The sequence below is a fragment of the Kurthia sp. ISK08 genome (assembly GCF_046159805.1).
Classification (GTDB): domain Bacteria; phylum Bacillota; class Bacilli; order Bacillales_A; family Planococcaceae; genus Kurthia; species Kurthia gibsonii.
In genome coordinates, this window is the sequence record NZ_JBJXHL010000002.1 from 346,030 (window position 1) to 576,715 (window position 230,686).

General features: G+C 35.9%; 225 protein-coding genes, 2 pseudogenes and 4 riboswitches (1 of these 231 cut by a window edge). Of the genes and pseudogenes, 185 read left to right on the forward strand and 42 right to left on the reverse strand.

Annotated features, from left to right (window positions below; translation table 11 throughout):
- From ACKVQX_RS05285 to ACKVQX_RS05300, 4 genes are all read left to right on the forward strand, one after another.
- Positions 1–486: the 3' portion of a ComE operon protein 2 gene (locus ACKVQX_RS05285; protein ID WP_087680296.1), read on the forward strand. Its footprint begins 96 nt before the window's first position; only the last 486 of its 582 coding nucleotides appear in the window; its start codon lies beyond the left edge, outside the window; the stop codon is at positions 484–486.
- 122 nt (positions 487–608) lie between these two features.
- Positions 609–2,744, forward strand: coding sequence for a DNA internalization-related competence protein ComEC/Rec2 (locus ACKVQX_RS05290; RefSeq protein ID WP_409136077.1), 2,136 nt, complete (start codon positions 609–611; stop codon positions 2,742–2,744).
- Between the two features lie 66 nt (positions 2,745–2,810).
- Positions 2,811–3,827: a DNA polymerase III subunit delta gene (gene holA, locus ACKVQX_RS05295; RefSeq protein ID WP_068452543.1), complete on the forward strand. Its 1,017-nt coding sequence runs from the start codon at positions 2,811–2,813 to the stop codon at positions 3,825–3,827.
- 109 nt (positions 3,828–3,936) lie between these two features.
- Entirely contained in the window at positions 3,937–4,635 is a 699-nt protein-coding gene (locus tag ACKVQX_RS05300) for a DUF3139 domain-containing protein (RefSeq protein WP_068452545.1), read from the forward strand.
- Positions 4,636–4,692: 57 nt separating this feature from the next.
- On the opposite strand, the gene rpsT is transcribed toward ACKVQX_RS05300, so the two are convergent.
- Positions 4,693–4,941: a 30S ribosomal protein S20 gene (rpsT, locus tag ACKVQX_RS05305; RefSeq protein ID WP_068452547.1), complete on the reverse strand. Its 249-nt coding sequence runs from the start codon at positions 4,939–4,941 to the stop codon at positions 4,693–4,695.
- A 305-nt stretch (positions 4,942–5,246) separates the two neighbouring features.
- Here rpsT and lepA point away from each other — a divergent pair, with 305 nt between their 5' ends.
- The 18 genes from lepA to ACKVQX_RS05395 all read left to right on the forward strand — a co-directional run bounded on the left by lepA (position 5,247) and on the right by ACKVQX_RS05395 (position 25,174).
- The gene (gene lepA, locus ACKVQX_RS05310; RefSeq protein WP_325943315.1) at positions 5,247–7,082 is read left to right on the forward strand and encodes a translation elongation factor 4; all 1,836 of its coding nucleotides are present in this window, start codon (positions 5,247–5,249) and stop codon (positions 7,080–7,082) included.
- Positions 7,083–7,157: 75 nt separating this feature from the next.
- A complete protein-coding gene (locus tag ACKVQX_RS05315) occupies positions 7,158–7,472 on the forward strand; it encodes a hypothetical protein (RefSeq protein WP_068452553.1) in 315 nt (104 codons plus the stop codon).
- Between the two features lie 635 nt (positions 7,473–8,107).
- The gene (locus tag ACKVQX_RS05320) at positions 8,108–8,275 is read left to right on the forward strand and encodes a hypothetical protein (protein ID WP_156422335.1); all 168 of its coding nucleotides are present in this window, start codon (positions 8,108–8,110) and stop codon (positions 8,273–8,275) included.
- A 209-nt stretch (positions 8,276–8,484) separates the two neighbouring features.
- Positions 8,485–9,627 (forward strand): radical SAM family heme chaperone HemW, encoded by a 1,143-nt coding sequence (hemW, locus tag ACKVQX_RS05325; protein WP_068452556.1) that lies wholly within the window; start codon positions 8,485–8,487, stop codon positions 9,625–9,627.
- A gap of 93 nt (positions 9,628–9,720) precedes the next feature.
- Entirely contained in the window at positions 9,721–10,743 is a 1,023-nt protein-coding gene (gene hrcA / locus ACKVQX_RS05330) for a heat-inducible transcriptional repressor HrcA (RefSeq protein WP_068452559.1), read from the forward strand.
- A gap of 27 nt (positions 10,744–10,770) precedes the next feature.
- Positions 10,771–11,343, forward strand: a complete 573-nt coding sequence (grpE, locus tag ACKVQX_RS05335; protein WP_068452561.1) for a nucleotide exchange factor GrpE — start codon at positions 10,771–10,773, stop codon at positions 11,341–11,343.
- 64 nt (positions 11,344–11,407) lie between these two features.
- Positions 11,408–13,237, forward strand: coding sequence for a molecular chaperone DnaK (gene dnaK, locus ACKVQX_RS05340; protein ID WP_068452563.1), 1,830 nt, complete (start codon positions 11,408–11,410; stop codon positions 13,235–13,237).
- A gap of 203 nt (positions 13,238–13,440) precedes the next feature.
- Positions 13,441–14,565 carry a molecular chaperone DnaJ gene (gene dnaJ / locus ACKVQX_RS05345; protein ID WP_068452566.1) on the forward strand — a complete coding sequence of 375 codons (1,125 nt, stop codon included), beginning with the start codon at positions 13,441–13,443 and terminating at the stop codon, positions 14,563–14,565.
- Positions 14,566–14,583: 18 nt separating this feature from the next.
- On the forward strand, positions 14,584–15,525 hold the full coding sequence (gene prmA, locus ACKVQX_RS05350) for a 50S ribosomal protein L11 methyltransferase (protein ID WP_068452569.1): 942 nt from the start codon (positions 14,584–14,586) through the stop codon (positions 15,523–15,525).
- Between the two features lie 11 nt (positions 15,526–15,536).
- Complete coding sequence (locus ACKVQX_RS05355; protein ID WP_068452572.1) at positions 15,537–16,274, forward strand: 16S rRNA (uracil(1498)-N(3))-methyltransferase; 738 nt, start codon at positions 15,537–15,539, stop codon at positions 16,272–16,274.
- 125 nt (positions 16,275–16,399) lie between these two features.
- Positions 16,400–17,443 carry a beta-carotene 15,15'-monooxygenase gene (locus tag ACKVQX_RS05360; RefSeq protein WP_368633961.1) on the forward strand — a complete coding sequence of 348 codons (1,044 nt, stop codon included), beginning with the start codon at positions 16,400–16,402 and terminating at the stop codon, positions 17,441–17,443.
- A gap of 77 nt (positions 17,444–17,520) precedes the next feature.
- Positions 17,521–18,870, forward strand: a complete 1,350-nt coding sequence (gene mtaB / locus ACKVQX_RS05365; protein WP_068452578.1) for a tRNA (N(6)-L-threonylcarbamoyladenosine(37)-C(2))-methylthiotransferase MtaB — start codon at positions 17,521–17,523, stop codon at positions 18,868–18,870.
- Positions 18,871–18,961: 91 nt separating this feature from the next.
- The gene (locus ACKVQX_RS05370; protein ID WP_068452580.1) at positions 18,962–20,377 is read left to right on the forward strand and encodes a sodium:alanine symporter family protein; all 1,416 of its coding nucleotides are present in this window, start codon (positions 18,962–18,964) and stop codon (positions 20,375–20,377) included.
- Between the two features lie 71 nt (positions 20,378–20,448).
- The gene (locus ACKVQX_RS05375) at positions 20,449–21,243 is read left to right on the forward strand and encodes an SDR family NAD(P)-dependent oxidoreductase (protein ID WP_068452586.1); all 795 of its coding nucleotides are present in this window, start codon (positions 20,449–20,451) and stop codon (positions 21,241–21,243) included.
- Positions 21,244–21,379: 136 nt separating this feature from the next.
- A complete protein-coding gene (locus ACKVQX_RS05380; protein WP_285215129.1) occupies positions 21,380–22,234 on the forward strand; it encodes an N-acetylmuramoyl-L-alanine amidase in 855 nt (284 codons plus the stop codon).
- Between the two features lie 106 nt (positions 22,235–22,340).
- Complete coding sequence (deoC, locus tag ACKVQX_RS05385) at positions 22,341–23,009, forward strand: deoxyribose-phosphate aldolase (protein WP_068452592.1); 669 nt, start codon at positions 22,341–22,343, stop codon at positions 23,007–23,009.
- Between the two features lie 113 nt (positions 23,010–23,122).
- A complete protein-coding gene (rpsU, locus tag ACKVQX_RS05390) occupies positions 23,123–23,296 on the forward strand; it encodes a 30S ribosomal protein S21 (RefSeq protein ID WP_004227078.1) in 174 nt (57 codons plus the stop codon).
- 468 nt (positions 23,297–23,764) lie between these two features.
- Entirely contained in the window at positions 23,765–25,174 is a 1,410-nt protein-coding gene (locus tag ACKVQX_RS05395; RefSeq protein WP_068452595.1) for an amino acid permease, read from the forward strand.
- A 167-nt stretch (positions 25,175–25,341) separates the two neighbouring features.
- Here ACKVQX_RS05395 and ACKVQX_RS05400 read toward each other — a convergent pair whose 3' ends face one another.
- Positions 25,342–25,563 carry a hypothetical protein gene (locus ACKVQX_RS05400; RefSeq protein ID WP_068452598.1) on the reverse strand — a complete coding sequence of 74 codons (222 nt, stop codon included), beginning with the start codon at positions 25,561–25,563 and terminating at the stop codon, positions 25,342–25,344.
- Between the two features lie 175 nt (positions 25,564–25,738).
- Here ACKVQX_RS05400 and ACKVQX_RS05405 point away from each other — a divergent pair, with 175 nt between their 5' ends.
- From ACKVQX_RS05405 to recO, 11 genes are all read left to right on the forward strand, one after another.
- Positions 25,739–27,727, forward strand: coding sequence for an AarF/ABC1/UbiB kinase family protein (locus tag ACKVQX_RS05405; protein WP_068452600.1), 1,989 nt, complete (start codon positions 25,739–25,741; stop codon positions 27,725–27,727).
- Positions 27,728–27,815: 88 nt separating this feature from the next.
- On the forward strand, positions 27,816–28,463 hold the full coding sequence (locus ACKVQX_RS05410; protein ID WP_068452603.1) for an NfeD family protein: 648 nt from the start codon (positions 27,816–27,818) through the stop codon (positions 28,461–28,463).
- A gap of 17 nt (positions 28,464–28,480) precedes the next feature.
- A complete protein-coding gene (floA, locus tag ACKVQX_RS05415) occupies positions 28,481–29,485 on the forward strand; it encodes a flotillin-like protein FloA (RefSeq protein WP_068452606.1) in 1,005 nt (334 codons plus the stop codon).
- A gap of 29 nt (positions 29,486–29,514) precedes the next feature.
- A complete protein-coding gene (locus ACKVQX_RS05420) occupies positions 29,515–29,973 on the forward strand; it encodes a hypothetical protein (protein ID WP_368633963.1) in 459 nt (152 codons plus the stop codon).
- Between the two features lie 229 nt (positions 29,974–30,202).
- Complete coding sequence (locus ACKVQX_RS05425) at positions 30,203–31,168, forward strand: PhoH family protein (protein ID WP_068452612.1); 966 nt, start codon at positions 30,203–30,205, stop codon at positions 31,166–31,168.
- A gap of 75 nt (positions 31,169–31,243) precedes the next feature.
- Positions 31,244–33,379 (forward strand): HD family phosphohydrolase, encoded by a 2,136-nt coding sequence (locus ACKVQX_RS05430; protein ID WP_368633964.1) that lies wholly within the window; start codon positions 31,244–31,246, stop codon positions 33,377–33,379.
- An 11-nt stretch (positions 33,380–33,390) separates the two neighbouring features.
- Positions 33,391–33,879 (forward strand): rRNA maturation RNase YbeY, encoded by a 489-nt coding sequence (gene ybeY / locus ACKVQX_RS05435; protein ID WP_068452618.1) that lies wholly within the window; start codon positions 33,391–33,393, stop codon positions 33,877–33,879.
- Positions 33,866–34,225, forward strand: a complete 360-nt coding sequence (locus tag ACKVQX_RS05440) for a diacylglycerol kinase family protein (protein ID WP_068452621.1) — start codon at positions 33,866–33,868, stop codon at positions 34,223–34,225. The genes ybeY and ACKVQX_RS05440 overlap by 14 nt, the downstream gene beginning before the upstream one ends.
- A gap of 21 nt (positions 34,226–34,246) precedes the next feature.
- Complete coding sequence (locus tag ACKVQX_RS05445; protein ID WP_068452624.1) at positions 34,247–34,654, forward strand: cytidine deaminase; 408 nt, start codon at positions 34,247–34,249, stop codon at positions 34,652–34,654.
- The gene (gene era, locus ACKVQX_RS05450) at positions 34,641–35,549 is read left to right on the forward strand and encodes a GTPase Era (protein ID WP_285215126.1); all 909 of its coding nucleotides are present in this window, start codon (positions 34,641–34,643) and stop codon (positions 35,547–35,549) included. The genes ACKVQX_RS05445 and era overlap by 14 nt, the downstream gene beginning before the upstream one ends.
- Before the next feature lie 16 nt (positions 35,550–35,565).
- On the forward strand, positions 35,566–36,348 hold the full coding sequence (recO, locus tag ACKVQX_RS05455; RefSeq protein WP_068452631.1) for a DNA repair protein RecO: 783 nt from the start codon (positions 35,566–35,568) through the stop codon (positions 36,346–36,348).
- A gap of 15 nt (positions 36,349–36,363) precedes the next feature.
- On the opposite strand, the gene ACKVQX_RS05460 is transcribed toward recO, so the two are convergent.
- Positions 36,364–36,759 carry a hypothetical protein gene (locus ACKVQX_RS05460; RefSeq protein WP_068452634.1) on the reverse strand — a complete coding sequence of 132 codons (396 nt, stop codon included), beginning with the start codon at positions 36,757–36,759 and terminating at the stop codon, positions 36,364–36,366.
- Between the two features lie 194 nt (positions 36,760–36,953).
- Between ACKVQX_RS05460 and ACKVQX_RS05465 the strand changes: the two genes are divergently transcribed.
- Positions 36,954–38,186 (forward strand): hypothetical protein, encoded by a 1,233-nt coding sequence (locus ACKVQX_RS05465; RefSeq protein WP_068452639.1) that lies wholly within the window; start codon positions 36,954–36,956, stop codon positions 38,184–38,186.
- A gap of 673 nt (positions 38,187–38,859) precedes the next feature.
- Here ACKVQX_RS05465 and ACKVQX_RS05470 read toward each other — a convergent pair.
- Positions 38,860–40,245 (reverse strand): glycine--tRNA ligase, encoded by a 1,386-nt coding sequence (locus tag ACKVQX_RS05470; protein ID WP_068452642.1) that lies wholly within the window; start codon positions 40,243–40,245, stop codon positions 38,860–38,862.
- Between the two features lie 324 nt (positions 40,246–40,569).
- Between ACKVQX_RS05470 and ACKVQX_RS05475 the strand changes: the two genes are divergently transcribed.
- From ACKVQX_RS05475 to ACKVQX_RS05505, 7 genes are all read left to right on the forward strand, one after another.
- Positions 40,570–41,208 carry a helix-turn-helix transcriptional regulator gene (locus ACKVQX_RS05475; protein ID WP_068452645.1) on the forward strand — a complete coding sequence of 213 codons (639 nt, stop codon included), beginning with the start codon at positions 40,570–40,572 and terminating at the stop codon, positions 41,206–41,208.
- Positions 41,209–41,221: 13 nt separating this feature from the next.
- Positions 41,222–42,034 (forward strand): pyruvate, water dikinase regulatory protein, encoded by an 813-nt coding sequence (locus tag ACKVQX_RS05480; RefSeq protein WP_285215124.1) that lies wholly within the window; start codon positions 41,222–41,224, stop codon positions 42,032–42,034.
- Between the two features lie 324 nt (positions 42,035–42,358).
- The gene (gene dnaG, locus ACKVQX_RS05485) at positions 42,359–44,197 is read left to right on the forward strand and encodes a DNA primase (RefSeq protein WP_368633967.1); all 1,839 of its coding nucleotides are present in this window, start codon (positions 42,359–42,361) and stop codon (positions 44,195–44,197) included.
- Between the two features lie 32 nt (positions 44,198–44,229).
- On the forward strand, positions 44,230–45,381 hold the full coding sequence (gene rpoD / locus ACKVQX_RS05490; protein ID WP_068452653.1) for an RNA polymerase sigma factor RpoD: 1,152 nt from the start codon (positions 44,230–44,232) through the stop codon (positions 45,379–45,381).
- 131 nt (positions 45,382–45,512) lie between these two features.
- Positions 45,513–46,091, forward strand: coding sequence for a hypothetical protein (locus tag ACKVQX_RS05495; protein ID WP_068452655.1), 579 nt, complete (start codon positions 45,513–45,515; stop codon positions 46,089–46,091).
- 89 nt (positions 46,092–46,180) lie between these two features.
- Positions 46,181–46,876, forward strand: a complete 696-nt coding sequence (locus ACKVQX_RS05500; protein ID WP_068452658.1) for a tRNA (adenine(22)-N(1))-methyltransferase TrmK — start codon at positions 46,181–46,183, stop codon at positions 46,874–46,876.
- Entirely contained in the window at positions 46,873–47,994 is a 1,122-nt protein-coding gene (locus ACKVQX_RS05505) for a Nif3-like dinuclear metal center hexameric protein (RefSeq protein WP_068452660.1), read from the forward strand. Before ACKVQX_RS05500 ends, ACKVQX_RS05505 begins: the two co-directional genes overlap by 4 nt.
- Positions 47,995–48,035: 41 nt before the next feature.
- Here the strand turns inward: ACKVQX_RS05505 and ACKVQX_RS05510 are convergent, their stop codons facing one another.
- Positions 48,036–49,013: a 4-hydroxy-3-methylbut-2-enyl diphosphate reductase gene (locus tag ACKVQX_RS05510; RefSeq protein ID WP_068452661.1), complete on the reverse strand. Its 978-nt coding sequence runs from the start codon at positions 49,011–49,013 to the stop codon at positions 48,036–48,038.
- A gap of 195 nt (positions 49,014–49,208) precedes the next feature.
- Between ACKVQX_RS05510 and ACKVQX_RS05515 the strand changes: the two genes are divergently transcribed.
- The 10 genes from ACKVQX_RS05515 (at position 49,209) to adhP (ending at position 59,468) form a co-directional block, all read left to right on the forward strand.
- Complete coding sequence (locus ACKVQX_RS05515; RefSeq protein WP_068452662.1) at positions 49,209–50,522, forward strand: DEAD/DEAH box helicase; 1,314 nt, start codon at positions 49,209–49,211, stop codon at positions 50,520–50,522.
- Positions 50,523–50,536: 14 nt separating this feature from the next.
- Positions 50,537–51,427 carry a deoxyribonuclease IV gene (locus tag ACKVQX_RS05520; protein WP_068452666.1) on the forward strand — a complete coding sequence of 297 codons (891 nt, stop codon included), beginning with the start codon at positions 50,537–50,539 and terminating at the stop codon, positions 51,425–51,427.
- 137 nt (positions 51,428–51,564) lie between these two features.
- The gene (locus ACKVQX_RS05525; RefSeq protein WP_068452669.1) at positions 51,565–52,338 is read left to right on the forward strand and encodes a metal ABC transporter ATP-binding protein; all 774 of its coding nucleotides are present in this window, start codon (positions 51,565–51,567) and stop codon (positions 52,336–52,338) included.
- A complete protein-coding gene (locus ACKVQX_RS05530; RefSeq protein WP_068452671.1) occupies positions 52,332–53,183 on the forward strand; it encodes a metal ABC transporter permease in 852 nt (283 codons plus the stop codon). Before ACKVQX_RS05525 ends, ACKVQX_RS05530 begins: the two co-directional genes overlap by 7 nt.
- A gap of 20 nt (positions 53,184–53,203) precedes the next feature.
- The gene (locus ACKVQX_RS05535; protein WP_068452675.1) at positions 53,204–53,623 is read left to right on the forward strand and encodes a Fur family transcriptional regulator; all 420 of its coding nucleotides are present in this window, start codon (positions 53,204–53,206) and stop codon (positions 53,621–53,623) included.
- A gap of 140 nt (positions 53,624–53,763) precedes the next feature.
- Positions 53,764–54,396, forward strand: a complete 633-nt coding sequence (locus ACKVQX_RS05540) for a LysE family translocator (protein WP_068452678.1) — start codon at positions 53,764–53,766, stop codon at positions 54,394–54,396.
- A gap of 86 nt (positions 54,397–54,482) precedes the next feature.
- On the forward strand, positions 54,483–54,842 hold the full coding sequence (locus ACKVQX_RS05545; RefSeq protein WP_068452681.1) for a hypothetical protein: 360 nt from the start codon (positions 54,483–54,485) through the stop codon (positions 54,840–54,842).
- A 452-nt stretch (positions 54,843–55,294) separates the two neighbouring features.
- Positions 55,295–56,362: a transglutaminase domain-containing protein gene (locus ACKVQX_RS05550; protein WP_197409940.1), complete on the forward strand. Its 1,068-nt coding sequence runs from the start codon at positions 55,295–55,297 to the stop codon at positions 56,360–56,362.
- Between the two features lie 729 nt (positions 56,363–57,091).
- On the forward strand, positions 57,092–58,216 hold the full coding sequence (locus tag ACKVQX_RS05555; RefSeq protein ID WP_068452690.1) for a transglutaminase domain-containing protein: 1,125 nt from the start codon (positions 57,092–57,094) through the stop codon (positions 58,214–58,216).
- 235 nt (positions 58,217–58,451) lie between these two features.
- Positions 58,452–59,468, forward strand: a complete 1,017-nt coding sequence (gene adhP, locus ACKVQX_RS05560; protein ID WP_068452693.1) for an alcohol dehydrogenase AdhP — start codon at positions 58,452–58,454, stop codon at positions 59,466–59,468.
- A 46-nt stretch (positions 59,469–59,514) separates the two neighbouring features.
- Here the strand turns inward: adhP and ACKVQX_RS05565 are convergent, their stop codons facing one another.
- Positions 59,515–60,084: a 5' nucleotidase, NT5C type gene (locus ACKVQX_RS05565; RefSeq protein WP_068452696.1), complete on the reverse strand. Its 570-nt coding sequence runs from the start codon at positions 60,082–60,084 to the stop codon at positions 59,515–59,517.
- A 21-nt stretch (positions 60,085–60,105) separates the two neighbouring features.
- Positions 60,106–61,221 carry a flavodoxin-dependent (E)-4-hydroxy-3-methylbut-2-enyl-diphosphate synthase gene (gene ispG / locus ACKVQX_RS05570; protein WP_068452699.1) on the reverse strand — a complete coding sequence of 372 codons (1,116 nt, stop codon included), beginning with the start codon at positions 61,219–61,221 and terminating at the stop codon, positions 60,106–60,108.
- Positions 61,222–61,499: 278 nt separating this feature from the next.
- Here ispG and ACKVQX_RS05575 point away from each other — a divergent pair, with 278 nt between their 5' ends.
- The 10 genes from ACKVQX_RS05575 to ACKVQX_RS05620 all read left to right on the forward strand — a co-directional run bounded on the left by ACKVQX_RS05575 (position 61,500) and on the right by ACKVQX_RS05620 (position 72,376).
- Positions 61,500–63,119, forward strand: a complete 1,620-nt coding sequence (locus ACKVQX_RS05575; protein WP_231726993.1) for a Na/Pi cotransporter family protein — start codon at positions 61,500–61,502, stop codon at positions 63,117–63,119.
- A gap of 12 nt (positions 63,120–63,131) precedes the next feature.
- Complete coding sequence (locus tag ACKVQX_RS05580) at positions 63,132–63,611, forward strand: DUF456 domain-containing protein (protein ID WP_068452705.1); 480 nt, start codon at positions 63,132–63,134, stop codon at positions 63,609–63,611.
- A gap of 119 nt (positions 63,612–63,730) precedes the next feature.
- The gene (locus ACKVQX_RS05585; protein ID WP_068452708.1) at positions 63,731–64,339 is read left to right on the forward strand and encodes a superoxide dismutase; all 609 of its coding nucleotides are present in this window, start codon (positions 63,731–63,733) and stop codon (positions 64,337–64,339) included.
- A gap of 225 nt (positions 64,340–64,564) precedes the next feature.
- The gene (locus tag ACKVQX_RS05590) at positions 64,565–66,712 is read left to right on the forward strand and encodes a penicillin-binding protein 2 (RefSeq protein ID WP_068452710.1); all 2,148 of its coding nucleotides are present in this window, start codon (positions 64,565–64,567) and stop codon (positions 66,710–66,712) included.
- Positions 66,713–66,904: 192 nt separating this feature from the next.
- Positions 66,905–67,879, forward strand: coding sequence for a PstS family phosphate ABC transporter substrate-binding protein (locus ACKVQX_RS05595; protein WP_087680265.1), 975 nt, complete (start codon positions 66,905–66,907; stop codon positions 67,877–67,879).
- A gap of 130 nt (positions 67,880–68,009) precedes the next feature.
- Complete coding sequence (gene pstC, locus ACKVQX_RS05600) at positions 68,010–68,915, forward strand: phosphate ABC transporter permease subunit PstC (RefSeq protein WP_068457305.1); 906 nt, start codon at positions 68,010–68,012, stop codon at positions 68,913–68,915.
- Positions 68,915–69,793: a phosphate ABC transporter permease PstA gene (gene pstA, locus ACKVQX_RS05605; protein ID WP_068452716.1), complete on the forward strand. Its 879-nt coding sequence runs from the start codon at positions 68,915–68,917 to the stop codon at positions 69,791–69,793. The genes pstC and pstA overlap by 1 nt, the downstream gene beginning before the upstream one ends.
- 46 nt (positions 69,794–69,839) lie before the next feature.
- Positions 69,840–70,640, forward strand: coding sequence for a phosphate ABC transporter ATP-binding protein PstB (gene pstB, locus ACKVQX_RS05610; protein WP_068457308.1), 801 nt, complete (start codon positions 69,840–69,842; stop codon positions 70,638–70,640).
- Between the two features lie 13 nt (positions 70,641–70,653).
- Positions 70,654–71,313 carry a phosphate signaling complex protein PhoU gene (gene phoU, locus ACKVQX_RS05615; protein ID WP_068452719.1) on the forward strand — a complete coding sequence of 220 codons (660 nt, stop codon included), beginning with the start codon at positions 70,654–70,656 and terminating at the stop codon, positions 71,311–71,313.
- 790 nt (positions 71,314–72,103) lie between these two features.
- The gene (locus ACKVQX_RS05620) at positions 72,104–72,376 is read left to right on the forward strand and encodes an ATPase (protein ID WP_068452722.1); all 273 of its coding nucleotides are present in this window, start codon (positions 72,104–72,106) and stop codon (positions 72,374–72,376) included.
- Between the two features lie 341 nt (positions 72,377–72,717).
- Here ACKVQX_RS05620 and ACKVQX_RS05625 read toward each other — a convergent pair whose 3' ends face one another.
- Both ACKVQX_RS05625 and ACKVQX_RS05630 read right to left on the reverse strand, forming a co-directional pair.
- Complete coding sequence (locus ACKVQX_RS05625; RefSeq protein WP_068452724.1) at positions 72,718–73,167, reverse strand: hypothetical protein; 450 nt, start codon at positions 73,165–73,167, stop codon at positions 72,718–72,720.
- Positions 73,164–73,529: a hypothetical protein gene (locus ACKVQX_RS05630; RefSeq protein WP_068452727.1), complete on the reverse strand. Its 366-nt coding sequence runs from the start codon at positions 73,527–73,529 to the stop codon at positions 73,164–73,166. Before ACKVQX_RS05630 ends, ACKVQX_RS05625 begins: the two co-directional genes overlap by 4 nt.
- A 165-nt stretch (positions 73,530–73,694) precedes the next feature.
- On the opposite strand from ACKVQX_RS05630, the gene rpmG reads away from it, so the two are divergent.
- From rpmG to ACKVQX_RS05655, 5 genes are all read left to right on the forward strand, one after another.
- Positions 73,695–73,844, forward strand: coding sequence for a 50S ribosomal protein L33 (gene rpmG, locus ACKVQX_RS05635; protein ID WP_068452731.1), 150 nt, complete (start codon positions 73,695–73,697; stop codon positions 73,842–73,844).
- A 55-nt stretch (positions 73,845–73,899) separates the two neighbouring features.
- Entirely contained in the window at positions 73,900–74,493 is a 594-nt protein-coding gene (locus ACKVQX_RS05640) for a 5-formyltetrahydrofolate cyclo-ligase (RefSeq protein ID WP_325943923.1), read from the forward strand.
- 6 nt (positions 74,494–74,499) lie between these two features.
- Positions 74,500–74,709, forward strand: a complete 210-nt coding sequence (locus ACKVQX_RS05645) for a YqgQ family protein (RefSeq protein ID WP_087680258.1) — start codon at positions 74,500–74,502, stop codon at positions 74,707–74,709.
- Between the two features lie 97 nt (positions 74,710–74,806).
- Positions 74,807–76,690, forward strand: coding sequence for an LTA synthase family protein (locus ACKVQX_RS05650; protein ID WP_087680257.1), 1,884 nt, complete (start codon positions 74,807–74,809; stop codon positions 76,688–76,690).
- A 71-nt stretch (positions 76,691–76,761) separates the two neighbouring features.
- Positions 76,762–77,400: an MBL fold metallo-hydrolase gene (locus ACKVQX_RS05655; protein ID WP_368633972.1), complete on the forward strand. Its 639-nt coding sequence runs from the start codon at positions 76,762–76,764 to the stop codon at positions 77,398–77,400.
- Between the two features lie 68 nt (positions 77,401–77,468).
- Here the strand turns inward: ACKVQX_RS05655 and ACKVQX_RS05660 are convergent, their stop codons facing one another.
- Positions 77,469–78,176: a metalloregulator ArsR/SmtB family transcription factor gene (locus ACKVQX_RS05660; RefSeq protein WP_068452750.1), complete on the reverse strand. Its 708-nt coding sequence runs from the start codon at positions 78,174–78,176 to the stop codon at positions 77,469–77,471.
- A 269-nt stretch (positions 78,177–78,445) separates the two neighbouring features.
- Between ACKVQX_RS05660 and comGA the strand changes: the two genes are divergently transcribed.
- The 15 genes from comGA to ACKVQX_RS05735 all read left to right on the forward strand — a co-directional run bounded on the left by comGA (position 78,446) and on the right by ACKVQX_RS05735 (position 93,229).
- Entirely contained in the window at positions 78,446–79,468 is a 1,023-nt protein-coding gene (gene comGA, locus ACKVQX_RS05665; RefSeq protein WP_068452753.1) for a competence type IV pilus ATPase ComGA, read from the forward strand.
- Entirely contained in the window at positions 79,452–80,492 is a 1,041-nt protein-coding gene (gene comGB, locus ACKVQX_RS05670; RefSeq protein WP_325943926.1) for a competence type IV pilus assembly protein ComGB, read from the forward strand. Before comGA ends, comGB begins: the two co-directional genes overlap by 17 nt.
- Positions 80,493–80,503: 11 nt before the next feature.
- The gene (comGC, locus tag ACKVQX_RS05675; protein ID WP_368633973.1) at positions 80,504–80,824 is read left to right on the forward strand and encodes a competence type IV pilus major pilin ComGC; all 321 of its coding nucleotides are present in this window, start codon (positions 80,504–80,506) and stop codon (positions 80,822–80,824) included.
- Positions 80,811–81,245: a competence type IV pilus minor pilin ComGD gene (gene comGD, locus ACKVQX_RS05680; RefSeq protein ID WP_068452913.1), complete on the forward strand. Its 435-nt coding sequence runs from the start codon at positions 80,811–80,813 to the stop codon at positions 81,243–81,245. The genes comGC and comGD overlap by 14 nt, the downstream gene beginning before the upstream one ends.
- Positions 81,202–81,546 carry a hypothetical protein gene (locus ACKVQX_RS05685; protein ID WP_325943929.1) on the forward strand — a complete coding sequence of 115 codons (345 nt, stop codon included), beginning with the start codon at positions 81,202–81,204 and terminating at the stop codon, positions 81,544–81,546. The genes comGD and ACKVQX_RS05685 overlap by 44 nt, the downstream gene beginning before the upstream one ends.
- Entirely contained in the window at positions 81,528–81,986 is a 459-nt protein-coding gene (locus tag ACKVQX_RS05690; RefSeq protein WP_325943931.1) for a competence type IV pilus minor pilin ComGF, read from the forward strand. The genes ACKVQX_RS05685 and ACKVQX_RS05690 overlap by 19 nt, the downstream gene beginning before the upstream one ends.
- On the forward strand, positions 81,967–82,152 hold the full coding sequence (locus tag ACKVQX_RS05695; protein WP_068452917.1) for a hypothetical protein: 186 nt from the start codon (positions 81,967–81,969) through the stop codon (positions 82,150–82,152). The genes ACKVQX_RS05690 and ACKVQX_RS05695 overlap by 20 nt, the downstream gene beginning before the upstream one ends.
- Before the next feature lie 130 nt (positions 82,153–82,282).
- Positions 82,283–82,795, forward strand: coding sequence for a shikimate kinase (locus ACKVQX_RS05700; protein WP_068452920.1), 513 nt, complete (start codon positions 82,283–82,285; stop codon positions 82,793–82,795).
- Between the two features lie 156 nt (positions 82,796–82,951).
- A riboswitch (glycine riboswitch) is annotated at positions 82,952–83,049 on the forward strand.
- A 138-nt stretch (positions 83,050–83,187) separates the two neighbouring features.
- Positions 83,188–84,291 carry a glycine cleavage system aminomethyltransferase GcvT gene (gene gcvT, locus ACKVQX_RS05705; protein ID WP_068452923.1) on the forward strand — a complete coding sequence of 368 codons (1,104 nt, stop codon included), beginning with the start codon at positions 83,188–83,190 and terminating at the stop codon, positions 84,289–84,291.
- A gap of 24 nt (positions 84,292–84,315) precedes the next feature.
- Positions 84,316–85,683, forward strand: a complete 1,368-nt coding sequence (gcvPA, locus tag ACKVQX_RS05710; RefSeq protein ID WP_068452927.1) for an aminomethyl-transferring glycine dehydrogenase subunit GcvPA — start codon at positions 84,316–84,318, stop codon at positions 85,681–85,683.
- Positions 85,676–87,136 carry an aminomethyl-transferring glycine dehydrogenase subunit GcvPB gene (gcvPB, locus tag ACKVQX_RS05715; RefSeq protein WP_068452930.1) on the forward strand — a complete coding sequence of 487 codons (1,461 nt, stop codon included), beginning with the start codon at positions 85,676–85,678 and terminating at the stop codon, positions 87,134–87,136. Before gcvPA ends, gcvPB begins: the two co-directional genes overlap by 8 nt.
- Positions 87,137–87,273: 137 nt before the next feature.
- On the forward strand, positions 87,274–90,279 hold the full coding sequence (locus ACKVQX_RS05720; RefSeq protein ID WP_368633974.1) for a hypothetical protein: 3,006 nt from the start codon (positions 87,274–87,276) through the stop codon (positions 90,277–90,279).
- A 12-nt stretch (positions 90,280–90,291) separates the two neighbouring features.
- The gene (locus ACKVQX_RS05725) at positions 90,292–91,005 is read left to right on the forward strand and encodes a hypothetical protein (RefSeq protein ID WP_068452936.1); all 714 of its coding nucleotides are present in this window, start codon (positions 90,292–90,294) and stop codon (positions 91,003–91,005) included.
- 15 nt (positions 91,006–91,020) lie between these two features.
- Positions 91,021–91,740 (forward strand): hypothetical protein, encoded by a 720-nt coding sequence (locus ACKVQX_RS05730; protein WP_068452939.1) that lies wholly within the window; start codon positions 91,021–91,023, stop codon positions 91,738–91,740.
- A gap of 1 nt (position 91,741) precedes the next feature.
- Complete coding sequence (locus ACKVQX_RS05735) at positions 91,742–93,229, forward strand: phytoene desaturase family protein (protein WP_409136078.1); 1,488 nt, start codon at positions 91,742–91,744, stop codon at positions 93,227–93,229.
- Between the two features lie 48 nt (positions 93,230–93,277).
- On the opposite strand, the gene ACKVQX_RS05740 is transcribed toward ACKVQX_RS05735, so the two are convergent.
- The gene (locus tag ACKVQX_RS05740) at positions 93,278–94,549 is read right to left on the reverse strand and encodes an ATP-binding protein (RefSeq protein WP_068452945.1); all 1,272 of its coding nucleotides are present in this window, start codon (positions 94,547–94,549) and stop codon (positions 93,278–93,280) included.
- A 101-nt stretch (positions 94,550–94,650) separates the two neighbouring features.
- Entirely contained in the window at positions 94,651–95,037 is a 387-nt protein-coding gene (locus ACKVQX_RS05745; protein ID WP_068452948.1) for a rhodanese-like domain-containing protein, read from the reverse strand.
- A 149-nt stretch (positions 95,038–95,186) separates the two neighbouring features.
- Between ACKVQX_RS05745 and ACKVQX_RS05750 the strand changes: the two genes are divergently transcribed.
- Entirely contained in the window at positions 95,187–96,020 is an 834-nt protein-coding gene (locus ACKVQX_RS05750) for a biotin/lipoate A/B protein ligase family protein (RefSeq protein ID WP_409136079.1), read from the forward strand.
- A 133-nt stretch (positions 96,021–96,153) separates the two neighbouring features.
- Positions 96,154–96,495 carry a hypothetical protein gene (locus tag ACKVQX_RS05755; protein WP_068452952.1) on the forward strand — a complete coding sequence of 114 codons (342 nt, stop codon included), beginning with the start codon at positions 96,154–96,156 and terminating at the stop codon, positions 96,493–96,495.
- 87 nt (positions 96,496–96,582) lie between these two features.
- On the opposite strand, the gene ACKVQX_RS05760 is transcribed toward ACKVQX_RS05755, so the two are convergent.
- Complete coding sequence (locus tag ACKVQX_RS05760; protein ID WP_087680248.1) at positions 96,583–96,774, reverse strand: hypothetical protein; 192 nt, start codon at positions 96,772–96,774, stop codon at positions 96,583–96,585.
- Positions 96,775–96,793: 19 nt separating this feature from the next.
- On the reverse strand, positions 96,794–97,693 hold the full coding sequence (locus ACKVQX_RS05765; protein WP_087680458.1) for a DUF1385 domain-containing protein: 900 nt from the start codon (positions 97,691–97,693) through the stop codon (positions 96,794–96,796).
- Positions 97,694–97,910: 217 nt separating this feature from the next.
- Here ACKVQX_RS05765 and aroQ point away from each other — a divergent pair, with 217 nt between their 5' ends.
- From aroQ to meaB, 26 genes and pseudogenes are all read left to right on the forward strand, one after another.
- Positions 97,911–98,354 carry a type II 3-dehydroquinate dehydratase gene (aroQ, locus tag ACKVQX_RS05770; RefSeq protein ID WP_285215104.1) on the forward strand — a complete coding sequence of 148 codons (444 nt, stop codon included), beginning with the start codon at positions 97,911–97,913 and terminating at the stop codon, positions 98,352–98,354.
- Positions 98,355–99,416 (forward strand): Xaa-Pro peptidase family protein, encoded by a 1,062-nt coding sequence (locus tag ACKVQX_RS05775; RefSeq protein WP_068452958.1) that lies wholly within the window; start codon positions 98,355–98,357, stop codon positions 99,414–99,416.
- A 24-nt stretch (positions 99,417–99,440) separates the two neighbouring features.
- Positions 99,441–99,998: an elongation factor P gene (efp, locus tag ACKVQX_RS05780; RefSeq protein WP_068452963.1), complete on the forward strand. Its 558-nt coding sequence runs from the start codon at positions 99,441–99,443 to the stop codon at positions 99,996–99,998.
- A gap of 337 nt (positions 99,999–100,335) precedes the next feature.
- Positions 100,336–100,839 carry an acetyl-CoA carboxylase biotin carboxyl carrier protein gene (accB, locus tag ACKVQX_RS05785; RefSeq protein ID WP_068452965.1) on the forward strand — a complete coding sequence of 168 codons (504 nt, stop codon included), beginning with the start codon at positions 100,336–100,338 and terminating at the stop codon, positions 100,837–100,839.
- Positions 100,840–100,853: 14 nt separating this feature from the next.
- The gene (gene accC / locus ACKVQX_RS05790) at positions 100,854–102,206 is read left to right on the forward strand and encodes an acetyl-CoA carboxylase biotin carboxylase subunit (protein ID WP_068452967.1); all 1,353 of its coding nucleotides are present in this window, start codon (positions 100,854–100,856) and stop codon (positions 102,204–102,206) included.
- Between the two features lie 21 nt (positions 102,207–102,227).
- Positions 102,228–102,635 (forward strand): Asp23/Gls24 family envelope stress response protein, encoded by a 408-nt coding sequence (locus tag ACKVQX_RS05795; RefSeq protein ID WP_087680245.1) that lies wholly within the window; start codon positions 102,228–102,230, stop codon positions 102,633–102,635.
- Between the two features lie 258 nt (positions 102,636–102,893).
- A complete protein-coding gene (gene nusB, locus ACKVQX_RS05800; RefSeq protein ID WP_068452972.1) occupies positions 102,894–103,268 on the forward strand; it encodes a transcription antitermination factor NusB in 375 nt (124 codons plus the stop codon).
- Between the two features lie 82 nt (positions 103,269–103,350).
- Positions 103,351–104,202 carry a bifunctional methylenetetrahydrofolate dehydrogenase/methenyltetrahydrofolate cyclohydrolase FolD gene (gene folD, locus ACKVQX_RS05805; RefSeq protein WP_285215102.1) on the forward strand — a complete coding sequence of 284 codons (852 nt, stop codon included), beginning with the start codon at positions 103,351–103,353 and terminating at the stop codon, positions 104,200–104,202.
- A gap of 134 nt (positions 104,203–104,336) precedes the next feature.
- Positions 104,337–105,686 carry an exodeoxyribonuclease VII large subunit gene (xseA, locus tag ACKVQX_RS05810; RefSeq protein WP_409136080.1) on the forward strand — a complete coding sequence of 450 codons (1,350 nt, stop codon included), beginning with the start codon at positions 104,337–104,339 and terminating at the stop codon, positions 105,684–105,686.
- Positions 105,683–105,916, forward strand: a complete 234-nt coding sequence (locus tag ACKVQX_RS05815) for an exodeoxyribonuclease VII small subunit (RefSeq protein WP_068452980.1) — start codon at positions 105,683–105,685, stop codon at positions 105,914–105,916. The genes xseA and ACKVQX_RS05815 overlap by 4 nt, the downstream gene beginning before the upstream one ends.
- Positions 105,917–105,919: 3 nt before the next feature.
- Positions 105,920–106,804: a polyprenyl synthetase family protein gene (locus ACKVQX_RS05820; RefSeq protein WP_068452982.1), complete on the forward strand. Its 885-nt coding sequence runs from the start codon at positions 105,920–105,922 to the stop codon at positions 106,802–106,804.
- Positions 106,805–106,902: 98 nt separating this feature from the next.
- Complete coding sequence (gene dxs / locus ACKVQX_RS05825; RefSeq protein WP_325943021.1) at positions 106,903–108,807, forward strand: 1-deoxy-D-xylulose-5-phosphate synthase; 1,905 nt, start codon at positions 106,903–106,905, stop codon at positions 108,805–108,807.
- Entirely contained in the window at positions 108,807–109,628 is an 822-nt protein-coding gene (locus ACKVQX_RS05830) for a TlyA family RNA methyltransferase (protein ID WP_068452984.1), read from the forward strand. Before dxs ends, ACKVQX_RS05830 begins: the two co-directional genes overlap by 1 nt.
- Positions 109,629–109,811: 183 nt before the next feature.
- Entirely contained in the window at positions 109,812–110,261 is a 450-nt protein-coding gene (ahrC, locus tag ACKVQX_RS05835; protein ID WP_068452987.1) for a transcriptional regulator AhrC/ArgR, read from the forward strand.
- 38 nt (positions 110,262–110,299) lie between these two features.
- Positions 110,300–111,994 carry a DNA repair protein RecN gene (gene recN, locus ACKVQX_RS05840; protein WP_409136081.1) on the forward strand — a complete coding sequence of 565 codons (1,695 nt, stop codon included), beginning with the start codon at positions 110,300–110,302 and terminating at the stop codon, positions 111,992–111,994.
- A 237-nt stretch (positions 111,995–112,231) separates the two neighbouring features.
- A pseudogene (gene spo0A, locus ACKVQX_RS05845) lies at positions 112,232–113,027 on the forward strand (sporulation transcription factor Spo0A).
- 85 nt (positions 113,028–113,112) lie between these two features.
- Positions 113,113–113,331, forward strand: coding sequence for a hypothetical protein (locus ACKVQX_RS05850; protein WP_368633981.1), 219 nt, complete (start codon positions 113,113–113,115; stop codon positions 113,329–113,331).
- Positions 113,332–113,646: 315 nt separating this feature from the next.
- On the forward strand, positions 113,647–115,215 hold the full coding sequence (locus tag ACKVQX_RS05855; RefSeq protein WP_068452998.1) for a DUF342 domain-containing protein: 1,569 nt from the start codon (positions 113,647–113,649) through the stop codon (positions 115,213–115,215).
- Positions 115,208–115,936, forward strand: coding sequence for a glycerophosphodiester phosphodiesterase (locus ACKVQX_RS05860; RefSeq protein ID WP_409136082.1), 729 nt, complete (start codon positions 115,208–115,210; stop codon positions 115,934–115,936). Before ACKVQX_RS05855 ends, ACKVQX_RS05860 begins: the two co-directional genes overlap by 8 nt.
- 501 nt (positions 115,937–116,437) lie before the next feature.
- Positions 116,438–117,841, forward strand: a complete 1,404-nt coding sequence (lpdA, locus tag ACKVQX_RS05865) for a dihydrolipoyl dehydrogenase (protein WP_409136083.1) — start codon at positions 116,438–116,440, stop codon at positions 117,839–117,841.
- A 12-nt stretch (positions 117,842–117,853) separates the two neighbouring features.
- The gene (locus ACKVQX_RS05870; protein WP_068453004.1) at positions 117,854–118,843 is read left to right on the forward strand and encodes a thiamine pyrophosphate-dependent dehydrogenase E1 component subunit alpha; all 990 of its coding nucleotides are present in this window, start codon (positions 117,854–117,856) and stop codon (positions 118,841–118,843) included.
- Positions 118,843–119,829, forward strand: a complete 987-nt coding sequence (locus tag ACKVQX_RS05875; RefSeq protein ID WP_068453007.1) for an alpha-ketoacid dehydrogenase subunit beta — start codon at positions 118,843–118,845, stop codon at positions 119,827–119,829. The genes ACKVQX_RS05870 and ACKVQX_RS05875 overlap by 1 nt, the downstream gene beginning before the upstream one ends.
- A 13-nt stretch (positions 119,830–119,842) precedes the next feature.
- Complete coding sequence (locus tag ACKVQX_RS05880) at positions 119,843–121,096, forward strand: dihydrolipoamide acetyltransferase family protein (protein ID WP_409136084.1); 1,254 nt, start codon at positions 119,843–119,845, stop codon at positions 121,094–121,096.
- 119 nt (positions 121,097–121,215) lie between these two features.
- The gene (locus ACKVQX_RS05885) at positions 121,216–122,871 is read left to right on the forward strand and encodes a methylmalonyl-CoA mutase family protein (RefSeq protein ID WP_409136085.1); all 1,656 of its coding nucleotides are present in this window, start codon (positions 121,216–121,218) and stop codon (positions 122,869–122,871) included.
- The gene (scpA, locus tag ACKVQX_RS05890; RefSeq protein WP_068453016.1) at positions 122,868–125,015 is read left to right on the forward strand and encodes a methylmalonyl-CoA mutase; all 2,148 of its coding nucleotides are present in this window, start codon (positions 122,868–122,870) and stop codon (positions 125,013–125,015) included. Before ACKVQX_RS05885 ends, scpA begins: the two co-directional genes overlap by 4 nt.
- Positions 125,015–126,082, forward strand: coding sequence for a methylmalonyl Co-A mutase-associated GTPase MeaB (meaB, locus tag ACKVQX_RS05895; protein ID WP_068453019.1), 1,068 nt, complete (start codon positions 125,015–125,017; stop codon positions 126,080–126,082). The genes scpA and meaB overlap by 1 nt, the downstream gene beginning before the upstream one ends.
- Positions 126,083–126,173: 91 nt before the next feature.
- Here the strand turns inward: meaB and ACKVQX_RS05900 are convergent, their stop codons facing one another.
- The gene (locus tag ACKVQX_RS05900; protein ID WP_368633983.1) at positions 126,174–126,584 is read right to left on the reverse strand and encodes a GyrI-like domain-containing protein; all 411 of its coding nucleotides are present in this window, start codon (positions 126,582–126,584) and stop codon (positions 126,174–126,176) included.
- 212 nt (positions 126,585–126,796) lie between these two features.
- On the opposite strand from ACKVQX_RS05900, the gene ACKVQX_RS05905 reads away from it, so the two are divergent.
- From ACKVQX_RS05905 to ACKVQX_RS05935, 7 genes are all read left to right on the forward strand, one after another.
- The gene (locus ACKVQX_RS05905) at positions 126,797–127,240 is read left to right on the forward strand and encodes a BrxA/BrxB family bacilliredoxin (RefSeq protein WP_087680232.1); all 444 of its coding nucleotides are present in this window, start codon (positions 126,797–126,799) and stop codon (positions 127,238–127,240) included.
- Positions 127,241–127,358: 118 nt separating this feature from the next.
- Positions 127,359–128,360, forward strand: coding sequence for an aromatic acid exporter family protein (locus ACKVQX_RS05910; RefSeq protein WP_197409942.1), 1,002 nt, complete (start codon positions 127,359–127,361; stop codon positions 128,358–128,360).
- 169 nt (positions 128,361–128,529) lie between these two features.
- Positions 128,530–130,161, forward strand: coding sequence for an amidohydrolase (locus tag ACKVQX_RS05915; protein ID WP_409136086.1), 1,632 nt, complete (start codon positions 128,530–128,532; stop codon positions 130,159–130,161).
- Positions 130,162–130,178: 17 nt separating this feature from the next.
- Positions 130,179–131,027, forward strand: coding sequence for a nitrilase-related carbon-nitrogen hydrolase (locus ACKVQX_RS05920; RefSeq protein ID WP_325943026.1), 849 nt, complete (start codon positions 130,179–130,181; stop codon positions 131,025–131,027).
- A 14-nt stretch (positions 131,028–131,041) separates the two neighbouring features.
- Entirely contained in the window at positions 131,042–131,242 is a 201-nt protein-coding gene (locus ACKVQX_RS05925; RefSeq protein WP_068453035.1) for a DUF3311 domain-containing protein, read from the forward strand.
- Positions 131,239–132,735 carry a sodium:solute symporter family protein gene (locus ACKVQX_RS05930; protein WP_325943028.1) on the forward strand — a complete coding sequence of 499 codons (1,497 nt, stop codon included), beginning with the start codon at positions 131,239–131,241 and terminating at the stop codon, positions 132,733–132,735. The genes ACKVQX_RS05925 and ACKVQX_RS05930 overlap by 4 nt, the downstream gene beginning before the upstream one ends.
- Positions 132,725–133,963, forward strand: a complete 1,239-nt coding sequence (locus tag ACKVQX_RS05935) for a Zn-dependent hydrolase (RefSeq protein WP_409136087.1) — start codon at positions 132,725–132,727, stop codon at positions 133,961–133,963. Before ACKVQX_RS05930 ends, ACKVQX_RS05935 begins: the two co-directional genes overlap by 11 nt.
- A gap of 88 nt (positions 133,964–134,051) precedes the next feature.
- Here ACKVQX_RS05935 and ACKVQX_RS05940 read toward each other — a convergent pair whose 3' ends face one another.
- Positions 134,052–134,207, reverse strand: a complete 156-nt coding sequence (locus ACKVQX_RS05940) for a hypothetical protein (RefSeq protein ID WP_342303039.1) — start codon at positions 134,205–134,207, stop codon at positions 134,052–134,054.
- A gap of 241 nt (positions 134,208–134,448) precedes the next feature.
- A complete protein-coding gene (prli42, locus tag ACKVQX_RS05945) occupies positions 134,449–134,547 on the reverse strand; it encodes a stressosome-associated protein Prli42 (protein WP_156422349.1) in 99 nt (32 codons plus the stop codon).
- Between the two features lie 399 nt (positions 134,548–134,946).
- Here prli42 and mce point away from each other — a divergent pair, with 399 nt between their 5' ends.
- From mce to ACKVQX_RS06005, 12 genes are all read left to right on the forward strand, one after another.
- Positions 134,947–135,345 carry a methylmalonyl-CoA epimerase gene (gene mce, locus ACKVQX_RS05950; protein WP_068453045.1) on the forward strand — a complete coding sequence of 133 codons (399 nt, stop codon included), beginning with the start codon at positions 134,947–134,949 and terminating at the stop codon, positions 135,343–135,345.
- Positions 135,346–135,366: 21 nt separating this feature from the next.
- The gene (locus ACKVQX_RS05955; RefSeq protein ID WP_068453048.1) at positions 135,367–136,914 is read left to right on the forward strand and encodes an acyl-CoA carboxylase subunit beta; all 1,548 of its coding nucleotides are present in this window, start codon (positions 135,367–135,369) and stop codon (positions 136,912–136,914) included.
- 144 nt (positions 136,915–137,058) lie between these two features.
- The gene (locus ACKVQX_RS05960; RefSeq protein ID WP_068453051.1) at positions 137,059–138,321 is read left to right on the forward strand and encodes a D-serine ammonia-lyase; all 1,263 of its coding nucleotides are present in this window, start codon (positions 137,059–137,061) and stop codon (positions 138,319–138,321) included.
- On the forward strand, positions 138,296–139,462 hold the full coding sequence (locus tag ACKVQX_RS05965; protein WP_068453054.1) for a hypothetical protein: 1,167 nt from the start codon (positions 138,296–138,298) through the stop codon (positions 139,460–139,462). Before ACKVQX_RS05960 ends, ACKVQX_RS05965 begins: the two co-directional genes overlap by 26 nt.
- A gap of 59 nt (positions 139,463–139,521) precedes the next feature.
- A complete protein-coding gene (locus ACKVQX_RS05970) occupies positions 139,522–140,646 on the forward strand; it encodes a M20/M25/M40 family metallo-hydrolase (RefSeq protein ID WP_342303036.1) in 1,125 nt (374 codons plus the stop codon).
- 319 nt (positions 140,647–140,965) lie between these two features.
- Entirely contained in the window at positions 140,966–141,448 is a 483-nt protein-coding gene (locus tag ACKVQX_RS05975) for a chemotaxis protein CheW (protein ID WP_068453060.1), read from the forward strand.
- Positions 141,449–141,586: 138 nt separating this feature from the next.
- On the forward strand, positions 141,587–142,819 hold the full coding sequence (locus ACKVQX_RS05980; RefSeq protein WP_409136088.1) for a DNA polymerase IV: 1,233 nt from the start codon (positions 141,587–141,589) through the stop codon (positions 142,817–142,819).
- Positions 142,820–142,830: 11 nt separating this feature from the next.
- Positions 142,831–143,781, forward strand: a complete 951-nt coding sequence (gene rnz / locus ACKVQX_RS05985) for a ribonuclease Z (RefSeq protein ID WP_409136089.1) — start codon at positions 142,831–142,833, stop codon at positions 143,779–143,781.
- Position 143,782: 1 nt separating this feature from the next.
- Entirely contained in the window at positions 143,783–144,862 is a 1,080-nt protein-coding gene (locus ACKVQX_RS05990; RefSeq protein ID WP_409136090.1) for a metallophosphoesterase, read from the forward strand.
- A 21-nt stretch (positions 144,863–144,883) separates the two neighbouring features.
- Positions 144,884–146,203, forward strand: coding sequence for a sigma 54-interacting transcriptional regulator (locus ACKVQX_RS05995; RefSeq protein ID WP_068453072.1), 1,320 nt, complete (start codon positions 144,884–144,886; stop codon positions 146,201–146,203).
- A 138-nt stretch (positions 146,204–146,341) separates the two neighbouring features.
- On the forward strand, positions 146,342–147,649 hold the full coding sequence (brnQ, locus tag ACKVQX_RS06000; RefSeq protein WP_231726986.1) for a branched-chain amino acid transport system II carrier protein: 1,308 nt from the start codon (positions 146,342–146,344) through the stop codon (positions 147,647–147,649).
- A gap of 16 nt (positions 147,650–147,665) precedes the next feature.
- Positions 147,666–149,252 (forward strand): amidohydrolase, encoded by a 1,587-nt coding sequence (locus ACKVQX_RS06005; protein ID WP_068453078.1) that lies wholly within the window; start codon positions 147,666–147,668, stop codon positions 149,250–149,252.
- A 71-nt stretch (positions 149,253–149,323) separates the two neighbouring features.
- Here the strand turns inward: ACKVQX_RS06005 and ACKVQX_RS06010 are convergent, their stop codons facing one another.
- Positions 149,324–150,505, reverse strand: a complete 1,182-nt coding sequence (locus ACKVQX_RS06010; protein ID WP_409136091.1) for a YbfB/YjiJ family MFS transporter — start codon at positions 150,503–150,505, stop codon at positions 149,324–149,326.
- A 134-nt stretch (positions 150,506–150,639) separates the two neighbouring features.
- On the opposite strand from ACKVQX_RS06010, the gene ACKVQX_RS06015 reads away from it, so the two are divergent.
- Entirely contained in the window at positions 150,640–150,840 is a 201-nt protein-coding gene (locus ACKVQX_RS06015; RefSeq protein WP_068453085.1) for a hypothetical protein, read from the forward strand.
- Between the two features lie 70 nt (positions 150,841–150,910).
- Here ACKVQX_RS06015 and ACKVQX_RS06020 read toward each other — a convergent pair whose 3' ends face one another.
- The gene (locus ACKVQX_RS06020) at positions 150,911–151,855 is read right to left on the reverse strand and encodes an alpha/beta hydrolase (protein ID WP_409136092.1); all 945 of its coding nucleotides are present in this window, start codon (positions 151,853–151,855) and stop codon (positions 150,911–150,913) included.
- Between the two features lie 298 nt (positions 151,856–152,153).
- Positions 152,154–152,693, reverse strand: coding sequence for a hydrolase (locus tag ACKVQX_RS06025; RefSeq protein WP_068453093.1), 540 nt, complete (start codon positions 152,691–152,693; stop codon positions 152,154–152,156).
- A gap of 201 nt (positions 152,694–152,894) precedes the next feature.
- Here ACKVQX_RS06025 and ACKVQX_RS06030 point away from each other — a divergent pair, with 201 nt between their 5' ends.
- The 14 genes from ACKVQX_RS06030 (at position 152,895) to ACKVQX_RS06095 (ending at position 169,071) form a co-directional block, all read left to right on the forward strand.
- Positions 152,895–153,074: a YezD family protein gene (locus ACKVQX_RS06030; RefSeq protein WP_068453096.1), complete on the forward strand. Its 180-nt coding sequence runs from the start codon at positions 152,895–152,897 to the stop codon at positions 153,072–153,074.
- Positions 153,075–153,172: 98 nt separating this feature from the next.
- On the forward strand, positions 153,173–153,928 hold the full coding sequence (gene cobA / locus ACKVQX_RS06035; RefSeq protein WP_068453099.1) for a uroporphyrinogen-III C-methyltransferase: 756 nt from the start codon (positions 153,173–153,175) through the stop codon (positions 153,926–153,928).
- Between the two features lie 11 nt (positions 153,929–153,939).
- Complete coding sequence (locus tag ACKVQX_RS06040) at positions 153,940–154,680, forward strand: sirohydrochlorin chelatase (protein WP_087680220.1); 741 nt, start codon at positions 153,940–153,942, stop codon at positions 154,678–154,680.
- Positions 154,677–154,823, forward strand: a complete 147-nt coding sequence (locus tag ACKVQX_RS06045; RefSeq protein ID WP_082701401.1) for a DUF2292 domain-containing protein — start codon at positions 154,677–154,679, stop codon at positions 154,821–154,823. Before ACKVQX_RS06040 ends, ACKVQX_RS06045 begins: the two co-directional genes overlap by 4 nt.
- A 14-nt stretch (positions 154,824–154,837) precedes the next feature.
- Positions 154,838–156,595 carry an assimilatory sulfite reductase (NADPH) flavoprotein subunit gene (locus ACKVQX_RS06050; protein WP_409136093.1) on the forward strand — a complete coding sequence of 586 codons (1,758 nt, stop codon included), beginning with the start codon at positions 154,838–154,840 and terminating at the stop codon, positions 156,593–156,595.
- 12 nt (positions 156,596–156,607) lie between these two features.
- Positions 156,608–158,347, forward strand: coding sequence for an assimilatory sulfite reductase (NADPH) hemoprotein subunit (gene cysI / locus ACKVQX_RS06055; RefSeq protein ID WP_338837962.1), 1,740 nt, complete (start codon positions 156,608–156,610; stop codon positions 158,345–158,347).
- Positions 158,348–158,453: 106 nt separating this feature from the next.
- Complete coding sequence (locus tag ACKVQX_RS06060) at positions 158,454–158,921, forward strand: universal stress protein (protein ID WP_068453110.1); 468 nt, start codon at positions 158,454–158,456, stop codon at positions 158,919–158,921.
- A gap of 134 nt (positions 158,922–159,055) precedes the next feature.
- Positions 159,056–159,997, forward strand: a complete 942-nt coding sequence (locus ACKVQX_RS06065) for a formimidoylglutamase (protein WP_338837961.1) — start codon at positions 159,056–159,058, stop codon at positions 159,995–159,997.
- Positions 159,998–160,102: 105 nt separating this feature from the next.
- The gene (locus ACKVQX_RS06070) at positions 160,103–160,954 is read left to right on the forward strand and encodes a YitT family protein (RefSeq protein ID WP_068453116.1); all 852 of its coding nucleotides are present in this window, start codon (positions 160,103–160,105) and stop codon (positions 160,952–160,954) included.
- A gap of 298 nt (positions 160,955–161,252) precedes the next feature.
- A complete protein-coding gene (locus tag ACKVQX_RS06075) occupies positions 161,253–162,482 on the forward strand; it encodes an enhanced intracellular survival protein Eis (RefSeq protein WP_373863143.1) in 1,230 nt (409 codons plus the stop codon).
- Between the two features lie 101 nt (positions 162,483–162,583).
- On the forward strand, positions 162,584–164,293 hold the full coding sequence (locus ACKVQX_RS06080; RefSeq protein ID WP_368633987.1) for an ABC transporter ATP-binding protein: 1,710 nt from the start codon (positions 162,584–162,586) through the stop codon (positions 164,291–164,293).
- On the forward strand, positions 164,294–166,051 hold the full coding sequence (locus ACKVQX_RS06085; RefSeq protein WP_409136094.1) for an ABC transporter ATP-binding protein: 1,758 nt from the start codon (positions 164,294–164,296) through the stop codon (positions 166,049–166,051).
- Between the two features lie 200 nt (positions 166,052–166,251).
- Complete coding sequence (locus ACKVQX_RS06090) at positions 166,252–167,883, forward strand: dynamin family protein (RefSeq protein WP_409136095.1); 1,632 nt, start codon at positions 166,252–166,254, stop codon at positions 167,881–167,883.
- A gap of 156 nt (positions 167,884–168,039) precedes the next feature.
- Entirely contained in the window at positions 168,040–169,071 is a 1,032-nt protein-coding gene (locus ACKVQX_RS06095) for a restriction endonuclease (RefSeq protein WP_068453131.1), read from the forward strand.
- A gap of 46 nt (positions 169,072–169,117) precedes the next feature.
- Here ACKVQX_RS06095 and ACKVQX_RS06100 read toward each other — a convergent pair whose 3' ends face one another.
- Positions 169,118–169,495, reverse strand: coding sequence for a nucleotide excision repair endonuclease (locus ACKVQX_RS06100; protein ID WP_068453134.1), 378 nt, complete (start codon positions 169,493–169,495; stop codon positions 169,118–169,120).
- Between the two features lie 349 nt (positions 169,496–169,844).
- Here ACKVQX_RS06100 and ACKVQX_RS06105 point away from each other — a divergent pair, with 349 nt between their 5' ends.
- Positions 169,845–170,045 carry a hypothetical protein gene (locus ACKVQX_RS06105; RefSeq protein ID WP_068453137.1) on the forward strand — a complete coding sequence of 67 codons (201 nt, stop codon included), beginning with the start codon at positions 169,845–169,847 and terminating at the stop codon, positions 170,043–170,045.
- A 43-nt stretch (positions 170,046–170,088) separates the two neighbouring features.
- Here the strand turns inward: ACKVQX_RS06105 and ACKVQX_RS06110 are convergent, their stop codons facing one another.
- The 7 genes from ACKVQX_RS06110 to ACKVQX_RS06140 all read right to left on the reverse strand — a co-directional run bounded on the left by ACKVQX_RS06110 (position 170,089) and on the right by ACKVQX_RS06140 (position 175,543).
- Entirely contained in the window at positions 170,089–170,829 is a 741-nt protein-coding gene (locus ACKVQX_RS06110; protein ID WP_409136096.1) for a GTP pyrophosphokinase family protein, read from the reverse strand.
- 59 nt (positions 170,830–170,888) lie between these two features.
- Positions 170,889–171,725, reverse strand: coding sequence for an aldo/keto reductase (locus ACKVQX_RS06115; protein WP_121175986.1), 837 nt, complete (start codon positions 171,723–171,725; stop codon positions 170,889–170,891).
- Positions 171,726–171,877: 152 nt separating this feature from the next.
- Entirely contained in the window at positions 171,878–172,822 is a 945-nt protein-coding gene (locus ACKVQX_RS06120; protein ID WP_068453144.1) for an ABC transporter permease, read from the reverse strand.
- Complete coding sequence (locus ACKVQX_RS06125) at positions 172,806–173,720, reverse strand: ABC transporter ATP-binding protein (RefSeq protein ID WP_068457319.1); 915 nt, start codon at positions 173,718–173,720, stop codon at positions 172,806–172,808. The genes ACKVQX_RS06120 and ACKVQX_RS06125 overlap by 17 nt, the downstream gene beginning before the upstream one ends.
- Entirely contained in the window at positions 173,717–174,412 is a 696-nt protein-coding gene (locus tag ACKVQX_RS06130; protein ID WP_068453146.1) for an ATP-binding cassette domain-containing protein, read from the reverse strand. The genes ACKVQX_RS06125 and ACKVQX_RS06130 overlap by 4 nt, the downstream gene beginning before the upstream one ends.
- The gene (locus ACKVQX_RS06135) at positions 174,405–174,776 is read right to left on the reverse strand and encodes a GntR family transcriptional regulator (protein WP_068453147.1); all 372 of its coding nucleotides are present in this window, start codon (positions 174,774–174,776) and stop codon (positions 174,405–174,407) included. Before ACKVQX_RS06135 ends, ACKVQX_RS06130 begins: the two co-directional genes overlap by 8 nt.
- The gene (locus ACKVQX_RS06140) at positions 174,773–175,543 is read right to left on the reverse strand and encodes a hypothetical protein (protein WP_068453149.1); all 771 of its coding nucleotides are present in this window, start codon (positions 175,541–175,543) and stop codon (positions 174,773–174,775) included. Before ACKVQX_RS06140 ends, ACKVQX_RS06135 begins: the two co-directional genes overlap by 4 nt.
- Positions 175,544–175,650: 107 nt before the next feature.
- Here ACKVQX_RS06140 and ACKVQX_RS06145 point away from each other — a divergent pair, with 107 nt between their 5' ends.
- From ACKVQX_RS06145 to ACKVQX_RS06165, 5 genes are all read left to right on the forward strand, one after another.
- Positions 175,651–176,352 (forward strand): YjjG family noncanonical pyrimidine nucleotidase, encoded by a 702-nt coding sequence (locus ACKVQX_RS06145; RefSeq protein WP_068453151.1) that lies wholly within the window; start codon positions 175,651–175,653, stop codon positions 176,350–176,352.
- A gap of 15 nt (positions 176,353–176,367) precedes the next feature.
- Positions 176,368–177,105: a Cof-type HAD-IIB family hydrolase gene (locus ACKVQX_RS06150; RefSeq protein ID WP_087680210.1), complete on the forward strand. Its 738-nt coding sequence runs from the start codon at positions 176,368–176,370 to the stop codon at positions 177,103–177,105.
- 264 nt (positions 177,106–177,369) lie between these two features.
- Entirely contained in the window at positions 177,370–177,801 is a 432-nt protein-coding gene (locus tag ACKVQX_RS06155; RefSeq protein ID WP_409136097.1) for a hypothetical protein, read from the forward strand.
- A 66-nt stretch (positions 177,802–177,867) separates the two neighbouring features.
- Complete coding sequence (locus ACKVQX_RS06160; RefSeq protein WP_409136098.1) at positions 177,868–178,689, forward strand: DUF2785 domain-containing protein; 822 nt, start codon at positions 177,868–177,870, stop codon at positions 178,687–178,689.
- A gap of 635 nt (positions 178,690–179,324) precedes the next feature.
- Positions 179,325–179,912, forward strand: a complete 588-nt coding sequence (locus tag ACKVQX_RS06165; protein WP_285215067.1) for a hypothetical protein — start codon at positions 179,325–179,327, stop codon at positions 179,910–179,912.
- A gap of 169 nt (positions 179,913–180,081) precedes the next feature.
- On the opposite strand, the gene ACKVQX_RS06170 is transcribed toward ACKVQX_RS06165, so the two are convergent.
- Genes ACKVQX_RS06170 through ACKVQX_RS06180 form a run of 3 tightly spaced genes read right to left on the reverse strand, consistent with a single transcriptional unit; the run spans position 180,082 to position 182,121 of the window.
- Positions 180,082–180,402: an AzlD domain-containing protein gene (locus ACKVQX_RS06170; RefSeq protein WP_285215066.1), complete on the reverse strand. Its 321-nt coding sequence runs from the start codon at positions 180,400–180,402 to the stop codon at positions 180,082–180,084.
- Positions 180,399–181,121: an AzlC family ABC transporter permease gene (locus ACKVQX_RS06175; protein WP_409136099.1), complete on the reverse strand. Its 723-nt coding sequence runs from the start codon at positions 181,119–181,121 to the stop codon at positions 180,399–180,401. Before ACKVQX_RS06175 ends, ACKVQX_RS06170 begins: the two co-directional genes overlap by 4 nt.
- 22 nt (positions 181,122–181,143) lie before the next feature.
- Positions 181,144–182,121: a diaminopimelate dehydrogenase gene (locus tag ACKVQX_RS06180; protein ID WP_409136100.1), complete on the reverse strand. Its 978-nt coding sequence runs from the start codon at positions 182,119–182,121 to the stop codon at positions 181,144–181,146.
- Between the two features lie 200 nt (positions 182,122–182,321).
- Between ACKVQX_RS06180 and ACKVQX_RS06185 the strand changes: the two genes are divergently transcribed.
- Positions 182,322–183,440, forward strand: a complete 1,119-nt coding sequence (locus ACKVQX_RS06185) for a pre-peptidase C-terminal domain-containing protein (protein ID WP_409136101.1) — start codon at positions 182,322–182,324, stop codon at positions 183,438–183,440.
- A 62-nt stretch (positions 183,441–183,502) separates the two neighbouring features.
- Here ACKVQX_RS06185 and ACKVQX_RS06190 read toward each other — a convergent pair whose 3' ends face one another.
- The gene (locus tag ACKVQX_RS06190) at positions 183,503–183,889 is read right to left on the reverse strand and encodes an SET domain-containing protein (RefSeq protein ID WP_068453169.1); all 387 of its coding nucleotides are present in this window, start codon (positions 183,887–183,889) and stop codon (positions 183,503–183,505) included.
- A gap of 189 nt (positions 183,890–184,078) precedes the next feature.
- Between ACKVQX_RS06190 and ACKVQX_RS06195 the strand changes: the two genes are divergently transcribed.
- Positions 184,079–184,519, forward strand: a complete 441-nt coding sequence (locus ACKVQX_RS06195; RefSeq protein WP_068453171.1) for a hypothetical protein — start codon at positions 184,079–184,081, stop codon at positions 184,517–184,519.
- An 82-nt stretch (positions 184,520–184,601) separates the two neighbouring features.
- Here the strand turns inward: ACKVQX_RS06195 and ACKVQX_RS06200 are convergent, their stop codons facing one another.
- Both ACKVQX_RS06200 and proC read right to left on the reverse strand, forming a co-directional pair.
- Positions 184,602–184,814 (reverse strand): KTSC domain-containing protein, encoded by a 213-nt coding sequence (locus ACKVQX_RS06200; RefSeq protein ID WP_087680204.1) that lies wholly within the window; start codon positions 184,812–184,814, stop codon positions 184,602–184,604.
- Between the two features lie 211 nt (positions 184,815–185,025).
- Positions 185,026–185,817, reverse strand: a complete 792-nt coding sequence (gene proC / locus ACKVQX_RS06205) for a pyrroline-5-carboxylate reductase (protein WP_409136102.1) — start codon at positions 185,815–185,817, stop codon at positions 185,026–185,028.
- Between the two features lie 227 nt (positions 185,818–186,044).
- On the opposite strand from proC, the gene cyoE reads away from it, so the two are divergent.
- Complete coding sequence (gene cyoE / locus ACKVQX_RS06210) at positions 186,045–186,983, forward strand: heme o synthase (RefSeq protein ID WP_068453176.1); 939 nt, start codon at positions 186,045–186,047, stop codon at positions 186,981–186,983.
- Positions 186,984–187,054: 71 nt separating this feature from the next.
- Here the strand turns inward: cyoE and ACKVQX_RS06215 are convergent, their stop codons facing one another.
- Positions 187,055–187,936: a hypothetical protein gene (locus ACKVQX_RS06215; RefSeq protein WP_068453178.1), complete on the reverse strand. Its 882-nt coding sequence runs from the start codon at positions 187,934–187,936 to the stop codon at positions 187,055–187,057.
- A gap of 5 nt (positions 187,937–187,941) precedes the next feature.
- Positions 187,942–188,142 (reverse strand): DUF4017 family protein, encoded by a 201-nt coding sequence (locus ACKVQX_RS06220; protein ID WP_068453180.1) that lies wholly within the window; start codon positions 188,140–188,142, stop codon positions 187,942–187,944.
- Between the two features lie 90 nt (positions 188,143–188,232).
- On the opposite strand from ACKVQX_RS06220, the gene ACKVQX_RS06225 reads away from it, so the two are divergent.
- The 5 genes from ACKVQX_RS06225 (at position 188,233) to ACKVQX_RS06245 (ending at position 193,117) form a co-directional block, all read left to right on the forward strand.
- Complete coding sequence (locus tag ACKVQX_RS06225; RefSeq protein WP_068453182.1) at positions 188,233–189,273, forward strand: sugar diacid recognition domain-containing protein; 1,041 nt, start codon at positions 188,233–188,235, stop codon at positions 189,271–189,273.
- A 78-nt stretch (positions 189,274–189,351) separates the two neighbouring features.
- Positions 189,352–190,767: an FAD-binding oxidoreductase gene (locus tag ACKVQX_RS06230; RefSeq protein ID WP_068453184.1), complete on the forward strand. Its 1,416-nt coding sequence runs from the start codon at positions 189,352–189,354 to the stop codon at positions 190,765–190,767.
- The gene (locus tag ACKVQX_RS06235) at positions 190,757–192,082 is read left to right on the forward strand and encodes a (Fe-S)-binding protein (RefSeq protein ID WP_409136103.1); all 1,326 of its coding nucleotides are present in this window, start codon (positions 190,757–190,759) and stop codon (positions 192,080–192,082) included. Before ACKVQX_RS06230 ends, ACKVQX_RS06235 begins: the two co-directional genes overlap by 11 nt.
- A gap of 94 nt (positions 192,083–192,176) precedes the next feature.
- The gene (locus ACKVQX_RS06240; protein ID WP_409136104.1) at positions 192,177–192,686 is read left to right on the forward strand and encodes a DUF1648 domain-containing protein; all 510 of its coding nucleotides are present in this window, start codon (positions 192,177–192,179) and stop codon (positions 192,684–192,686) included.
- Between the two features lie 11 nt (positions 192,687–192,697).
- Positions 192,698–193,117: a hypothetical protein gene (locus ACKVQX_RS06245; protein WP_325921357.1), complete on the forward strand. Its 420-nt coding sequence runs from the start codon at positions 192,698–192,700 to the stop codon at positions 193,115–193,117.
- A gap of 48 nt (positions 193,118–193,165) precedes the next feature.
- Here the strand turns inward: ACKVQX_RS06245 and ACKVQX_RS06250 are convergent, their stop codons facing one another.
- Entirely contained in the window at positions 193,166–194,416 is a 1,251-nt protein-coding gene (locus ACKVQX_RS06250; RefSeq protein WP_409136105.1) for a helix-turn-helix domain-containing protein, read from the reverse strand.
- A 103-nt stretch (positions 194,417–194,519) separates the two neighbouring features.
- Here ACKVQX_RS06250 and ACKVQX_RS06255 point away from each other — a divergent pair, with 103 nt between their 5' ends.
- Positions 194,520–195,815 carry an MFS transporter gene (locus tag ACKVQX_RS06255; RefSeq protein WP_409136106.1) on the forward strand — a complete coding sequence of 432 codons (1,296 nt, stop codon included), beginning with the start codon at positions 194,520–194,522 and terminating at the stop codon, positions 195,813–195,815.
- Between the two features lie 50 nt (positions 195,816–195,865).
- Here ACKVQX_RS06255 and ACKVQX_RS06260 read toward each other — a convergent pair whose 3' ends face one another.
- Positions 195,866–196,345, reverse strand: coding sequence for a GNAT family N-acetyltransferase (locus ACKVQX_RS06260; protein ID WP_068453196.1), 480 nt, complete (start codon positions 196,343–196,345; stop codon positions 195,866–195,868).
- 183 nt (positions 196,346–196,528) lie between these two features.
- Here ACKVQX_RS06260 and ACKVQX_RS06265 point away from each other — a divergent pair, with 183 nt between their 5' ends.
- The 8 genes from ACKVQX_RS06265 to ACKVQX_RS06300 all read left to right on the forward strand — a co-directional run bounded on the left by ACKVQX_RS06265 (position 196,529) and on the right by ACKVQX_RS06300 (position 207,491).
- Complete coding sequence (locus ACKVQX_RS06265) at positions 196,529–197,590, forward strand: hypothetical protein (RefSeq protein ID WP_409136107.1); 1,062 nt, start codon at positions 196,529–196,531, stop codon at positions 197,588–197,590.
- Positions 197,587–198,438 (forward strand): diguanylate cyclase domain-containing protein, encoded by an 852-nt coding sequence (locus tag ACKVQX_RS06270; protein WP_409136108.1) that lies wholly within the window; start codon positions 197,587–197,589, stop codon positions 198,436–198,438. The genes ACKVQX_RS06265 and ACKVQX_RS06270 overlap by 4 nt, the downstream gene beginning before the upstream one ends.
- On the forward strand, positions 198,428–200,119 hold the full coding sequence (locus ACKVQX_RS06275; RefSeq protein ID WP_068453202.1) for a DUF2334 domain-containing protein: 1,692 nt from the start codon (positions 198,428–198,430) through the stop codon (positions 200,117–200,119). Before ACKVQX_RS06270 ends, ACKVQX_RS06275 begins: the two co-directional genes overlap by 11 nt.
- Complete coding sequence (locus ACKVQX_RS06280) at positions 200,112–201,389, forward strand: glycosyltransferase (RefSeq protein WP_068453204.1); 1,278 nt, start codon at positions 200,112–200,114, stop codon at positions 201,387–201,389. The genes ACKVQX_RS06275 and ACKVQX_RS06280 overlap by 8 nt, the downstream gene beginning before the upstream one ends.
- On the forward strand, positions 201,382–203,397 hold the full coding sequence (locus tag ACKVQX_RS06285; protein ID WP_068453206.1) for a cellulose biosynthesis cyclic di-GMP-binding regulatory protein BcsB: 2,016 nt from the start codon (positions 201,382–201,384) through the stop codon (positions 203,395–203,397). The genes ACKVQX_RS06280 and ACKVQX_RS06285 overlap by 8 nt, the downstream gene beginning before the upstream one ends.
- Before the next feature lie 161 nt (positions 203,398–203,558).
- Positions 203,559–204,494, forward strand: coding sequence for an L-lactate dehydrogenase (locus tag ACKVQX_RS06290; protein WP_068453208.1), 936 nt, complete (start codon positions 203,559–203,561; stop codon positions 204,492–204,494).
- 24 nt (positions 204,495–204,518) lie between these two features.
- Entirely contained in the window at positions 204,519–206,093 is a 1,575-nt protein-coding gene (locus tag ACKVQX_RS06295) for an L-lactate permease (RefSeq protein WP_068453210.1), read from the forward strand.
- A gap of 162 nt (positions 206,094–206,255) precedes the next feature.
- The gene (locus ACKVQX_RS06300) at positions 206,256–207,491 is read left to right on the forward strand and encodes a right-handed parallel beta-helix repeat-containing protein (protein WP_068453212.1); all 1,236 of its coding nucleotides are present in this window, start codon (positions 206,256–206,258) and stop codon (positions 207,489–207,491) included.
- Positions 207,492–207,548: 57 nt separating this feature from the next.
- Here the strand turns inward: ACKVQX_RS06300 and ACKVQX_RS06305 are convergent, their stop codons facing one another.
- Positions 207,549–208,739: a PLP-dependent aminotransferase family protein gene (locus tag ACKVQX_RS06305; RefSeq protein ID WP_068453215.1), complete on the reverse strand. Its 1,191-nt coding sequence runs from the start codon at positions 208,737–208,739 to the stop codon at positions 207,549–207,551.
- Positions 208,740–209,007: 268 nt separating this feature from the next.
- On the opposite strand from ACKVQX_RS06305, the gene ACKVQX_RS06310 reads away from it, so the two are divergent.
- The 5 genes and pseudogenes from ACKVQX_RS06310 (at position 209,008) to ACKVQX_RS06330 (ending at position 214,092) form a co-directional block, all read left to right on the forward strand.
- On the forward strand, positions 209,008–209,823 hold the full coding sequence (locus ACKVQX_RS06310) for a metallophosphoesterase (protein ID WP_068453217.1): 816 nt from the start codon (positions 209,008–209,010) through the stop codon (positions 209,821–209,823).
- 235 nt (positions 209,824–210,058) lie between these two features.
- A riboswitch (FMN riboswitch) is annotated at positions 210,059–210,192 on the forward strand.
- Between the two features lie 97 nt (positions 210,193–210,289).
- Positions 210,290–210,423: riboswitch (FMN riboswitch) on the forward strand.
- Between the two features lie 100 nt (positions 210,424–210,523).
- A riboswitch (FMN riboswitch) is annotated at positions 210,524–210,657 on the forward strand.
- Between the two features lie 126 nt (positions 210,658–210,783).
- A complete protein-coding gene (gene ribE, locus ACKVQX_RS06315; protein ID WP_240626022.1) occupies positions 210,784–211,416 on the forward strand; it encodes a riboflavin synthase in 633 nt (210 codons plus the stop codon).
- 11 nt (positions 211,417–211,427) lie between these two features.
- A pseudogene (ribB, locus tag ACKVQX_RS06320) lies at positions 211,428–212,012 on the forward strand (3,4-dihydroxy-2-butanone-4-phosphate synthase); the annotation flags it as partial.
- A gap of 29 nt (positions 212,013–212,041) precedes the next feature.
- A complete protein-coding gene (ribE, locus tag ACKVQX_RS06325; RefSeq protein ID WP_068453222.1) occupies positions 212,042–212,509 on the forward strand; it encodes a 6,7-dimethyl-8-ribityllumazine synthase in 468 nt (155 codons plus the stop codon).
- Positions 212,510–212,712: 203 nt separating this feature from the next.
- The gene (locus ACKVQX_RS06330; protein ID WP_165442631.1) at positions 212,713–214,092 is read left to right on the forward strand and encodes an SH3 domain-containing protein; all 1,380 of its coding nucleotides are present in this window, start codon (positions 212,713–212,715) and stop codon (positions 214,090–214,092) included.
- 425 nt (positions 214,093–214,517) lie between these two features.
- On the opposite strand, the gene ACKVQX_RS06335 is transcribed toward ACKVQX_RS06330, so the two are convergent.
- Together ACKVQX_RS06335 and ACKVQX_RS06340 are read right to left on the reverse strand one after the other, a co-directional pair.
- The gene (locus tag ACKVQX_RS06335) at positions 214,518–216,062 is read right to left on the reverse strand and encodes a cation acetate symporter (RefSeq protein ID WP_068453226.1); all 1,545 of its coding nucleotides are present in this window, start codon (positions 216,060–216,062) and stop codon (positions 214,518–214,520) included.
- Positions 216,063–216,452 carry a DUF485 domain-containing protein gene (locus ACKVQX_RS06340; RefSeq protein ID WP_231726988.1) on the reverse strand — a complete coding sequence of 130 codons (390 nt, stop codon included), beginning with the start codon at positions 216,450–216,452 and terminating at the stop codon, positions 216,063–216,065.
- A gap of 725 nt (positions 216,453–217,177) precedes the next feature.
- Between ACKVQX_RS06340 and proB the strand changes: the two genes are divergently transcribed.
- The 10 genes from proB to ACKVQX_RS06390 all read left to right on the forward strand — a co-directional run bounded on the left by proB (position 217,178) and on the right by ACKVQX_RS06390 (position 225,730).
- Positions 217,178–218,278 carry a glutamate 5-kinase gene (gene proB / locus ACKVQX_RS06345; protein ID WP_068453228.1) on the forward strand — a complete coding sequence of 367 codons (1,101 nt, stop codon included), beginning with the start codon at positions 217,178–217,180 and terminating at the stop codon, positions 218,276–218,278.
- Between the two features lies 1 nt (position 218,279).
- Complete coding sequence (locus ACKVQX_RS06350; protein ID WP_068453230.1) at positions 218,280–219,527, forward strand: glutamate-5-semialdehyde dehydrogenase; 1,248 nt, start codon at positions 218,280–218,282, stop codon at positions 219,525–219,527.
- A 107-nt stretch (positions 219,528–219,634) separates the two neighbouring features.
- Positions 219,635–220,081 carry a CoxG family protein gene (locus ACKVQX_RS06355; protein WP_087680190.1) on the forward strand — a complete coding sequence of 149 codons (447 nt, stop codon included), beginning with the start codon at positions 219,635–219,637 and terminating at the stop codon, positions 220,079–220,081.
- A gap of 117 nt (positions 220,082–220,198) precedes the next feature.
- The gene (locus ACKVQX_RS06360) at positions 220,199–220,720 is read left to right on the forward strand and encodes a hypothetical protein (RefSeq protein WP_409136109.1); all 522 of its coding nucleotides are present in this window, start codon (positions 220,199–220,201) and stop codon (positions 220,718–220,720) included.
- Positions 220,721–220,835: 115 nt separating this feature from the next.
- Entirely contained in the window at positions 220,836–221,318 is a 483-nt protein-coding gene (locus ACKVQX_RS06365; RefSeq protein WP_131004894.1) for a hypothetical protein, read from the forward strand.
- A gap of 170 nt (positions 221,319–221,488) precedes the next feature.
- Positions 221,489–221,896: a hypothetical protein gene (locus tag ACKVQX_RS06370; RefSeq protein WP_409136110.1), complete on the forward strand. Its 408-nt coding sequence runs from the start codon at positions 221,489–221,491 to the stop codon at positions 221,894–221,896.
- Positions 221,896–222,117: a hypothetical protein gene (locus tag ACKVQX_RS06375; RefSeq protein WP_068453238.1), complete on the forward strand. Its 222-nt coding sequence runs from the start codon at positions 221,896–221,898 to the stop codon at positions 222,115–222,117. The genes ACKVQX_RS06370 and ACKVQX_RS06375 overlap by 1 nt, the downstream gene beginning before the upstream one ends.
- A gap of 143 nt (positions 222,118–222,260) precedes the next feature.
- Positions 222,261–223,949, forward strand: a complete 1,689-nt coding sequence (locus ACKVQX_RS06380) for a methyl-accepting chemotaxis protein (protein WP_087680188.1) — start codon at positions 222,261–222,263, stop codon at positions 223,947–223,949.
- Positions 223,950–224,055: 106 nt separating this feature from the next.
- Entirely contained in the window at positions 224,056–224,898 is an 843-nt protein-coding gene (locus ACKVQX_RS06385) for a Cof-type HAD-IIB family hydrolase (RefSeq protein ID WP_336663642.1), read from the forward strand.
- Positions 224,879–225,730: a hypothetical protein gene (locus tag ACKVQX_RS06390; protein WP_409136111.1), complete on the forward strand. Its 852-nt coding sequence runs from the start codon at positions 224,879–224,881 to the stop codon at positions 225,728–225,730. Before ACKVQX_RS06385 ends, ACKVQX_RS06390 begins: the two co-directional genes overlap by 20 nt.
- Positions 225,731–225,743: 13 nt before the next feature.
- On the opposite strand, the gene ACKVQX_RS06395 is transcribed toward ACKVQX_RS06390, so the two are convergent.
- Positions 225,744–226,547 carry an enoyl-CoA hydratase/isomerase family protein gene (locus ACKVQX_RS06395; protein ID WP_068453246.1) on the reverse strand — a complete coding sequence of 268 codons (804 nt, stop codon included), beginning with the start codon at positions 226,545–226,547 and terminating at the stop codon, positions 225,744–225,746.
- Between the two features lie 593 nt (positions 226,548–227,140).
- On the opposite strand from ACKVQX_RS06395, the gene ACKVQX_RS06400 reads away from it, so the two are divergent.
- The 4 genes from ACKVQX_RS06400 to ACKVQX_RS06415 all read left to right on the forward strand — a co-directional run bounded on the left by ACKVQX_RS06400 (position 227,141) and on the right by ACKVQX_RS06415 (position 230,268).
- Positions 227,141–227,923, forward strand: a complete 783-nt coding sequence (locus ACKVQX_RS06400; RefSeq protein ID WP_409136112.1) for an alpha/beta hydrolase — start codon at positions 227,141–227,143, stop codon at positions 227,921–227,923.
- Between the two features lie 194 nt (positions 227,924–228,117).
- Positions 228,118–228,459: a zinc ribbon domain-containing protein YjdM gene (locus tag ACKVQX_RS06405; protein ID WP_068453249.1), complete on the forward strand. Its 342-nt coding sequence runs from the start codon at positions 228,118–228,120 to the stop codon at positions 228,457–228,459.
- Positions 228,456–228,767 (forward strand): DUF3784 domain-containing protein, encoded by a 312-nt coding sequence (locus tag ACKVQX_RS06410; RefSeq protein ID WP_068453251.1) that lies wholly within the window; start codon positions 228,456–228,458, stop codon positions 228,765–228,767. The genes ACKVQX_RS06405 and ACKVQX_RS06410 overlap by 4 nt, the downstream gene beginning before the upstream one ends.
- A gap of 160 nt (positions 228,768–228,927) precedes the next feature.
- Entirely contained in the window at positions 228,928–230,268 is a 1,341-nt protein-coding gene (locus ACKVQX_RS06415) for a sodium-dependent transporter (RefSeq protein WP_068453253.1), read from the forward strand.
- The last annotated feature ends 418 nt before the right edge of the window (positions 230,269–230,686 follow it).

The window sequence follows — 230,686 nt, forward strand, 5'->3', positions numbered from 1 at the left end:
GTTCGTGATAAACGAATTATCGCAGGCGGTTATAATGGTTCAATCTCAGGAGATGATCATTGTATTGATAAAGGTTGTTATGTTATTGACAATCATTGTGTCCGTACAGTACACGCTGAAACGAATGCATTATTACAATGTGCGAAATATGGTACACCAACAAAAGATGCGGATTTATATGTAACGCATTTCCCATGTTTACCATGTACAAAGTCAATTATTCAAGCGGGCATTAAAAATTTATACTACGCAACAGATTATAAAAACAATCCATATGCGATTGAACTTTTTGAACAGGCGGGCGTTAATATTGTCCACGTACCGTTTGAAGAACAAAAAATTGATTTTTTACGTGATGAAAAATTAAAACTTAATTTAGAGATGTTAGCAGAGCTTCGTGCTCGTGGCGTTGAACCAGAACAATTGGCTCCATTTGAACAAAGGGTGGAACAATTATTTGGATTAAGCGTAGCCTCAATGAAGTAATCTATATTGCCTTGTCAGTCCTCCTTGCCATTCTTTCTGCAAATGAGACGACAAGGCTTTTATTTTTATATATTCCGTTTTTTATATGGTTAATTTTTAGAAAAACAGCTTGGTCTACGATTGTGTTTACGGTAATCGCGAGTCTATTCTTTTTCGTGTACACAACAGAGAAGCTAGACGTTCCGAAAGAATTACCACAACAGATGATCTTGAAGTGGACATCAACTGTGAAAGTGAATGGTGGTCGTGTGAGAGGGTTAATGGAAGATGTGAATGGACAAAAAATTTATGTTGTTTATACCATTCAACATGAAGAAGAAAAGAAAATGCTCGAACAGCAAACATTGGCGAAACAAACGTTTCATGTAGAAGGTGAATTAAAGCCTGTAACAAAGCCACATCACGCATATGCATTTGATTTTCAAGATTATTTAAAAAGTCATCATGCTATCGGTATTTATGAAGTTACGAAGTGGCAACCATTGAAAGTAAATGTACCATTCACTGCTTTTTTATGGCAACAACGTGTAAAACTCGAACAGCATATTGATAAAACTTTCCCAGAAGCACTTCAAGCAGAAGCGAAAGCCTTATTAATTGGGCAACAAGATGATGTGGAAGCTGTCGATACAAGAGCTTATCAGAAGCTTGGCATTACGCATCTTTTCGCTATATCCGGTTTGCATGTCGCACTGACGAGTCTTTTATTTCAACAAGTGCTACTGAGAATGGGTGTGCGAAAAGAACATGTCTTTTATACATTATGGATTGCGCTCCCAACCTACGCTATTTTAGCAGGCGGAGCACCTTCTGTTTGGCGTTCAGTCATCATGGTACTCATCTTATATGGCGCGCTTCTCTTTAATCATCGTCTAAAAGTAGAAAGTGCGCTTGGACTTTGTTTCCTTCTTTTCGTTCTAATTGAACCAAATATCATCTATCAAGTAGGCTTTCAACTTTCCTTTTTAGCGACGAGCGCCATTGTCTTATCCTCCGAATATTTAGCCCGTTGCAAAAATTGGCTGACACAGTCACTGTGGATTACGATTAGTTGTCAGTTACTCGTTCTACCATTACTTCTCGCTCACTTTTATGAAGTATCGATTGCTAGTATTGTTATGAATTTAATCTTCGTACCTCTTTTTTCGTTTGTTATTCTACCAGCGAATTTGGTGCTATTATGTAGTAGTTTTTTACCACCTTTCGTCTCACAACTTTTATTTAGTCTCTATGAACCATTTCGCGTATTTGTTCAAGATTTTATTTATCTCTGTCAGAAGATTCCATATCAAATGTGGAATCCCGGAAAACCTGCTATTTGGATGCTTTGCTTTTTATTTTTAGTCATTCTCTTCTTTTTTTACATGATGGAACAAAAGCGTTATCGTCTTGTGAGTATAGGTATCTTTTTTTCATTTACTTTTTATATAACAGAACAACCAAAACATTATGAAGACGTACGTGTCACATTTTTAAGTGTAGATCAGGGTGATTGTACCATTATTGAGTTACCAAATCGGCGTGGTGTTTATATGATTGATAGCGGTGGGTTGCTGCGATTTGGCGGTACAACATGGAAACAGTCCGATAAAGTATATGAAATTGGCAGGCAAATTATCGTTCCTTATTTAAAAGGACGGGGGATTCAGAAAATTGACCGCCTTATTTTGACACATGCAGATGCGGATCATGTGGAAGGCGCAGAGGAAGTTATGCAAGAAGTAAAGGTGAAAGAAATTCATATTACACCAAGTTCAGCTCAAAAATCGGTCATGCAAGATGTCTTACATGAAGCAGAAAAACAACATATTCCCATTCAGGAACAAATGGCAGGAGCAGCGTGGCAACAAGGTGCTTTTCGCATGGAATATGTTATGCCCTACGATACAGTTTATGAAGGAAATAATGACTCGATTGTCATCGTGCTTACGTATGAAGGCAAAAAGATTATTATTCCAGGTGATTTAGAGGCAGCAGGAGAAGCAGAGTTAGTTGAGAAGAATCCAGATGCTTTGAAAGGTACGACGATTTTAAAAGCAGGTCATCATGGCTCAAAAACATCCACATCAGATTTATTTTTGCAAGCTGTAAAGCCGCAGCTCGTCATCTATTCAAGTGGACGGAATAATCGTTATAATCATCCTGCAAAAGAAGTAGTGGAGCGTGTACAACAAGCACATATTGAAGCACTTAATACAGCAGAGGTAGGAACGATAGAAGTGCGCATGACAAAAACAACAATTGATTTACAACCATGAAAACGTCATACAACCTTTCACGAAAAAATGCTATACTGAAAAAGATGTGAAAGGTAGGCGGGATATATGTTCCAACAACTATGGAAAGAAATGAATCAAGGGAAAATCGATCCTGTTTATGTACTTTCAGGAACCGAAACATATTTTATTGATGAAACGATTCGTCGTATGAAGCAGGCACTTGAACAAGCAGGTGAAATCGAAACGACGATTTTTGATTTAGAAGAAGTACCTGTCCAACATGTTATGGAGGAAGCCGATACAATTCCTTTTTTCTCAGAAAAGAAGTTAATTATCGCAAAAAATGCATCCTTTTTAAAAGCAACAGACAATTCAAAAGAGAAAATTGCACATGATTTAAAAGCATTAGAGTTATGGCTACGTCATCCATCGGATTTCTCCATCACACTCTTTATTGCGCCCTATGAAAAATTAGATGAGCGTAAAAAAGTGACAAAGCAGATGAAGGAATTAGCACATGTTGTGCATGCAGAAGCACCAAAAGAACGCGATTTAGCAGTTTGGATTCAAAATGAAGTATCCTCACGTCAAAAGCAAATCGACGAACAAGCGATACAGAAGCTAATTGAACTTGTAGGGCTAGACATGCTGCATTTGCAAATGGAAGTAGATAAGTTATGTCACTATATTGGCGAAGAAGGAACAATTCAATTAGAAGATGTAGAGGAACTCGTTGCGAAAACATTAGAACAAGATGCTTTTAAATTGTTAAATGCTTATATTGCAGGTGATGTTTCTACTGCAATCTCTATTTATCATGATTTAATTCGCCAAAAACAAGAGCCGATTGCACTCGTTGCATTGCTTGCTTCACAAGTCCGCCTCATGTCGAATGTGTATTATTTACTTTCTAAAGGTTATCATGCACAGCAAATTGCAAAAACCTTAAAGGTGAATCCATACCGCGTAAAACGTATTGTAGAAGACCGTCGTGGTGTAAAGGACACGCATCTTTTAAAAGCATTATACGGTTTAAGTGAAGTAGATCTTCAATTAAAATCAATGAGCGGTAGACGCGAACGCTATTTAGAACTGTTTTTAATGAGACCATTATCCAATTAATTAAAAGGGAAATTACTATTCATAGTGATTTCTCTTTTTTTTGTATAAAATGGAATTTTTTTATTGAAAGGGGGTATAAGTTAAAAGGTATAGAAGGGGGTAAAAAAAGATGAGTAAAGGATGGCGTGTAACATGGATTGTACTAGCAGTAGTTGTCGTCGGTTTATGGATTGTAAACTATTATACAAGTAATCCACTTGCAAAACATCGTGCAGCAATTGAATTAGAAACATACTTAAATAAAAATTACCCAAAAGAAGCTTTAGAGGTACAGGATGGAAAATATGAGCGGAAACGTGATATGTATGAGTTTACTGTGAAAAATCGTGATGATGCGAAACAAAAATATACGTTTCAAATTCAAAATGGACGTGGGTATGAAGTATTGAGTGATACATTAAAAGAACAGAGCTATGATCCACAACAAAGTAAAGAAGTATCTGTTCAAATGAGTAATGAGTTGCAACAAACACTTGCAACGAAGGTTCCAAATGTTAAGCATGTTTCAGCTACTATTCGTACTAAAAAGGAGACCATTCAATTAAGTTCGAAAGAGGAACAGTTAGAAGAACCAGCTGTTATTGCGATTGATATCGATATGACGGGCATGTCGAGGGAAGATTTATATCAAATTGCGCGGGAAGTATATGAAGAACTGGCACGTGAGCAAGTTCATTATGAAAAAGTAACCATAGCAGGATATGAATTGAAAGGTGAAGTAAATCAAAAGAAATGGCATTATATCTATAAAATTCAATTTATGGAAAATCAACCACCTGTGAAAGAAGGAATCACACACACAATCTAAATTAAAAAAGGGCTGATGCGATAAGCATCAGCCCTTTAAATTCTACACAAGGTAGAATTAAGCTTTTTTCATTAAACGAGCTTTCGTACGAGAAGCAGCGTTTTTGTGGATTAAGCCTTTAGAAGCAGCTTTGTCTAGAGATTTAACTGCAGCTGATAATAATTCAGCAGCGTTTTCTTCTTTAGCGATTAAAGCAGCATCAGCTTTTCTCACAGCTGTACGCATTGCAGATTTGATTGCGATGTTACGAGCTTTAGCTTTTTCAGTCGTTTTAACACGTTTGATTGCAGATTTAATATTTGGCATGAAATTCACCTCCTATAAAGATTCGAGATGAGTAAATTCTCAACTGTGTCTGTATCTAATACAACAAGCATCATTATAGCAAACAAATACTCCTGAAATCAAGAGAGAAATGGAAAGAATATTTACTTGACAAGCTTTTTTTTACAAATTTTCTACATAAATTTAGAAAAAGAACCCGAACTAACTATTATTTTGAAATAACTTATAAATAAAAAACTTTATTTTCACAGTAGTTCACGAACTTTCATTGCCAATATAGCCTTTTGACTGATATAATTCAAATAGTTTAAATAGGAGTGGAATGCATGAATCGAGAAGAATTATTAAAAAGACAAGAACATATTCGAAATTTCTCTATTATTGCGCATATTGACCACGGTAAATCTACATTAGCTGACCGAATTTTAGAACAGACGCAAGCATTAACTGCGCGTGAAATGAAAAATCAGTTATTGGACTCAATGGATTTAGAACGTGAGCGCGGTATTACGATTAAATTGAATGCAGTACAATTAAATTATGTAGCAAAAGATGGCGAACAGTACACATTCCATCTAATTGATACACCTGGACACGTCGACTTCACATATGAAGTATCACGTAGTCTAGCAGCTTGTGAAGGCGCCATCTTAGTCGTGGACGCAGCACAGGGAATCGAAGCGCAAACATTAGCTAATGTTTATTTAGCGCTAGATAATGATTTAGAAATTTTACCTGTTATTAATAAGATTGATTTACCTTCTGCCGATCCAGAACGTGTACGTGGTGAGATTGAAGATGTAATCGGCTTAGATGCTTCAGAGGCTGTTTTAGCTTCTGCAAAAGCAGGTATCGGAATTGAAGAGATTTTAGAACAAATCGTTGAGAAAGTACCAGCGCCACAAGGTGATCCAGAAGCACCGCTACAAGCGCTAATTTTTGACTCTGTATATGATTCGTATCGTGGTGTTATTATCTCGATTCGTATTTCAGAAGGTACTGTAAAACCTGGTGATAAAATTCGTATGATGGCAACAAATGCTGAATTCGAAGTAATCGAAGTAGGTGTTCATACACCACATATGACGCCGCGTGATTTCTTAACAGTTGGTGATGTAGGCTATTTAACAGCTTCTATTAAAAATGTAGGAGATACACGTGTCGGTGATACGGTTACATCCGTTAAAAACCCAGCAGCAGCACCATTAGAAGGTTATCGTAAATTGAACCCGATGGTATATTGTGGTCTGTACCCAATTGATACAGCGAAATATGTTGATTTACGTGAAGCACTTGAAAAATTAGAGCTAAATGACTCAGCACTACAATACGAGCCTGAAACATCGCAAGCACTTGGTTTCGGTTTCCGTTGTGGTTTCTTAGGATTACTACACATGGAGATTATCCAAGAACGTATTGAACGTGAATTCAATATCGACTTAATTACAACAGCACCATCTGTAATTTATCATGTAAAGATGACAGACGGTACAGAAGTACAAGTAGCGAATCCATCTGAAATGCCAGATCCGCAAAAAATCATGTCAATTGAAGAGCCGTATGTAAAAGCAAGTATTATGGTTCCGAATGACTATGTAGGTGCAGTAATGGAGATTTGCCAACGTAAACGTGGTAACTTCTTAACAATGGATTATATTGATACAACACGTGTAAATATTCTGTATGAACTACCATTATCTGAAATTGTTTATGACTTCTTCGATCAATTGAAGTCATCAACAAAAGGTTATGCGTCATTCGACTATGAATTGATTGGTTACAACCCATCAAAACTAGTGAAGATGGATATCTTACTAAATTCAGAACAAGTCGATGCACTAAGTTTCATCGTGCATAAAGACTTTGCTTACGATCGTGGTAAAGTCATCGTAGAAAAATTAAAAGAATTAATTCCACGTCAACAATTTGAAGTACCTGTTCAAGCGGCAGTAGGACAAAAAATTGTGGCACGTTCAACAATCAAAGCAATGCGTAAAAACGTATTAGCAAAATGTTACGGTGGAGATATCTCACGTAAACGTAAACTTCTTGAAAAACAAAAAGAAGGTAAAAAACGTATGAAACAAGTTGGATCGGTAGAAGTTCCACAAGAAGCATTCATGGCTGTATTGAAAATGGACGACGACCAACCGAAGAAATAAACTAAAACAGCGAACACCATTTCATATAAAATGGTGTTCGCTGTTTTTTAAAAAAAGAAGAAACGTGAGGAGCTAATGAATAAAAATAAGTATCCGAAATGCCATATTTATGCCCAAAATAGTTGGCATGATGAAGCGTATATTATAGGGAACCGACAAGGATTAGAAAAGTTGAGAGATGCACTTACGCTAACATTAGAGAAGGGAAATACTAAAAATAATTTTTGGCCGAAAGATTTAGAAGGATATGACGTATTAATTGCTTGTGTGGAAGACGCGGAAATGAATGATTTGGAATTACCTTATAGTTCAGAGTTCTATGAACGCTTAGATGATGAAAAAGAGGCGCATACCGTTTTTAAAAAACCATATCATACATTAAAAGATTGAATGTGCATCTAATAATTAGAGAGAGCTACTAATTGTTAGGTGTATTTTTTGATTTTTTTAAACTTTTTCACTGTCTATTTCGTCTAGTAAGCAGGTGAATTTCCAAATAAATAATAATTGAATTCATCTATTATTGTCGAATTGGAAATCAGACTATAGATATAGATGAAAATGTATTTTTACAGAAAGTGAAAATAGAGCTAGTTAAGATGTCTTTAGATGGAAAAATAAAGCAATATCTTTTTTACCAATTATCTTAATAAAAAAAGATGGATGTTGCATAAAAAATAGTATGAAAATAAGATAGTACTAGAACTAAAAAAACAAAATCATTTTTTTGAAGAAAATGGTTTGAAAAAATGTAGCTAGGGTAAATATTTTATGCGGTAAAAGACGACGCTTATAGTAAAAATAATTTTACAAATTAAGACATAAAATGTTATTATTTATTTAAAGTACTTTACACTAATGATATAAAATTTGCATATTCTTAACGAAATGTCGACAAAAATACGCGAAATTCGACAAAAAATGTCGAATTATTCTTCGGCATATATACAGATAAGATAAAATCTGTTAAAATATATTTACACTATATACATAATGTAAAGGTAATTAAAGAGAGGTGGTTTACAATGAAAACACATGAAGATCAATTGGAATTGTTAGTTGCACGTGTAGAAAAGCGTCTGTCTGCATTAGAAACCAATGTATCGCATATGAAAAGTAAACTTGCCGAATTAAGTGAAATGCAAGAGGATTTAACTGGAATGGTATATGAAAGATATCACCAAGCGGTTTAGCTCCATTTTAAACAGATTCGTCAATGAGCTACAGGTGATAAGTAGAAAAATTCAAATAAAGAACTACCTGTAAACAGAGGAGAGGTCGTGTCAGTACATGATCTCTCTTTTTTTGTTTGTTCTTCATATAAAAGCAGGTGTTTACTGTATGTTTTTGTGTAAATCAGCTAAACTAAAAAAAGTGTTACATGTAGAGAGGAAGTTGAACTATGACGACAGGTGTATATATACACATTCCATTTTGTCATCAAATTTGTAATTATTGCGATTTTAATAAAGTATTCTTTAAAAATCAGCCAGTTGATGAATATATTGAAAGTCTAGGAAAGGAGATGGCATTAGCTGTTTCAAAAAATCCAGCTGCTTATAAAGAAATTCAAACGATTTTTTTAGGTGGTGGCACACCGACAGCGTTATCCGCTGAGCAGCTAGAACGTTTATTAACTTTAATTCAGACGCATATTCCAATGAAACACGTAATCGAGTTTTCAACAGAAGCAAATCCAGATGAGTTAACTATTGAAAAATTACGTGTATTAAAAGCATTCGGTATTAATCGTTTAAGTTTAGGTGTGCAGTCATTTGATACAGAACTTCTGAAAAAATTGGGTCGTACGCATGCACCTGAGCAAGTTATTGAAACTATTCGACAAGCAAAAGAAGTTGGATTTACGAATATTAGTATTGATTTAATGTATGGTCTTCCGGGGCAAACGATGGAACAATGGCAAAATACATTGAATCAAGCTTTTGCGCTCGACTTACCACATTATTCAGCCTATTCATTAATTGTGGAGCCAAAAACGATTTTCTTCAATTTAATGAACAAAGGTAAATTACCGTTACCGGGAGAAGATTCTGAAGCAGCAATGTATGCCTTATTAATGAAAGAAATGGAGAAGAGAGGTCTTCATCAATATGAAATTAGTAACTTTGGACGTACAGATTTTGAGTCGAAACATAACTTGATTTACTGGGATAACGATGAGTATGCAGGTTTTGGTGCAGGAGCAAGTGGCTATGTAAGTAGTACGCGCTATACGAATCATGGTCCTTTAAAAAAATATATGGACTGTATCGAAGCGGGCGAATTACCTATTCACCATGAACATGATGTGACTGAAAAAGAAAAAATAGAAGAAGAATTATTTTTAGGTCTTCGTAAAACAGCAGGAATCAATAAACAACATTTTTATGAACGATACGGAAAACAAGTGCATGATGTATTTGAAAAGCAAATCAATTCTTTAACTGAAGCAGGTCTTTTAATAGAAGATGAACAAGCGATTTACTTGTCACATCAAGGGAAATTCGTAGGGAATGAAGTGTTTCAAGAATTTTTAATAGATTAAGTGCTTTTCCGTTGACATAAAAAAAGAGTTTTGATAAATTAAGTATAGTGTTAGCACTCGATATGAGTGAGTGCTAAAAATGAGGTGATGATCATGCTAACCGATCGACAGTTGCAAATTCTTAAAGTAATCGTCGATGATTTCATTTCGTCTGGTCAGCCGATTGGTTCACGTCAAATTTCGAAACGTGAAGAAATATCATTTAGTTCTTCTACAATTCGAAACGAGATGGCTGATTTGGAGGAGTTAGGGTACTTAGAAAAGACCCATACTTCATCAGGTCGTATTCCATCGGAAAAAGGTTATAGATTCTACGTGGATCATTTGTTAAAACCTCAGGTTATTACGAACCATGATATGAAGGTGTTGCGCTCTGTTTTTTCAGAGAATGCCTATGAAACGGAACAAGTGATTCGTAAATCAGCCACTATTCTATCTGACCTAACAAATTATACTTCGATTATTTTAGGACCAGATGTACAGTTGCACAAAGTGAAGCGATTCTCAATTGTTCCGCTTAGTGCAAAAAATGCAGTAGCGATTATTGTGACGGATAACGGTCATGTGGAAAATCGAGTTGTCGATTTACCTGAGGGCCTACATCCAAGTGATTTTGAAAAAATGGTTAATATTTTGAATGAACGTTTAGTCGGTATTCCAATTGTTCAAATTCCATATTACCTAGAACGTGAAGTGTCAAACATTATTCGACAACACGTTGGGGCATATAATGGGCTTTTAAAGTCGATTTTTACGGGAATAGAACAACAGAGTGATAGCAAAATCTATTACGGTGGTAAGACGAATATGCTAAATCAACCTGAGTTTCATGATTTAGATAAGATTCGTATGCTTATGGAAATGATGGAAACCCAAAGTCAGATTCAAGCATTGTTACATCGTGATTCACCAGGAATTCAAATTCGAATTGGTTCAGAAAATGAACTGAATGCAGTAGAAGATTGTAGTATTATTACAGCGACCTACTCGACAAACGAAGAACAAGTTGGATCGATTGCTATTATCGGTCCGAAAAGAATGGATTACCAACGTGTCATTACGTTATTAGATCATATGAGCGGAGACTTATCAAAACTCATGCGTAGAGAATGGTAATGTGATGTGTATAAAGGAGGATTTACTGTGTCACAAGAAAAAGAACAAAAAGAACAAGTGACAGAAGAAGTTGTGGAAGAAACAGCTGAGCAAACAACTGAAGAAGTAGAAACAGTTGAAGCTGAAGCGGAAGCAACAGAAATTGCAGAAGTAAATGAAGTAGAAGAATTAGAGAAGAAGTTGCAAGATGAAGAAAATCGCTATTTACGATTGCGTGCTGATTTTGATAATTTCAAACGTCGTACGCAAACAGAGCGTGAGTCTGCAGCGAAGTATCGTTCACAAAGTCTACTAACTGATTTACTACCTGTGTTAGATAACTTTGAACGTGCGCTACAAGTAGAAGCGACAACAGAAGATGGTCAATCGATTAAAAAAGGAATCGAGATGGTTTATCGCTCTTTAGTAGAAGCGACTGCAAAAGAGGGGTTAGAAGTTATTGAAACAGTAGATCATCCATTTGATCCAAACGTCCATCAAGCTGTGATGCAAGAACAAGACGATTCAAAAGAAGCTGGTGTTGTATTACAAGAACTACAACGCGGGTATAAGTTGAAAGATCGCGTATTACGTCCAGCCATGGTAAAAGTGAACGAGTAATTCATTTTATTACAAATCGTATTAAGCGCATTTAGCGTTTATATATCTTAGGAGGAATTTTATTATGAGTAAAATTATTGGTATTGACTTAGGTACAACAAACTCTTGCGTATCGGTTCTTGAAGGTGGAGAACCAGTAGTAATCGCAAACAAAGAAGGCGCGCGTACAACTCCTTCAGTAGTCGCATTTAAAAACGGCGAACGTCAAGTTGGGGAAGTAGCAAAACGTCAATCAATTACAAATCCAAATACAATTATCTCAATCAAACGTCACATGGGTGAAGATTACAAAGTGACTGTAGAAGATAAAACATATACACCACAAGAAATTTCAGCAATGATTTTAACACACTTAAAAGAGTATGCTGAAGACTATCTTGGTGAAAAAGTAACAAAAGCTGTTATTACAGTTCCTGCTTACTTCAATGATGCACAACGTCAAGCAACAAAAGACGCTGGTAAAATCGCTGGTTTAGAAGTAGAACGTATCATTAACGAACCAACAGCTGCAGCATTAGCTTACGGTTTAGAGAAAATGGATGTAGACCAAAAAGTATTAGTATTTGACCTTGGTGGTGGTACATTCGACGTATCAATCCTTGAATTAGGTGATGGCGTATTTGAAGTACTAGCAACAGCTGGTGATAACAAACTAGGTGGAGATGACTTCGACGAAGCAATCATCGACTACTTAGTAGCAGAATTCAAAAAAGAAAACGGCATTGACTTATCAAAAGATAAAATGGCAATGCAACGTTTAAAAGATGCTGCTGAAAAAGCGAAAAAAGAACTTTCAGGTGTAACAACAGCACAAGTTTCACTGCCATTCATCACTGCAGGTGAAGCAGGTCCATTACACTTAGAAATGTCAATCTCACGTGCAAAATTCAACGAAATCACTGCTGATTTAGTAGAACGCACAATGATTCCAACTCGCCAAGCATTAAAAGATGCAGGCCTTTCAGCTTCTGAAATTGATCAAGTAATCTTAGTTGGTGGTTCAACTCGTATTCCAGCAGTACAAGAAGCAGTACAAAAAGCAACAGGCAAAGAGCCACACAAAGGCGTAAACCCAGATGAAGTAGTAGCAATGGGTGCAGCTGTACAAGGTGGCGTATTAACAGGTGATGTAGAAGACGTTGTATTACTAGACGTAACACCATTATCATTAGGTATTGAAACAATGGGTGGCGTATTCACGAAATTAATCGAGCGCAACACAACAATTCCAACATCTAAATCACAAACATTCTCAACAGCTGCAGATAACCAACCTGCTGTAGACATTCACGTATTACAAGGTGAGCGTCCAATGGCTGCTGATAACAAAACATTAGGTCGCTTCCAATTAACAGATATTCCAGCAGCACCACGTGGTATTCCACAAATCGAAGTAACATTCGATATCGATAAAAATGGTATTGTAACTGTTAAAGCGAAAGACTTAGGTACAAATAAAGAACAAAATATTGTGATTCAATCAGATTCTGGTCTATCTGAAGCAGATATCGAGCGTATGGTAAAAGAAGCTGAAGAAAATGCAGAAGCGGATAAAGCACGCAAAGAAGAAGCTGATTTACGTAACGAAGCAGATCAACTTGTATTCCAAACTGATAAAACATTAGCAGACCTTGGCGAACAAGTAACAGAAGACGAGAAAAAACCAGTAGAAGAAGCAAAAGAAGAATTAGCAAAAGCTATCGAAGCTGGCGAAATTGAAGGCATTAAAGCTGCAAAAGAAAAACTAGAAGGTTTATTACAACCACTTGTAATGAAAGTTTACGAACAAGCAGCAGCGGCTCAACAAGCTGCACAAGGTGGAGAAGCTGGCGGCGCTAAAGATGATGGTGTTGTAGATGCTGATTTCACTGAAGTAGACGACGATAAAAAATAATCGTTTTTATGAATGATGAAAAGTCAAAGACCAATCGTTCCTTAGTAACGTGAACATAACATGTACATTACGTCCGTTCACAGTGGTAGCTAAAGACCGTTATAGGGCTTTGGCTTTTCTTTTTCAAAAGAGAATTTCAGTTACATTCTAGGAAATAAGATGATACAATTGTATTTATGTGAAAAGAGCGGAGTTGAAAAAAAGTGGAAAAACGCGACTATTATGAAGTTTTAGGAATTGAAAAATCTGCAACAGCAGATGAAATAAAAAAAGCGTACCGTAAATTATCAAAGAAGTACCATCCAGATATTAATAAAGAGGCAGATGCAGATCAAAAATTTAAAGAGATCTCAGAAGCTTATGAAGTGCTAAGCGATCCACAAGCAAAAGCACGCTATGATCAATTTGGACATCAAGATCCAAACCAAGGCTTTGGCGGCGGTGGATTCGGAGGCGGCGGTTTCGGTGGTTTCGAAGATATCTTTAGTTCATTCTTTGGTGGTGGCGGAGGCGGTCGTAGACGCGATCCAAATGCACCACGTAAGGGCGATGATTTACAATATCGTATGACAATCAGCTTTGAAGAAGCTGTGTTTGGTGCGGAAAAAGAAGTTGAAATTACACATGACGAAACATGTGAAACATGTTCAGGTTCAGGTGCGAAACCAGGTTCTTCAAAAGAAACATGTACAAACTGTCATGGTTCAGGACAGATTGAAGAAGTAGTGAATACACCATTTGGTCAAATGGTAAATCGTCGTACATGTAATGTATGTCATGGTGAAGGTTCAATCATTAAAGAAAAATGTTCAACATGTCATGGTAAAGGTACAGTAAAACGTCGTAAAAAAATTAAAGTAACAATCCCAGCAGGTATCGATCACGGTCAACAAATTCGCGTAAGTGGACAAGGTGAAGCGGGTGTGAACGGTGGCCCAGCAGGCGATCTTTACATCGTATTTAGCGTGCGCCAATCAGACAAGTTCGAACGTGATGGCGATGATATTTACTACGAACTTAAAATCACATTTGCACAAGCTGCATTAGGTGACGAAATCGAAGTACCAACTGTACAAGGTAAAGTAAAAATGAAAATCCCAGCAGGTACACAATCAGGTGAGCGTTTCCGTCTGAAAGGTAAAGGGATTAAAAATGTTCAAGGTTATGGTACAGGGGACCAACATGTCATTGTTAAAGTTGTAACACCATCAAAAATGACCGAAAAACAAAAAGAATTACTACGTGAATTTGCAAGTATCTCAGGCGATATTCCAGAGGAACAAGGCAGTTCATTATTTGATAAAATTAAGAAAAAATTTAGAGACTAATATTGGAGTTGATTGTAAGTGAAATGGTCAGAATTCTCGATTCATACATCAAACGAAGCGGTGGATGCAATTTCAAACATCTTGCATGAAGCAGGTGCAAGTGGTGTAGTAATTGAAGATTCATTAGAATTAGAAAAAGTAAGAGAACAAGAATTTGGCGAAATTTATGCGCTAGATCCTGTAGATTTTCCAACAAAAGGGGTTATTATTAAAGCGTATTTACCACTTAACAGTTTCTTAGGAGAAACTGTTGAAGAAATTAAACTTGCAATCAACAACCTCGCTTCGTTTGATATTGATTTAGGTGAAAATAAAGTCTCAACATGTGAAGTAGATGAACAAGACTGGTCTACTTCTTGGAAAGAATATTATCATCCTGTCAAAATTTCAAATCGCTTTACGATTGTTCCAACATGGGAAGATTATCAACCTGTTGAAAGTGATGAATTAATTATTGAATTAGATCCAGGTATGGCATTTGGAACAGGTACACATCCAACGACAGTTATGAGTTTACAAGCGCTTGAGAAGCATGTAAATGATACGGTGAATGTTATTGATGTTGGTACAGGCTCAGGTGTTTTAGCGATTGGTGCAGCTTTATTAGGCGCAAAACATGTACATGCACTAGATTTAGATGAAGTAGCTGTACGTTCTGCAATTGAAAATGTAGAACTAAACCATGTATCAAGTCAAATTGATGTTGTGCAAGGTGATTTACTTGATACAGTGAAAGAACCAGCTGAAGTCGTTGTAGCGAATATTTTAGCTGAAATCATCTTAACGTTCGTAGAAGATGCCTACACAATTGTAAAACCAGGTGGAATTTACATTACATCGGGTATTATTGAAGGACGTAAAGAAGATGTGAAGCAAGCTCTAATTGAAGCCGGATTTGAAATTGATGAAGTAATGATGATGGAAGATTGGGTAACCATCGTTTCAAGAAAGCCAGTCTAAGAGGTGTAAATATGCAAAGGTACTTTGTAGAAGATGTATTCGAAGAAAATCAAATCACGTTATCAGGTGAGGATGCGAAACATATCGCAAAGGTCATGCGTATGCAGGTGGGCGACGAGATTATCGTCGTCCATTCGCGTGTAGCCGACCAATGTAAAATTGTAGAACTTGGCGATCAAACCGTAACTGTTGAAAAAATCGGACATCAAATTCCATCAAAAGAATTACCGATTCACGTGACAATCGCTTGTGGTCTACCTAAAGGAGACAAACTTGATTTAATCGTTCAAAAAGCAACGGAACTAGGCATGACAAAGCTTATTCCCTTTGAAGCTGCACGTTCGATTGTGAAGTGGGATCATAAAAAAGGCGAGAAAAAGCAACAACGCTTACAAAAAATTGCCAAAGAAGCAGCAGAACAATCGCATCGCTCTGTTGTACCGACAATTGAAGCACCTCTTTCTTTTAAACAGTTACTTGGACTTGCATCTACGTATGATGCAGTTCTTTTAGCAGATGAAGAACATGCAAAGAGTGAACAAAGAACTTCTTTAAAAGAGCGTTTAAAGGGTTTACAGGGGCTTCAAAATGTTTGTGTAGTATTTGGTCCAGAAGGTGGTATTGCGCGTGAAGAAGCAGCAGCGCTTCTAGAAGCAGGTGCTCATACCATTGCGCTAGGTCCACGTATTTTACGAGCAGAGACAGCACCTTTTTATATTTTATCTGCTATTTCATATGAATTTGAATAATGACGAAAGGGTCGCACAATGAAGTGTGACTCTTTTTTTGTGCAAAAATACAAAAAATTGACATATATATAATGATTATGTGTTTTTCTTTCATTTAAAATAAAAGAAAGGAAGGGTGTGGAGAGATGGAACAAGTTCAAAAAAGACCGATTTGGCTTCTTTTTTTCTTGATTGTTTTAAGTAGTAATGCTGTATTATATCAAACGCAATTAAGAAATATAGTACTAACAGAAGAAACGAAACAAGTTGTAGTAGGTTCGTTAATTGACTTAGTCATTGTATTACCTGCTTGTTGGATGTTGTATCAACGGAAATTAGCCATTAAAACGGCAATCTTTTTAGGAGCATTTGGCTGTTTATTAGCTCGCTTCTTAATACCAAATACTTATTTAGCACCATTTGAATGGTTTACAATTGTTGGTCTTAGTGCTGAAGTATTCCTATTGTTATTCGAACTTAGTTTAGTGTTAATTTGTATAAAGTATCTGCCGAACATGTTACGTGATATCAAGCAACAAAAGTTACCTCTTCCTTTTTTAATCCAAAAATCCGCGCCACCAATCGTTCAGAAATATACCATTGTGCAAGTATTTTTAACGGAAATGCTTGTCGGTTACTACGCTACTTTTTCATGGAGACAACAGGCACAAGAGGGCATCACACTTCATAAAAAATCGGGTTATATCGCCATTCAATTAATGATGATTCATGGTATTGTAATTGAAACGATTGGGATTCATTGGTGGTTGCATGGTCAGTCGATGTGGCTATCACTCATTTTATTGGCATTCAACATATATTCTGTTTTATTTCTTTTAGCTGATTTACAAGCGACACGCCTGAATCCAATTTATCATACAAAAGACATGCTTTATCTTTCTTTAGGATTAATGAAGAAGGTAGAAGTGCCATTTCATCAGATTGATCAAATCAATATGTCAATCGGTGAAGTGTCTAAAAAACAAAAGAAGGAAATTTTTTATTTGGTTGCGAATGACTTCATTCAACCAGAGCCTGATTTTTATCTAATTTTGAAAGAGCCTGTTATAGCTACTTTATTTTTAGGGAAGAAAAAACAATATACAAAAATAGCGATTCGTTCTGATGATGCAAGACAATTACAAGAAATAATTGAACAAAGAATGAGTGACGTGAATCAGTCACGTTAGTAGATTGAATAGCGAGAGTATGGTATCATAATGCCTATCGGTATTTTTTAGTGGATGTAATGAAAGGATGAAATAAAATGAGCAATAGTCTTTCAAAATCCGTAGCTTTCCATACATTAGGATGCAAAGTCAATCACTATGAAACAGAAGCTATTTGGCAATTATTTAAAGACGAAGGTTATGAAAGAAAAGATTTCGACCATCAAGCAGATGTATATGTTATTAATACATGTACCGTAACGAATACAGGCGATAAAAAGTCACGTCAAGTAATTCGTCGTGCGGTACGTCAAAATCCAGATGCAGTGATTTGTGTAACAGGTTGTTATGCACAAACATCACCAGCAGAAATTATGGCAATTCCAGGTGTTGATATTGTCGTAGGTACACAGGATCGTTCGAAAATGCTTGGTTATATTGAGCAATATCGTGCAGAGCGTAAACCAATTAATGCAGTACGTAATATTATGAAAAATCGTGTATATGAGGAATTAGATGTGCCTTATTTTACAGACCGTACACGTGCTTCTTTAAAAATTCAAGAGGGTTGTAATAACTTCTGTACGTTTTGTATTATTCCATGGGCGCGTGGGTTGATGCGTTCACGTGATCCGAAAGAAGTCATCAATCAAGCGCAACAATTAGTCGATGCAGGGTATTTAGAGATTGTGTTAACAGGTATTCATACAGGGGGTTATGGTCAAGATTTAAAAGATTATAACTTAGCGCAGTTATTACGTGATTTAGAAGCACAGGTAAAAGGCTTACGTCGCTTGCGTATTTCATCAATTGAAGCGTCTCAATTAACAGATGAAGTATTACAAGTATTAAAAGAATCAAAAGTCATTGTGAATCACTTACACATTCCAATTCAATCTGGTTCAGATACGGTTCTAAAAAGAATGCGTCGTAAATATACGATGGAATTTTTCGGTGAACGCTTAGATCGTTTGAAAGAGGTATTACCTGATTTAGCAATTACTTCAGATGTAATCGTAGGTTTCCCAGGTGAAACAGAAGAAGAATTTATGGAAACATATAATTTTATCGCTAAACATCAATTTGCGGAGTTACACGTATTCCCGTTCTCAAAACGTACAGGAACACCTGCAGCACGTATGGAAGACCAAGTGGATGAAGAAGTGAAAAATGAACGCGTTCATCGCTTATTAACATTAAATGATCAACTAGCAAAAGAATATGCTTCTCGTTTTGATGGAGAGTTACTAGAAGTGATTCCAGAAGATATCACATCAGAAGGTGAGCATGCAGGGATGCTTGTTGGGCATACAGCGAACTATTTAAAAGTTGTATTTGAAGGTACGCCAGATATGATTGGTAAAATGGTTCGTGTAAAAGTTACAAAACCAGGATATCCAAAGACAGAAGCACAATTTGTGCGCATTTTAGAAGAAGTCGAAATTTAACGAAAAAACTGTCTCTTTTAAAAGAGATGGTTTTTTTTACGTAATTGAGGTATAAAATAGAAGATGTACTTTTAAAAGGAGGAGTTTACAGTTGGATATTTTGAGCAATTGGATTGATCAGTTAAATGGATATTTGTATTCATATATACTCATCGTTCTACTATTATTTACAGGAATTTTCTTCACAGTTAAGTCAAAAGGGGTTCAATTTAGATTATTCCCTGAAATGTTTCGAGTATTAACAGATAAAGCGACAATCAGTGGTGGTAAAAAAGGTATTTCTTCATTCCAAGCATTCACGATTTCAGCTGCATCTCGTATTGGTACGGGGAATATTGCGGGTGTTGCGACAGCGATTGCAATCGGTGGTCCTGGTGCAGTATTTTGGATGTGGGTAATGGCATTAATCGGTGCCGGCTCATCATTCGTAGAAAGTACACTTGCGCAATTATACAAAGTAAAAGATGGTCATACGTTTCGTGGTGGTCCAGCCTATTACATTGAAAAAGGTCTAAAGAAACGTTGGTTAGGAATTATGTTTGCGATTGCGATTACGTTTTGTTATGGCTTTGTATTTAATGCAGTGCAAACGAATACAATTGCTGCTTCTTTCTCAACAAGTTTTGGAATTGATAAAGTATGGGTGGGTGTATTCGTAGCCGTTCTAACAGCAATCATCATTTTTGGTGGCGTACAACGTATTGCGAATGTAACACAAGTGATTGTGCCAATTATGGCCATTGCTTATATTTTAGTTGCACTTGTGGTTGTCGTGTTAAATATTACAGAAATTCCGAGTTTAATTACGTTAATTGTAAGTGATGCATTCTCATTACAATCAGGTATTGGTGGTTTAATTGGTGGAGCAATCATGCAAGGATTCAAGCGTGGTTTATTCTCGAATGAAGCAGGTCTTGGTTCTGCACCGAACGCAGCTGCAACAGCGAGTGTATCGCATCCAGTTAAACAAGGTTTAATTCAAACATTAGGTGTATTTGTTGATACGATTTTAGTATGTACAGCAACAGCGGTTATCGTACTATTAAGCGATGTTTACAAAACAGCTGGTGAAGATTCTCGAATTGATATTACACAACAATCTCTTGTAAATCAGCTTGGTGATTGGGTAGGTATTTTCTTAACGATTGCAATCTTCTTCTTTGCATTTAGTTCTGTAATTGGAAATTACTATTACGGTGAAACGAATTTAGAATTTATTAAAAACTCTAAAAAAATGATTTTCATTTACCGAATTGCAGTAATTGGTTTCTTAATTTTCGGAGCATATGCAAAAGTTGCGCTTGTTTGGAATTTAGCAGACCTATTCATGGCGATTATGGCACTTATTAACTTGACTGCGATTTTATTACTTTATAAAGTAGCTTTCCGACTATTAAGTCACTATACTGCTCAACGAAAAAAAGGCAAAGATCCTGTATTTTATGCATCAGATATGCCTGACTTAGATGAAATTGAATGTTGGGAAAAGACGAAAGAAAAAGAATAGTTTTTTTACTTTACCTCTTAATCTTATAGTGTTAAAATATTCGATGATTGTAATATTAGGAGGAATTAATTATGGGTCGCGTAGAAAATAAAGTAGCATTAGTAACAGGAGCAGCATCAGGTATTGGTCTAGCTTCTGCTCAATTATTAGCAAAAGAAGGCGCTAAAGTAGTTTTAGCAGACTTCAACGTTGAAGGTGCAAAAGAAGCAGCAGCAGAATTAAAAGCACAAGGTTTTGAAGCAGAAGGTGTATTTTTAAATGCACTTGAAGAACAATCAATTAAAGATGCTGTTGAATATACAGTAGACACTTACGGTAAATTAGATATTCTTTACAATAACGTAGGTGGCACAAACTTACACAAAGACTTAGATGTTGTAAACTTAGATCTTGCTGAGTGGGATCGTTTAATGGACTTAAACTTAAAATCAGTGCTTTTAGGTTCTCGTTTCGCTATTCCACACATGCAAAAAGTTGGCGGCGGCTCAATTATTAACACAGCTTCAATGGCTGCGTTCGCTTCAGATGCAATCCGTTCAGCATACGGAACTTCAAAAGCTGGAGTTGTTCACTTAACAAAATATATTGCAAAACAATACGGTAAAGATAATATCCGTTGTAACGCAATCGCTCCAGGACTAATTTTAACTCCAGCAGCGAAAAATAGCTTACCACAAGAAATGCTTGATATTTTCACAAAATACAATGCATTACCTTACAATGGTGAAGCAAATGATATCGGTTATGGTGTTGTGTACCTGGCGTCAGATGAATCTAAATTCATGACAGGTCAAACATTAGAAATCGAGGGTGGACACTACCAAGCGAACCCAACAACTGCAGATTTAGCAAAATTCACTAAATAATATGCAGTATTGTAAAAAGCACTTCTAGATTAAAACATCTAGGAGTGCTTTTTTCATGCGAAAATATAAACTGTACATGAAATTTTAGTCTAAAAAGGCTATACTAAGAATATCTCAACAAAAAGGATGTGTTGTATTGAGATATTTAAGGATGTTCATTGTGGCAATTGCACTCGTTATACCGCTCATTTTTTTGTTTTTTGGACAAACGTATTTAAAGAAGCATATGGAAGCTTTACAATACATACCGCCTAAACCAACAATTGTGGAAGAAAAAGAAGTTGTGCAAAAAATGCAACCGAAAAAACAAGTAGTTGTGAAAAAACCAATGGAACAGCCCGTACAAGTAAAAGAAAAAGAGAAAAAAATAATTGTTATTGATCCAGGGCATCAACGTTATCGAGATCAGCGTTTAGAGCCAATTGGACCAGATTCACATACATGGAAGCCTAAAATGCCTGCAAGTGCATATGGCGTATCTACAGGACAAGCAGAGTATGCATTGACGCTACAAGTAGCAAACCGTATCAAAGAGCGATTAGATGCTTCAAAATATGAGGTCAAATTAACACGTACAGAACATGTCATTGCCAAGTCGACAAAAGAGCGTGCAGAATTTGCGAATAAACAAAATGCAGACCTTTATATTCAACTACATGCAGATGGTGCAAAGGATGCAAATGGGCGTGGTATGTACATTATTATGGCGCATGAAAACAATCGTTATACGAAAAAGTTGACGGAAGCGAATCGAAAAGTTAGTCAAGTGCTATTACATGAAATAAAATCGGCAAAACTGGATACTCATAAAAAAGGTTTATTATATGCTGATCAAATGACAGCACTTAATTGGCCCAATATGCCATCTGTAATCGTAGAGTTAGGCTATTTAAATGATCGTCAAGATGACGAAAGACTAGCAAAAACAGCTTATCAAAATCGTATAGCAGAAGCTTTAGCTAGAGGAATTGAAAAAGCGGTAGAGAAGTAGAACGTGCGCATGCGTTCTACTATTTTTTTGTGTAAAACTGGGCTTTTCATTGAATTCATGCTATGCTAATAAAGAGGTACGTACAACTTAAAAAAGGAGCTATTTTATGACAACAAATATCGCATCACTTATTGATCACACATTATTAAAACCAGAGGCGACAGCGGCACAAGTAAAAGAGTTATGCAAAGAAGCGAGAACCTATGACTTTGCATCTGTGTGTGTTAATCCATATTTTGTAAAATTAGCAGCTGAAGAATTACAAGGAGCAAAATCAAAAGTATGTACAGTAATTGGTTTCCCATTGGGTGCATCAACAGCTAAGACAAAAGCTTTTGAAACAAAAGATGCTATTGCGAATGGTGCAGATGAAATTGATATGGTTTTAAATATCGGTGCATTAAAAGCGGGACAATATGATGTTGTGTTAGAAGACATGAAAGCTGTACGTGAAGCAGCGGGTGAAAAACTTGTAAAAGTTATTTTAGAAACATGTTTATTAACAGACGAAGAAAAAGAAAAAGCATGTGAATTAGCAGTAGAAGCAAAATTAGACTTTGTAAAGACGTCTACAGGCTTTTCAACAAGCGGTGCAACAGCTGAAGATGTTGCACTTATGCGACGTATTGTAGGCGCTGAATTAGGCGTAAAAGCTTCAGGAGGCGTTCGTAGCTTAGAAGACGTTGAAAAAATGGTAGCAGCAGGTGCAAATCGCATCGGTGCAAGCTCAGGTGTAAAGATTATGAATGGTTTATCATCAGATTCTGAATATTAATGTAACACAATGCTTGACCATTATACGTATATAGGATATAATCTTGTAGTAAACAACGATATGTTATTCATATTGGTTGTGCTTTGACGTGTGTCGGAGGGAGGGAAAGAGAGATGTCAAAAACTGTCGTTAGAAAAAACGAATCGCTTGAAGATGCTCTTCGCCGCTTCAAACGTACTGTTTCTAAAAGTGGTACAATTCAAGAGGTAAGAAAACGCGAATTTTATGAAAAACCTAGCGTAAAACGCAAAAAGAAATCAGAAGCTGCACGAAAACGTAAGTGGTAATTTAATTCCTAGACAATCCCTACGTTCAAAACACGCACTATCATGATTTATTTAACTTGCAAATGAATGAAAGCCTGAAAATCCTTGAGATTTTCAGGCTTTTTTAATGCGTATCAAATAAAAAAAGTGGTAGTACATTTGAATTATTTTTATAAAAATATTTTTTTCGTAAAATGAAAAGCAAATTATCTTTTTTTGAGAAAAGCTGAAAGAATGAGGTTTTATGCATAGAAAACTAGCATTTAAAATAAAAAAACAACAGTGAATAGCAAAAAAAATTTGCAGTGCAAAGAAATTTTCCGTATTGCCATTTTGTATAAGATAAGATAATTTAGTCTTAACGAACTTTTTGTGAACATTTTAAAAATATAGAAAATGTATAAAAAGAAATTTCAGAAAAATTTTTATACTTATAAGAAATCGTTTACAAACAGTAAATTTAGTTTTTTTCAACTAGGGGGAGACAGGATGGGGAAACAAAATGAATTACAACGTTCGATTAAAAGTCGACACATGTTCATGATTTCACTTGGGGGTGTAATCGGAACAGGCTTTTTCTTAAGTACGGGGAATATTATGCATAACGCGGGCCCTTTTGGTACGCTTTTAGCATATGCTGTTGGTGGTTTAACAATGTTTTTAGTAATGCTATGTTTAGGAGAGTTAGCAGTATATAATCCGACTTCTGGATCATTCCATGAGTATGCGACACGTTATATTAGCCCAGGAGTTGGTTTTTCAGTTGGTATTATTTATTGGTTAAACTGGGTAGTAACAGTTGGATCTGAATTTACAGCTGTTGGATTATTGATGCAAAGATGGTTCCCAGAATCGCCTGTGTGGGTATGGAGCGTTATTTTTGGGGTAACAATATTTGTCTTTAATGCTTTATCAGTAAAGTTTTTTGCTGAGTCAGAATTTTGGTTTGCTGGATTAAAAATAATTATTGTTATTATATTTATCTTTTTAGGTGCTGCAGCAATTTTTGGCATTGTACCAGTTACTGGACATGAGCATGCACCATTATTATCGAATTTCACAGGTGAAGGTGGATTACTGCCGAATGGTTTTGCACCTATCTTAATTGCGATGGTATCAATTAGTTTTGCGTTTTCAGGAACAGAGTTAATCGGGATTACAGCAGGGGAAAGTGAAAACCCATCTCGTGATATTCCACGTTCGATTAAAAACATCGTATGGCGTACATTATTCTTCTTCATTGGTGCAATTATTGTTTTAGGTGCATTATTACCTTGGGAAGATTCAAGTGTATCGCAAAGTCCTTTCGTTACAGTATTTGACATGTTAGGTATTCCGTACGCAGCAGATATTATGAACTTCGTCATTATTACAGCATTATTATCTGTAGCAAATTCAGGTTTATATGCTTCGACACGTATGCTTTGGTCATTATCAAAAGAAAAAATGGTGCCAAAAGCACTTGGTACAATTAATAAACGTGGTGTTCCAATGAACGCGCTCATTGTTTGTATGTTAATCTCTTGTTTATCACTATTATCAAGTATTATTGCGCCGACAACAGTTTATGTGATGTTAGTTGCTGTAGCAGGATTCGGTGTAGTGGTTGGTTGGATGGGAATTGTGGTTTCACAATTTATGTTCAGAAGACAATACTTGAAAGAAGGCGGGAAATTAGAGGATTTAAAATTCCGTGTAAAATTATATCCACTTGTACCAATTCTAGCATTTTTACTTTGTTTAGGTGCAACACTTGGTCTATTATTAGATCCTGAACAACGTTCTGTTTTATACTTTGGTGTCCCAGCGATGATTGCATGTTATTTCTGGTATCATATTCAGAAAAAAATAGCGGATAAGCGTGAGGCGCGATTAAGTGAAACAGTAGAAGAAAAATAATACGCATTAAATAAGAAAAAACTCGTATGAATTGTCAAACAAATCATGCGAGTTTTTTGTTGTCTAAATTCGTTAGCACAAAGAAAATAAAGGGAATAAAACCAAATGATAGAAATAATCCGAAAAATAAAAAAACTTCTTACAGTTGTATGTAAGAAGTTTCACAATCAATCCATAGATTGTTTTTTACCAAGCTCGATTCCTTTTAAGATGTACCAGATAATAATACCCAACATAATAAAGGCTAAAACTGATGTAACAGGATTCGGCTGAACGAATATTTTATCTATAAAGCTCTTGAAAGCTGGTACACTGGTAATTTCAAAAAATGCAGCGATGGAAGTAATCCAAATCCCAATACCGAGGAAAAAGATCCAATTTTTTCTCATTTATAATACGCCACCTTTATAAAATTGATATATTTATTTTACACCCATAAACTTACTTTGCCAATCATTATGATTAAAATAACATAATTGTAACATTCGTTATAAAGGAAAATAGTTTTAAAGGAAAAATTTTGTGAAATATGTTTCAATATAAAGTAGTGGGAGGTGAAGCCAAATGATCCAATTTTTGAGTTGGTTTATCCAATTTACGCTTGTGGGAGTTTTAATTTATTTCTTTACAGGCAGATTAATCGGGACGCGTTTAAGTATTTTCAAGCGTTTATTTGCAGTTGGTTTAAGTGTAACGATTACGTCGGTTATTTATTGGTATATGTTTATCCAACACCGTAAAGATTACTATACTCCAATTGAAGATGAGTCGATGTTTTTTAGTACACTCATATGGTTTGCGAGTCTATTATTGATTACGATGTTGTTGCATCTTGTTTTAGAATTATTTGAGCCAGTTCATATTAGTAGTGCTGAGCAAGCGAAACAAAATATCTTTGCTAGAATTATGACAAGATGGCGCTTGCAAAGACGTTTGACTTCAGTACTTCGAATTGCGTTTAAATATGGAATCGGTCGCGCGTTTGGTATTTGGCGTACATCAGAAGCCGAGAGAAAAAATGCACATTCGTTTCGTATGATGTTAGAAGAATGTGATGGAATCTTTATTAAATTTGGTCAGATGCTATCTACTAGAAAAGATTTATTACCAGAGGCATTTACAACGGAGTTAGCAGAGCTACAACAAAATATTAAACCAATTCCGAAAGAAGCTATATCCATGCGTATGCAATCTGTATTAGGTGAAGATTGGGAGAAAACTTTCGATCGATTTGATTTTGAGCCGCTCGCTTCAGGTTCAATTGGTCAGGTTCATCAAGCTACGCTGAGCGGAACGTATGAAAAAGTAGTTGTTAAGATATTACGTCCAGATATTGCAGACTTACTACAAAGAGATTTAGATTTATTAATTAGTTTTGCGCACTGGCTTACAGAGGAATCGCAGTGGGCTGAGAATTTAAATTTTGCAGAACTTGCACAAAATTTTGCAAAAGGAATGCGAGAAGAAATTGATTTTTGTATAGAGCTTAAAAATATGGAGCAAATTACGAATTCTACTTTAGATAGTAAGTATCCTGTTGTCATTCCTAAGGTGTATAGCCATATGAGTAATTCTTCAGTGCTAGTAATGGAATATATTGATGGTGTGAAAATTACAGAAGCAGACGAAACATTATATCGTAATGGCGTAACGAAAGAAGAGGCGCTTACGCAATTATTCGGAAGTTTTTTATCTCAAGTTATGAAGGCAGGGATTTTTCATGGGGATCCTCATCCTGGAAATGTCCATATCGTAAAAAATACAGGACAAGTTGCGCTTTTAGATTTTGGGGCTGTTGGACGTATTAGTAAAGGGCAACAGCAAGGAATCAAAACATTATTTTTAGGTTATCATCGTGGTAATGCAAGAATTGTTGTCGATTCATTGAAACATCTTGTGGAAAATGACGAACATGCGAAAGATCCAGGTTTTGAACAATCTGTAAGTCAGTTACTTGTTGAAATGGCTTATTTAGATCACATTTCGACGAGTCAAGTCGTACAATCTCTCTTCAAAATTGTTCAAAAACATCACATGAGACTTTTTCCAATGGTAGGTATTGCACTAAGAGCACTTGTAACATTAGAAGGAACGATTCAGAGTGTTTCAAAAGACTTCGATGCCTTTAAAGAAGCAAGCGATTTTGCAAAAGATACAGCTAAAATACATGAGCCAATTGAAAAAGTAAAGTCGCTCAAACAACTAGCACAAGAAGAGATCTTCCTTGCATGGCCAGTTATTAAAGAAATACCATATCGTGTCGATCAGATTGCACGAACAATTGAAAAAGGTGAAGTGAAGGTGAAGATGGACTTCACCTCAAGTGAAACAAACAAAGCTTTTTTAGTGAAATGGTTGTCACAATTTTTGTTACTACTTGTCGCGATTACATTCGGTGTTTTATCAGTTGGTATTTTAGCAGTAGCACAAATTATTCAAAATAGTTATGTCGTTTATTTGAATACAGCAGCTTATTTAGGTCTTTTTTTAAGTCTGCTTCTACTCGTGAGACTAGCACTTCAAGTTATTCGAGATTCTAAAAGAAATATTTGAAAAATAAATTTTATGAAACCATTTTCATATTCATTCGTAAATACCATTATAAAGACACGAACCCTATAAGATTGGAGGTGCCTGCATTATGGGAGAAATAATACAATTTCTAACGAATCCATATGTTGTACTCGTCATGTTGCCCATCATTAGTTTGTTATTTGTCGGTGCTTTATTTTCATCTGGAGTGAATACAAGTGGTATAATTGGTGTAACACTCGTGCTGATTTTCTTTATCGCACATATAATAGCAGGGTATGCGACATTCGGTTTATTACTATTATTTGTTGCAGGGTTTATTTGTATGCTTGTCGAGTTAGTGGTTCCTGGTATGATTATAGGTATTACAGGTCTTGTGTTGATTGTTATTAGTTTTTTATATGCTGGCGCGAATTTTACGTTCATGGCATATGCTGTTGCAATCGCACTAATCCTCGCGATTATAGGGATGGTGGTTATGATGAAATTCTTTGGAAAGAAGCTATCTGTTCTAAATCGAATGGTATTATTCGATTCAACAGATACAGAAAGTGGATACGTGTCAAATATCAACCGTACAGAGTTATTGCAACAAACTGCTAGAACGGTTACAGCATTAAGACCGTCTGGTGTTGTGATGTATAACGGGGAACGAATTGACGTTGTATCAGAAGGTAATTTTATCGATGCAGACAAAGAGGTCATCTTTGTCAAAGTAGAAGGTTCACGGATTGTTGTGCGTGAGAAAAAAGATTAAACAGGGGGTTTTAAATTATGGGAACAGCAGCGTTAACAGGTAGTGCCATTAGCATGATTATTGTCATTGTTGTAGCGGTAATTTTATTAGCAATTTTATTTACATTTGTACCCGTAGCACTATGGATTTCAGCTTTAGCAGCAGGTGTAAGAGTTAGTATTTTCACATTAATCGGTATGCGTTTAAGACGTGTTATTCCGTCACGCATCGTTAATCCTTTAATTAAAGCACATAAAGCAGGATTACAAGTGTCGATTAACCAGTTAGAGAGTCACTATTTAGCCGGTGGTAATGTAGATCGTGTTGTCAATGCATTAATTGCAGCGCATCGTGCAAACATTGAATTAACATTTGAACGCTGTGCGGCAATCGATCTTGCAGGTCGTGATGTATTAGAAGCTGTACAGATGTCTGTTAACCCGAAAGTAATTGAAACGCCATTTATCGCTGGTGTGGCAATGAACGGGATTGAAGTAAAAGCAAAAGCGCGTATTACCGTTCGTGCGAACATCGACCGTCTAGTTGGTGGTGCTGGTGAAGAAACAATCATCGCTCGTGTAGGTGAGGGGATTGTATCCACAATTGGTAGCGCGAAAAGTCATACAGAAGTATTAGAAAATCCAGATATGATTTCACAAACCGTTCTAGCCAAAGGTTTAGATTCTGGTACAGCATTCGAAATTCTATCGATTGATATTGCGGATGTTGATGTCGGCAAAAACATTGGTGCAGAATTACAAATTGAACAAGCAGAGGCAGATAAAAATATTGCACAGGCAAAAGCAGAAGAACGCCGTGCGATGGCTGTTGCTAACGAGCAAGAGATGGTTGCTAAAGTACAAGAAATGAAAGCAAAAGTTGTGGAAGCGGAAGCAGAAGTACCACTTGCACTAGCAGAAGCGTTCAAATCGGGTAATTTAGGTGTCATGGATTATATGAATTATCAAAACGTACAAGCAGATACAAGTATGCGTCAATCAATTAGTAAGATGGATCAAAATCACGCAAAAGGTGAGGAATAGGCATCTGATTTGCTAAAGGAGGATGGCATATGGAAGGTCTGATTATATTTCTCATTATATCAGTAATCAGTGCTGTCATTGGTCGTTTAGGTTCAAAAGAGGAAGAGAAATCTGCAAAGAAACAAATGCCCTCTATGGGACAAGGACCAACACAAAAAAAGACATCTACATCTAAAGCACTTGGTGATTACGCAAAGAAAGTTTCACAAGAATTAGATCGCCAATTAACAGAAAACCCAAAAAAGAAGCAGGTTAAGAGAGAAAAGCGTGTTACGACACCTCGAAATGTTACGACCGACACTATCGAATCTTCTCGCCCATTTAAAAATGCAGCAGAACGTCCGAAAGTGGTTGTTGCAACAAATAAAATGGTTGCGAAAAGAAAAGTTGCATCTAGTCAGTCGGTCTTACCACGTACACAACGTGAGTTAGCTCAATCGATTATCGTATCAGAAATTTTGGCGCCACCTGTTTCAAAAAGAAAATAAATCAAAAAGAGATTTTGAAATCAAAAAGACTTCAAAGTCTCTTTTTATATGTCACGAACTCTTCACTCTTTTTTCGAGAACTTTTACGGAAAAACAATAAAACTTTTGCACGCAAACAAAGAGAGTGATAAGCTAGAAAAAAGTACAAGTGTAGACAGGTACTAGTATGTTTAGACTTGTAATGAAAGTAAAAAAATAAAAAATATGATGTACGTTAAGGAGAGCTCAAATGACAGAACAACAACCTATTCAGCTAACGTTAAAAGATCCAAATGAAGCCGTTATGTTACTTGGTATTTCAGATGCAAATTTGAAGCTAATCGAAGAGACATACGATATTCAAATGATTACAAGAGGCGACTCGATTGTCATCGTCGGCAATGACGAACAAAAGGCTGAAGCGGCTGCGCTGATCGAACAGTTATTAAAAGTGATTCGCAAAGACATTAACATCAATCAACGTGATGTAGTTTCCGCAATCGAGATGTCAAAAGCGGGGACGGTTGAATATTTCGCAGAATTATATGATGAAGTGATTGCGCGAAATACAAAAGGGAAAATTATTCGTGCAAAAACAATTGGGCAACGCAATTATATTAAAGCGATTCGCAATAAAGACCTTGTATTTGGAATTGGACCAGCTGGAACGGGTAAAACATACTTAGCGGTTGTTATGGCTGTTACAGCTTTAAAAAATAATGCGGTGAAGCGTATTATCTTAACACGACCTGCTGTTGAAGCGGGAGAAAGTCTAGGCTTTTTACCAGGGGATTTAAAAGAAAAAGTAGATCCATACTTACGCCCTCTATATGATGCTTTGCATGACGTATTAGGGTTAGAGCAAACAACACGTATGATTGAGCGTGGCACGATTGAGATTGCGCCACTAGCCTATATGCGCGGACGTACATTAGATGATGCCTTTGTTATTTTAGATGAAGCGCAGAATACAACAAAAGCGCAAATGAAGATGTTTTTAACACGTCTTGGTTTTGGTTCTAAAATGGTTATAACAGGAGATAAAACACAAATCGATTTACCGAGGGGTGTAGCTTCAGGCCTTACACATGCTGAATATATCTTGCGTTCAGTGAAAGATGTGTCTTTCCAAATTTTAGAAGCGGGAGATATTGTTCGACACCCACTCGTAGCGAAAATTATAACGGCATATGATGATGAAAAAAGTGAAGCATAGAACAGGAAATTCGAGAATGCAAAAAGGGTTCTCGAATTTTCCTATGAATCTACATAAAAGAAAGGTAGGGTGAAGATGTCAAAGTTTATAGAAAAAATAACGAAAATTGTACGTTTCCCCCTGCTACTAGCTGGTATATTAATTCTAACAGGCTTTTTTCAATATTTATTAATGATGAAAGATGTACGAGGTGAACATTACGATTTAAAGTTGTTCCAAGTGTCCCCAGATACGATTCGTTCTGTTAAAACAGTTGAAGATACAGAAAAAACCGAAAAAGAACGAGAAGAAGCAGCTTCTGAAGTAGAACCTGTTTATACGTATTCAGAAGAAAAAGGGAAAAATACAATTTCAATGTTGAATACATTGTTTGATGATTTAATTGACCGACAAAAAAAGGTAGCTGATACGAAAGGAAAAGAACGCTCAAAAGCATTAAATGAACAAATCAAAAGTATGCAGTCAGATTTAGCTAAAATTACAGACAACGAAAATAAGATTGAGCTAAATGAAGCGGATTTAAAGTTACTATTAACAAGTAGCGAATCCGAATTAAAAACAGCGCAACAAGATCTTGTAAAGGCAGTAGAACGTCAAATGTCTTCACCTATTCGTGAAGATCGTCTGATGGAGGCGCGAGCAAGCGTAGAGCGTACAATTCGTTATAGCTCAACATTCCCAAGTAAACTTCAAGGTGTGGGTATCCGTATTGGACGAGCTGCTTTAGTCGTGAATGAGACAAAAGATGAAAAAGCGACAAAAGAGCGAATGGACTTAGCACGAGCGAGTGTAGATCCAACAAAGATTTTACAAGGACAAATTATCGTACAAGAAGGACAAGTTATTGATCGGAACATTTACCGTCAACTTCAATTGACTGGTTTGTTAAGTGATGATGCGTCCATTAAGCCAAAGCTTGGTCTAGGTATTTTAATTTTGCTACAGATGCTATTCTTCTATGCAAGCTTTGCAGCGAATAAGCGAAAAGCTGATACAGAAAAAACACGTGACGTTCTGATTACATCTCTTATTTATTTACTATCAATTATTTTAATGCAAATTTTAAATTTAATTGATGGTGAGTTTGATGTGATTGTCGGATTCTTATTCCCAGCTGCTGTCGCACCGCTATTACTCCGAATATTAGTGAGTGAACGAGCCGCTATTTTAGCGACAATCATGCTAGGGTTATCAGCAGGTGTCATCTTTCAAGAGGGATATTCGACTGTTATTCAGATGGAATTGGCGCTTTATATGATTATTAGTGGTTTAGCAAGTGTTGTATTTACGAGAAGAATTGAAAATCGCTCGAAGATTTTAACAGCGAGTTTTCAAGTAGCAGGAATTAATGTTTTGTTTATTGCATTCTATTTATTGTTAACGCAATCTAATTATACGTGGAATGAACTCTCATTCTATTTAATTGCAGCATTATTTTCAGCGATTCTATCGGGAGCGCTTGCGATTGGTTCGTTACCGTTTATTGAATCAGGTTTTGGGATTATTTCAAGTTTCCGTTTGATTGAATTATCGAATCCAAATCACCCGTTATTAAAGAAAATTTTAATGGAAGCTCCTGGAACGTATCATCATAGTTTGATGGTCGCAAATTTAGCAGAAGCGGCTTGCGAAGCGATTGGTGCGAATGGTTTATTAGCGCGTGTCGGTTGTTATTATCATGATATCGGGAAAACAAGAAGACCTGGATTCTTCGTTGAAAATCAAATGAACGGATTGAATCCGCACGATCAGTTGCCACCAGACGCATCTAGCGATATAATTATTGCCCACGTTGAAGATGGTGTGGAAATTTTAGAGAAGCATAAAATGCCGAGAGAAATTATTGACATTGCACAGCAACATCATGGTACGACATTGGTGAAATTTTTCTATTACAAGGCAAAAGAATTGGATGATCAGGTGGAGGAAGAGCAATTCCGCTATAGTGGTCCAAAACCGCAGTCAAAAGAAAATGCGATTATTTGTATTGCAGATAGTGTAGAAGCAGCAGTACGTTCGATGAAAGAGCCAAGTGCAGAAAAAATTCGTGATCTCGTTCACGCCATCGCACAAGATAAATTAATGGATGGTCAGCTGGATGAATGTGACCTTTCAATTAAAGAACTTAAAATTATTGAAAAAGTTTTTTGTGAGACACTAAATGGAACATTCCATTCACGCATTGAGTATCCGAAGCAAGACAAAGCTTAGGAGGGCATTATATGCTATTAGAAATTGATTTTTTAGATGAAACAGAAGAGGTTCAACAAAGTGATATAGCACTTGTTTCCTCTTTACTACAACATGCTGCAAAAGTAGAAAATATTGAAGAAGGCACAGAATTATCTGTTACGTTTGTGACGAATGAAGCGATTCATGAGATTAATAAACAGTATCGTGATAAAGATGCACCAACAGATGTCATCTCATTCGCTTTAGAAGAATTAGGTGAAGGTGAGACAGCGATTATTGCTGAAGGAATGCCGCGTGTATTAGGAGATATTATTATCTCAATTGATCGTACGCGTGAACAGGCAGAGGAGTTCGGTCATTCATTTGAACGTGAACTTGGTTTTCTCGCGGTTCATGGCTTCTTACATCTACTAGGTTATGACCATATGACACCAGAAGATGAAAAAGTTATGTTTGGAAAGCAAGATGAAATTTTAGAGTCATTTGGTTTGTCACGTGACAAAAATGAACGTGATTAAAAAGTTTTTTAAATCATTTATGTATGCTTTTGCAGGGGTTCGGGCAGTATGTAGTGAACGGAATTTTCGATTTCACTTATTTGCGATGGTTGTCGTTATAATAGCTGGGTTTTTAACAGGAATTTCAGCAAATGAGTGGACAATTCTACTCCTTGCAATCGCAGCTGTGTTATCATTAGAGATGACGAATTCCGCTATCGAGCGCGTAGTAGATTTAGTGACGGATGAATTTCATCCCCTTGCCAAACGAGCGAAAGATTTAGCAGCAGGAGCTGTATTAATCGCAGCAATTTTTAGTGTGATCATTGGCTTAATTATCTTTTTGCCAAAATGGTTTGAATTCTAGTAAATAGAATGGAGAGAGTATATGAATCCAACACAACTGATGGAAGAAGCAAAAAAAGGGCGTTCATTCGCCTATGTACCGTATTCAAAATTCCCTGTCGGAGCCGCATTATTATCAAAAGACGGCGAAGTATTTCATGGTTGTAATATTGAAAACTCGGGTTATAGTTTAACAAACTGTGCTGAACGAACAGCGATTTTTAAAGCTGTATCACAAGGTACAAAACAATTTACAGCACTTGCGGTTGTAGCAGATACAGAAGGTCCTGTAGCTCCATGTGGCGCATGCAGACAGGTGATTTCAGAATTCTGTGCCCCTGATATGCCCGTATATTTAACAAATTTAAAAGGCGATGTACAAGAAACAACGGTAGCAGAATTACTACCAGGAGCCTTTACCCCGGAGGATGTATTACATGCAACAGAATAAACAATTTAAATCAGGTTTTATCTCAATTATTGGACGTCCGAACGTCGGAAAATCAACATTTTTAAATCGTGTCATCGGTCAAAAAATTGCGATTATGAGTGATAAGCCACAAACAACACGTAATAAAGTACAAGGTGTATTAACAACAGATGATGCACAAATGATCTTTATCGATACACCAGGTATTCATAAGCCAAAACATAAACTAGGCGAATTCATGTTAAAAGTATCAAAAAATGCTTTACGTGAAGTGGAAGTCATTATGTTTATGGTTAACGCAGAACAAAAATTAGGACCTGGCGACGAGTATGTAATGGAGATGTTAAAAGGTACAAAAACACCTGTATTTTTAGTCGTAAACAAAATTGATGCCATTCATCCTGATGAAGTATTAGCGAAAATTGAAGAATACCGTACTGCATTTGATTTTGCAGAGATTATTCCGATTTCAGCACTTCAAGGAAATAATGTCGATCGTCTATTAGAAACGATTAAAAAATATTTACCTGAAGGTCCACAATACTATCCAGCAGATCAAGTAACGGATCACCCTGAGCGTTTTATCATCGCTGAAATGATTCGTGAAAAAGTACTTCACTTAACACGCGATGAAGTACCACATTCAATCGCAGTTGAAATTGAAAAAATTCGACGTGACGAAAATGAAAAAGTACGTGTTACGGCATCGATTATCGTTGAACGTGACTCACAAAAAGGAATCATTATCGGTAAACGCGGTGCGATGTTAAAAGATATTGGAATACGTGCACGTAAAGATATCGAAAACTTACTTGGCTCAAAAGTCTATTTAGAACTATGGGTAAAAGTACAAAAAGATTGGCGTGACCGTTCATCTCAATTACGTGATTTCGGTTATCGTGACGACGAATACTAGAAGGAAGTGAAAGGCATTGCTCAGTAAACTAGAAGGCATTGTCTTGAAAACTCGTGCATACGGTGAAACGAATAAAGTCGTTATTTTAATGACGGAAGAAGCAGGGAAGATTGCAGTAATGGCTAGAGGTGCTAAAAAGCCCTCTAGCCGTCTTTCTGGTGTAACACAGCCTTTTACACATGGAAACTTCTTAGTGGCAAAAGGAAAAGGTATGGGGACGCTCCAACAAGGTGAAGCCATTTCGACGATGCGTCATATCCAGCAAGATATTGAAGCAACAGCCTATGCAAGTTATGTTATGGAGATGGTCGACCGATTAGTTGAAAATGATCGCCCAGAACCTGGTGTATTTCATATGTTAAGACAAGCACTTCATGCAATTGAAGAAGGCTATGATCCAGAAGCGATTTCTTTATTTGTTGAATGGAAGATGTTACCCTTCACAGGAGTACAGCCGACATTATCGCATTGTGCAGGTTGTGGCAGTGTAGAAGGAGAGTTTGCCTTTTCATTTGGTCAAGGTGGCTTTTTATGCCATCGTTGTTTTCATATGGATCCTTATATTATTCGTTTAACGCCAACACAATTAAAGTTAATTCGTATTTTTTATAATATGCCAATTGACCAAGTGGGGAATTTGACATTAAAAAAAGAAACGAAACGCTTTATTAAAAATATTGTGAGTACGATTTATGAAGAACAATCCGGCATGCGTTTTAAGTCGAAAAGTTTTATAACGCAGCTAGAGCGCACGCCACTGTTATTCAATCAAACAGAAAAACAGCCACCTGAGGAATAATCAGGTGGCTGTTTTTTATTCATATAAAAATTCTTCGCCGTCTAAGTCATTCATTTCATGATACATCGAAGTATCCCAGAAAATTTGACTCATAACGATATTTTGTTCATATGGTAACTGTGCTGCATCGATTTGCATGTTTTGTTGATTTAATATGTGCGTGTTCATATCATGTATTTGTCGCGGTGTATATTTGCGATCAGCTACATAAGAAAACACTTTTGATACTTCAACGTTGAGAATATCAGGATATGTTGGTGAGATGTTCGCACTAATTACTTTAAGTGGTATATCAAATTGTCCATTTGACACTACGAGTTCATCATCTAAAGCAAGTCCAACGGTTAAAGCTTCATCGAATTTAATTGCGAGCGTGCCATATGAAAAGATGCGATGTAGTTTTTGTTTCAAAACATCAAGTCCTTTCAAGCTTGTACTATATCTTTCATTATAAGCTACTTTAAAAAATAAAAACACTTTTATACATAGAAGAAAGAAATGAAAAATATTGATTTTATGGTTATATATGTCATAATTAAGTGAGTTCGTAGTGTTTTATGGATTTAATATAAATTCTACATAAACATATGAAGAAGGAGCTATTAATGAAAAAATATAAATGGTTTTATATCATCGGAAGTATTTTAATTGTCATTGCGACATCATCTTACTTTTTACCACGTCTTATTGTTTATATGGCGTATTCTCCTCATTTAGAAGAAAAAGAAGTGCAGCTTATAGAAAATATCCCTAAAGCAACGAACACATTAAACATGAAAAATGGCAAATATGTATTAGCCTTTTCAGAGTTAAGAAGTATGAATGAAGCGAATACAGGCGCATTTTATGTCATTGACGAAGCAGGGAACTTTTTATCGCAAAGCACTAAACAAGATTTAGCGGAACCCATTAGTATGACATCAACGAACAATCAAGCGTATGTCGTAAATAATCGATCTTCCCAACGTTCTTCAATCGATTTAAAAACCGGTAAGATTGAGTCTATTAATTTAAATAAAAATGCAAGTCATTCATTTTCAATTCAATCGAATGATGATTATGTGATCTATGATATTGCAGGAGATTTAAAAAATGGTCAAAAACTTGTATATTGGCAACGGAATCAACCAAGTAATAAGAAATCTCTTACAATCCCACATGGTTTTACACATTCTATACATATTGAAAAAGATGCCGCATACATTACGACAGCTGACCCTGATGCAATCGCTTATATCCATCACATTGATTTAAAAAGCGAGGAAGTTGTTTCTTCAAAGAAATTAGAGTTAGATGATGAAGAATACTCAAAATCTGGCTTACCAGGTAATCCAGCATTAGTCTTTTATAAAGGTTATTTGTATTATGCAGTCAATCAAGTGAGAACGGGTGCGGATGATCATACAGTTATAAACGCAGGAAAGCTGGTTAAAATTGATCCGAAAACATTGGAAATCGTTAAAAAAATACCGATTGGTGATGAAAATTTCAACCCGGACTCGCTTGCAGTTGTCAATCATCAACTTGTAATTTTAAGTGGGTATTTAGAAACGTATGTGATGAATGAACAAGAACAAATTCAAAAACGTACGTTCAAAATACCGAAGAATCAACGTTCAGCCCTCGATCAAAAAAGTACACTCACTGAACAAATAACGGTTAAAGGAAATAAAGCCTATATTTTTACGATGTACGATCTTCGTAACAGCAAAGATGATGAAAATATACGTGGTGAAATAAATGAATTTAATTTAGAAAATGGTGAACAACTTTCTAGAACAATCATCCATATGCCTGTATCTTCCTATTTGGTTATGACTTTTGCTGTTATCGAATAAGGTTATAAAAATAGCCAACGAACCGATTGTTACTTCGATTCGTTGGCTTATTTGTTCATATAGTAGGCCAGATTCAGCTTCTACATCATCGGTCCATTTCAGTCACTTGGGTGAAAGTGAAGTGCGACTTTCACGTCGTGCCTTCCAATGTCCTATGATGTGATCAGAAGCCTCATCTTTCTGTGTAATCTAGATTCAATCGCTACATCTTCACACCACTTCGGTCACTCGGTGGAAAGTGAAGAGCTACTTTCCATTCGTGCCCTGCAGTGTTGCCAGATGTGACGAGCGATTTCATCTTTCTAGATAGTCCAGATTCAGCTTCTACATCATCGGTCCATTTCAGTCACTTGGGTGAAAGTAAAGTGCAACTTTCACGTCGTGCCTTCCAATGTCCTATGATGTGATCAGAAGCCTCATCTTTCTGTGTAATCTAGATTCAATCGCTACATCTTCACACCACTTCGGTCACTCGGTGGAAAGTAAAGAGCTACTTTCCATTCGTGCCCTGTAGTGTTGCCAGATGTGACGAGCGATTTCATCTTTCTAGATAGTCCAGATTCAGCTTCTACATCATCGGTCCATTTCAGTTACTTGGGTGAAAGTAAAGTGCAACTTTCACGTCGTGCCTTCCAATGCCCTATGATGTGACCAGAAGCTTCATCTTTCTATATTAAAATTCTAGTGTTTTTTCAATGAATGCTTTTACGTCTGCGATTGGCATACGTTCTTGTTCCATTGTGTCGCGGTGACGTACTGTTACCATGCCGTCTTCAGCTGAGTCGAAGTCGTATGTGATACAGAATGGTGTACCGATCTCGTCTTGACGACGGTAGCGTTTACCGATTGATTGTGATTCATCATAATCAACTGGGAAGTGCTTGCGTAATTCAGCCCATACGTCATGTGCACCGTCAGATAATTTTTTAGATAATGGTAATACAGCTGCTTTGAATGGTGCTAAAGCAGGGTGGAAGCGTAAAACTGTACGTGTGTCGCCGCCTTCTAATTCTTCTTCTTCGTAAGCGTCACATAGGAATGCAAGTGTTACACGGTCAGCACCTAATGATGGTTCGATACAGTATGGTACATAACGTTCGTTTGTTACAGGGTCGATATATGTGAAGTCTTCACCTGAATGTTCCATATGGCGTTTTAAGTCGAAGTCTGTACGAGATGCAACACCCCATAGTTCACCCCAACCGAATGGGAAGCGGAATTCGATGTCTGTTGTTGCGTTTGAGTAGTGAGATAATTCATCTTCTTCATGGTCACGTAAACGCATTGAATCTTCTTTCATTGAAAGGTTTAATAACCAGTTTTTACAGAATTCTTTCCAATAAGCATGCCATTCTAATTCTTCACCTGGTTTGCAGAAGAATTCTAATTCCATTTGTTCGAATTCACGTGTACGGAATGTAAAGTTACCAGGTGTGATTTCGTTACGGAATGATTTACCTACTTGTGCAATACCGAATGGTGTACGTTTACGCATTGAACGTTGTACATTTTTAAAGTTAACGAAAATACCTTGTGCTGTTTCAGGGCGTAAGAAAATTTCATTTGTAGAATCTTCTGTTACACCTTGGAATGTTTTGAACATTAAGTTGAATTGGCGAATATCTGTGAAGTCATTTGCACCACAGTTCGGGCAAGTTACATCAAGTTCTACCATTTTTTCTTTCATTTGATCAAAGCTCATACCGTCTACGATAATTTCTTTGCCTGTTTTTTCAAGTGAAGCATCTTCGATTAATTTATCTGCACGATGACGTGCTTTACATGATTTACAGTCGATCATTGGATCGTTGAAGTTACCTACATGGCCTGAAGCAATCCACGTTTTTGGGTTCATTAAAATCGCTGCGTCTAAACCAACATTGTATTCAGATTCTTGAACGAATTTATCCCACCATGCTTTTTTTACATTGTTTTTTAATTCAACACCTAGTGGACCGTAATCCCATGTGTTTGCTAAGCCGCCGTAAATTTCCGAACCAGGAAATACGAAACCTCTGTGTTTTGCTAAACTTACAATACTCTCCATTGATTTTGTCATAAAAATGACCTCCTCTAAAAAATAAAAATGAAAAAAGTACCCGTCTCCGGGCAAACTTTCTGCCCGGGGACGAGTACTTAACCCGCGGTTCCACCCCGATTGGCTATACAAATAGCCCTCTTTAACATAAAATGGCTCCCGAATGCCTTTTCTGTGTTCGTGTAGGCTTTCACCAACCCCTACTCGCTTTTAAATGACCACATACTTATATTTCGTTCATCGCCTATATTGTTTGAAGATATTGTATCACGCAATACTTTTCTTAGCAATCTTTAGAAAAATAGTATATAATAATTAAGAATTAAGTATAACACTTTTGGGGCGGTGAGTGATATCGAACTCAACAAACGTCAGGAAGAAATATTGGAAATTGTCAAGAATAATGGACCAATTACAGGAGAGCAAATCGCAGAGCGCCTGTCCTTAACACGTGCGACGTTACGACCAGATCTCGCTATTTTAACGATGGCGGGCTTTTTAGATGCACGTCCACGTGTTGGGTATTTCTATTCTGGTAAGAAAACAGGACAAGCAGTTGTTGAAAGCATGACCAATATGAAGGTAAAAGACTTCCAGTCAATACCGATTGTTGTAGCAGAGGATATGTCAGTTTATGATGCCATCTGTCAAATGTTCTTAGAGGATGTTGGAACACTTTTTGTCGTTGATAAAAATGCGTATTTAACAGGAGTTTTATCTCGAAAAGATTTACTACGTACAAGTATAGGGAGCCAAGATTTGAATCATATTCCCGTACATATTATTATGACAAGAATGCCGAACATTGCTTTTTGTTTTAAAACAGATGGACTGATTCAAGCTGCAAATAAGTTAATTGAAAGACAAATTGACGCATTACCTGTGGTGGTAGAGCACCCAGATGGTTATGAGGTTATTGGAAGAATTACAAAAACAAATATTACGCGTGCGTTTTTATCGCTCGCTGAAAATCATGATTTGTAAGGTGGTGCGTTAAATGGATAAAATTTTAGTATATGTAGTCTCAGATTCTGTCGGAGAGACGGGGGAGTTAGTAGCGAAAGCAGCTGTTAGCCAATTTAGACCAGGTTTACAAGATGTAACATTTCAACGCTTTCCACATATCGATAGTAAGGAACAATTAAGTGAGATTGTTCAAATTGCGGTAAGCCAACAAGCGATGATTGTTTATACGATTGTCCAAGAATCGCTTCGCTACTTCTTGCACGCAGAGTGTGAAATGTATCGTATTCCACACAATGATTTAATGGGTCCTTTAATGGAAATGTTAAGTGATTCTTTACATTTAGAGCCGATTGAGGAACCAGGTCTTGTAAGGAAGTTAGATGATGATTACTTCCAAAAGATTGAAGCAATCGAATTTGCGGTGAAATATGATGATGGACGAGATCCACGTGGTCTATTAAAAGCAGATATTGTTCTAATTGGTGTGTCACGTACATCGAAAACACCATTATCACAGTTTTTAGCACATAAGCGTTATAAAGTAGCCAATGTACCACTTGTGCCCGAAGTAGAGCCGCCGGAAGAATTATTTTTAGTACCACCGGAAAAATGCTTTGGTTTGATTATTTCGCCTGAGAAACTGAATGGTATTCGAAGAGAACGCTTAATCGCACTTGGATTAAATGATGGTGCGAATTATGCAAAGTTCGAGCGCATTGACGAAGAAATTGAACATTTTAAACGCATCGTTGATCGAATCGGTTGTCCGGTTATTGATGTGACGAATAAAGCAGTAGAAGAAACTGCAAATGATATTATTCATCGACTGCAAAAAAATCAATAAAAGTCCGTCTAATTCCTCTTACATGATTACGAGGATAGACGGACTTTATTTTCCTTTTAAGTCAATAAATTGTTTTCTTAGAAAAAGAAGTCTTTACCACGTTGTACTAAATGGAAAATAAAAGATGAAACTTTTTTTGGTTGAATTCGTCAAATATACTAGATTTAAAGGTACAAATGTTTTACAATAAAAAATTGAGGTAAAAATAAGAGTAATAACTTTTAATTATTTTAGATATTTTAAAATAAAATGTCTCATATTAGAAGGATATTAATTGATGGATATAGAATGTAACCTATAGCAAGTATAAAAGATGGTGATGAAATGGCTCAAAGAATCCCTGAGGAGTTAATTGAAGAAATTCGTTCTCAGGCAGATATCGTAGACGTAATTAGCAGTTATATGCAGCTAACGAAGCGTGGACGCAACTATTTTGGATTATGTCCATTCCACGGTGAGCAGACACCGTCTTTCTCTGTTTCTACAGAAAAACAAATTTTTCATTGCTTTGGATGTGGTGCAGGCGGTAACGCGATTACATTCCTTATGGACATTGAGAATTTGAGTTTTCAGGAAGCGGTTCGTAAATTAGGTGATCAAGTTGGTGTACATGTTGAAGTGTCATCTTCTGAAGCGCAACATAGATTAACAACCGAAACTTCTCCAGAAGAAGAGAGAATGAAGGAAGCGCATATACTTGCAGCACAGTATTTTCAACACTTATTGTTGAATACAGAAGAAGGTGAAGAAGGCTTACGTTATTTAGAAGGACGTGGCTTTACGCAAGAAATGATTAAGACCTATGGCATCGGATTTAGTATGCCACACTGGGAATCGCTTACTACTTTATTACATCAAAAAGGATTTACGTATGAAGAGTTAGAACAAAGTGGCTTATCAATTCGACGTGAAGATGGCTCAGGCTACTTCGATCGTTTCAGAAGCCGAATTATGTTTCCAATTCGTGATGATACGGGGAAAATTATCGCCTTTTCAGGTAGAATTTTAGAAGCAGATAAAGAACAGGCGAAATACATGAACAGCCCTGAGTCGCTTATATTCCGAAAGAGTGAAGTATTATATAACCTAGATCAAGCGAGACCCATCGTTCGGAAAGAAAGAAAGCTCATTATTTTCGAAGGATTTATGGATGTACTTGCTGCTAAGAATGTCGGGGTTCATCATGGTGTTGCCACAATGGGAACATCATTGACACCGCAACATATTCAAAAAATAAAGCGCATCACGAATCATATTATCGTTTGTTACGATGGTGACCATGCCGGTTTTGAAGCTGCAAAAAGAGCTGCAGAAATGTTACATGCAGAAAATTTAACCGTTGAGGTTGCAACTTTACCAGCAGGTATGGACCCGGATGAATATATACGCAATAACGGAGCGGAAGCGTTCCAAAATCAAGTCATTGCTGAGCCATTATCTTATATTAGTTTTATGATGATGTATGCGAAGCGTAACAAAAACTTTCAATACCCAAATGATGTCCAGCAGTATGCGGATGAAGCTTTATCCTATCTTACAAGTGGTGTTTCACCAATTGAAAGAGAACTGTATGTCAAACGTATTTCGGAAGAAACACAAGTTTCAGTCGAAACCTTACAAAGTCAATTGCGTCTTAAAGAAGCACAAAAACAAGAACGCTCACAGACAAATCTAAATACGCGACATGAACAAGAACAACCGATGCAACAAGCGGTTCAGCCAAAGCGTGTTTATACAGCAATTGATCGAGCAGAAAGGTTGTTATTAGCTCATTTACTGCATAGTATTGATGTGGCAGATGATTTTCGCGAACATCAAGAAGGAGCACCTTTTGTAAGAGAAGACTATTTGGCTATTTACGTCCATCTCATGGGCTTTTATGAATCGCATGAAAAAGCAGATTATCAGCGTTTTGCTGAAATTGTCGAAGATAGAGAATTGCGTAAAATTGTAATGGAAGCTGCACTAGTTGATCGAGATCCAGACCATAAAGATGAGGAAATTGCCGATTGTCTGAAACAGGTTAAAAAGTTTAAAATCCAGCAACAAATCGCAGACAAAACACATGCATTGCAAGAAGCAGAGCAACTGCATGACTTAAAAAGTGCAATTGCGCTTTCTCAAGAAATAATTGATTTAAAAAAATCACTAGCAGTCTTTTAAAGAATCTGACTGTTAGGAGGAGGAAGACAACTATGGCAGAAAAACCGAAAAAAAGTAAAAAAGCTGTACAAGTAACAAAAGTAGAACACGAGCACACATTAGAGGAAATGAAAAAAAGTTTACTTGAAGCAGGTAAAAAATCAGGTGAATTAACGTATAAAGAGCTAGCAGATAAATTAAGTTCTTACGAAATGGAAGCAGACCAAGTCGAAGAATTTATCGATAAATTAGAAACGAATGGTATCGAATTAGGCGGTAAAGCAGGCGATGAAGAGAATTTAGAGCGTCTTTTAAAAGCAGGCGATAACTCAGCAGAAGTATTCGACCTAAACGATTTAAGTGTACCACCGGGCGTTAAGATTAATGACCCTGTACGTATGTATTTAAAAGAAATCGGTCGCGTAGACTTATTAACAGCTGAACAAGAGATTTCATTAGCTGAACGTATTGAAGCAGGCGATGATGAAGCGCGTAAACGTCTTGCTGAAGCGAACTTACGACTTGTAGTAAGTATTGCGAAACGTTATGTCGGTCGTGGGATGCTATTCCTTGATTTAATTCAAGAAGGTAACATGGGTCTAATCAAAGCAGTTGAAAAATTCGATTACCGTAAAGGCTTCAAATTCTCAACTTATGCTACATGGTGGATTCGTCAAGCGATTACACGTGCGATTGCTGACCAAGCGCGTACAATTCGTATCCCAGTACACATGGTCGAAACAATTAATAAATTAATTCGCGTACAGCGTTCATTATTACAAGATTTAGGTCGCGAACCATCTCCAGAAGAAATTGGTGAAGAAATGGATTTAACACCTGAAAAAGTACGTGAAATCTTAAAGATTGCACAAGAACCCGTATCATTAGAAACACCAATCGGTGAGGAAGACGATTCGCACTTAGGTGACTTCATTGAAGATTCAGAAGCACAATCACCTTCTGATCACGCAGCTTATGAATTATTAAAAGAACAATTAGAAGATGTACTTGATACATTAACAGACCGTGAAGAGAATGTACTACGTTTACGTTTCGGTTTAGATGATGGCCGTACACGCACACTAGAAGAAGTAGGTAAAGTATTCGGTGTAACACGTGAACGTATTCGTCAAATTGAAGCAAAAGCACTTCGCAAATTACGTCATCCATCACGTAGTAAACGTCTGAAAGACTTCTTAGAATAGGATTATAATTACGGTATATGGCTTTTAACAAGAGCTATATACCGTTTTTTTGTTCCTGCTAAATTAGACTTTACATAATTGGTTTTAGTCCGATAATATGTATAGATCTGGTAGTTGGAGGAGCGGCGTTTATGGACAATGAACAAATAAAGAAGAAGCTGATTATACGAGAGATTTCTTTTTGGAAGAAGAATCATTTATTACCTGAACATTATTGCGATTTTTTAATGCAATTATATACAGAAGGGGAAGCGCTTCTTGAAGAACAAGAAGAAGAATTATCGAAACAAGCTGTATTGAAGAAAGACTCTGCACCGATTATTAAAGTAGTACAGATGCTCATGTTAGCATTAACGACATTAGCGATGATTGTACTCATGTTTTTATTTGCACAAAAATATGCAATCATTCTCATCGCATTAAGCTGTATTATTTTCATTGCACTTGTGTACTATTTACTGAAAACAGCGAATAATCGGACTTTAACAAATACGCTCGTTTATGCAACAGCAGCACTGTTACTGTTTGCAATCTCCATTAAAGTATCCACTTTATTAGCGCCAGGACATTCGCTCATTACGCTTGGTGTACTCTTAATAAACTGCATACTTTGGATTATTGTAGGAGTTCAGAAAAAGCTCATTTATTTCATGATTTCTGGTATTTTAGGTATTGTTTTAATGTTGGGCTATTATTTTATTTTTTTATAAGGGATAGAGAGGCGAGGGATTTAACTTAAGCCTCTTTTCTTTATTCAGGGAATTCGCTACAATAGGATGGAAGGGAGGGCACGTGATTTATGAATGCCCAGAAATTATCAAAAAGACTACAAACAGTTGCGGCGTATGTGCCTCAAAACGCAGTAGTAGCTGACATCGGGTCAGATCATGCGTATTTACCATGTTATCTTGTACATCAAGGAATCGTCCAAAAAGCAATTGCAGGTGAGGTTGTTAAGGGACCTTATGAATCTGCATGTAAAGAAGTAAGAACAGAACAATTACAAGACAAAATTACGGTTCGTTTAGCAGACGGTATGGAAGCAGTAGAGCATGAAGATGGTGTAACTGCTGTAACGATTGCTGGAATGGGCGGCCCGCTAATTGCCTCTATTTTAAATAAGGATTTAACACGTTTACACACTGTTGAGCGTCTTATTTTACAGCCGAATATTCATGCAATGGCTATTCGTGTGTGGGCAAAGCAAAATGGTTGGAAAGTGATAGATGAAGCGATTTTAAAAGAAGATCGTAAAATTTATGAAGTACTCGTATTAGAACGTGGGACAGAAAATTTAACAGAAGCAGAATTATTAGTTGGACCTTACCTTATGCGTGAAAAAAATGATGTATTCGTTGAAAAATGGACAGGTGAAGTCAAACAGTGGCAACAAATTTTAGCTTCGATTGCAGAAGTTGAGCAAACAGAAGCTATTCAAGAAAAGCAGAAAGAGTTACACGCAAAAATAGCGATTGTAAAGGATGTGTTGGCATGAAAGCAGTAAGTGGTCAAACAATTATTCAATTATTTGAATCATGGTCACCAAAAAAATATGCAGCAATGGAAAATGATCCTATCGGTTTAGCAGTTGGAACACTAAATAAGAATATTACAAAAGTGTTGGTTACATTAGATGTGAATCATGCAGTGGTAGATGAAGCAATTGAAAAAGGTTGCGAATTGATCATTGCGCACCATCCACCAATTTTCCGTAAATTAGCGCATTTACGTACGGACTCTCCTCAAGGTCAGTTATTTGAAAAACTCATTAAACATGATATTGCAGTTTATGCAGCGCATACGAATTTAGATGTAGCTGAAGGTGGCGTGAACGATTTATTAGCTGAGGCACTTGAATTACACGAAACAAAAGTATTAGTGCCAACGTATAAAGAACACTACTTTAAACTAGCTGTCTATATTCCTGAAAGTCATGCAAAACAATTGCGTACAGCACTTGCACAAATCGGTGCAGGTCATATTGGTGATTACGATAGCTGTAGTTTCCAAACAGCAGGTGAAGGGCGTTTTAGAGCATTGGACGGTGCGACACCTTTTGTTGGTGAAAAAGGTGAAGTACATTTAGAGGCTGAAGTGAAAGTGGAAGTTGTGATTCCAGAATCCTTACAGAAGAAAGCCATTAAAACAATGAAGCAAAATCATCCGTATGAAGAAGTAGCTCATGACTTATATCGTTTAGAAACAGTTTCAAAAGAGATGGGACTAGGACGTTTAGGTTTATTAGAAAATCCAATGACCCTAAAAGAATTCGCAGAACATGTTAAACGCACATTACATGTACCAGCTGTTCGTGTAGTAGGTGACATTACCTCAACTGTTCAAAAAATTGCTGTACTCGGTGGAGACGGTAATAAATATGTAAGTGCTGCAAAATATGCAGGAGCTGATGTTTTTGTAACAGGCGATCTATACTTCCACGTTGCACAAGATGCTGAAGCGCTCGGTTTATCGGTTGTCGACCCAGGGCATCATGTTGAGAGTGTGATGAAAGAGGGCGTCGCTAAAAAGATGACAGCCTTATGTGCAGAACAAAACATTCCATGTGAATTTATTGTAAGTGAACCATCAACAGAGCCTTTCCAATTTATTTAATAAAAATGAGGTATCGCAATTATCGCGACACCTCATTTTTGTTATTGTGCTTCGTATGGTTCAATACGTACAACCGGTTTAGGTTCTTTAATCTTTGGTAAGATTTTATCAAGTGTAACCGTGCGGACGATTTTATGTGTTTCAGGATTGTCGTGTTCATACTGCTCTAAAAACTTAATGACTTCTTTTACAATCGGTGTTGGTGTAGAAGCGCCTGCTGTTATGCCGACAACATCAATACCTTCAAGCCATTCTGTTTTTAATTCAGATACATCTGAAATACGATATGATTTTATATTCGCAATTTCTTCAGATACTTGTGTTAAACGGTTCGAGTTGTTACTTTTCGGATCACCAACAACGATTAGAAGCTCAGCTTGATTTGCTTGTTTTGCAACAGCTTCTTGTCGCACTTGTGTAGCTAAGCAAATTTCTTCATGTACTTCAATATGTGGATATTTCAGTTTTAGCGCTTCCATTAAAGAATGAACATCCCACTGTGACATCGTTGTTTGATTCGTTACAAGCAACTTGTCGTTTTGTAAGTCGAGTGCCTCGATATCAGGAATATGTTGTACAAGATGTACATGGTCTGGTGCAACACCAATCGCACCCTCAGGCTCTGGATGACCCTTTTTACCGATATAAATAATATCGTAACCTTCTCTTGTTTTTTCTTCGATTAAGTCATGTGTCACCGTCACATCTGGACATGTTGCATCAATCGACACAAGCCCTTTACGACGTGCCAATTCACGTACTTCTGGTGAGACACCATGAGCAGTGAAAATAACAGTTCCAGATTCTACTTTTTCTAAAATATCTAAACGATTTGCACCATCTAATGTAATAATTCCCTCAGATTCAAATGCATCCGTTACATGCTTATTATGAACAATCATCCCTAAAATATAGATTGGACGAGGTAAAGTCTTATCTAATGCCGCATTTCGTGCGATAACCATAGCATCAACAACACCATAGCAATAACCACGAGGGGTAATCTTTACAACTTTCATTCGTTCAAACTCCTTTCAATACCAGTACTTCTATTATAACGAAGTCCCAGCTGTTATACAATTCACGCGTATAGGAATGAAGAAATTGTTACAAAAATCAATTGACAGAGTATAAATTCATTCGATATGATAACGAAATGTGCTACTTGAACGGGAATCATGTTACAATGTAGAAAGCATGTGAGGAGTGACAAAATGTCAAAATATACAGATTATAATTTCCAACCTTTCCTTCGTGAAGCGATTGGAAAGTTAGGTTTTACAGAACCAACACAAATTCAAAAAGAAATGATTCCTTTAATTTTAAAAGGAAAAAGTGCCATTGGCCAATCACATACAGGAACAGGAAAAACACATAGTTTCTTAATTCCAATTGTGGAGCGTATGAACGCAAAAAAAGAAGAAGTACAAGCAGTAATTGCTGCGCCAACTCGTGAGTTAGCACAACAAATCTTCATTGAACTTGGTAAGTTAATTGAAGGAACAGAGATTCAAGCCAAATTATTTATTGGTGGAACAGATAAACAACGTTCAATTGATAAATTAAAATCACAACCACAAATCGTTGTAGGTACGCCTGGACGTATTCGCGATTTAGTAAATGAACAAGCATTACTTGTTCACACAGCACAAATGCTTGTAGTCGATGAAGCAGATTTAGCATTCGATATGGGATTCATTGAAGATATCGATCAATTTGCTTCTCAAATGGGTGAGAATTTAGAGATGTACGTTTTCTCAGCAACAGTACCTGAAAGCTTACAACCATTTTTACGCAAGTACATGGCTTCTCCAGTGCATGTACAAATGAATGATAAGCGTCCGGTCGCAGAAAACTTAGATTTCTATTTAGTACCAACACGTAGTCAATCAAAAAATGAAAAATTACTTGAAGTGATTAAAGCGATTAACCCGTATTTATCCATTATCTTTGTAAATACACGTAAGCAAGCAGATTATGTAGCTGATTTCTTAGCGAATAATGGTATCAAAACGGGTCGTATTCATGGGGATTTAACACCACGTGACCGTAAACGTATGATGAAGCAAATTCGTGATTTAGAATTCCAATATATCGTAGCGACTGATTTAGCAGCACGTGGTATTGATATTCCAGGTATTTCGCATGTTATTAACTATGAATTACCACAGGATTTAGAGTTCTTCATTCACCGTGTGGGTCGTACAGCACGTGCAGGGAACAAAGGACAGGCGATTACAATCTTTGAACCATCCGAAGAAGATGCATTAGCTCGTATTGAAAAAATGAACATCTCATTTGAAATGAAAGACATTAAAAATGATGAGCTAGTAGATATGAAAGAGCGTCACTCACGTCAAAAACGTGATGGTGCGAAAAAAGAGGACGAGATTGATCGTATTGCGAAATCGCGTGTTCGTAAACCGAAAAAAGTAAAACCAGGTTATAAACGTAATATGCGCTGGGAAATGGACAAAATTAAAAAGAAAGAGCGTCGTAAACGCGCACGTTCTCGAAATAAAAAATAGGTGGGATTGAGAAGATGCTATTAGGTTCACATGTTTCAATGAGTGGAAAGAAAATGCTACTTGGCTCAAGTGAGGAAGCAGCTTCATACGGTGCCACAACGATGATGATTTATACAGGTGCGCCACAAAATACACGTCGTAAAGCAATTGAAGAATTAAACATTGCAGCAGGACGCGCGCATATGGAAGCAAACGGTATTTCAAATATCGTTGTACATGCACCGTATATCATTAACATTGCCAATACAACAAAACCTGAAGTATTCCAACTGGGTGTTGAATTTTTACAAAAAGAAATTGAACGAACAGAAGCACTAGGCGCAAAACAGATTGTCTTGCATCCAGGTGCACATGTTGGAGCAGGTGCTGATGTAGGAATTGCTAAAATTATTGAAGGCTTAAATGAAGTGTTACAAGTCGATTCACCTGTGCAAATTGCTTTAGAAACGATGGCAGGTAAAGGTTCTGAATGTGGTCGTACATTTGAAGAATTGGCGCGTATTTTTGATGGTGTTGTCAATAATGAACGTCTATCTGTTTGTTTTGATACATGCCATACGCATGATGCGGGTTATGATATCGTTCATAATTTAGACGGTGTACTTGCTGAATTTGACCATCATATTGGCTTGAAAAACATTAAAGTATTACACATTAATGATAGTAAAAACCCAATGGGCGCTCATAAAGATCGCCATGAAAATATTGGTTTTGGTCATATTGGTTTTGAGCCATTACATCAAATTGTTCATCATGAAGCATTTGTAGACGTACCGAAAATTTTAGAAACACCATGGGTAGGACTTGATAAGAAAAAGTCAAAAGCACCATATAGTTATGAAATTGACATGTTGCGTTCAGGTGTATTTTCAACATCACCAATCGCTGAAATGAAGGAACAATAAAAAAATCTCTCGTACATATTGTGCGAGAGATTTTTAATTATGAGTAGTAGGCAAAAATCCTTTACATTCATACATTCTTCTATTATAATTTTAGTTTGTAAATCGTAATGATTCTGAATTAGAAAGAAGCGAAGTATATGGAGAAGCAACCCCTCATTGAGTTGCAAAATGTTTCATTTCAATATGAATATACCAATGTATTAAATGATATATCACTGACAATAAATGAAGGTGATTTTTTAGCATTATTAGGGCCAAATGGTTCAGGTAAATCAACAATGTTAAAGTTGATTCTTGGGTTATTAAAGCCAACAAGTGGACAGGTGAAGTTATTTGGACAAGATGCAGCTAAGTTTAATCATCGAGAATGGATTGGCTATGTATCGCAAAAGTCGAATTCATTTAACTCAGGCTTCCCAGCAACGGTCTGTGAAGTCGTAGCAAGTGGTTTAACGAAGAAGCTAGGTCTATTTAAGCGTAAGTCTAAAAATGAAGAAAAACTCGTTTTAGAAGCACTACAGTCGGTAGGAATGGAAGCGTTCATTCATCGTAATATCGGAGAGCTTTCGGGTGGTCAGCAACAACGTGTCTTTATCGCACGCGCATTAGTCGCCGATCCAAAGCTTTTAATTTTAGATGAGCCAACAGTAGGGATTGACTATGAAAATGTGCAAAGTTTTTATGATTTAATGGCACATTTGAATCGTCGTCATGATATGACATTATTATTAGTAACGCATGACGTGGATATTGTCTCAAGTAAAATCAGTCATGTTGCATGTCTGAATAAAACGATTCATTTCCATGGTTTTAAAAATGACTATATGAACTTGTCAAAAGAACAGTTGAATGAATGGTATGGCTATTCCGTTCGAAAAATTCATCATCACAAGGAGGATGAGACATGTTAACATCCATCTTGCATTATGAATTTTTACAAAATGCCTTTTTAGCAGGGATGATTATTGGATTAATTGCACCATTACTCGGTGTCTTCATTGTTGTACGTCGTCTATCATTAATTGCAGATGCTTTATCGCATGTGACACTAGCAGGGATTGCAGGAAGTCTTTATTTAAGTCAGAGTGTTGTTGGGTTAGCTACATTGAATCCACTTTACTTAGGTATTGTTGCAGCAGTTGGTGGGTCGATGTTAATTGAAAAATTACGTCGACTGTATAAGCATTTTGAAGAATTATCGATTCCGATTATTATGTCAGCAGGTCTTGGTTTAAGTGCTATTTTTATCTCACTGGCACAAGGGTTTAGTACGGACTTATTCAGTTATTTATTCGGTTCTGTTTCAGCTGTAAGTCGACAAGATTTATGGATTGTTATCGGGATTGCAGTAATTGTACTTGTTTTTATCTTTTTACTATATAAAGAGTTATTCGTTCTATCATTTGACGACGAATATGCAAAAGCGAGTGGCTTACCTGTTAAAGTGATTCATACCATCTTTATGATTATTACAGCGCTTGTCATTGCTGCTTCAATGCGTATTGTAGGGATTTTATTAGTGTCGTCACTGATTACATTACCGGTTGCGGCGAGTATTCGTATTGCAAAAAGCTTTAAACAGACGATTGTGTATGCGATTGTATTTGGTGAATTAGCAGTGATTGTCGGATTGGTAACTGCCTTCTATCTAAATCTAGCACCAGGTGGTACAATTGTGATAACATCAATACTTATTTTATTAATTGTTTTAATCGTAAAAAAAATCATGAATAAACGTGCGGCAAGTGTAAACTAAGAGAGGAGTCGTGGTTTGAGATGAACGTCCATCGAGCTTGGGAAATTTTAAAAGATAAAGGTTTTAAGAAAACAGATAAACGCGAACAGATTTTAGCGCTTTTTAGTGAAAGTGAAAAATATTTAACAGCACGTGACTTATTGGATGTTATGAAAAAAGATTATCCTGGTATGAGCTACGATACGATTTATCGCAATCTATCGACCTTTGTAGATTTAGGCATTTTAGAGTCTACTGAATTATCAGGAGAACGTCATTTCCGTATGCAATGTGAAACAGCACATCACCATCATCATTTTATCTGCATGGATTGTGGCAAGATTAAAGAAATTCATCATTGTCCGATGGAGATGCTAACGGAACAATTACCTGGTTATGAAGTCGATCAACATAAATTTGAGATTTATGGAAAATGCCCTGAATGTGTTACGCACGCTTAATGACTATATAAAACAAAGAAGCCTGTAGAATGTAGCGATACATTTTACGGGCTTTTTCATAATATATTAGATAAATATGAAATGCTTCTACAAAAATATCTGAAAATTGTTTATAATCAATCAAAGAAGGAGTGGGTTAGATGCAAGAAGTATGGATGTTTGCGGTAGTTGCGCTATTAATTGTCATGGTTCCAGGAGTAGATTCATTACTCGTATTAAAAAATACGATTTTACATGGCAGAAAAGCGGGTATTTTAACGATGGTAGGTATTATTTTAGCACTCATCGTCTGGACGACTCTAGCAGTACTAGGACTCGCTGCAGTCATATCGAAATCATTATATGTTTTTCTATTCATCAAATACGCAGGGGCGCTTTATTTAGTATATTTAGGCATTCAATCATGGCGTGCACGCGCTCAAAGTGTGACGTTACAAGAAGCAGCTATTCCTGAAAAACAGCCGTTTAAAAATACGATGTTAAATTGTATGATGCAAGGTTTGACAACGGACTTATTAAATCCTAAAACCTTATTGTTATATGTCACATTGATGCCTCAATTTATTCAACCAAATCAAGCAGCGAATATACAGTTAATTATATTAGCAAGTGTACTAATGATTATCGCTATTTTTTGGTTAGGAATTGTTGTATTCATCATTAATATGATTCGTCAGTGGTTCTTACAGCCGAAGATTCAAAGTGCATTCAATAAAGTCACAGCACTTGTTTTAGTTGGTTTAGGTGTACGAATTGCGACAGAAAAAATCTAGTTCTATATTGTTCACAGCATGCTAATATTTTGACTACCGAAACTATGCTATACTGATATCAAAATAGATAGATGAAGGTGACGAATGTGAAGCATATGAAATGGATAGTTCCAACAGTAGTAATTATTGTAATTGGTTGGGTAGCGATTTATGGTTATGTTGCAAAAAATGTACCTGTAGAAGATTTAACGAATCTACAACTATCTGAAAAAGATGGCTATTTACATGTAACAGGTGATTTTAAAAATGCTTCAGATCGTTATGCAGGATACAATTATACAATTGTAGACGGTAAAATGTATTTGTCAATTAAAGCTGCTAAATTTACAGGTAAAAAGGGCGGATATGATTTTAAAATCCATGAAAATCATGCAAGAGAATTAAAAGAGGTAACACTGCGTGGGACGAATGAAAAGGATCAACGTGTTGTACCGATTAAACGCTAAAAAGAAAAGCACTCTGGTATATATTTATATGCCAAAGTGCTTTTTATTTTCATGGAATTTTTCGAATATGTTTCATTGTGAACGCACTATAAATAAAATGATTCAAAAGACTTTTTATTAGGTAAAACAATCATTTCATAAGCATTATGGTTTTATTTTGCGAAAAATATCGAAAATATAAATTCAGAATAGAGTCTTTAGTTTATAAAAAAATAGAAGCTATAACATTTTTTTGATAAATAATACCTTTTTTATAAAAATAAATATATCGTTAAAAAAACATTAAGTAAAATAACTATACAACCTCTTTTTAGGTCTATTGACTCTTTTATTTATAATATATATATTAATTCTAAAGTTATATTTAAAAGAAAAAAATAGTTCTATAGAAGTTGTTATACATGAGATTAAAGCAAATATTTCTTTTAGTTATGAGTGGTTTTTTTCTTTTCATGTTACAACCATTTACAGAAGTAAAAGCTACTAATTTAGTAAAAGTAGAAAATATAGAAGAATTAACAAAAGAAGTAACTAGTAGTTTGAAAAATTTAAATACAGAAAAGATTATTCAATATGTAGGAGAGACAGAAAATATTACGCAACAAGTGAAGAAAATTATTCCTGAAATAATTCAAAAGCACGATGAAGTGGCTGGGACATTAAAGTCGTATAAGTATCAAATAATGTATACACAAGATAATGCACAACTGACATATTATTTTACATATTATACATCTAAAGAAAAAAGTCAAAAGGCCGGTCAATTATTAAATAAAGTGGCACAGCAAATTATGAAAACGAATAAAACAGATTATGAACGTGTCAAAGCAGTGAATGATTATGTTGTATCGAATACTCAATATGGCGGGAAAACTCAAGATCGTTATACAGTGTATGGGTTACTTACTAATAAACAAGCGGTTTGTCAGGGATATGCTTTAACAGTTTATGATTTACTAACACGTATGAAGATTCCAGTTCGTTATGTAGTAGGAACATCATTAGGACAAAATCATGCTTGGAATAAAGTAAAAGTAGATGGTAAATGGTATAACTTAGATTCAACCTGGAATGATCCATTGCCGAATAGACCAACAGAAGTAAATTATAATTATTTTTTAATTAGTGATCGTGTATTTTCGAAAGATCATACATGGAAAAAAGAAAACTATCCTGTAGCAATAAGTACCAAATATGATTTTTTGGCAGATACAGGTTCAGCTATTCAAGTGGGTAATCTATTTTATTATTCGAATAGTAAAGATCAACATCGTTTATATGCATATGATATAAAATTAGCTAAAAAAACTAAGCTTTCTAATGTACGTGTACAATATATTACGTATTCAAAAGGAAAGCTGTATTTTAGTAATTATTCAAATGGAGCATATTTATATCGTATAGATACGAGTGGTAAAAATCTCAAAAAAATAGCAACACGAGCTGCTAAAAACATTGCAGTAAAGGGGAGCTATATATACTATCAATCAGGTGCAAAAATGTATAAAGTAAAAGTTTAAAATAGTAGTAATATATTATGCTATTTGGCATTAAAGTACTTCTTATTTAAGAGTAAATTTATTGTTGTTTTGTAAAAGAGCTAGTTAATTTAATAAAAAGGTTTAAGATAATCATATAGAGGTAAAGAACAGTACCCATTAAAAACGTCCAATTATATTATTTTTGTCACTTTTCATTCATAATATTGTTAAATTTTTTTAATGAAGTGAATAAAATGAATTTATATAGTATAAAAGATTCTCTTTAAATCTTTGTAAAAATTTATTTATTTTAAACAATGACTGTTAGTAAACTCCACTAGCAGTCATTTTTTTGTGCTTAAAATACTTCTTAGATTGTAAAAAAACAACCAAAAAGTACATAGATAAAACGGTAGAACTATAAAATGATAAAATTTAATATTAATAACTTATTATTAGTTATAAAATACTATTTATAGATTAGATTATATTGATTTTAGCTTTTTTTGAGTTTAAAATAGGTACAAAGACTAATTTTTAACTTGAAAAATAATATATATATGATAAAGTTTTGATTGTAAGTAAAGGAAAGTAAGGAAAAAATAAAAAATATTCTTACATAAGTTCTAAAGTAACAAAATGTTTTTATTGAAAAATAAAATAGATATAAAGAAATGTTAATTTAGAAATATAAAAACAAATTAAGAAAATAATAAGTCTAAAGATATATCTAAAAGTAAATATGAGGAAAAAGGGAGAAGATTAGATATGGTAAAAAAAGCAGTTGCAGCATTTTTATTTGGTATGATTGTAGTGTTTGGTAGTTTATTCGGAGTAAATATAGAAGAAGCGCACGCAGCATCAAACACAGCAAAAAATATGACACAATATAATCAAGTATTAAAAAGTAATTTAAAAAATTTAAATACGAGTTTTTCAATCACATACACTGGTAATCAAGCAACTTTACGTAAAGAGTTACCGAACTTAGTCAAAGCACAACAAAAACAAGAACCATTAATCGCAGCAAACTTAAAAACATACCGTTATAAAGGTAAAACAGTATCAAATAAATTAGTTGTAACATATCAAGTAACATATTTAGCAACAAAAGCACAGGAAAAATATGCACAAACAGAATCTAAAAAAATTGCTCGAAAAATTAAAGCAAGTAACAAAACAAACTTTGATCGTGTCAAAGCAGTAAATGATTACATTGTAGGAAAAGCGACATATGGTGGTAATACACAAACAAAATATACAACATATGGCGTATTAAAAAATCGAGTTGCTGTATGTCAAGGATATGCAATTACAGCTTACCGTATGTTTAAAGAAATGGGTATCCCAGTTAAATATGTAGAAGGTCGCTCAAAAAATGTTGGTCATGCATGGTTAAAAGTAAAAGTAAGTGGACAATGGTACAACTTAGATATTACTTGGAATGATCCACTACCAAATAATAACTATAAACGTAGCTACAAGTATTTCTTATTAAGTGATAGTGAATTACGTAAAACGCATTCTTGGAACAACACAGGTTTACCAGTAGCAAAATCAACAAAATTCAACTTCTTTAAATCAACATCTTCAGTTACAATAAACGGTTCAACAATCTACTATGCAAATGATAAAAATCGTCAACGTCTATACAGCTATAATGTATCAACAAACAAACATAAGAAAATATCAAATACTCGTGTACAATACTTAGCTTATAAAGGTGGTAAAATTTACTTCAGTAACTATACAAATCATGGTGAGTTAGCCGTGATGAAGACAAACGGTAAGGGGCAAAAAAATCTTAATCGTACATTTACAAAAAATATTTATGTATCAGGTAAATATGTGGTATATCAAACAAATAATAAATACTATAAACGCGCAGCATAACGAATAAAATAGCTTCTTTAATAATTTGTAGACATAAGTTTATTTTGTATAACTTATGTCTATTTTTTTAAGAAAAATAAACGTAAAAAAAGTATTTTAAGGAAAAATTTAGACAATACGTGTTTTTATTTGACCATTATATTCCATAATAGGTATAATCATGATTGTAAATGATGCGATTTATCATTTTATGTTTCACCAAAAAATTGCCCACTATGGAAGGAGAAATGTTTAAATGAAAGCAGCAGTAGTCGCAAGTGATAAAACAGTTAAAATTGAGGATCGTGAATTACGTCCGTTAAAGCATGATGAAGCTTTAGTTAAAACGGAATATTGTGGTGTATGCCATACAGATTTACACGTAAAGAATGCTGACTTTGGCGATGTAACAGGTGTTGTATTAGGTCATGAGGGTGTCGGAAAAGTAATTGAAGTGGGAGAAGATGTGACAACTTTAAAAGTTGGAGATCGTGTATCAATTGCTTGGATGTATGAAAGTTGCGGACATTGCGAATATTGTACAACAGGTCGCGAAACATTATGCCGTGACGTGAAAAATGCTGGTTATACAGTAGATGGTGCGATGGCTGAAGAAGTAATTGTAAAAGCAGATTATGCAGTAAAAGTTCCAGATGGTTTAGATCCAGCAGCAGCTTCATCTGTTACATGTGCAGGTGTTACAACATATAAAGCAGTAAAAGAATCTCATATTCGTCCTGGACAATGGATTGGTGTGTTCGGAATTGGTGGTTTAGGTAATTTAGCAGTTCAATACGCGAAAAATGTATTCGGTGCTAAAGTAGTCGCATTCGATATTAGCGATGAAAAACTAGCATTCGCAAAGGAGCTAGGTGCAGATGCAACAGTGAACTCACTAAATGAAGATCCAGTTGAAAAAGCAAAGGAACTAACAGGTGGTAAAGGGTTAGATGCTACAGTTATTACAGCTGTTGCCAAAACACCATTCAACCAAGCTGTCGATGTTGTAAAAGCAGGAGCACGTGTTGTAGCAGTAGGTTTACCTGTAGATAAAATGGACTTAGATATTCCGCGTCTTGTACTAGACGGAATCCAAGTAGTAGGTTCTCTAGTTGGAACACGTCAAGATTTAGAAGAAGCCTTCCAATTTGCTGCTGAGGGTAAAGTAGTACCGAAAGTAGCACTTCGTCCAATTGAAGATATTAACGATATCTTTGAAGAGATGGAAGAAGGTAAGATTACAGGACGTATGGTAATTGACTTTACAAAATAAACAAAAAAGGAGAGATTTCGTCATAGCGAAATCTCTCTTTTTGTAATTAAATACCAAATTCTTTTTTAACCCAGTTTTCTGCCTCGCGCCAAGTATCAACACGTAAGACATTACGAGGAACTGCTTCACGATTATACGGTGCATCGAATAAAATAACAGGTATATCTAATTCCTCAGCTAACATGACAGCATTCGAATGTTTATCTTCAAAAAATAATTCGACACCTTGTTTTTTGGCTGCGATGACTTTACTTGCATTGCCAACAATCTCAAGTGCATCAAACGGAATATTTGAAGATTGTAACCACGTTTTTGTGACATCTGTGGCATTCGTTTCACGCGCTGTAATAAAGTTTAGCTTCGTATGTGGATGCCAATTATTTAAAATGCGTACAACATCTTGTTGAAGCGGTGGGTTACGATACATCTCAAGCTCTGTTTCCTTAAACCATTTATAAAAATCATTCGGGTCAACAGGTAAAGCTTTCGATAAATCATATTCCAAAATATCATCTAGCATTAAATTTGTTTGATACTGTTTATTAATAAACGGAAGCAAGAACTCTTGTGCTGTAATTGTACCGTCAATATCAATTCCAAAACTATATTCCTTCAATTGTCTTGCCTCCATTGTAACTTATTGTTTTTTAAGAGCTTCTTTTTCAGCCTCTTGTTTTGCATAATATTCTTCAGCAAGAATATTAATCTCTTTTTTCAATTCTTCTACCATTGTTTCCTCTGGTACTTTACGAACTGTTTTACCGTGACGGAATAATAAACCTTCCCCACGTGCACCGGCAATACCGATATCAGCTTCACGTGCTTCACCAGGACCATTTACCGCACAACCAAGTACAGATACTTTAATTGGTGCTTTAATTGTTTGTAAATATTCTTCTACCTCATTTGCAATTGAAATCAAGTCAATTTCAATACGTCCGCAAGTAGGGCACGAAATTAATGTTGGAATATTTGAAGCAAGACCGAATGATTTTAATAATTCGCGTGCTACTTTAATTTCTTCTACTGGATCTGCTGAAAGTGAAATACGAAGTGTATTACCAATCCCTTTTGAAAGGATTGCACCAAGACCAGCAGATGATTTAATCGTACCTGAGAATAAAGTACCTGACTCTGTAATACCTAAGTGAAGTGGATAATCAAAAGCTTTTGCTGCTTTTTCATATGCTTCAATCGCTAAGTTTACATCAGAAGCTTTCATTGACACGATAATATCATGGAAATCTAAGTCTTCTAAAATTTTAATATGGTGTAATGCAGACTCAACCATACCATCTGCAGTTGGATAGCCATATTTTTCAAGAATTTTACGTTCTAATGAACCAGCATTTACACCAATTCGAATTGGAACGCCTTTTGCTTTAGCTGCATTAACAACAGCTTCTACTTTTTCTTTGCGTCCAATATTACCAGGGTTAATACGAATTTTATCAACGCCTGCTTCAATTGCTTTTAAAGCTAATTTATAGTCGAAGTGAATATCTGCTACTAACGGAATATTAATTTGCTTTTTAATATCCGCTAATGCATCAGCTGCACGTTCATCTGGACATGCAACACGCACAATTTGACAACCTGCTTCTTCTAAACGATGGATTTCTGCCACTGTTGCTTCTACATCATGTGTCTTAGTTGTTGTCATACTTTGAATAATTACTTCATTACTGCCACCAATTGTTAAGTCTCCAACACGTACTTTACGTGTTTTGGAGCGGTGTGTTATTTCGCTCATCAAACTCTCTCCTTCATTGGCTGATCTAGTAGCCTCACTATCCCTATTCTATCAGTCTTTGAAACTAATTTACAAGGGAGAAACATTGTATAAGATAGGTTCTACCTATTTTCGTGTTGAAAAATACGTAAAAAGGAACGAAATAAGAAAAAACAAGTTGCACAGAAAGGGAGAAACTATCAAAAAAACCATTTTAAGCCAATATAGGGTGTTTACAATTCTCTTTTTTCATGTTCATAATAGAGGTATTAACTCAAGAAGGGTATGTTAATGTGAACATGAATTGGCAAGAGATGATGGTACAATTTGCAGGCGGCTTAGGTCTGTTTTTATTTTCAATTAAATATATGGGAGATGGTTTACAAAAGTGGGCGGGAGATCGTTTGCGGGACGTCTTAGATCGCTACACGACCAATCCACTTTCAGGTGTACTTGTAGGAATTATCGTAACCATTCTCCTTCATTCAAGTGCCGCAACTGCGATTATTACAGTTGGTTTAGTTTCAGCAGGCTTTCTTACGTTAAGACAATCAATTGGTGTCATTATGGGCGCAAATGTAGGAACGACGTTAACTGCATTTTTAATTGGATTTAATTTAGGGAACTACGCATACATATTAGTAGCAGTTGGTGCATTATCTATTTATTTTGTAAGAACGCCCCTATTTCAAAATATAGGACAATTATTATTTGGTTTAGGTGGCATGTTTATCGGACTGGATCTCATGTCAAATGGTATGGCGCCACTTGCCAACTTGAATTCTTTTGTCGAGTGGTCGATGAAAATTAGCGAGTTCCCTCTATTTGGTGTGCTGATTGGTATCATGTCGACATTCATTGTTCAAAGTTCGAGTGTGACAGTCGGTATTTTACAAGGGATGTTCGATGAAGGAATGCTACCAATTCATACAGCTCTACCTATCTTATTCGGTGAAAATATCGGGACAACTCTAACTGTTATTTTGGCATCGATTGGAACAACCGTTATGGCAAGAAGAACAGCAGTCACACACCTACTTTTCAATTTAATTGGAACAGTCGTATTTTTAACGTTCGTTAATTTCTTTACGCTCTATTTGGAATGGTTGATGAATATCTTCAATTTACAGCCACGTATGGTGATTGCATTTGCACATGGTTCATTTAATATTGGCAATGTCATGTTACAATTACCATTTATCGGTGTAATGGTATGGCTTGTCACAAAGGTTGTACCAGGCGAAGATAGTACTGTACAAATTCGCGCTAGTCAATTGGACGAGCAATTTATTAGTGCCTCACCCTCGATTGCGATTGGACAGGCAAAAGAAGAGGTTGTTCGCATGGGTGATTATAGTATCGAAGGATTGAAAAAGACTTGGGCTTATTTTGAAACATTCGATCGTCAAGTAGGGAATGAAGCTTTAAAGATAGAAGAAGTTATTAATAGTATGGATCGTAAAATTACAGACTACTTAATTCGAGTATCCAGTCAATCGTTGTCAGATACAGACTCCGCACGTCATCATGTCCTACTTGAAAATATTCGAGATATTGAACGAATTGGTGATCATTTTGAAAACATCGTTGAATTAATTGATGATATTGTCGCCAATCGTGTACAATTTAGTGCAATCGCAAAACAAGAATTAGCTGAAATGTATGAACTCGTCTTACAAAATGTTGAAGCTGCGCTCTATGTATTGAATACGAATGATTACAAGGATATAGAGCAAATTGAAAAGCGAGAAGAACAAATTGACCAATTAGAGCGCGTATTACGTAAAAAGCATATTCATCGTTTGAATAAAGGATTATGCACAGCTTACTCAGGTATTATTTTTACAGATATAATGAGTAATTTGGAACGAATTGGTGATCACGCCGTCAATCTAACAGAGAGTACATTACAAAAATAAGGAGTGATTTGGATGAGTATACTTGCATGGATTTTAATTATTCTCAGTTTCGTTATCGCATTTATTGGTTTAGTCTATCCGATTATTCCTTCCGTTCTATTTATATTTTTAGGCTTCATATTCTATGGGATTTTTTATGAATTTGGTGACCTTGCTTGGTGGTTCTGGGTTATTGAAATACTTTTAACCGTTTTATTATTTAGTGCAGATACGCTATCGAATATTGTCGGTGTGAAAAAATTTGGTGGCTCCAAAGCAGGAATGTGGGGGAGTACAATCGGTTTATTGATTGGACCGTTCGTTATACCTTTTGCTGGCATCATTTTAGGACCATTCTTAGGTGCGGTCATTGCAGAGTTGATTGTGACGCGTAGTTCGATTAAGAATGCTGTACTATCAGGAGTGGGTTCATTAGTTGGCTTCTTAACGTCCATTGTGACAAAGGGAATTATTCAAGTTATTATGATTCTCCTATTTATTTTTGCAATATAAAAATTCCGTCTAAAGACTGAAAAACGTATGGAATAGGCATTTTCATTTGAATAACGAATCATTTTTTGTTAATCTAAACGTGTAGTAAATAATAGTTATTCCAAGGAGGAATTTGAATTATGGCTTTTGAATTACCAAAATTACCTTATGCTAACGACGCACTAGAACCACATATCGATGCAAGAACAATGGAAATCCACCATGATCGTCATCACCAAACATATGTAACAGGTTTAAACACTGCTTTAGAAGGCAAAGAAGAATTTGCAGGTAAAACTGTAGAAGAAATCATCGCAAACTTAGATGCTGTTCCTGCTGATGTACGTACAGCTGTACGTAACAACGGTGGTGGCCACGCAAACCACTCTCTATTCTGGCTTTTATTAACTCCAAACGGTAAAGGCGCTCCAGAAGGCGAATTAGCGGCTGCAATCGATGCAAAATTCGGTTCATTCGACGCGTTCAAAGAAGAGTTTGCTAACGCTGCAAAAACTCGTTTCGGTTCAGGCTGGGCTTGGTTATCAGTAGTAAACGGTGAATTAGAAATTTCTTCTACACCAAACCAAGATTCACCAATCATGGAAGGTAAAACACCAATCCTTGGACTAGATGTTTGGGAGCACGCTTATTACCTAAACTATCAAAACGTACGTCCTGACTACATTGCAGCATTCTGGAACGTAGTAAACTGGGACAAAGTTGCAGAATTATACGCAGCAGCAAAATAATTTTGTAATTTCGGAACAAAACACGCCAACTTCACGTCATGAAGTTGACGTGTTTTTTCTATGTAAAAAAAGAAGAATGGGTTCTCTAGAAAACAGGACTTTTTATGTAAGATATTGGGTACATGAAAGAGAGGAAACGAACCCATAAAGAGTAGCATGAGACTGTTTTTTACATAAAAAAATGTTATACTACTATTTATGAAAAGGACAGAGGGAGGCCCACTGATGAAGCGAAAGAATAAAGGTAAAACTAAGCGCTCCTCCAACGGCAATGCAAAGCAGAGAGCCAATCTTTCCCTACGAATGAATATTTTGTTTTTTACAATTTTTATCTTATTTACAGTGTTAGTTATGCGGTTAGGATATGTTCAAATTGTAAAGGGAGAAGAATATGCTCAGCAACTTCAAAAAACAGAAGAAGCAACAGTGAATACAAGTGTGCCGCGTGGGCGCATTTTTGACCGTAATGGGAAGGTTTTAGTAGATAATAAGCCGAAAAATGCCATTACGTACACAAAGTATTCAACGACTACTTCGGAAGAAATGTTAAAGATGGCGAAAAAGTTATCAAAACTGATTACGATGGAAACAGATCGTATTGCAGAGCGTGATAAATTGGATTATTGGATGATTAAGCATCCGAAAGAAGCGAAAGCAAAAATCACGAAAGAAGAAGAGAAAAAAATCTTAGAGAATGGTAAAAAAGCAGGCGACCAACAAAATGAGATTGATCAAATCATTCGTGAACGTATTACAAAAGAAGAATTAAATTCTTTAACAAAAAAAGATTTACAGATTGTAGCGATTTATTCGAAAATGGTCGCAGGGTACAATTTATCGCCTCAAATTATTAAGAGTGATAATGTATCGGATGAAGAGTTTGCGGTTGTATCTGAACATCTAAGTGAATTACCAGGTGTGAATACAACAACAGATTGGCAACGTGAAAAGAAATCGGATTTAAGTATTCTTGGTGCCACAACAACGCCAAAAGAAGGGATTCCGAAAGATAAATTAAGTTACTTCTTAGCGCGTGACTATTCACGAAATGATCGTGTCGGTAAGTCGTATTTAGAACAAGAATACGAACCTATCTTACAAGGGGAAAAGTCTGTTGTTAAATCAGATACGGATAGTAGTGGTAAAGTAGTTGATACGAAAGTTGTAAAAGAAGGGAAAGCAGGTAAAGACCTTGTTTTAACAATTGATAGTAAGCTACAAAAGGAAACAGATAAAATTGTAACCGAACAATTAATGATGGCGAAGCGTACAGGTGCTTCGAGTTTATTAGATCGCGCTTTCCTTGTGATGATGGATCCGAATACAGGTGAGATTTTATCAATGGTAGGTAAGAAGATTGAAACAGACGATAAAGGAAAACAACAAATTACGGACTACTCAATTGGTAACTTTACAAGTTCATATGAAGTAGGTTCGGTTATTAAACCAGCTACGTTATTAACAGGTTATCATTATAATGCGATTAATATAGGAGAATACATTGTCGATTCACCTGTTAAATTAGCCGGTACAAGACCGAAATCTTCTATCTTCAACCGTGGTGGTTCAATTTCTCTAAACGATACAACTGCAATTGAACGTTCATCTAACGTTTATATGTTTAAAACAGCGATGAAAATTGCTAAATTACCATATATTTATAATGGACCACTTCCAACAACAACTGAAGACTTTAACCGTATACGTCGTTACTACGCACAGTTCGGTTTAGGGGTAGAAACAGGTATTGATTTACCTGGAGAATTTACAGGGGTTAAAGGGTCTGAAACAATCGGTGGTAAGTATCTCGACTTAGTAATCGGACAGTACGATACATTTACACCGTTACAATTAGCACAGTATGTCTCAACAATTGCGAATGGCGGTAAGCGTATTGCACCTCGTCTTTTAAAAGAAATTCATGAACCGTCACAAGATGGTGAAAAAATCGGTGCTTTAGAACAAGAAATTCAACCAAAAGTATTGAATACGATTGATAACTCTGAGCAAGAGATTAACCATGTGAAAGATGCAATGAGCAAAGTGTACTACGGTTCACAAGGCTCAGGTGCAAGTCAATTTAAAGATTCGAAATTTAATGGTGCTGGTAAAACAGGTACTGCACAGGTAGTATACTTTGGACCACAAAAAAGTCGATATGGTACAGAAACATTAACGGTTACACACGTTGGTTTTGCACCGAAAGACAATCCTCAAATAGCTTATGCGGTCGTTGTACCTTGGATTACAACATCAGAACAATATACGCCGATTAATAATATTATCGCGCGTAAGTCAGTTGATAAGTACTTTGAGCTGAAAAAGAAAGAAACGAAAAAAGATAAACAAACAATCGGTACAAAAATTCAATAGTTCTTATAAGCTGTATCTCTTTATAACAAGAGGTACAGCTTTTTTTGTTTTCATATACAGTCTTTACATACGTTTACAAATCATTAACAAAATGAACATACCTTCTTACAATTCATTTATATGTCCTCAATAATCATTCTTTATAGTAAGTGTTGTAAGAAATAATAAACAGAACGCTTAGGGGGAAAAACAATGAAAAACTGGAAGTACTTTATGATGACATCAATCGTAGGCTCGGCATTAATCTTAGGAGCGTGCGGCAATAGCAATAACGAATCATCAAAAGGATCTTCAACAACTTCTCAAACAGATGCACAAGCAGGTGAGAATGAGAAGCTAGAAGGTAAAATTTCAGGAGATGGGTCTTCAACTGTTGCACCAATCATGGAAGCAATCGTAGAAGAATATTCAGCAGTACAACCGAAAGTGCAAGTATCAGTGGGTGTGTCAGGTACTGGCGGTGGATTTGAAAAATTCATTAACGGCGAAACAGACTTCTCAGATGCTTCTCGTCCAATCAAAGAAGAAGAAGCAGCGAAGTTAAAAGAGAAGAACATCGACTACACAGAATTAAAAATCGCATTTGACGGCTTATCAATCGTTGTAAACAAAGAAAACACATGGTTGAAAGATGCGACTGTTGACGAAATCAAAAAGATCTGGCTAGAAGATGGTAAAGAGAAAAAATGGTCAGATATCAACCCAAAATGGCCAAACGAGAAAATTGTTTATTATTCACCAGGAACGGAATCAGGCACGTATGACTACTTTGTAAATGATATTTTAGAAGGTAAAGACATCGTGAAATCAGCTACTTTATCAGAAGATGATAATGTTCTTGTAAAAGGTGTTGAATCAGATAAAAATGCAATTGGCTACTTCGGATTTGCTTACTATGTAGCGAATAAAGATAAGTTACAAGTGGTAAAAGTTGATGGTGTAGAGCCAACGCATGACACAATTGAATCAGGCGAATACACACCGCTTTCACGTCCACTATTTGTTTACGTGAAAAATGAAGCAGTGAAAAATAATCCTGTAATGTACAACTTCACAGAATACATGGTGAAAAATGCAGGACCGATGGCTGAAGCAGTTGGTTATGTAAAAGCACCAGAAGATGTTTATAAAGAAGATCTAGAAAAAGTAGAAAAATTAAAAAAATAAGGTGTCACAATTGAAGGACTGACCTACCAGTCACCTGCCATTAGCAGTTGCATAGGGCAGTCCTCTTTTCTTAAAGGAGTGAAAGACGTTGTCTACAAACAAGGCAGGAGACAAATTGAATGTTCAAAGTATGATTGAACAACATAAAAATAAAGGTATGAAAAAGTTCGTTGAAAAATTAATGCCTAAATTATTGTTTATTACAGCGCTTGTGTCTGTATTAGCAACGATTGGTATTGTTTTTACGCTCATTTTTGAGACATTTGAATTCTTTAGAAGAGTCCCATTCTTCGATTACATACTCGGAACAGAGTGGCTTCCATTCTCAGGGACATCTCCGAGTTATGGCGTATTACCACTTATTATCGGTACATTAAAAGTAACAGGCATCGCGATAGTTGTAGCAGTACCACTTGGTTTAGCGGCTGCCATTTATTTAAGTGAATATGCATCAGATAATGTACGTCGTGTTGTCAAACCGATTTTAGAGGTTTTAGCAGGCGTTCCAACGATTGTTTACGGCTTCTTCGCATTAACATTTGTAACACCTCTTTTACAAGAAGTGATTCCAGGTTTGAAAATCTTCAATGCGATTAGCCCAGGGATTGTTGTCGGGATCATGATTCTTCCAACCATTGCTTCTTTATCAGAAGATGCGATGTCAAGTGTGCCAAGATCGATGCGTGAAGGTGCATTAGCACTTGGTTCGACGAAATTAGAAGTAGCTTTAAAAGTTGTTTTACCAGCAGCACTATCAGGAATTTTAGCATCTGTTGTTCTTGGAATCTCTCGTGCGATTGGTGAGACGATGATTGTATCTCTTGCAGGTGGTTCAACACCAAAGTTTGACGGGGAAATTACAGACTCCATTCAGACAATGACAGCATATATCGTACAAGTATCAACAGGTGATGCAGGTTACGGTACAACGATTTACTACTCAATTTATGCAGTTGGTTTCACATTATTCATCTTTACATTACTCATGAACCTTCTAGCTGGCTATATCTCTAAAAAGTTTAGGGAGGAATATTAATGAATTACATCCATCACGATACGGTAGTCAAACGTATGTCAAAACGTCTACTTAAAAATAAAATTTATAAAACGTTGTTTTTAAGTGCGACATTATTAGCTTTGCTCGTTCTAGCTGTTCTTGGCTACCGCATGATTACACAAGGTGCAGGTTATCTCAACTGGGATTTTTTAAATAACTTCTCATCTCGATTCCCACAAAACGCAGGGATTAAAGCAGCGCTTGTCGGTTCGCTTTGGTTACTAGCTGTTGTCGCACCTGTATCACTGATTTTAGGTGTTGGTGCAGCCGTTTATTTAGAAGAATATGCAAAAAAGAATCGTATTACAACGTTCATTCAAATGAATATTTCAAACTTAGCAGGCGTTCCATCAATCGTATTCGGTTTACTTGGATTAACCATTTTCGTTCGTATGCTTGGCATGGGTAAAAGTGTACTTGCTGCTGGATTAACGATGAGTCTTCTGATCTTACCCGTTATTATCGTTGCAGCACAGGAAGCCATTCGAGCTGTTCCGAATGAATTACGTGAAGCTTCTTATGGAATTGGTGCAACAAAATGGCAAACGATTTTAAAAGTTGTCTTACCATCAGCCATTCCAGGAATTTTAACAGGTGGGATATTAGCGCTCTCTCGTGCAATCGGTGAAACAGCACCACTTGTTGTCATCGGTATTCCAGTAATCATTCACTTTTTACCTGAAAGTATCTTTAGTGAATTCACAGCACTTCCAATGCAAATCTTTGACTGGGCAAAACGTCCACAAGAGGAGTTCCAGTATGTTGCAGCAGCAGGAATTCTCGTATTGATGGCAGTTCTCGTATTTATGAACTCAATCGCAGTAATTATTCGAAATAAATTCTCAAAACGTTATTAAAATGGAGGCAATGAACATGGTTAAAAAACCAATCGTTGAACAAGCAATGCAAGAAAAGAAACAAGATTTAAAAGTGATTACACCATCTGAGAAGGCGAGTATTTATAAGACTGAAAATTTAAACCTTTGGTATGGCGATAAACATGCATTGAAAGACATTCAATTAGACATTAAACAGAATGAAGTAACAGCGATTATTGGTCCTTCTGGTTGTGGGAAGTCAACGTATTTGAAAACATTAAATCGTATGGTTGAGTTAGTACCTTCTGTTCGTACAACAGGAGAAATTCATTATCGCGATCGTAATATTTTAGATAAATCGTATCAAGTGGAAGAACTACGTACAAAAGTAGGCATGGTATTCCAAAAGCCAAATCCATTCCCAAAATCAATCTACGATAATATTGCATACGGTCCACGTATTCATGGGATTAAAAATCGTAAACTCTTAGATGAAATTGTTGAGAGAAGTTTACGTGGTGCAGCGATTTGGGATGAGGTAAAAGACAGACTACATGAAAATGCGTATGGTCTATCAGGTGGTCAGCAACAACGTATTTGTATCGCACGCTGTTTAGCGATTGAACCAGACGTTATTTTAATGGATGAACCAACATCTGCACTCGATCCAATTTCTACTTTGAAAGTAGAAGAATTAGTACAGGAATTGAAAAAAGATTATTCGATTATTATCGTGACACATAACATGCAACAAGCAGCGCGTATTTCTGATAAAACTGCATTCTTCTTAAACGGGGAAGTAATCGAGTACGACGAAACAGATAAAATCTTCTCGAATCCAGTAGATCAGCGTACAGAGGATTATGTATCGGGCCGTTTTGGATAAGGAGGAGAAGAAGATGGTAGTACGTGAAAAGTATGAGCAACATCTAGTAGATTTAAATCAACTATTAATTGATTTATGTGAAATGGCGATTCGTGCATTTGATAAATCAGTCGATACTTTTTTAGAAAAAGATATTAATCAAGCAATGATGATTTTAGAACAAGATCAATTTATGAATCGTCTAGAGCAACATATCCAAGATGAAGCGATTCTCTTAATTACAAAGCAACAACCTGTAGCAACTGATTTACGCCGTATTATGATGATTGTTAGCGCAGCTTCTGATATGGAACGAATAGGTGATCATGCGGTGAATATTGCAAAAGAAACCATTCGTTTAGGAGATGCGAATCTGCATTATTCAGTAGAGAAAGTGGAGAAGTTACGTTTATTAACAAAAACGATGTTGGAAGATATGTTAGCGGCTCTTGCAACAGAAGATTTACCACTAGCGAAAGCTATCTCTAAAAGAGATGACGAAATCGATCAACTCTACGGTGAAGCGATTGTAGAACTAGTGGAATCAGCGAAAGAAAGTGGTGCAAAACTAGAACAAATTATTCAACTGAGCTTTATTTGTAAGTCGATTGAACGAATTGGTGACTACACAACGAATCTAGCTGAAGGACTTTTCTTCTTATTAAAAGGGACACATCGCGAACTGAATAGCTAAGAAAGTAAGGGCATGAAAATATACGACAAAAAAACGGAGACAAAAGTATTTTCAACATAGCAAATCCCGTATGATTTTGAAAAATCATACGGGATTTGTTCGTTCAGATCAATTTTCGCTTCGAAAAATGAATAGAGGTAGGCAAGAAAAGAACGCAACGTCCTGTTGCAAATCTTGCCCCACTACATCACGTAGCGTTCGGGCATGGCTTCAAACTCCTCGTCACTGCGTTCCTGTGGGGTTTTCAGCACATGCTATTCCCACAGGAGTCGTTTTCTACGCGTTCAATTGATTTGATTATTCGCATTTGAAACATATTATTTTGTTCTGTCCAAGACGCTTTTATTTTTTATTGCCTCTATACGTATAATTGGCACATAATCTAACTTCATTGCTTTTTGCCATAAGCTTGTCCAAACAGCTTATGTAAAATAATGTTCATTTAATTTAAAATAAGCTATTTCAACATGGAGCAATCAAAGTACTGTAGTTAATTTAGTGTTGAATAAATTGGAAAATTTAACTACAGTTAAAAGAAGTGTTAAATCTAAAACTAAGAAGCCAAAAGTGAAATTGAAAAATATTACAAAGGCTCCTTATAAAAAAGGTGGAGGTAGTATGAAAAAAAGATTTTATTAATGCTTATACATACTAATTTAAAAGTAATTTGAGTATAAATGCTTCAAAAATAGTTCATCATAGATTTATTGTAAATAATGGAGAAAGTAGTAAAAGGAATTAATTTCCTTTGGATTTTAAAAAGAGATAATAAAGTAAGAGGAGAGAGTTTATGATAGAAAAAATTAAAACTGAAGTGGTTCTTGATTTTAATTTAGGTAATGAAGAAGATTTAAAAGATACGATTGATGAAATGAGAGCTTATACTAAAGAATATGAAAATGATAAAGTGAGTTTGTTATCACTAAAAGAAATTTGTCATGACTTAAGTAACAAAAAACGATATGAAATTATTCTTGAAATAGAAAGAGATACTGAAAATCTTGGGCGAATCTATGAGAGTGAAGAAGAAAAATTATTTGGTTTTTATGAGGATGATGAATAGAAAAGTGAGTTTGAGATAAAAGTATTTTTAACAGAGTAAATCCCATATGGATTTTTAGTGAACACTTCAATCATAGTAAAAGTAATACACATTTTTTCCTTAAAAAATATACCAACGGATTATAAAGTCGATAAAGGTAATACAATAGCAAAATAAAAAGATGGGCTACTTGAAAAGCCCATCTTTTTATTTTCTTAATTCATGAACTTTTTTCCGTTCTCAGGATGTTTATATTCATTTCTAACTTCCAAGTCTTTTACAACTTCTAAATCATTTTCTAAATGACCAGTCAGATAGTCAGAATCTTTCACCGAATATTTGTCAGTTTCTTTCATCGTTTTTTATTTTGGTGTTGTAATTGCAGTTAAAATCTCTTTTTGTGACATCTCTGAATTTAGTTTGTTCTTTCCAAGTTGAATAGAAGAAGCTTTGCCTTCATTAATGATATAGCTTTCGAAGTCACTTGCACTCTTAATCATACCTGCTTTTTCAAGTGCCTCACTTACTTCAGAAGTACCCATGCCTGAACGAACATCTAGCGTATAGGTTTTCACTTCTTTTTTTGCTTTAGAAGGAGTAGCATCTTTCTTTTTAGCCAGTACAGCGTTTTCTTCTTGGAGTTTCGTAATTTGTTGTTGATACTGTTTAATATCACTTTTTTTAACGACGACTTCATCTTTAGCGGGTGTTGTTTTTCCGTCTGCTTCTTGCTTCATCTGTGTTAAACTCATCGTTGCGCCTGCTACAAAAATACTGATTCCAATTGTACGAATAACAGACTTTACACTCATCGCTTCGTCACCTCGTTTTGTAAGATGGTAGCGATTTGATCATAATCAAGCGAAGAGCGTTTTGCAATTTCTTGAAGATTAAAGCCTTGGTTATGTAATGCAAGAACTTGGCTCACTAAAATTTGATTCACATGAGAAGCAGAAGGAGCCATTTTTTTAGCTATTGGTGGCATATTTTTTTGAGATAACATTAATTCTTCTTCAATTATTTTTAAACGACGTTTTAATTGATTGTTTTCTTGATAAAAAGACATCGATAATTCTTCTAATTCTTTTTCAGTTCGTTTTTTTGAATTACCTGTAAAAAATGAAATGATGACAATGAGAATACCTACTCCCATTAAAATAACGGATAAATCCATCAATCTTCCTCCATAAAATGTAGTTATTTTTAACTTATTGTAACATATGCATTTCTATATAGAAATGATAGTAGATTTTTTAGACATTTGTGTTATAATGGTTTAGTCGTATAAATCATGCTCACTAAGACATTTTATTCTGTATATAGAGTGGGAGGGGTAACCATGCGCGTTAATATTACATTAGCTTGCACTGAATGTGGCGATCGTAACTACATTTCAAAGAAAAACAAACGTAACAATCCAGAACGTCTTGAATTGAACAAATATTGCTCTCGTGAACAAAAGATGACACTTCATCGCGAAACGAAGTAATGCTCATTGCCAAAACCTATTGTAGGTTTTGGCTTTTCCATTTTAATAAGGTAGGGTGATTTCATTGGATAAAAAGAAGTTTAGAACTGATGTCAGAACAAAGCTTGTAGCACTATCTCAAGAGGAACATAAAAGAAAATCGTGGATGATACATAATAAAGTGATTAATTTAGACGAAATAAAAAATGCACAAACAATTGCCGTCACGATTTCAAACTTTCCAGAAGTGGATACCATGCATTTAATTGAAGCTTTATGGAAGATGGATAAAAAGGTTGCAGTGCCTCGCTGTGACCCGAAAACACGCACCATGACATTTTACATCTTTGACAATGAAGAACAGCTAGAAACCGTTTATATGGATTTAAAAGAACCAATTCCTTCTAAGACAAAACAAGTACATGCTGAGGAAATTGATGTCATTATCGCCCCAGGTATTGTATTTGATCGAAGTGGATATCGCATTGGTTATGGTGGGGGTTATTATGATCGCTACTTAGCGCAATTTAATCGCACTGTTATTGCGATGGCATTTGACATGCAGATAGTTGAAAAAGTGCCGACAGATGCGTATGATTTACCTGTAGGGAAAATAATTACGGAAGAACACATCATCTCCTGTAAAGAGGCTCGAAGGGAAGAACAATAGAACATTATGGAAAATGTATATGATATTCGACAATATTTAAAAAAGTTTGGCACCATTATTTATACAAAGGATCCAATCGGTGATTTGCATTTAATGGCAGATGACTTACAAGAATTATATAAGGCGGGAATTCTACCAATTCGAGATTACCAAGTAGCACGTCATATACTTCGAATGGAAGAAACACGTATTAAACGACAACGCGGTGATTTTTAAGTAATGTATGCAATCCTACAAATCAATCGTGCATTTGTAGGATTGTTTTATTTTTTTAAAAAAAGGTAAAGAATATAAAGTGAAAGAAGGTGGGAACATGATTCAGAAAAGTGGAAAATACACAGCGTTACTTGTTGTAGTTTGCACCATGTGGATTCAAACATATCTTACATATAAAACGAGTTTTGATTTAAAAGTCGAAAATCTGCTTCAAGAAATTATTTTATTCATTAATCCATTACCGTTTTTACTATTAATTTTTGGTGTGGCATTATTTTTTAAAACAGCTAAAAAGCGAAATCGCTATTACCTTATTGTAAGTGGGATTTTAACATTTGTTCTCTATGGAAATGTTGTATTTTATCGATTTTATAGCGACTTTATTACATTACCTGTTCTCTTTCAAACGAGTAATTTTGGTGATTTAGGTAATTCAATCACGACATTGATTAGTCTGAAAGATATTTGGTACGCAACTGGTTTTCTCATCATCTATATTACATTGAAAAAAATACATAGCGTAAAAGAGTTCCAATTGATTAAAAAAGAAGAACGCCGTACGTATTTTATTTTCAGTGTGGCGGTTTTATGTTTCAACTTAGGATTAGCTGAAATTGAACGACCGCAATTATTAACGCGCAGTTTTGATCGCGAAATTCTCGTGAAAAGTATTGGTACATTTGACTATCATTTATATGATGCCTTCGTCCAATCAAAATCACATGCGCAGCGTGTCTTAGCAGATGGTAGTGAGTTAACAGAAGTATCGAACTATGTAAAATCGAATCAAGCAGAACCGAATCCCTCATACTTTGGATTAGCGAAAGATCGAAATGTCATTATTATTTCACTTGAATCCATGCAAAACTTTGTCATTAACAATCAAGTGAAAGGACAGACCATTACACCTTTTTTAAATGAGTTAACAAAAGACCCTGATACATTTTATTTTGATGAATTTTATCATCAAACTGGTTTAGGTAAAACATCTGATGCAGAATTTATTGTAGAAAATTCAATGTACGGGACAGGGCGAGGTGCAGTATTCTTTACGAATGCAGGTAATACATTTGAATCAATGGCGAGTCGTTTGAATGACACAGGTTATTATACATCTGTTATGCATGCAAATAATAAAAGCTTTTGGAATCGTGATTTAATGTATGAGTCGCTGCATATTAAAAAGTTTTTTGATGTAGCGTCATATAATGTGACAGAGAAGAACTCAGCAAACTGGGGCTTAAAAGATATTCCCTTTATGGAGCAGTCTGTTAAGTTGATGGAAGATTTACCACAACCATTCTATACAAGAATGTTGACGTTATCGAATCATTTCCCGTTCACATCAGATGAGGAAGATCAGTATATTAAACCATATGATTCTGGTGATGAAACGGTAGATCGCTATTTCCAGACAGCACGTTACACAGATGAAGCAGTAAAAGTGTTGTTCCAGCGCCTCAAACAGAGTGGCTTATACGATAATTCTATTATTGTGATGTATGGCGATCATTATGGTATTTCAGATAATCATAATAAAGCGATGGCGAAGTATTTAGGTAAAGATGCGATTACACCGTATGATGCAGCAAAATTACAGCGCGTTCCGTTTTTCATCCATATTCCAGGTTCAAATAAAGGAAAAGTAATGCATGAAGTAGCTGGAGAATTAGATATTCGCCCAACGATTCTGCATTTACTTGGATTGAATACCACACAAGATGTACAATTTGGACAAGATTTATTATCGAAAGAACATCAAAACTTTACTGTCTTTCGAGATGGACGTTTTGTGACAGACCGCGTTGTCTATGCAGCAGAAACATTTTATGATGCACAGACAGGTAAACCAATTCAAAATACGCAACCATATGAAAAATATATTAAACAAGCAAATCGTAAATTAGAAGTATCCGACCAAGTTATTAATGGAGACTTACTTCGATTTTATGATAAACAGACAGGGCAAATTACAGAGTAGATTTGCTCTGTTTTGCTTTTTTCATGCGAGAACTTCTAAAACTACGTTATAATAGCAGAGAGGTGAAGATGATGTTAAATATTAGAAAATATGCATTAGGACCTGTTCAAACAAATTGTTATATAATCGCGAATGCAGCGCGTGAATGCCTGATTATCGATCCAGGTGAAGAAGGAGAATTTTTGATTCGTGAAATTCGTAAAGCGAATTTAAAACCGCAAGCAATCGTATTAACACATGCACATTTCGATCATATCGGTGCAGTAGATGATTTACGTGATGCTTTTCATATTCCGGTTTATATGCACAAGAAAGAAAAAGAATGGCTAGGTAATCCTGAATTAAATGGTTCAGGAAAATATGCGCAATTACCAGATTATTCTATTCGTCCAGCAGATGCCTTTTTAGAAGCAGAAAAAGCAACGACAATTGGGAGCTTCCAATTTGACGTGGTACATACGCCAGGACATTCACCAGGTAGTATAAGTTTGATTTTTGAACAGAATGGTTTTGCTGTAGTAGGAGACACACTATTTAAGCGTAGCGTAGGACGTACTGATTTAATTGGGGGCGATTCTAAATTATTATTAAAGAGTATTCATGATCATCTATTATCATTAGATGAAGAAACAGTAATTTATCCGGGGCATGATGAGCCAACAACTGTCGGTGAGGAAATTGATCAAAACCCATTTTTAAATGGATTTTAAATATTAAAAATCATTCAACATTTTTCTATAAAAAGAGGAAGAAGCATTTTAGCTTCTTCCTCTTTTTGTTAACCATTCGTTTGAATACGATATGAACAGTATTTGCAACCATCTGTCATATTTTCAAGTTTAACAAATTCATCTACTTCAAATAGATAATCAAATTGTCCTTTTAAGAATGACTCATGCAGCGCACAAACTGTTTCTGAATGTTGATCAATCTCGTTATGATAAGGGCAATTATAAACAGCGAAACGAATTGAACGCTCTTCTTGACCTTCTTCTTGTTTAACAAGAGGGATATAACCGATTAAAGAAGCTGCTTTTGTAATACAATCTACTTTTTCGTCAAATGTTAAAAGTGATGCCTCTGTTTTTTGTTCTTGTAGCATATGACGAATTTCAGTTTGACCTTTTTGATAACAAATACGCGTCCCAACTTCTAAAGCTTCTGGACCTAATTCGTCTAGAATTTCAAGTACCCAATCGAGTAATTCTTCATAATTACGTTTTGGGAAAGATAGTGAAATACCATTTTCAACTGCGCGGTAAATACGTCCTGGACGACCGCCTTTACCTGTTTTTTCATATTCAGCAGAAATTACGTTAATTTCGCTTAGTTTAGTTAAATGCAAACGAGCTACATTCGGATGAATATTAAATTTGTCAGCAATATTTTGTACAGTGAAGTTTTCTTTCTCTTGTAACATATATTGATAAATTGAAAAACGTGTTTCATCCGCAAGTGTACTCGTGATTTTTAAAGAGTTTTGCATAGTTGTCACGCACCTCCGATACATAATACTTCCATTATAAAGGAAAAACGGTGAACAATCAGTAAAATAAGCAACCTTTTATATTTATTTGTATAATATCAAGTTTTTTGGAAACACAATCAAGCAAAAAGCTATTTTATTAAAATATTCAAAAAGAACAGTTATTTTGTTAAAACATCGTTTTTTTTACCTATCTTTTTAAAAAATCGACTTTTGAAATCTATGAGAACAAAAGAGCATACTAAGAAAAAATGAAGGGAGTGGAATGGATGGAACTAGAGAGTTTGATTGAAAAAAAGTGTATGCAGTTATTGAATCAGGCGCTAGAACTAGAAGCCTCTGATTTACACATGTTACCGACAAGAGAACATTATCAGCTGTTTTTTAGAAAATATAATCGTTTGATGGCAGCAGGTGAAATCCCACTAACGCTCGGTGAGAAAATGATTTCGCATTTTAAATATCAATCTGTATTAGATATCTCAGAGAAAAGACGCCCGCAAAGTGGATCATTTGAATACATTACAGAACAAAAGCAAATTGCTTGTCGTGTATCAACATTACCTTCTTCCACGATGAAAGAAAGCATGGTTGTACGTTTAATGATTCAAAATGTAGCAAAGCCATTACAAGAGATCGTACTTCAGATAGAAGCAGCGAAACATTTAGAACAGATTGTACAAGCGAAACAGGGAATTGTCTTATTTTGTGGTCCAACAGGTTGTGGTAAATCGACAACGATGTATGCACTTTTACAATACTGCTCAAAACAACTTTCGAAGCATGTTATTTCGTTAGAGGACCCAGTAGAGAGTCAACAACAGAATATGTTACAAATTCAAGTAAATGAACGTTCAGGTGTAACGTACTCTGCGGGTTTAAAAGCGATTTTAAGGCATTCTCCTGATGTTATTATGATTGGCGAGATTCGTGATCAAGAAACAGCGAAAATTGCCATTGAAGCAGCTCTTACAGGTCACCTCGTTATCTCTACAATTCATGCGAAAAATAGTTTTGGTTGCCTGCACCGTTTACTCGATCTAGGTATTTCAAAAGATGAATTAGAGCAAACGATTTTATCTATTACGACACAACAATTAGTTGTGGAAAATACAGAACAGCAACCGCTAAAAGCTTTGTATGAATTTTTAGATGCAGCACATTTACAAGACGCGTTTGACGCACTAAAACAACAACAAAATTATCAATTGCCTCTTCAAGAGACCATTCGATATAAAATGATGCGCGGTATAGAGGATGGGGGAATCCTACCCAATGTTCTTACAACGTAAAAAAGCAATCTTATTACGAAGAGATCAGCCGAAATTTTTAGCTAAATTAAGTACGCTCTTACAAGAAGGTTATTCATTGAATGATTCATTACGCATGTTAATTCCACATCATTTAGCGCATATAAATCAAATTGAAGAACGCATTCATATGAGTTTACTTGAAGGGAAGGGTCTTTGCGATATTTTACGCATGATAGGGATTTCAGAACAATATATTATCTCATTATATGTGGCAGAACAAAGTGGTACGACAGTGAATGCCTTACAAATGATTGCGCAAATGATGAATAAAGAAGCAGGGAATAAAGAACAAGTTTTAAAACTAGTATCCTATCCACTATTCTTATTTGTTTTTCTAGTCGTTCTATTCATCTGCTTTCGTACTTTTTTCTTGCCAAATATGGAAGCGATGATGTTACAAAAGCAGCAAACGAATCAAATTCAGTTAACCATCTCTAAAATTCTATTGCATTTACCAGACTATTTAATTGGTTTTGTCATTGTCATTGTGATAACAGTTCTTTTGTTTTTACGTTATACCAAGCAAAAGAAAACAGGCGAAAAGTTACTTTTATATTTTAAAATTCCAATTGTGAATCAAGTGTTGCGTTTGCAATTAACAAAGCAGATTGCTTTTGAATTAGGTTCTCTACTAGAGGCTGGTTTTACATTACAAGCTTCTTTACATCTATTAGCCAATCAATCACATCAAAAAATGATTGCATATATTGCACAGGATTTACTAAATGAGATTGCACAAGGGGAATCTTTATCCGTGGCGATCTCATTGAATCCATATGTACATAAAGAGTTTTATGCTTTTGTCGTACATGGAGAACAAGGTGGGAACCTTGGTAAAGAGCTTCAAATATTGAATGAGTTCATGAATGAGCGAATGGGCGAGCGAATAGAACAAGTCTTAAAGTTTATGCAACCCATTCTTTTTGGGATTATCGCGATTTGTATTTTGGGTGCATACATTTCGATTATGCTCCCTATGTATAAAATGATTGATTATGTATAGGAGGAACAACAGTGAAAATAGAAGAAAAGAAAAATGGTTTTACTCTTATTGAGATGTTGATTGTACTATTTATCATCACAGTACTCATTTTGATTGCGATCCCTAATATTACCAAACATTTCCAAACTGTCGATGACAAAGGGTGCAATGCTTACGTGAAGATGGTTCAAGGGCAAGTAGAAGCATATAAAATTGATAAAGGCATATATCCAACAACGATTGAAGTGCTTGAAGCAGAACATTATTTAAAGGAAGGCTCAAAAGAAAAAAGCTGTAAGGCATATGAAGTGACGATTGAACAAGGTGAAGTTAAGTCGAATGCACCGCAGTGAGCAAGGTTTTACATTTGTTGAGATGTTGCTCGTTCTTATGATGACACTAATCGTAGCTAGCATTGCACTTATTTATGGTACGAAAGGCATTCAAGAAAAAGAAACACGTTTTTTCTTTGAGCAACTTGTCAGTGACGCAGTTTATATTCAGCAATATGCTAAAAATCATCGTGTAAAAATGGATTTAATTTTTGATGAAAAGACACATTTGTATTCAGCTAAAAAAAGAGAAACCAATAAAAAGATTTTTGTTCGAACGATGCCGAGTAGTATGAAAATTAAGAGAGGATCAACACTCTATAAAATCGGCTTTAACGAAAATGGCAATGCATCGTATGTAGGGAGGCTTACTTTTCTGTATTTTGGAGGCGAACAAGATGTCTATGTTTATCTGGGGTCGGGCCGCATCACGGTCAAATAATCAAAACGGATTTTCGATGATGGAAACGATGTTAGCTTTATTCTTTTTTAGTTGTATTTTTTTAACGATCATTCCGATGACGAATGATTTATATGATCAAATGCAAAAGCGGCGAATGAGCTTGCATGCTATGCATGTAAACTATGAAGCAACAAAAATATATTTGAAAAACCCTCATCAAGTACAAGGGGAAATACAAGTAGACCGTAGTTTTTATCAATGGACAATTACTGCGCAACAAGTATGTACAACCTACTTATACAAAGAGGAGCGAAAATCTTCATGTGTAAAGTACAAGTAGATCAATCTGGCTACACATTGTTAGAAGCACTACTACAACTACTGTGCCTCTGTATGATTGCTGCAACCATACCACTCATCATTCCATGGTATGAGAAGACTAAAGAATTTATGATTGGAACAAATACAGCAGAGTTTGAAGTATTTTTGAGTGAGTTTAGAGCGGATTTACAAAAATCCGAAGCAATTTATGTAGTGAATGATCAAGAGATTCAATTAGAGCAAGCAAACGAAACGAATCCAGAGAAAAAGTATTTATCCACATATCGTTTTTCTAAAAATCGTATTATCAAAACATATGGATTAGGGGATGGAACAGATATTAAATTAGTCGCTGTTACAAAAGTTCATTTTTCTTTAGAAAAAGAGCTTTTCACAATTCAATGTAAAATGGGAAACGACACGATAAGGAGGAGAACTTTTGTTTTATCGCTTAAATAATGAGCAAGGCTTTATGTTACCTATACTCTTTATTTTACTTTTATTTATTTCGAGTTATGTATTAACGTTATTTCAATCATACGAGACGAATATGCTTTTGTATGAAGAGTTAGAGCAGCAAACCATCAGTGAAATTCAACAAATGTACACAAAAAAGCAAGATTAACTTATTTTTCTATAAAAATCTAAGCGGATTAGTCGACAGTTATTGGAATCACGCCACGTTCATGCTACTATATAAAAAATGAGTTAACGGTTAAAAGGTTGTGTGAGTCGTAACTGGAGAAGGTGAAAAGATGCGAAAGATTTACTTAGTGGGTTATATGGGTAGCGGTAAAAGCGCAATCGGTCGTCGCCTAAGCTTTTATTTGAAATTACCTTACTATGATATGGACCATGAAATTGTTCGACGAGAAAAGATGACGATTCCAGAAATTTTCGAAACACATGGTGAAGATTATTTTCGACAAATCGAAACCGATTTCTTACGTACATTTCGCGATGAATATTGTATTATTTCAACAGGTGGCGGTGTAGCGGTTAATCCAGAAAATCGTAAAATTATGCGTGAAACAGGACTCGTCCTATTTTTAGATGCTACATTTCCGGATATTTGGAAACGAATACATCGTGACAAAAATCGCCCTATTGTACAGCGCTCGACAAAAGAAGAATTAGAGCAGTTATACCATGAAAGAAGAAAAGCATATAAGCAAGCAGCTCACATTACAATCAAAACAGAAAACAGAACACTGAGACAGATTGTGGAGTACGCGGGATTCCAAGTGAATCGTTTAAAAGGCGAATGATTTGGTGTTTATCTTAAAATAACGTTCGTTTTTTAAAGTTTTTCAATAAAAATATTGCGGAGTATGAGGTTTTAATGTTAGGATATATGCAAGAAAGCCTGTTATAATACATTGACAATACTTACAAACGAATCGATCGAGATAAAACTCGCGCGGGTGAATGTACGGGGAGAGAACGTAAAGTTACGTCGCCGAAGGAGCAAGTAGTGAAAAATCACTATGAATCTCTCAGGCAAAAAGACTCGTACAGGACGCAACTCTGGAGAGCGCTGCTTCGTGCAGCCACCAAAGGGGAAAGCCATTATTGGTCAAACTTTCAGGTGCAAGGACAGAGAAATCCTAAATAAACAGGATTTCTCTGTCTTTTTTTATGAAATAAAGGGGGTTACACAATGGCAAACGCATTAAAAAGAACACCATTATTTGATACATATACTCAATATGGTGGCAAAACAATTGATTTCGGTGGATGGGATCTACCGGTACAATTTTCATCAATCAAAGAAGAACATGAAGCTGTAAGAACAAAGGCGGGTCTTTTCGATGTATCACACATGGGTGAGATTTTCGTAAAAGGTTCAGAAAGTTTAGCTTATTTACAACAACTTGTAACAAATGATGTATCGAAGCTAAAAGTAAACCAAACACAATACACAACAATGTGCTATGAAAACGGTGGTGTTGTGGATGATTTACTAATCTATCGTTTGGATGAAGAAGAATACCTATTAGTTGTCAATGCCGCAAATATTGAAAAAGACTTCGCATGGATGTTAGAACATAAAATCGATGGTGTTGAAATTACAAACGCTTCAGATGATTTTGCATTAATTGCTCTGCAAGGGCCACTTGCAGAAGAAGTGCTTCAAACACTAACAACAGCTGATTTAAGTGCAATCAAGCCTTTCCATTTACAATCAGATGTAGAAGTAGCAGGACATAAGTCAATTATCTCAAGAACAGGTTATACAGGTGAAGATGGTTTTGAAATCTACGCTTCAAATGATGCCGTTGTAGAACAATGGAATGCCATTTTAGAAGCTGGAAAAGACAAAGGTGTCATCCCATGTGGTCTAGGTAGTCGTGATACATTACGTTTCGAGGCTTGTCTACCACTTTATGGTCAAGAATTATCTGATTCAATTTCACCGCTTGAAGCAGGAATTAACTTCGTTGTGAAATTAAACAAAGAAGAAGATTTTGTTGGGAAAGCAGCATTAGCAGCTCAAAAAGAGCAAGGCGTATCACGTAAAAGTGTTGGGATTGAAATGATTGATAAAGGGATTCCACGCCATGGGTACAAAGTATTCGCAGGTGATCAAGAAATCGGTGAGGTAACAACTGGTACACAATTACCAATGACAAAACGTAATGTTGGTTTAGCTTTAATTGACGCAAAATTTGCTGAATTAGGGACAGAACTAGAAATTGAAGTGCGTAATCGTCGTAGTAAAGTATCTGTTGTCGCAACACCATTCTATAAGCGTTCAAAATAAAACAATAAAGAGAGGTTTTTACCTATGAAGCATCGTTATTTACCAATGACGGAACAAGATCAAAAAGAAATGTTAGACGTTATTGGCGTTTCATCTGTAGATGAATTATTTGCCGATATTCCGGAAAAAGTTCGTTTTAAAGGTGAGTATAATATTAAACCAGCTAAATCTGAAACAGCTTTATTAAAAGAATTATCAGCGTTAGCAAAGAAAAATGCGAGCCATGACGAATATACGTCATTCTTAGGTGCAGGTGTTTATGACCACTACAAACCAGTTATTGTGGACCATGTGATTTCACGTTCAGAATTCTATACAGCTTATACACCTTACCAACCAGAAATTTCACAAGGTGAATTACAAGCTATTTTTGAATTCCAAACAATGATTGCTGAATTAACAGGTATGGATTTAGCAAACTCGTCAATGTATGACGGCGGAACAGCATTAGCAGAAGCTGGTATGTTAGCTGCTGCACATACACGCCGTAAAAAAATCTTAGTTTCTGATACAGTAAACCCAATTTCAAAAGACGTTGTTACAACATATGCATACGGTCAATCGATTGAGGTAGTAACTGTTCCTGCTAAAGATGGTGTAACAGATATGGAAGCTCTTGAATCATTAATCGATGATCAAACAGCTGCTGTATTAGTTCAATATCCAAACTTCTATGGTCAAGTAGAAGATTTAGGTAAAGTATCAGAACTAATTCATGCAGTAAAAGGTTTATCAGTTGTATCATCTAATCCATTATCACTTGCAATCCTAACACCTCCAGGTAAATTAGGTGCAGATATTACAGTTGGTGATGCACAGCCATTCGGTATCTCTGAAGCATTTGGTGGCCCACACTGTGGTTTCTTTGCAACAACAACAAAGTTAATGCGTAAAGTACCAGGTCGTTTAGTAGGGGAAACAGTTGATTTAGAAGGTCGTCGTGGTTATGTATTAACATTACAAGCACGTGAGCAGCACATTCGTCGTGAAAAAGCGACTTCAAATATTTGTTCGAACCAAGCCTTAAATGCATTAGCTGCTTCTGTAGCGATGACAGCTCTTGGCAAAAAAGGTATGCAAGAAATGGCGAAACAAAATATTTTGAAAACACACTATGCAAAAGAAGCGTTTGAAAAAGCAGGCTTCGATGTAACATTTAAAGGTGCTCATTTCAACGAAATCGTTGTAAATACAAAAGTAGATGTAACAGAATTGAATAAAGCATTATTTGAAAAACACATCATCGGTGGTTTTGATTTGAAACGCGTAAATGAAAACTTAGCAAAACATTCATTAATTTGTGTAACAGAACAACGCTCGAAAGAAGAAATCGACGAATTAGTCGCTGAAACGAGCGCAGTTGTTGCAGAAATGGAGGCTCAACATGCATAAGGATAATCAACCATTAGTATTCGAACTTTCAAAAGAAGGTCGTACAGGATATAGCTTAACAGAACTAGATGTACCAGAAGTAGATTTATCAGAGATCCTTCCTTCTTCATTAATTCGTGAAGAAGCAGCTGAATTACCAGAGCTATCAGAATTAGATATTATGCGTCACTATACAGCATTATCAAATCGTAACCATGGTGTAGACTCAGGGTTCTACCCACTTGGTTCTTGTACGATGAAGTACAATCCGAAAATTAATGAAGCTGTTGCGCGTTTCTCAGGGTTTGCAAACATCCATCCATTACAAGATGAGTCAACTGTTCAAGGTGCAATGGAGTTAATGTATGATTTACAAGAACATCTTGTAGAGATTACAGGTATGGATGAAGTAACGCTTCAACCAGCAGCTGGAGCACATGGTGAGTGGACAGCATTAATGATGATCCGTGCATTCCACGAAGCAAATGGTGATGTACAACGTACAAAAGTACTTGTTCCAGACTCAGCGCATGGTACAAACCCAGCTTCTGCTGCAGTTGCAGGTTTTGATACAGTTACAGTTAAAACAGCTGAAAATGGTCTTGTCGATTTAGAAGATTTAAAAACAAAAGTGGGCGACGATACAGCAGCACTTATGTTAACAAATCCTAACACACTTGGTCTATTTGAAGAAGATATCCTTGAAATTGCAGATATCATTCACTCAGTAGGTGGTAAAGTTTACTATGATGGTGCTAACTTAAATGCTGTAATGTCTAAAGCGCGTCCGGGAGATATGGGCTTTGACTGTGTACACTTAAACTTACACAAAACATTCACTGGTCCACATGGTGGCGGTGGTCCTGGTTCAGGTCCTGTAGGCGTAAAAGCAGACTTAATTCCATTCTTACCAACACCTGTATTAGTTAAAACAGAAGAAGGATTTGCGTTTGATTACAATCGTCCACAAACAATTGGTCGCGTAAAACCTTACTATGGTAACTTCGGTATTAATGTACGAGCTTACACTTACATTCGTACAATGGGTCCAGACGGCTTAAAAGCTGTAACTGAACAAGCAGTTGTAAACGCAAACTATATGATGCGTCGTTTAGAACCATACTTCGAACTTCCGTACAAACAACACTGTAAACATGAGTTTGTATTAAGTGCGAGTCGTCAAAAGAAATTAGGTGTACGTACACTTGATATCGCAAAACGTCTGTTAGACTTTGGCTACCACCCACCAACAACTTACTTCCCATTAAATGTGGAAGAAGCATTGATGATTGAGCCAACTGAAACAGAATCAAAAGAAACATTAGATGAATTCTGTGATGCAATGATTCAAATTGCAAAAGAAACAGAAGAAAATCCAGAAATCGTACAGGAAGCACCACATACAACGGTCATTAACCGTCTAGATGAAACACGTGCTGCACGTAATCCTGTATTACGCTATCAAAAAGCATAAGTACAAAAGAAGCTAGGGAGACATCCTTAGCTTCTTTTATTTTGTATAAAAGTGTTCAAATTTTGATAATATTGTTAAATTTAGAACGGAGAGGGTATAGATTGAACAGAGAATTGAAATAAAGGAGCGATGTGCTGATGATGGAAAAAGTAAAAGCAGAATGGCAATTGGATCAAAATAATCCATCACAATTGCTAGAAGATGGACGAACAGTCGACATGTTATTGAAAGATTTTGAAGGCGAAGCAAAAGTTATACGCTACCCACAAGTAACACAAGATGCTCATTTTTTAGGTGTATTTATACAACATCACGCATCACAACATCCGATACAATTACTTGTAAAAGCGAGTATATCAGTTTTTGAAATTATAGATGCAACAATCCAGTGTGAACTGCCTATAGATGATGCCTATCTATTAATCGACCTTCATTTGAATGAACCAAAAAGTACGCTATCTTCAGAGTTTTGGACAGCTTTTTATACATTACCTTCTAGTGAAAGCGAGCAACGTATTTTAAAGAAGTTAAATAGCTGGTCAACATATATTGATTATTTAATGGAACAAGCTCATTATCCGTATAGTGTCGCTTCAATTGAAAAAGCACAAGAAGTTTTAACAATTACGTTATATGAAACACCTCTCACTTCGAAGCAACAAAAAGGTCAAGAAGTGTGGAAGCGTATTGGAGATCAATTCGAAAAAATTGCTCGATGTGATGAGATGAATGTAGAAGAAAATCGTCTATTTTTACAAGATGCAACAGTTGTTTTTGGTGATTCAATTGATACAGTTTATTTATACAAAGAAAAAGAATATAATGAATTACTCATTCTACGAGGACGTTTGCGAGCTATACACGATGCACATATGCATTGCCCCCAAATTCACCATCCACTATTAAATCCATACCATACCCAAACCAACTTTTCAGGTCTTACGATGATGAAAGATGATATAGAACAAGGTATTCAACATATGGTGAATCAACTTGTTGATAGTCATGAACAATTGACTTTATCGATTCATCAATATGATTTGGCACAAAAATTATCTGAAAAATATGTTCATTTACTACCGATTCATGCAGATGGTCGAGCAGATAAGGCAATTCAATATGTAAAAACACCATTGATTGAAAAAAATACAGTAGAAATCACGACAGTATCGAATGCATTAAGTGAACGTGAAGAAAAAATACAGCAAAAAGCGTTGATTCACTATAATGAAAAGTTACAACAAAATATGCAATATGTAAGTAGAGTTGAACAAACACAGCAGTATTTAAAAGAAGAAGAAGAAAAAAATCTTCAAAAAATCACCCAAATGCAAGAAGCCATCACACAATATGAACAGGAACAAGAGCGATTAGCTTTTAAAAATGATCAATTAATGCAAGAACGTTTTGAATTAGAAGATGCATGGCATGAGCAACAGCAGCGTGTAAAAGATTTACAACGCGAAAAAGAAGAAAAAATTCAGTATTATCAAGATTTAGAGCAAGAATGGTTAATTTTTAATCAAGAAATTCCTTCTTATACAGATAATATTGAAGCAGTGAAAAAAATTGAAAGTTCACAAATAATTATCCGAGATTGTGAACTTAAAATTGAACGTATTCAAACAGATCAGCATACTGGAAAAAAATATGTGGAAGACATGATAACAGAACACCAATTATTTTTGACAAATCAACAAGTAGAGCATGTTCAAGCATTAATTCAAAAAGTTAAAAAAACTGCTGAATTTTTAGATATCCCAATGGATTTACAATTTGCAAGTTCTTATGCAGAACTAACCCAAATTTATTTAGAAAAATTTAATGGTATTGAAGCAGTTGAAGAGCGTTTAAATGACCAGTCCCCATATGTAGAAGATGAATTGAAAAAGGTTGGAATTTCATTCGTGATTCCAGATGAGCCGAACGCACATTATGATCGTCATTATGCAGAAGATCAATTAACACAATTATTGGGTTTACTCGATAATAAACCACTATCATTAGGGATTAACTACAAAGCAAAAAATCGTTGGAAAGAACATGTTGTGGAAAGTGTCCGTAAATTAACATATGCTTTAGCAGGTATGAAACAAGAAAAAGAAAAACTAGAACAGAAATTAATGATACAACTAGATTATGCGGAACGTATTGAATTTCGTTTTGACCAAGATGTGCGCATGCTGCAAACAAAAATGGATGATTTTATTAATCGTTTAGAACAAGCAAAAAAAGAATATGAAGGCGTCATCGAAACAGCGAATCAAGATATTTCAGCCATGCGTAAAACCGTGAAGCTAAGTAAACAAACAACTTCTGGTCGTAGTCAGCAATATGATACGTTAGAGGATTTAGAAAATGCTCGGAAACAATATAAAACGGAATTGTTATCAAAGTATGATGTACTTGAAGAACATGAGCGCATGGTAGAAGAAGCGGAAACGTATGTTTTATCTTTAGCGTCTCAATATGAAGAAAAAACAGCAGTTGTGATTAAAAACAAAGAAGAGATGAACATACAGATGGATTTGTTACAGCATGATATTGTAAATTCGAAAGCGGTAATTGAACAATTCAATCAAGCAAATCACGTTATTCATATGCAACAAGAAGAATTACAACAACAATTGAAAATTTTCAAAGCACATCACCAAGTATTATTTAAAGAAGCACAAAAAATCCAAGTAGATATTGAAAGAAAAGCAATGAATAAAACACGTCATCTAGAACAGCAACATGCAATGCAAGTATGGCGAAATCAATTGACTTTAGAAGAATATGAAGGACGTTGGTATCAATTGATTACACAAAAAAGTCGTTTGCGTTTTACAGCAGAACTTCATTCGAAACAATCAAGCGATCTCTTCTTGTTTGAAGATGTTCAATATACTTGGTTGGATATGTTATTACTATGTCAACAACATAGACATATAGCTTTTGTTACGACAGATTTAAGTGAGCGCTCTTTAGTAGATTTAGAGATGTTTGAACAAAATCTACGTTTACAAGGTTTTAGTTATATAGAAAGACAAGAGATTTATGAACATTTACAGATGAACCCTCTTAAAGATTATGTAGCGATTTATGAACAAGTAGAAAAACCTTATGTAATCGACTGTGAACAAGACCAATTATCTGTGTAAGGAGGTAACTAGATGAAATATACACTAGACGTGATGTATGAATTATTAACTGAAAAACAAATGGCAGATTTATATAGTATTCAAAAAATTACACCATACGAACTGCCGATTAATGCATATCAAGTGACAATTCATTTTCAAGCGAAAAAAAAGTATTCGATTTTCGCCGAACAAATTCTTCGTTTTTTAGCGCTATCATCATTAAATGAAGATTTGTTACAAGATATGCTTGGTTTTCAAGAGGAGGATTTACGAGAAAATATTGCGTTGTTACTAGCAGACGGGGCAATCATCGTAAATCAAGAACAGTATGAATTAACAGATTTAGGTAAAGAAAGTGCAATTGATGGCTGTGCTTCCTTACAACACCATATCAAAACCTTTACTTGTTATTGGGAACCTGTGACAGATCAATGGATTGAAGAAGTCAATCAATTCTTACCTCGTGAGCACTTGATTCATCCAGCTGTAAGTAAACAACAAAAAATGGATTTCTCTCATTCGTTTTTGGAAAAAGGATGTATTCAATCATTTTATACAAAAGTAACAGGAGAATCATTAAGCAGTCAGTATGAAGCGATTCAAATTGAAGATGTTGTTTACGAAATGAATACAACGAATAAAGTATTATCTGTTCAAGAAGTCTGTTTATTAAGTCGTGATCAAGGGACTGAAACGTATTCTATTTGGAATCCACTAGCGAGTCAGTTTGTTCGTTTAACTTAAAAGGAGAGAAGCATAATGAAAAAGAATGTATTTATTATTTTTTATATTGTAAATTTAATCGTTCTACTGCTCATTATGCTTCCAATTCTTTCTAAAAGAGACTGGTGGATGTTATTATTAATGTTATTATATGCAGCCATCATCGCAACACTTTACTTTAGTACATTATTTGGTGTTAAAAAGGGACTGTTATATGCTTTATTTGTATGGATTTCAGTATATAGTATTATGTCTTACGGAAGCCTTCTTCCTTTCATCAAAAGTGGTGGTGCATATGAACACTTATTATACATGGCAATTGCTAGTTTATGGCTTGTGAGTATTGCAATCATACAAGCTTTTACATATCAAATGCCTCTCGCTATGCGCACGGTTTTTAGCTTTTTTATCATTATTGTTATACATTTTTTTATCATTCCAATTTTTGCATTGTTTAATCGCTATTATATAGGTGATTTTTCATACTATCATTTTGAAATTCAATTAAGTGGGTACTTTATTATTATTGGGTTTTCAATTATTTATTATATCATCTTATTATTTTTAGAAATGATTTGGCTTGTTAAGTATTCGATCACATTGCAGAATTATATGATTGGAGTTTTTGTTTCGATTATGAGTATACCAATCATCATCGCTTTACGCGTAGGTCTTTGGGAAACCGGTGTTGTTGCTTTTTTTATCATGATGAGCATTATCGTCGTTTCAAAAACAAAAGTAGAGGAGGGCAGCTGATATGAAAAAAGTATCGATTATTGGTGCGGGGTTAAGTGGACTAACAGCGTCCATTCTACTTGCGAAAGAAGGTTTCGAGGTTACCATCTATGAAAAAAGTAAAAAAGTAGGTGGGAATTTTACAGCATTACAGTTTGAAGATCATCTTTTTGAGTTTGGCCCAACTTTTTTTACGATTCCAGAATTACTTGAAAGTATCTTTCTAATGGCAGGAAAAAATATAGAAAATTATCTTGATTTGGAAATTTTAACACATCATACACATGTCTATTTTGAAAATGGCGATAATTTTTGCCTTTCTACAAATGTGGAAGAAATGATTGAACAATTAAAAAAAGTAGATGCTACAGGTGCTGAAAATTATCACGATTTTTTAGCAGAAATAAAACGACTATATTTTGAAGTGAATGAATTATCAATGAATTTACAAATTACAAATTGGTCAAAATTAGTAAAGATTCCTATTCGTAATTTGATTTTAAAATTACGTCCTTTTCAAAGTTTGGACCACTTTTTACGTAAATATTTTGAGAATGAACAAATTATTCAATTACTTGCGAAATACGCAAATCGTGGTGAAATGTTAGCGAGGTCTACACCTGCATTTTTTGCTGCTTTTCTATACCCCATACTAACGGCAGATGTCTTTTATGTGAAGGGTGGAACAAGGGAGATACCTTGTGCATTAAAAAAGCTAGCTATCGAATTAGGAGTTAAAATTTATACCGAAAAAGAAATTACAAAAATACATTTGAAAAATAACCAAGTAGAAGGTATCCAAATTAACGAAAATCTGAGTATTGAATCAGACTATGTATTAATTAGTAGTGCGCAACTATTAAATAGCGATACGCTCTTATCCGATTTTACAGTTATGAATGAAAGAGAAAAATTCATTGTAACAGGGGAAAATAATTTATCTCAATTTGTTTTACTACTTGGATTAGATCGCTATACGAACTTAAAAACCCATACTGTTTTATTTTCAAGTGATGTGGAAAGAGAAGTAGAACAAATTTTAAATGGAGAATTTGCTGAAAATCCGACCATTTATATTTATAATCCTGCTTTTCAAGAACCTGAGCGTTTTAAATCGGGTGATTGTTTAGTGCTGATGGTGTCAATTCCAACAAATGATTTATACTCGACTTCTTATCGAGCGAGCATTGCTTCTTACCGGCATCATTTAGTGAGCGAATTGAAAAAATATGGTTTTGACTTAGAAGAATCGATTGTAGAAGAAAAAGTCTGGACATCCAAAGATTTAAAAAATCGATTCAATTCAACGAAAGGTGGCATACATGGAGCTATTTCGAAAACGTTCGCGGCTGCCTACATTCGTCCACCTGTTAAAAGTGATGAAATTAAAGGGTTATACTTTACATTAGTGGACACAAGTCATCCCGCAGGTTCAACAGAAGCATTAAAAAATGGCATTCATCTTGCTACGAGTATTATTGAAGAAGCACGTGAAAATCCACTAATTTAAAAAAACTGCTGAATGACTTAATGCATCATTCAGCAGTTTTTGTATAGATTAAAACCCGATTGTATGTTCGTCTTCTTCCCATTCATTTCGTTCCGTATTTTTACGTTGTTTTTGAAGGTCTGTAATGACTTCTTCGTAGTTCAACTCTTGGTCATAGTGCCAGTTAAGTGCTACAGAAATATAGAATTCATTCAATTGAGACATCGATAATTTTTTCGATAATTTTGCAGCATGTTCAAGTTGCTCCTCTGTGAAGATGTGCTGTTGATCAAGTTTTTGTAAATAATGCAGGCGCATCTCTTTATTTGGGTTTTTAATTTCGTAAGCTCGGTCAAAACGTCCAGCACGATTGATGAGAGCTGGATCAATGCGTTCAGGATAATTTGTTGTCCCAATGACGAATACACCATGACGCGACTGTGCTCCATCTAGTGCATTTAAAAAGACAGAGCGTGCATATTCAGGCATTGATTCAATATCTTCAATGACAAGAATTGCAGGAGACAGTGAGCTAACTAAACGGAAAACTTCTTGAATCGATTCACTGTCTGTATGCTCCGTAATCTGCCAATAAACAACAGGTGCATCGACAGAACCAGTAATTGACTTTACAAGTGTTGTTTTCCCATTACCTGGTGAACCATATAATAAAATACCACGCTTATATGGAATGTTGTAGTGCTTATAAAACTGTCCGTCATCTTTAAAGAATTCATCAATTGAACGGAAAATATTACGCTTTAATTGCTCATCTAAAAATACATCTTCGCGTGAAATATCACCATATTCGCCTAAATTACTACGGCGTAAACCATCGTCTGTATCGACTAAATATGATACTTGAGACATAAGCACATTACGCAATTGTTTATTCACGCCATCAATGAACTTCTTCATATGTTCAGAAGACGGAGCGAAGTAACAGATTTCTTCTTCTCGCCATGAGTCCTCACAAAATAGTGTTGCTGGTGCAATGGCTACTTCATAATTAGGATAATAAATGAGTTTATTATCAAATGTAATAAATTCATGCAGTGCATCATCTTGTTGTAACCACGATAATGGTTCTAAATTATAGGTTGGTTCTGCTTCATATAAATAGGTAAGAACTTCGAATTTTAGTAAGTCTTTATGCATTAATTCGATAATATGTTGATCGAACTGAGAATTATTTAAAACTAATTTTAATGGTCGCCATGTTGTTTCAATGCGCTCATTTAAAATATGTGTAATACGTTTAAAGAACGAAGCATATTCTGCATAGTTCGGTAACTCTTTTGAAACATCTTCAGTAAATGGATATAAATAAGAATAAATCACAAACTCCTCCTAATAAAAGAAATACATCAATATTTTAACATAAAAGTTAAAAGTAAATCAAAAAAGAGACTTTGACAATTTTGCCAAAATCTCTTTATACATTATTTACGTGAATATTTTACTTTACCAGACCATTTTTTGAAGCCGCCTTCAAGTTGATAAAGGTTTTTGTATCCTTTACCTTTTAAGAAAAGTGCTGCACGTGCACTACGACCTGCATTGTCACAGTACAAGTAAATTGGAATGTCTTGACGCAATTCTTTGTAGCGTGTACGAAGTTGTGTAGATGGTAGATTACGCGCACCTAAAATATGACCATCTTCAAATTCTTTTTTCTCACGCACATCAATTAGTTGCGCTTTGCGGTATCCCGCCTTGAAATCTTCTTCAGATAGTGTTGTTACAGCTCTTTTTGAACGGAAACCATTAATCAAAATGAACGCAACAAGCACGACTAAAATAATGATAATACTGTATAACCAGCTCACGAGTAAATTCCCCTTTCTTTCTACAATACTATTATAAGAGAATGAATCAAATTCGTCTATGATGTTCCGTGGTAAAAGAGGAATTGTATAGTAATTACCTTAATTGTTTGATAAAATGAGTAGGCTAAGATTGGAAGGGAGAGATATAAGTGACAAAACAATGGTATTTCATCAATTCGGGACCATGTGATCCTGCGTATAATATGGCTTTAGACGAGGCGTTATTACATTGGCATGCTGAAGAAAAGTTACCACCGATGATTCGTTTTTATGAATGGAACCCAGCGACATTATCTGTTGGCTATTTCCAAAAAGCAAAGAGAGATATTGACTTCGATCAATTAGAGAAGTTGAATTTAGGATTTGTTCGTCGACCAACAGGGGGACGTGCCGTTTTACATGAACATGAGCTTACATATAGTATCATCGTATCTGAAAACTATCCAAATATGCCAAAGTCGGTAACGGAAGCATATCGTGTACTGAGTGAAGGCCTATTAAAAGGTTTCCAAAATCTCGGTTTAGATGCTTATTTCTCAATACCTGAAACCAATGAGCAAAAAGAAGCGCTCGCAAAACCGAAAAGTGCCGTATGTTTTGATGCACCGAGTTGGTATGAGTTAGTCGTAGAAGGAAAAAAAGTAGCAGGTAGCGCGCAAACACGTCAAGAAGGTGTTATTTTACAACATGGTGCCATTTTAATCGATTTAGATGCAGAAAAATTACTATCTGTTTTTAAATTTAAAAGTGATGAAGCGCGTGAACGTATGCGTCATAAATTACCTGAAAAAGCCGTAAGTATTAATAGTTTAGCCAATCGAACTGTAACAGTTCAAGAGTGTATCGAAGCATTCTATAATGGATTCCAAGAAGCGCTTGATATTGAGTTAGTACCATACGAATTAACAGCCGAACAGCAGCAATTTGTAGAACAATTAGCCGAAACAAAATACCGTTCAACTGAATGGAACGATAAATATTAATATAGAAGGAGAAAATCGTGCTGTATAGCGCGATTTTTTTCTATAAATCACACGCTTTTTTTACAGCAATTATTCTTCTCATGAAATAGATTATGGTATGATAAAAAACGTAGAAATAAAGGAGTGAATAAAGTTGAATTTGAACAAGTTGGCAGCTTATTTCTTGCCTGCCTTTGCGATGTTTTCAATTAGTGCCTTAACGATGTTTGGTGCATTCGGTACAGATAAAGAAAACCTAGCGATTTTTAGTTTATCATTGATTATTGTGTATCCGATTACATTTATTATACAAGGTGTATCTTGTGCGATTCATCACTATTCAGTGATTCCAGCAATCGGGATTTCATTGATTGCATTCATTATTATTTTCTTCGTTGTCATTGGTGGAAATAATACGATTTATGGTGTGTATTACTTTGCTTTATTCGGTGCAGGGTATGGGATTACATATATGCTACGTCGCATGAAAAAATAGAGCTAACTACAAAGGTCGTAACATGGCGTGTTTGATACACGTACGTTACGACCTTTTTTGTTGATTCGTCTAAGGTGTTTAATTGATTTAGCGTGATTGCTTTTGTTCTTCAAGTAATCTTTTATAGACTTTATATGTTTGGAGTGCGGTCACTAACATGAACAGAAGTAGAATAGGTACTAGCACGTATAAAATGATTTTTCCACTTACGACATCCATCATATAAAGCACAAGAGCAATAACGCAGAAAAAGAGCATATTAAAGCCGAGTTTCCTCATAATAAACACCTCATTTTAATTAATTCGAATCTTGATTCATTGTTTGGATGATTTCAGGATTTTGCTCTACTTCTTTTAATTTTTTAAATGAAGCAATTGCTACTTCTACTTGATCATCTTGTGGTTCTTTTGTTGTTAAAAGTTGTAACCATAAACCTGGATATCCTAAAAAGCGTAGTATAGGAATATCACGGCAAGCATTTGTCGCTTGTAATACTTCAAAAGAGATACCAAGTACGACAGGTATTAATAAAATGCGGTCTACTAATCGTAACCAAAGTGGATCCGTTGGTACAAAGAAATAAAGAACCATCGCGACAAATACAGTAAACAGCATAAAACTTGAGCCACAGCGATAATGTAAGCGAGATTGCTTTTGTACATTTTCAACGGTTAGTTCTAGGCCGTTTTCATAACAATTAATGACCTTATGTTCAGAGCCATGATATTGGAAAACCCGCTTAATAATCGGTGTTAGTGATACGAGATAAATATAGGATACAAGTAGAATGAGTTTAAAGCCACTCTCTACTAGAATTTGTGCTGTGTCACTAGGAAAAATACTTTTTAAACTATTTGCTAGAAAAATTGGAATAAGTGTGAAAATAAATTTTCCGAATAAGAAAGAAAGAATACCAATCGCTGCTACACCGAGCCAAAGCTGTAACTTCGACATGTTCTTTTCTTTTTCTTCTTTTGACAATTCTTCCCCTGGTGTCACATCATATCGATCGCTCGCAAACTGTAAATGTTTCGATCCGTTTGCAGCTGATTCAATCAGTGCAACAATGCCTCTAACAAAAGGGATTTTCTTCATTTTTTGATACGTTGGATTTTTTACGCGCTTAGCGTAATAGTAATCAATCGAACCATCGTTACGACGAATTGCAGAAACCGTATGTTGTCCACCACCCATCATGACACCTTCAACGAGCGCTTGACCACCATATACAGTTGTATTTTTTTCTTGATTCAATTTCACACCGCTCTCTATGTATAAGATTAAAACTTCTTCAATTGTACTAGAAAATGATGATAAACTCTAGAAAAATCCTTTACATCGTTGAAAAACCTACGACTTACGAAATATATGATAGAATGAATACAATCAATTAGGAAAAAAGGGGAGATTTTTCATGCATTACCTATGTTTAAATGGTCCAAATCTAAATCGTCTTGGTAAACGTGAACCAGCAATTTACGGATATGAGACACTTGCGGATCTTGAGTTAAGTTTATCAGAAGTAGCAGTAGCTAAAGGAGCGACAATTGAATTAAAGCAATCGAATCATGAAGGTGAGTTAATTGATTGGATTTATGAAGCAGAGGACGGCGAAGTAGACGGTATTATTTTTAATCCAGGTGCTTATACACATACAAGTGTTGCGCTTCGTGACGCCATTGCAGGTGTAGAAGTACCTGTGATTGAAGTGCATATTTCAAATATTCATCAGAGAGAATCGTTTCGTCATCACTCCTATTTAGCGCCTGTTTGTGTAGGGCAAATTAGTGGTCTAGGCTTATACGGATATGAAGCGGCACTACGCATGTTCTTATCGAAACAAAAGGGGCAAAAATAAATGAATCGTTTAGAAAAGTTGCGCGCATTAATCGCTTCACAAAAAGTAGATGGCTTTTTAATTACGAATCCATATAATGTACGCTATATGACAGGCTTTACAGGTTCGACAGGTATTGCGCTCGTAACAAAGAGTGAGGCGCTGTTTATTACGGATTTTCGGTACATTGAGCAAGCAGAAAGAGAAGTCACCGATTTTCATGCTGTCCAACACAAAGCAACTTTAGTAGAAGAAATAGCATCATATGTACGTAATTTAAACATTCAAACACTTGGTTTTGAAAAAGAACATATTACGTATGCACAGTTTTTATTATACGAGAAATTTATTACGAAGAATTTAGTAGGTCTTGCAGATGTAATCGAAAAAATCCGCTTGATTAAGACGCCTGAAGAAATTAGAATAATAAAAGTCGCTTGTGACATTGTAGATGCAGCATTTGAGCATATTCTACCGCAAATTCGTCCGGGCGTAACTGAGCTTGAAATCGCGAATGAATTGGAGTTCTTTATGCGTAAATCAGGAGCAACCTCTTCTTCATTCGATACGATTGTTGCATCAGGTGTTCGCTCGGCATTGCCACATGGCGTAGCAACTGATAAAATAATTGAGAAGGGCGACTTTGTCACTTTAGACTATGGTGCGTTATATAATGGGTATGTGTCGGATACAACACGTACAGTAGCAGTCGGCCAGCCATCGCAACAATTAAAAGAGATTTACGAAATTGTTTTAGAAGCCCAGTTGGTGGGTGTCAAAACCTTTAAGCCGGGAATGACGGGTGTGGAAGCAGATGCGGTTGTACGCGATGTGATTCGTTCGCATGGCTATGGAGAAGCATTTGGTCACTCTACAGGTCATGGAATAGGTTTAGAGGTACATGAAGGACCAGGTTTATCTCATCGCTCCAATCATCGATTAGAGGCTGGGATGACTGTAACTTGTGAACCAGGAATCTATTTACCAGGTATTGGCGGCGTACGCATTGAAGATGATTTGCTGATTACAGCAGATGGGAATGACGTATTGACGCATGCGCCTAAAGAGTTAATTATTTTATAAATTAGTATTTGGAGGAAAAGAAACATGATTTCAGTAAACGATTTTAAAACAGGATTAACAATCCAAGTAGACGGTAACCTTTACCGCGTAATCGAGTTCCAACACGTAAAACCAGGTAAGGGTGCTGCATTCGTGCGTTCAAAATTACGTAACTTACGTAATGGTAACGTAACTGAAAAAACATTCCGTGCAGGTGAAAAAGTAGAAAAAGCACAAATCGATAACCGTAAAATGCAATATTTATATGCATCTGGTGATCAACACGCATTCATGGATATGGAAACATATGAACAAATCGAACTACCAGAATCTCAATTAGAGTATGAATTAAAGTACATCCTTGAAAACATGGAAGTACAAATTGTATCATTCGAAGGCGAAGTATTAGGTGTATCTTTACCGAACACTGTTGTACTTGAAGTAACTGCTACTGAACCAGGAATCAAAGGTGATACAGCAACAGGCGGTTCAAAACCAGCAACAATGCAAACAGGTCTTGTTGTAAACGTACCATTCTTTGTAAACGAAGGCGATAAATTAATTATCAATACAGAAGATGGTTCATACGTTTCACGTGCATAATCATAAGGATTAACCTCTCTTTTCGAGAGAGGTTTTTCTTTTAAAATAATTTAGTACCTACTAATAACATGAGTCGTAATTACTAAGTGCTTGAACTGTGCTAGTACAGAAGATGTTCGGTCTAAATGTCTAAATAGTGTAATCGTTTACAGCATTTCATTTATGGTTAACGCTTCAAACTTTTACTTAATTCGTAAAAAAAAGATTGTATTTCAAACGGAATTTATCTACTATAAATATAGAAATTGCTATTTTTCAATAAAATGTTTCAAAAGTTTGAAAAAAGCGATAAAATAATATGTGTATTATAATACACACAAGTAAGGGGAGTTAAAGTATGTTAAAAATTCAAGAAATTCGTGAGATTATTAAATTGGTGGATTCATCTTCAGTGGATGAATTTGTATTCGAGCAAGATGACACAAAATTAAAACTTAAAAAGCACAACGGTCAAACAGTTGTAGCGCAAGCTCCTGTAGCAGTTCAAGCTGCACCAGTAGTAGAAGCACCAAAAGCAGCAGCTCCTGCACCAGCAGTAGAAGCACCAAAAGCTCCAGAAGCACCAAAAGCTGAGAAAAAAGAAGTTGTGGCAGATGCAAATCTACATAAAATCACTTCTCCAATGGTTGGTACATTCTACTCTGCTCCAAACCCAGAATCACCTGCGTTCGTAAAAGTAGGCGATCAAGTGGGCGAAGAGTCAATCGTTTGTATCGTTGAAGCAATGAAATTATTCAACGAAATCGAAGCAGAAGTAACTGGTGAAATCGTTGAGATTCTTGTTGAGAATGGTGAATTAGTGGAATACGGCCAACCTCTATTCCTAGTTAAAGAAGCGTAAGGGGGGTCCTACTAATGAAAAAAGTACTAATTGCAAACCGTGGTGAGATTGCAGTACGTATCATTCGTGCTTGTAAAGAATTAGATATTCAATCTGTGGCTGTTTACTCAGAAGCAGATGCTGAAGCATTACATGTTCAATTAGCAGACGAAGCATATTGTATCGGACCGAAGTTTTCTGCAGATAGTTACTTAAAAATTGACCGTATTTTAGCGGTAGCAGAAAAAACAGGTTGTGATGGAATTCACCCTGGATATGGTTTCTTAGCTGAAAATGCTGCCTTCGCAGAAGCTTGTGAAGATGCAGGTATTACATTTATTGGGCCAACTTCAGATGCGATTAAAGTAATGGGTATTAAAGACGTAGCGCGTGATACAATGGAAGCAGCAGGGGTGCCACTTGTTCCAGGTACAGGAATTGTTCCTGATATCGAAACAGGTAAAAAATGGGCTGCAGAAATTGGATACCCTGTTATTATTAAAGCTACTGCCGGTGGTGGCGGTAAAGGGATTCGTGTTGCACGTACGGAAGAAGATCTTGTAAAAGGAATCGAGATTACACAAAATGAAGCAGCAGCTGCATTTGGTAATCCAGGTGTATACCTTGAGAAGTTCATTGAATACTTCCGTCACTGTGAAATTCAAGTATTAGCTGATAACTACGGTAACGTAATCCATTTAGGTGAGCGTGATTGTACAGTACAACGTCGTATGCAAAAACTAGTTGAAGAAGCGCCATCTCCAGCACTTTCGGAAGAACGTCGTGCGGAAATGGGTGCAGCAGCAGTTAAAGCAGCGCAAGCATGTTCATATCGTGGTGCGGGTACTTGTGAATTTATTTATGACTACCGTGAAGATAAATTCTACTTCATGGAGATGAATACACGTATCCAAGTAGAACATCCTGTAACAGAAGCAATTACAGGAATCGACCTAGTTGCGCAACAGTTAAAAGTTGCATCTGGTGAAGAATTAGCTTATAAACAAGAAGACGTGAAATTAAATGGATGGGCAATTGAATGTCGTATTAACGCAGAGAACCCTTACAAAAACTTCATGCCTTCAGCAGGTAAAGTAGACACGTATGTAGCGCCAGGTGGTATTGGTGTTCGTATTGATTCTGCTATGTACCCAGGCTATTCAATTCCACCATATTACGATTCAATGGTTGCAAAATTGATTGTTCATGCAGATACGCGTGAAGAAGCGATTGCAAAAATGAAGCGTGCATTAGGTGAGTTTGTTGTTGAGGGTCCTGGTATCCATACGACAATTCCTTTCCATGAAAAATTAATGAGTAATGAAGTTTTCAAATCAGGTAAATTCAATACGAAATTCCTAGAAGAAAACGACGTTATTAATTCTTAATAAATGAGAGGGGCAAATTCAATGACAGAACAAAACATTCAATCTTTACAACAACCGACACCGCAAGGAAAAGAGGCGCTTGGAAAGATTGAAGTAGCACCTGAAGTAATTGAAGTGATTGCAGGAATTGCGACGAATGAAGTGGAAGGCGTTTCGGGAACGAGAGGTTCTTTTGCATCGGGCGTTGTAGAAAAATTCGGCAAAAAAGTTCATGGCAAAGGGATCAAAACAGAATGGACAGAAGACGGTTTAATCGTCGATGTATATTGTTTTGTGCAATATGGTGCATCCGTTGCGCATGTTGCCAGAGAAGTACAGCGTCAAATTCGTGAATCGATTGAAAACATGACGGAGCTTCAAACGAAAGAAGTGAATGTTCATGTTACGGGGATTCAGTTTGATCAGGCTACAAATTCAAAAGTTGAATAAAGCCCTGTAAATAAGCGTTTTGAGGTTTTTTCCTCAAAACGCTTTATTTTTTCGTTTGACATAAAAGCGAACGTTTTATATACTGTGTATTGTAAACGTTCGCTTATATTTTTGTTCGCACGAAAAAGACAGATTTTTTAAAACTTGTCGTAAAGCGTATGATGACAAGGGAAAGTGTGATAAAATAAACTTCATATGAAAATAATTGTTATAGCTAACAAGTGAAATAAGACAGCTATTTAAAAGGAGTTATTAAGAATGAAGCGACGTGAAGCGCGTGAAAAAGCGTTACAAACACTTTTTCAACTAGAGAATACTGAATTAACTGTAGAGGATGCAATTGAGCATACACTTGCAGAAGAAAAATCATCGGCATTCTTTGAAGAATTAGTATACGGTACACAGAATCACTTAGAAGAAATTGATGCATCATTAGAAAGTAAATTAGAAAATTGGTCATTAAGCCGCTTAGCGAAAATTGAACGAACAATTTTACGTCTAGCAGCTTTTGAATTAATGTATATGCCAGAAACACCGAACAATGTTGTCATCAATGAAGCAGTTGAGATTTCAAAAGTCTTTGGTGATGAGAAGTCAGGTAAATTCGTAAACGGCGTATTATCAAAATACTAGATCGTTAATAGGACAGACGGAAGGGATTTTCTCTTCCTAACACCCTGTTGACGCATCAAAGCTGAATTCGGGAGTGTAGAAAATGTCAAGTCAACTAATTAACGGAAAAGAAATCAGTAACATAATTCGTACAGGTATTCAAAAAGAAGTACAAGATTTAATTGCAAAAGGAATTACACCAGGATTAGCAGTGATTCTAGTAGGTGAGGATCCTGCGTCACATACATATGTAGCAAACAAAGAAAAGGCTTGTAAAGAATTAGGAATTTATTCCAAGCTTATTAAATTACCAGAAGATACAACAGAAGAAGATTTACTAGCGCAAATCAAACAATTAAATGAAGCATCTGAGATTGATGGTATTCTAGTCCAGCTACCATTACCAAAACAAATCAATGAACAAAAAGTAATTGAAACCATTTCTCCATTAAAAGATGTAGATGGTTTCCACCCAAATAGTGTTGGGAAAATGCTTCTAGGACAAGAAACATTTTTACCATGTACACCACATGGTATTATGAAGTTACTCGAACATTCAAATATTGAAGTTGCTGGTAAACATGCAGTAGTTATTGGGCGTAGTCATATTGTTGGCGTACCAATGGGGCAACTACTATTACAACATGATGCAACAGTGACATATTGTCACTCGAAAACAAAAAATCTTCAAGAAATGACAAATCAAGCAGATATTTTAGTTGTAGCAATCGGACGTGCGAAAATGATTACAGCCGATTACATTAAAGAAGGTGCAGTGGTTATTGATGTCGGTATGAATCGCGATGAAAATAATCACCTATGCGGAGATGTTGATTTTGATTCAGTTGTTGAAAAAACATCTGCAATTACCCCTGTTCCAGGCGGCGTTGGTCCAATGACAATCACAATGTTGATGTATAACACAGTTCAATCAGCAAAAACAAAGCTAGCATAAGACAAATGACGCTGATTAAGGTAAAATAGAATAGACAGAAAGCTGTTTTTCTGCGGAAAAACAGTTTTTTTTATGGGCGAATCATAACGTCAAAAAATGTGTAGAGGAAACACATCCTTAGAGGAGATGAATTAATGGTCATTCATTATTTATCTGTGCAAGCATTGACCAAATATATTAAGCGGAAATTTGAAGCAGATCCTCATTTACGTGAAGTATATGTAAAAGGTGAACTGTCCAATGTGAAACTACATAATTCAGGGCATATTTATTTCACGTTAAAAGATGAACACGCACAAATTCAAAGTGTCATGTATAAGATGCAGGCGAAACAACTTGCTTTCAAACCTGAAAACGGTATGAATGTGCTGATTCGTGGAGATGTGAATGTCTATGAAGTAGCAGGGCGCTATCAAATGTACGCGAAAGAGATGCAACCAGACGGTGTTGGGAGTCTACATGTAGCATATGAACAATTAAAAAAAGAGTTGGCAGCACGTGGTTATTTTAAACCAGAATTTAAACAGCCGATTCCTAAATTCCCTAAAAGAATAGGGGTTATTACAGCGAAGACGGGTGCGGCGATTCGAGATATTTTGTCCACACTAAAAAGACACTATCCAATTGCTGAGGTAGTGGTTATTCCAACTGCTGTTCAGGGAAAAGTAGCTGCGAATGATATTGCACAAGCTATCGCTTTAGCGAATCAGCAAGGGAATATCGACACACTCATTGTTGGACGAGGTGGCGGTTCGATTGAAGATTTATGGGCATTTAATGAGGAAGTGGTCGCACAAGCTATTTTTGAAAGTCGTATTCCCGTCATTAGTGCAGTTGGGCATGAAACGGATACAACGATTGCGGATTATGTAGCGGATTTACGTGCACCGACACCAACAGGCGCAGCGAAGATGGCTGTACCAGACCGTTTCGAATTACTACAGCATGTTGAATCACTCCGTACACGTCTTATTCAACAGACACAAGCACAATTAAAGCATGAACGTGCTCGTTTGACACGTGTGCAGTCCGCATACCCCATGTTATACCCCGAACGCTTATATCGTCCTTTTGTTGAACAATTAGTGCAATTAGATGATCGTATGCAGCGTGCAGCCGTGCAAGCAATGGAGCAGCAACGTTATAAGTGGCAACATCTTGAACAAAAACTTCAAATTTATAATCCTTTAAAAGAGATTGTATATGAAAAGAAGCGTATTGAGTCGATGCAACAAGCCTTAACGAGAGCAATCGCTCAAAAATTACAGCAAGAACGACAACGTTTTACGGCAGCTGTTCATACACTTGAGATGTTAAATCCTTTATCCATTATGACACGCGGATATGCAATTGCTTATGATGATCAAAAAGTTGTAAAATCGGTAGATTCATTAGAGGAAGGACAAAAAATAGACCTTCAATTTACAGACGGTCGTGTTCAAACGATTGTGCAGTCCATTCAAAAAGAGGAGGAGTCCACATGACAAAAAAACAACAATCATTCGCTGAATCGATTGAACAATTAGAAGAAATTGTTCGCTCACTTGAAAAAGGCGATGTTCCATTAGAAGATGCCATCTCTTTATACCAAGAAGGGATGAAATTGTCACAAAGCTGTCATACACAACTTGAAAAAGCAGAACAGCAATTGGTGAAAATGATGGATCAAAACGGAAATGAAACGGAGTTAAATTTACAGAAAGAGGCGGAATAAATAATGACAAGTACACTAAAAACATTTATGGAAGAACAATTACCAATCATTGAATCGCATATGTACGAATTTGTAGAAGATTTAACAGCACCCACTTCATTAAAAGAAGCGATGTTATATTCTTTAAAAGCTGGTGGGAAGCGTGTAAGACCACTTTTTGTGATTGCAGTAATGGAGTATTTAAATAATCCAACAAAAGCAGGGTATACAGTAGGGGCAGCGGTAGAAATGATTCATACATACTCGCTAATCCATGATGATTTACCAAGTATGGATAATGATGACTTCAGACGTGGTAAACCGACGAATCACAAAGTATTTGGTGAAGCAGCAGCGATTTTAGCAGGTGATGCACTGAATACACTACCATTTGGCATTTTAGCGCGCTTAGAAAATGTGTCAGCTGAACAAAAAGTAGAATTAATTCGCCTTCTAAGTGAGACGGCTGGAGCAGAGGGGATGGTTGGCGGACAAGTACTCGATATCGAAGGTGAAAAACGCCAACTTACTTTAGATGAATTAGTACGTGTTCATGAAAATAAAACAGGCGCCATTTTACGTTTTAGTATTGAAGCAGGTGCGATTTTAGCAGGTGCAACACAAGAGCAACGCAACTTATTTGTCGAATATGCGTACCATATTGGACTCGCATTCCAAATTAAAGATGATATTTTAGATATCGAGGGCACAACAGAAGAATTAGGAAAAACAGCTGGGAAAGATGTAGCGAGTGAAAAAAGTACGTATCCGGCACTCTTAACATTAGACGGAGCTAAAGAAAAATTAGCAGAACATGCGACAAAAGCACATGCATGTTTAGAGAAAATACCATCGAATAGTAAATATTTAGCAGATTTAACGGACTATATTATAAATCGTAACAAGTAATCAGTTTAAATACTTTCTGTTCGACTTAATGACTGTTATAATAGTGAAAAAAGTCGTGTGAGTAAAATCAATGATAAAAGTAAAGGTGTGTGATGGTGGTGGATTTAAACACAATATCTAGTCCATCCTTTCTGAAAAATTTGAATAAAAAACAATTGCAAGATTTAGCAGTTGATATTCGCAAATTTTTAGTTGAAAAGTGTTCTGTAACAGGTGGACATATTGGACCAAATCTAGGTGTAGTTGAATTAACAATTGCACTACATCGAGTATTTAATAGCCCGCAAGATAAGTTCTTATTTGATGTTGGGCATCAAGCATATGTGCACAAAATTTTAACAGGTCGTGCGGATCAATTCGATACGTTACGTCAATATAAAGGTTTATGTGGTTTCCCAAAACGCAATGAGAGTGAGCATGATGTATGGGAGACGGGTCATAGTTCAACTTCTCTATCAGCGGCGATGGGCATGGCAGCTGCACGTGATGTTCAAGGAAAACATAATCATGTCGTTCCGATTATTGGAGATGGTGCATTAACAGGTGGAATGGCACTTGAAGCACTGAATCATATCGGACATGAAAAAACAAATATGACCGTTATTTTAAATGATAATGAAATGTCAATTGCACCGAATGTAGGCGCTTTACACAATATGTTGTCTCGTATGCGTACAGCGACACCTTATAATCGTGCAAAAGATGATTTTGAAGGTTTATTAAAGCGTATTCCAGCAGTGGGTGGACGTTTAGCTTCGACAGCAGAGCGTGTAAAAGATGGTTTGAAATATTTAGTTGTACCAGGCATGTTCTTTGAAGAATTAGGTTTTACTTACTTAGGACCAATTGACGGTCACGATTTTGAAGCACTTGAGTCAACATTATTAAATGCGAAACGTACTGAAGGTCCTGTAATCGTTCATGTGATTACGAAAAAAGGTAAGGGCTATTCACCAGCGGAAAATGATAAAATTGGAAATTGGCATGGTACGGGTCCTTATAAAATGGAAACAGGAGATTTTGTTAAATCGTCTGTTACAGCACCAGGTTGGTCAAAACTAATTGCAGATACTGTAACACGTATTGCGCGCGAAGATGATCGTGTTGTAACAATTACACCTGCGATGCCAGTTGGTTCGAAATTAGAAGGATTTGCTAAGGAATTCCCGAAACGCTTCTTTGATGTTGGTATTGCAGAGCAACATGCAACAACGATGGCAGCAGGGATGGCAGCAGAAGGTTCAAAACCGTTCTTATCAATTTACTCGACATTTTTACAACGTGCATACGATCAAATGTTACATGATATTTGTCGTCAAAACTTAAATGTATTCGTTGGAATTGACCGTTCAGGTTTAGTTGGAGCAGATGGTGAGACACATCAAGGTGTATTTGATATTAACTTCCTTCGCTCAATGCCAAACATTGTCATTATGATGCCGAAAGATGAAAATGAAGGCCAACATATGGTGCAAACAGCTTTAGCATACGATGAGGGGCCAATTTGCTTACGCTATCCACGTGGTAATGGTTTAGGCGTTCCAATGGATGAAGAATTAAAAACATTACCAATCGGTAGCTGGGAAGTATTAAAAGCAGGAACGGATGCAACGATTCTAACATTTGGTACGACGATTCCGATGGCAGAAGCAGCAGCAGAAAAATTAGCCGAACAAGGTATTTCAGTTGAAATTGTCAATGCTCGCTTCATTAAACCAATGGACGAGGAAATGCTACATCGCATTTATCAAACAGGTCGCCCTATTTTAACAATTGAGGAATCGATGCTACAAGGTGGATTTGGTAGTGCTGTATTAGAGTTTGCGAATGATCATGGCTATGACACAAATCAAACAGAACGTATGGGTATTCCAGATGAATTCATCGAACATGGAAGCGTTGATTTATTAATGCGCGACATTCATTTAACAGCAGAAGAAGCTGAAAAACGCATTACAAAGCTCGTACATCAAAAAAGAGAACAAGAAGGTCTAAAATCATAATGGCAGACAAAGTACAAAAAGAGCGCGTAGATATTTTACTCGTTCAACGCGGTATGTGTGAAACACGTGAAAAAGCAAAACGTTTAATTATGGCGGGACAAGTTTTCTCTAAAGAAGTTCGCGTCGATAAAGCAGGAGAGAAAATACCAGCAGACCAAGATTTAACAATTAAAGGTCAACAACTGAAATATGTCAGTCGTGGTGGTCTAAAGTTAGAAAAAGCACTTGAGATTTTCGACTTTACGGTGGAAGGAAAACTGATGCTAGATATCGGTTCTTCAACAGGTGGTTTTACAGATTGTGCGTTACAGAACGGCGCGCGTCATTGTTACGCTTTAGATGTTGGTTCAAATCAACTCGCTTGGAAGATTCGTTCAGATGAACGCGTTACGGTAATGGAGAAAACCAATTTCCGTTACGTAACTGCACCTGATTTAGTCGAGGGTTTACCAGAAGTGGCAACAATCGATGTATCATTCATCTCACTCGAACTAATTTTACCCGTCTTAAAAACATTATTGATGCCTGGTGGCGATGTGATGGCTCTTGTTAAACCACAATTCGAAGCAGGTAAAGAAAATGTCGGTAAAAAAGGTGTCGTACGCGATGCGAAAATTCATTTAGAAGTACTTGAAAAAGTAGCGGATTTCGCAGAGGAACTAGGGTTTGTTTTAAAAGATGCTTCTTATTCACCAATTACAGGTGGAGAAGGAAATATCGAATTCTTATTCCATCTTTACAATCCGCATACTACTGAAGAATTAGAACGTTCGTGTGATTTACAAGCAGTTGTAAAAGAAGCACATGCACAATTAAAATAAAGTAGCTAAAAATCGAAAAACACTTTCAGAGAATCAGAAGGTTCTTTGAAGGTGTTTTTCCATGAATAAATGCCTAAATAAAAGAAGAAGAAAATAGATAAAAGATTCGTTTTTTCTTGTTATTTCATTGAATAGATGATAACTTTAGGTTGACAGGCATAAATATGCATAGAGGTGAATGATATGAATAAAAGTCAAAGACATATTCGTATTCGTGATATGATTGCGAATCGAGAAATTGAGACACAAGATGAATTAGTCGACTTATTAAAAGAAGCAGGCTATAACGTGACACAAGCAACAATCTCACGTGACATTAAAGAATTACATCTAATCAAAGTACCATTACAAGATGGACGTTATAAATATAGCTTACCAGCAGACCAACGTTTTAATCCTGTACAAAAACTACATCGTGCGCTAGCAGATGCTTTTGTATCGATTGATGGGGCAAGTCATTTCCTCGTTATGAAGACATTACCAGGCAACGCACATGCGATTGGCTCATTATTAGATCACTTAGATTGGACGGAAATTTTAGGTACAATCTGTGGAGATGATACAATCATGATTTTATGTCGTGAAGAATCAATGCGTGAAGTAGTGAAAAATCGTTTACTAGAGATGTTATAAGAACTGCTAGAGAGAAGTATTGAGGGGTGTGACACATCGTGTTAAAAGAATTATCCATAAAGAATTTTGCCATCATTGATGCATTAACCGTCGAATTTCAAGAAGGATTAACTGTATTAACGGGCGAAACAGGTGCGGGTAAGTCAATCATCATTGATGCGGTACAACTTTTAGCAGGAGGTAGAGGTTCTCAAGAGTTTATTCGCCATGGTGCTAAAAAGGCTGAACTTGAGGGCCTTTTTACGTTGCCGGAAGAACCGCATCCTGCTTATGATAAGTGTAAAGAATTAGGAATCGAAGTTGATGAAGGTGTGATTATTTTACGCCGAGATTTAAATGATACAGGAAAGAGTGTTTGTCGTGTTAACGGTAAAATGATGCCACTGAATATGTTACGTGAAGTGGGCTCGACATTGATTGATATTCATGGGCAGCATGAATCACAAGAATTAATGGACGATAAACAGCATATCTATTTACTCGATCAATTTGCGGGTGATGCGATTACAGAAGATAAAGAACAATATACATCGCTCTATGAACAATATCGTGCATTGAAAAGCGAATTAGCAGCACTATCACTTGGTGAACAGCAAATCGCTCAAAAAATTGATTTATACTCATTCCAAATTAAAGAGATTGATGCATGTAAGTTTAAAGAGAATGAAGAAAATGAATTGATGGAAGAACGTCGTCGTTTAAATAACTTCCATAAAATCTTTGAAGGTAGTTCTCACGCACATGAAGCGATTCTTGGTGAATCTAAAGGGCTTGATTGGATTGGTCAAGCGATGTCTGATTTAGAAGATGTTGCGAATGTAGATGAACAGTTCAAAGAACAATCTATGGCCGTATCAGACGCGTTCTATGTTTTGCAGGAAGCTGCTTTTTCATTAAAGAATATTTTAGATGAGATGGAGTTTGACCCAGAAAGATTAAATGAAGTAGAGCAACGCCTCGCACTCATTCAAAATATGAAGCGAAAATATGGTCATAGTTTAGCGGATATTTTAGCGTATCGCGATCAAATTGGTAAAGAATTAGAGACGCTTGAAAATAGCGACGAGAATATTCAAAAGAATGAAAAACGCTTAAAAGACTTAGAAAAGCAACTAGCTGAACAAGCAGAAAAGCTAACAGTTATCCGTAAAGAATATGGTGTTCAATTAGCTGAGAAGATTATGACGCAATTACAAGAGTTGTACATGGAACGTGCAACACTGATTGTACAAATTACACCGTCACATACATTTGATGCGATGGGTAGCGATGAAGTTGTCTTCTATATTTCAACGAATGTAGGGGAGCCACCAAAGCCACTGACGAAAATTGCGTCTGGTGGTGAGCTATCGCGTATTATGATTGCTCTTAAAACCATCTTTTCATCTACAATGGGAATTACGTCCATCATTTTTGATGAGGTTGATACAGGCGTAAGTGGCCGTGTAGCGCAAGCTATTGCGGATAAAATTTCACTAATCTCTGTAAATTCACAAGTGCTTTGTATTTCGCATTTACCACAAGTAGCGGCGATGGCTGACCATCATTATTATATTCAAAAGCAAGAAGAAGATAATCGTACGTTCACATCGTTATGTGAATTAGTAGAAGATAATCGAATTGACGAGATTAGTCGCATGATGTCAGGTGAAGTCGTGACGGAAAAAACATTCCAACATGCAAAAGAACTGGTTGAAATTGCAGAAGAACATAAACAACGCCGTATCATATAACTACTATTAAGACATTGTAAACAAGTACGAATGAATTGTTTATAATGTCTTTTTTATCTGAAAAATAAACAAAAGTTTCATTCAACACGCAAAAAAAGTGTTATAATACATATAAATTACATGAAAATAAAACAATTGTTTTATAAGAAAATGGGTAATGACATTTTGTTTTGAAATGAATTTTGATACAATAAATGCATTGTGAAATGTTGAGTGAAAACCTAAGGAGGAAAAAAGATGACGCAGATTAAGGTAGCCATTGCAGATGACAACCGCGAACTTGTAGCCACATTAGAAAAATACTTGCAAAAAAAATGAAGGAATACAAGTAATTCATACTGCTTCAAATGGTAAACAGTGCTTAAAAATGCTGGAGGAAGAAATCCCTGATGTGCTAATTTTAGATATTATTATGCCTCACTTAGATGGTTTAGCTGTTTTAGAAGAGATACATAAAAATGAGCAATGGAAAACGATTGAAGTGATTATGTTAACAGCTTTTGGACAAGAAGATGTTATGAAACAAGCGAGTGACTTTGGTGCGGCTTACTTTATGTTAAAACCTTTTGAGATGGATCGTTTAGAGTCGAAGATTATTCAATGTGCAGAACGTGCAAAAATGAAACAAACAAAAGCACGGGAAATTATTGAAATTGATTTACCTGAGACATCAGATAAGCATACATTAGATGCACGTATTACATCTATCATTAAGGAAATAGGTGTACCAGCTCATGTAAAAGGATATGGCTATATTCGTGAAGCTATTCAATTAGTCTATAATAATCCAGATTTATTAAGTTCAATTACAAAAGCGTTGTATCCAGCTATTGCAGAAATATTTGAAACGAAACCAACACGTGTAGAGCGTGCCATCCGAAATAGTATTGAGATTGCGTGGGGACGTGGAAATCATGACGCCGTATCCAAGCTATTCGGTTACACATCACACCATATGAAACAAAAACCAACAAATTCAGAGTTCATCGCCATGGTCGCAGAAAAGTTACGCGAAGAATTAGTAGAAGTATAAGTCATCTTATGAAAAAGCAGCAGAGTCGTTTCAGTATGAACTGCATGCTTTTTTTTGTGAATATAAGTAAGGAAAGAGGAGAGATATGTTTTATATTAGTTCGCTAGTAGGTTTAATGGTACTTTTGTACAGTATATGGAAGCGTCATTCTTTAGGGATTTATCTTGGTTTTGTTATCGCGCTTACAACACTTTTTTTATGGATTTGGGGTGCAAATGTTTTTTTATTAGCTATACCTGTTCTTTCAATGATTAGTAAAGAGGCTATAGAGAAAATACAAGATAAGAAAAACACAACACACTGAATATAGGTCTAAAAGCATATTTTTTTCAGGGATAGTCATGAAAAATGTATTAGTTTTTTGCGAGGTGGGTATGATAAAGATAGTTAGGTTTTTCTATGTTATTATATACGGAAAATACTTACAGACTACATTTGGATAATAACAACCAATAAGAATAGTAAAAAAATAGGACTATTTAGTCAAATGAAACTAAATTTGAAAAAAATAAAAAAACAGATAAGCATATGGAAACATTCTAGTGTAAAGGTCTTTAGAAGTTAGATAAATGCACGATATTAAGCATACGGACTTTTACACAAGGAGAGGGTGAACAATATGGAACTTTATAAAGATCAGCATATGGAAATCATCTCAAGAGACAATAAAGTTTTTGTGAAAAAACATCGAGAAGATTATACAATGAAGGATTTCGAGACTTTATTAAAAGAATTTCCAAGAATTAAACTGACAAACTTTATGGAATTAAAAAACCTCTTCAATCAACAGAATGGTGATTTTGTAGAAATAGGTGTTTTATTACCTGAAATGGATATTCAAATCTCAAAAGATGCAATGACTGCTAATATTTTATTTTACGAGGATCCGAAAAAAATTAGTAACTCTGAAGATGAATTGAATCTTAAAATTAAAGAAATTGCTGCATCTATTGGGATTGAGTACGGTCTGAAACGAATCTTATGGGAAGAACTTGAGAAGAAAAAACATGTGATTGCGGAAGGGAAAGAGCCTGAAGATGGTGTGGATGCAAAAATCACGTATTTTCAAAACCCAACGCGCAGACCAAAAATTGGTTTAGATGGTCGAGCAGATTTTTCCGATATGAACTTTATTTTTGAAATTGAAAAAGACGCTTGGCTAGGTGAGAAAATACCGGCATCTGAAGGAATACCGGGTATGAATGTATTGGGAAAAGAGATTCCCGCAAAAGCAGGGAAAGACCTTATTTTAAAATATAATCCAGAATCTGTTTATGAAAGTGAAGAAAACGGAAAGATTATTATCCGTTCTAAAACAGCAGGTGTATTAGATGATTCAAATGGTTTAATTAGCATTTTGCAACATCTCGAAATTAAAACAGATATTGGGGTAGAAACAGGTAATATTGAGTTTGATGGTTCTATCGCAATTAAGGGAACCGTTTTACCAGGCTATTCGGTAAAAGCAACAGGTGATATTTCGATTGAAGCAAAAGAGGGCGTATCTGGTGCTGACTCGATTGAATCAACAGGTGGCGATATTTATATTCGTGGTGGTGTATTTGGTCATTCAAAAACGATCATTCGAGCAGGTGGAAGTGTCTTTTTAAAACATGCGAATGAAGCAACGATTTATGCTGAAAATGAAATTTGTATCGAAATGTATGCAATCGGTTCGAATTTATCAGGGAGAATTGTACGTTTAGACGGTGTGAATGGGAAAATTATCGGCGGTGTGACAGAAGCAACATCGTATATCCATACAGCAATCGCTGGAAATCAACACGAAAGACGTACAGAGTTAATTATTCATACCATTGACCAGAAAGAAAAAATGGGTGAAGTACGCTATAAAGCAGGGAAAATAAAAGAAATTGAACAAGAGATGGGTGTGCTTGAAAGTCGTGTCATTCAATTACAACCATTAACGAAACAGATGAACGCACAACAACTAGAAGTATTTGAAGATACAAAATATAAATATGAATTAAAAAAATCAGTTGTAATCCAGTTGAATTATGAAATTCAAACCATTTTAAAACAATTAAGTGAGATTGAAAAAGAATGTGTGGAAGTAACAAAAATGGCATTTGAAGGAACGATTATTAAGATTGGTAAACGGTCATCTATGTTAAAAACACGTACAAATGGTGTATTTAAAATGGAGAATGGAGAGTTGAATGTATAGATTGCCTATTTATGCACATCGTGGCTGGACAAAACATGAACCAGAAAACACATTAGAAGCGATGAAGGAGGCCATGATACAAACCGCAGCAGATGGAATTGAGTTTGATTTGCAGCTGACGAAAGATCGCATTGCAATTGTTACACATGATCTTAATTTAAAACGAATGTTAGGTATCTCTAAATGCGTAAATGATTGTACACTCAACGAAATAAGAAGTCAGAAGATTAAGGGAAGTCGTCATTGTATTAATACATTTTCAGAATTATTAGCATGGGCTATCCCGAATAAAGTACCAATGAATATTGAACTCAAAGAATCGTTTATTGGACGAACTGCTGATCTTGAGATTGTTGTAAAAAAGACGCAACATTTACCAAATGTACATTACTCCTCTTTTCATTTAGAAGTGTTACAACAAGTAAAGGTAATGAAACCAGCAGCAGAAGTAGCGTTTATTCCGAAGCGCAAATTTGATTGGACGCGCTTAAATGATTTACCTTGGATTGATGCATTACATGTGAATAAGCATTTTTTCTATAAAGAAAAATATTGGAATATGGCACAGGATTTAAATAAAGTTTTACGTTTTTATAGTATTACAGGAAAAGAAAAGTGGCTTCAAAAACCACAGCATCCAAGTATTGTTGGATGGATTACAGATGAACCGAGTCGAGTCGCAGATGCACAAAGATATGTTGATTCATATGTAGAAGAATGAATCAACTATTTTTGTGTAGAGATAACTAAATCGAATATACATAGAATAAATGAGAAACGGTATGTTTACAGAGTTTCTCATTTTTTGTTTATATAAAGCATTAGGATGAATAAAGAATTTTCCTTATAATGTAAAGTGACAGAAAAACTTCTTTTTCAACAAAATATGTCACAAAATAAAGTTAATAATTGTCAAGAACACAGTTTTTAGTTAGAATTAGAACAAGGAAGAAAATATGTGTGTAAAATAGAAAAAATAAGTATTTAAACACAATTTTCTGACAATTTAAGAGCGGATAATGATAAAAAATTAAACGCAAATACAAGTAAGAATGTTTTTTTATCAGGTATATTATAAATGTCATATCATGTCATATGACATTTATGATAGGAAGAATAAGTATTATTATGATATAACAGATAGTGAAGGTATTTGACCTAAAATGATAAAAAAGCAGTTGTGACAAGAAGTGAAAATAATGATTTTATGGAGGTATGACATATGGCAAATGAATACGATTTAGTCATTTTGGGCGGCGGACCTGCGGGATATGTGGCAGCCATTCGTGCAGCGCAATTAAAGTTAAAAGTGGCGATTGTCGAAAAAGAAAAACTAGGTGGAACCTGTTTACATAAAGGTTGTATCCCGACAAAAGCGCTATTAAAGAGTGCCGAACAATTACGTTCTCTTAAAAAAGCGCACGATTTCGGAATCGAATTAACATCGTATGGATTCAATTATCATATCGCACATGAAAGAAAAAATGCTGTAGTCGCACAATTAGAAGCAGGTATTCAAGCGTTAATGAAAAAAGGGAAGATTGATGTATATACAGGTACAGGTCGTATATTAGGTCCTTCTATTTTTTCACCACTTCCTGGAACTGTATCGGTGGAATATGGTGAAGATCTTGAAAATGATATGCTCGTACCGAAAAATTTATTGATTTGTACAGGCTCGAAACCACGCACACTACCGTCTATGCCATTTAATCATACGACGATTTTAAGTTCAGATGATTTAGTTCTACTTGATACATTGCCAAAGAATATGGCGATTGTTGGTGGCGGTGTAATCGGAATTGAATGGGCATCTATGTTACATGATTTAGGTGTAGAGATTACAATCTATGAAGCATTTGAACGTATTCTACCTTCAGAAGATGAAGAAGTAGCGAAAGAACTTGTGAAAAATTTTGAAAAACGTAGTATTCAAGTTGTGACGAATGCGAAAATTTCAAATGTGGAAGCAACAGATGAACAAGTGACATTCCATGTGAATGAAGAAGTAAAAACATTCGAAAAAGTGCTAGTCGCAATTGGAAGACAAGCGATTACAGAACAAATTGGATTAGAAAATACAGATATCCAGTTAGAACAGCAGTTTATTAAGGTAAATAAACATATGCAAACAAAAGAAGCACACATCTATGCAGCAGGCGACGTAATTGGTGGTATTCAATTAGCACATGTAGCATCTCATGAAGCCATTCATGCAGTTGAACATATGGTAGGTTTAAAACCAGATACACGTGTCGTGCATATGCCAAGTTGTGTCTATAGCTATCCAGAGATTGCACATATTGGATTAAATGAAAAACAAGCAAAAGAACAATTTAATAAAGTTGTCGTCAAAAAATTCCCATTAAAAGCAAATGCAAAAGCACTGGTTAATGGTGATGATTTCGGTTTTGCGAAGATGATTGTAGATGAAGAAACAGATGATGTACTAGGCGTCCATCTAATTGGTGACCATGTGACAGAATTAATCGCTGAGTCAAGTTTAGCCTTTAATCTAGATGCTTCATCATTTGAAATCGGACATACTGTACACCCGCATCCAAGCGTGAGTGAAGTGATGCAAGAAGTCGCACTGGCAATTAAAAACGAAGCAATTCATTATTAGGAGGTTTTGATTATGACAGTTTCACATAAAGAAGCAAATTTAACAGATCAACAAGCATTAGATATTTATTTCAGTATGTTACGTGCAAGACGTGTCGATGAACGTTTATGGTTATTAAACCGTTCAGGTAAAATCCCATTTGTTATTTCGTGTCAAGGACAAGAAGCTGCACAAATCGGTGCTGCATATGCACTTGATTTAACGAAGGATTATTTAGCGCCGTATTACCGTGATCTAGGTGTGGTATTAGAAGCGGGAATGACAATTCAAGATGTCATGTTAAATGCTTTTGCGAAAGCAGAGGATCCAAACTCAGGTGGTCGTCAAATGCAGGCACACTGGGGACAACGCAAAAATCGTATTTTATCAGGTTCTTCGCCTGTTACAACACAAGTTGTACATGCAGCAGGTGTCGCACTAGCAGGACGCATGAAGAAAGATGACTTTTACACATTTGTTTCACTGGGTGAAGGTTCATCCAATCAAGGTGATTTCCATGAAGGTCTAAACTTCATTGGTGTGCATCAATTGCCTGTTATTACATTTGTAGAAAATAATCAGTATGCGATTTCAACACCATACGATCGTCAAGTAGCGAGTGCAACAGTCGCACAACGAGCAACAAGTTATAATATGCCAGGTGAGGTAGTAGACGGTACAGATCCAATCGCTACGTATATTGCTGTGAAAAAAGCACGTGAATCAGGTAAGCCAGCATTGATTGAAGCGCTTTGCCAACGATTGACGCCTCATTCATCAGATGATGATCACCGTATTTATCGTACGACAGAAGAATTAGAAGATGATAAACAAAAAGATGGTTTACATCATTATGAGCAGTATCTAGTGGAACAAGGCCTGTTAACAGAAGAATTAAAAGCAGAAATGGAAGCGACATTAAAACGTGAGATTAATGAAGCGACTACGTATGCAGAACAAGCACCATACGGTTCAGTAGAAGATAATCTACGTTATGTCTATGCGGAAGGGGAGAAGCTATAATGAGAACGATTTCCTATATTGAAGCAATTAATGAAGCGATGCGCGAAGAAATGCAGCGAGATGAAAATGTATTTGTACTAGGTGAAGATGTTGGGAAAAAGGGCGGTGTGTTCCGTGCAACAGATGGTCTTTACGATGAATTCGGTGAAGACCGCGTTTTAGATACACCATTAGCCGAGTCAGCTATTGCAGGTGTAGCAGTGGGTGCGGCAATGTATGGTATGAAGCCAATTGCAGAAATGCAGTTTGCGGATTTCATCTTACCAGCAGTTAACCAAATTATTTCAGAAGCAGCAAAAATGCGTTATCGTTCAAATAATGATTGGAGTTGTCCATTAGTTGTTCGTGCACCATTTGGCGGCGGGGTACATGGTGGTTTATATCACTCGCAATCAGTAGAGGCGATTTTTGCTAATCAACCAGGTTTAAAAATTGTTGTTCCTTCAAACCCAGCAGATGCAAAAGGACTTTTAAAAGCCGCGATTCGCGACCCAGACCCAGTTCTTTATTTCGAACATAAAAAAGCATATCGCCTACTTAAAGGTGAAGTGCCAAATGAAGATTATGTTGTGCCAATCGGTAAAGCTGACGTAAAACGTAGTGGTGATGATTTAACAGTTATCACATATGGTTTAATGGTCGACCAAACATTAAAGGTGGCAGAACAGTTACAAGAGGAACAAGACATTTCTGTACATGTTCTCGATTTACGTACAATTTATCCGCTTGATCAAGAAGCGATTATTGAAGCAGCACGTAAAACAGGTAAGGTCTTATTAATTACAGAAGATAACAAAGAAGGAAGTATTATTGGAGAAGTCGCAGCGATTGTTGCAGAACATTGTCTATTTGATTTAGACGCTCCAATTAAGCGACTGGCAGCACCTGATGCCCCATCGATGCCGTATGCACAGTCTTTAGAAAAAGATTTCATGGTAACACCAGACCAAATCGAAGCAGCAATTGTCGAATTAGCTGCATTCTAAGGAGGAAGAATACATGTTAGAGTATATTAAAATGCCCCAACTCGGTGAAAGTGTTACAGAAGGAACAATCGACCGTTGGTTAGTAAAACCAGGCGATACAGTTGAACAGTATGATTCCATTGCAGAATTAACGACAGATAAAGTAACAGCAGACCTTCCATCTCAATTATCAGGAACGATTCAAGAGATTATCGTTCCTGAAGGTGAGACAGTAGCAGTTGGTGAAGTCGTATGTTCCATTGTTGTTGCACATGGAGAAGCAGCAACACCTGCTGAGTCACCGTCATCTTCATCAGAAACAACTAAACCTGTAGCAGCAGCGCCACAATCAGCTCCAAAACGCTCAGCTGATCAGAAGAAGCGTGTGTCACCTGTTGTAGGTCGTTTGATTGACGAATACCATTTAAATATTGATTTAATTGAAGGAACAGGTGCAGGTGGACGTGTGACACGTAAAGACGTGTTGCGTGAGATTGAATCGGGCATTATTTCGTCACAATTAACGCATGAAGAAAAACCAACAACACGTGATACACAAGTGAAAGAGGCAATCCCAGAAGAAAATGGTGACGTGATTATTCCGGTATCTTCGATTCGTAAGACAATTGCAAAACGTATGGTAGATAGCGTGACACAAATTCCACATGCTTGGATGACCATTGAAGTTGATGTAACAGAATTAGTTAAATTACGTAATGCACATAAGAAGCAATTCAAAGAGCAAGAAGGATACAATTTAACGTATTTTGCTTTTTTCGTAAAAGCAGTTGCACAAGCGTTGAAAGAATATCCAATGCTTAATTCTGTTTGGAAAGGCGATACAATCGTTCAGAAGAAAGCAATTAATATGTCAATTGCAGTTGCTTCAGATGATGAGTTATTCGTTCCTGTTATTCAAAACTGTGATCAACTGTCCATTGCAGGCATTGCAAGTCAAATTGCAATTCTAGCTGAAAAAGGACGTAAAAAACAGTTGAATGTAAAGGATATGTCAGGTGGAACATTTACGGTAAATAATACAGGTTCATTTGGCTCTGTCCATTCAGCAGGGATTATTAATGCACCACAAGCAGCTATTTTACAAGTGGAATCGATTGTGAAACGACCGGTCATTATAGGCGATGGTATGTTCGCTGCACGCGATATGGTGAATTTATGTCTATCTTTAGACCATCGAATTTTAGACGGAATGATTTGTGGGAAGTTTCTAGCTCGTGTTAAAGAATTGCTAGAAAATATGACAATTTCAAGCACTTCTGTTTATTAGGAAAAGTCAGAAAACCGAATTGTTGCGGTTTTCTGATTTTTTTTTACTTTTCCGTTCACCTTTTCTTGTGTAAAATGGAAGATAGAATCATTGAAGGGGGGAAGCGTCAACGCGTCCATATGACAAACATGAGAGAAGTAACATTTGAACAAGCAACTTATGCTGACTGGAAAACGGCAGCAGAAGGAGCATTAAAAGGTAAACCATTTGAATCTTTGTTGACTAAAACAATCGAGGGGATTACACTCGAGCCACTCTACACAAAAGAGAGTTTGTTTGAAAAGATTGATGGTAAACTGGAGGAACAAATTTCGACGATTCGCACAATGAAAGCTGAAGGTGCTTTTGGGGTAGCACAGGCAGCCTATGGTGAGAATATTGAGGCATTCATCGCACAAGCAAAAGATGCGCTTCAACGTGGAAATCAATATGTAACAGTTGGAAAGGTAGCATTTGAGTGGACAGAAGATGCATTAAAGCAATTAGGTGCATTACTATCAGCTCACCCATTCCGTTTAAATATAGAAGATGAAGCCGTACTTGGTGTGTTCGAATTCATCACAAATAAAGAACAAGTAGGTTATGTACAATCAACACAACCAATTGACTTACCTGATTTTCCGAATGTTCGTACATTCAATGCAAATGTATTATCAGCACATTATGAAGGTGCAACATCTATACAAGAATTAGCGATTGCACTTGCACAAGCAGCAGAATTTATGAAAGGTGCATCTTTTGAAGAAGTAGAGAAAAAGTTCTTCGTTTCATTTGCTTTAGATACACACTTCTTTATGGCAATTGCTAAAATCCGTGCTTTCAGAGTATTATGGAAAGCGTTTGCAAAAGCGTACGGTGTTGAGACACCACAACCAGTTCATATCGCTACGGAAACATCACTTCGTTCATTTTCGAAGTTAGACGTTTACGTGAATTTACTGCGCGCTGGAAATGAAGCGTTTTCAGCAGTAATCGGTGGAGCAGATTTACTAACTGTTCATCCACATAACATTTTGACTGGACCTACAAATCAATCGGTTCGTATTGCACGAAATGTTGCACTCGTAATTAAAGAAGAATCACAAGTAACGAAAGTAATCGATCCTTCAGGTGGTTCATACTTTATCGAAACATTAACGCATGACCTTGTAAAAGAAGCATGGGCTTACTTCTTGAAAATTGAAGAAGCAGGTGGCTACGAGGCAGCAAGCGAGATGATTAAAGCGGATCTTCAAGCTTCATGGTCTGAACGCATTGAAAAAGTGAAAAAGCGTAAAACGGTATTAGTTGGTACAAATAATTATGCAGATGCAACAGAAGAAGTACCTGCTGAAACGTTTGTAGAAGTAAATCGTTTAGCACAACCATTTGAAGAGTTACGTGTGACATTCAAAGAACATCCGATGAAGGCACAAATCTTAACATACGGTGAGCTAAAAACGACAAAACCACGTACAGACTTTGTAAAAGGTGTGTTAGCAACGGCTGGTATCGTACCAGAAGTAACAGAACCAACAGTCGATTTAACAGAAATCGTGCATATGTTAACGACAACAACAGCAGACTATGTTGTCCTTTCAGCAACAGATGAAGATACAAAAGCAGTTATGGAAGCATTACTTGCTGCAAAACCTGAACATGTCATCTTTGATGTGGCGGGTAAGTTTGATGCGAACTGGACGGAAAAAGGCTTAAATGGCTATATCTTTGCAGGGTTGAATATTTATGAAAAACTAACAACTGTTCACGCAAGCATGAAGGAGGTTCAACGATGAGCAATCCAACATTCCACAAAATTGACATCGATGAAGTATTAACGAAAGAACCATTTGAAACGACGCAAGAAACATTTATGACGAATGAAGAAATTCCTGTAAAACCTGTTTATACAGCTGTAGATAATGAAGGTTTACAACATCTAAATGATGTAGCAGGGATTGCACCCAATACACGTGGACCATATCCAACGATGTATGTAGGTCGTCCATGGACGATTCGTCAATATGCAGGTTTCTCAACAGCGGAAGAATCAAATGCTTTCTACCGCCGAAATCTTGCGATGGGACAAAAAGGTCTTTCAGTTGCCTTTGACTTAGCGACACACCGTGGTTATGACTCAGATCATCCGCGTGTAACAGGTGATGTTGGTAAAGCGGGTGTTGCAATTGACTCGGTTGAAGATACAAAAATCTTATTTGATGGCATTCCACTCGATCAAATGTCTGTATCGATGACAATGAATGGTGCTGTACTTCCAATTCTTGCGTTTTACATTGTAACAGCAGAAGAACAGGGCGTTACACCAGACAAATTAGCAGGTACGATTCAAAACGATATTTTAAAAGAGTACATGGTGCGTAATACGTACATCTACCCACCTGAAATGTCGATGAAAATCATTGCAGATATTTTTGAATATACGTCAAAATTCATGCCGAAGTTCAACTCGATTTCAATTTCGGGCTACCATATTCAAGAAGCTGGTGCGACGAATGATATTGAGTTAGCTTATACATTAGCTGACGGTTTAGAATACGTGCGTACAGGTTTAAAAGCAGGAATCGATATTGATAAGTTTGCTCCGCGTCTATCATTCTTCTGGGCGATTGGTATGAACTATTATATGGAAATCGCTAAAATGCGTGCAGCACGTCGTATTTGGGCACAAATGATGTCAACATTTAACCCGAAAAATCCAAAAACATTGGCGCTTCGTACACACTCACAAACATCTGGATGGTCATTAACAGAACAAGATCCATTCAATAACGTGACACGTACGTTAATTGAAGCGAATGCGGCAACAATGGGACATACACAATCACTTCATACGAATGCATTAGATGAAGCGATTGCATTACCAACGGACTTCTCAGCGCGTATTGCACGTAATACACAGCTATTCTTACAAGAAGAAACAACGATGACAAAAGTGATTGATCCATGGGGTGGTTCATACTATGTTGAGAAGTTAACAGATGAACTAACACAATCAGCATGGAAACTAATCAATGAAGTTGAAGAACTTGGTGGTATGGCGAAAGCGATTGAAACAGGCTTACCGAAGATGAAGGTTGAAGAAGCTGCAGCGAAACGCCAAGCAAAAATCGATTCAAAAGCAGAAACGATTATCGGCGTAAATCGTTACCGTTTAGATGAAGAAGAACCAATTGAAATTTTAGATATTGATAACACATTAGTACGTCAATCACAAATTGACCGTATTAATAAAATGAAAGCAGAGCGTGACGAAGCAGAAGTGAAACGTCATTTAGCACGTTTAACAAAAGCAGCAGCAGATGGTAGCGAAAACTTATTAGCTGTAGCAGTAGATGCAGCGCGTGCGCGTGCGACATTAGGTGAAATATCAGATGCGATCGAAGAAGTATCAGACCGTCACAAAGCAGTTATTCGCTCAATTAGCGGTGTATATGCTTCAAACTATTCAGATGCAGATGCCATCAAAGAAATTAAAGAAATGACAGATGAATTCTTAGAAAATGAAGGTCGTCGTCCACGTATTCTTGTAGCAAAAATGGGACAAGATGGACATGACCGCGGTGCAAAAGTTGTTGCAACAGCGTATGCTGACTTTGGTTTCGACGTGGATATTTCACCACTGTTTATGACACCAGAAGAAGCAGCAATTATGGCTGTAGAAAATGATGTTCACTGTGTTGGCGTATCGTCATTAGCAGCGGGACATAAAACGCTTGTACCTGAATTAATTGCAGAGCTTAAAAAATTAGGTCGTGAAGATATCGTTGTCATCGTGGGCGGTGTTATTCCAGCACAAGACTATGATTTCTTATATGAAGCAGGAGCAGCAGCAATTTTCGGACCTGGTACGGTATTGCCTATTGCTTCTCAAAAAATGATTGAAATCATCTATGAACGTTTAGGTTACGAAGAAGCATAATGTCTGAAAAAGAATCAGCGCTTTTTGTACAACCAGGTGTAAAAGCGAGTCATGACGGGATGCAAAAATCCAAACGACGTAAATTTGTTAAAAAACGTAAACCGATTGCGATTGACGAATTAGCTACAGACGTACGAAGTGGTTCGAAATTACATCTTGCTAAGGCCATTACACTACTTGAGAGTGCAAATATCGATGATAAAGCAGAAGGACAGGCGCTATTAAAAGAACTGCTTCCACATACAGGGAAGTCGATTCGTATCGGCATCACGGGTGTGCCGGGAGCAGGAAAAAGTACGTTCATCGAAACTTTCGGCAAGATGTTAATTGAACAAGGCCATCGCGTAGCGGTACTTGCGATTGATCCGAGTTCTTCGATTACAGGCGGGAGTATTTTAGGCGATAAAACACGGATGGAAGAATTGTCGCGTGACTCACGTGCTTATATTCGACCATCTCCTTCTGCTGGAACGCTTGGCGGTGTGCATAAAAAAACACGTGAAACAATGTTACTTTGTGAAGCAGCAGGGTATGATGTGATTTTAATTGAGACTGTCGGTGTTGGGCAGAGTGAGACTATTGTACGTGGTATGGTAGATTTCTTCTTGCTTCTTGTATTAACAGGGGCAGGAGACGAACTACAAGGTATGAAAAAAGGGATCATGGAATTAGCAGATACGATTGTTGTGCATAAAGCGGATGGTGATAATGTACGAAATGCGCGTAAGACCGTTGCAGAGTATAAGCAAATCTTACATTTACTACAACCTGCAACGCCGCATTGGACGACAAAAGCGATGTCAGCTTCCTCTTATGAAAATAAAGGGCTCGACAAAGTATGGGAGACGATTGAAGCATTCAAAGAGCAAGCACTTGAAAATGGTGTTTGGTTGAATCGCAGAAATCATCAAACAACCGATTGGTTCCGCTCCATGATTTTAGACCGTCTTGTAGATGATTTTTACGGTACGCAAGGCAAAAAAGAAATCGTACAAGCCTTAGAAAAAGAGATTTTAAAAGGTGAATTAACCGTTTCACAAGGAATTGAAACACTTTTTAAACCATAGTAAAAAGCAGTGATGTCACAGTGCATCACTGCTTTTTTTGATTTAAAAAATGCCACACAACAAATGTAGTTGTATGGCATATTGTTATAAATTATTCAATTGGAACCCAAATCTCAATTTGGTCTAGCGCTTTCCCTTTATACTTTTCGAAACTAATACCTGGACGATGGATGTAGTCTTGGTGGCTGCTTAATTCTCTGAATGCTTTTTCAAGGTCATTGATTGAACTAAGCTCCCCAACGAGGTATTTACCGGATGCGATGGATACACTTTCAGTTGGTACGTCCTCAGGCATATAATCTTCTTTAATACCTGCTAAATAACGAATACCATCGTCCGTTAAATCGACAAAAACACCGTATAATACGTCATGTTGTACGTCGTAATCTTCCAGCACTTCTGCAAGTTCTTCCCATTGTTCAGAAATATCGTCCGTTTTACATTCATGAATCTTTAAACCCGAAATCACAAAATCCTTTACTTCTTGTACACGTGTTTGCATTGGCTGGAACCTCCTCATATTCAAATAGTAGGGTGTAACTAACTCTATTATATACACGTATTTCAAAATAGCCAAACATTTTATTTGAGATTTAGGAATATTCTCATAATTATTCTTGTAAATAAATTAATTTAGTTAAAACCGATTCGGACGCTTTGAATTCAAAAGAATCTAATGTATGATAGTAAGGAGCTAATTGTGAAGGGAGTTATTTGAATATGAATGACTATGATTTATTTTATCAAGATATGTTAAACCAAGCGCGCGGTGAATTATCGGGCAATGGTTATGAAGAATTAAAAACAGTGGAAGCAGTAGAAGACGCTGTAAAACGCGAAGGAACAACATTATTCATGGTGAACTCTGTATGTGGTTGTGCAGGTGGTATTGCACGTCCAGCAGCAGTTCACTCGATTAACTATCCAAAACGTCCAGATCACCTTGTAACTGTATTTGCAGGACAAGATAAAGAAGCAACAGCAATGGCACGTGCTTTCTTCGGGGAAGATCATATTCCATCATCACCATCATTTGTTTTAATGAAAGATGGTCAAGTAGTGGCAGAAGTTCCACGCCATGAAATCGAAGGTCATGAACCAATGGCTGTTATTACACATCTTCAATCGCAATTTGAAGATTTCTGTGAAGAAGTTTAATATGTTTAAAGGGGAGGGATTGCGCTAAGCAGTTCCTTCTTTTCAATTATGTAAGAATTTTGTAAAAAACGTTTTCTAAACCAAATCTGTGGTAACCTATTATGTGAGGAGGCCATGTATGAAACTTAAAAAAATCAAGCGCTTTTCAATTGGCTATCGTACATTAAAAACAGCTGTCGGGATTGCGGTAGCAATTGGTATTGCATCATTTCTCGATCTCGAATACTATACATCCGCAGGGATTTTAACCATCCTGTCCATTCAGACGACAAAAAGAAAGTCTGTTCATGCGATTTATACGCGTGTAGCCGCAGGATTATTATCCTTATTACTTTCCTATATTTTATTTTCAATTGGCGGATATAATGTCATTACGTTGGGGGTTTTAATTCTCTTATTTTTACCACTCCTCGTCATGTTCCATATTACAGCGGCCTTCGTATCAAGTGTCGTCATCGTCCTACAAATCTTTAATTCAGGGGAATTTACATTACCTCTCTTATATAATGAATTATTATTGATGCTTGTTGGATTTGGTGTAGGATTTTTAATCAACTTTTATATGCCAGATATTAGTAAAGGTTTGAATAAGCATCGTATTGCGATTGAAGAAGCATACAGTGCTATTTTTCATGAAATTGAAAAGTATTTACGAACAGGTGATACATCTTGGGATGGTAAAGAACTACTAATTGCTGAAAAAAGCGTAGCGAAAGGGAAGTCACTTGCCTACATGGACGTCGAAAATCACTTAGCACGTAAAGAAGATGTATATTATCGTTACTTTGATATTCGTGAAAAACAGCTTGAAATTATCGAGCGCGTCCTACCTAAAATCACAAGTCTACCTGCATCTGTTGCACATTCAAAGATTGTGGCTGATTTTGTAGGAGAACTATCTGAGAACGTACATTCAGGTAATACTGTAACAGAGAGTAGAAGGAAGTTACAACGTGTACGAGAACGTTTTGAAGAAATGCCAATGCCTAAAAATCACGAAGAATTTTTAGCCATGTCTGCGCTTTATGTCTTTATAGAAGAAATGGATGAATATTTAGCCATCAAACAAAACTTTGAAGGACTTAACGTGAAAAAAGGACGATTGAAAAATCATAAATAAAATAAAAAATACCTATGTGATTATGTTTTATATCATACATAGGTATTTTTATTCGACATTAAAAATGATTAAAATAGCTTTAATTAAACATAAAGTAGCGTAAAATGCTTTTTTAATTTACAATACGTCCAATATAGAAACGTTAGAATCATGTAAGATAAATATACAAATGTTGTACAAATTTGGAAAGCAGGTGTTAAAAGTGAATCAACTTTATTATAATGGTGAAATTTTAACAATGAATAACACGAATGAGATTGTAGAGGCGATTTTAATTAAAGATCAAGTAATTGAAGCGGTTGGAACATACGAAGAATTACGATTAAAGGCCGACAAAATAACCGCTGTAGAAGAAATTAACTTACAAGGTAAGACACTTATGCCAGGAATTATCGATGCACATTTACATTTTGTTATGTATGGTGTAACAAAAATAAATATCGATTGTAAAAGTCTGAAAATTAAGAATTTAACTCAATTATACGAAGCAATTCAAAAAAGAGTTCTAGAAACAGAAGAAGGGCATTGGGTTCGAGTAAATGGCTTTAATGAATTGAGTATGGATGAAAAATGTTATCCATTAAAAGAGGATCTAGATGTCATTTCAACAAAACATCCGATTATGATTACGCGCACATGTGGTCATATTGGTGTAGTGAATAGTCTAGGGCTTTTAATGGCTAATATCGATGAACAGACACCTAACCCACAAGGTGGCGAAATTGAAAAAGATCAAACTGGAAAATTAACTGGAAGGTTATTAGAAACAGCTTATATGCAATTAAATGAGCAAGCAACTTATACAATGGAAGAATTAGAAGAAGCTATGCAACTAGCGCAACAAGATTTTTTCAAAGTTGGCATCACAAGTATTCATGAAGCAGGAACATTTAATGCAGATAGTTTTCGACAACTGCAATTAGCTTCTCATGAAAGACGAGTCAAGTTACGAATTTACGCTATGATTGGTAGTTTAAATAATTGTTATGATTTTACAACAACAATGATGAAATCCGGAGTTGTGACAGGAACAGGTGATGCACATTTTAAAATTGGTCCAGCGAAGCTATTTGTAGATGGAAGTAGTACAGGACCAACAATTGCGACGCGCGAACCTTATACAAGTAATCAAAATGATTACGGTATGTTTATTTATACGGAAGATGAATTATACGAAGTATTAGGAGATGCACATGCAAAGGGTTATCAAATTACGGTACATGCACAAGGAGATGCAGCGATTGAACGTTATTTAAATGTAATTGAACGTGCTTTAAAAGAAAATCCTAGACCACATCGCCATCGAATTGAACATGCAGGTATTACGACACCTGATTTACAAGAAAAAATGAAAGCGCTTCAAATTATACCTATTCCAAACCCACCATTTCCTTATGAATTTGGCGAAAGTTATGAAAAAAATTACGGTGAACGTATCGATTATATGTATCCAGTTGCAGATTTTTTACAGCATCAATTAATAGTAGCTGCTGGATCAGATGCACCGATTACAACCGTTAATCCATGGGTTGGAATTCATACAGCTATTAATCGTCATACAACGCTTGGGCAACCGTTTGGGATAAGACAATCAATTTCTTTGATGGAAGCATTAAAAATCTATACGTATAACGGTGCATATGCGAGCTTTGAAGAACATCAAAAAGGTAGCTTAGAAAGCGGAAAATTAGCAGATTACATCATTTTAAATCAGGCAATTACAAAAACAAATAGAGATGAATTAAAAAATATAGAAGTTGTACAAACTGTGATTGGGGGAGAAGTGGTTTATAAAGTATAGAGGAAGGAGTGAACTAAATGAAAGTAGAAGTGAGTAGTTGTCAGGTCGCCATGCAAGAGTGTAAAGTATTTTCGGATTTTACGAAGCAAATGGATTTTCTATTCCGTAAAATCCCATCTACGAGTCAATTTGTTTTATTACCAGAACTTGTAGGACTGCACTTATTAACAATCAGAGAAGATTATTCATATTTAAAAGAGAGTCAAATGGATGGACTATCTATATTTATAGAAGATTATATAAGCTATTTTTCCAAAAAAGCTTTTGAAAGACAGCAATGTATTATCGCAGGTTCTATGCTGGAAGAAAGTGATGGTACTTATAATACAGCATATATTTTTACAAAAGAAGGACAATTCTTAATGCATCGAAAAACACATATCTTTCCTGCTGAGAGTCATTATGGAACTTTAGAAGGGGATGATTTGAATATTTTTGAAATAGATGGGATAAAAATCGGTATCGCGATTTGTTATGAAATTGAAATTCCTGAAATTGCTACTATGTATACAAAAGCAGGCGCAGATATCATTTTTTGTCCTTCTTATACCATTACACCACATGGGTTTTATCGTGTACGAAATTGTGCATTAGCGCGGTCTATTGAAAATCAAATATATGTTCTACATGCTCCTCTAATTGGAAAGTTAACAGGTGTGATACAGGAGGGCTTTGGTCATGCAGCAATTATTGCTCCTTCAGAGCCACCTTGGTCTATTAACGGTGTTCTTTGTGAAGTAACATCTAATGAAACAGATTGTGTCACAGCAACATTAGATCTAAATCTATTATATGAGAAAAGAAAGAATGGGGCAGCAACAACATTCTTAGATCGTAAAAGAAGAGCACATCTGTACCATATTTAAAAGGGGGAGAGAAGATGAAGTATTTAAAATTACTATTGATTATACCTTTTATTGGTATGGCAGGTTGTATTTCATTTGCCAATCGCATTGAGCCATATGTTTTAGGGTTACCTTTTTTATTATTTTGGATTGTTTTATGGATGGTTTTATCATCGCTCATTTTGTATATCATTTATAAAGTAGACCCTGAAAATAAAGTAGGTGAAAACGAATGAATATAGCATTAATCATTATTTTTGCATTTGCAATTATCGCGTTGTATTTAGGAATTCGAGCAACCCATGGTAAGAAGATGAGCATGGATGAATTCGCAACAGGTAATAAAGGTTTTGGAACGCTCTTCGTTTTTTTACTAACTGCTGGTGAAGTATATACAACTTTTAGTTTTTTAGGAGGAAGTGGTTGGGCTTATAGTAATGGTGCAGCAGCATTCTATGTTCCAGCTTATATTACACTTGCCTATGTATTATCGTATTGGATTGCACCAAAAATTTGGCGCTTTTCAAAAGAAAATCATGTCATTTCACAGCCAGCATACTTTGCAGCAAGATATAAAAGTCCTGTGCTAGGCTTAGTCGTTTCTTTTTTAGGTGCGATTGCGATGATTCCTTATATTGTTATTCAATTAAAGGGTTTAGGGATTATTGTTTCGGAGGCATCATACGGTGCAATTAATTCTGTTGTAGCCAGTACAATTGGCGCCATTATTATCACAATCTATGTAATTATTTCAGGGATTCATGGTTCTGCGTGGACAGCTATTTTAAAAGATATCATGATTTTAATCGTCATTGTTTTTTTAGGTGTATATATTCCATATCATTACTTTGGTGGAATTCAACCCCTGTTTGAAGCGGTGCAACAAGTACGACCTGAGAGTCTTGTGTTATCATCAACAGGTTTGAGTATACCTTGGTTTATATCTACTATCTTACTCAATGCTTTTGGTTTTTATTTATTACCAAATACATTCAGTGTGACAATTTCAGCATCGGGTACAAAAGCGCTAAAACGTAATGCCATTACATTACCACTTTATACATTGTTATTATTATTCGTATTCTTTATTGGTTTTGCAGCTATGATTCAAATTCCAGGATTACAAGGTGCTGAAGGAGATTTATCTCTTTTACGTTTAACAATCGATACATTTAATCCGTGGGTTGTTGGAATTGTAGGAGCAGCCGGTTTACTGACAGCACTAGTTCCAGCATCTGTTATGCTCATGTCTGCTTCGATTGGTTTAATGTCTGGCTTTTATAAATTAGTAAGACCTACAGCTACAGATCGCCAGCAGTTAGCAGCTTCTAAAGGCTTTGTTTTAATTATTATTGCAATCGCTTTTATTTTCACCATTACAGGTGGAGATGCGTTAGCAATTTTAAATATTATGTCATATGCGTTAATCTCACAATTAGTACCAGCACTTATTTTTAGTTTTTATGGTACAAATATATTGAATAAATATGGCGTAATGAGTGGTATTGCAGTAGCAGTTTTCTATATTGCCTATATGACGATTACATCATCTAAATTAAATACATTCTTTGAAAATATCCCTTCACAAATTAATGATTTGAATTTAGGGGCAGTTGCCTTAGTGCTTAATTTAATTGTTGGTTTAATTGTAAGTGTATGCACAAAATCAATCGTTAAAAAAGAACAACAAAAGGTATTAATAAAGGAGGAGATTATAAATGAAGTGTAACTCAACTAGTTTAGAAGAAAAAATCACATCGTTTCGTCAATTTGGTAAGACTGCTAAAAATGGTGTTTCACGTCTATCTTTATCTGAAGAAGATTTGCAAGCAAGAGCTTATTTTAAAAAGCGCTGTGAGGAACTTCAAATGACAGTAACAATTGATGACTTAGGTAATATGTATGCTTTAAAGATGGGGAAAAATCCTGATTTACAACCAATTGTAATCGGTTCGCATTTAGACAGTGTTTTAAATGGTGGAGCTTATGATGGCGTATTAGGTGTTATTGCAGGATTACAAGTAGTTGAAACACTACGAGATGAAAATATCAAGTTAGAACATTCATTATTAATTGTGAATTTTACAAACGAAGAAGGTGCACGTTTTGATCCAGCCATGATGTGTTCAGGTATATTGGCTGGGAAATTCTCTGAAGAAAAAATGTTGAAAGTACGAGATGAGGAAGGGACGACATTCGAACAAGCTTTAAATAATGGCGGGATGAGAGGTGAAAAAGAACATCGTTTACGAGAAGGCGTAGGTTATTTTGAACTGCATATTGAACAAGGTCCTGTTTTAGATAAAGAGCAGATTGAAATTGGTGTAGTAGAAGGTGTAGTCGGTATGGTGTGCTATGAAATTAATATATTTGGACAAGCAAATCATGCAGGAACAACACCGATGATTTATCGACAAGATGCATTACTAGAGGCAGCACGTTTGATGATTGATTTAGAAGATCAGTTGCTGTTTTTACCAGAAGATTTAGTCTTTACATTTGGCCGAATTTATAATGCACCGAATATTCATACAGTCGTTCCAGGACATGTGCGCTTTACATTAGAAGCAAGACATAAAGATGAAGAAGTTTTACAAGAGGTTCGAAAAATTATTCAGCAAACAGTTGAAAAGCCTTGCAAATGTAAACGAACTTACGAAGAATTGTGGTCGAGAGAAACCGTTTATTTTAACTCGGAATTAATCTGCACTGTAGAAGATTCCGCTAAGGCACTTAAAAAATCATATAAAAAAATGTATAGTGGTGCAGGGCATGATGCACAATTTATTGCAAGTTTGATTCCTTCTGTTATGATCTTTATCCCAAGTTTAGATGGCATTAGTCATAATGAAGCAGAATATTCTAGTTTACAACAATGTTTAGATGGAGTGAATGTTTTATTAAATGCTGTATATCAATTTGATTGTAAAAAGAAATCAGCTAAATTCTACAGTTAATAAAGAAAAATATGCGGTATTTTATACAATAAAAAAACCAAAACCACGCTTCAACGTGATTTTGGTTTTTGTTATGTTATACCTTACTTTAACACAACTGCGTATAGCGCGATTGTTTTGCACGCGGTGGTTCACGCAAAGGCATTAAAGCTTTTTGTATAGGAATCCATCCATATACAGATAATTGATGTAAGTATTGTGAAATTTGCGGCTTATTTACACGCCATAATTCGTTCCAATACATTGGACGTTTTTTTCGAATAGGCTTGCTACCGCGCATATTCAATTGCAAAACTTGAGGTTTGTGCAAGCTGTAATTGTGGCGGTGTTTTATGCTCAGTGAAAAAACTTGCATAATATGCGTCCGCAATCGTTACAACATAACTCATCATCAATAATAGTTTCATTCAATTCATTAAGAAATCATTTCTCCTTCAAATTACGATATGAATATAGTACGTTCGAGTGGGGGAAAAGTTTCAATATTACGATAATATAATAGATAAACCAAACATAACTGTTGAAATTAGCATAATTCCAATCATAGTCATAACAACAGCTTTTTGAAATTTCTTATTGCTCACGTTGATTCTCTCCTTGTTTGCATCGTTACTTCATTTTAACAAATCCCTTGTATTCGAGCAAAGGGAAAATCATAAAAGAGCGAATTTTCTTTTCGAAACTACTATATAACACAGATTATTTAATGAAAAAATAAAACACAACCATTTGAATGTTTTGAAAACTCACTGAACAATGAATCCTTGTTTTTATTCCGTAAAAATCGAAATTTTGAACGTTTTTACGTTTATTTTCTCGTAAAAACGTATTTCCTTGATTTTTTGTTTCCTTCATTTACTATTAGAATAGGCTGATTGTTCAGAAAAGTAATCGCTATCATTGGAAAAAATTATTATATAGGTAGAGTTTTACGAAAAAATCAGTTACAATTGTGTTATACAACAAAAAGGAGTTGGGGACTCGTGGAAAATGTTGATCACATTGGCATCGCTGTCAATAATCTCGATGAACGTATTACATATTATACAGATGTACTCGGTATGAAACTTCTAAATGTCGAAGAAGTTGCTTCTGAACAAGTACGTGTAGCATTCATTGATGCAGGTAATACACATATCGAATTATTAGAACCACTTAGTGAAGAAAGTGCCATTCACAAGCACTTAGAAAAGCGCGGTGAAGGAATTCACCATATCGCATTACAAGTCGTTGGAATTGAAACGGAGATGGAACGTATGAAAAATGAGGGAGCCCGTCTATTGTCTGAGCAACCAAAAATTGGTGCTGGCGGTGCAAAAGTTGCCTTCATTCATCCGAAATCATCTTTTGGTGTACTTTACGAGCTAGTTGATCGAAGCTAATACAAAGGGGAATCGTAAACAATGGATATGTATGATAAAATAAACGAATTATTTGACAAAAAGCGTGAAATCGAATTGGGCGGTGGTGACGCTCGTATCGAAAAACAACATGAAAAAGGTAAATTAACAGCGCGTGAACGTATTGATTTATTATTAGACGAAGGTACATTCGTTGAAGTAAATCCATTCGTAAAACACCGTACTGTTGACTTTGGTATGGCTGGTAAAGAAGGTCCTGGAGATGGTGTTGTAACAGGTTACGGTAAAGTAAATGGTCGTCCTGTGTACTTATTCTCACAAGACTTCACAGTATTCGGCGGTGCATTAGGTGAAATGCATGCGATGAAGATTGCGAATGTAATGGATTTAGCAGCAAAAACAGGTGCACCATTCATCGGTATTAATGATTCAGGTGGCGCGCGTATTCAAGAAGGTGTACTTTCATTAGATGGTTATGGTGAAATCTTCTACCGTAACTCAATCTATTCGGGTGTCATTCCACAAATCTCTGTAATTATGGGACCTTGTGCGGGTGGTGCAGTTTACTCACCAGCTATTACAGACTTTATCTTAATGGTTGAAAAAACATCACAAATGTTCATTACAGGACCAAAAGTAATTGAGACTGTAACAGGTGAAAAGATTTCTTCAGAAGGTCTTGGCGGTGCAAAAGTACATAACGCAATCGCAGGGAACGCACATTTCCGTGCACCAAGTGAAGAAGAAGCAATTGAGCAAATCAAACAATTATTAAGCTACTTACCACAAAATAATACAGAAAAAGCACCGATGGTTGAATTTAACGAAGAAGACGAGTACCGTTCAGAATTACTAGATATCGTGCCAATCGACCAAACAAAATCATATGATGTACGTAAAGTAGTCGAACAAGTTGCGGACCCTGGTACATTCATGGAAGTTCAAAAAGACTTCGCTAAAAATATTGTTGTTGGTTTTGCGCGTATTAAAGGCGAATCAGTTGGTTTCGTATGTAACCAACCAAAAGTACTTGCAGGTGGCTTAGATATCGATTCATCAGATAAATTAGCACGTTTTGTACGTACTTGTGATGCATTTAATGTTCCAGTTATTACATTTGAAGATGTAACAGGCTTCTTCCCAGGTGTTAAACAAGAGCATGGTGGAATCATTCGTCATGGTGCAAAAATCTTATTTGCTTATTCAGAAGCAACTGTACCGAAAATTACAGTTATTCTACGTAAAGCATACGGCGGTGCATATGTAGCGCTAAACTCAAAATCAATTGGAGCAGATATGGTATACGCTTGGCCAAATGCTGAAATCGCAGTAATGGGTGCAGCTGGTGCAGCGAATATTATTCATGCAGGCGAGATTGCAAAATCAGATGACCCTGAAGCAACACGCGCACAAAAAATCGAAGAGTACAAAGAAAAATTCGCAAATCCATATGTAGCAGCTTCTCATGGCTTAGTTGATGACATCATCGATCCACGTGAAACACGTCTAAAGCTAATCCAATCATTAGAAATGTTACGTAATAAACAAGAAGATCGTCCGAAGAAAAAACATGGTAACATTCCATTATAATTTTCCTTTAACAATGTAGAAGTGTGTCACGTCTTATAAAGAGACGTGACGCGCTTTTTTTATTGCTTTGAACGAGTTTTACACGAAAAATTGAATCATTTGTAGTAATATGAAATAAAATAAAGATTTTAGGAGGTTCGATGTATGCCGATTATTGAACAGCTTCAGAAAAAACAACCGTATTATTGGGAAAACCCGCATCGCTTACGATGGGAAGAAGCAGAAAAGCAGTTATCGATTCAGCCGACATTAATTGATGATGCGGAAGCACGTCTACAGCGTTTTGCACCATACTTCATGGCGATCGAACCAACAATGAAGGAAGCGAATGGATTAATAGAATCGCCTATTCAACAGGCGACTCTATTACAAAAAAGATACGTGCATGAAAATGAGCAGTTATGGTTAAAGCGAGACGATATTTTACCAATAGCAGGTTCAATTAAAGCACGAGGTGGTATTCATGAAGTATTAACCATTGCAGAACAGTTGGCAACTTCAAATGGACTCATTGAGTCAACAAAAGACTATGCTCAGTTTACAGAACCAGCATTTCATGCGCTATTTTCAAAATATACGATTGTTGTTGGTTCAACAGGGAATCTAGGATTAAGTATCGGGATTATGAGTGCTAAATTAGGATTTCGTGTTGTCGTGCATATGTCGCACGATGCGAAACAATGGAAAAAAGATTTATTACGTGAAAAAGGTGTCACAGTTGTAGAGCATACGGGTGACTACAGTAAAGCAGTAGAACAAGGACGAAAAGAGGCAGAAGCAGATTCATTCGCCTTCTTTATCGATGATGAAAATTCGCAAGCTTTATTTAGTGGTTATGCAGTTGCCGCACGTCGTTTAAAAAAGCAGCTAGAAGAAGCAAATATTCATATATCAATTGAAAATCCACTGGCTGTTTACTTGCCTTGTGGTGTTGGTGGCGGTCCTGGCGGTGTTGCATATGGTCTAAAAACAATTTTTGGTGATGCTGTACATTGTTATTTTGTAGAACCTGTCGAATCACCTTGTATGTTACTTGGTATGGCGACTGAACAGCATCATGATATTTCGGTACAAGATATCGGTTTATCGAATCAAACAGCAGCCGATGGTTTAGCAGTAGGTCGTGCTTCTAAGTTTGTAGGGCAGTTGATGATGCCGATTTTACATGGCATTGTCACAGTGACAGACAATCAACTATATCGTATGGTATATGAGTTAAAAGAGACAGAAGGATTACAAATTGAACCGTCAGCAGCAGCAGGACTTGTTGCAATTGGTTTAATTCAAGCACCAGCAGCCTATCATGTAGCATGGTTAACGGGCGGTGGTATGGTGCCACAATCCGAATGGCAGAAGTTTTACGAGAACGGAGAGAATGTGGATGTTCAAACGCAGAAAGAGAAGTAATACAGAAGTAATGGAACCAGTAGAAGAAGTAGAAGTCGAGGAACACCCTTTAGAAATAGAAGTAGAAGCACCACTTGAAGATATGCAACGTGCCATTCATGTGGACCGCGAGTACATCGACATTCAAAAAGAAAGTCTAGCAGTTGATGTCATTGAGATGCTTCATTTCTTTAATGAGTTACCTTCTACATTACCTAAAACATTACTACAAAAAAATGAAGAAGCGATTGATTATTTTAGAACATTAACGGGTGTTTATGTAGGAACACCTTATGATTTTTACCAGACAATTGTTCTATTCTATTATAAAAATTGGCATCATACAGCCTATCCTTTTAAAGGGAGCCAGTTAGAGTTTGTTTTTTCAAAAGTAGCACATGTCATTTTGGAAAATTTACAACAAGATGTGCACCAATCATATGGGCAAGTGTTTGATATAATCGAAGGAAATCCGAAAGCGTTCTATTTACATGAAGATCAAATTGAACGAACAGCCAATCGCTTTATTCGTCGTATGGTGACCCAAGTCCCTGAATTAGAAGTAACAGCTTTTTATACACCGATTGAAGGAGAGTTTGTTACATTAGCGAATGAGATTTATCGTGATCTTCGCGAAGTAATTTATACGATGGAGCATCAAGACTTTTATGACTATGATACGATGTATCGCTGGTTCTCTTATAATGATGCTTTATTTGAAACACCCGATTTATTAGAGGTGCGTGCATTTTATTATTATCCTATCAAGCATGTAGAAATTATGCGTGTGCTTCAATTAATTCGTTTTGATTATTTACAACAACTTTGGTTACAAGTGCTTCATTATGAATTATCAACGCAAATTCAATCCATTAAGACAGTTCGCATGTTGGAATACTATTTAGGTGCAGCCAATGATGCGATGTATTCGCAAAATGAATCACTTTATTTTACAAATCAGCGTTTTTTAAATTTATTTTTTGATCATTATTATTTTGAAAAAGGAATGTTAGAAGATGAAGACAGTCCGAAAGTAAGACACTGTTTAAAGCAGCTATTAGAACACGTAAATCAAGCAAAAGCCAATGAAGAATTCACAGGTGAGTTAGATATTCTCATCAAAAAAGCTTATTACGATCATCAATTACTAGCTGGTGATTAGAAACGCTTTGTTGGTTATGTTAAAATAATAATAGATTTATATAAAAGGAGTTTTTTACCATGACAAGTCGTGTAGTAGAAGAATTTTTAGAATTAGTTCAAATTGATTCAGAAACATATCATGAAGAAAAGATTTCACCTGTTCTACAAGAGAAATTAAAATCACTAGGTTTTGATGTATATGTAGATGATGCACATACACGTAACGGGCATGCATCAGGTAACATTATTGCGACATTAAAAGGAAATGTAGAAGCGGACACAATTTACTTTACAACACATATGGATACCGTTGTACCAGGTGTAGGTATTAAACCAACAATTAAAGAAGATGGTTATATTTATTCAGACGGTACGACCATTCTAGGTGCAGATGACAAAGCTGGAATCGCTGCATTACTTGAAATGGCGAAACGTATTCAAGAAGAAAAAGTTGACCATGGTGATATCGAATTCGTTATTACAGCAGGTGAAGAATCAGGTTTAGCAGGTGCAAAAGAATTAGATCCAGCGAAAATTACAGCGAAATATGGTTTTGCTGTTGATTCAGATGGTAAAGTAGGTGGCATTGTTACAGCAGCGCCATTCCAAACAAAAGTTGTCGCGACATTAACAGGTAAAACAGCACATGCAGGGGTAGAACCTGAAAAAGGAATTTCAGCGATTACAATCGCTTCAAAAGCGATTGCAAATATGAAATTAGGTCGTATTGATTCAGAAACTACAGCGAATATTGGTCGTTTTGAAGGCGGTAAAGCAACGAATATTGTATGCGATGAAGTGCATATTTTAGCAGAATGTCGCTCATTAAATGAAGCAAAATTAGAAGTACAAGAGCAACATATGAAAGAAGCGTTTGAACAAGCTGCGAAAGACATGGGGGGTAGTGCAGAAGTTGAAATTACACGCATGTATCCTGGATTCAGCTTCACAGAAGAAGATTTAGTTGTACAAGTTGCGAAAAAAGCAGTTGAAAAAGTAGGTCGTGAGCCGAAAATCATGCAATCAGGTGGCGGTAGCGATGCGAATGTCATCGCAGGATTTGGTATTCCAACAGCTAATTTAGCAGTTGGTTACGAAAATATCCATACGACAAAAGAGCGTATGCCCGTTGAAGAATTAGAAAAATTAGCAGATTTACTTGTAGAAGTTGTGAAAGTATCTGCAACTATTTCATCAAAATAATCATTTTATATAAAGAGAATGTGATGTATTCTAAAAAATTCTCAATCCAAGTATAGGAAAGGTCGAAATGTCGCTGCTTGGCGATATTTCGGCTTTTTATATGTAAAAAATGTTAAAAAAAGAAGTGTTTATAAGAAAAATACGAAAGTACGATATAAATAGGTATTTTTGTTTTGTATAAAAAAGGGAATATGCCATAAGTATCATTAGTCCTTTCGGTTTAATAATCATTTTGATTTCATGCCCTTTTTACTATATAATGAATAGCACCATGTCATACATAATAAACATCAAGATAGATAATGGAGGTAAATTCAATATGACAAATTCTAAAGTAGTCGTATTTCGATGCGGTCAAGAAGAATATGCGGTATCAGTCGATCATGTGATTTCAATTGAAAAAATTGAAACGACAAATCGTATTCCACATTTACCAGACTATGTCGATGGATTAACGAAAAATCGTGGTGAATTAGTACCGATTTTAGATTTCGAACGTATTTTATATGGTCGTAGCGGTGGTGGCGATTTAAGTCGTTTACTCGTACTGCATGTCGATGATTTCACATTTGCATTAAAAGTATTAGAAGCAAAAGAAATTTTAGATATTCCAACAGAACAATTGAATCAAGTAGGGCTTGTGAATTATGCACGTACACGTTATTTCACAGCTGTCGCTAACCTAGATGAACGAATGATTACACTCGTATCACCATCTGTATTAGTAGATTCATTAGAAGGCATTAAAGAAATTAAACAATATATGGTTGATTTGAAAAATAAAGAAGCAGAAGCTGAATAAATAAAAGTGGGTTTGAACATGCGTAGGAAATTGCGCTATGTTCAAACCTTATTTTTTTAGATTGTTTAAGTAACATAGATGGTATGCAAGTTCTAAACATATTATAATAAGAACATATGATTGGGAAGAGGTGAGGAAATGACACAAGCGCGTATTATTTTTCATTTAGATATGAATTGTTTTTATGCTTCAGTGGAACAAGCATTGAATCCGACGCTAAAAGGAAAAGCGATTGCGGTAGCTGGTAACCCGAAGGAACGTCGTGGAATCTTAGTTACCTGTTCCTATGAAGCGAGGGCAAAAGGTGTATATACGACGATGCCTGTATGGGAAGCAAAACAAAAGTGTCCTGAAATCATTCTCCTCCCGCCTAATTTTGATGCTTATAGACGGGCTTCAAAATCGATGTTCGATCTATTAAGAAGCTATACACATCTTGTTGAACCTGTATCCATTGATGAGGGATATATGGATGTGACAGAGATTGTGCATGGAAGTGAAGCGATTCAATTAGCTGAAAAAATTCAAATGCAGTTAAAAGAAGAACTCGATTTACCTTGTTCCATCGGGATTGCACCGAATAAGTTTTTAGCGAAAACGGCTTCCGATATGAAAAAACCGATGGGCATCACTGTGCTACGAAAAAGACAAGTGCCACAGATATTATGGCCTTTAAAAACGATTGAAATGCATGGAGTAGGCGCGAGTACGGCGAAAAAGTTAGCCACGTATAGCATTGAAACGATTGGTGATTTAGCACAGAAAACGGAAAAAGAAATGCATCAATGGATGGGGAAAAATGGGGTTCGTCTATGGGAAAAGGCACATGGTATAGATCGTAGACAAGTAGACCCAGAAGCTATTTACGATATAAAATCGGTTGGTAATTCGATGACTTCCGCTGTAGACTTAGTAGAGATGCGTGACGTAGTAGAGATGGTTCAAAAATTAAGTGAAAAAGTAGCAAAACGATTACGTGCGAAAAATTTAGCTGGTACGACTTTGCAAATTCAAATGCGAACATCAGATTGGCAAAATAAAACGCGTTCTATAACATTTAAAAATGGCATCTATGAGCAGCAAGATATTGAACGCGAGGCACTTAAATTAGTGCGCAAACATTGGAACTTTGAACCGTTACGCTTAATGGGCGTTACGGTTAGTCATGTATATAATCGTAGAGAAGCGGCTGAACAACTTTCGATTTTTAATTATGCAGAACATGCAAAAGAAGAACCGGTTTTAAAGTTGGTAGAACAGTTACAACGAAAATACGGGAAAAATAGTCTTCAAAAAGGTGTCTCTATAGCTAAAAATCCTGATTACACAGCGCAGACGAGTTTTAGTAAAGATTTTTTAGAAGATCATTAGGAGGAAATGAAATGCAGATTCAGTTTTTAGGGACAGGGGCAGGCATGCCATCTAAATTACGCAATACATCTTCAATTGCGCTAAAGTTATTAGAAGAATGCGGTAAAATTTGGTTGTTCGATTGTGGTGAAGCAACGCAACATCAAATTTTACATACGACGATTAAACCAGGTAAGATTAATAAACTCTTTATTACACATTTACATGGGGATCATATTTTTGGCTTACCAGGTTTTTTAAGTTCACGCTCTTTTTTAGGTGGGAATGATCCACTAACAATTTATGGACCCAAAGGATTAGAAGAATGGGTTCGCATGACACTGAATGTCACGAAGACGCATCTAACATATGAGCTGCATTTTGTAGAAGTAACAGAAGGTTTGTTATTTGAAGATGATCAATTTCAAGTATATGTACGTCAATTAGAGCATGTGATTCCTTGTTATGGTTATCGAATCGTCCAAAAAGATTTGCCAGGTAAGTTAGATGTAGAAAAAGCGCGCCAACTTGGTGTACCAAATGGACCGCTACTAGGACGCTTAAAGAATGGTTTTGATGTACAATTAGAGAACGGGGAAGTTATTTCAAGTGAACAAGTTGTATCTGAACCAATCAAAGGCTTTACTGTGACGATTTTAGGTGACACACGTTACTGCGAGGCAGCTATCGATTTAGCAAAAGATGCAGATGTAGTCATTCATGAAGCGACTTTTGATGAAGGAACGTCGGAGCTTGCTGCTATTTATGGTCATGCGACGAATGAAGAAGCGGCGCGTGTGGCAAGAGAAGCGGGCGCAAAGCAGTTGTTCATGAATCATATTAGTGCTCGTTTTTTATCACATGACTTACAACGCCTTGTACAACATGCAAGAGAGACGTTTGCAGAAAGTTATATTGTGAATGATTTTGAACAGTATGCGTGGCGAAATCAGACATGTCAACTTGTAGAAAAGGAGGAATAGCATGACGTTTAAAGTGATATTATTTATCATTATTGCGCTTCTCATTTATTCCGCACTTGTTTTTTATGTTGGCTGGAATATACGTGTACTGATGAAAAGTTTCGGTTTGAAGCGAGGGAAAGTAGCGTTTTGGATTATTTATGCCTTCATTGCGTATTCAATTATGTTGACGCGATTCATCCCGCTCGATTTTTTGAAAATACTAAGTGATTATTGGTTATTTGCTTTTTCATATGGACTTATTTTATGTATCGTTTGTAATATTTTATCGCTTATTTTAAGACGACGTTATACACGAATTATTGGAAGTAGCGCCATTGTAATACTATTAATAGTAGCTGGTGTAGGTACATATTATGCTTATACACCAATCGTTCATTATCAAACCATTGACCGACCTGAAAAGGCGAATGGTCAACAATTAAAGGTAGTTGTCGCAAGCGATACACATTTAGGATTACTCTCGAATAAAAAGCACCTTTCACGTTTTGTAGAGCTTGCAAATAAAGAGAAGCCAGATGTTGTTATTTTAGCAGGAGACCTTGTAGATGACTCACCAAAGTGGTTTAATGAACAGCAGATGGAAGATGAATTGAAGAAACTACAAGCAACATATGGTGTTTATGCAGTTCTCGGTAACCATGAGTACATTGGAGATGAGCTTCCAGCTGTAAAACAAGCCATGAAAAACGCGAATGTGACGTTATTACAAGATCAAACCGTCACAATTGCAGGGGATATCGCGTTAACAGGGCGTGATGATGCGACAAATAAAAAACGTGCCTCTTTAAAAACGTTACAAAAAGACATAAAATCAGGGCAACCATGGATTGTGATTGACCATCAACCAAGTAAAACAATGAATGATTCAGGTGTGTCATTTATGATGTCTGGTCATACACATGCAGGTCAGATTTGGCCGGGAAAATGGATGACAGAATTTATTTATGAGTTAAATTATGGACATGAAAAACGAAATGGTACGGATTATCTCGTGACATCAGGATATGGTTTCTGGGGTCCACCAATGCGAATTGGTACACAAGCAGAACTTTGGTCTGTCACCCTTCAATTCAAGTAATAAGCAACTAGAGGTGGGAAAATGAACACGTTACAAGATGTAAAACATTTAAAGGATTATGACAATACGCTCATTGTCGACCAACATGGTCAAACTCTATTTTTTGATATGGCGGATTTACAAATTTTGACGAACTTAGGTTATACAATGGATCAATTTGTCGGTCGAAATATTACAGCGGTATATGATAATTTAACGTTAGAAGATAGCACATTAATTACCGTTTTAAAAACAGGGAAGCCAATGGAGCACGTAACCCAACAGTTACGTGCGAAAAATGGCTTTACGTATATTTCGAAAAATTCAACGTACCCAATTTTAGATACACAAGGGGTTGTGAAAGGTGCGATTGAATTCTCAAAGCATTATTATGAAAAGCAGGATATACATGTTTTAAAAGACTATCCGCAACATAAAAATTATCGGAAAAATAATACAATTCACACAATCGAAGATGTTGTAGCTGTAAGTGATCAATCCATTCGCGTACAAGAAAAAATGAAAAAATTCGCTAAAACCGATTCCACATTGATGATTTTTGGACGCACAGGAACGGGAAAAGAATTGGTGGCTCAAGCGATTCATAATATGAGTAATCGTTCATTATCTCCATATTTATCTATCAATTGTAGTGAACTAACAGAAGAAAAAATCCAAAAACAACTCATTGAAGAAGGATTATTAGAAAAAATAAATGGTGGCACATTGTTTCTAGATAACTTACAAGCATTGCCTCTAGAAGCACAATATCCACTTTTACGCATTATTGAACAACAAAAAATTTACAATCAACAAACGGATAGTTTCGTACATATTGATTTACGAATAATGGCCGCAACGAATATACCGCCTATGGAATTATTGACGAATGGAGTCATTCGAGAAGAATTATTTTATCGTCTACATATTTTAGAACTAACAATTCCATCTTTAAAAGAGCGAAAAGAAGATATCGAACCACTCATGTATCATTTTATTCATTTTTTTAATGCGCATATGGATGTAAGCATTACACAGATTCAAGAAGATGCGATTAAAGCATGCCAACAATACGATTGGCCTGGGAATGTACGTGAGCTGAAAAATGCGATGGAATCTGCTTTTCACCAAGCAGAAGGGCATGAAATCACGATAGATGATTTGCCAGATCGTTTACAAGCGCATCATTCAGTAGATATGCATGAGACCTACCATTTAAAAGATGAGGTCGATCAATTTGAGCGGATGTTAGTGAAAAAGACCTTTGAACAAACAGGGGGTAAATTAGCAGAATCTGCACGTAGACTGGGTATCTCAAAACAATTGTTAAAGTACAAATTAGCAAAATATGAATTAAGGTAAAAAATTTTTTACGGTAGGAGGGAAACTTTTCCCTTCTTTTTATTTACGCAAAATTCCTATAATATGTTGATTACTAGCTAATCAATACCATTTTCTCAAAGGGGAGAAAAGGCTAGTGAAACAAAGGGGGACAATCTATTGAAAACAATTCAACACACAGTCGTTGTGGGACTCGCATTATTTGCGATTTACTTCGGTGCGGGCAACTTAATTTTTCCGCCTACAATCGGAAATCTATCAGGAGATAATTGGATTCTCGGTTTAACAGGCTTTACGATTACAGGAATTGTTTTACCGTTATTAGCGGTGGTAGCGATTTTAAATGTAGGTGGGCGCTTTGAAGATTTAACAGCACCCATTAGCCCATGGTTCCATAAACTATTCAACTTACTATTAATGGTTGGAATTGGTATGCTTGTGACGATTCCACGTATGTCAGCAACAACACATGAACTTGGCGTATCAAAGTTAATTCCAGGAACACCAGCCATTGTCACAATTATTATTTTCTTTGCGGTTAGTTATTTCTTTGCGATGGATCAATCAAATGTAATTGATAAATTAGGGAAATATTTAACACCTGTATTAGTCATTGTACTTTTATTCATTGTGATAAAGGGTTTAATTACACCTGTTGGTAATCCAATTGCAGCGCGTATAGATGGTGTTTTCTCAAATGCCTTTCTAAGTGCTTATCAAACAGGAGATGTGGTAACAGGAATCTTCTGTGCACCGATTTTCTTAGCAGCAATTACAGCATATGGTTACAAAGGACGTGCAGCGAAAAAAGTAGCGTTTAGTGGTGTTGCCATTGCAGGTATTGGTTTGTTTGTAATTTACGGTGGTTTACTGTATTTAGGTGCTTCAGGTAGCGGTTCTTTTGCACAGGATATTGGTGATACAGCACTTGTATCTGAACTCATTGAACGTATTTTAGGAAATGCAGGTAGCGCTTTATTAGCAGTAGCGATTGCACTGGCATGTTTAACATCTGCGATTGGCGTTATTGTTGTCATTGCACAATTTTTAACAGACCTAACTCATAACAAAATCGGCTATAAAGTATGGGCAGCGGTGGTATGTATTGTCGGTATTTTAATTGGTTCTCTAGGTGTAACGAGTATTGTAACGTATGCAATGCCAATCTTTACAGCACTTTATCCAGTAGCCATCGTTCTTGTATTACTTGGAACATTTGCTAAATGGATTCCAAATGGTGGTTCGTATCGCGGAGCTATTTTATTTACAGCAGTTGTAAGCGTTTTCGAAACGATTGGTAATTTAGGGCTGAAAGTACCATTCTTATTTGATGGTATTCAACAGCTACCATTAGCAGCAGATGGTTTTTCGTGGGTGATTCCAGCGATTGTAGGCTTTATTGTCGGAACATTCTTATTTAAATCCAAAACATCAAAAGCGACATCGGACAAAACGATTCAAATTTAAGGTAGGAGGAAGACACGTGAAAATATTTAAAAATGGTTTGATTTATACAGCAAATCCTGAACAACGTCATGCGACAGCAATGGCTGTAGAGCATGGCAAGATTATCTATGTAGGTGATGAAGCAGGCTTACCAGAACAAGCTTCAGAAGTGATTGATTTACAAGGAAAACGTGTCATTCCGGGAATCATTGAATCACATATGCATCCCATTATGTTTGCAGATTCTGTTAAACAAGTGCAATGCTCACCGCCAAAAGCGTATTCGATTGCGGATATTACAGCAGGTATTACAGAACAAGTGGAACAAGCAGAAGACGCGCATAGCTGGATTGAAGGCTGGGGCTATGATGAAGGGAAGTTAGCAGAAGGACGTGCGCCGAATCGACACGATTTAGATGCGGTATCAAAAGAACATCCAGTCGTTCTACATCGTTCTTGCGGACATATCGTGACAGCGAATAGTCGTGCTTTAGCGCTCGCAGGTATTACAAAAGATACGGAAGACCCAGCAGGCGGTAAGATTGACCGTGATGAGAATGGCGAGCCAACAGGAACATTACGTGAAAGTGCACGTGTACTAGTTGAAAAAGTCATGCCAGAATTAACATTAGAACGTGGTTCAGATTTATTAGTGGAATTAGATCATACACTTCATCAATATGGTATTACAGGGATTACGGAAATGATGGCATTACGTGAACCAATTGATTATTACAGTATTTTTAAAGAAGCAGTTCGTAAAGGATTTTCACAACGTACAGCGATTTATTATTTATGGAGTGAGATCGAAAACGAAGAATTTATTACAAAAGAAAATTCAAATCCAGAAGATCAAGTATTCGTGGCAGGTATTAAAGCGTTCACAGACGGTAGTGTGTCAGGACAAACTGCTTGGGTAGATACACCATTCTTAGGTGATGATTCAAACTACGGTATCTCAACAATTTCAATTGATACACTGCAACAAGCTGCGAAAAAAGCAAAAGAATATGGTGTACAGATGGCGGTTCATGCAATGGGTGAACAGGCAATCCATCAAGTGATTGAAGCATATGAGCAGGAAGAAAATTGGATGCAAGATGCACTGACTTTCCGTATTGAGCATGTAGCGATGCCAAGAGAAGAAGATATTCAAAAAGCAGCAGAGAAGCAAATTGCTTTTAATACGCAACCCATCTTCTTATATGCTGAGATTGAAACATATTTGAATAACTTAGGTGAAGAACGCACGAAAAAAACATATCCTGTAGAGAAGTTTTTAGAGGCGGGTGTTTTAACAGCTTTATCTTCTGATGCACCAGCAACTGCATGGGCCGATCCTGTTAATCCATTCGTGGGTATTCAAGCAGCTGTTACACGCACTTCTTATGACGGGACAGACCATGGTCAACAATCTCGAATTAGTGTCGAAACAGCGATTGATGGTTATACACGTGCAGCACAGAAGTGTGCCAATATTCCATTAGTTGGTCAATTAAAAGAAGGATATCACGCAGACTTTGTCGTACTAGAACAAGATCTTTTCACCGTTTCACCTGAAAAAATCAGCGAAACAACAGTGAAAGAAACATATGTCGCAGGTCAATGCGTTTATCAAAAATAAAATCATACATCTCTCCCCAAAATGAGATGAAGCGTCATTGCAACCCCCAATTGCAATGACGCTTTTTTGTCTTATTCTAAACTTGTTGATTCAACAGCTTGTGTTGTGGGACTCTTTTGAAAAAGTAAGCCGACACGCAAGAGAATGAGTGCGAACAAAATGATGATGGATGCAAATACAAGCGCGGCATTGTAACTTCCATATTGCTTCACTAGAATTCCAGCTGCAATCGGTCCGATGATTTGTCCAATTGCATAGGAAGTCGTTAAAATCGATACGACACTGGCACTCTTTTTCGGGAAAAGTTGTCTCCCATAGCTTGTTGACATCGCAACAAGTCCGACAAACGTAGAGCCAAATAGTAGCGCTGATAGAAGTACCGTCCAAATATTCGTCGTAAGAACAGGTAGAATGACCGCTACAATTTGAATGATATATGCAATGGATAAAATCGTCGTTGGTTTATAGGTTGTCATGAGCCAAATCCAGAGCGGTGCAGACGGAATGGCACCTAAACCAACAATGACCCAACTAAAGCCAGCATATTGTTGAATGCTTGGAATACTATGTACCAAGTCAACTAAAAATGTACCTGTAATGATATAGCCAAGACCTTCTAAACCATAGGCAATCGTCAGCCAAACCATAAAACCACGTAGTACTTTATCTGATTTTGGACTTTTGATATGTGGCTCTGCACGTAGATTACGCCATAAAATGAATGTAATGACCATACAGAAAGCTGCGATGGCTGTTAAACCGAAATAAGCAATCCGCCAATTCCCGTATGAAACGAAAAGCGGTACAACTAATCCAGAGATCGCAATACCAAGTCCGATTCCGCTAAATGTATAGCCAGACCATTTGCCAAGTTGGTATTTGGCTAAGTAATCCATTAGCATACTCGACGTAAGTACGAAGATAATACCTCCTGTAATGCCACTAACAATACGCAGTGAGAACCATATGCTCACATGATCGGTTACCCCCATGAAAAAGACCGATAAAATGCATAAGAAGACATTTAATCCTAAAATACTCTTTTGATATTTCACAATCCAACCAGCCGCAAAAGCACCGACTAAGTAGCCAATATAGTTCCCAGCAGCAATTACACTACCTGTTTGAACGGATAAATTCTCCGATTCCCGTAAAAAAGGAAGAACAGATGTGAAAGAGAAGCGACCAATCCCCATTGCGATTGTTAAAAATAAAATAGCGCCAATCATAATACTAAAATGTTTCCTATTCAACGGAAAACACCCCCTTTTGTAGAAAAAAGCATGAAAAAAGAAACCTAATTCAACTATACAGAAAAGTGGAAGTGATTACCAATACTATTTATTTTCAATCGTGTTATACTGTAAAGATAAAGGAAGTGAAGTCAATGCGTTACCATCAAAATCAAATGCAAAAATTAGTCAATACGACTCCTCAATTGAAAAAAGAATTGAATGAGATTAAACAATCCATGTCTTTAGAAAATGATTACGCGCTAAAAGCGTTATATCATGCAGCTATAAAAGACGGCGGAAAATTCCAACAAGCGTACCAAGCGCTAGATGTAGAATTTAAAAAGCAATCATAACAACAAGAGCCTCGGCATTTTTTATGCTGAGGCTCTTTTCGATGATTACCGATATTCCGTTTAAAAAAAATCAATCTTGTATGATAGAGTGGAAGAAGTTGGATAGGTGAATCGTTGCTTCTTCTGTTTCTTGTTCGAAATAGTCCATCTTACTGAAAAAACTATGAATTAAGCCATCGAGAATCACACGTTCTGCTTGAACGCCTGCTTGTTGTAGTTCCTCAATAAACTTTTCGCCTTCATGATTTAATACGTCGTAAGCAGCACTCACAATAATCGTAGGCGGAAGTAATGCCTTCTTCTCATAAAGAGCAGGTGAGACATAAGGATGCGTGAGATGTTCATTCCCTTGTACATAATAGCGGTAATAAAGGTCTAATTCATCGTCATCTAAACCATATTGTTTGGCGAATTGAAGATCCTCGTTTGCTACAGTAGCAGTGGCATCCAGTGCAGGATACGTAAGTAGCAAAGCTTGAATGGGCGGTCCTTGTTCTTCAATCGCTCGTACGGCAATCGAAGCAGCGAGGTTACCACCCGCGCTGTCACCAGCTACAGCGAGACGTTTTAAATCAATCGGTAGTTGTAATGGATTTTGGTAAATCCAGTTTAGTGCATCATACGCATCTTGTTGCGGGATAGGGTAGGGATGTTCAGGCGCTAAACGATAATCCACATTCACAATGATCGCCTGACTATGTTTAGCCAGATACTGACACCCACCATCCATATAATCTAAATCACCGATTGCCCAACCACCACCATGAAAGTATAAAATGACAGGTAGAATCGCCTCATCTGTATGAGGTGTATAAATACGAATCGGAATTTTAGTGCCGTCTTTAGCTATAAAATATGTGTTTTCTATGGATTTTATGTCAGCTAATTGAATATGTCGTTGTAAGAAGGGTGTTCGTTCAATTTGAATTCCTTGTTCATTTTCTGTAAATGGATTGTAGCTTCCATGATTTTGAATGTAACGTTTTGCTTCAGGCTTTAATTGAATGGATGTCATATAAAAACCCCTTTCCTGTCGTCTATTATTCGAAGTATAACACAGAAATTACTATTCCGATAGTATTAGTTGGTTTTAAGGGGCATATAAATGAAAAAAATAATAGTATACATCTGTGCAATTGGAGCGATTTATTCCATATTAGTAGAGCAATCTCAAAATTCTTGGTTACTCTATGTAGTAATCCAAGTGTGTCGCTTTGTTTTTAGCTTGTCCATACTTCTGTGGACTTTCCGAAAAATAGATGCTTATTTTCATCAAAAAAGGGAGCAGTAATCATTCAACTACTCCCTTTTTTCTATTTAATAATTTTACTTACTTGTTTGAACGCGTCGCCTTTAGCTACCTCTAGCAGTTCAAATAAAGCCATCTCGACTGTTGTTAAAGGAATGTTTTCTTGTTCAAAACGACGCAATGCGATTTCGCGATCAAGTTCGAAGCGAGAATCAACAGCATCTGCAACCACTTCTACATGGAACCCAGCTGCTTTTAAATCTTTTGCAGTTTGATAGACGCAAATATGCGTTTCAATACCACATAATAAGATTTGTTTTTTACCCGAAGCAATTAGTGCCTCTTTAAATTCATCCGTTCCCCATGCACTAAATGTTATTTTTTCAATTGGCTTTGTAATTGGTGATAAAATCTCTGCAAGTGAATCGACTGTAGGACCTAAACCTCTTGGGTATTGCTCTAACCATAAAATCGGTAGTTCAAGTGTTTTTGCGCCTTTTAAGAGTTGTTCTAATTTACGAAGTGTTTCTTCATGACGGTTCATCAATGTAGCAAGGCGACCCTGTACATCGATTAATACAACTGCAGTTTGTTCTAAATTCATCGAATAAGACCTCTTTTCTTTTCATTAAGTATCAATTTTCTTCCATTTCATCGTATCGTATTTTATGTCTTTCTGCAAAAATCTACAACAATCTAAAAAGAAAATGGAAAATACTGTTGACTTCTCTGCGTTACAATACTAAAATAAGTCCAATAAAACAATTCCTATAGAGTTACTTAGGATTGAGAGGGATGATATTGTATGACGAATTTAATTGAAGAACAGCACTTATCGGTTATTGAAAAAGCGATTCAAGAAATTCAATTTGGTGAAGTACAAATAACGATTCAAGACGGTAAGATTATTCAAATCAATCGCTTGGAAAAACATCGTTTTACACAAACAAAAACAAATAAACCATCGAAACTAACAATTAAGTAAATATAAAAGAAGCTGACTAGACAACTAGAGGCTCTTATTTTTACGGTTCTTCCGTATGAATAGGAGTCTCTTTTTCTATTCAGAAGGAGGAATGACATATGTCAAAAGTATATATTGTCGGTGCGGGACCAGGAGATGTGGAATTGTTAACGGTAAAGGCGCTACGTGTCATACGAGAAGCAGATGTAATCTTGTATGATCGTTTAATTAATGAAGATATTTTAAACGAAGCGAGAGCAGATGCAGAGCTTGTCTTTTGCGGAAAGCTTCCCGGAAAGCATGCCATGATTCAAGAGCATATCCATGCACAACTTGTAGAATATGCGCTAAGAGGAAAGGTGGTCGTTCGTTTAAAAGGTGGTGATCCATTCGTATTCGGACGCGGCGCAGAAGAAGCTGAAGTCGTTGCGGCTGCTAATATTCCATTTGAAATTATCCCAGGTATTACATCAGGTATCGCGGCAGCAGCTTATGCGGGCATTCCTGTAACACATCGTGATTATGGTTCTAGTTTTGCGATTGTAACAGGACATATGAAGGAAGGCAAAGATGATTCGATTAAATGGGAGAGTCTTGCGACAGGGATTGATACAGTCGCGATTTATATGGGGGTTCAAAATTTGCCGTATATTGTCAAACAATTGACGACGCATGGACGTGCAGTTGATACACCGGTTGCACTCATTCATTGGGGAACATATGACAAACAACGCACTGTAACGGGAACACTTGAAAATATTGAACGCATTGTCGAGGAAGAACGAATTGCCAATCCAAGCATTATTTTAGTCGGTGAAGTGGTTAAATTACGTGAAAAAATTGCTTGGGTACAAGAGGCAGCACTAGCTTATTAGGAGGGATTCGAATGCGAGCGATTTTATATGTAGGACATGGAACGCGAGTGAGAGAAGGCGAGAGACAGGCGATTGAGTTTATTGAACGCGTTAAAAGTCAGATGGACGAACCAATTCAAGAGATTGCCTTTTTAGAGATTTCTTCACCTTCTATTGAAGAAGGTGTTGCCACATGTGTAGCAAAAGGTGCAACAGAGATTATCGTCATGCCATTACTGTTATTGACAGCGCAGCATGCGACGACGGATTTACCAGAGATTTTAGCAGAGGTAGGACCGAAATATCCAACTGTGACGTTTACACTCGGTCAGCCAATTGGTGTAACGCGTACGATGATTGACGCAGTCATTGAGCAACTAAGTACACAACCCGTTCCAAAGAATGCACAACTGATCATCGTAGGACGCGGTAGTTCAGAACCTGCCATTCAGCAAGAATTTGCGGAAATCGCTAGTCGACTAAAATTGCGCACTGCGATTCGTTCGATTGATATCGCCTTTTTATATGGTTCAGGACCAAAAATTGAAGATGTTTTAGCGCTGCATCAAGAGAGAAAAGAACCAGTCGTTCTCATACCCTATCTATTATTCTCGGGTTTACTCATGAAACGACTGGAAAGACTTCAACAAACAGAAAAAAGAGAGGTGATTTTGACAAAGCGATTAGGAGAAGTTCCGAGTACGGCTCGTGCTTTTAAAGAAGCTGTAGAGAAAAAAATGCAAAGTATCGAATTAAATGGGGTGAGTATATGAAGAAACAAGACCATTTACAGCAATTGCGTGAGAAGTTACATGAATATCTACCAGCAATTCAAAATGGTTCGATTCGCATCATTGTACAAGACGCTCGCGTGATTCAAATTGAAAAAGTAGAAGCTTTATATCATACAAAATAGTCGAGGTGGCATACATGGTATTACAAGTTGTGAATAGTCCTTTCACAGAACAACAAATCCAATTATTAAATGAATTAGTACCCAACTTATCAGCAGAACAAAAAACATGGTTAGCAGGATATTTAGCTGCGACTACACAACATGGACAAACGAACCAACCAGCTGTAATTGTCGAAGAAGTACAGGCACCAATCAAAACCATTACAGTAAGTATTCTTTACGGCTCACAAACAGGGAATGCGAAAAATTTAGCGACGCAATTTGCTGAAGAATTAAAGCAAAATGATGTGCAAGTAGAAGTCTATTCGATGGCTGACTTCCCTGTGAAAAAATTAAAAAAAGTCGATAATTTACTGATTGTAACGAGTACACAAGGGGAAGGCGAAGCGCCAGATAACGCCAAAACATTCTATGAATTTTTACACGGTGCGCGTGCGCCAAAACTAGAGAATCTAAAGTATAGCGTTCTTGGTCTTGGTGATACATCATACGATTTATTCTGTCAAACAGCGATTGACTTTGATGCACAATTACATAAGCTTGGCGGGGTAGCACTAGTACCACGAGTGGACTGTGATTTAGATTTCCAAGAAGATGCAAGCAATTGGTTTACAGCTGTACAACAAGCATTATTACAACAGTCGGGTGTCGGTGCCACAATTGCACAGGAGAAAGTAAGCTCTACACAGGAAGTAACCACTTATTCAAGACAAAATCCTTACTATGCGAAAGTGTTAGAAAAAATCAACTTGAATATGACAGGTTCAAATAAAGAAACATATCACGTGGAATTATCACTTGAAGGCTCGGGAATCTCATTTACACCGGGAGATAGCATCGGTATTTATCCGAAAAATAATATAGCGCGCGTCCAATCATTATTAGAAGCGTTAGCGATTGATGCAAATGACCATGTCACAATTCAACAAGAAGAATTAACAATTCAAGAGGCGTTAACACATCGTTTAGAAATCAGTGTTTTAACAAAGCCGCTACTTGAAAAATTAGGCGTATCACCACTTCCAGAAGCAGCATGGCGTGAAGGTCGTGATTTAATCGATCTTGTAAAAAGCTATGATGTAAAGTTAGATGCACAAACATTAGCTGATACATTACGTAAATTACCGCCACGTCTTTATTCGATTGCGAGTAGTTATGATGCAAACCCAGATGAGGTGCATATTACAGTCGGACTTGTACGATATGACATCGAAGAACGCCATTATGAAGGTGTAACGAGTGGATGGATTGCTAGTGAACTGGAGATTGGCGATCAAATCCCTATTTTCATTCAAGAAAACGATCACTTCCGTTTACCAAAAGACGACGAGCCAATTATTATGATTGGTGCTGGTACAGGAATTGCACCATTTAGAGCCTTTATTGAACAACGTGATGAAACAGGTGCAACAGGCGAAAGTTGGTTATTCTTCGGTGAACAGCACTTTGTGACAGACTTCCTCTATCAAGTGGAATGGCAACGTTATTTAAAAGAAGGCACATTAACAAAGATGTCTGTGGCGTTCTCACGCGATCAAGCTGAAAAAATCTATGTACAACATCGTATTTTAGAAGAAGCAAAGACATTCTATGAATGGCTAGAAAAAGGTGCAACTATCTTCATTTGTGGTGATGAAAAGCAAATGGCAAAAGATGTAGAAGCAGCGATTTTACAAGTCATTCAAGAACAGCAAAATACAACAGAACATGAGGCGCGCGCCTATTTAGAGCGTTTAACACAAGAAAAACGCTATTTACGTGATGTCTATTAAGGGGGAAACAACATGACAAAGAAAATTGTGCTACCACCACAAGAAGGTACACCAGCAGTTAACGAAGGCATTAAAAAAGAGAGTAACTATTTAAGAGGTACACTAAAAGAATCAATGAAAGACCCACTAACAGGTTCAATTGGTGCAGCCGATCAAAATTTAATTAAATTCCATGGTAGTTACATGCAGGATAATCGTGATGAGCGTGACGAGCGTCAACGTAAAAAACTAGAACCATCTTACCAATTCATGATTCGTGTACGTACACCAGGCGGAGCAGCGACAAGTGAACAGTGGCTCATGATGGATGAAATGGCACGTACGTACGGGAACGGTACTTTGAAAATTACAACACGCCAAGCCTTTCAGTTACATGGCATTTTAAAATGGAATGTAAAAGCCTATATGCAAGAGATGAATCGTGTCTTACTTGATTCGCTCGCTGCATGTGGTGATGTAAACCGAAACGTGATGTGTAATGTCATTCCTACGACATCAAAAATTCATGAAGAAGTGTATCAATGGTCTGTGAAAGTCAGTGAACATTTACTGCCGAAAACACAAGCTTACCATGAGATTTGGTTAGATGGTGAAAAAGTACATGATACACCACAAGTGGAAGAAGTGGAGCCGATTTATGGTGAGTTATATTTACCGCGTAAATTCAAAATTGGGATTGCGATTCCGCCAAGTAATGATACAGATGTTTATTCACAAGATATCGGTATTATTGCGATTGTAGAAGACAATGAATTAAAAGGATTTAATATTACAGTTGGTGGCGGTATGGGAATGACACATGGTGATGATGAGACATACCCACAACTTGGTCATTTAATTGGCTTTGTGACACCAGAACAATTACTCGTAACAACTGAAAAAATTGTGACAATTCAACGTGATTTCGGTAATCGAATTGAGCGTAAAAACGCACGATTCAAATATACAATTGATCGCTATGGAATCGAGTGGTTTAAAGAGGAGTTACACAAACGTCTCGGTTTTGAATTAGAAGAAACACGTCAATTCCATTTTGAACGTACAGGTGACGAATATGGCTGGGTAAAAGGTGAAAATGGTAATTGGCACTTTACATTATTTGTTCAAGGTGGGCGTGTGAAAGACTTTGAAGATTATCCACTTATGACAGGTCTACGTGAAATTGCGAAAGTGCATGAAGGTCGATTTTTCATGACACCGAATCAAAACTTAGTCATTTCAGATATTACGCCGACTAAAAAGCGAAAAATTCAATCGCTGATTACAAAGTATAAGTTAACTGATGGCAAGCATTATTCAGCGCTTCGTCGTAATTCAATCGCCTGTGTATCACTTCCGACATGTGGTTTAGCGATGGCAGAAGCGGAGCGTTATTTACCAAGTTTAATTACAAAAATTGAAGAAATTTTAGATGAATCTGGCTTACATGAACAAGAGATTAACATTCGTATGTCGGGTTGTCCAAACGGTTGTTCACGTGCGGCAATTGGTGAGATTGGTTTTATTGGAAAAGGACCTGGTAAATACAATATGTATTTAGGTGCAGCATTTAACGGTTCACGCTTAAATAAAATTTATAAAGAGAATGTCGATGAAGCGACGATTCTGCAAGAGTTACGTACGATTATTCCGCACTATGCAAAAGAACGCCTTGAAGGAGAACACTTTGGCGACTTTGTTATTCGTGCAAACTATGTAGAGGCAACAACGGACGGTACAAACTTCCATACGAAATCATCTGTGTTACGATAATTGACAAAAATAATTGGGTAAAATAGGTATCTTATAAGCGGAAACAGGGTATAGTGGAAGGGAAAGAAGTTGAGCAATGGCTCGATAGAAAAGGGGTAGATGTACGATGTTCACAAAAAAAGTCGTAGTTGCTTATAATGATACAGACTTATCCAATGATGTACTTGATTATGTTCATGAGATTTTAGAAATGCATGCAGAAATTGAGTTAAATATTGTGTATGCTTACGAACACCCACTTGAAAATCCATCACCATTTCAACGAAACTATGATGACGGTGCGCCAGAGATGCTTGCCTATGCAGAGCAGATTATTCAAAAAGCAAAAAATCGCTTCGTTGACTTACCAAATCATGTAGAGGGTTTTGTCTATGATACAGGCCCAGCAGCAGCAATTTTAAGTCATGCACATGATCATCATGCAGATTTAATTGTCATAGGTAATAGAGGAACAAGAGGGTTACGTGAACTCGTATCAAGCGTCAGTCGAACAATTCAAACGAAGTCACATATACCTGTCTTAACCTTCCCTAAATTTGTTCAAGAAGAATTTGAAGAAGAATACCATAAGTGAAAAAATCACCTCAAAAGTATAGAGCCGTATGCTTTTGAGGTGATTATTTATTTTAAAAATTCAAAATTTTTACAAATTATAAAGAGTTTGAACACGTTATACTAGTGAAAAGACATATAGGAGGTTGATGGAAAGTGGCGAATCAATCAAAAGAAAATTGGTATGGTCGAATAGACCTCCCTACGACATTCGACAATTTACGCTATCATCAAGTCGTTGCATGCCATGAAGAAGTAAGTGAATTAGCTTTTGTTCCAACGATTGGACTCATTGGATTTTCATGTGATGAAGGTGTCAAAAGATATCAAGGTCGCGTAGGTGCAGCGGAAGCACCAGCCGCCATTCGACGTGCGCTCTCCAATATTCCTTGGCGCGCACCACAACCTTCTAAATTAAAAGATTACGGTAATATTTTATGTGAAGAATCACTCGAAACTTCTCAAAAAAAATTAGGTGAGAAAGTTTATCATATTTTACAACATAAAGAACGTGCGATTATTTTAGGTGGTGGTCATGAAACATTATATGGACATTACCTCGGTGTACGTAAAATGTACGGAGCGGATGTGAAAATCGGTATTTTAAGTATTGCGTCGCGCTTTTCGCTTCATTCGTATGATCAACATACAACCTCAATGTCTGTTATGAAGCAGATTTTAGATGAAGATGATCACGTTACATGTTTTGCCTGTGGGATTGGGCGTTATACGAATACGAATGAATTATTTCAACGAGCAGAAGCCTATGGTGTTGCGTATTTATGCGAAGATGAGTTAGCACGTGGTGAACTTCAAATGATGATGGACGAATTTACGCAAACATGTGATGTCATGATGATATCTTTATGTATGGACGTTTTAGACGTTGCCTATGCACCAGGTGTAAGTATCCCAGCTGTTTGTGGATTAGAACCAAAACAAGTACGTGAAATTTTACAAGTCGCAACGCGTCAACCGAATGTCGTTAGTTTTAGCGTATGCGAAGTAAATCCTGTACATGACCAAGACCACCGAACAGAAAAATTAGCAGCGCACTTAACGAATATTGTCATGATGGGCTTATTACAAGCCTTTTAGCGGACATAAAAACACGAAATAAACAAACTTATTCTCCAGTAGTTGCCAACTGAAACCTCCGCTCGTTAAAATGAAAGAGAAGTTCGTAAAGAGAGGGCGTTTCACATGGCAAAAGAAGCACGTTCATATGTTTTAATGTTAATCGGTACATTTATTTTAGGGATTTCCTTTAATGCCTTCTTATTACCTGCAAAACTTGCAGCAGGTGGCGTTGTCGGTATTAGTACGATTTTATATGAGCTTTACCAATGGAATCCAACCATTGTTCAGCTATCCATTAACATTCCATTATTTTTTGTAGGGTATGCTTTACTTGGGAAAAATTTCAGTGTGAAGACATTAGTGGGGACAGTGATGCTACCATTATTTATCGCAGCAACTGCACATATTCCATTCAAAGTACATGATCCCATGCTTGCATCCATTTACGGTGGTATTTTAACAGGTGTTGGGTTAGGTCTTGTCTTTCGTGGAAATGGTTCAACAGGCGGTACAACGATTATCGGGCAATTATTAAAAAAATATTTTCATTTTTCCAGTGGGTTCGCTCAATTATTAATTGATGCAGCAGTCGTTATTGCAGCGATGTTTGTATTCAATTTAGAGTTAGCACTGTATGCGATGATTGCCATCTTTATTACGAGTAAAGTCATTGACTTGGTACAGCTTCGTACATCGTCATCTAAACTTGTATTAATTATTACCGATCAAGAAGAAGAAGTACGCCGTTTAATTCATCAGGAAATTAACCGAGGCTTCACAAAAATTTGGTCTGAAGGTGGCTATTCAAAACAACAAAAAGCGCTATTGTTTAGCGTTGTTGAGCAGTCAGAAGCCGTCTATTTAAAAGAATTACTCCAAACACAAGGAACCGATTCTTTCGTTATTTTCTTAAATGCCTCGGATATTATGGGACGTGGCTTCTCACTCCCAAAAGATTACATGCGTGGCGAATAGTATATCGAATAAATTCAACTCTCGTATGATGTGACGATCAAACGAGAGTTTTTAGTTTTGGATTGAAAACGAACATTCGCGCCTCAAAAAGGACCACTCGTCTCCAAACTCAATCACTTTAGTACTTTATTGGACAGTTCTATAAAAGAATATTAAGATAGTATATAAGGTTCAAGGAAAATATGCTTTCTTTATATAGTAGAAAGACTTGCCATACATAAAAAACATAAGACAGTGTGTTAATAATTGTCAAAATGGTGGTATAGATGTATTTGATGGACCAAATAAGAGGAGTGGAATTATGACAAAGCAACAGTTAGAGTTGCGTGAGATCCAAATTGAAGAAATGGATCAATTTATTAAACTTTTAAATTATGTATTTCAAATTAATGTATCGATGCACAAAGATCGTGTATTCATTAATGCGAAATCAAAGCAATTCCGTGAGGGGACTGCGATGGGCTGGTTCGACAAAGACCATTTGATTTCTCAAATATTAAATTTACCGTTCCAAGTGAACATTCACGGTAAAATTTATGAAATGGGGGGAATTACAGCAGTTGGCACGTACCCAGAGTACTCAAGCCACGGTTTAATGCATAAGCTCATTTTAAAAAGTTTAGAAAATATGCGTGACGAAGGCCGTTCAATTTCATACTTATTCCCATACTCAATTCCTTATTATCGTAATAAAGGTTTTGAAATTATGAGTGATATTGTTGAATATCAAATGAAGGATACACAGATTCCTTACTATGACCAAATCGAAGGACAGGTGCGCCGTGTGCCACTTGAACATGAACATATTAAACAGATTTATCATGAATACGCACTTGAAAAGCATGGGATGATGGTGCGTAATCCAATCGCATGGAATGAAAAATTCCAAGAAAGTTACTGGGAAGAGAAGTTTGAAGGAAGTGATACACAACTTCAAACAGCTGTTTACTATGAAGCAGAAACAGACGAACCAGTCGGCTATCTTTTCTATCGTATTATGGAAGAAAACTTCTATGTGGATGAATTAATCTACTTAACGAATGAAGCGCGTAAAGGACTATGGAACTTCATTCATGCACATAAATCCATGGTTTATCATGTATTTGGAAAAACGAGTGGAACAGAATCCATCGCCTTTTTAATGCAAGATAGCGAAATTAAGCAAAGTTTATCGCCGTACTTTATGGCACGTATTGTCGATGTGCAATCATTCATGGAACAGTTCCCGTTTGAACTACCTGACTTCACATTACGCATTGCGGTGGAAGATCGTCTTGCAAAGTGGAATGAAGGAACATTCGAAGTGACATCTGCTTCTGGTCGCGTAACGGTGACAAAGTTAAGTGATGATTTAGTAGATGATGCAGTGCACGTGACCATCCAAACATTAACCACGATGTTACTCGGCTATTTGCGCCCGCGTTATTTATATAGTATTGAACGAATTACAACACCAACTGAAGAAATGGTTGAACTACTTGAAGATTTAATTCCAAATCACATTCCAAGCTTCATCGATTATTTCTAATATTTGTTGGGAAGGCTACTTCTTCCTCTTGTTCGAACAAGAACGAAGAAGTGGCTTTTTTTATTCAATTACTTTTAAGTTTTTCAAAAAGAGGTGATAAAGTGAAAAAATTTTTAAGTTTATTTCGTTTTATTAAGCCATATTGGTTTATTACTACACTTGCGCCTTTTTTTATGTTAATCGAAGTAGGTGCTACACTTTTCCAATTATTATGCGTACAGTATGTAATTGATCATGGAATTAAGCAGAATGAACCGAAAACCGTAATATTGTATATTTTTTATATGATAATCTGTACGTTAATTGCTTTGGCTGCAGGGGTTGCATGTATTTATTTCGGTACAAAATCAAGTGTGTACGCGGCAAATGATTTACGTTCAGCACTTTATATTAAAATTAGTTATTTTACAAAAAAGCAACGAGAAGAAGTAGGCGTAGGAAGACTAATCACGAATCTAACAAATGATGTAAACGTTATTCAGCAAGCATTTACACAATTATTAATGGTCTTAATTAGAGGGCCATTTATATTTATAGGAGTAATTTTTGTTGTTTGGTTTACAGCGAATCATTTGTTTATAATTCTCATCTGCATGTTAATTTTATTAGTATGTATCGTCTTACTATTTTCAATTTATGCCTATTTTTTATATGGTCATGTTCAACGTGCATTAGATGCAGTAAATACATTATTATTTGATTCATTATTTGGCATGTATATTATTAAAGCTTACCATCGCCTAAAAGAACAAATTCAGCGCTTTAAAAAAATTAATGGAAATTATACGCAACAAAATAAAAAGACAGCACAAGTCATTGGTTCCCTTAACCCACTTGTCATGCTCATTATTAATTTAGGAATTGTTAGTACGCTATGGATTGGTCTTTTAAAAATTGATATAAATCAGATTCAAGTAGGGGCTGTTTTAGCCTTTATCAACTATTTGAATTTAATTTTCAGCACAGTAACACTTAGTATCATGGCACTTATGCAATTAGTGCGATCTCTTCCCTCCATTCAACGCCTTTCTTTTATTTTCACTCTTCCAAAAGATATTTCTCTAATTGAACCTAAAAGTCATTCTGAAATAGGGGACATTACTTTTCAAAATGTTACATTTTATTATAAACAGCAAATGAAACCTCAATTAAAAAATCTTAATTTTCACATTCCTTTTGGTCAAAGTGTAGCAATAATTGGCGATATCGGCTCAGGGAAAACGACTTTACTGCGCCTCATTGCACGACTACATGCTTTTCAAGAAGGTGATATTTTAATAAATGGACAATCTATTCAACATTTTGAAGGTGAAGAACTTCGGCAACAAATTGCATTTGTACCACAGCAAGCATTTTTATTCTCAGGTAGTGTTGAAAGCAACTTGAAATATGGAAATATAACAGCAAACAAAGAGAGTTTAAAAGATGTACTCAAACAATTTCACATTTGGTCAGGAAAGCAACATATAGAATCTTTATTAGAAAGTGATATAGATACATTATCTTATGAGCAAAAGCAACGTATAGCGATAGCACGTGCCTTGATTCGAGAAGCAAAAATGATTGTAATCGATGATTTAATACCTACACGTGACTTTTTAAAAGTAAATCATATTCAATCATATATCCAAAAACATGCACAACAACAAACACTCATTATTGCAACATCAAATTTATCGACTGTTCAAAAAGTAAATCAACTCATTTTATTAAAAGAGGGAGAAGTAATAGCGAAGGGTACACACGAAGAGTTATTACAGCAATCAGCATATTATAAACAGATGTACTATGCGCAACAGGAGGGGAAATAGATGATGAAAGAATCAATACAAACAAAACATCAAGCATCTAAAGCAGTTTTATTGCGATTAACTAGGTATATATTACGAGATCGTCTTAAAATTTGTATTGTTTCAATCTCCATTCTCCTGTCAACAATATTAACAGTTTACGCGCCGACGCTCTTAGGACACATTGTAGATCGATACATTTTAAAGAGAGATATTTCAGGTACTTTTGAGCATTTACTTTATTTAGCGCTTATTTATTTAGTTGTAAGCGCATTAGCATGGGTTGAGACGTATATGATGATTCAAGTTTCAGTAGGAGTTGTGAGAGCGTTACGGTTAGAGTTGTTTGAAAAATTTCAAGTTTTACCCCCCAGTTACCATAAAGAACATTCGCCAGGAGACTTAATGAGTAGGCTAACGAATGATTTAGATAATTTAAGCACTGCATTGAGTCAAAATGCAGTTCCACTGATTTCATCCATATTAACAATCTCAGGTACCATTATTGCTATGCTGCTTCTGTCATGGCAGTTAGCACTTATTAGTTTTATTATTTTACCGTTTTTATTATATGTTTCACGAAAAATTGTCATGCGCTCTAGTACAGATTATGTAGCAAGGCAACATGCGCTTGGAAATATGAATGCACATATTAATGAACATATATTAGGTGCGGAGGTAGTGACATTGTTTAATCAAGAGAAGGAACAGTGGCATACATTCAATACAAGAAATCGATGTTATAAAAAGGCAGATTTCCAAGCAGAAGTTGTTTCAAGTTCTTTAGCACCATTAAATCGTTTTTTTAATAATATGGCACTTACACTGATGGTGGGAGTAGGTGCAATTATGACGGTATATGGTATGGCAACAATTGGAATGATTGCTTCATTTAGTGCTTACTCACGTCAATTTTTTAAACCGACTGAACAGTTATCAAATGCATTGAATTCATTACAAGCTGCATATGCTGGTGTGAAACGTGTTTTCGAAGTGTTAGATGCACCCAATGAATTTACTAAAGATCAAGAAAAAATATCTTTAAACGAAATTAATGAAGACATCATTATTGAAAAAATGTCTATTGAAAATTCAGAAGGTGAGATGGTATTAAAAGAGATTTCGATGCAAATACCGCTAGGAAAGCGAGTGGCAATCATTGGTCCAGCTGGTTCGGGGAAAACAGCATTATTAAATTATTTAAATACATTTTATGATTTAAAAAGTGGACGCATCTTAATAAACAATGAACTAATATCTAATTATAAAAAAAGCCAACTGCGTAAATGCATTAATAGTGTTCCGGAACACATGTATCTATTTACAGGAAGTATTCTAGAGAATATTCGATTAAGTAATCCATCAGCCACAGATGAAGAAGTTATACAAGCAGCTAAAAAAGTACAAGCACATAAATTTATTAATCGTTTACCTGAAAAATATGAAACGATGCTTTATTCGAATGGTGATAATTTAAGTCAAGGAGAGCGACAATTAATTACTATTGCACGAGCTGTTTTAGCGAATCCAGATGTTCTTATTTTAGATCAAATAATAGCTGAGTTTAACATGTCAATTAACTTACACATTCTAAAACCACTTCAAGAAGCAACGAGAACAAAAACATTAATCTTCACAACGCATAATATAGATGTATTACATGCTGTGGATTGGATTTTCGTTTTAAAAGAAGGGCAACTTATTCAACAAGGAAGACATGACGATTTAATAAAAGAAAGTGGTTTTTATCGAAGTTTATATGAGCCGGTTCAAAAATAAAGTATGAAAAAAGACATAAAAGCATAGTAAATTGAAATTATTGAATTGAAATAGGTATAAAAGTAATAGGAGAAATGAAAAAACAAGTCGAAAAGCGATGATTTTTTTGAAAAAAATAATAAGTAAATAGTAATTGTTTGTAGTGTTTTTTCACATATCATGTATACTAAAGATATGTAGAAAAGGGGTTTGTGACATATATGGAAAAGAATAATCATACACAATATGAAAAACGAATCCAACAAATCGAATGTAGCGGACAACCTGTACTAATTGGTGAGAAGCAACAGTTACAGAGGATTCAATTTTTACTTAGTAAACATATGAGTACGCGTATTACAGCTCGGAAATTACGTGAGCTGATTGCCGATTCAAAAGACGATTTAAAACTGCTCGTTATTGGTGATGTATATGCAGACAAAGCAACGTTTATTAATACGCTATTGAATCGCCATGTTATGCCAAGTGAATACCATGGTGTGTCGTATGTACACACAATCATTCATTATGGTGAGGAAGAAAGTGTAACAGCTCACTTTTTAGATGGACAAGTTGCACAGTTTTCTCTGGGTCAAGTGGAGCTATTTGCCATATCGGATACATTTAGTTCTCAAATGATGCGAAGTGGTTTAGATTATGTTGATATTGTTTTAAAACATGACTTATTAAAAGCGGTGACAATTTTTGATACACCTTCGTATCAAAAGTCTGTTTTTGTTAAAGAGAGTTTTTTAAAGCGAAGCCAAGCAGTTGTATGGCTCGCAAATCATCAGTTTAAAGGATTACCTTCAGAACGTGCATTACTAGCACGAATTGGTCAAGAACAGAAAGAAATGCTGTTTTTACTAAATGAAGATCCATATAATTTATCATCTGAAATTTTAGAAAAACAAGATTTTTTCGGTGCTTTCAAACAATTATCGGTTTCTTTTCAAGCATTGCAAGAAGCAGTTGAAAAAGACGAACATGCATTATATCAGTCCTCAAATTTTGATCAATTGTTTGCGTATATTCAGATGTGTCGTTTAGATAATGAAGCTTTTTCAAATCTGATTCACCAACGGTTCTTTGAATGGGTGGATCGATTTATTTTAGAAATTCGTTCATTGGTACAGCGCGATCCATATTTAGAAGCTTATAGTATGTTGCGTGAATTTATGGATGAGAGTGATGATGCTGTTTATCAGTCGAAAGAACAAGAGCATAAAATTCATGAATTAGAAAAGACATTTGAACAACTAAAAAAAGAATATCATCAATTAGAAACGTCTTATCAATTGGTTGAATTTTTAAAAGCACATACAGCTGAATTACCTAAGAGTAAAAAGTTAATTCAGTTATATACAGAATATGCAAGTTTTGTTCAGCAATATAAAAGAGGCGTTTCAAAACAACTCTTTACAGACCCAGAACCAAAAAGAGAAGAAGTAGTTCGATATGAGCAACAATTTATAACATATTTTAAAGAACAAAAATCGGCTCTTTTACATGAAATTCAACAATTATTTATTGAAATTGAAAAACAAATTTTAGAAATTGAAAATCAATCAGAATATCGTGTCGTACGTTTAGAAAAAGCAGCCAAGCGACTTCAAGCTTTTGACCCGATTGTACAAGCAAAAACAGAAATTACATCAATATTAGAGCAAAAAACGATGTATGAAGATGTACCACATTTGTTAAAGCGAATCAAAGAGATAAATATGGATTACGCACCTGTTATTACGTACTTTGAAGAAAAGAAAAAACAACTTGCGGTAGAAGATGTCCAACAAAAACAAGCAGTTTACCAAGATATATTGGATGAATTACTGTTAGAAATGACCTATTAAAGATTTAATTCAAAAGAAGTATATTTCCTTCTTTTGAATTGATTCTTTCTATACGATTAGTGCCAATTTTTTTTGTGGAATGTGAGTGTTATCACTCATGCGGGATTATATAGTTATTACTATAATAGAACAGTACCGTAAAAGAAGTGAAAGGAAATGGACATCGTGCGTTATACTTGCGAATTTCACAAGAAAGAACAAAGTAAAGTATTACAAGAACATAAGATTGTTTTATATTGCCCAGATTGTGCAAAAGAGCATATTTTATCGATTATTCAAACGGAAGATCGTTTAAAAGAAAAGTATGCACAACATCATCATGAAAAGATTGAAAAAAATAGGCAACGTTTAATTCATCAACTGCTACTAAGTTGTCTTGTTGCGTTCTATTTACAGTTAACACCGTGGATTTTTGCACCTTTTTTCTATGATACGCAAACGATTCAACAATATGTACAAGCTGTAGGTTACACGTATCGTTGGATGTGGACGGAAGCATGGATGGTTCTCATTTCATCTATTTTACTCGGATTAGGTATTTATTATATACAAGATGCAATCCGAAAAATAAAAAAATTACCGCCATTACATTCAAAACGAACGTATCATAAGAAGAAAGATCAAGTGCATGCCGTCAAACGTTTTCAGCAATCAAGTAGGCTAAAAAAAGCACAAATCTATATTAAAAAATTACATAAGCGATTTATTGAAGAAAAAACAACGATTAAACCTGTCGAATTAATGACAGAATATGAATTAATTTTATATTATGCAAAATTAATTCAACATATGGCTTATAAAGATGTACAAATCATTGTACCTTCTGAAAGTTTTGGGGTGGCCATTATTGCACAACAACATGGTGTAAGAACTGCGATGATGGTATGTAAAGAACCTGAAAAGCTCACACCTGAAATGATGAATCATTTTGCAACAGGGCGTGCATATTACGATTGTGAACGTGCGATTTTAATGACACCCACAACACTTTGCCCAGATGGTAAACAATTCGCAGAGGAACTGCACATTACGTGTTGGAATATGAAAGAAAAAGAAGAACAATTAACATATGATGAATCGGAAGCGTGGCAAGCATACTTAGACCCTTACTTGATTAAACATGACCAAGATTTGAAGCAGTATGCAATTTACGAAACACATCGTTTATTAGAAACATATGATGCATAATAAAAAAGACAGAGGGATGGATAGTATCCAGTCCTCTGTCTTTTAATTAGTCTTTATAAAACACTTTATCAATGTTATGTTTTGCACGTAATGTGTTAATCATATATGTTTCGTAGATTTCACGTTCCATTGGATCTTCTACTACGAATACTTCAATCTTCGCAACTTCTTCACGATGATTTTTTAATGGTGATACTTGGTCTTGGAAATGTTTTTTCAAACGAGGGCGTAATTTACGCGCTTTTCCGACAAATAATAATTCATTATCTTCGTTGAAGAATAGAATTAAGCCGCCTTTATCACGAGGTACTTTATGGAAGTCGATGAAACCATAAATTGATGGAATCGGTACTTCACCATCTTTTAGTTTTTGTTCACGTTGACGAATGACTACGTCTGGTTTTGGCATTTCAATTTTAATCAAAAAAATTCACGTCCTTTATTCATATACACTACAATATACCATACTTTTCAATAATAATCGACCTTTGTTTCTGTTCACAATTGTCACAATTATTTTAGTAGTTTCATGATAGAATTTTGAAAGGATATTTAATCATCGGTATAATGTATGTAGGTGTAAAGACAATCCAGATGCAATTCATAAAATTGTCATATGATGATAATTATTTTAATGGAAAAGACCTTTTAACAAAATAGTATGATAAAATATTGAACTTGTAAGAAATAGATTTTATACAATTTAAATACATAGTTTGATTTTTTAGAATTAACTATAAAAGAACTAAGCAAAAACAAGGAGGGTATTTTGAATGAATCATTGGCCAGAGGGAGTAGCTCGACCTGCGATTCGTGCATTACACACTGCGGAATTGTATACGTTAGAGGACTTGCGTGAGATTGACGTAGAGAGTCTAAAACGTCTACATGGTATTGGCCCAAAAGCTTTCGCTGCTTTATCAAAAGCGATGGAAGAAAAGGGTTATGAATTTAAATCAGTAGAAGCAGAATAAATCATGAAAAAAGCACAGTCGTTTGGGGGACTGTGCTTTTTTATTATTCCTCCTTTGAAGAAGGAATTGCTATCTGTTGGAGTGCCGCAAATAATTTTGTTGTTTGTAAGGAGCGATAGTCGTAGGCAGCATCCTCCTGTTGATTTTTCAGAATATTAACTTCCTCATTTAATTTCTCCATTTTCTTATCGAGAAGGGCGGCTGTATGTGCAGCTTCTACGAGTTGATTAGATAAATAAGCGGGGATGTCTTTATTATATTTATAGTAAATTTTATGTTCTAAACTTGCCCAAAAATCCATCGCAATCGTACGAATTTGCATTTCAACATACACATTCTCCGTACGATCAGACAAAAAGACAGGTACTTGTAAAATCAAATGCAGGCTACGATAACCTGATTCTTTTGGCTGTTGGATATAATCTTTAATTTTAACAACCTTTAAATCTTCTTGTTTACAAATCATCTCTTGTATACGATAAATATCTGATTCAAAAGAACACGTAATGCGAATACCAGCAATATCTTGAATATTTTCTTTTATAGAAACTAAATCAAGTGGTATTTGTCGTTTTTGAATTTTAGCAATAAGACTTTCAGGTGATTTTAAACGTGTGTTAATATGTTCAATTGGATTATACTCGTGAATGAGATGAAATTCTTCTTTTAAAATTTTTACCTTTGTTTCAACTTCGTCTAAAGCAAAACGATAAGCCATCATAAAACGTGTTAATTCAACTTTTAACTGCTTTGCTTGTTGTTCAAATGATTGATCTAACGGCATATGACCACTCCCTTTCACAGTAAAATGAAGCACCCCTAAAAAGGAATGCTTAGAAAGTTTTAACGCCCAAAATCAAAAACGGTTGGTTTTGGACCGTAGTGGAAATCTTCATTTAAAGCGTCGATTTTTTTCATATCATCTTCTGAAATCGTAAAGTTGAATAAATCAAAATTCTCTTCAATGCGTTTTGGTGTCATTGATTTAGGAATCGTAACAACATCAGATTGTAAATCCCATCGTAAAATAATTTGTGCAGGTGTACGTTCGTACTTTTCAGCCAATTCGATGATTGTTTCGTTTGTGAGAAGTTCACCATTCATAAGAGGAGACCAAGCTTCTACAACAATATTATGTTCTTTACAGAATGCACGAACCTCTTCTTGTGTTAATTTTGGTGATAATTCAATTTGATTAATGACAGGAACAATATCTGTATGTGCAAGTAAGTGTTTTAAATGAGGCACTTCAAAATTACATACACCGATTGCGCGAACACGCTCTTCTTTATACAACTGTTCAAGTGCCTTCCAAACGGTTACATAGTTTTCATCTAAGCCTGGCCAGTGAATTAAGTATAAATCAATATAATCAAGCCCAAGACGCTTTAAAGAGTCCTCATACGCTTGAATCGTTTCGTCAAATGATAAGCCATCATTCCACACTTTTGTTGTAATAAATAATTCCTCGCGTGTCACAAGACCTTCTTCAATTGCCTCTTTAATGCCTTGACCGACAGATGTTTCATTTTGATAAATAAAAGCTGTATCAATACTACGATAGCCAACTTTGATAGCGTGTTTGACGTTTTTTGCTAAATCGCTACCTTCTTCCGAACGGAATGTACCATAACCAAGACCTGGCATTTTTACGCCGTTATTCAATGTAAAGTGCATCATATAATCTCCTCTTTCTTTCTTAAATTACGGAAAAAAACCGTCAATTTATTATTCAATAGCTTTTTTAAAAAGTACAGTCAAAACTATGTATGTAACCATACCCGTCCAAGACGAAGAAAAACAGATGCCACTACATGACATCTGTTTTTTGTTTAAGCTGTAATATCTTTTTTTGTAAAGACAGAGAAGCTAATCACTAAGAAAATAATCGCATATACAGCCATGACTGATAAGGCAAACCCGATTGTTAAGTCAGGTAGAATCGTGTAGCCTTTTTCGATTCCATTCAAATCTGTTACGCTAAACCAGAAATACTTGATGAACTCGTATTTTTGAAGTAGTGCAACAAGTGTAGCAGAAGTAAATGTAATGAATAGTGTTAAACCAATCGCCAGTGAACTTGAACTGAATAATGTACCAAGCATGAAGGCGAAGAAGATACTCATCGAAATATCACCATAACTTAATAAGTAACTATATAGTGTTTGTCCAATAAGGTTGACTTCTGTTACTTTTCCATCTTGTATTGTAAGTGATGTACCAGCAGAATCAAAGAATACATAGCCTAAAAGAGCACTTAATGCAAATCCAACTGTAGTTAATAAGATTGTAAATAAGAAAGTTGTAATTAGTTTTGATAGAAGAATTTTCCAACGAGCAATCGGACGTGTTAATAACATTTTAATCGTACCTGTGCCGAATTCGAATGATACAATTCCTGCTGCAACGATGACACCGAATAATGAGATAAGAGATAGGGCGCTTACACTACTTTCAAGGAAGCTCGCTGTTGAATCAGAAGCAGGTGGTTCTACATTATTCTTTAAACGATATTCAGCAATCTTTATTTCATTTTCTAGACGTTCTTTTTCTTTTGTTGTTAGATTTTCTTCAGTGAGGAAGGTTTTATTGCCTTCAATCGTCATTTGTTGTTGTTCTTTCCAAGAAGTTGGTTCCTCATCTCCATTCACTAACTTATCGAATGTTTTTAAACCTACTAGCATTGCAACAATAACTGCTAATGTTAGAATTAACATGACCCATGAAGATTTTTTTGACCATAATTTAACCCATTCATTTTTAATTAGTTTGAGCAATTTGTCCGCCTCCTGTCATTGCTAAGAATTGATCTTCAAGTGATTCGTGGAATGGTGCAACTTGATATACTTGTACATTGGCATCCATTAATTGTTGTAGTAGAGTCGGAACGTTTTGACGATCAATTTCTACTTTGAATAGCTGTTCATTTTGTGTGAATGTATAACCATGTGTTTGCAGACAACCTACTGCGTCACCTTCTAATTCAAGTTGATAGTAAGATGTTTCTGTTTCATTCATTTCACGAATATTTGTTAGTACACCATTTTGAATAATCGCGATTCTATCACACATCAATTCGATTTCTGATAGTAAGTGACTTGATACAATAATTGCCACTTGTTCTTGTTCCGCAATTTTACGTAAATGCTGACGTAAATCACGAATACCAGCTGGATCTAATCCATTCGTTGGCTCATCTAAAATTAAAAACTTAGGACGATGTAGTAATGCCTGTGCTAAGCCAAGGCGTTGACGCATACCAAGTGAATACGTTTTTACCTTTTCATGAATACGTTTTTCAAGTCCTACTTGATGAATCACTTCATTAATACGTTCTTTTGTAATATTTGGATGCATATTCGCGAAGTGTTGTAAGTTTTTATAACCTGACATAAATTTATACATTTCAGGGTTTTCAACAATTACACCAACATTTGAAATCGCTTCTTCAAATTCTTTTGTAATTGATTTCCCTTCAATTAGTACGTCACCAGATGTAGGTTTCATTAACCCTGTCATCATACGAATTGTGGTTGTTTTACCAGCACCATTCGGTCCTAAAAATCCTGTAATCTGTCCAGCGTAAAGAGATAAGTTGACATTTTTAATAATTTCTTTGCCTTTAATCGTTTTCGATAGTTGTTGCAATTCTACAACTGCTTTCAATGTCTTCATTCCTTTCGATATTGTTTTTTCATCCAAGAAACAGCATCTTGCTGCCATTCCTCTCGAATTGTTTCAAGCGAGTGATAGGAGATGACTTCACCATTCTTTAGTAGAAGAAGTGCATCTAAAATCGGTTCAACTTCATATAATTCATGTGTCGATAACACAATCGTTTGTGTTTCAGCATCTGTGAAGCGAATTAATCCTTTAATGAGTGAATCACGTACCATAGGATCTAGCCCAGAGAACGGTTCATCCATAAAATAATACGTGGTTTCACGCCCGAGAGTCGCGGCCATTTTTAAGCGTCCACGCTGTCCTTTTGAAAGTGTTTTAATTTTTTGTTCAATATTAATGTCTAAAAAATCAGCTACTTCGAGTGCTTTTAGGAAATTAAAATCTTCAAATTGCGTTTCATAAAATTGAAATAGTTGTACACCTGTTAAATAACTATAAAAATCATCCGTATCAGGTAAATAGGCGAAGCGACTACATGTTCGATGTGTCAATGGTTGATGATCTAATGTAATCGTGCCGTCATCAGGATTTTTAATACCAGCAAGTAGACGCAGAAGTGTAGATTTACCTGCACCATTTTCTCCAGCAATACCAATAACCTTACCAATCGGAATTTGAAAAGAGACATCGTTTAGAACGGGACGGTTGCGATGTTTATAACACACTTTCTTTACGTTAATCATGTGTATCAGCTCCTAACCGTTTAATTTCTGCCAGTACTTCTTCCTTTGTAAAACCAAATTCGTTCATATTGTGAAAAAATTGCTCGACAATGCGTCTACGTGTTTCTTGTCGAAGTAATTGAATACGTGCTTCATCCGTTGTAATGAATGTACCTTGTCCTCTTTTTGTTTCCGTTAGTCTCATCTGTTCTAACTCCTTATAAACACGCTGAACTGTATTGACATTAACACCCACTTCAAGTGCATATTCACGTACAGACAACATTTTCATACCAGGCGCCAAACGATTTTTAATGATGTCGCTGCAAATTCGTTCGACTAATTGTGCATAGATGGGTTTTTCACGATTAAAATCATTATTCATCTTTTTAACACCTTCTCTAACGAATATGTACTGATGAATAATAGTAAAACGAATAAAATAATCCCAAAATAAATTTCACGTACATACAAAAATTCATGTATCACATCATATAAACCATCTACGAAATTGCTAGGCATAGGAATCCAAGAAGCAAGGTTGTCACCTGTATACATCAAGTTTTTATACCATGTGAATTCATAAAGCAATACATTAAATCGCATAAATAAGATGAAGAGAATAATTGTTATAAGGTAACTAAATCGACCAATGTAGCGTTTGAAAAAGAGTAAAATGCCAAGTAATAGCGCAAAAAATGGTAGATTGAAAATAACTGACTCAAACATTTTATAACTTAAAAAGAAAATGATGGGAACAAAGGATGTAAGTGACGTGACATTCAATTGTGCAAGACAGATGAATGTGCTAATGACCATTAGTACAACTTGAACAAGAGTTACAAGTAGATAATAGATAGATTTAACAAAAAGAAGTTGCCAAAATGGTGCTTCCGTATGTAGCCATAAATCTAATTGTTGGGTCTCTTTTCGAATGCTATTGGCAAACAGAAAAGGAATGAGAAATACATAAAACATCGCCGTAAAAACGAGCAATCCAAGTACGAGTTCATAAAATGAAAAGATAAACACCTTTCGTGTTAAGAGCGGTAAAAACCAAATGATCAATATCGTACTTAATGTTAAAAGGTAAAATTCTTTTGTATCCCGACGCCATTCGCGTTGGAGTAATCCAAAAAAGCGAGCAAACATAAAAGGAAATCACCTCAATTTGTTCTAGTGTACTAGTAACATATTACACTAGAACATCCTATACGACAAGTACTTTTTAGCATATAATGGATAACGGAGGTTGTAATATGAAAACATATCATTATTTATTATTCGATTTAGATGACACATTATTTGATTTTCAATTAGCAGAGAAAGAAGCGCTAACACGTATTATGCGTGAATTAGCACCAGAAGATAATCAGCAACAATTGATTCAAACTTATAGAAAAATTAATCAGCGTCTTTGGGCACAATATGAATGCGGTGAAATTTCAAAAAATACAATTATTCATACACGTTTTGCCTTAACGTTTAAAGAATTCGGGAAAGAGATTGATGGGGAGAGAGCAGCAAAACACTACCAACAATATTTAGGTGAGGGAACACAGCTACTTGACGGTGCGCTTGAAACATTGAAACTTTGCAAATCACTCGGTTATCGAATGTATGCTCTAACAAATGGTTTAGAAAAAACGCAAAATAGCCGTTTAGATGGTTCGGGTATTCGTTCGTATTTTGATGCGATTTATATTTCAGAACAAACAGGCTCACAAAAGCCACAAACAGCATTTTTTGATTATGTTTTTGCACATTCGACAGAGATTATACCTACAGAAGCATTGATGATTGGTGATTCTTTATCTTCTGATATTCAAGGTGCGCAAAATATAGGAATTGATAGTTGTTGGTATAATGGCGCGAATAAGGAGACAGCTCATCAAGCAACATACGTGGTGCATAATCAAAAAGAATTGCACCAGCTACTTGCACAAGTCCCTGTAAAATAATAATGAGGTGATTTTTTGACGAATATCAAATTAATTGCGATTGATTTAGATGGAACATTACTTGATTCACAACATGCAATTCGTCCACATACGATTTCAGTTTTACAACAAGCTGTAGAAGAAGGAATTCACGTTGTCGTTTGTACAGGAAGAGGCATTTCACGTATTCGTCCATATGAAGCATTGATGGAATTAAAGCAACCTATTGTAGCGGCGAATGGTGCGGATGTGTATTATGAGGCAGGGCATGTAGGAGAGAAAGCTTATATCGATCTCAAAACAGCACAGCATATTTTTAAAACGATTGAGGACATTGGTATACCTTTTTGGGGTTTTACAGATGCAGGTGAATTTATTGATGGAATACCAAATGAACAGGAGATTGCGCGCTGTTTAAAAATTGGCGTACAATCTGAAGATCCGAAGCAGTTACAAGCTTTTTATGAACAAGTAAAAGGGTGGCAAGATATCGAACTAACAAGTTCTGCTTCAACGAATTATGAAATAAATCAACTAGGTATTTCAAAAGCATATGGAATTGAAAAGTTGTGTCGTCATTTACACATTTCTTTAGATGAAGTGATGTGTCTAGGTGATAGTGCAAATGATTTGGCACTTTTCCAAGTAGCAGGTTTTCCTGTCGCAATGCAAAATGCCATTTCAGATTTAAAAGAAATTGCAAAAGCAATGACCACATCGAATGACGAAGAAGGTGTTGCAAAAGCAATTGAGTGCTATGTGCTAAAAAAATAGAGAATATAGCGAATAGGATGTAGTCTTTAACAAGAAGAAGGCTGCATCTTTTTATGAGCAAAAATGCATAAAAAAACAATGTTCCACATAAAAATTTGTGTTTTCTTCTAAAAAAAACCGTTAATGTACACATTTATTTGTTTTTTCTAAAAATTTATGAATCGAAGGTTGTATTTATGTTAGAAGTGAAATATTATGTATATAAAAGAAAAAATGATACATATTATACGCAAAATAATACACAATGTAGAAAAGGGGAAGGGCATGAAAATTGAATTTATCTCCAATGCATTTGAACATTTGAAAACAGCTTATTATGAAGATTTCTTTTTTCAAGATGTAGAAGTAAGAGATTTAGAAAATGATCGAGTATTATTAACTTCTGATTTTCAAGGTAAGTTTCTGCAATTAATTTGGGATGTACTAATTGAGTTTGAATCTCAAAACACTGTAAAAAAAGTAAAACAGTATGGTAAGAAGAACTTCTACTTATTTGAGCGTGTGGACAATCATATTTGCATTGAATTAAATGATGAACGTTTTGTGGATGAAGATTATGCAATTTTCCATGAAGCATACTATGAAGCAACTAAACATTATTTACAGTTTATACGAAGAGAAAATCCGCGTGTGGCATTACAAGAAAGTTTCCAACAATTAGCCGCAAGTTGTTCCTATTTTGAACGTCGATTTTAAGTAGTAGCCATTTTTTGAAAAAATAGTTATGATGAGTTGAAAACTATTTTTTTGGAGGCTATACATATGAACTTTATTGAACAGGCAACAACACTTTTAAATGGTGGCCCTACAATTCAACGTCAGTTTTTTTTAGAACCTCAAACTGAATTTTTAAATGACATGATCCAGCATCTAGGTGATGCCGATCCTCAAGTGCGTGATGAATTAAATTATCGTTTATTAATTGATTTAGTACAGTATCATATTTTATCAGATGAGCAAAAACAACAATTAATCGACGAGATTGTATCACAAAATCTACTATTAGGTACAGTAGGAAGTAAACATGAAACTACTGTATTTCAGCGTGCGCTTTCAACTGAATGGTTACGCTTACTTCTAACAGAAGATCAAATGAAAAGTGAATTAGGAAAGAAAATTTTAGAAGATGCACTTTTATTAATGGAACGTGAACATGACTTGCGTGCGTACACAGAAGAGGGGTTTGCTTATTCTGTTGGAAATGCTACTTTACTCATCTATGTCCTCTTACAAGAACGTCAGGAATATACAGCGTATGCAGCACCTGTATTGATGGCGATTCAATCGAATTTTTGGAAAGAGCATGTTTTTACAGATGATGAAGAAGAACGTTTTTTATCATTAATTGAGCTATTACTGGCGAATGGTATAGAAGAAGATTTACTTGTAGAATGGATTGAACAAATCTTTGATCGCTTAGAGATGATTTCTCAATATGAAGGATTTAGCGCACATTTCTTAAAAGGACGTACAGAAGTATTACAATTTATGCGTGCTTTCTATTTCACATTGAAATTCAAAAATAATTACAAAAAATTGCAGTCTACAATTTCGATATTTATTCAAAAATGGTATAAAATTTAGTTAGTTTTGTATGAAAGAGACTAGACACAATAAAATCAATATGTCTCAAATATGAATAGTTAAATCAATTGTATGCGTAGAAAAACACTCTGCGGGAATAGCATGAGCTAGAACCCTACATGAACGTAGTGAAGATGCGTTTGAAACCATGCCCCTATGCACTTGGTGTAGTGGAGCAAGATTTGAAACAGGACGTTGCGTTCTTTTCTTGCCTACCTTTATTCGTTTTTCGAAGTAGAAATTGATTTGAACGAACAAATCCCGTATGATTTGAAAAATCATACGGGATTTTCTATGTTGAGCATATTTTTTCTGATGTTCTTTATTTTTATTGATTTTCTTTTTAAAATATAATTCGTTTTTACTATGTTTATAGTGAAAAAGTATTGTTTTAAAAAGAAGATGTTTATAAAAAATAATAAGTCTTTAGAAGTAAAATTTAACTATTTTGTAACAAAAAAGAGTATTAAATACCTAAAATTGGATTTTAAGGTAATTTTATGATGAAATAGTATGTTTAAAAATAGGAAATAAAGGTTATAATTTGACTAGGTATGTATAATGAACAAAATAAACATTGGAGATATTGTCCTAATTTTAAAATTTATTAACATTATCTTATTGAGGTGAAATTTGTGCAATATACATTAACTAAAGATGCATCGCTGTTTTTCATTGATGACAGTCAAGTACAAGAATTCACAAACTTATTTCATGAGCATTGTCACGACTTAGAATTTGAAAAAGGTTTGCTGAATGAAAAAGACGTCATACATAATTGCCTAAATCTTTGGTTAATGATGCGGCGTTTATCAAAAGACGTTATGGAATCAATGGAAAAAACAATGTATTATACAGGAGATTTTTTAATTTTTGATGCAATACGAAAAAATAAATTTTTTCAACAAATAAAAAATACTCTTGTAGATGATCAAATTCGCCAATGCCAAGTTGCGAGTTGTTTAGCGAATCAGTTGAATGTCTGGCTCTACGAGAAGGTGGGATCTCTAAAGTCGCTTACATTATTCAATGATCCAAATCAACCGTATTTTTTACTTCATCGAAACGCATATTTATGGGAGAATCGTGATTTTTTAGATGAAGTCGCTATGTATACAAAACGTGTCACAAACGCTTTAGCAGATCGTGAACGATTTGGGCAAATTTTTAAACATGCATTTCAACAACTTGACCAATTTGAAGTGCAAGAAGAGAAAATTTAATCAAATCACGTGCATATAGTGCGAATAATTAAATAGGAAAATTAATCAAAAAATGGGTTCATTTTGGTGAAGGCTCGGGGGAAATCCCTTGCCTTTTTTCTTATGATTTATTATAAAATATCATAAAAAAAGAGCTTCAGCATACGCTTAGGCTCTCTTTTGTCTTACTTTAAAATATAAATCGAATCGTAGCCATACATATGACACCAACAATGACCGTAGTTGATAAACTTTTCGTCCAAATGGCAATGAGTACGGTTGGTATAAAAGCAACTAAAATCGGCCAATTGAATGTCACGTAAGAGCCACTTGCATCAAAGAGGTTCGTCATAACGAGTGCACTCAAAATACAAACAGGGATATAAGCTAACCATCTCAAAATAATAGGTGGTAATATCATATTTTTTACGAATACAAAAGGTAGTATACGCGGCAACCACGTAACAATCGCACACCCAAGTAATAACCACATCATAGAAGACGTTATCATTTTTTCTCCGTCACCACCCCAATTGTTGCGACAACCACTGTACCGACAAGTACTGCAATATGTGTGGATGTGAAATATAAAAGGAAATAAATAATTACCGCCATATAGCCAATCAATTGTAAATAATGCATGATTTTTGTACGGTTTGCAGCGGTGATAGATAGTACAAGTAAAGCAACAAACATAGCAGTGAGTGCAAAATCTAAGCCAAGTCTTTCAGGATTTGGAATCCATTTTCCAATTAAGGCACCGATAATGGAAGCTGCAATCCATGCAAGATAGGCCGTTATGTTTTGTCCATCCATCCATCTTGGTCCAAGTGTTCCTGTTTGCGCTCTTTTTGTAACAGCTACACCAAATGTTTCATCAGTTAAAAGAGAACCAAAGCCTATATTGCGTAGTAGGCTTTGGCTCGTAAAGCTAGGAGCGATTGTTAGCGACATTAGTAGATGGCGTAAATTTACAATAAATGTCGTTAAAATAATAATTGAAGCAGGCGTTCCGGCAAGATATAGTCCACAAAAAATAAACTGGGCTGCACCTGCATAAACAAGAATCGACAGCAATGTAATTTCAAGTATACTTAAATTTGAAGCGATTCCTACAACACCGAATGCGATCCCAATACTTATATAACCGAATAAAGTAGGTAGACTATCTTTTACACCTTTTATAAAGTGGTCTTCTTCTTGTTCACCAATCCTATCTGTTTTAAGCATATCCTAACTCCTTTCGCATGAATTATAATAATTCGGCACGCAATTGTTCAGGTGTTTTAGGTGAGATAGCACTGAACGGTACATCAAATACAGAAAGCGCACCAACATGACCTTTTTGAGATAGGCGATAGCCTGCACGAGCATATGCAACTAATACGCTTGATGTAAAGTAAGGGTTACTCTCCAACTTAAGTGAAAACTCAAGAATTTGTTTATGACCAGCATCCGATTGACCAGAGCGAATAACAAAACCACCATGTGGCATGCCCGTATGATTCGTATTAAATTCATCTTCTGAGATAATATGAACTGTTGTATCGTAGTCTGCAAAATAGTTTGGCATCGTTACAATTTCTTCGGTAATCTTCGCCGCATCAGCACCTTCTTCTAAGACGATATAACATACGCGTGTATGCTTTTCACGTGTTGATAGTGCAGGTGCATCACCGTTACGTACTTTTTCTACTGCTTCTGGAACAGGTAGTGTGTATTGAACAGCATTTTTTACTCCAACAATACGACGTACCGCATCTGAGTGACCTTGACTTAAGCCATCACCCCAAAATGTATATGTATCCCCCTTCGGTAAAACAGCTTCTCCGAGTACACGATTTAGCGAGAATAAACCTGGGTCCCAACCTACTGAGATAATAGAAGTCGTATTTGATTTTTGATTTATAGCATCTACTGTTTCAAAGAATTCAGGAATTTTTGCATGTGTGTCAAAACTATCAATCGTATTAAACCACTGCGCAAAGTGAGGAACTTGCTCGGGAAGATCTGTAGCAGAACCGCCACAAATAATCATCGTATCAATTTTGCCGATGAATTTTTCTGCGTCATCTACGTGATGAATCGCTGCGTTCGATTGGATTTTTACCGTTTCAGGATCGCGACGTGTGAATACAGCCACTAATTCCATGTCTTCATTTTGTGCAATGGCACCTTCTACACCCCGTCCTAAATTTCCATATCCAACAATACCAATTTTAATTGTCATACAAAACAGCTCCTTCTAAAAAATACAGTTTCTATACAGTCTAATCTTAATTTGTAAAATTCACAATATTTTATTTAGAAATATAATTTATTTTTTCAGAATAATCAAAAGGCAAAATATCAAAAAAATTTATGAAAAAGCATATTTTTATTATGTAATATTTGTTAAAATAATAAACAAATGATTAAAGAGGTGTATAAATGAAATTAAATTATCAAAAAATAAGTATTGCGTTCATCGCTTTCTTATTGATAGTTAGCGGAGCCTTAAGTGTGAATAATTATTCAGCACAAGCAGCACAAGGAGACTCTGTTAAACTAGGAACGGTTGTTAAAAGAACGCTAGATGCAGATGGAATGGATTATTTCCAATTCACATCTACAAAAAAGCAAACAATGAAATTGTCTTTTAAAGATGCAGGTAAAAAAGCAATTGGTTTAGCTGTAGTGAAAGGATTAACAGCAAAACAAATTGAACAGTTAGAGCAAGAAACGATTTCAGATGCAGAATTTGAAAAATTATTAGATGAAGTAAAAGTGGTCGCTTTAATTGACAATATGAAGGGCGAAGACTCAATCGGTCAACACACAGCATATGTAGGTTTACAAAAAGGTACATATTTCGTTATGGCAATTGGTGAAGCTGCGGAAGTGAAAAAATATGGTAATGCATATAGCGTATCTTTAGCAAAATCAACAAAAAAATACGTTGAATATGAATCAAATGATACACGTGCAAAAGCAACAGCAATGCAGCGTAGCAAAGTGTACGAAGGGTCACTTGCATTCTTATTTGACGATGTCGATTATTATAAAGTGCAAGTGCCAACAACAGGTAAATTGGTATTGAAAGCATCAACAAAAAAACGTGCAGACTTTTCAATGAATATTTACGATGCGAAGAAAAAGAAATTAAAAAAGACAACAACGAAGTCAGGTAATCATTATGTGACAACAGCATCTGTTAAAAAAGGTACGTATTATGTACGTGTTAGCGGAGATGCTTATGATGAATTTTTATTACATTATCAATTAAAAGCATATGTGACAACAGCAACACCAAAAGCAAGTGTCGCGAATAAAAAGGGTACAAAAAACGACCGCATAAAAGTGACAGGTGTGAAAAAGGGTGATACAGTCATCGTTTATGCAGATGCTAAAAAGAAAAAAGTAATCGCGAAGAAGAAAGCAACTTCTTCAACGGTAACTTTTAAAACAACAAAGTTGTCAGATCGCGGTGGTAAAGTATATGTGACAGCTAAGAATAATGTACTTTATACAAGTTCGACAAAATCTGTAACATACAAAAAAGTAAAATAATAAACAAAAAGGACTTCAACCGATTTTATGGCTTGAAGTCCTTTTTATATAGGATGACCGAATTATTCTGATTTTTCTTCTTGGAACCAAAGAGCGTCTTGATCATCAATATCACCATTATAATTAATAAATACTTCTTCACCTTGTTTAATATCTTTATAAGCAAAGAAATCGAATGTATGATTATCAAAATTAATTTCGTAGTCTGCATTCGGAGTATAACTATGATTGAATAACATGCCATATCCAAGTAGGATTGCTGAACGTCCAATGCCATATTCGAATGCATAGTCTGCTAACAATGTTTTTTCAATGTGTTCATGTTCTTCATTCGGATAAGCAATTACAGGTGCTTGATGAAAAAGTGTTCCTTTTTTTATGTCGACACTTGCGAAAACACCACGGTTAAATTCTCCATCACTGATGGGAGATACTTTTACTTCAATCATTTTTTTCCCCTATTCACGTCAAAATTTTTCTCTTTAACTATAACACTCTTTTAACTTTATGTTAATGGGCAGAATTTACAAACAATTCATATCATCTTAATTGAATGTCATATAAAAGACCTATATAATAGAAGTAAGTAACAAGCACAAGTCTCAGTTATGGACAGAGATTTAGAAGGAGGATACGCGATGATTTTATTTATCATGATATTACTCATCTCTTTAATTACGATGAAATGTATTCGTCTTTATCACGAACATCCTATGACGTATGAACAATTACTGAGAAAAGGACTTGTGATGGAACTACTATTCATGGAGAATCGAGCAGTTGATGTTTATGAGAGGGGATTACGCGAGCTGGATTTAACAGTAGACGAAGAAAATAATGTGCATTATTTAGTTGGCATGATCCAACAAAAATATCATAAGCAGTCAAAGCAAGCTGTAGCGCATTTTGAAGAAGTTTTTAAAAAGGAACCAGAATATTTAGCATACCGTAAAGAATATCAGCATATTTTAGACGCATATGAATCATCTAATCGAGAAGAATTACCGCATATTGCAAAGATGCTCAAAAAACAAAGTCAGCACGATCACCGATTTTTAAAATTAAAATACCCAGAATAGAGGTACAGACATGTTTGAACAATCAAACAAATAAGGTAGTGATTTATGCAATCCAAACATAAATCACTACCTTTATTTGTGTTTAACCTAAACGAACAAAACGATACCGATCTTTAATGAAGCGCTTAAAATAAATGCCCAATGACTCTGCATCTAAAAATTCCTTCACAATTCGTTCAGGGACACCATAGTATTCGAAAACACCGTCTTTTAAAAACTCAACACGTAAAATCATAGCGCTCGCGTTATAGCCAATCGCCTGAATTTTTGAAGAACGAACTTGTTGCATAATCATGAGTCATCACTCCAATCGTAGTAGTTGAAAACGGTTTCATTTAGTGGATTTAATATACTATTAAACGAAAAGAATGTCAACGAAATGAAGCGAAAAAAAGAAAATACGAGTGAATCAATACCAATGAATTAATATGTTAATGTAATAAATAAATGTATAAAAAGAGTGCTCTACATGCAACGTAGCAGAACACGCCTTTCTTATAAATCGCTTATTTTAATACACGATCTCGTGCAATGACCGCTTGTACCGCTTCGTAGATTGTACTAGCGAAATGATTGTTTTGAAGTGATGTCACACCTTGAATCGTTGTACCACCTGGTGAGCAAACTTGATCGACAAGCGCCCATGGGTGTTCATTCGACTGAAGAACCATTTCAGCACTACCGAGTACAGCACTTGCAGCAATTTGGAGAGCAGTTCCTTTATCTATACCTTCCATCACAGCAGCACGTGCTAATGAATCGATATATAAATACGTGAACGCTGGAGAAGCGCCAGCAATTGCAGAGAACACATCGAACTGTTCTTCTGGAATTTCGATAACAGAGCCAACTGCTTCAAACATCGCTCGAACAGCTTGTTTCATGTCGTTTGTTAATTCGGGTGCACTCGCAAATCCTGTTGTAGAAGCGCCGACAATCGCATTAATGTTCGGCATGATACGACAGACAAGTTGGTGATTTAATCCTTGTTGTAATTGTGCGATGGTTTTACCAGCAGCCATCGATACAACAATTTGATGTGGCTTTAATTGTCCAGCAATCTGTGCATAAACAGCTTCTAACTGCTGCGGTTGTACACCTAAAACAATCACATCTGCATCAAGCAATTCCTCTACAGAATGACATCCTACAATGCCATACTCTTTTTCAAAACGTGTTACTTTTTCCTGTGAGCGATTATATGCTAAAATTGTTTTTGCATCATAATTTTCAGCGGCAAGCATCCCTTTAATAATCGCTTGCGCCATATTTCCTAATCCAATCCATCCATACATCATGTATAAAACTCCTTTCAAACTAGAAGTTAATTATAGGGTGTATCGTACGGAAAGAAAAGGATTGTGCTACATAAATATGAATGTTGTATATTATGTGAATTTCAATAGAAATGGTATGTAAATAGTTAGAAGTTTGGTATGATAGAATTATTGCAATTTGTATAACATTATACGATTCGTACTTATTTTCTAGCTTATTGCTATGTAAAGGAATGAAAAATCAACCAATGCAAAGTGAAAAAAATCTAGAGCAAGAAACAACTGTCGAAATCTTTCAGGGAAGCAAGTCACAGTTATTAGCTCAAACCGTTAAAACAGGTATTATTAAGTCGAACTTAATTCCGATGTTCGCTGGTTTGACATTAGCGCTATACAAGTATGAATTAAATCCAGTTGATTTAATTATGAATATTGTTGCGGCAACAGTTGGTTCAGCAGCCGTTATCGCGTCAGCAGGTGCATTTAATAATGCATATGATCGTGATATTGACCGCTTAATGGAACGTACGAAGAAGCGTCCGACTGTTACAGGTGAAATTTCTGTGAAAACGACGCTTATTTTAGCAACTGTATTAGCTATTTTTGGTGTAGGTATGTTGTATGTTGCTACGCCAATGGCAGCATTACTTGGATTCGCAGGTCTATTCCTATACACAGTTCCTTACACAATGTGGACGAAGCGCCATACAGTTTATAATACGGAAGTTGGAAGTTTATCAGGTGCGATGCCACCGTTGATTGGATGGGCAGCCATCAATCCAAATATTTTAAACCCAGCTATTTTAAGTTTATTTGTCATTACACTGATTTGGCAGATGCCACACTTCTATGCAATCGCAATTCGTAAAATGGACGACTACAAGGCAGCGAATGTTCCGATGTTACCAGCAGCGAAAGGTATGCGTCGTACATACATTACAACAAATGTTTACCTCGTTCTACTAATCATTAGCTGTATTCCACTTGGTACATTAAGCTATGGATTAATGTCAGTTGCCATTTTACTAAGTATTGCTTGGCTCATTATGAATGTTTATGGCTACCACAAAAAAGATCCAAAGAAATGGGCGACATTATTATTTGTCTACTCATTAATCCATATGACTGTATTATTCTCGACAGTTATTATTTATTCGTTAGTCGGTTTATACTTCAATTTACATTAAAATTTTTAAACACAATCAAAAAGACTTTGGAAAGTTTAGGCTTTCTAAAGTCTTTTTATATGATTTTAAATTTATGAGAGATCGGGTCGACTAATAAAGATTGGAATAATATCAAAATGAATATGCTCAATTTGATAATGATTTAAGACGAAATTCGTAATGTCATCAATAATTTGATTCAGATGATGTTCATTCCCTTGAATTACTAATTCGCATTTTACACCGAAAAGTTGTGGTGTAATTGCCCAAGCTTGTAACTTTTCCACCTGTTTGACAGATTCAAAAGAGTATAAATCTTGACTTAACTGAACGAGGTCTAGACTGTTTGACGCACCATAAGAGAGATAGGTGCTGCCTGTTTTAATTAATGACCAGCCATTTTTGAAAAGGTAAATAGCGATGATACAAGTAGCTAACTGGTCAATTAATAAAGTAGTGGTCACATCATAGACGATATTGGCTGTAAATACAGCTAGAATTGGTAAAAAGAATAGTAACGCGCGTTTGATAAATTGTTTTCTCGTTTGTATGTGCGTTGCACGTTTTTGCAGTTGAATAAAAGCATATAAAACAAAGAGAGCGCTCATAGTAGTTAATGTATATACTGCATTAGGATTAAGTGGTAATGTAGGTTCTTGTAGCATGAACCACAGCATGTAGACACCACCAATCAACCATAAAAAACCAGTGAATAGAGGGAATAGAATGTGTAAATTGGGTGATGTTTGTTGTTTTTTACTATGCTGTCGTTTTATAGGGCGTTGAGCTGAACGCTCTAAGTAGCATATACAAGCACATGAGGCAAAGAGAAGGGATAGTGCTAATTGTGATGAACTATGCGAACGACTAAAACTAAAAAGTTCGATAAAAGCAGCTGTTATAAAAATAAGCATAGCCGTCTTGAGATAGGGATTCATACGTGGGTTTTTCGTTTGAATAATTGAGCCGAGCATATCGTTCACTCCTGACTTTCTTCGGTAGGTGATTGTTTACGACAAACGATATATACTAATAATGTCAGTAAAACAATCGGAATGACATAAATTTGTGCAATGATTAATTTTGAGGAGAAGTTATGGTACATACTAGAAGTTGGTAGAAAGAGGGCAATACACAATCCGCCCATGTACATAAAAAAGGCTAATTTGAATGCATTCATTTTCGTAACACCTCATTTCAGACTATTAACATACTACCCAAGTTTTATAGAAAATAATCGACCGATTAGCGGAAAAGGAGCAAATAGATAATGTATGATTTACATATTATAGGTGATCAAATTGTACGAGAACTTGGACAACTCATTCAAGAGCAGATTATCGTAACGAATCAACAAGGGATGATTAAAGCGAGCACAGAGCCAGAGAGAGTTGGTTCCTTTCACGAAGGTTCACTTCTTGCGATGCGTAAAAAACAAATTTTGCATATGAAGCAATCTGAAGTAGAGAAACTACAAGGGGTTCGCCCAGGCATGGTGTTTCCAATTATTATTCAAAATGAGCCAATTGGCGTTATTGGGGTAACGGGCGATCCAAAGCATATCTCGCAATATGGAATGCTCGTAAAACGTTTAGCTGAAATGCTGATTTCTGATTTTATTCATCAACGCGATCATGTTCAAAAAGAACAGTTTTTAGCTCAATTATTACAAGGGATGAGCGAGAAAGAGGTGCGACGTGGTGCAAAAGAGTTGAAAATGGAAGCAGCGCAACTGTATCGCATTGTCATAGTAGAGGATGTATTACGTGAGTGGATGCATGAACACGTTAAAAAAGAATTATTTACAGCTATTCATCAAGGGCAGTATGCAATATTATTGCCAGCTGACCAAGAACTAACATTTTTATATGATTGGCAGCAAAAAGTAGGGATTGGTGGTTCGTATTTATTAGAACAAATCAAAACATCTTACGAAGAAGCAAAAACAGCGTTACTCTATTGCTCAAAAGAACGACCTGTTGTGCAAGAAAAAGAATTAACGATGGAATTGATTGTTGCAGACATTACGAGAGAGCGTGCGATGAAGTTTGTATCGCGTGTATGTGGTTCGCTTGTAAAAGATTCAATTTTATTTGAACATATGTATTTGAGAATTATGACGGATTGGACATTGAATGAACTAGCAAGTTACCTTCATATTCATCGCAATACATTAAATTACCGCTTAATGAAAATTGAAGAAAAATTAGGGTATAAATTAACAGATGTAAAAGGAAGAGCAAATTTATATATGAGTTGCTTACTCATTGAAAAGTTCCAATTATATGATTTTGTGCAAATGCACAAATAAATATAAAAAGATTTGGATAACAGAACGATACACGAAAACTGCGCAAAACTCTATAATAAGAAGAAGGGGGGATTCGGAATGAATGCACAGTTTTTAAATGAATTGACAGAATTATTAGGCAAAGAGAATGTGAAAACAACACAGGCACAATTACTTGCGTATTCGTATGATGCGACAGCGAACTTTCAGGCTTTACCAGACGTGGTAGTTAGCCCGCGACATACAGAGGATGTTGTGGCAATCGTGAAGTTATGTGACCGTTATGAAATGCCGATTGTACCAAGAGGGTCAGGGACGAATTTAGCAGCGGGTACTTGCCCGACACAGGGTGGTCTTGTGATGTTATTTAATCATATGAATCAAATTTTAGAGCTAGATGCGGATAATTTAACACTAACCGTTCAACCAGGTGTGATTACACAAACCATTCATGAATATGTGGAATCAAAGGGATTATTCTATCCACCAGATCCAAGCTCGATGAAGATTTCTACAATCGGTGGGAATGTGAATGAAAACTCAGGTGGTTTACGTGGTTTAAAATATGGTGTGACAAAAGATTATGTGCTTGGCTTGACCGTTGTTTTACCAAGTGGCGAAGTTTTAACATGTGGTGGAAAGTTAGCGAAAGATGTGGCAGGTTATGATTTAAAAGCGATGCTTGTTGGTTCAGAAGGTACGCTCGGGATTATTACAGAAATTGTTTTAAAATTGATTCCAAAACCAGTCGCACAAAAAACAGCGATTGCGCATTTTGATTCATTAGATGCAGCAGCCGAAACGGTATCACAGATTATTGCTGCGAAAATTATTCCAGCAACACTCGAATTTTTAGATAATGGTACGATTCAAGCGGTAGAGGAGTTTATGCATTTAGGTCTACCACTTGATTTACAAGCCTTTTTACTAATGGAACAAGACGGTGAAGAAGCACAAGTGGAACGTGATGTAGCACAGATGATTGAGATTGCAAAAGAGAATGGTGCAATCTTTACAGCAGTTGCGGAAAGTGAAGCAGAGGCGATGAAGTTAAAAACAGGACGACGCGTGGCATTATCAGCACTTGCAAGAAAACGTCCGACAACGATTTTAGAAGATGCGACAGTTCCGCGTTCAGAGCTTGCGACAATGGTTCGTGCAATTGAACAAATCGCACGTGATTATCGCGTTCAAATTTCAACATTTGGTCATGCGGGTGATGGTAATTTACACCCAACTTGTTTAACAGATGTACGTGACGCGGAAGAAATGGAACGCGTGGAACAAGCTTTTGAAGCGATTTTCGATGCATCTCTTAAATTAGGCGGTACACTAACAGGTGAGCATGGTGTAGGCGAGATGAAATCACCTTACTTAGCTTGGCGACTAGGAGAGGAAGGCATGTTTGTTATGCGTGCCATCAAACAGTCTATTGATCCAAAGAATATTATGAACCCGAATAAAATCTTTGCGAAATCACAAAAATTAAGAGTGGTGATTCATCATGGTGAATAATGCTGAGTTAATGCAAAAAGCATTTGAAAAAACAGTTGATGAAGACTTACTACTCGATTGTATGCGCTGTGGATTCTGTTTACCTGCTTGCCCGACTTATATACACACGAATGCAGAAGAAGCACATTCACCGAGAGGACGAATTGCCTTAATGAAAGCAGTGCGTGATGGAAAAGTGGTATGGGATGCAAGTATTGAAGAATCATTCAACATGTGTTTAGGATGTCGAGCATGTGAACCAGCTTGTCCAGCAGGCGTACAATATGGTCCGTTAATTGAACAAACACGCCATGCGATTCAGCTTGGTAAAACACGTAAGCCACTTGAAAAAGCTGTACGTGGTGCAACATTCGACGGGTTATTTGCGAATCAAAAAGCGATGACAGGAGCGGTTAATTTAGTCCGCTTTTATCAAAAGTCAGGTTTGCAAAAAGTAACGCGAAAAATCGGCTTCCTAAATTTATTTCCACCGTTTATGAAAGAGATGGAAGGTGTGTTACCAGAACCAGCGAAGAAGTCGTTGCCAGCACTTCCACAGTTACCGAAGAAGCAAATCCATGTATCTTTCTTCTCAGGTTGTTTGATGGGTACTTTATTTTTAGAGACGAATCGTAAAACGATTGCCTTACTTGAGATGCTTGGTGCGAAGGTAACGATTCCAAAACAGCAACAGTGCTGTGGTGCGCTACATGGACATAGTGGTGAGATGGATAAAGCAAAGCGTAATGCACGTGCCAATTTAGATGTTTTTACAGATGATTCCGTTGATTATATCGTGAATAATGCAGGTGGCTGTGGTGCATTCTTAGCAGAATATGACCATCATTTAGCACATGATCCCGTATATGAAGAACGTGCGAAAATCTTTACAGAGAAGCAAATTGATGTATCCAGTTTACTTGTAAAATTAGGACTACCTGAATTCTTACAAACACTTCAGCCAGCAGCACGTAAAAAGATTACGTATCAAGATTCATGTCACTTACGCAATGTAAATGGTGTAAGTGAAGAACCACGTCAGATTTTAAAGAGTATGACTGGATTTGAATATGAAGAACTAGTTGGTGCAAATACATGTTGTGGCTCAGCAGGTATTTATAACATCTTACAACCAGAGATGGCTGATGCGATTTTAGAAACGAAGATGCAACATGTACAAGACATCAATCCAGATATTGTTGTTACAGCGAACCCAGGTTGCTTAATGCAAATGCAAAAAGGAATTCAGTCGACTTGCTCACATCACGGTGATCAAACAGCGACACATATTGCCGATCTAGTATTTGATTATATTGTAGAAAATACATCTGTCTAACATGAAAAGGAGTATCACAATCGTGATGCTTCTTTTTTATACATCTGACGGAAAGAGGGAATTACGTTATAATATAGAAAAAGGAGGGAATCTGATGTATGATGTGAAAAAGATGAAGCAATTTGATGTTCCTTTTACACCGATGGAACGATTATATACACGTTTAACCTTGCTTATTTGGGGTGTTTTAGTCATCTATATTGTGATGGTTTGGCAAAAGATTCCAATCGAGATTCCACTACATTATAATGCGCTAGGTGAACTCGATTCGACAGGTTCTAAATGGACGATGTTGACGATACCGATTATTACATACTGCTTCTGGTCGTTAATGAATTTTATGATGAAACATCCAGAGTGGGGGAATTATCCTGCACGATTAAATGAACAGAATGCAGAAGCTTTTTATACACATAATCGTAAACTAATCGTTGTGTTACGAAATGGAGGCAGTCTATTTTTTGCTTTCGTATTAGCTGAGATGGTGTTTGTATCACTTGGTATAATGGCATCACAAGGTATTACAACATATGCCACTCTACTCAGTATTTTTGTTATTTTACCGCTCGCAATTGGCGTCGTACAAAGTCGTAAGATTCAATAGGAGGATGAAGGATGGGACTAGTGACATATTTGGGAAGTAATGTACCGTTAGAGGAACTACAAAAAATGACGCAAGGAGCAATTCATTTTACAGAACAGACATCTGACCGTTTAGCGCAAACAACTGTCCAACATCATCATTTGCAAACGCACTACGTATATGAGATTGAATTAAATGGTCAATTGGATGATTTAAATCCACAATCAAAAATCGAAACGCCTGTTCATTACGAACAAGCAAGAATCGCCTTACAGCAACTTCATACAGCTTTGAAAAAAGTCATCACAACAGGTGATATAGCTGAAGTCTATATTTGTTGGTTTGGTGATGAGGAAGAAGATGCGCTAGGAGAAGTAACACTCTCTTTACAAGAAGATGATTTACCAGAAGTGCATACAGAGGAACGCTATTTGATTCGTTTTACAGCGTAAAATAAAAAAACTCATCCGATTTTACAAAAGTCGGATGAGCTTTTTTCATTACTCATTATTTTTTATCATCTGTTCCATCAACCAATTATACGTATCACAAATCCACTGTTTTTCAGCAAGGGGTAGCATGATTTTTTGTTCTTCATATGCACGCTGCATCCATTTTTTTGCTGCTTCCATTTGACCAAGTTCAAATAGTGTACATGCATAATAGGCGAGCCCTTCTTGAAAACGAGCCGTATTAAATGGATGAACACCATTCCAATTGCGTTCCGTCTCAAAAAAATGAAAAGCTTCACAGGCTTCTTGAAAACGCCCTAATTTATAAAGTGCTTTCCCTGTTTCCACTTCAATATATGGTAAAGTTTCAAAAGCTTCATCGAATTCTTTCATTATACGTGCATGTTCCAATACTTTTAAAGGCTTACTGTCATATGTGTTGTAATAAAATAAGTAAAATACATGTAAATAGTACTGTGTATTTGGATGTGTATCAAATGCCGTATATTTTTCTAATCGTTCACGATACATTTCCACTTTCTCGGGTTGCTGTAAAATCATGGCTGCATAAGCTGCCATCCGAATAATATGCGCATAAAAGTGAAATATTTTCTCTTCGTGACATGTTTTAAGCAAGTGTTGTAAAACTTGATCGGCTTCATCCAAACGATTCGTTGCATAACAAAATGATGCCATATGGTACGATACGTCAATTCGTGTAATCGGATCAATCGTATAGTAAGGTGATTGAACTAATTTATAAGCAACTTGAATCGTTTCATACGCCTGTTCAAATTGTAACTGATTAAAATAGAAAATCGCTTGTAATGTATAGGTCGTAGCGAGTTCTTTATATAAAGCAAGTTCCTTAAAAAAGAGAATTGCCTTGTTTGATTCTTCAATACCTTGCTCAAATTCTTCTAGTGGTAAAAACACTTTTAAATAATATAAGTAAATTTGAGCTGCTTCATAATTTGCTGGTAGCTCAGGAATAATCGGTTCAACTAAATTTTTTACTTGAATGGCTTGAGATACATCGAGCCATTTTTTATTTTGAACAATTTGATGAAGGTCATCAATGATTTTTTTTAGTTCAGTAAGTGGGAATGGGTCAGTCAGTACACTCACTTCTACGTGTAACTGATTTGCAATGTATTGTAAGTTTTCAATAGATGGCTTCGCTTTATCGTTTTCAATTAAACTAAGCATCCCTTTGGTCATTTGTTCACCTGCAATATCAACGAGTGTCATCTTTTTTGATTTACGCAAAGAGCGTATTCGCTGTCCTAAAGTTTTCATTTCAACACCTCTTGTTTAATTATATTAAACTTTTAACTTGTGGGCAAGCAAACCATCCGTTATAATAAGTTTAATTAAATTAAACTTATTGGGAGGGCTAGAGATGACTTCTGAACAGTCTTTACGAAAAGCAAGTTATCACATAGGTATTTTTGCGGTTAGTAAATTTGTTTCGGTTATGGGAGCAAATATCGTCGCGTTCGGGATTTCGTTATATATTTTAAAATTAACCGGTTCAGCAACTAGTTTTTCAATTAATATTCTATGTTCGATTGTGCCACGTGTTCTCTTTTCGCCACTTATCGGCTATATGGCAGACCGTTATAATAAAAAGGTATTAGTTATTAGTTCGCAACTTTTAACTGTTATAACGGTTGCGATACTGTTGCTTTACGCGAATTCGCAAGGAATGTCCATCATGGCGATATATATCATGATGGTGTTCTATACTATTTTCACATCGTGTAGTGGAATTACATTAACCGCTTCAATTGGACAATTAGTCGACCAAGACCGCATCCAAAAGGTCATGAGCTTGAATCAATTATCTATGTCACTTGCTGCAATTAGCGCACCGATGATTGGTGGTATTTTGTATGGTTTTGTATCGATTGAAGTATTTTTAATCATTCAAATCATCGCGTTTAGTATAAGTACATTGTTAGATGCAACGATGAATTTTAATCTTTATAAAACAGAAAAAAACCATGCACAAAAGTCAGAGCCTTTTCTAAAGAGTATGAAATCTGCCTATCACTATATTAAAAATCGAAAGACACTTAAAACAATTATTACACTCGCACTTTGTTTGAATCTTTTTTTCTCCGCATTTGCAGTTGGTATTTCGTATGTTTTAGTGGAAGTCGTGCAGTTTAAGTCACTTCATGTCGGATGGATTGAATCGATTGGCGCAGTGGGGATGTTACTTGCTTCCATCTATTTAACAGCACGTAAAAATTTAAAAAATCCGATTTTATTCTCAAAAAGAGCGCTTTTAATACTCAGCACGATATTTTTCTTATTTGCATTACCACTTATTCTTTTTGAATTAACATATATACAACTATTTATTTATTACGGAATTACATCATTTTTAATGACGATGACAGAAGTATGTACGAATGTCCCAATTGGTGTGATTTTACAAAAAAGTATAGAAGAATCTTATAGGGGGCGTGTGTTTGCTTTATTTGAAACACTTGCTATGGGGATGATGCCTTTTGGCATTTTAATATATGGGTTTTTATATGATTATTTCGGTGCGCCATCTGTTTTAATTGGAACTGGTATTATTGTGATTTCTCTCACGCTATATTTGTTGCGTAATTCTGTTTTAAAGCAGATGAAAGAGGAGCAATTAAATGAAAATTCACAAGAAGATAAGTTTGCAGAAGCATAAATAAGGAATAGAAAAAGGATAAACCCATGTGAGCGGGTTTATCCTTTTTATTATGTGAGTGGAGCAATAATCTTTTTCATCGAAACAACTTCGATTGGTACACCTTCATCTGTCATAACGGTTTCTTGATCGTAGATTGAATAACCTTTTGATTGATAAAGCTGAAGATTACGTAACACGCTGACACGTACACGACAATAAATCGTATTTAGATTAGCAGTACGTGCAATTTGTTCTAACTCATTAATCAATTGTTTAGCAATCCCTAAACCTTGCATTGTAGGTAATACAGACATACGGAAGAACTGAAGTCCGTTATCGTGAATTTTATAACGAACACATGCAATTGGTTGTCCAGCAATCGTTCCTACAAGTGCTTCTTGCCCGTTTAAAAGTGCTTCTTTTATAGACGAAACCGTCTCAGATAAAGCGCTAGAAGGTGCAGCATCATGTGCATATTCCTCGTACGCTTTCATCATAATTTTATGGATGACTTTTGCATTTGTTGATTTTTCAATTTGAATATTCATATAAGTGCCTCCTGACATCCTTCTCATTATAATGTATAGTCATGCGAAAATGGAAGAGTATGTGAATGAGAAATAAAAATACTCATTTGTCTATACTAACTTTTTGTGTTATTTCTGGTTAAAAAGTGTATTATTTAATAAAGAAAATAAGAGAATATGAATTTGAAGAAGGTGAAAAGTAGAATGAGACATCGAAAAATAGTAATTTTAATGATTATGTCTCTTTGTTTATTGGGATGTCAATCAATAAAAAATACGCCAAAAACAGAAACTATTCGTTACACAGAAAACCAAAAATCACGTTTAGCGACTGTGATTTTTCAAGAATTCGCTTCTAAAAATGGTCTTCTTTCTACCAATTTAACGAATCGAAAAAATGAGTATTTAGCAGAATCGATGGGGCTTCTTATGCTCTATTTCATTCAAACGAATGACAAAACAAACTATATGAAAAGTTTTCAAGCAGTGAAACAATCGTTAATTCTTCCAAATCACCTCATCTCATGGGAAATCAAAGAAGGTAAACGCTCTGATACAAATGCATTAATCGATGATCTACGTTTGATTAAGGCATTAGATTTAGGGGCTAGAAAATGGGGAAACAAAGAAGTAAAGCAATTACTTTCTAAAACGATTGATGCCAATAAAGCATACACCATGTATGAAGATTATTTTGTTGATTTTGGTAGTGAGCAATCTGAAAACCGTGCAAAAGAAATCACGTTAAGTTACGCTGCACCAAGTTATTATAAGCGTATGAAATTAACACCTGAAATTTTAGAAAAAAATGTTGAGGTCATTCAAAATGCACCACAAGATGCCAATGGACTTTACGCTAAAAAATTTGATATCCAAACGAAAACCTATCAATTTGATGACACAGTGCATATGATTGATCAATTATTAACAGCGCGAAATGTGCAAGAAATTAAATCTACATCTAAATTTCATCAGCTATTAAAAGAAAAGATGAAAAAAGATGGTAAATTATATGGTCAATATAATCGAAAAACATTACAACCTGTTGTGCGTTATGAATCACCAGCTGTTTATAGCTATGCTATCTTTTATAGTCAAGCTGTTAAAGACAAAACACTTGAAAAAGCAATCAATAAGCGCATGAATCAGTTGAAAAATCACCATAAAAATACGCAATACTATGGCTCTTATATTGCAAAAAATGGTGAAACACATATTTTTGATAATTTACTACCTTTACTAACTAAAGGAGGGTGGGTACGATGACAAGACATCAAAAAACAGCAAGTTTTTTAACAATTGTTCTGCTTTTATTAGTCCAGCTACCACTGTATATGGTTTATTTAAAAGGCAGTCAAGGTATTTTACTTGCTTTATTTTTAATCTTATTGGTAGCAGTATCTCTTTACTATGGTGCTGTACTTGGATTATTGCTTAGTTTGATTTATCTTTTTTTAATCGGAACAATCATTTTCTATTTACAATTAACAGAGAAAACAATGGTCTTCATGCCATTCGATTTACAACTAACTGAATTTTTCATCTATGGTATTGCGATTCTAATTTTAGTTTTAATCTCTGGAAGGATTCATGAGTTGACAGTTGAAAGTGCTAAACAAATCCATATGTTACAAGGGAGCGTTGAAAAATACGTGGCGACAGATACGGATAGTGGATTTGATAATCGTATTCGTCTTGAAAAAGCCATTGTTGAGGAAGCAAGACGTTCTGACAGAAATGAGGACCCTTTTGTTTTTTTATTAATTGAAATACAACATTTTAAGAACTTTAGAAATTTATATGGTGAAAAAGAAACACAGTATCTCATTTCACAATTAGCTGAAAAAATTAATGGCATTATGCGCTTGACAGATCGAAAGTATCGTTACGACGAAAATCATTTTGCGCTTATTTTGCCCGAGACACCGAGTACCTACATTCAAGTTATTTATGAAAAATTATCAGAACATTTAAAAGAACATCAGTTACTATCGGGAAATTTAGTGACCCTTCAATTTAAAGCAGGGCATTATACGTATACACCTAAAACAGAAGTGAGCTTTAACGATATGGTTGAAGTCGCTCAAAGTGAGTCATTAATTAATGAAATTTAAGGGTGTTCTTACTTTCTTTGCTTTTTTGCTTGTTGTTAGTTGGATTCCCGAGACAACGCAGGCGCAAAGTCAAAAGAAACCTACTATTTTAATCGTATATAATGCTACGACACCTATGGAAGAAAAGACAGTTCATCGTGTAGATGCCCTTTTTTCATCGTATGGCGACACAGTCGTTGAACCGATTAGTAAGATTACAAAACAGCAAGTGAATGAAGCAACCACTATTATTTATATTGGTATGAATGAAGCTGACATTTCAAGACAACCACGTGAATGGATTCAAAAATTCCCACGTCAAAAGCTATTCATCGGTTATAATGCTAATCAGTTCGAAGCTTTTCGAGATTTAAGAATAGAAGGAATGGGTGATTTTGTACAAATCGACTCAAAAACTTTAACAACTAAAATTCCCTTTTTAAAAACAACTTCAAATTATAAAGAAGTAATTAAGGGAAAGACACTCCATCGTACGTATCCCATTCTTCTTAAACACAACAAAGATTATTATTTATCATTGAATAAATGGACAGACGAATTTCAATTATACCTACAGCCGTTTATTGCAAATAAGACAACATGGTATCAACCACCCAAACACCGCGTTTGGATGATTATTGATGGGATTCGACCATCGACATCGCCTAAACAATTAAAAACATTAACAGACCAATTAAAAAGAGAAAATGTGCCATATGCATTAGCTGTTTCGGCAGTTGAATATACAGCAAATCGTAAAAGTATTAATCAACTAAGTGAGGCAAAAGAACTTCGTGATTTACTTCAAGAAGAACAGGCAAAAGGAGTTGCTATTATTGTCAATGGTTATGGATTATCTTATCGCCAAGAAGATCAAAAACAGCATGAGTTTTGGGATGACAAGTTGAATCAACCGATTACAGCGCTAAATAGTGCGCAAGCTAAGCCATTTTATAGTATAGAAGAATTTTCATCAAAAGAAGCTTTTCAAGAGGCAAGGAAAAAAAATGGACAAATTGAAAAACAATATACAAAACAACGTATTCAAGAAGCAGTGAGTGCTTTATCAAGAGCAAAATTATATCCAATTGCTTTTACAATTGAAAATGGTCAAGCAAGTTCTTATGTATATGAAGAAATCGCACAACATTTCAGTACGTATTTCGGGACATTACAATATAGTGATGAGTCGAGTGAGTTTAATGGCGTACAGCCACTTGTTACAAAACCTTCTTACATGTATCACTTACAAGTCTATTCAACAAATCTCACACCTATCACGAGTAACTTAGAAAGTGAACCTATTTTAATACAGCAACTAAAGAATTTAACGACGATTCAAGGTTCTATGGCTGGTATAAAAATCAATGTACAACAAAAACCTGAAGAAATTGCTCGAACTTTATCTATTTTAAATACTTTTCCACAATTTGAATGGCTTGATTTGCGTAAAATTAAGGCAAAAGTACAAGTGACAGATTTGACGATTATACAATCGGATACGGGAAAGTTGGCAGTAAAACAAGAAAATCGTTATATCGATTTAATCAAGTATAAATGGGAGACGAGTCCATTCGAATTCTCACTTTGGGTCTTATTTGGAATTGTCTTATTATTCGTAGCACTCTTTTTCTTAAATGTTCTACGACTACGATTTACATTAAAAAAACGTTTATTTGAGGAGAGAAAACCAAATGGCTAACACACTCTTTTTTACCGCGTTGATTTTAATTTGGGTTATGCTCCTCTACCATATGTTTTTAATGCAGGGGGGATATCGTCACTATCGTACTTATGAGCGCGTTATTCCTAAGTGGGAAAAAAATATGACAGATTTACCAACTGTCAGTGTATTTATTCCTTCACATAATGAGGAAGTAGTCATGGCACAAACTCTTACTGCTATGTCGCGACTATATTATCCAAAAGATAAGCTTGATATTATCGTCATTAATGATAATTCATCAGATCGTACAGGTGAAATCGCACAAGAATTTGCGGATCGCTATCCATTCATTCGCGTATTAGAAACAAAACCACCGAATAAAGGGAAGGGAAAGTCTTCTGCATTGAATGAAGCCTTAGCGAATTCCAAAGGTGAAATTATTTGCGTATATGATGCAGATAATACACCAGAAAAAAAGGCTGTTTGGTATTTAGTAATGGGTCTCATAAATGACCCAAAAGCCGCTGCAATGGTAGGAAAGTTTCGTGTAATCAATGCCGCAAAAACATGGTTAACCCGATTTATTAACATTGAAACGATTTGTTTTCAATGGATGGCACAAGGTGGACGTTGGAAATGGTTTGGTGTCGCAACTATTCCAGGCACTAACTTTGCGATTCGTCGCTCAGTTATTGAAGAACTTGGCGGTTGGGATGTAAAAGCGTTAGCAGAAGATACGGAATTAACGATTCGTGTTTACAATCTTGGCTATCATATTCGATTTTTCCCTAAAGCTATTACATGGGAACAAGAACCCGAAACACTCGGTGTATGGTGGAAACAGCGAACACGCTGGGCACGGGGAAATCAATATGTTGTCTTAAAGTTTTTACGGCAATTCGCAACATTAAAGAGAAAACGAATTATTTTTGATTTATTTTATTTCTTTTTCACGTATTTTCTTTTCTTCTTCGGAGTTATTCTTTCGAATGGTTTATTTATTGTAAACCTATTCTATGATTTACAATTATCCATTGGAAATGTTGCGATTGCTTTGTGGATTTTAGCTTTCTTACTATTCTTAGGGGAAGTAATGATTACATTAAGTATTGAAAAAAATGAAATGAATCGAAAAAATTTTTTCTACGTAATTCTTATGTATTTTACGTATTCACAAATGTGGATTGCACTCGTTGTATATTCACTCTATCAAGAAATAAAACGTGCCATATTTAAAGAAGAAGTCAAATGGTACAAAACAGAACGTTTTAGCCAGAAAGATCAAGGAGGTAAAAAAGATGATTAAACAGTTCTTCGGATTTGTAGTACTCACCTTCCTATCGTTTATGTTGTTTAATATAACCGTTTCAGCAAAGGATATTAAAAAAGAACCAATTACAACTACCGCGATTAATTTACAAGGTGTATCTGATTCATTTACGTATAATTATTATTTATCGGAAGATGCACAAAAAGGAAAGAATCAAATTGTTTTAGATGTACACCACAGTTCGCTGCTCATCTCACCATCATCTTTAACGATTCGAGTAGATGGCGAAAATCAAAAAACAGTGAAATTAGAAGGAAATAAAGATAAAACCACTGTTCAACTAGATTTAAAAGGAAAAGCGCTAAAAAAAGGTGCACACGAAGTAACAATTATTTTTTACGGAGTTATTAAACAAGGTGTCTGTGTTGAAAATAATACATCAGGAAACTGGTTACGTATTAATCCAGCTTCATACCTTCAAATTCAAGGAGATGTCACAGCAGGAGAGTTAATGCTACAAGACTATCCATCTAAATTTACATCATTCCAATCAAAAACAGATGTCGTTATTCCAGATGATGCAAATGTCGAAACAATGGATGCAGCTTTAAAAATAGTTAGTTATTTAAAAAAACAAGTAGCAAATCAAAATCAAATTGTATTAGTGAAAGAGAAAGATTTTGAAAATCGTCAAACCAATAAAATTCTTGTAGGTGTTATAGGAGATTTTAAAACAGCGCCAGTTAAAAATCTTTTAAAACGTATGAATGTCAAAACGACAGAGAATACAATTCAACTTCAAACAGCACAAGAAAAAATTAAAAATACAAAACGAAATGTTTTAGTCGTAACAGCTAAAAAATCAACAGATTTGGATGGGAAAATTGCAGTTGTATCGAATCAAGAGTTCGTTTCACAATTAAGTGGAAAAGCAATAACGATTGGGGAAGAGCCAAAACAACCTTTACGTGAAGCAGGTATTGTAACTTTTGAACAGATGGGAATTCAAAATCTCGAAATTTCAAATGCAGTATATGAATCAGGACATTACTTTTATTACTTACCGCAAGATTTTGATGTAGATAAGGCTATTACAGCAACATTGAAACTAAAAAAATCGTCTATTTTAGATGCTAAACAAGCGGAGTTAGTAATGGAAGTAAACGGAATTCCACACGCTATCACTTTAAAAGAAGTAAAACAAGATAAAGGCTTTTTTGAAATCAATGTTCCAATAGAAAAGAATGCATTGAAAAATAATCATCTACTAGATATCCAATTTAAATTAAATGGCTCTAATACGAATAATCCATGTACAACGAATGATCAGCAGAAGTGGTTATTCATTTCAAAAGAAAGTACATTAAACTTTTCAACTACAGAGAATAACCAACAAGCTGTCGCGAGTTTAACGAGTTATCCAGGAATCTTCACAAATACACGTCAAGGAACATATGTTGTTATTGACAGTATAGAAAATGTAGCATTAGAAGACTTAAATGCACTGTACACGTCTTCGGCATTAAGTGCTTCTGCACCAAATTATGAATTAAAAACGGTTGACGCAATTCAAAAAGAGAAGTTAAAAGGACGTCATCTTATTTTTGTTGGTGAAGCGGGTACGTTACAAAAAGATTTGAACAAGAAAAGTCCATTAGTAATGAAAGATGATAAACCGGATTTCGCAGAAGATGGTTTTATAAAAGAGACAATTATGCGCTATGCGACGATTCAAAAGAATCCATGGGATGATGCTTATATCGCATTACAGTTTAATCGAGAGGGAAGCAGTCAAAATCAAATTACGCCAAAATTCTTACGCCAAATTCAAAATTTATCAGCTGATGCATCAGTTGCTGTGCAAAATAAAGAACAACAAACATTCACAAATCGCGCACAATTCAGCATAGAAAAACAAAAAGAAGCAGCACCTAAGCAATCTCAAAGTGCATTAAAATGGTCTTCTGTTTTAATGTTTATTGGTTTACTTGCAGTGATTGGTGTCATTTTATATCTCGTGTTCAAACGTAGCAAAAAGAAATAGATTTTTAAGTAAGTGAATAAATATAAACAAAGTAGAAATTACAATAAAATGTAGTTTCTACTTTTTATAGTTTAAAGAGATTTTTATGGAATGTGTTGGGAGTTTCAATTTGTCTTGTCAGTGGAATGTGTAAGTAGTTGATGAAAAGGGAGGAAACATCTGTGAACTTAACACAAGGCAATAAAATTGTTTTAATTGGTGCTGGAGCAGTTGGCTCAAGTTATGCTTATGCAGTAGTCAATCAAGGAATTAGTGATGAACTAGTTATTGTGGATGCAAATGAAAAAAAAGCGACAGGTGATGTATTAGATTTACAAGACGGTATCGTTTATGCACCATCCTCTATGAAAATTCGTTTTGGAGATTTTGATGAATGTGCAGAAGCGGCGATTGTTGTTATTTGTGCAGGAGTAGCCCAAAAGTCAGGTGAGACACGTATTGATTTGGTACACAGAAATATAGCAGTATTTGAAGAAATTGTCTCAAAAATTATGGATACAGGATTTAATGGCATTATTATTGTCGCAACTAACCCAGTAGATATCTTGGCATATGCGACATGGAAATTTTCTAAATTACCAAAAGAACGTATTTTAAGTTCAGGTACTATCTTAGATTCCGCTCGACTTCGCAATATATTAGGTAGAGAATTTCAAACAGCACCGACTAGTATTCATGCATATATTATCGGTGAACATGGTGATACACAATTACCTTATTGGAGTGCAGCTACGTTATACGGTCAAAAAATCGCATTAAAGTTATCAGATGAACGAAAAGAAGCGATAGGTATTGAAGTACGTGATGCGGCTTATAAAATTATTGACTCAAAAGGTGCAACCTTCTACGGTATTGCGATGGGGCTTGCGCGTATTACAAAAGCCATTTTACGCAATGAACAAGTTGTTCTACCTGTAGGCGCGTTACAAAGTGGGGAAAATGGACATGAAGATGTATTTACAGGTGTACCATGCCTCATTAATCGTCAAGGTGTTGAGAAAGTATTTACATTAGACTTAGATGCAGATGAACGTGAAAAATTTGATGCATCCGTTAAAGCACTAAAAGATATTCAAGCATCTATTTGGTCTTCATAAAAATAGGGTAGGTGAACGCATCGTATGTTAGTCGAACAATATAACCCTTTTGGTCAAATTGGCATAACCGTTCTCGTATCGGTTATTCCTATCCTTTTATTTTTAATCTGTCTAACCGTTTTAAAAATGAAAGGCATTACAACAGCTTTAATTAATCTAGTTGTGACCTTTGTGTTAGTATATGGTTTCTTTCATTTATCTTTTGGAAATGGCGTCGGAAGTATTATTCAAGGTATCATTCAAGGGCTTGTACCAATCGGTTATATTATCGTTATGGCTGTTTGGCTGTATAAAATTTCTGTGAATTCAGGAAAATTTGATGTTCTCCGTAGTTCGATTGCTGGAATTTCACATGACCAACGTATTCAATTACTACTCATTGGCTTTTGTTTTAATGCCTTTTTAGAAGGTGCAGCAGGCTTTGGTGTTCCAGTTGCAATCTGTGCAGTACTTCTCATGTCACTCGGTTTTAAACCACTACAAGCAGCTATGCTTTGTTTGATTGCAAACGGTGCTTCAGGCGCTTTTGGTGCAATTGGTATTCCAGTCGGGATTATCGATACATTTGATTTACAAGAAGGAATCTCATCTTTAGATGTATCACGTATGACAGCTTTAACACTACCTCTGATCAATCTCTCCATCCCATTTTTAATGGTCTGGCTTGTTGATGGATTTAAAGGTATTAAAGAAACCATGCCAGCCATTTTAACAACAGGTATCACATATGCTGTATCACAAGCACTATTTACCATCTTTTTAGGACCAGAAATTGCGGATATCGTACCTCCAATTTTAGCAATGGGCGCACTTGCGTTACTTTGTAAAAAATGGTCACCGAAAAACACATTCTTCCTCAGTGGACATGACTTAGAATATGAAAAACATACAGCAAAAGACATCATCAAAGCATGGTCACCATTCTATCTCCTTACACTTTTCATTTTAATTTGGAGCTTACCAGCCTTTAAAGGTCTATTTGCTGAAGGTGGCGCCTTATCTTCACTTGTTGCTAATTTTACCATTCCGGGTTCTGAAATTAATATGTCACTCGACATTATTGGGGCAACGGGCAGTGCGCTCTTAGTTGCAGTCATTGTCACGATTCTCACAACCAAAAACATGACATTCCAAACAAGTGGTCATTTATTAAAAGAGACGGTTAAAGAGTTCTGGGTACCCATTATTATGATTTGCGCGATTATCGGTATTGCCAAACTCATGACATATGGTGGTATGACGATGGCGCTCGGTGAAGCTGCAGCAAAAACGGGAAGTGCTTTTCCATTCATCTCACCAATATTAGGATGGATTGGCGTATTCATGACGGGTTCAGTAGTAAATAATAATACGCTATTTGCGCCGATTCAAGCCACAGCAGGAGCAGCCTTATCAACTAATTCGACGTTACTCGTTGCAGCGAATACGGTAGGTGGTGTAATTGCCAAACTCGTATCACCACAATCAATCGCCATTGCAACAGCAGCCGTAGGACAGCAAGGAAAAGAATCGACATTAACGAAGATGACCTTAAAATATAGTTTAGGCTTCCTCGTATTCGTCTGTATTTGGACCTTTATTTTGTCGCTTATTTTATAAATGAATAACAAAAAAGAGATTAGGGCGTATGTGTTTAAAACACAATATGTCCTAATCTCTTTTTCATGTAAAAAAGAATTTTTAAATTGAAAAAATAACCATTTTTAAATTTTTATGTGCTATAATTCTCGCTGTGATAAATATCTAAAGGAGTTAATAACAATGAATAAAATTAGGATTATTTCGTTTCTTTTATTGATAGTAGGAATTATAAGTGTAATAACCATTCAACCAGAAGAAGCAAATGCAAAGACCTACACGATCACACCGAATAGTAAACCACTCGACCCTATGTTTCAACGATACGGTACGTATAATCAATATACGAAACACTACTATTTATTCCGTTCTTATATGAACGAATTTGAAAAGAAAAAAGGTGGCAAACTCATTATTAAAAAAGGAACGTATAATATTACAAATGCGATTTATGTTCCATCTAACGTAACATTAGAATTTCAAGACGGTGTTAAAATGGTCAAAACGACAAAAACAGGAACAAACATCATCACACCATCTGCTTCGATGTTCCAACTCGTATCACCTTCAAAAGCATTAATTGACGGTGCATATGGAAAATACAACGGTGAGAAAAATATTAAGTTTATCGGTAAAGGAACGGTCACGTTTGATATGAAATATGTTCCAAAAGGCATTACGATTATTATGGGACATAATCAAAACGTTCTTGTTGACAATATTCAATTCCGAAACTTCAATTATGCGCACTTCATCGAACTGGACGCATCGAAAAACGTAACGATTCGCAATTCAACGTTTAAATCAGCTAATGACCCTCTAATGTCGGTGAAAGAAGCAATTAATATCGATACACCCGACCGCGAAACAAAAGGGTGGAGTCAACGCTGGAGCAAGTTTGATGCACAACCAAATACCAATGTATTAATTGAACATAATACATTCGAAAATATTCCACGTGCTGTTGGTACGCATAAATACTCAGAAAAGAAAATTCATAAAAACATTACGATTCGAAACAATACAATGAAAAACCTACGAAACGATTTTATACGCGCGCTTAATTGGGAAAACGCCATCATTGAAAACAACACATTCACACTCGAATCAACGGATCCACGCAATGAAGTTGTAAAAGGTATTTCAGCGAGTGGTGTAAAAAATATACGTATTAAAAATAATACATTTGACCATATGGCAATTGCGATGATGTTTTTCACATTCGCTAACTCGGGTGGCGGTTCAACAAACCCTGTCTATGCTGATTTAACAGAACAAAATAAAATAGATTTATTATCAAATACATATCTGAATTTGAATACACCGTATATTCAAATTCGTGATAATTTACAAAGTGATGGTACGCGTAAAACAGAAACGATTAAACTAGACGAGCAAACACTTCGTCAGGCGAAGTAATAACTGTATATAAAAAGAGGAATCGCTTGTAAAGCGATTCCTTTTTTCATTATGAATTTATGATTTTTGAACGATTTCAGCATCTTTTAAAATAGTAGCGAGACGTTTAATACCGTCGCGAATTACTTCGGGTGCTGAGTTTGTGTAGTTTAGACGCAGTGTATTCACATCTTTTTTCGATGTATAGAATGGATCGCCTGGTACGAATGCTACGCCGACATCCATCGCTCTTTCGAAGAATTCCATCGCTGTCATACCATTATTTAATGTAGCCCAGACGAACATGCCACCTTCAGGACGTGTGAATGATACATTCTCAGGGAAGTGTTCTTCTAAAGCTTCCAACATCACTTTTGACTGTGCATCGTATAGTTCGATGATTTTTTGAACATGTGTATCGTATTCATTATGCGTTAAATATTCATAAATTGCATATTGTGAGAAGATGTTGGTGTGTAAGTCAGATGCTTGTTTTGCTGTTTCAATATGACGCATCAATTCTTTATTTTTTGAAATAATAAAGCCTAAACGCATACCTGGTGTAACGGTTTTTGAGAAACTACCAAGTAACACACTATTTTCTGATTTACCAGCCGCAATATAAGGTAATGAATCACCTTTGAAACGTAGCTCACCGTATGGATCATCTTCTACTAAAATAATATCGCGGTCTTTAATTAATTCATATACTTCTTTACGACGCTCTGCTGTGTACGTAAGACCTGTTGGGTTTTGGAAGTTCGGCACTGTATAGATGAATTTTACATTCGGCTGATCGAGCGCAACTTTTAATTCTTCAAGGTTTAACCCATCTTCTTCTAATGTAACAGGGTAGAATGACGGTTCACTCATTGTGAAGGCCTGAATCGCACCTAAATAACCAGGTTCTTCAATAATAATGCCATCCCCAGGATTAATTAACACTTGAGATAATAATGATAGTGCTTGTTGTGAACCTGTTGTTAATAGGATATCATCTGCTGTAATACCTAAGTCATGCTTACGATTATATTTATCTGCAATATATTGACGTAGTGGTAAGTAACCATTCGTTGAAGCATATTGGAAAATTTTGCTTCCATTCTCATCGATTGCACGATTGATTGCTTCTTGTAAATTTTCAAGTGGAAAAGAAATCGGATTTGGTAAGCCACCTGCGAAAGAAATGACGTCTGGCGCGTCCGTAACTTTTAAAATATTTCGGATGAATGATGAGGGCGTATTTAATACGCGGTTAGAATATTGCATGTGCGATTCTCTCCCTTTTTCTGACTTTTTTTAAAAGTATAGCACTCTAATGATTGAATCACAAGATATAAGTCTGTTTTGTAAACAAATAAATTTAAAAAAATAGCTAAAATAATACTTAAAGTAGAAAAAAAGGACAAATAAACGATTTAATAATTCTGATAATTCTAATTATTTTAATAATTTATTCGATAAATTGATATGCATTGCATAATGTTACATCGTTCGTTATCCTTAATTTATTGTTGAAATAAAGGATGAATTCAATATGAAGAAACTAATTAAAATAATTGGTGCACTTGTTGTACTTTTTGTTTTTTATATAGCTAATAATCAATGGCTACAATTATCAAAACATACGTTACAAGTAAAAACATTACCAAAAGAAATGAATGGTTTAACAATTGTTCAAATTTCAGATTTGCACGATGCGAAATTTGGTCGTCACCAACAACGACTAATTGAACAAGTAAAAAAGCAAAAACCCGATTTAATTTTTTTAACAGGCGATTTAATTGATCGCAATAATTATAAACTGGGAAGAAGTCTAGAAGCAGTTGATGGTTTTACAAAAATTGCCCCGACTTATTTTGTCGATGGTAATCATGAAATTTCAATTAATCGAGTTAAAGAGATTCATACAGCACTCCAAAAAAGGGGCGTGCATGTTTTAAATAATGAAGCAGAAACATTCCATTATAATGGTGCGCGTATTCAACTTATCGGTATTAGTGACCCTTTATCCGGCGAAACAACAGAAGATATGCTAGCAAAAGCGCTGGTGAATGTTCCACAAGATCAGTTCAAAATCTTATTAGCACACCGTTCAGAATTTGGAGAAAAATACGCACAAGCTGGAATTGACCTTGCATACACAGGACATGCACATGGCGGACAAATTCGCTTACCATTTTTAGGTGGGTTAGTCGATCATGATGCCTCACTATTACCGAAACATACAGAAGGAATTGAACAAGTGGAACAGTTGCAACACGTAATTAGCCGTGGTCTAGGAAATAGTCTCTTCCCACTACGTGTCTTCAACCGCCCAGAAATCGTCGTTACAACTTTAGAATCGAAATAAGTGGACGAGTGACCCATTTTCGCCTTCGAGTGGCCCGTTTGAACGAGCGAATGTCCTAAATCAATCAGCGAGTGACCCGTTTCGCCAGTCGAATGTTCGAATTCACACGATCCCAGTCAATTTAAGTCCCTCTCGAATCACTCAAAAGCCACGTAATCATTCGTGGTCTTTTGAGTTTTTTTGTAAAAAATCTAGTTTTCTGAATAAATTAGTGGTATGGTATAGCTACAATTAAAAAAATCTTCGGGGTCGGGTGAAATTCCCAATCGACGGTGATGCGCGTTAGAGCGATAAGTCCGTGAGCTTTTCGGAGCAGGAGCTGGTGAGAATCCAGGACCGACAGTATAGTCTGGATGAGAGAAGATGCAAAAAATTTGTTTATGATGTGAAAAAATCATAGGCTTATTTGAACATACCTTTTTCATCGACCTCATGTAAATGAAGGTCTTTTTTATTGTGACAACAGAATCGTCTTCGGGGTCGGGTGAAATTCCCAATCGACGGTGATGCGCGTTAGAGCGATAAGTCCGTGAGCTTTTTGAAGCAGGAACTGGTGAGAATCCAGTGCCGACAGTATAGTCTGGATGGGAGAAGACATGTAAAAATTTGTTTATGATCCGAAAAATCATAGGCTTATTTGAACATACCTTTTTTCAGCGACCTCATGTAAATGAAGGTCTTTTTTGTTGTATCAAACTGAATAATCCTTCGGGGTCGGGTGAAATTCCCAATCGACGGTGATGCGTGTTAGAGCGATAAGTCCGTGAGCTTTTCGGAGCAGGAGCTGGTGAGAATCCAGAACCGACAGTACAGTCTGGATGGGAGAAGGATGTGTGAACAAAACTTGTTAAAAAGACGTATGTCAACAGGTTTATTTAGACATGAATTTTAATCATTCTTCCATAAAACTACCCTGAATTGTTTCATCAATCGAGGGTAGTTTTTTATTTTGGGAAAGGAGTGGTTCGTATATTTACAGGGATTGTAGAAGAAGTTGCGACAATTCAATCGATTCGACAAGCGAATGAAAATATGGTGTTGCAAATTCAAGCAGAAAAAATTTTACAAGATGCGAAACTGGGTGATTCGATTGCAGTAAATGGTGTTTGCTTAACAATTGAAAAATTAGAGCAGTACGCTTTTCATGCGACAGTTATGAAAGAAACCTTTCATACAACAACACTACATCGTCTACAGCTACGTGAAAAAGTGAATGTTGAAAGGGCTTTACAGTTGCAAGGACGATTAGGTGGACATATTGTGACAGGACATGTTGAAACAGTCGGGAAAATTCAGAGAATCTTAAAAACATCGAACGAAATTCGCTTAACGATTGAAACAGAACCGAAATTCATCAAACAGATGGTGCCAAGAGGTTCTGTGACATTGGACGGGATTAGCTTAACGATTTTTGCGTTAAACGCGCGGACATTTGAAGTTTCGCTTATTCCGCACACATATGAAACAACGATTTTGCATATGAAAAAAGTACGTGATGTCGTCAATATCGAAACGGATTACATCGGAAAATATGTACAAAGCCAAATGGCGACAATTTTAACAGAAGATTTTTTACGAAAAAATGGATTTTGAGGTGAAAGAACATGCAAGAAATAGAAGAAGCACTTCGTGTTTTACGAGCTGGTGGCATGATTATCGTGACTGATTCTGAAACACGTGAAAATGAAGGGGATCTCGTTGCATTAGCAGAAACGATTACACCTGAACAAGTAACATTCATGGCAATTGAGGGGCGTGGATTAATTTGTACACCTATTTCTGAAGAAATGGCGACACGCTTAGCATTAGCGCCGATGACAGAAGATAATACGGATAATCATGGAACAGCCTTTACAATTTCGATTGACCATATCGATACGACAACAGGTATCAGTGCTTATGATCGTGCATTAACCATTCAAGCTTTAACAAGTGAACAAACCGTAGCACAAGATTTTCGTCGTCCAGGACATGTGTTTCCGCTTATTGCAAAAGCTGGTGGTGTATTAGAACGTGATGGGCATACGGAAGCAGGAGTGGATTTGGCAAAGTTATGCGATAAAAAAGAAGCAGCAGTAATTTGTGAAATTATGGGTGATGATGGACATATGCTGACAGGTGAAAAGTTGACCGCATTTGCTAAAAAACACGTATTACCTATCATTTCAATCGAAGCATTAAAACAATATATTGAACAAACAAAAGGAGCGTATTCAAAATGAACATGATCGAAACAACATTAATCGGAAAAGACTTAAAAGTTGGGATTGTATTAGGAAGATTCAACGAATTCATCACAAATCGTTTATTAGAAGGAGCAGTAGATGGTTTAAAAAGACATGGTGTAGCAGAAGAAAATATTGACGTCGTAAAAGTACCAGGTGCTTTTGAAATTCCATATATGGCAAAACAATTAACAGGTTATAAAAAATATGACGCAATTATTGGGCTTGGAACGGTTATTCGTGGTGCAACAACTCATTATGATTATGTGTGTAATGAAGCGGCAAAAGGAATTGCTTCAGTATCACTTGAAACGAATGTGCCAATTATTTTTGGCGTTGTCACAACGGAGTCAATTGAACAAGCTGTAGAACGTGCAGGAACAAAAGCAGGGAACAAAGGTTATGATTCGGCTGTAGCAGCAATCGAGATGGCAAACCTTCATCGTCTATTAGAAAAATAGACTAGTGTAGATGACCTAGTATGTTTTATGCCAATAGATTGCTAGTTTCAAATCGTATAAAATGACTTGAAACCTATACTCATATAATAAACCTATATCTTTAGTTCGAAAGTCGTTGTTTTGTATAGTCAGCCTATTGAATGACAGTTATAATACTCATTTGGAAAGAGTATCCATGTTTTCAATATAGGAGGGACTATAGGGTGAGAAGAACAATAATGATTGGCGCAACGCTTATGTTAGCAATTGGAATAGGTCAAACGCCAACGATTGAAGCATCAGCAGCTACACAAATAAAGTATGTGAGTATAACAAATGGTAGCAATCTAAATGTTCGAAAAAGTGCGTCAACAAAAGCAACAACATTGGGGAAATTGCAAAACAATACGAAAGTAACCGTCATTTCAACCAAAAATGGCTGGTCAAAAATTAAGTATAAAAAAGGTTATGGTTATGTAGCAAGTAGTTACTTAACAAGTAAAAAGCCTACTTTAAAACCATCTTCAACTGTAACGTATTATGTCAGTACACCAGGTATTGATTTGAATGTTCGAAAAAGTCCATCAAGTCAATCACAAAAGCTTGGTACAATTAAAAATAAAAGTAAAATAGATGTCGTAAGCTATGGAAAAGAATGGTCGAAAATTCGTTATAAAACAGGGTATGCCTATGTGGCAACCATGTATTTAACGAAAAATAAGCCAGCACTTCAACCGTCCACAACAACGGTCTATTATGTGAAGACAAATGGTGTTGCATTAAATGTTCGAAAAAGTGCCTCTAGTACATCGACAAAATTAGGTTCTTTAAAAGACCAAACAAAAGTTGATGTCGTAAGTTACGGAAAAGAATGGTCAAAAATTCGTTATCAGTCAGGTTATGGCTACGTAGCAAGTTCGTATTTAACAAAGCAAAAGCCTGTGAGCGAATCATTTCAACAAATGACAGGAACGTACTATGCGAACCCAGGTTTAACAACAAATTTGAACGTTCGTACAGCACCATCCACAACTGCAAAAAAAATAGGTGAAATCAAGCAAAATACGAAACTACATGTTTTAGCGCAGTCAGATGCTTGGGCGAAAATTAATTATAATGGTAAGACAGCTTATGTGAGTAAAGATTATGTATCAAAAGAAGTAAAAACGAACTTTTTACGTAATCAAAATCGTTCATATGAAGTATATGATGTGGAAGAAAACGGAACGATTGAAACGATTTATCAAAAGCAGGAAAAAGGAATTGTTAAGTGGGGAAATGTGAATCGAGGTTTTACACATACCGAAACAGCGACTTCTAAAAGTTATACATTCTTTAATTATCATACAGGATACGGATTTGCAATCAACACACCAATCTTTAAAGGTGCAACATCTGGTAGCCTGACAAAAGGTTATAGTAAGATTACATCAGTTAGTTATACAATGACCGTAAAAGCAGGCACATTTAAACAAGTAGTTGTTCAAAAGTTCTATAATTCAAAAGGAACCAATACAAAAATTGTCTATTATGCACCGAATGCAGGTGTGATTAAAGCAGTTGAAAATGGTCACACAACATTTGAATTAGTCGATGTAGATTAAATTGAATGATCTCGTATGATTTCTGAAAATCATGCGAGATTTTTTGTATGCAAAGTACTTATATATTAAATTCTATTTAAAATAAATCTCTCTAGTCTATATATAAATAAAATAAAAAAAGTTGACAAGAGGCTGAAAACATGAGATGATATAAATCTTGATAAAAAGCTAGTTGAAGAAATTGGCAGTTCACAATTGTTTTTGAAGATACTTATTCACACTGGCGTGACTATGGGGTCACAAGGACGTAAAAGAAGGTAGGGTTTACGTTGCTTAGGTTAGAGAATAACAGTGTAATTTTTACCGCGGCAAGTAAATAAAGAGAGTAGTACATTCCCCGGAAGATCGGGTTGAGATAACATACAATTAGCAATATCATGAAAAAAGAGGGGTATAACCAACTATGGTTATACCCCTCGTCCAATTTAATGGGAAACATCTGAAACATTAATGCCTGTGCTTGATTTTACTTGAATTTCTTCATATATTTCTAAGTCTACTTTACGACTTGATAATTTAGAGCCGAGATAGCCTGCTAAGAAACCAAGTGGAACAGTGACAATTGCAGGGTTTGTCAATGGGAATAAAGGTGTTCCAACAAAAATAGCATTTCCTGTAGGACTCCAGATATTCGGACCAATTGCACCTAAAATGATACAAGAAATTAAGCCTGTAGCTGTCGCTGCGATTGCACCTGTTGATGTGAAGTTCTTCCAATAGATTGTATATAAAATAACTGGAAGGTTTGCGGATGCTGCGATACAGAACGCAAATGATACTAAGAATGAAACGTTTAATGATTGTGCACCTAATGCAAGAAGAATTGATAATACTGCAATTGAGATTGAACCAATACGAGCAGCTAATACTTGTTGTTTTTCAGTTAAAACGCCTTTTTTAATGATTTCACCATAGATATCGTGAGAAATAGCCGAAGCACCTGTTAATACAAGACCAGAAACAACTGCTAAAATCGTTGCGAATGCTACTGCACAAATAAATGATAGTAAAACATTACCACCTAAGAATTCAGCTAATAATGGAGCGGCTGTATTACCTGCTGCGTTTGCTGCAATAATTTCTTTGATTCCAACGAATGCTGCAGCACCGAAACCTAAGAAGATTGTTAGAGTAAAGAAGATTGCTGTAATCCATGTAGCCCATGAAATCGATGTACGTGCTGTTTGTGCGTCTTTTACAGTGAAGAAACGCATTAAGATATGTGGAAGACCACCTGTACCTAAAACAAGCGCGATTAACACAGAAATTGAATCAAAACCATTTGTATATTTTAAGCCAGGTACCAAGAAACTGTCGCCATAGCTTGTAGCTGTTGCCATCTTGTCAAACATCGTGACAATGCTGAAGTCGAATTGACGTAATACTAAAAACGACATTAAAGCTGTACCGAATAATAGTAAACAAGCTTTAATAATTTGTACCCATGAAGTCGCTGTCATACCACCGAATAATACATAAACCGTCATCATCGTACCAACGATTAAAACAGCAATCCAATAATCAATACCGAATAATAATTGAATAAGTGCACCTGCGCCAACTAACTGTGCAATCATATAAAGAATAACAATTGTAATCGTACTAATTGCAGCCATTGCGCGTACTTTCTTTTCATTAAAACGAGCTGTAATCATATCAGCTAATGTATATTTACCTAAATTTCTAAGTGGCTCTGCAATCATGTAAAGTACAACTAAGTTTGCTACTACATAACCAACTGAGAAGAAGAAACCATCAAAACCTGATAATGCGATTGCACCCGATACACCTAAAAATGCAGCGGCTGATAAGTAGTCACCTGAAATCGCCAAACCATTTTGCCAACCTGTTAAGCCACCACCAGCTGTATAGAAATCTTTTGCATTTGATGTCTTTTTAGCGGCAATATATGTAACTAATAAAGTTAGACCTACAATTCCTAAAAAGAAACTAATCGTTACAATATTCATTTAAAAACCCCCGTCTTTCAACTTTTCAACTAATGCCTTCATTTCACGATCAAATCGTGTTGCCCCTTTAATGTAAAAGCTACATAAAACAATCGTCATAACAAATAACGATAGAGCATATACCCAAACCCATGTAATCTCTCCATACATTTTCTGATGTAGTACAGTTGTGAATGAAGTTAGAATTGGTAAGGAAATATATAATGCTAGGAAAATAAAAGTTGTTGAAAATAGAAATGTTCTTCTTTTTTTAACGAGTGCTTTAAATTCTTGATTTTGCCCAATTCCTTTCAAAACTTTCTTTTGTGTCATTTCTTGTTCTGTTTTTTGCTCGATAATTTTATCGGAAACAGAACTCCCCTTTGTTGGCAGATCGATTTTTGTCGTCATGCCAAACCACCTCCGATGTTGCAAATTTCTACCTTATTCAGAAAAATTCTCGTTCGTTCACAAGGCATGAAACTATTGTATTAAGGCAGAGAGAGAAAATCAACAACATTTTTTCGGAAAATTCTAAACGGAATTTTTAAAATTTGTAAAAATAAATATATTCTGACTTACATGAAAAAAATTCCTTTTAAATTAAAAAGTAGCAAAAAACCGAATTCAAAAGAAATTGAGCGTAAATAACTAAAAAAAACACTTTAAAAACAAAATAATAATTTAAAAGAGAAAAAAATCGAACGAAAAAGAAATCTCTATTATTATTTTAAGATAATTAAATTGTATAAAAATTTTCAAAAAATTGTTGTATAACAAAACAGGGTTTTTGATGTAAAAGACAATATTTTTCTGTTTTCAACATATAATACAGAATATATTGACAAAAAAGTTCTTATCGGGAATAATGAATTTAATATATTAGCGTACGGAAGAATAGTATGTGTGTGACTGTTTGAAAGAGAGATTTCCTCACCGGCTGAAAGGGAAATTCAAATAAGGCATGCGGAACCTACTTCCTAGCTCCTATGAAAACATAGGCGCATACTCCAGCGTTAACGGAATCGAGCGGAACAAAGTATGACTTTGTTCAATTAAGGTGGTACCGCGAATGAGCCCTTTTCGTCCTTAAAATATTGGATGATAAGGGCTTTTTTATATGGAGGAATACAAATATGTACCAAAATCGAATTGTTGTAAAAATCGGAAGTAGTAGTTTGACGAATAGTAAAGGTGAAGTAGATTACGAAAAGCTACAAGAACATGTAGCAGCGATTGCCGCTTTAAAACAAAAACACTATGATGTTGTACTCGTTTCATCAGGGGCCGTCGCTTGTGGATTCCGTCAACTAGGTTACACACAACGACCAATTACTGTAAAAGGAAAGCAAGCAGCTGCTGCAGTTGGTCAAAGTTTACTGATTCAAGCCTATACAAAAGCACTTGCACAGTACGGTTATGTAGGGGCACAAATCTTATTGACACGCGCTGACTTTCAGTCGAAACATCGTTATCAAAATGCGCATGAAACAATTGAGGAACTATTAGAACGAAATGTTTTGCCAATTATCAATGAAAATGACACCGTATCATTACAAGAATTAACGTTTGGTGACAATGATTTATTATCAGCACTTGTAAGTGGTTTAGTTCATGCGGAGCAGCTCATTATTTTAACAGATATTAATGGTTTATATACAGCAAATCCTAAGAAGGATGCTACAGCAAAACGTTTTGATTATTTAACAGAAATTACAGATGAGTTACTTGGATATGCAACATCAGAAGGTTCAAATGTAGGCACAGGTGGCATGCAATCTAAATTACAAGCAGCTAAAACCGCTTACGACTTAGGTGTCAATGTGTTCATCGGTAAAGGGGAAGGTTCAGAAAAGCTCATCGAAATTATAGAAAAGCGTGGAGACGGTACGTATATTGAGCGACAAGTTCCGCAATCATTATCTTCTAAAAAGCAATGGATTTCACTTTTTTCTCAAACACAGGGAGCGATTTATATTGATGAAGGTGCAGAAAAAGCGATTTTAGAAAATGGGAAGAGTTTATTACCAGCAGGTGTATATCTGGTTACAGGCAACTTTGAAGCAGGTGATGTAGTCGATGTCTTCAGAGAACGTGATTTAATTGGTAAGGGTGAAGTTTTATATAGCGCGGAAGAGTTGATGCAAGCTATGGGAAAAAGAACAGACGAATTAGCACATGATCATGTAGTGATTCATCGTGATCGCTTTGTAGCAGTAGTAAAGGAGGAAATTTAAGATGTCAGAGGTAATTGAAAAAGGAAAACGTGCAAAAGTAGCGAGCTTTACGATGATGGAGCGTACAACAGAAGAAAAAAACGCTGCATTATGTGCGATTGCAGCACAATTATTACAAGATGAGGCACATATTTTACAAGAAAACGAGCGCGATCTAATAGAAGGAAAAGAAAAAGGGATTGATTCGGCTGTCCTAGATCGTATTATGTTAAATCACGACCGTCTCGTTGCTATTCATGATGCTTTATTACAAGTAGTAGAATTACAAGATCCGATTGGTGAAATACTTGAGGTGATTGATAAAGAAAATGGATTACATATCGAAAAACGTCGTGTACCTTTAGGGGTTATCGGTATGATTTATGAAGCGCGTCCTAATGTAACAGTGGATGCCGCAGCCTTAACATTGAAAACAGGAAATGCAGTCATCTTACGAGGAAGTTCAAGCGCAAAATATTCAAATCAAGTATTAGTAGAAAGTATTCACCGCGCTTTAGAAAAAACAACGATTCCACAAGATGCAGTCTTATTAATAGAAGATACAAGTCGTCAAACAGCGAGTGAACTTTTTACAATGAAAGAATATTTAGATGTTTTAATTCCACGTGGTAGTAAAGCGTTAATTGATACAGTTGTAGCGAATTCAACTGTTCCTGTATTAGAAACAGGCGCAGGGAACTGCCATATTTATATTGATGAAGTTGCAAATCCACAGATGGCTACACAGATTGTACTTAACGCAAAAACACAGCGTACATCGGTATGTAATGCGGCAGAAAGTTTATTAATTCACCGAAAATATGTAGAAATACATGGTGAAGAATTAATTCAGGCATTGCTGGATGCAGATGTTACATTATACGGTGATGAAGCAATTTGTAACATGGATTCACGTATTTATTCTGCCACAGATGAAGATTATGCCACTGAATATTTAGCAATGTCACTAAGTATAAAAACAGTAGACTCGGTAGATGAGGCTATTCAGCACATTCAAAAGTATGGAACAAAGCATTCAGAAGCTATTGTTACGGAATTACAAGATAATGCAAAGAGATTTCAACAGTTAGTGGATGCTGCAGCTGTTTACCATAATGCCTCGACACGTTTTACAGATGGTTTTGAGTTTGGCTACGGGGCTGAAATTGGTATTAGTACACAAAAGTTACACGCAAGAGGACCTATGGGGCTACCAGCTCTAACTTCTGAGAAATATTATATAGATGGAGCAGGGCAAATTCGTCAATAATTCAAACAAATATGCCCATCGTTTGTAATTTTAAGCAAGCTTGTTATAATAAAGTGAACACTAGCATAGCTAGATTTATTCGTAAAGATAGGAAAGTAGGGATTTAGATGGCAACAGCAACACACACAACAACTGTAAAAGCAGGACAACAACAAGTATGGGCATTTGTAAGTGATATGGAGAAGTGGGCAAAGTTAGTGCCTGGCTACCGCAATCACGAAATGATCAATGAAAAGCAGTCGAAATGGATTTTCGCTGGGAATGTAGGCGTGTTAAAAAAATCAGTTGAAGTGCAAATAGATATTACAAACTGGGAAGAACCATCTAAAATTTCATTTGATTTAACAGGTCTAACAGATAAATTTACAGGTTCAGGCTACTTTACAGCAAAAGAAATCGATGCACAAAATACAGAGATGTCAGGATTTTTAGAAATTAAAGCAGGTGGTATTGCAGCACCTGTGTTAAATCCAATTTTTTCAGCTGTATTACCAAAAGCAACATCAATGCTAACAGAACGCGTAGCTAATAAAATTCAATCTGAAGCAAAATAATTCATACACCATAAATTGAGAACTGCACCTTTTAATGACGGGTGCAGTTTTTAGTTTGATTTCTCTATTTAATTCCCGTATGGTAAAGGAATGAACAGTGAAATAAGGAGCAGATTTATGCAAGCATACTATTATGAAATTCCAGCACATTTACAACATACAGAAAAAGAAGCAATTATTTGTGACGAACAACAAGTCGGAACGATTCAACGTGTTTATTCAAATGGTTTAAAAAAAGTAATTGATCGCATGTTTGATCAAAAATATTTTGTTCAAATTGACACAAAAATTGAAGGTTTTGCACCTGTAACATGTAAAAAAATTCAACGTAAAGGTAAAATTTATTACGATGCCATCGAGGAAGGGCAACCACTTTATCGAATTGCTTATATCGGTTGGAAAGAGTTGATTCCAGATTTGATGATTTCAAATAAAAAAGAACAGATGACACTAGAGATGAATCGAGAAGACTGGTCACCATTTCTTTATAATGAAAAAACAATTGCCCGTTGGCGCGCAGATTATATAGAAGAAAAAGATACATTCCGAATTACGTTTGAGATGTTAGAAGACAGCCCATTCCAAAACCCAGCACTCTTTTTAGCGATTGCACAAGCCGCACTCTTTATCGGCGCTTAATTATGGCAAAAACATGAATTTTTCATGTTTCTAACGAAAAAAGTGGTTTTCTATCATGCAAGATTCTGTAAGCTAGTCTATAATGAAGGGGTATTCTGAAATTAAGGGTTAGGAAGTGTTGGTCATTAAAAAGTTAATCCCATTCGCTATTATTATTTTACTCGTATTAAGCGTTCTATATGTGATTTTCTCTGGGAAATCAGAAAAAACAATGGAAGTACCAAGCGGTAAAGAATTCATTTCTGTACAGGTTCAAACCATTGAAAACAATAAAGAAGTGAAGTCAAAAACAGTTACATTAACAGACAAAGAAAAAATGGATGAGATTTTACGTGCAGTAGACGGTCTAAAAACAAAACAAAGTACAATTACGAATACAGAAAAAGAAATCAAAGACGTTGATTCGTATTTCTTCTACTTTGAAAACAAAAAAGAACGTGATCCACGTAAACCATTCCCTTATAGCTTCTTTATTACAGAAAAAGGCTACATTTACTACACGCATAATGCAATCAATAGTCTAGATACACCACAACGTACAGTTGAAGCGCATCCAGATGTATTGAAAAAGCTAAAAGAAATTACAGGTGTACAATAAACTTTAACGATAAAAGAGTTTCAGCACATAAAATGCTGAGACTCTTTTTAGTATTTATAAGAAAAAGTTGGAAAGTAGCTTTCATGTTTAATAGAAGGAAAATAGAGTAAGGGTAGCATGTAAAAGCTGTTCTATGCTATGCTATGAATGGTTTTAAGGGGGGAAATGAATTGAAAATAATGAGAGAATTAATTGCCTATATTTTAGTTCTTGTATTACTATGTATGGATTTCTTTAGTAATTGGCATATTTGGACGGTTGTTCCAAAAACAGTGATGATTATTGTGTTTATTATTGGAATTATCATCTGTTTCACACCGACAAAGAAATTAAATTTAGAACAAAACTTTTGGTTACAAGTACGGGTTATTGCAGCCATTCTTATTTTAATTTTTGTCCTACCATTATTTGGAGGACATTCAGAGCTTGGTTTATCCGTAACGCAGCCGTTCTTTATTATTATTTTAGCTTTAAGTGCACTTCAACTTCGTATGCAATGGAAACGTGTACAACAAGAAAAAGCAAAGGAAGAAGAATTAAAAAAGCAACAAGAAAAGTTGAAGGGGAAGCGTAAATAATGCATGTATATGTAGTCGATTTTGCTTGGCATGGTAATCAAACACTCTTTATCGAACTAAAAGGCACAGATTATAACCGAAAATTTGAAGGAATGGTTCGTGTTGTAGATGGAATCATTTATGGGGATTTAGTCCACCCTACGAAAAGTACTTTATCAAAAGAAGCGATTACATACATAAAAAATTATGTAAGCGAGCAAATTTCAGCGAAAAAATTTTAATCTTAAAAAAAGCAGGAATTTATTTCCTGCTTTTTTATTTTTAAATCTCTAAAAATAGGTATAAATAACCATGCGAAAAGTCTCGTTGCCATGTAATATAAGTTTTATCAACAAATATTTTATATGCAGATGGGGGAAAAAAATTGTCTATACAAAAAAAATTAAGTTTAGGCTATATTACATTGTTGGTTTTAATGATTATTATGATGGTATTTACATATAATCGATTAGATGCAATTGAAAAAAGTTTTGAAGATGAAGTACAAGGAAGCTTTGATAATATTAGCTTAGTAACTGATGTAAAATATTTGATTGCGATGCAAGGAATTCAACTTCGTGATTATGTTCTGACAAAGTCAGATACAGCGAAAATTTCTTTAGAGAGTGTACGTGATGAAACGACAGCACAAGTACAAAACTTACAAAAAATCACAAAAAACGATTCAGACATTAAGAAAAGTGTAGAGTCGATTACAGCGCGTGATCAAGAATTTAATGATGTAAGTGTTAGTTTAATTAAAGCAGTAGACGATAATTCAGATGAATCAGCTATTTTTGCTGAATTAAATAAAGCAAAATCTATTAATATTAGTGTTATGGAATCAGTTAAACAAATTGAGAAAAAAGAACGTGCAACATTAGAACATGCAAAATCAGACTTACAACGTACAGCGATGATATCGAAAATATTATCAATTATTGTAGGGATTTTAAGTGCAATTGTAGCTATTTTCTTTGTTCTTTATATTAAACGCTCAGTCGTAAAACCAATTTTAAGAACTGTTCAAAATGTGAAAGTATTAGCTACTGGTAATTATGCAGAGCCAGATTTAAAAGTAAATACAAAAGATGAAATTCAAGAATTAGCAGATTCAATTAATGAAATGAAATATAATACAAAAAATTTAGTACAAGGTATTTCGGATAATGCCGCACAATTAAGTGCTTCAATTGAAGAGTTATCTGCAAGTACACATGAAGTTTCAAAAGCAGCAGAAGAAGTAAGTTCACAAGTAGAACTAACAGCATCTGCAGCAACAGATTCAGCAGCGAATGCGCAAGATAGTGCAGAAGCAATGCAGGAGACAGCGGTCGGCGTACAGCGTATTGCGCAGTCATCTCAACAATTATTTGACCATGCAAAAGAAGCAAATGCTTTAGCGATTAACGGAGCAGATATTTTAAAAGTAGCTAAAAACCAGATGGATACAATTGCAAGTTCTACAAATCAAACGAATGAATTAATTCATCGTTTAGCAGAACAGACAAGTCAAATCCAAAGCATGTCAAAAGTTATTACAGATATTACTGAACAAACGAATCTACTTGCACTCAATGCCGCGATTGAAGCAGCTCGTGCTGGTGAACATGGCAAAGGGTTTGCAGTAGTGGCAGAAGAAGTGCGTAAACTAGCAGAAGAATCGAAAAGATCGGCAAGTCAAATTGTTCAATTAACTGCGACAATCCAAGAAGATACAGAAGTAGTAGCAGAGTCTGTACAAACAGGATTAAAGAATGTAAAAGAAGGTGTTTACATTATTGAGAATGCAAGTACAGCATTTGGCAGTATTGAACAAAGCGTAGGTCAAATGACGACGCAATTAGAAGATGTGACAGCAACGTCAGAGGAATTATCTGCTGGAACAGAAGAAGTAACAGCTTCTGTATCTGAAATTGCTTCACATGCAAGTGGTGCGGTAACAGCAACAGCAAGTATTACAGCAGCAGCAGAAGAGCAAACTGCCACACTACAAGAAATTAATAGCGTTGTAGCAGAAATTTCTTCACAAGCGATTGAATTGCATGAATTAACACAATCGTTTAAAGTATAGAAATAACGATTAGTAAAGAAGGAGAAGGGGTTGCTTAGAGGGCAATTCCTTCTTTTCAATTAGAAGTTTAAATAGATATGATAAAATAGAGTATGAGGTGAATTCAATGGATATTCGCTTAATTGCCATTGACTTAGATGGAACATTATTAAATTCTGAATTGCAAATTACACATCACACAATTGACGTATTAAACCGCGTACCGTCCAATGTGGAAGTGGTTATTTGTACAGGAAGGACGATTGCAGAATTACCAGAAGAACTACAATATATACCGAATATACGTTATATCATTACATCGAATGGTGCAGCAGTTTGGAACCGTCAAACAAAAGAAAAGCTATCTGAATGTGCGCTTACATCAACAGAAGCTATCACCTTAATGAAAGGTTTTCAACAATTTGACGTACGTATGGAAGTTTTTATGCTAGGAGGAATCTTAGTAGAACCTTATTATTATGAACATTTTGAAGCATATGGTGGTAGTCAGCATACAGACTTTTTAAAAAAGACACGTACACCGAAAGAAAATGTTGTGCAATACGTAGAAGAATTATGTGAACCTGTTGAAAAATTTAATTTATTTTTTAAACATGAACATGAACGTTATACAGCAATTCAACAATGTATTGAAGCAGGATATCAAGTGACAACTTCTTTTGCGCATAATGTAGAAGTGAATGCGATGTGTGCAAGTAAGGGGCGCGCACTACAAACACTTGCGGAAATACTTGGTATTCACCAGCAGTATATTGCAGCAATTGGTGATCAAATCAATGATTTATCGATGTTTGACTATGCAAACTATCCGATTGCGATGGGGAATGCAGTAGATGAGGTGAAGCGTGTTGCCGTAGTTGAAACACTAACAAATATTGAAGATGGTGTAGCCGCTGCAATAGAGAAGTATATTATTAAAGGGGAAAAAAATGAACGTTTATTCTTTTAGTGGACCGAGTGGTACAGGAAAAAGTTCTTTTGCACTTGAATTAGCACATCAATTAGGGGTAGATGCAATTATTGATGATGGTTTATTCATTATGAATGGTTGTCGAAAAGCAGGAACCTCAGCGAAGTTTGAAAAAAGTGCATTTAAAGCAGTGAAACGTGCGATTTTTTCCGATGATGCACATGTAGAAGAAGTGCGAGTAGCTTTACAGGAAGTACAACCAGAAAAACTCATGATTATTGGCACATCGGATCGTATGACAATCAGAATTGCAGAGCGTTTAGGCGTAGGGGAGATTGAACACTTCTATCATATCGACGAATACCGTACATCGAAACAAATGAAGATGGCGAAGTTTATACGAAAAACAGAAGGAAAGCATATTATGCCTGTTCCGTTCGTTGAAGTGCAACAAAATTTCTTTAAACGGTTAGTGATGAAAGGGTTTGAAATTTTCTCAACGAAAAAAGAAAAAATCGGTGAAACAACGATTGTTCAGCCTGATTTTCATGAAGACTTACTGGTTTATAAAACAAAAGACTTTACACAAAGCATACGTCAAGTATGTGAAGATTCTCCATATATTATGGATGTAACAAAATTACAATTTACGCTATATCCACTACCAATTACGAAATTAGTACTTGTTTATTCAAGTGATGAGACAGAGCATATGGATGAAAAATTATACATGTTACAACAGCAAATTAATCAAGCTTTTGACGAACAATTTGAAATTGAGTTTGACACGATTGATCTTCAAGTCGAGCATTTAGCTTCGCAAAAAAAGCCATTAAAAATAAAAAAACAAGCTGCAGTAGTTGAACACTAGAGCAGCTTGTTTTTTATTGTTCTTCTATTTTACGTGTAAATCTAGCAGGACGTTTTTCGACAAAAGCACGTACACCCTCTGGGAAGTCATGTGAATCAACAAATGGTGTTGAGCCTGTCCATAGACTTGGAGCAGAATCCACACACTCTTGTACCGATTGTTTGACTGCAAGTAGAGAAGCTGGAGACATAGAAGCAACGAGCTTCCCAATTCGAATCGCATAACGGTCTAAATCTTTTTCCGCCACTAAATAATTAAGTAAACCAAGTCGATCGGCTTCTTCTGCTTTAAGCATACGCCCTGTATACACTAAATCTTTCGTCATAGATGGTCCAATTAATTGAACAAGTCGTTGTGCAAACTGATTATTCAATGTAATACCTAACTTCCCAACAGGAATACCTAACTTAGCTTGATCGCTACCGATACGTAAATCACATGCAAGTGCTAATTCAAGTCCAGCACCCATTGCAGGTCCATTGATAACCGCAATTGTTGGAATGGCTAATCGCTCGATTGTTGAAATCGTTTTTTCCATGTGAACAAAAGCTTGTTCAGCTTCTTCTAAAGAGATGGAATTGAACTCTTTAATATCCGATCCAGCTGTAAATTGATTCCCTGATCCACGAATTAATAATACTTTATTCTTTGGATTTTTAAGTACTTGTAGCGCAATTAAACGTAGCTCATTCCACATATTTGCGGTTAATGCATTTTTAGCTTGTGGTCGATGGATTGTAATAATCGCGAGTCCTGCCGTTTCTTGATAAACAATTTTTGCATCTTCTTTTTCTAATCTTGTTGTTGAAACTTTCATGTTGTACTCCCCCTTTGTGTATCCAATATAACTATTATAGTACAGATTTTACTTTTAGAGAACTGATCTATAAAAACGATGCATGAAAAGATCTATGATAAATCTTAATAGGGGCTATAAAAAATGTTCGTGTATCATTTAGGAAAGCAAAGGAAGCTCATACACGCTTACCTTTTTCGTGAAAATTTATTTTTTAGAATAAAAATAGGTGTTATGATAGAAAAATACTAAAAAAAGAGGTATTTATGAGTCTTATATACGCTAAATCAACATTTGAAAGTAACAACTTATCAATATGTTAGAGGTTTTAGTTCAAAAAATAATGAAAAATAAGTGAAAATAGTAGACAAAATTTAAAGTGTGTGAAAATATTCACGAACGTTGATATAACAGGATTTCTCGAGATTTCAAGACATCATACCTATTACAAAAATGCATAGAAAATAATAAGCTAATATACTGTACATTATGGAAATGTGGTGTTAGAGTATATGTAAGTTAAAAATGTGAACAAAATTTGAGCGAACAATAAAATTAATAAATTTTTTAAAAAAGTGATTTGTTCAAATTAAGAAAAAAAGGAGCCACATAAAATGAAATTACTTGCACCAAAGCCATTTACAATTGAAGGCGGAAAAAGAGCAGTCCTCCTACTTCACGGGTTTACTGGTAGTACGAAGGATGTAAAAAAATTAGGACAATTTTTAAATAAAAAGGGATATACATGTCACGCACCAATGTATCGTGGTCACGGAGTTAGCCCTGAAGAAATTCTTCGTTACGGCGCAAAATATTGGTGGGAAGACGTAACAAGCGGCTACCATCATTTAAAAAGCTTAGGCTATGAAGAAATCGCAGTAGTCGGCATTTCATTAGGTGGCGTGTTTACATTAAAAGTGGGCGCGGAATTCCCTGTTAAAGGTGTTGTATCAATGTGTGCACCAATTAAACGTCGTTCAAGTGACGGTTTATTCGAGCGTTTATACAAATACGCTGAAGTGTATAAAAAATTCGAAGGCAAAGCCGAAGAAACAATTGCTAAAGAATTAAAAGAGTTAGAAAACATGGATCGCCACGCAATTATGGAAATTCAAAAAATGATTGAACATACAAGCGATGAAATCGGTGAAATCGACACTCCAACACTTGTATTACAAGGTAAACTAGATGATGCACTATACCAAGAATCAGCACCATTCATTTTTGATACAGTAGATACAACAGAAAAAGAAATCATTTGGTATCCAAACTCAGGTCACATTATCACTCTTGGTCAAGAACGCGAACAAGTATATCAAGATACATTAGAATTCCTAGATCAATTAGATTGGCAAGCATCAGCAGAAGCAACAAACTCATCTGTACAAGCACTATAGTACATAGTCAGTCATCAGAAGATTTGTTGAGAGAATAAGCTGAATTATATTTGTAATATAAAAGTGAGACATATTGTATGTCTCGCTTTTTTTATGTAAAATAGGGCGAATTTCTGACGAAAATAGCATAATTGACCTAATTAACTAAAAAATCCTTTATAATAAAAGAGAAGAAAAAAGAAAGGGTGAGGAATTTGGCAAATATCCCAAATTGTCCACAATGTCAGTCAGAGTATGCATATGAAGATGGAAATCTTTTCGTCTGCCCAGAGTGTGCGCATGAATGGACAGCTGAATCACAAAAAGAAGCAGAAGAGTCTGCGAAAACACGCGATGTCAACGGAAATGAACTACAAGACGGTGACATGGTAACAATTATAAAAGATTTAAAAGTTAAAGGTGGTTCAGGACCTTTAAAAGTTGGCACAAAAGCGAAAATTCGTTTAGTTGATGGTCCAAATGGTCATAACTTAGAAAGTAAATTTGATGGTATTGGTACACTTTATATTAAGTCTGAATATGTGAAAAAAATATGATTGTACTTTTCCTTGTTATTCTTTTATTTCTAGGATTAACGATTGTTTTTGCTCTTGGAAAAGGTGAGATGCTCATTGCAGGCTATAATACAGCTTCAAAAGAAGAAAAGGAAAAAGTGAATACTGTACGCATGTGCAAAGACTTTTCGAAAATGACAGGTGCGATTACACTATCCCTTGTCCTCTTTCTTCCGGGCGCATTATGGAATCAAGAGATCTACTTTATTTTAGGAACAGCTGGCATTATTTTAGCGACAATCATTGGATTAATTTATATGAATACAGGTAATCGCTACGAGCGAACATAATAAGGAATTGTAGAGAGGTTAGGGAATGAACTAGCCTCTTTTTTCTTTGTGTTGAAACGGTAATGAATTTATTTTTTTAACATGATAAAATAATAAGGAGAAGTTTTAAACTCGCAATCCTTTGTATTGCTGAGCTGAGTAGAGTAATGGAGGCATTTGAATGAATGAGAGAAAAGGACAGTGGTCAACAAAGTTAGGCTTTATACTGTCATCAGCAGGAGCTGCGATTGGTTTAGGCGCAATTTGGAAACTACCTTATGTAACAGGGACGAGTGGAGGAGGAGCATTCTTCTTACTGTTTGTCTTGTTTACACTGGCGATTGGTTTACCGATGTTAATTGCGGAATTTATTATTGGACGTGGTACACAGAAAGAAGCAGTATCAGCATATAAAAAGCTGGCACCGCGAACAGCATGGACATGGATTGGGCGATTAGGCGTCGTTGGTTGTTTCTTGCTTTTATCCTTCTATAGCGTCATTGGTGGTTGGATTGCCGTTTATACAGGAAAAGCATTAGTCGGTCAAATCATCACGCCATCTTTAGATGCAAGTGCTTTATTTGGAGAAGTAACGGGTTCACCGATGATGACAATTATCGGATTAATTATTTTTACATTGTTTAATGTACTTGTAGTAGGATTAGGGATTCAAAATGGTATTGAAAAAGCAAATAAAGTAATGATGCCATTACTATTTATTTTCTTTGTTATTTTAGTCGTACGTGCACTGACATTACCAGGTGCGGTGGAAGGGGTATCCTTCTTCTTAAAGCCTGATTTTTCAGCGATTACATTCCAGTCAGTTTTATATGCATTAGGACAAGCTTTCTTTGCATTAGCAGTTGGATTTTCATGTATGGTGACATATAGTTCGTATTTAAAAAAGAATGAAAGTCTACCTTATGCAGCAGGTTCAGTTGTATTAATGAATATTTTCGTATCTTTATTAGCAGGTCTTGCAATTTTCCCAGTTGTGTTTTCTTTTGGATTAAAAGCATCTGAAGGCCCAGGGCTATTATTTGTTGTATTACCAACTGTTTTTCAACAGTTACCATTTGGTGAGCTATTCTTTGCACTATTTTTATTATTATTCTTGTTTGCGACATTAACATCATCGTTTAGTTTATATGAAATTATTGTTGCAGCTCTGCAAGAAAAGTATCCGAATGCACGCAAGAAAATTACATGGTTTTTAGGTGTTATTGTAATTGTAGCGGCAATTCCAGCTGCTTTATCATCAAGCAAATTAGCTGATTTTCATGTTTTCGGTAAAACAGTCTTTGATGCCACTGACTTTTTAGTGAGTAATGTATTATTACCATTAGGAAATCTCTGTATCGCACTATTTATCATGTATAAAGTAGACAAGAACTTTACAAAACGTGAATTTTTAGCAAGTAGTCAACTATCGACAGGTTGGTATACATTATGGCGCACACTGATGTATACAGTTGTACCAATTGTGATTATCATCGTCATGTTTTTCTTAATCAAATCATAATGAAACAGGTTGGACAAAACATTTTAATTCCCTTTTTAACATTTGCAACGAAAAACTGGAATCGTGCCACAGCGCGATTCCAGTTTTTTTATGCTCATTAAGGAATTAGATTATTTGAAAGGGACAAAATTGCGCGTGAAAGGGAATCGTCGCCGATGAAAGGGACAAAACCGCGCGTGAAAGGGAATCGCCGCCGATGAAAGGGACAAAATCGCGCGCGAAAGGGAATCGCCGCCGATGAAAGGGACAAAATCGCGCGCGAAAGGGAATCGTCGCCGATGAAAGGGACAAAACCGCGCACGAAAGGGAAATGTCGCATTTGAAAGGGACAAAACTGCGCACGAAAGGGAATCGCCGCCGTTTAAAGGGAAACAGGGCATTATTAGCTTTCCGTTTAGAGAAGCGTGCGTGCTGTTAA

Bases quoted from the DNA above. Each gene is read 5' to 3' on its own strand.
- holA (WP_068452543.1), top strand. From the start codon at position 2,811: ATGTTCCAACAACTATGGAAAGAAATGAATCAAGGGAAAATCGATCCT.
- ACKVQX_RS05300 (WP_068452545.1), top strand. From the start codon at position 3,937: ATGAGTAAAGGATGGCGTGTAACATGGATTGTACTAGCAGTAGTTGTC.
- rpsT (WP_068452547.1), bottom strand. From the start codon at position 4,941: ATGCCAAATATTAAATCTGCAATCAAACGTGTTAAAACGACTGAAAAA.
- lepA (WP_325943315.1), top strand. From the start codon at position 5,247: ATGAATCGAGAAGAATTATTAAAAAGACAAGAACATATTCGAAATTTC.
- ACKVQX_RS05315 (WP_068452553.1), top strand. From the start codon at position 7,158: ATGAATAAAAATAAGTATCCGAAATGCCATATTTATGCCCAAAATAGT.
- ACKVQX_RS05320 (WP_156422335.1), top strand. From the start codon at position 8,108: ATGAAAACACATGAAGATCAATTGGAATTGTTAGTTGCACGTGTAGAA.
- hemW (WP_068452556.1), top strand. From the start codon at position 8,485: ATGACGACAGGTGTATATATACACATTCCATTTTGTCATCAAATTTGT.
- hrcA (WP_068452559.1), top strand. From the start codon at position 9,721: ATGCTAACCGATCGACAGTTGCAAATTCTTAAAGTAATCGTCGATGAT.
- dnaK (WP_068452563.1), top strand. From the start codon at position 11,408: ATGAGTAAAATTATTGGTATTGACTTAGGTACAACAAACTCTTGCGTA.
- ACKVQX_RS05355 (WP_068452572.1), top strand. From the start codon at position 15,537: ATGCAAAGGTACTTTGTAGAAGATGTATTCGAAGAAAATCAAATCACG.
- ACKVQX_RS05360 (WP_368633961.1), top strand. From the start codon at position 16,400: ATGGAACAAGTTCAAAAAAGACCGATTTGGCTTCTTTTTTTCTTGATT.
- mtaB (WP_068452578.1), top strand. From the start codon at position 17,521: ATGAGCAATAGTCTTTCAAAATCCGTAGCTTTCCATACATTAGGATGC.
- ACKVQX_RS05375 (WP_068452586.1), top strand. From the start codon at position 20,449: ATGGGTCGCGTAGAAAATAAAGTAGCATTAGTAACAGGAGCAGCATCA.
- deoC (WP_068452592.1), top strand. From the start codon at position 22,341: ATGACAACAAATATCGCATCACTTATTGATCACACATTATTAAAACCA.
- rpsU (WP_004227078.1), top strand. From the start codon at position 23,123: ATGTCAAAAACTGTCGTTAGAAAAAACGAATCGCTTGAAGATGCTCTT.
- ACKVQX_RS05395 (WP_068452595.1), top strand. From the start codon at position 23,765: ATGGGGAAACAAAATGAATTACAACGTTCGATTAAAAGTCGACACATG.
- ACKVQX_RS05400 (WP_068452598.1), bottom strand. From the start codon at position 25,563: ATGAGAAAAAATTGGATCTTTTTCCTCGGTATTGGGATTTGGATTACT.
- ACKVQX_RS05405 (WP_068452600.1), top strand. From the start codon at position 25,739: ATGATCCAATTTTTGAGTTGGTTTATCCAATTTACGCTTGTGGGAGTT.
- ACKVQX_RS05410 (WP_068452603.1), top strand. From the start codon at position 27,816: ATGGGAGAAATAATACAATTTCTAACGAATCCATATGTTGTACTCGTC.
- floA (WP_068452606.1), top strand. From the start codon at position 28,481: ATGGGAACAGCAGCGTTAACAGGTAGTGCCATTAGCATGATTATTGTC.
- ACKVQX_RS05420 (WP_368633963.1), top strand. From the start codon at position 29,515: ATGGAAGGTCTGATTATATTTCTCATTATATCAGTAATCAGTGCTGTC.
- ACKVQX_RS05425 (WP_068452612.1), top strand. From the start codon at position 30,203: ATGACAGAACAACAACCTATTCAGCTAACGTTAAAAGATCCAAATGAA.
- ACKVQX_RS05430 (WP_368633964.1), top strand. From the start codon at position 31,244: ATGTCAAAGTTTATAGAAAAAATAACGAAAATTGTACGTTTCCCCCTG.
- ybeY (WP_068452618.1), top strand. From the start codon at position 33,391: ATGCTATTAGAAATTGATTTTTTAGATGAAACAGAAGAGGTTCAACAA.
- ACKVQX_RS05440 (WP_068452621.1), top strand. From the start codon at position 33,866: ATGAACGTGATTAAAAAGTTTTTTAAATCATTTATGTATGCTTTTGCA.
- ACKVQX_RS05445 (WP_068452624.1), top strand. From the start codon at position 34,247: ATGAATCCAACACAACTGATGGAAGAAGCAAAAAAAGGGCGTTCATTC.
- era (WP_285215126.1), top strand. From the start codon at position 34,641: ATGCAACAGAATAAACAATTTAAATCAGGTTTTATCTCAATTATTGGA.
- ACKVQX_RS05465 (WP_068452639.1), top strand. From the start codon at position 36,954: ATGAAAAAATATAAATGGTTTTATATCATCGGAAGTATTTTAATTGTC.
- ACKVQX_RS05470 (WP_068452642.1), bottom strand. From the start codon at position 40,245: ATGACAAAATCAATGGAGAGTATTGTAAGTTTAGCAAAACACAGAGGT.
- ACKVQX_RS05480 (WP_285215124.1), top strand. From the start codon at position 41,222: ATGGATAAAATTTTAGTATATGTAGTCTCAGATTCTGTCGGAGAGACG.
- dnaG (WP_368633967.1), top strand. From the start codon at position 42,359: ATGGCTCAAAGAATCCCTGAGGAGTTAATTGAAGAAATTCGTTCTCAG.
- rpoD (WP_068452653.1), top strand. From the start codon at position 44,230: ATGGCAGAAAAACCGAAAAAAAGTAAAAAAGCTGTACAAGTAACAAAA.
- ACKVQX_RS05495 (WP_068452655.1), top strand. From the start codon at position 45,513: ATGGACAATGAACAAATAAAGAAGAAGCTGATTATACGAGAGATTTCT.
- ACKVQX_RS05500 (WP_068452658.1), top strand. From the start codon at position 46,181: ATGAATGCCCAGAAATTATCAAAAAGACTACAAACAGTTGCGGCGTAT.
- ACKVQX_RS05505 (WP_068452660.1), top strand. From the start codon at position 46,873: ATGAAAGCAGTAAGTGGTCAAACAATTATTCAATTATTTGAATCATGG.
- ACKVQX_RS05510 (WP_068452661.1), bottom strand. From the start codon at position 49,013: ATGAAAGTTGTAAAGATTACCCCTCGTGGTTATTGCTATGGTGTTGTT.
- ACKVQX_RS05515 (WP_068452662.1), top strand. From the start codon at position 49,209: ATGTCAAAATATACAGATTATAATTTCCAACCTTTCCTTCGTGAAGCG.
- ACKVQX_RS05520 (WP_068452666.1), top strand. From the start codon at position 50,537: ATGCTATTAGGTTCACATGTTTCAATGAGTGGAAAGAAAATGCTACTT.
- ACKVQX_RS05525 (WP_068452669.1), top strand. From the start codon at position 51,565: ATGGAGAAGCAACCCCTCATTGAGTTGCAAAATGTTTCATTTCAATAT.
- ACKVQX_RS05530 (WP_068452671.1), top strand. From the start codon at position 52,332: ATGTTAACATCCATCTTGCATTATGAATTTTTACAAAATGCCTTTTTA.
- ACKVQX_RS05535 (WP_068452675.1), top strand. From the start codon at position 53,204: ATGAACGTCCATCGAGCTTGGGAAATTTTAAAAGATAAAGGTTTTAAG.
- ACKVQX_RS05540 (WP_068452678.1), top strand. From the start codon at position 53,764: ATGCAAGAAGTATGGATGTTTGCGGTAGTTGCGCTATTAATTGTCATG.
- ACKVQX_RS05550 (WP_197409940.1), top strand. From the start codon at position 55,295: ATGTTACAACCATTTACAGAAGTAAAAGCTACTAATTTAGTAAAAGTA.
- ACKVQX_RS05555 (WP_068452690.1), top strand. From the start codon at position 57,092: ATGGTAAAAAAAGCAGTTGCAGCATTTTTATTTGGTATGATTGTAGTG.
- adhP (WP_068452693.1), top strand. From the start codon at position 58,452: ATGAAAGCAGCAGTAGTCGCAAGTGATAAAACAGTTAAAATTGAGGAT.
- ispG (WP_068452699.1), bottom strand. From the start codon at position 61,221: ATGAGCGAAATAACACACCGCTCCAAAACACGTAAAGTACGTGTTGGA.
- ACKVQX_RS05575 (WP_231726993.1), top strand. From the start codon at position 61,500: ATGAATTGGCAAGAGATGATGGTACAATTTGCAGGCGGCTTAGGTCTG.
- ACKVQX_RS05580 (WP_068452705.1), top strand. From the start codon at position 63,132: ATGAGTATACTTGCATGGATTTTAATTATTCTCAGTTTCGTTATCGCA.
- ACKVQX_RS05585 (WP_068452708.1), top strand. From the start codon at position 63,731: ATGGCTTTTGAATTACCAAAATTACCTTATGCTAACGACGCACTAGAA.
- ACKVQX_RS05590 (WP_068452710.1), top strand. From the start codon at position 64,565: ATGAAGCGAAAGAATAAAGGTAAAACTAAGCGCTCCTCCAACGGCAAT.
- ACKVQX_RS05595 (WP_087680265.1), top strand. From the start codon at position 66,905: ATGAAAAACTGGAAGTACTTTATGATGACATCAATCGTAGGCTCGGCA.
- pstC (WP_068457305.1), top strand. From the start codon at position 68,010: ATGATTGAACAACATAAAAATAAAGGTATGAAAAAGTTCGTTGAAAAA.
- pstA (WP_068452716.1), top strand. From the start codon at position 68,915: ATGAATTACATCCATCACGATACGGTAGTCAAACGTATGTCAAAACGT.
- pstB (WP_068457308.1), top strand. From the start codon at position 69,840: ATGCAAGAAAAGAAACAAGATTTAAAAGTGATTACACCATCTGAGAAG.
- phoU (WP_068452719.1), top strand. From the start codon at position 70,654: ATGGTAGTACGTGAAAAGTATGAGCAACATCTAGTAGATTTAAATCAA.
- ACKVQX_RS05620 (WP_068452722.1), top strand. From the start codon at position 72,104: ATGATAGAAAAAATTAAAACTGAAGTGGTTCTTGATTTTAATTTAGGT.
- ACKVQX_RS05625 (WP_068452724.1), bottom strand. From the start codon at position 73,167: ATGAGTGTAAAGTCTGTTATTCGTACAATTGGAATCAGTATTTTTGTA.
- ACKVQX_RS05630 (WP_068452727.1), bottom strand. From the start codon at position 73,529: ATGGATTTATCCGTTATTTTAATGGGAGTAGGTATTCTCATTGTCATC.
- rpmG (WP_068452731.1), top strand. From the start codon at position 73,695: ATGCGCGTTAATATTACATTAGCTTGCACTGAATGTGGCGATCGTAAC.
- ACKVQX_RS05645 (WP_087680258.1), top strand. From the start codon at position 74,500: ATGGAAAATGTATATGATATTCGACAATATTTAAAAAAGTTTGGCACC.
- ACKVQX_RS05650 (WP_087680257.1), top strand. From the start codon at position 74,807: ATGATTCAGAAAAGTGGAAAATACACAGCGTTACTTGTTGTAGTTTGC.
- ACKVQX_RS05655 (WP_368633972.1), top strand. From the start codon at position 76,762: ATGTTAAATATTAGAAAATATGCATTAGGACCTGTTCAAACAAATTGT.
- ACKVQX_RS05660 (WP_068452750.1), bottom strand. From the start codon at position 78,176: ATGCAAAACTCTTTAAAAATCACGAGTACACTTGCGGATGAAACACGT.
- comGA (WP_068452753.1), top strand. From the start codon at position 78,446: ATGGAACTAGAGAGTTTGATTGAAAAAAAGTGTATGCAGTTATTGAAT.
- comGB (WP_325943926.1), top strand. From the start codon at position 79,452: ATGTTCTTACAACGTAAAAAAGCAATCTTATTACGAAGAGATCAGCCG.
- comGD (WP_068452913.1), top strand. From the start codon at position 80,811: ATGCACCGCAGTGAGCAAGGTTTTACATTTGTTGAGATGTTGCTCGTT.
- ACKVQX_RS05685 (WP_325943929.1), top strand. From the start codon at position 81,202: ATGTCTATGTTTATCTGGGGTCGGGCCGCATCACGGTCAAATAATCAA.
- ACKVQX_RS05690 (WP_325943931.1), top strand. From the start codon at position 81,528: ATGTGTAAAGTACAAGTAGATCAATCTGGCTACACATTGTTAGAAGCA.
- ACKVQX_RS05700 (WP_068452920.1), top strand. From the start codon at position 82,283: ATGCGAAAGATTTACTTAGTGGGTTATATGGGTAGCGGTAAAAGCGCA.
- gcvT (WP_068452923.1), top strand. From the start codon at position 83,188: ATGGCAAACGCATTAAAAAGAACACCATTATTTGATACATATACTCAA.
- gcvPA (WP_068452927.1), top strand. From the start codon at position 84,316: ATGAAGCATCGTTATTTACCAATGACGGAACAAGATCAAAAAGAAATG.
- gcvPB (WP_068452930.1), top strand. From the start codon at position 85,676: ATGCATAAGGATAATCAACCATTAGTATTCGAACTTTCAAAAGAAGGT.
- ACKVQX_RS05720 (WP_368633974.1), top strand. From the start codon at position 87,274: ATGATGGAAAAAGTAAAAGCAGAATGGCAATTGGATCAAAATAATCCA.
- ACKVQX_RS05725 (WP_068452936.1), top strand. From the start codon at position 90,292: ATGAAATATACACTAGACGTGATGTATGAATTATTAACTGAAAAACAA.
- ACKVQX_RS05730 (WP_068452939.1), top strand. From the start codon at position 91,021: ATGAAAAAGAATGTATTTATTATTTTTTATATTGTAAATTTAATCGTT.
- ACKVQX_RS05735 (WP_409136078.1), top strand. From the start codon at position 91,742: ATGAAAAAAGTATCGATTATTGGTGCGGGGTTAAGTGGACTAACAGCG.
- ACKVQX_RS05760 (WP_087680248.1), bottom strand. From the start codon at position 96,774: ATGAGGAAACTCGGCTTTAATATGCTCTTTTTCTGCGTTATTGCTCTT.
- ACKVQX_RS05765 (WP_087680458.1), bottom strand. From the start codon at position 97,693: ATGATGGGTGGTGGACAACATACGGTTTCTGCAATTCGTCGTAACGAT.
- aroQ (WP_285215104.1), top strand. From the start codon at position 97,911: ATGCATTACCTATGTTTAAATGGTCCAAATCTAAATCGTCTTGGTAAA.
- ACKVQX_RS05775 (WP_068452958.1), top strand. From the start codon at position 98,355: ATGAATCGTTTAGAAAAGTTGCGCGCATTAATCGCTTCACAAAAAGTA.
- efp (WP_068452963.1), top strand. From the start codon at position 99,441: ATGATTTCAGTAAACGATTTTAAAACAGGATTAACAATCCAAGTAGAC.
- accB (WP_068452965.1), top strand. From the start codon at position 100,336: ATGTTAAAAATTCAAGAAATTCGTGAGATTATTAAATTGGTGGATTCA.
- accC (WP_068452967.1), top strand. From the start codon at position 100,854: ATGAAAAAAGTACTAATTGCAAACCGTGGTGAGATTGCAGTACGTATC.
- ACKVQX_RS05795 (WP_087680245.1), top strand. From the start codon at position 102,228: ATGACAGAACAAAACATTCAATCTTTACAACAACCGACACCGCAAGGA.
- nusB (WP_068452972.1), top strand. From the start codon at position 102,894: ATGAAGCGACGTGAAGCGCGTGAAAAAGCGTTACAAACACTTTTTCAA.
- folD (WP_285215102.1), top strand. From the start codon at position 103,351: ATGTCAAGTCAACTAATTAACGGAAAAGAAATCAGTAACATAATTCGT.
- xseA (WP_409136080.1), top strand. From the start codon at position 104,337: ATGGTCATTCATTATTTATCTGTGCAAGCATTGACCAAATATATTAAG.
- ACKVQX_RS05815 (WP_068452980.1), top strand. From the start codon at position 105,683: ATGACAAAAAAACAACAATCATTCGCTGAATCGATTGAACAATTAGAA.
- ACKVQX_RS05820 (WP_068452982.1), top strand. From the start codon at position 105,920: ATGACAAGTACACTAAAAACATTTATGGAAGAACAATTACCAATCATT.
- ACKVQX_RS05830 (WP_068452984.1), top strand. From the start codon at position 108,807: ATGGCAGACAAAGTACAAAAAGAGCGCGTAGATATTTTACTCGTTCAA.
- ahrC (WP_068452987.1), top strand. From the start codon at position 109,812: ATGAATAAAAGTCAAAGACATATTCGTATTCGTGATATGATTGCGAAT.
- ACKVQX_RS05850 (WP_368633981.1), top strand. From the start codon at position 113,113: ATGTTTTATATTAGTTCGCTAGTAGGTTTAATGGTACTTTTGTACAGT.
- ACKVQX_RS05855 (WP_068452998.1), top strand. From the start codon at position 113,647: ATGGAACTTTATAAAGATCAGCATATGGAAATCATCTCAAGAGACAAT.
- ACKVQX_RS05860 (WP_409136082.1), top strand. From the start codon at position 115,208: ATGTATAGATTGCCTATTTATGCACATCGTGGCTGGACAAAACATGAA.
- lpdA (WP_409136083.1), top strand. From the start codon at position 116,438: ATGGCAAATGAATACGATTTAGTCATTTTGGGCGGCGGACCTGCGGGA.
- ACKVQX_RS05870 (WP_068453004.1), top strand. From the start codon at position 117,854: ATGACAGTTTCACATAAAGAAGCAAATTTAACAGATCAACAAGCATTA.
- ACKVQX_RS05875 (WP_068453007.1), top strand. From the start codon at position 118,843: ATGAGAACGATTTCCTATATTGAAGCAATTAATGAAGCGATGCGCGAA.
- ACKVQX_RS05880 (WP_409136084.1), top strand. From the start codon at position 119,843: ATGTTAGAGTATATTAAAATGCCCCAACTCGGTGAAAGTGTTACAGAA.
- ACKVQX_RS05885 (WP_409136085.1), top strand. From the start codon at position 121,216: ATGACAAACATGAGAGAAGTAACATTTGAACAAGCAACTTATGCTGAC.
- scpA (WP_068453016.1), top strand. From the start codon at position 122,868: ATGAGCAATCCAACATTCCACAAAATTGACATCGATGAAGTATTAACG.
- meaB (WP_068453019.1), top strand. From the start codon at position 125,015: ATGTCTGAAAAAGAATCAGCGCTTTTTGTACAACCAGGTGTAAAAGCG.
- ACKVQX_RS05900 (WP_368633983.1), bottom strand. From the start codon at position 126,584: ATGCAAACACGTGTACAAGAAGTAAAGGATTTTGTGATTTCGGGTTTA.
- ACKVQX_RS05910 (WP_197409942.1), top strand. From the start codon at position 127,359: ATGAAACTTAAAAAAATCAAGCGCTTTTCAATTGGCTATCGTACATTA.
- ACKVQX_RS05915 (WP_409136086.1), top strand. From the start codon at position 128,530: ATGTTGTACAAATTTGGAAAGCAGGTGTTAAAAGTGAATCAACTTTAT.
- ACKVQX_RS05920 (WP_325943026.1), top strand. From the start codon at position 130,179: ATGAAAGTAGAAGTGAGTAGTTGTCAGGTCGCCATGCAAGAGTGTAAA.
- ACKVQX_RS05925 (WP_068453035.1), top strand. From the start codon at position 131,042: ATGAAGTATTTAAAATTACTATTGATTATACCTTTTATTGGTATGGCA.
- ACKVQX_RS05930 (WP_325943028.1), top strand. From the start codon at position 131,239: ATGAATATAGCATTAATCATTATTTTTGCATTTGCAATTATCGCGTTG.
- ACKVQX_RS05935 (WP_409136087.1), top strand. From the start codon at position 132,725: ATGAAGTGTAACTCAACTAGTTTAGAAGAAAAAATCACATCGTTTCGT.
- ACKVQX_RS05940 (WP_342303039.1), bottom strand. From the start codon at position 134,207: ATGTATTGGAACGAATTATGGCGTGTAAATAAGCCGCAAATTTCACAA.
- ACKVQX_RS05955 (WP_068453048.1), top strand. From the start codon at position 135,367: ATGGATATGTATGATAAAATAAACGAATTATTTGACAAAAAGCGTGAA.
- ACKVQX_RS05960 (WP_068453051.1), top strand. From the start codon at position 137,059: ATGCCGATTATTGAACAGCTTCAGAAAAAACAACCGTATTATTGGGAA.
- ACKVQX_RS05965 (WP_068453054.1), top strand. From the start codon at position 138,296: ATGTTCAAACGCAGAAAGAGAAGTAATACAGAAGTAATGGAACCAGTA.
- ACKVQX_RS05970 (WP_342303036.1), top strand. From the start codon at position 139,522: ATGACAAGTCGTGTAGTAGAAGAATTTTTAGAATTAGTTCAAATTGAT.
- ACKVQX_RS05975 (WP_068453060.1), top strand. From the start codon at position 140,966: ATGACAAATTCTAAAGTAGTCGTATTTCGATGCGGTCAAGAAGAATAT.
- ACKVQX_RS05980 (WP_409136088.1), top strand. From the start codon at position 141,587: ATGACACAAGCGCGTATTATTTTTCATTTAGATATGAATTGTTTTTAT.
- rnz (WP_409136089.1), top strand. From the start codon at position 142,831: ATGCAGATTCAGTTTTTAGGGACAGGGGCAGGCATGCCATCTAAATTA.
- ACKVQX_RS05990 (WP_409136090.1), top strand. From the start codon at position 143,783: ATGACGTTTAAAGTGATATTATTTATCATTATTGCGCTTCTCATTTAT.
- ACKVQX_RS05995 (WP_068453072.1), top strand. From the start codon at position 144,884: ATGAACACGTTACAAGATGTAAAACATTTAAAGGATTATGACAATACG.
- ACKVQX_RS06015 (WP_068453085.1), top strand. From the start codon at position 150,640: ATGCGTTACCATCAAAATCAAATGCAAAAATTAGTCAATACGACTCCT.
- ACKVQX_RS06020 (WP_409136092.1), bottom strand. From the start codon at position 151,855: ATGACATCCATTCAATTAAAGCCTGAAGCAAAACGTTACATTCAAAAT.
- ACKVQX_RS06025 (WP_068453093.1), bottom strand. From the start codon at position 152,693: ATGAATTTAGAACAAACTGCAGTTGTATTAATCGATGTACAGGGTCGC.
- ACKVQX_RS06030 (WP_068453096.1), top strand. From the start codon at position 152,895: ATGACGAATTTAATTGAAGAACAGCACTTATCGGTTATTGAAAAAGCG.
- cobA (WP_068453099.1), top strand. From the start codon at position 153,173: ATGTCAAAAGTATATATTGTCGGTGCGGGACCAGGAGATGTGGAATTG.
- ACKVQX_RS06040 (WP_087680220.1), top strand. From the start codon at position 153,940: ATGCGAGCGATTTTATATGTAGGACATGGAACGCGAGTGAGAGAAGGC.
- ACKVQX_RS06045 (WP_082701401.1), top strand. From the start codon at position 154,677: ATGAAGAAACAAGACCATTTACAGCAATTGCGTGAGAAGTTACATGAA.
- ACKVQX_RS06050 (WP_409136093.1), top strand. From the start codon at position 154,838: ATGGTATTACAAGTTGTGAATAGTCCTTTCACAGAACAACAAATCCAA.
- cysI (WP_338837962.1), top strand. From the start codon at position 156,608: ATGACAAAGAAAATTGTGCTACCACCACAAGAAGGTACACCAGCAGTT.
- ACKVQX_RS06060 (WP_068453110.1), top strand. From the start codon at position 158,454: ATGTTCACAAAAAAAGTCGTAGTTGCTTATAATGATACAGACTTATCC.
- ACKVQX_RS06070 (WP_068453116.1), top strand. From the start codon at position 160,103: ATGGCAAAAGAAGCACGTTCATATGTTTTAATGTTAATCGGTACATTT.
- ACKVQX_RS06085 (WP_409136094.1), top strand. From the start codon at position 164,294: ATGATGAAAGAATCAATACAAACAAAACATCAAGCATCTAAAGCAGTT.
- ACKVQX_RS06090 (WP_409136095.1), top strand. From the start codon at position 166,252: ATGGAAAAGAATAATCATACACAATATGAAAAACGAATCCAACAAATC.
- ACKVQX_RS06095 (WP_068453131.1), top strand. From the start codon at position 168,040: ATGGACATCGTGCGTTATACTTGCGAATTTCACAAGAAAGAACAAAGT.
- ACKVQX_RS06105 (WP_068453137.1), top strand. From the start codon at position 169,845: ATGAATCATTGGCCAGAGGGAGTAGCTCGACCTGCGATTCGTGCATTA.
- ACKVQX_RS06110 (WP_409136096.1), bottom strand. From the start codon at position 170,829: ATGCCGTTAGATCAATCATTTGAACAACAAGCAAAGCAGTTAAAAGTT.
- ACKVQX_RS06115 (WP_121175986.1), bottom strand. From the start codon at position 171,725: ATGATGCACTTTACATTGAATAACGGCGTAAAAATGCCAGGTCTTGGT.
- ACKVQX_RS06125 (WP_068457319.1), bottom strand. From the start codon at position 173,720: ATGAAGACATTGAAAGCAGTTGTAGAATTGCAACAACTATCGAAAACG.
- ACKVQX_RS06130 (WP_068453146.1), bottom strand. From the start codon at position 174,412: ATGATTAACGTAAAGAAAGTGTGTTATAAACATCGCAACCGTCCCGTT.
- ACKVQX_RS06135 (WP_068453147.1), bottom strand. From the start codon at position 174,776: ATGAATAATGATTTTAATCGTGAAAAACCCATCTATGCACAATTAGTC.
- ACKVQX_RS06140 (WP_068453149.1), bottom strand. From the start codon at position 175,543: ATGTTTGCTCGCTTTTTTGGATTACTCCAACGCGAATGGCGTCGGGAT.
- ACKVQX_RS06145 (WP_068453151.1), top strand. From the start codon at position 175,651: ATGAAAACATATCATTATTTATTATTCGATTTAGATGACACATTATTT.
- ACKVQX_RS06155 (WP_409136097.1), top strand. From the start codon at position 177,370: ATGAAAATTGAATTTATCTCCAATGCATTTGAACATTTGAAAACAGCT.
- ACKVQX_RS06160 (WP_409136098.1), top strand. From the start codon at position 177,868: ATGAACTTTATTGAACAGGCAACAACACTTTTAAATGGTGGCCCTACA.
- ACKVQX_RS06170 (WP_285215066.1), bottom strand. From the start codon at position 180,402: ATGATAACGTCTTCTATGATGTGGTTATTACTTGGGTGTGCGATTGTT.
- ACKVQX_RS06175 (WP_409136099.1), bottom strand. From the start codon at position 181,121: ATGCTTAAAACAGATAGGATTGGTGAACAAGAAGAAGACCACTTTATA.
- ACKVQX_RS06180 (WP_409136100.1), bottom strand. From the start codon at position 182,121: ATGACAATTAAAATTGGTATTGTTGGATATGGAAATTTAGGACGGGGT.
- ACKVQX_RS06185 (WP_409136101.1), top strand. From the start codon at position 182,322: ATGAAATTAAATTATCAAAAAATAAGTATTGCGTTCATCGCTTTCTTA.
- ACKVQX_RS06190 (WP_068453169.1), bottom strand. From the start codon at position 183,889: ATGATTGAAGTAAAAGTATCTCCCATCAGTGATGGAGAATTTAACCGT.
- ACKVQX_RS06195 (WP_068453171.1), top strand. From the start codon at position 184,079: ATGATTTTATTTATCATGATATTACTCATCTCTTTAATTACGATGAAA.
- ACKVQX_RS06200 (WP_087680204.1), bottom strand. From the start codon at position 184,814: ATGATTATGCAACAAGTTCGTTCTTCAAAAATTCAGGCGATTGGCTAT.
- proC (WP_409136102.1), bottom strand. From the start codon at position 185,817: ATGATGTATGGATGGATTGGATTAGGAAATATGGCGCAAGCGATTATT.
- cyoE (WP_068453176.1), top strand. From the start codon at position 186,045: ATGCAAAGTGAAAAAAATCTAGAGCAAGAAACAACTGTCGAAATCTTT.
- ACKVQX_RS06215 (WP_068453178.1), bottom strand. From the start codon at position 187,936: ATGCTCGGCTCAATTATTCAAACGAAAAACCCACGTATGAATCCCTAT.
- ACKVQX_RS06220 (WP_068453180.1), bottom strand. From the start codon at position 188,142: ATGAATGCATTCAAATTAGCCTTTTTTATGTACATGGGCGGATTGTGT.
- ACKVQX_RS06225 (WP_068453182.1), top strand. From the start codon at position 188,233: ATGTATGATTTACATATTATAGGTGATCAAATTGTACGAGAACTTGGA.
- ACKVQX_RS06230 (WP_068453184.1), top strand. From the start codon at position 189,352: ATGAATGCACAGTTTTTAAATGAATTGACAGAATTATTAGGCAAAGAG.
- ACKVQX_RS06235 (WP_409136103.1), top strand. From the start codon at position 190,757: ATGGTGAATAATGCTGAGTTAATGCAAAAAGCATTTGAAAAAACAGTT.
- ACKVQX_RS06240 (WP_409136104.1), top strand. From the start codon at position 192,177: ATGTATGATGTGAAAAAGATGAAGCAATTTGATGTTCCTTTTACACCG.
- ACKVQX_RS06245 (WP_325921357.1), top strand. From the start codon at position 192,698: ATGGGACTAGTGACATATTTGGGAAGTAATGTACCGTTAGAGGAACTA.
- ACKVQX_RS06250 (WP_409136105.1), bottom strand. From the start codon at position 194,416: ATGAAAACTTTAGGACAGCGAATACGCTCTTTGCGTAAATCAAAAAAG.
- ACKVQX_RS06255 (WP_409136106.1), top strand. From the start codon at position 194,520: ATGACTTCTGAACAGTCTTTACGAAAAGCAAGTTATCACATAGGTATT.
- ACKVQX_RS06260 (WP_068453196.1), bottom strand. From the start codon at position 196,345: ATGAATATTCAAATTGAAAAATCAACAAATGCAAAAGTCATCCATAAA.
- ACKVQX_RS06265 (WP_409136107.1), top strand. From the start codon at position 196,529: ATGAGACATCGAAAAATAGTAATTTTAATGATTATGTCTCTTTGTTTA.
- ACKVQX_RS06270 (WP_409136108.1), top strand. From the start codon at position 197,587: ATGACAAGACATCAAAAAACAGCAAGTTTTTTAACAATTGTTCTGCTT.
- ACKVQX_RS06275 (WP_068453202.1), top strand. From the start codon at position 198,428: ATGAAATTTAAGGGTGTTCTTACTTTCTTTGCTTTTTTGCTTGTTGTT.
- ACKVQX_RS06280 (WP_068453204.1), top strand. From the start codon at position 200,112: ATGGCTAACACACTCTTTTTTACCGCGTTGATTTTAATTTGGGTTATG.
- ACKVQX_RS06285 (WP_068453206.1), top strand. From the start codon at position 201,382: ATGATTAAACAGTTCTTCGGATTTGTAGTACTCACCTTCCTATCGTTT.
- ACKVQX_RS06295 (WP_068453210.1), top strand. From the start codon at position 204,519: ATGTTAGTCGAACAATATAACCCTTTTGGTCAAATTGGCATAACCGTT.
- ACKVQX_RS06300 (WP_068453212.1), top strand. From the start codon at position 206,256: ATGAATAAAATTAGGATTATTTCGTTTCTTTTATTGATAGTAGGAATT.
- ACKVQX_RS06305 (WP_068453215.1), bottom strand. From the start codon at position 208,739: ATGCAATATTCTAACCGCGTATTAAATACGCCCTCATCATTCATCCGA.
- ACKVQX_RS06310 (WP_068453217.1), top strand. From the start codon at position 209,008: ATGAAGAAACTAATTAAAATAATTGGTGCACTTGTTGTACTTTTTGTT.
- ribE (WP_068453222.1), top strand. From the start codon at position 212,042: ATGAACATGATCGAAACAACATTAATCGGAAAAGACTTAAAAGTTGGG.
- ACKVQX_RS06335 (WP_068453226.1), bottom strand. From the start codon at position 216,062: ATGAATATTGTAACGATTAGTTTCTTTTTAGGAATTGTAGGTCTAACT.
- ACKVQX_RS06340 (WP_231726988.1), bottom strand. From the start codon at position 216,452: ATGACGACAAAAATCGATCTGCCAACAAAGGGGAGTTCTGTTTCCGAT.
- proB (WP_068453228.1), top strand. From the start codon at position 217,178: ATGTACCAAAATCGAATTGTTGTAAAAATCGGAAGTAGTAGTTTGACG.
- ACKVQX_RS06350 (WP_068453230.1), top strand. From the start codon at position 218,280: ATGTCAGAGGTAATTGAAAAAGGAAAACGTGCAAAAGTAGCGAGCTTT.
- ACKVQX_RS06355 (WP_087680190.1), top strand. From the start codon at position 219,635: ATGGCAACAGCAACACACACAACAACTGTAAAAGCAGGACAACAACAA.
- ACKVQX_RS06360 (WP_409136109.1), top strand. From the start codon at position 220,199: ATGCAAGCATACTATTATGAAATTCCAGCACATTTACAACATACAGAA.
- ACKVQX_RS06375 (WP_068453238.1), top strand. From the start codon at position 221,896: ATGCATGTATATGTAGTCGATTTTGCTTGGCATGGTAATCAAACACTC.
- ACKVQX_RS06385 (WP_336663642.1), top strand. From the start codon at position 224,056: ATGGATATTCGCTTAATTGCCATTGACTTAGATGGAACATTATTAAAT.
- ACKVQX_RS06390 (WP_409136111.1), top strand. From the start codon at position 224,879: ATGAACGTTTATTCTTTTAGTGGACCGAGTGGTACAGGAAAAAGTTCT.
- ACKVQX_RS06395 (WP_068453246.1), bottom strand. From the start codon at position 226,547: ATGAAAGTTTCAACAACAAGATTAGAAAAAGAAGATGCAAAAATTGTT.
- ACKVQX_RS06400 (WP_409136112.1), top strand. From the start codon at position 227,141: ATGAAATTACTTGCACCAAAGCCATTTACAATTGAAGGCGGAAAAAGA.
- ACKVQX_RS06410 (WP_068453251.1), top strand. From the start codon at position 228,456: ATGATTGTACTTTTCCTTGTTATTCTTTTATTTCTAGGATTAACGATT.
- ACKVQX_RS06415 (WP_068453253.1), top strand. From the start codon at position 228,928: ATGAATGAGAGAAAAGGACAGTGGTCAACAAAGTTAGGCTTTATACTG.